The organism is Thioalkalivibrio sp. ALRh (assembly GCF_000381425.1).
GTDB lineage: Bacteria > Pseudomonadota > Gammaproteobacteria > Ectothiorhodospirales > Ectothiorhodospiraceae > Thioalkalivibrio.
In genome coordinates this window covers 1-169960 of record NZ_KB906522.1, presented here as the reverse complement: position 1 = coordinate 169960, position 169960 = coordinate 1, and the positions used below count along the sequence as shown (strand labels likewise).

152 protein-coding genes, 4 tRNA genes and 1 other RNA gene are annotated in these 169960 nt (G+C 64.7%); 100 read left to right on the top strand and 57 right to left on the bottom strand.

The annotated features are described in order from the left end of the window. From F791_RS0110415 to F791_RS0110210, 44 genes are all read left to right on the top strand, one after another. Nucleotides 1-759, top strand: a 759-nt coding sequence (locus tag F791_RS0110415; protein WP_255349510.1) for a helicase-related protein, incomplete at its 5' end; no start/stop codon positions are given. Between the two features lie 172 nt (nt 760-931). Next, nucleotides 932-1008: transfer RNA gene (locus F791_RS0110410), tRNA-Val, on the top strand. Nucleotides 1009-1144: 136 nt separating this feature from the next. Continuing rightward, on the top strand, nt 1145-2707 hold the full coding sequence (locus F791_RS0110405; protein WP_019592542.1) for a phospholipase D family protein: 1563 nt from the start codon (nt 1145-1147) through the stop codon (nt 2705-2707). A 38-nt stretch (nt 2708-2745) separates the two neighbouring features. Then, the gene (locus F791_RS0110400; protein WP_019592541.1) at nt 2746-3216 is read left to right on the top strand and encodes an SgcJ/EcaC family oxidoreductase; all 471 of its coding nucleotides are present in this window, start codon (nt 2746-2748) and stop codon (nt 3214-3216) included. Nucleotides 3217-3239: 23 nt separating this feature from the next. Next, a complete protein-coding gene (locus F791_RS0110395) occupies nt 3240-3797 on the top strand; it encodes an RDD family protein (RefSeq protein WP_019592540.1) in 558 nt (185 codons plus the stop codon). A 136-nt stretch (nt 3798-3933) separates the two neighbouring features. Beyond that, nucleotides 3934-4938 carry a class I fructose-bisphosphate aldolase gene (locus tag F791_RS0110390; RefSeq protein WP_018139212.1) on the top strand — a complete coding sequence of 335 codons (1005 nt, stop codon included), beginning with the start codon at nt 3934-3936 and terminating at the stop codon, nt 4936-4938. Between the two features lie 475 nt (nt 4939-5413). Next, nucleotides 5414-7147 (top strand): thiosulfohydrolase SoxB, encoded by a 1734-nt coding sequence (gene soxB, locus F791_RS0110385; RefSeq protein ID WP_018174298.1) that lies wholly within the window; start codon nt 5414-5416, stop codon nt 7145-7147. Between the two features lie 96 nt (nt 7148-7243). After that, entirely contained in the window at nt 7244-8338 is a 1095-nt protein-coding gene (rlmM, locus tag F791_RS0110380) for a 23S rRNA (cytidine(2498)-2'-O)-methyltransferase RlmM (RefSeq protein ID WP_019592539.1), read from the top strand. A gap of 18 nt (nt 8339-8356) precedes the next feature. Then, nucleotides 8357-8717: a transfer-messenger RNA gene (ssrA, locus tag F791_RS13560) on the top strand. Between the two features lie 54 nt (nt 8718-8771). After that, nucleotides 8772-9191, top strand: a complete 420-nt coding sequence (locus tag F791_RS0110375) for a secondary thiamine-phosphate synthase enzyme YjbQ (protein WP_019592538.1) — start codon at nt 8772-8774, stop codon at nt 9189-9191. Between the two features lie 86 nt (nt 9192-9277). Beyond that, nucleotides 9278-13153, top strand: a complete 3876-nt coding sequence (gene purL, locus F791_RS0110370; RefSeq protein ID WP_019592537.1) for a phosphoribosylformylglycinamidine synthase — start codon at nt 9278-9280, stop codon at nt 13151-13153. Between the two features lie 70 nt (nt 13154-13223). Beyond that, nucleotides 13224-13757: a PilZ domain-containing protein gene (locus tag F791_RS0110365; RefSeq protein WP_018174302.1), complete on the top strand. Its 534-nt coding sequence runs from the start codon at nt 13224-13226 to the stop codon at nt 13755-13757. Between the two features lie 86 nt (nt 13758-13843). Beyond that, nucleotides 13844-15232: a sigma-54-dependent Fis family transcriptional regulator gene (locus F791_RS0110360; protein WP_018139218.1), complete on the top strand. Its 1389-nt coding sequence runs from the start codon at nt 13844-13846 to the stop codon at nt 15230-15232. A 185-nt stretch (nt 15233-15417) separates the two neighbouring features. Next, nucleotides 15418-16791 carry a sigma-54-dependent Fis family transcriptional regulator gene (locus F791_RS0110355; RefSeq protein WP_026333026.1) on the top strand — a complete coding sequence of 458 codons (1374 nt, stop codon included), beginning with the start codon at nt 15418-15420 and terminating at the stop codon, nt 16789-16791. Nucleotides 16792-16912: 121 nt separating this feature from the next. Then, complete coding sequence (gene fliE, locus F791_RS0110350) at nt 16913-17242, top strand: flagellar hook-basal body complex protein FliE (protein ID WP_018139220.1); 330 nt, start codon at nt 16913-16915, stop codon at nt 17240-17242. 29 nt (nt 17243-17271) lie between these two features. Continuing rightward, complete coding sequence (gene fliF / locus F791_RS0110345) at nt 17272-18930, top strand: flagellar basal-body MS-ring/collar protein FliF (RefSeq protein WP_018139221.1); 1659 nt, start codon at nt 17272-17274, stop codon at nt 18928-18930. Further along, nucleotides 18917-19933, top strand: coding sequence for a flagellar motor switch protein FliG (gene fliG, locus F791_RS0110340; RefSeq protein WP_019592535.1), 1017 nt, complete (start codon nt 18917-18919; stop codon nt 19931-19933). Before fliF ends, fliG begins: the two co-directional genes overlap by 14 nt. Continuing rightward, nucleotides 19930-20631 carry a FliH/SctL family protein gene (locus tag F791_RS0110335; protein ID WP_018139223.1) on the top strand — a complete coding sequence of 234 codons (702 nt, stop codon included), beginning with the start codon at nt 19930-19932 and terminating at the stop codon, nt 20629-20631. The genes fliG and F791_RS0110335 overlap by 4 nt, the downstream gene beginning before the upstream one ends. Then, nucleotides 20628-22004: a FliI/YscN family ATPase gene (locus tag F791_RS0110330; RefSeq protein ID WP_018174305.1), complete on the top strand. Its 1377-nt coding sequence runs from the start codon at nt 20628-20630 to the stop codon at nt 22002-22004. Before F791_RS0110335 ends, F791_RS0110330 begins: the two co-directional genes overlap by 4 nt. A 1-nt stretch (nt 22005) precedes the next feature. Continuing rightward, nucleotides 22006-22458, top strand: coding sequence for a flagellar export protein FliJ (locus tag F791_RS0110325; RefSeq protein ID WP_026296515.1), 453 nt, complete (start codon nt 22006-22008; stop codon nt 22456-22458). 64 nt (nt 22459-22522) lie between these two features. Then, on the top strand, nt 22523-23608 hold the full coding sequence (locus F791_RS0110320) for a flagellar hook-length control protein FliK (protein WP_018993947.1): 1086 nt from the start codon (nt 22523-22525) through the stop codon (nt 23606-23608). A 289-nt stretch (nt 23609-23897) separates the two neighbouring features. Then, complete coding sequence (fliL, locus tag F791_RS0110315) at nt 23898-24386, top strand: flagellar basal body-associated protein FliL (protein WP_018993946.1); 489 nt, start codon at nt 23898-23900, stop codon at nt 24384-24386. Nucleotides 24387-24394: 8 nt separating this feature from the next. Continuing rightward, entirely contained in the window at nt 24395-25369 is a 975-nt protein-coding gene (gene fliM / locus F791_RS0110310) for a flagellar motor switch protein FliM (RefSeq protein WP_018139228.1), read from the top strand. Between the two features lie 12 nt (nt 25370-25381). Further along, nucleotides 25382-25981, top strand: coding sequence for a flagellar motor switch protein FliN (fliN, locus tag F791_RS0110305; protein WP_019592534.1), 600 nt, complete (start codon nt 25382-25384; stop codon nt 25979-25981). 3 nt (nt 25982-25984) lie between these two features. Next, nucleotides 25985-26428, top strand: a complete 444-nt coding sequence (gene fliO / locus F791_RS0110300; protein WP_019592533.1) for a flagellar biosynthetic protein FliO — start codon at nt 25985-25987, stop codon at nt 26426-26428. After that, the gene (fliP, locus tag F791_RS0110295) at nt 26428-27195 is read left to right on the top strand and encodes a flagellar type III secretion system pore protein FliP (protein ID WP_019592532.1); all 768 of its coding nucleotides are present in this window, start codon (nt 26428-26430) and stop codon (nt 27193-27195) included. Before fliO ends, fliP begins: the two co-directional genes overlap by 1 nt. Nucleotides 27196-27206: 11 nt before the next feature. Further along, on the top strand, nt 27207-27476 hold the full coding sequence (gene fliQ, locus F791_RS0110290; RefSeq protein WP_012982568.1) for a flagellar biosynthesis protein FliQ: 270 nt from the start codon (nt 27207-27209) through the stop codon (nt 27474-27476). 18 nt (nt 27477-27494) lie between these two features. Further along, nucleotides 27495-28256 (top strand): flagellar biosynthetic protein FliR, encoded by a 762-nt coding sequence (gene fliR / locus F791_RS0110285; RefSeq protein ID WP_018174310.1) that lies wholly within the window; start codon nt 27495-27497, stop codon nt 28254-28256. A 1-nt stretch (nt 28257) separates the two neighbouring features. Next, nucleotides 28258-29409 (top strand): flagellar biosynthesis protein FlhB, encoded by a 1152-nt coding sequence (gene flhB / locus F791_RS0110280; RefSeq protein ID WP_019592531.1) that lies wholly within the window; start codon nt 28258-28260, stop codon nt 29407-29409. Beyond that, on the top strand, nt 29409-31520 hold the full coding sequence (gene flhA, locus F791_RS0110275; protein WP_018139233.1) for a flagellar biosynthesis protein FlhA: 2112 nt from the start codon (nt 29409-29411) through the stop codon (nt 31518-31520). The genes flhB and flhA overlap by 1 nt, the downstream gene beginning before the upstream one ends. A 104-nt stretch (nt 31521-31624) precedes the next feature. Beyond that, nucleotides 31625-32875, top strand: a complete 1251-nt coding sequence (gene flhF, locus F791_RS0110270) for a flagellar biosynthesis protein FlhF (protein ID WP_026333024.1) — start codon at nt 31625-31627, stop codon at nt 32873-32875. Further along, complete coding sequence (locus tag F791_RS0110265; protein ID WP_018862904.1) at nt 32862-33686, top strand: MinD/ParA family protein; 825 nt, start codon at nt 32862-32864, stop codon at nt 33684-33686. The genes flhF and F791_RS0110265 overlap by 14 nt, the downstream gene beginning before the upstream one ends. Next, nucleotides 33683-34444 (top strand): RNA polymerase sigma factor FliA, encoded by a 762-nt coding sequence (locus F791_RS0110260; RefSeq protein ID WP_018139236.1) that lies wholly within the window; start codon nt 33683-33685, stop codon nt 34442-34444. Before F791_RS0110265 ends, F791_RS0110260 begins: the two co-directional genes overlap by 4 nt. A 59-nt stretch (nt 34445-34503) precedes the next feature. Further along, nucleotides 34504-34884: a chemotaxis response regulator CheY gene (cheY, locus tag F791_RS0110255; protein ID WP_018139237.1), complete on the top strand. Its 381-nt coding sequence runs from the start codon at nt 34504-34506 to the stop codon at nt 34882-34884. Nucleotides 34885-34986: 102 nt separating this feature from the next. Beyond that, nucleotides 34987-35763, top strand: a complete 777-nt coding sequence (locus F791_RS0110250; protein ID WP_018139238.1) for a protein phosphatase CheZ — start codon at nt 34987-34989, stop codon at nt 35761-35763. A gap of 79 nt (nt 35764-35842) precedes the next feature. Then, nucleotides 35843-37975 carry a chemotaxis protein CheA gene (locus tag F791_RS0110245; protein WP_018994973.1) on the top strand — a complete coding sequence of 711 codons (2133 nt, stop codon included), beginning with the start codon at nt 35843-35845 and terminating at the stop codon, nt 37973-37975. Between the two features lie 2 nt (nt 37976-37977). Beyond that, complete coding sequence (locus F791_RS0110240) at nt 37978-39084, top strand: chemotaxis response regulator protein-glutamate methylesterase (protein WP_019592529.1); 1107 nt, start codon at nt 37978-37980, stop codon at nt 39082-39084. After that, nucleotides 39085-39828: a flagellar motor protein gene (locus tag F791_RS0110235; protein WP_018139241.1), complete on the top strand. Its 744-nt coding sequence runs from the start codon at nt 39085-39087 to the stop codon at nt 39826-39828. A 7-nt stretch (nt 39829-39835) separates the two neighbouring features. Then, the gene (gene motD, locus F791_RS0110230; RefSeq protein ID WP_018139242.1) at nt 39836-40753 is read left to right on the top strand and encodes a flagellar motor protein MotD; all 918 of its coding nucleotides are present in this window, start codon (nt 39836-39838) and stop codon (nt 40751-40753) included. Continuing rightward, nucleotides 40750-41556 (top strand): ParA family protein, encoded by an 807-nt coding sequence (locus tag F791_RS0110225; RefSeq protein WP_018993940.1) that lies wholly within the window; start codon nt 40750-40752, stop codon nt 41554-41556. The genes motD and F791_RS0110225 overlap by 4 nt, the downstream gene beginning before the upstream one ends. Further along, nucleotides 41553-42284 (top strand): chemotaxis protein CheW, encoded by a 732-nt coding sequence (locus tag F791_RS0110220; protein ID WP_018139244.1) that lies wholly within the window; start codon nt 41553-41555, stop codon nt 42282-42284. Before F791_RS0110225 ends, F791_RS0110220 begins: the two co-directional genes overlap by 4 nt. Before the next feature lie 84 nt (nt 42285-42368). Further along, nucleotides 42369-42827, top strand: a complete 459-nt coding sequence (locus F791_RS0110215) for a chemotaxis protein CheW (RefSeq protein WP_018139245.1) — start codon at nt 42369-42371, stop codon at nt 42825-42827. Nucleotides 42828-42926: 99 nt separating this feature from the next. Next, entirely contained in the window at nt 42927-43148 is a 222-nt protein-coding gene (locus F791_RS13555) for a hypothetical protein (protein ID WP_018174320.1), read from the top strand. 83 nt (nt 43149-43231) lie between these two features. Then, nucleotides 43232-43651, top strand: a complete 420-nt coding sequence (locus tag F791_RS0110210; protein WP_018139246.1) for a DUF2802 domain-containing protein — start codon at nt 43232-43234, stop codon at nt 43649-43651. A 21-nt stretch (nt 43652-43672) separates the two neighbouring features. Here F791_RS0110210 and F791_RS0110205 read toward each other — a convergent pair whose 3' ends face one another. Then, nucleotides 43673-44032 carry an EscU/YscU/HrcU family type III secretion system export apparatus switch protein gene (locus tag F791_RS0110205; RefSeq protein WP_019592528.1) on the bottom strand — a complete coding sequence of 120 codons (360 nt, stop codon included), beginning with the start codon at nt 44030-44032 and terminating at the stop codon, nt 43673-43675. 9 nt (nt 44033-44041) lie between these two features. Beyond that, on the bottom strand, nt 44042-45277 hold the full coding sequence (locus F791_RS0110200) for a flagellar hook-length control protein FliK (RefSeq protein ID WP_018174323.1): 1236 nt from the start codon (nt 45275-45277) through the stop codon (nt 44042-44044). Nucleotides 45278-45500: 223 nt separating this feature from the next. On the opposite strand from F791_RS0110200, the gene F791_RS0110195 reads away from it, so the two are divergent. Continuing rightward, entirely contained in the window at nt 45501-45995 is a 495-nt protein-coding gene (locus F791_RS0110195) for a low molecular weight protein-tyrosine-phosphatase (RefSeq protein WP_018174324.1), read from the top strand. 74 nt (nt 45996-46069) lie between these two features. Here F791_RS0110195 and F791_RS0110190 read toward each other — a convergent pair whose 3' ends face one another. After that, the gene (locus F791_RS0110190) at nt 46070-48904 is read right to left on the bottom strand and encodes an Rne/Rng family ribonuclease (protein WP_019592527.1); all 2835 of its coding nucleotides are present in this window, start codon (nt 48902-48904) and stop codon (nt 46070-46072) included. Between the two features lie 432 nt (nt 48905-49336). On the opposite strand from F791_RS0110190, the gene F791_RS0110185 reads away from it, so the two are divergent. Genes F791_RS0110185 through F791_RS0110175 form a run of 3 tightly spaced genes read left to right on the top strand, consistent with a single transcriptional unit; the run spans nt 49337 to nt 51993 of the window. Beyond that, on the top strand, nt 49337-50323 hold the full coding sequence (locus F791_RS0110185; RefSeq protein ID WP_019592526.1) for an RluA family pseudouridine synthase: 987 nt from the start codon (nt 49337-49339) through the stop codon (nt 50321-50323). Next, nucleotides 50320-51018 carry an HAD family hydrolase gene (locus tag F791_RS0110180; protein ID WP_012982591.1) on the top strand — a complete coding sequence of 233 codons (699 nt, stop codon included), beginning with the start codon at nt 50320-50322 and terminating at the stop codon, nt 51016-51018. The genes F791_RS0110185 and F791_RS0110180 overlap by 4 nt, the downstream gene beginning before the upstream one ends. 9 nt (nt 51019-51027) lie before the next feature. Next, nucleotides 51028-51993 carry a S49 family peptidase gene (locus tag F791_RS0110175; protein WP_019592525.1) on the top strand — a complete coding sequence of 322 codons (966 nt, stop codon included), beginning with the start codon at nt 51028-51030 and terminating at the stop codon, nt 51991-51993. A gap of 40 nt (nt 51994-52033) precedes the next feature. Here the strand turns inward: F791_RS0110175 and F791_RS0110170 are convergent, their stop codons facing one another. From F791_RS0110170 to F791_RS0110150, 5 genes are all read right to left on the bottom strand, one after another. Continuing rightward, nucleotides 52034-52696, bottom strand: coding sequence for a CsiV family protein (locus tag F791_RS0110170; protein WP_018139252.1), 663 nt, complete (start codon nt 52694-52696; stop codon nt 52034-52036). Continuing rightward, on the bottom strand, nt 52697-56170 hold the full coding sequence (mfd, locus tag F791_RS0110165; RefSeq protein WP_019592524.1) for a transcription-repair coupling factor: 3474 nt from the start codon (nt 56168-56170) through the stop codon (nt 52697-52699). A gap of 99 nt (nt 56171-56269) precedes the next feature. Beyond that, nucleotides 56270-57169, bottom strand: coding sequence for a carbon-nitrogen hydrolase (locus tag F791_RS0110160; protein WP_019592523.1), 900 nt, complete (start codon nt 57167-57169; stop codon nt 56270-56272). Nucleotides 57170-57175: 6 nt separating this feature from the next. Then, a complete protein-coding gene (locus tag F791_RS0110155) occupies nt 57176-58246 on the bottom strand; it encodes an agmatine/peptidylarginine deiminase (protein WP_038057076.1) in 1071 nt (356 codons plus the stop codon). Further along, nucleotides 58243-58641, bottom strand: a complete 399-nt coding sequence (locus tag F791_RS0110150) for a hypothetical protein (protein ID WP_018139256.1) — start codon at nt 58639-58641, stop codon at nt 58243-58245. Before F791_RS0110150 ends, F791_RS0110155 begins: the two co-directional genes overlap by 4 nt. A gap of 91 nt (nt 58642-58732) precedes the next feature. On the opposite strand from F791_RS0110150, the gene F791_RS0110145 reads away from it, so the two are divergent. Together F791_RS0110145 and F791_RS0110140 are read left to right on the top strand one after the other, a co-directional pair. After that, entirely contained in the window at nt 58733-59983 is a 1251-nt protein-coding gene (locus tag F791_RS0110145; protein WP_018139257.1) for a lipoprotein-releasing ABC transporter permease subunit, read from the top strand. After that, nucleotides 59976-60689, top strand: a complete 714-nt coding sequence (locus tag F791_RS0110140) for an ABC transporter ATP-binding protein (protein WP_012982599.1) — start codon at nt 59976-59978, stop codon at nt 60687-60689. The genes F791_RS0110145 and F791_RS0110140 overlap by 8 nt, the downstream gene beginning before the upstream one ends. Nucleotides 60690-60754: 65 nt before the next feature. Here F791_RS0110140 and F791_RS0110135 read toward each other — a convergent pair whose 3' ends face one another. After that, the gene (locus F791_RS0110135; RefSeq protein WP_012982600.1) at nt 60755-61321 is read right to left on the bottom strand and encodes a DUF2062 domain-containing protein; all 567 of its coding nucleotides are present in this window, start codon (nt 61319-61321) and stop codon (nt 60755-60757) included. Nucleotides 61322-61434: 113 nt separating this feature from the next. On the opposite strand from F791_RS0110135, the gene F791_RS0110130 reads away from it, so the two are divergent. From F791_RS0110130 to galU, 17 genes are all read left to right on the top strand, one after another. Continuing rightward, the gene (locus F791_RS0110130; RefSeq protein ID WP_019592521.1) at nt 61435-63765 is read left to right on the top strand and encodes a DNA internalization-related competence protein ComEC/Rec2; all 2331 of its coding nucleotides are present in this window, start codon (nt 61435-61437) and stop codon (nt 63763-63765) included. Between the two features lie 12 nt (nt 63766-63777). Next, nucleotides 63778-64854 carry an S-methyl-5-thioribose-1-phosphate isomerase gene (gene mtnA / locus F791_RS0110125; RefSeq protein ID WP_019592520.1) on the top strand — a complete coding sequence of 359 codons (1077 nt, stop codon included), beginning with the start codon at nt 63778-63780 and terminating at the stop codon, nt 64852-64854. Nucleotides 64855-64995: 141 nt separating this feature from the next. Then, nucleotides 64996-67608 carry a DNA gyrase subunit A gene (gene gyrA / locus F791_RS0110120; protein WP_012982603.1) on the top strand — a complete coding sequence of 871 codons (2613 nt, stop codon included), beginning with the start codon at nt 64996-64998 and terminating at the stop codon, nt 67606-67608. Then, entirely contained in the window at nt 67605-68690 is a 1086-nt protein-coding gene (gene serC, locus F791_RS0110115; protein WP_018139263.1) for a 3-phosphoserine/phosphohydroxythreonine transaminase, read from the top strand. Before gyrA ends, serC begins: the two co-directional genes overlap by 4 nt. Before the next feature lie 38 nt (nt 68691-68728). Beyond that, on the top strand, nt 68729-69892 hold the full coding sequence (locus tag F791_RS0110110) for a 3-phosphoglycerate dehydrogenase family protein (RefSeq protein WP_012982605.1): 1164 nt from the start codon (nt 68729-68731) through the stop codon (nt 69890-69892). A gap of 60 nt (nt 69893-69952) precedes the next feature. Next, a complete protein-coding gene (pheA, locus tag F791_RS0110105) occupies nt 69953-71011 on the top strand; it encodes a prephenate dehydratase (protein WP_019592519.1) in 1059 nt (352 codons plus the stop codon). Between the two features lie 12 nt (nt 71012-71023). Then, complete coding sequence (gene hisC / locus F791_RS0110100; RefSeq protein ID WP_019592518.1) at nt 71024-72181, top strand: histidinol-phosphate transaminase; 1158 nt, start codon at nt 71024-71026, stop codon at nt 72179-72181. Continuing rightward, the gene (locus F791_RS0110095) at nt 72178-73059 is read left to right on the top strand and encodes a prephenate dehydrogenase/arogenate dehydrogenase family protein (protein WP_012982608.1); all 882 of its coding nucleotides are present in this window, start codon (nt 72178-72180) and stop codon (nt 73057-73059) included. The genes hisC and F791_RS0110095 overlap by 4 nt, the downstream gene beginning before the upstream one ends. A 3-nt stretch (nt 73060-73062) precedes the next feature. Beyond that, nucleotides 73063-74367 carry a 3-phosphoshikimate 1-carboxyvinyltransferase gene (gene aroA / locus F791_RS0110090; protein WP_019592517.1) on the top strand — a complete coding sequence of 435 codons (1305 nt, stop codon included), beginning with the start codon at nt 73063-73065 and terminating at the stop codon, nt 74365-74367. Next, complete coding sequence (cmk, locus tag F791_RS0110085) at nt 74364-75071, top strand: (d)CMP kinase (protein WP_012982610.1); 708 nt, start codon at nt 74364-74366, stop codon at nt 75069-75071. The genes aroA and cmk overlap by 4 nt, the downstream gene beginning before the upstream one ends. A gap of 82 nt (nt 75072-75153) precedes the next feature. Further along, a complete protein-coding gene (rpsA, locus tag F791_RS0110080; protein WP_012982611.1) occupies nt 75154-76824 on the top strand; it encodes a 30S ribosomal protein S1 in 1671 nt (556 codons plus the stop codon). 39 nt (nt 76825-76863) lie between these two features. Continuing rightward, the gene (locus F791_RS0110075) at nt 76864-77220 is read left to right on the top strand and encodes an integration host factor subunit beta (RefSeq protein WP_255349327.1); all 357 of its coding nucleotides are present in this window, start codon (nt 76864-76866) and stop codon (nt 77218-77220) included. Between the two features lie 5 nt (nt 77221-77225). Continuing rightward, nucleotides 77226-77543: a lipopolysaccharide assembly protein LapA domain-containing protein gene (locus F791_RS0110070; RefSeq protein ID WP_012982613.1), complete on the top strand. Its 318-nt coding sequence runs from the start codon at nt 77226-77228 to the stop codon at nt 77541-77543. Nucleotides 77544-77885: 342 nt separating this feature from the next. Beyond that, complete coding sequence (locus F791_RS0110065) at nt 77886-79112, top strand: tetratricopeptide repeat protein (protein ID WP_012982615.1); 1227 nt, start codon at nt 77886-77888, stop codon at nt 79110-79112. 23 nt (nt 79113-79135) lie between these two features. Then, a complete protein-coding gene (pyrF, locus tag F791_RS0110060) occupies nt 79136-79867 on the top strand; it encodes an orotidine-5'-phosphate decarboxylase (RefSeq protein WP_018993920.1) in 732 nt (243 codons plus the stop codon). 63 nt (nt 79868-79930) lie between these two features. Next, the gene (locus F791_RS0110055) at nt 79931-80215 is read left to right on the top strand and encodes a ComEA family DNA-binding protein (protein WP_012982617.1); all 285 of its coding nucleotides are present in this window, start codon (nt 79931-79933) and stop codon (nt 80213-80215) included. 55 nt (nt 80216-80270) lie between these two features. Beyond that, a complete protein-coding gene (galU, locus tag F791_RS0110050; RefSeq protein ID WP_018993919.1) occupies nt 80271-81161 on the top strand; it encodes a UTP--glucose-1-phosphate uridylyltransferase GalU in 891 nt (296 codons plus the stop codon). A 4-nt stretch (nt 81162-81165) separates the two neighbouring features. Here galU and F791_RS0110045 read toward each other — a convergent pair whose 3' ends face one another. Genes F791_RS0110045 through hspQ form a run of 3 tightly spaced genes read right to left on the bottom strand, consistent with a single transcriptional unit; the run spans nt 81166 to nt 83910 of the window. Beyond that, nucleotides 81166-81852 (bottom strand): rhomboid family intramembrane serine protease, encoded by a 687-nt coding sequence (locus F791_RS0110045; protein ID WP_012982619.1) that lies wholly within the window; start codon nt 81850-81852, stop codon nt 81166-81168. A gap of 11 nt (nt 81853-81863) precedes the next feature. Then, entirely contained in the window at nt 81864-83549 is a 1686-nt protein-coding gene (gene ilvD / locus F791_RS0110040; RefSeq protein WP_012982620.1) for a dihydroxy-acid dehydratase, read from the bottom strand. Between the two features lie 40 nt (nt 83550-83589). After that, complete coding sequence (hspQ, locus tag F791_RS0110035; protein ID WP_012982621.1) at nt 83590-83910, bottom strand: heat shock protein HspQ; 321 nt, start codon at nt 83908-83910, stop codon at nt 83590-83592. A 124-nt stretch (nt 83911-84034) separates the two neighbouring features. On the opposite strand from hspQ, the gene F791_RS0110030 reads away from it, so the two are divergent. Next, entirely contained in the window at nt 84035-84583 is a 549-nt protein-coding gene (locus tag F791_RS0110030) for an NUDIX domain-containing protein (RefSeq protein ID WP_018174343.1), read from the top strand. Between the two features lies 1 nt (nt 84584). Here F791_RS0110030 and F791_RS0110025 read toward each other — a convergent pair whose 3' ends face one another. Beyond that, a complete protein-coding gene (locus tag F791_RS0110025) occupies nt 84585-85247 on the bottom strand; it encodes an L-fuculose-phosphate aldolase (protein ID WP_018993916.1) in 663 nt (220 codons plus the stop codon). Nucleotides 85248-85476: 229 nt separating this feature from the next. Here F791_RS0110025 and F791_RS0110020 point away from each other — a divergent pair, with 229 nt between their 5' ends. Both F791_RS0110020 and F791_RS0110015 read left to right on the top strand, forming a co-directional pair. Continuing rightward, entirely contained in the window at nt 85477-85944 is a 468-nt protein-coding gene (locus F791_RS0110020) for a cytochrome c (protein WP_012982624.1), read from the top strand. A gap of 3 nt (nt 85945-85947) precedes the next feature. Then, on the top strand, nt 85948-86874 hold the full coding sequence (locus F791_RS0110015) for a cytochrome c (protein WP_026333023.1): 927 nt from the start codon (nt 85948-85950) through the stop codon (nt 86872-86874). A gap of 64 nt (nt 86875-86938) precedes the next feature. Here F791_RS0110015 and F791_RS0110010 read toward each other — a convergent pair. Continuing rightward, nucleotides 86939-87014, bottom strand: a tRNA-Asn gene (locus tag F791_RS0110010). A 55-nt stretch (nt 87015-87069) separates the two neighbouring features. Then, the gene (locus F791_RS0110005; protein ID WP_018139276.1) at nt 87070-88260 is read right to left on the bottom strand and encodes a pyridoxal phosphate-dependent aminotransferase; all 1191 of its coding nucleotides are present in this window, start codon (nt 88258-88260) and stop codon (nt 87070-87072) included. A 102-nt stretch (nt 88261-88362) separates the two neighbouring features. Between F791_RS0110005 and uvrB the strand changes: the two genes are divergently transcribed. The 5 genes from uvrB to F791_RS0109980 all read left to right on the top strand — a co-directional run bounded on the left by uvrB (nt 88363) and on the right by F791_RS0109980 (nt 93453). Then, nucleotides 88363-90396, top strand: a complete 2034-nt coding sequence (gene uvrB / locus F791_RS0110000) for an excinuclease ABC subunit UvrB (protein ID WP_018174347.1) — start codon at nt 88363-88365, stop codon at nt 90394-90396. A 78-nt stretch (nt 90397-90474) separates the two neighbouring features. Beyond that, nucleotides 90475-91482, top strand: a complete 1008-nt coding sequence (gene nagZ / locus F791_RS0109995) for a beta-N-acetylhexosaminidase (protein ID WP_019592514.1) — start codon at nt 90475-90477, stop codon at nt 91480-91482. Between the two features lie 126 nt (nt 91483-91608). Continuing rightward, nucleotides 91609-91977: a DsrE family protein gene (locus tag F791_RS0109990; protein WP_012982643.1), complete on the top strand. Its 369-nt coding sequence runs from the start codon at nt 91609-91611 to the stop codon at nt 91975-91977. Between the two features lie 158 nt (nt 91978-92135). Further along, on the top strand, nt 92136-92687 hold the full coding sequence (locus F791_RS0109985) for a hypoxanthine-guanine phosphoribosyltransferase (protein WP_018174349.1): 552 nt from the start codon (nt 92136-92138) through the stop codon (nt 92685-92687). Nucleotides 92688-92700: 13 nt separating this feature from the next. Next, nucleotides 92701-93453 (top strand): S-methyl-5'-thioinosine phosphorylase, encoded by a 753-nt coding sequence (locus F791_RS0109980; RefSeq protein WP_018174350.1) that lies wholly within the window; start codon nt 92701-92703, stop codon nt 93451-93453. A gap of 138 nt (nt 93454-93591) precedes the next feature. Here F791_RS0109980 and F791_RS13830 read toward each other — a convergent pair whose 3' ends face one another. From F791_RS13830 to F791_RS0109965, 3 genes are all read right to left on the bottom strand, one after another. Next, complete coding sequence (locus tag F791_RS13830) at nt 93592-93876, bottom strand: hypothetical protein (RefSeq protein ID WP_018139431.1); 285 nt, start codon at nt 93874-93876, stop codon at nt 93592-93594. Nucleotides 93877-94331: 455 nt separating this feature from the next. Then, a complete protein-coding gene (locus F791_RS13825) occupies nt 94332-95030 on the bottom strand; it encodes a LuxR C-terminal-related transcriptional regulator (protein WP_038038767.1) in 699 nt (232 codons plus the stop codon). Nucleotides 95031-95253: 223 nt separating this feature from the next. Continuing rightward, complete coding sequence (locus F791_RS0109965; RefSeq protein WP_019592513.1) at nt 95254-96615, bottom strand: adenosylmethionine--8-amino-7-oxononanoate transaminase; 1362 nt, start codon at nt 96613-96615, stop codon at nt 95254-95256. A 178-nt stretch (nt 96616-96793) separates the two neighbouring features. On the opposite strand from F791_RS0109965, the gene F791_RS0109960 reads away from it, so the two are divergent. Beyond that, a complete protein-coding gene (locus tag F791_RS0109960) occupies nt 96794-97912 on the top strand; it encodes an aminotransferase class V-fold PLP-dependent enzyme (RefSeq protein ID WP_018139428.1) in 1119 nt (372 codons plus the stop codon). A gap of 21 nt (nt 97913-97933) precedes the next feature. Here the strand turns inward: F791_RS0109960 and F791_RS0109955 are convergent, their stop codons facing one another. From F791_RS0109955 to fabD, 10 genes are all read right to left on the bottom strand, one after another. Beyond that, a complete protein-coding gene (locus F791_RS0109955) occupies nt 97934-98272 on the bottom strand; it encodes a PilZ domain-containing protein (protein ID WP_018139427.1) in 339 nt (112 codons plus the stop codon). Between the two features lie 82 nt (nt 98273-98354). Then, nucleotides 98355-99362: a hypothetical protein gene (locus F791_RS0109950; RefSeq protein WP_018139426.1), complete on the bottom strand. Its 1008-nt coding sequence runs from the start codon at nt 99360-99362 to the stop codon at nt 98355-98357. Then, entirely contained in the window at nt 99329-99988 is a 660-nt protein-coding gene (gene tmk, locus F791_RS0109945; RefSeq protein ID WP_018139425.1) for a dTMP kinase, read from the bottom strand. Before tmk ends, F791_RS0109950 begins: the two co-directional genes overlap by 34 nt. Next, nucleotides 99985-101022, bottom strand: coding sequence for an endolytic transglycosylase MltG (mltG, locus tag F791_RS0109940; RefSeq protein ID WP_018174353.1), 1038 nt, complete (start codon nt 101020-101022; stop codon nt 99985-99987). Before mltG ends, tmk begins: the two co-directional genes overlap by 4 nt. Continuing rightward, nucleotides 101009-101818 (bottom strand): aminodeoxychorismate lyase, encoded by an 810-nt coding sequence (gene pabC / locus F791_RS0109935; protein WP_019592512.1) that lies wholly within the window; start codon nt 101816-101818, stop codon nt 101009-101011. The genes mltG and pabC overlap by 14 nt, the downstream gene beginning before the upstream one ends. Further along, the gene (locus F791_RS0109930) at nt 101815-103146 is read right to left on the bottom strand and encodes an aminodeoxychorismate synthase component I (protein WP_019592511.1); all 1332 of its coding nucleotides are present in this window, start codon (nt 103144-103146) and stop codon (nt 101815-101817) included. Before F791_RS0109930 ends, pabC begins: the two co-directional genes overlap by 4 nt. Before the next feature lie 9 nt (nt 103147-103155). Further along, a complete protein-coding gene (gene fabF / locus F791_RS0109925; RefSeq protein ID WP_018139421.1) occupies nt 103156-104376 on the bottom strand; it encodes a beta-ketoacyl-ACP synthase II in 1221 nt (406 codons plus the stop codon). Nucleotides 104377-104506: 130 nt separating this feature from the next. After that, on the bottom strand, nt 104507-104746 hold the full coding sequence (acpP, locus tag F791_RS0109920) for an acyl carrier protein (RefSeq protein ID WP_012982657.1): 240 nt from the start codon (nt 104744-104746) through the stop codon (nt 104507-104509). A gap of 130 nt (nt 104747-104876) precedes the next feature. Then, entirely contained in the window at nt 104877-105614 is a 738-nt protein-coding gene (fabG, locus tag F791_RS0109915) for a 3-oxoacyl-ACP reductase FabG (protein WP_026333022.1), read from the bottom strand. A gap of 46 nt (nt 105615-105660) precedes the next feature. After that, nucleotides 105661-106605, bottom strand: coding sequence for an ACP S-malonyltransferase (gene fabD, locus F791_RS0109910; protein ID WP_018994954.1), 945 nt, complete (start codon nt 106603-106605; stop codon nt 105661-105663). Nucleotides 106606-106810: 205 nt separating this feature from the next. Between fabD and infA the strand changes: the two genes are divergently transcribed. After that, on the top strand, nt 106811-107029 hold the full coding sequence (gene infA / locus F791_RS0109905) for a translation initiation factor IF-1 (protein WP_012982660.1): 219 nt from the start codon (nt 106811-106813) through the stop codon (nt 107027-107029). Between the two features lie 109 nt (nt 107030-107138). Here infA and clpA read toward each other — a convergent pair whose 3' ends face one another. The 3 genes from clpA to icd all read right to left on the bottom strand — a co-directional run bounded on the left by clpA (nt 107139) and on the right by icd (nt 111138). Beyond that, complete coding sequence (clpA, locus tag F791_RS0109900) at nt 107139-109406, bottom strand: ATP-dependent Clp protease ATP-binding subunit ClpA (protein ID WP_018139418.1); 2268 nt, start codon at nt 109404-109406, stop codon at nt 107139-107141. Nucleotides 109407-109411: 5 nt separating this feature from the next. Then, a complete protein-coding gene (gene clpS / locus F791_RS0109895; RefSeq protein WP_018139417.1) occupies nt 109412-109738 on the bottom strand; it encodes an ATP-dependent Clp protease adapter ClpS in 327 nt (108 codons plus the stop codon). Nucleotides 109739-109881: 143 nt separating this feature from the next. Beyond that, nucleotides 109882-111138, bottom strand: coding sequence for an NADP-dependent isocitrate dehydrogenase (icd, locus tag F791_RS0109890; RefSeq protein WP_018139416.1), 1257 nt, complete (start codon nt 111136-111138; stop codon nt 109882-109884). A 125-nt stretch (nt 111139-111263) separates the two neighbouring features. On the opposite strand from icd, the gene F791_RS0109885 reads away from it, so the two are divergent. The 7 genes from F791_RS0109885 to F791_RS0109855 are packed head-to-tail and all read left to right on the top strand — an operon-like array spanning nt 111264 to nt 119529. Beyond that, on the top strand, nt 111264-111725 hold the full coding sequence (locus F791_RS0109885) for an NUDIX hydrolase (RefSeq protein WP_018994953.1): 462 nt from the start codon (nt 111264-111266) through the stop codon (nt 111723-111725). Beyond that, nucleotides 111722-112843 (top strand): tRNA 2-thiouridine(34) synthase MnmA, encoded by a 1122-nt coding sequence (gene mnmA / locus F791_RS0109880; protein WP_018139414.1) that lies wholly within the window; start codon nt 111722-111724, stop codon nt 112841-112843. The genes F791_RS0109885 and mnmA overlap by 4 nt, the downstream gene beginning before the upstream one ends. A gap of 53 nt (nt 112844-112896) precedes the next feature. Then, nucleotides 112897-113526 (top strand): high frequency lysogenization protein HflD, encoded by a 630-nt coding sequence (hflD, locus tag F791_RS0109875; RefSeq protein WP_018139413.1) that lies wholly within the window; start codon nt 112897-112899, stop codon nt 113524-113526. 16 nt (nt 113527-113542) lie between these two features. After that, complete coding sequence (acnA, locus tag F791_RS0109870; protein ID WP_018139412.1) at nt 113543-116290, top strand: aconitate hydratase AcnA; 2748 nt, start codon at nt 113543-113545, stop codon at nt 116288-116290. Nucleotides 116291-116305: 15 nt separating this feature from the next. Next, entirely contained in the window at nt 116306-116698 is a 393-nt protein-coding gene (locus F791_RS0109865) for a hypothetical protein (protein ID WP_018139411.1), read from the top strand. Beyond that, nucleotides 116695-117534, top strand: a complete 840-nt coding sequence (locus F791_RS0109860; RefSeq protein ID WP_018139410.1) for an HDOD domain-containing protein — start codon at nt 116695-116697, stop codon at nt 117532-117534. The genes F791_RS0109865 and F791_RS0109860 overlap by 4 nt, the downstream gene beginning before the upstream one ends. Before the next feature lie 45 nt (nt 117535-117579). Continuing rightward, a complete protein-coding gene (locus F791_RS0109855) occupies nt 117580-119529 on the top strand; it encodes a bifunctional diguanylate cyclase/phosphodiesterase (RefSeq protein WP_019592509.1) in 1950 nt (649 codons plus the stop codon). A gap of 3 nt (nt 119530-119532) precedes the next feature. On the opposite strand, the gene F791_RS0109850 is transcribed toward F791_RS0109855, so the two are convergent. Next, nucleotides 119533-120921 (bottom strand): lyase family protein, encoded by a 1389-nt coding sequence (locus tag F791_RS0109850; protein ID WP_018994951.1) that lies wholly within the window; start codon nt 120919-120921, stop codon nt 119533-119535. Between the two features lie 118 nt (nt 120922-121039). Here F791_RS0109850 and purB point away from each other — a divergent pair, with 118 nt between their 5' ends. Together purB and F791_RS0109840 are read left to right on the top strand one after the other, a co-directional pair. Next, the gene (gene purB / locus F791_RS0109845; protein WP_018139407.1) at nt 121040-122407 is read left to right on the top strand and encodes an adenylosuccinate lyase; all 1368 of its coding nucleotides are present in this window, start codon (nt 121040-121042) and stop codon (nt 122405-122407) included. A gap of 4 nt (nt 122408-122411) precedes the next feature. After that, nucleotides 122412-123575, top strand: coding sequence for a cupin domain-containing protein (locus F791_RS0109840; RefSeq protein WP_019592508.1), 1164 nt, complete (start codon nt 122412-122414; stop codon nt 123573-123575). A gap of 11 nt (nt 123576-123586) precedes the next feature. Here the strand turns inward: F791_RS0109840 and dusA are convergent, their stop codons facing one another. Beyond that, the gene (gene dusA, locus F791_RS0109835; RefSeq protein ID WP_156000533.1) at nt 123587-124564 is read right to left on the bottom strand and encodes a tRNA dihydrouridine(20/20a) synthase DusA; all 978 of its coding nucleotides are present in this window, start codon (nt 124562-124564) and stop codon (nt 123587-123589) included. Between the two features lie 63 nt (nt 124565-124627). On the opposite strand from dusA, the gene F791_RS0109830 reads away from it, so the two are divergent. Continuing rightward, nucleotides 124628-126055: a Glu/Leu/Phe/Val dehydrogenase gene (locus F791_RS0109830; protein WP_018139404.1), complete on the top strand. Its 1428-nt coding sequence runs from the start codon at nt 124628-124630 to the stop codon at nt 126053-126055. A 36-nt stretch (nt 126056-126091) separates the two neighbouring features. On the opposite strand, the gene ribA is transcribed toward F791_RS0109830, so the two are convergent. Further along, on the bottom strand, nt 126092-127237 hold the full coding sequence (gene ribA, locus F791_RS0109825; RefSeq protein WP_018139403.1) for a GTP cyclohydrolase II RibA: 1146 nt from the start codon (nt 127235-127237) through the stop codon (nt 126092-126094). 146 nt (nt 127238-127383) lie between these two features. On the opposite strand from ribA, the gene F791_RS0109820 reads away from it, so the two are divergent. Further along, entirely contained in the window at nt 127384-128172 is a 789-nt protein-coding gene (locus tag F791_RS0109820) for a RibD family protein (protein WP_018139402.1), read from the top strand. Between the two features lie 37 nt (nt 128173-128209). Here the strand turns inward: F791_RS0109820 and thrC are convergent, their stop codons facing one another. From thrC to alaC, 3 genes are read right to left on the bottom strand one after another with little or no spacing between them, the layout of a single operon-like run. Continuing rightward, the gene (gene thrC / locus F791_RS0109815; protein WP_012982677.1) at nt 128210-129352 is read right to left on the bottom strand and encodes a threonine synthase; all 1143 of its coding nucleotides are present in this window, start codon (nt 129350-129352) and stop codon (nt 128210-128212) included. 38 nt (nt 129353-129390) lie between these two features. Beyond that, on the bottom strand, nt 129391-130704 hold the full coding sequence (locus F791_RS0109810) for a homoserine dehydrogenase (RefSeq protein WP_019592506.1): 1314 nt from the start codon (nt 130702-130704) through the stop codon (nt 129391-129393). Nucleotides 130705-130759: 55 nt separating this feature from the next. Further along, on the bottom strand, nt 130760-131998 hold the full coding sequence (gene alaC / locus F791_RS0109805; RefSeq protein ID WP_018993893.1) for an alanine transaminase: 1239 nt from the start codon (nt 131996-131998) through the stop codon (nt 130760-130762). A gap of 195 nt (nt 131999-132193) precedes the next feature. On the opposite strand from alaC, the gene F791_RS0109800 reads away from it, so the two are divergent. Next, entirely contained in the window at nt 132194-132574 is a 381-nt protein-coding gene (locus F791_RS0109800; protein ID WP_018139399.1) for an Mth938-like domain-containing protein, read from the top strand. A gap of 24 nt (nt 132575-132598) precedes the next feature. On the opposite strand, the gene rpoS is transcribed toward F791_RS0109800, so the two are convergent. Genes rpoS through surE form a run of 5 tightly spaced genes read right to left on the bottom strand, consistent with a single transcriptional unit; the run spans nt 132599 to nt 136533 of the window. Further along, a complete protein-coding gene (rpoS, locus tag F791_RS0109795) occupies nt 132599-133675 on the bottom strand; it encodes an RNA polymerase sigma factor RpoS (protein ID WP_018139398.1) in 1077 nt (358 codons plus the stop codon). Nucleotides 133676-133700: 25 nt separating this feature from the next. Continuing rightward, nucleotides 133701-134441, bottom strand: coding sequence for a peptidoglycan DD-metalloendopeptidase family protein (locus F791_RS0109790; RefSeq protein ID WP_018139397.1), 741 nt, complete (start codon nt 134439-134441; stop codon nt 133701-133703). 31 nt (nt 134442-134472) lie between these two features. Further along, nucleotides 134473-135057 (bottom strand): YqaA family protein, encoded by a 585-nt coding sequence (locus F791_RS0109785; RefSeq protein ID WP_018139396.1) that lies wholly within the window; start codon nt 135055-135057, stop codon nt 134473-134475. A gap of 47 nt (nt 135058-135104) precedes the next feature. After that, nucleotides 135105-135770, bottom strand: coding sequence for a protein-L-isoaspartate(D-aspartate) O-methyltransferase (locus F791_RS0109780; protein WP_026182228.1), 666 nt, complete (start codon nt 135768-135770; stop codon nt 135105-135107). Continuing rightward, nucleotides 135760-136533, bottom strand: a complete 774-nt coding sequence (gene surE / locus F791_RS0109775) for a 5'/3'-nucleotidase SurE (protein ID WP_018139394.1) — start codon at nt 136531-136533, stop codon at nt 135760-135762. Before surE ends, F791_RS0109780 begins: the two co-directional genes overlap by 11 nt. A gap of 125 nt (nt 136534-136658) precedes the next feature. On the opposite strand from surE, the gene F791_RS0109770 reads away from it, so the two are divergent. The 3 genes from F791_RS0109770 (at nt 136659) to F791_RS0109760 (ending at nt 138671) form a co-directional block, all read left to right on the top strand. Further along, the gene (locus F791_RS0109770; protein ID WP_018139393.1) at nt 136659-137219 is read left to right on the top strand and encodes a Smr/MutS family protein; all 561 of its coding nucleotides are present in this window, start codon (nt 136659-136661) and stop codon (nt 137217-137219) included. A gap of 218 nt (nt 137220-137437) precedes the next feature. Beyond that, nucleotides 137438-138046, top strand: a complete 609-nt coding sequence (locus F791_RS0109765) for a DUF3365 domain-containing protein (RefSeq protein WP_038038771.1) — start codon at nt 137438-137440, stop codon at nt 138044-138046. Nucleotides 138047-138227: 181 nt separating this feature from the next. Beyond that, nucleotides 138228-138671: a PAS sensor domain-containing protein gene (locus F791_RS0109760; RefSeq protein ID WP_018139391.1), complete on the top strand. Its 444-nt coding sequence runs from the start codon at nt 138228-138230 to the stop codon at nt 138669-138671. A 13-nt stretch (nt 138672-138684) separates the two neighbouring features. On the opposite strand, the gene truD is transcribed toward F791_RS0109760, so the two are convergent. The 5 genes from truD to mrcB are packed head-to-tail and all read right to left on the bottom strand — an operon-like array spanning nt 138685 to nt 145300. Further along, nucleotides 138685-139734: a tRNA pseudouridine(13) synthase TruD gene (truD, locus tag F791_RS0109755; RefSeq protein ID WP_081622320.1), complete on the bottom strand. Its 1050-nt coding sequence runs from the start codon at nt 139732-139734 to the stop codon at nt 138685-138687. Further along, nucleotides 139731-140432, bottom strand: coding sequence for a tRNA (adenosine(37)-N6)-threonylcarbamoyltransferase complex dimerization subunit type 1 TsaB (tsaB, locus tag F791_RS0109750; protein ID WP_018139389.1), 702 nt, complete (start codon nt 140430-140432; stop codon nt 139731-139733). Before tsaB ends, truD begins: the two co-directional genes overlap by 4 nt. Continuing rightward, nucleotides 140423-142366 (bottom strand): ATP-dependent DNA helicase, encoded by a 1944-nt coding sequence (locus F791_RS0109745; RefSeq protein WP_019592505.1) that lies wholly within the window; start codon nt 142364-142366, stop codon nt 140423-140425. Before F791_RS0109745 ends, tsaB begins: the two co-directional genes overlap by 10 nt. Nucleotides 142367-142409: 43 nt before the next feature. Beyond that, entirely contained in the window at nt 142410-142958 is a 549-nt protein-coding gene (locus tag F791_RS0109740; protein WP_018139387.1) for a tetratricopeptide repeat protein, read from the bottom strand. After that, nucleotides 142958-145300 carry a penicillin-binding protein 1B gene (mrcB, locus tag F791_RS0109735; protein ID WP_156000530.1) on the bottom strand — a complete coding sequence of 781 codons (2343 nt, stop codon included), beginning with the start codon at nt 145298-145300 and terminating at the stop codon, nt 142958-142960. Before mrcB ends, F791_RS0109740 begins: the two co-directional genes overlap by 1 nt. Before the next feature lie 152 nt (nt 145301-145452). Here mrcB and F791_RS0109730 point away from each other — a divergent pair, with 152 nt between their 5' ends. Genes F791_RS0109730 through F791_RS0109715 form a run of 4 tightly spaced genes read left to right on the top strand, consistent with a single transcriptional unit; the run spans nt 145453 to nt 148976 of the window. Beyond that, nucleotides 145453-147015, top strand: coding sequence for a bifunctional aminoglycoside phosphotransferase/ATP-binding protein (locus F791_RS0109730; RefSeq protein ID WP_018139385.1), 1563 nt, complete (start codon nt 145453-145455; stop codon nt 147013-147015). 51 nt (nt 147016-147066) lie between these two features. Next, the gene (locus tag F791_RS0109725) at nt 147067-147840 is read left to right on the top strand and encodes a hypothetical protein (protein ID WP_019592504.1); all 774 of its coding nucleotides are present in this window, start codon (nt 147067-147069) and stop codon (nt 147838-147840) included. 46 nt (nt 147841-147886) lie between these two features. Then, nucleotides 147887-148417: a C40 family peptidase gene (locus F791_RS0109720; RefSeq protein WP_231362281.1), complete on the top strand. Its 531-nt coding sequence runs from the start codon at nt 147887-147889 to the stop codon at nt 148415-148417. 40 nt (nt 148418-148457) lie between these two features. Beyond that, nucleotides 148458-148976 carry a DUF302 domain-containing protein gene (locus tag F791_RS0109715; protein WP_026278833.1) on the top strand — a complete coding sequence of 173 codons (519 nt, stop codon included), beginning with the start codon at nt 148458-148460 and terminating at the stop codon, nt 148974-148976. Nucleotides 148977-149057: 81 nt separating this feature from the next. On the opposite strand, the gene secF is transcribed toward F791_RS0109715, so the two are convergent. From secF to queA, 5 genes are all read right to left on the bottom strand, one after another. Continuing rightward, the gene (gene secF, locus F791_RS0109710; RefSeq protein ID WP_018993885.1) at nt 149058-150005 is read right to left on the bottom strand and encodes a protein translocase subunit SecF; all 948 of its coding nucleotides are present in this window, start codon (nt 150003-150005) and stop codon (nt 149058-149060) included. A 13-nt stretch (nt 150006-150018) separates the two neighbouring features. Then, nucleotides 150019-151887, bottom strand: coding sequence for a protein translocase subunit SecD (secD, locus tag F791_RS0109705; protein ID WP_018139380.1), 1869 nt, complete (start codon nt 151885-151887; stop codon nt 150019-150021). Between the two features lie 11 nt (nt 151888-151898). Beyond that, entirely contained in the window at nt 151899-152228 is a 330-nt protein-coding gene (gene yajC, locus F791_RS0109700; RefSeq protein WP_018139379.1) for a preprotein translocase subunit YajC, read from the bottom strand. A gap of 98 nt (nt 152229-152326) precedes the next feature. After that, the gene (tgt, locus tag F791_RS0109695; RefSeq protein WP_018993884.1) at nt 152327-153442 is read right to left on the bottom strand and encodes a tRNA guanosine(34) transglycosylase Tgt; all 1116 of its coding nucleotides are present in this window, start codon (nt 153440-153442) and stop codon (nt 152327-152329) included. Then, nucleotides 153432-154499, bottom strand: coding sequence for a tRNA preQ1(34) S-adenosylmethionine ribosyltransferase-isomerase QueA (gene queA / locus F791_RS0109690; RefSeq protein ID WP_019592503.1), 1068 nt, complete (start codon nt 154497-154499; stop codon nt 153432-153434). Before queA ends, tgt begins: the two co-directional genes overlap by 11 nt. Nucleotides 154500-154601: 102 nt before the next feature. Between queA and F791_RS0109685 the strand changes: the two genes are divergently transcribed. Continuing rightward, nucleotides 154602-154688 (top strand) — tRNA-Leu (locus F791_RS0109685). Nucleotides 154689-154733: 45 nt separating this feature from the next. Then, nucleotides 154734-154809 (top strand) — tRNA-Thr (locus F791_RS0109680). 70 nt (nt 154810-154879) lie between these two features. Here F791_RS0109680 and F791_RS0109675 read toward each other — a convergent pair. Continuing rightward, on the bottom strand, nt 154880-156268 hold the full coding sequence (locus tag F791_RS0109675) for a TolC family outer membrane protein (RefSeq protein WP_026333021.1): 1389 nt from the start codon (nt 156266-156268) through the stop codon (nt 154880-154882). Nucleotides 156269-156677: 409 nt separating this feature from the next. Here F791_RS0109675 and F791_RS0109670 point away from each other — a divergent pair, with 409 nt between their 5' ends. Beyond that, nucleotides 156678-157355 carry a transglutaminase-like cysteine peptidase gene (locus tag F791_RS0109670; protein WP_019592501.1) on the top strand — a complete coding sequence of 226 codons (678 nt, stop codon included), beginning with the start codon at nt 156678-156680 and terminating at the stop codon, nt 157353-157355. A gap of 10 nt (nt 157356-157365) precedes the next feature. Then, nucleotides 157366-159273: a LapD/MoxY N-terminal periplasmic domain-containing protein gene (locus tag F791_RS0109665; protein WP_019592500.1), complete on the top strand. Its 1908-nt coding sequence runs from the start codon at nt 157366-157368 to the stop codon at nt 159271-159273. A gap of 62 nt (nt 159274-159335) precedes the next feature. Here F791_RS0109665 and F791_RS0109660 read toward each other — a convergent pair whose 3' ends face one another. The 4 genes from F791_RS0109660 to F791_RS0109645 all read right to left on the bottom strand — a co-directional run. After that, nucleotides 159336-163217: a retention module-containing protein gene (locus F791_RS0109660; protein WP_019592499.1), complete on the bottom strand. Its 3882-nt coding sequence runs from the start codon at nt 163215-163217 to the stop codon at nt 159336-159338. 210 nt (nt 163218-163427) lie between these two features. Further along, nucleotides 163428-165290 (bottom strand): retention module-containing protein, encoded by a 1863-nt coding sequence (locus F791_RS0109655; RefSeq protein WP_026333020.1) that lies wholly within the window; start codon nt 165288-165290, stop codon nt 163428-163430. Nucleotides 165291-165435: 145 nt separating this feature from the next. Then, on the bottom strand, nt 165436-165765 hold the full coding sequence (locus tag F791_RS0109650) for a hypothetical protein (protein ID WP_012982708.1): 330 nt from the start codon (nt 165763-165765) through the stop codon (nt 165436-165438). 104 nt (nt 165766-165869) lie between these two features. Further along, nucleotides 165870-169960, bottom strand: a 4091-nt coding sequence (locus F791_RS0109645) for a type I secretion C-terminal target domain-containing protein (protein WP_019592497.1), incomplete at its 5' end; no start/stop codon positions are given.

Here is a 169960-nt window from a genome sequence, read left to right as displayed (position 1 = left end):
CTTGGAAGGGTGGAGGCACCCGCGACCGAGCGTATTGATGCAGTGGCACGAGCTGTGACGGAATCACTATCGATGCGGGCTGTCGGACTCAAGGTAGACGACGTTAGAGTCCAGAAGCGTCGTATGAAAGTCGATACCTTCTCAATTCGGTGCAGGTTCGCGCTGAGATTCGGCGATGTACGGGATGATACCGATGGCACCGTAGCCCGTGCCGACTCGGTGCGGGCGGCCTTTAATTCGCCCTTTCGTCCTTTTGTGCTGGCCAGCACTTCGGTCGGGCAGGAAGGACTGGATTTTCACACCTGGTGTCACTCGGTCGTGCACTGGAACCTGCCGTCGAATCCGGTGGACATGGAACAGCGCGAGGGGCGCGTTCATCGCTACAAGGGCCACGCGGTGAGGAGGAACGTCGCCCAGCACATCGGCCTAGCCGCGCTTGCGGACTGGCAGGGGGAAGGAGACCCGTGGGCCCGCCTGTTCGAGTGCGCTGAAGCGACGGAGTTTGGCCAGCAATCCGACCTGGCACCGTGGTGGATCTACGAGGCCGGGGACGCACGCATCATGCGGCGGGTCCTGCTGTTGCCATTGAGCCGAGACGTGGGGCGCCTCAGGCGCATGAAACGCCAGCTCGCGCTCTACCGCATGGTATTCGGTCAGCCACGACAGGAAGACCTGATCGCCTATCTGGATCATGCCCTGCCGGAGGATGCGCCTGAGGACTGGCAGATTTCTTTGCTCCCGCCTGCTCTGCCAGGTTGAACCCGTGCGCATGCGTTTTGGGAAAGCTGATCAATGGACACGCTGACGTTGGCACCTCAGGTTCTCCCAGGCAAAGCGTGTCTTGCTACGGATAGAGCGGCGGCGAGCGCCGCGTTACAAAGGGCTTTGACAGGGGGCGGGGAGCGCGTAGAATACGCGGCTCGAAGACGACAGGCGCGTAGCTCAGTTGGTTAGAGCACCACCTTGACATGGTGGGGGTCGTTGGTTCGAGTCCAATCGCGCCTACCAGTATTTTGAGAAAGCGAGCCAGGGTCTCCCGGCTCGCTTTTTTGTTTTGGGGATACGGACCATGGAAAGGTTCGCACGGTGGGTACATGCTTGCGGTATGGGTGCTTCGTTGGGGGCGGGTGTCGGACATCTGCGAATGAACGCGCGTACGTTGCTTCAGCCGCTGGTCGCGGCGGTGCTGCTGGCGTTTCTGGCGGCGTGTACCCCGATGCAGCCGGCGTCGGACCGGGTGGACCGTACCCCGCAGGCGCCAGCGGTACAGGGCGAGCTGGCGACCTGGCTGGATACGCTGCCGGCGGTCGCGGAAGGGCAGACGGGGTTCCGGCTGCTGGATACCGGGGCGGAGGCCTTTCAGTGGCGGGTGCAGAGTGCGCGCAAGGCGCAGGAACGCATCCATATCCAGTACTACATCTGGCGCGATGACGTGGCCGGTCGCACGCTGCTCGGGGAGCTGCTGGATGCGGCGGACCGGGGCGTGGCGGTGTCGCTGTTGCTGGACGACATGGATTTGCGCGGCAGTGATGACCTGCTGGCCGCGGTCAATCAGCATCCCAATATCGAGGTTCGCGTGTTCAACCCGTTTCGTACGCGCCGGGGTGCGGTGCGTGCGGGGGTGGAGTTTGTCTTTCGTGGCAGCGACCTGAATCGCCGTATGCACAACAAGGCCTGGGTGGTCGACGGGCACCTGGCGATCATCGGCGGGCGCAACATCGGCGACGAGTACTTCGAAGTCAGCCCGTATTACAACTTCACTGATCTGGATCTGGTGATGGTCGGCCCGCTGGCGACGGAGGTCGATCATTCGTTCGTGGAGTACTGGAACAGCCGCGCGGCGATCGATCTGCGGCGGATGCGTCGGGTGGAGCAGGACCCGGAGAAGCTCGCGCGCCACCGGGAGAAGCTCGACGCCTGGCTGGCCGAGCACCAGGAACATCCGCTGCTGACACTGGAGCCACTGAATGGTGTGCCCCTCGCCGAGCCGATTGATGATGCCGGGGCTTACACCTGGACGGACCAGGCCAAGCTGGTCGTGGATGACGTTGGCAAGGCCAAGGGCTACGAGCATATCCGGGACGGGGTCGCCGAGGCGGTGGCACGGCGGCTGGATGCGGTCGAGCACGAGTTGTTGATGATCTCGCCGTACTTTGTGCCGCGGCGGGATGGCACGGCGCAGCTGGTTGCGATGCGCGAGCGGGGCGTGCGGGTGAGTGTGCTGACAAACTCCCTGGCGGCGAATGACGTGGCCTTTACCCACAGCGGCTACTCGCGCCGCCGTCCCGCATTGCTGGAGGCCGGGGTGGAGCTACACGAGTTGCGCCCGACTGCGCTGCCGCCACGCGCAGCCGCGGATCGCGAGATGGGGATTGGCTCCTCGCATGCGAGCCTGCATACCAAGGCGCTGATCATCGATCGCGAGGAGGGGTTTGTCGGCTCGTTCAATCTGGACCCGCGCTCGCGCTATACCAACACCGAGCTGGGCGTGTTCCTGCGCGAGCCGGAGATCGTGCAGGAGCTGCTGGAGCTGTACGAGCACAGCACCCGGCCGGAGCTGGCGTATCAGGTTCGGCTGGACGACGAAGGCTGGCCGATCTGGACGGACGACGAGGGCACGCTCTACCGCACCGATCCGAAGGCGGGTATCTGGCGGCGCTTCTTGTCCGGGATTACGCGACTGGCGCCAGTGGAGCCGCTCCTGTAAACAGGGGGCCTGTCTTGCCGTTCACTATAGGAGTTGTCATGTCCAGAAAAGCACTCTCGCTTCTCGCCCTGCCGTTGGCCGCGCTGATCTCCACCGCCGGCGCCGATGAAGGCGAAATCCAGCGCATCCTGGAGGCCAAGGAGGCGGCCTGGGAGGCCGGTGATGGCGAGGCCTGGGCGCGGGACTATCAGGAAGACGCGGGGCTCGTGAACCTGTTCGGCACGCGCTTTGATGATCGCGCGACGAATGCCAAGCGGCATACCGAGGTCCTGCAAGGGCCGTTTGCCGGTACCTCGTTGAGCGTGGATGTCGAGGATATTTCGATGCTGAGCGAAGACACGGCGTTTGCCGAGGCTGTGCTGCGGGTATCGGATATCGAATCCATGCCGGCCGGGCTGCCGGATCGCGGCGATGGCGTGCTGTATACCCGCATGAGCTTTTTGCTCGAGCGGGACGACCACCACGGCTGGCAGATCCGGTTCGGGCATAACACGGTCGTGCATCCGTAGGGCTGTAGTGTCAGGGGGGTTACATGGAATGTAAGGCATGCGGGCGGGACAACCCGCCCGAGGCGCGCTACTGCAATGGCTGTGGAGCGGATCTGGTCGAGGTGGCCGCAGCGTCGCCGGCGCACGCCGGGCCGCCGGAGGATCGCGCCGCCTTTGGCGGGTTCTGGCGGCGTGTGCTGGCCACCTTGGTCGACATGGTGGTGATCGGGGTGCCGCAGATCGTGGCGCAGATGGTGATCAGCCCGGAGACGATGGCGACCAAGGGGCCGGAACCCGAGCTGATGGCGGCCGATATTGCCTGGATGGTGATCAACATCCTGGTCGCCTGGCTGTACTGGGCGGGGATGCACAGCTCCCGCTACCAGGCGACGGTCGGCAAGATGGCGGTGGGGCTGCGTGTGGTCGACTATCACGGCGAGCGCATTACCTTCATGCGCGCGACAGGACGCTATCTCGCGGAGATCCTTTCGGGCCTGCTGTTCGGCATCGGCTACCTGATGGTGGCGTTTACCCGCCGCCGCCAGGGGCTGCACGACCTGATCGCCGAGACGTTCGTCGTGCGCAAGGAGTGGCTGAACTAGGCCACCGCTGCGGTTGTAACGGCAGCGACGGTTTGTGAACCGCTCCCGGGCGTTGGGAGTCCGTATGGAATAACCCCGAGTGGGGAACTAGTCTCCAACGGAAATCCATACGGGTACCCCCGCCCAAGGAGCAGAGATGAAAATCGACACACTGATCGAGACGGCCGAGGCCATGGTGGCCCCCGGCAAGGGCATTATTGCCATCGACGAATCCACCAGCACGATTGCCAAGCGATTCGAAGCGGTGGGCGTGGAGAACACCGAGGAGAATCGCCGAACCTACCGCGAGCTCCTGCTCACCACACCGAAGCTGAACGAATACATCTCCGGCGCCATCCTCTACGACGAGACCCTTCGCCAGTCCACGCGCGACGGCAAGCCGTTTGTGGATGTGATGCGCGAGGCGGGCATCCTGCCCGGCATCAAGGTGGATACGGGCGCCAAGGACCTGGCGGGGTTCCCCGGCGAGAAGGTTACCGAGGGCCTGGACGGGCTGCGCGAGCGCCTGCAGGAATACGCCCGGATGGGTGCGAAGTTCGCCAAGTGGCGCGCCGTGATCACTATCGGCGAGACCATGCCCACCGATACCTGCATCGAGGCCAATGCGCATGCGCTGGCCCGGTATGCGGCGCTTTGCCAGGAGCAGGGGCTGGTGCCGATCGTGGAGCCCGAGGTGCTGATGGACGGCGATCACGACATCGAGACCTGCTATGGCGTCACAGAGGCGACGCAGCGGGCGGTGTTCAGCGCGCTGTACGAGCATCACGTGTTGCTGGAAGGCACGATCCTGAAGGCCAGCATGGTGATCCCCGGCAAGGACTGCCCGGAGCAGGTGGGTGTGGACGATGTCGCCCACGCAACGCTTCGCTGCCTTGCCTCCGCGGTGCCCGCAATCCTCCCCGGTATTGTGTTCCTGTCGGGCGGGCAGAGCGACGCGGATGCAACTGCGCACCTGGATGCAATGAATCGCATTGGGGGCACGCCCTGGCCGCTCTCGTTCTCCTACGGCCGCGGCATGCAGCAGGCCGCGATGAAGCTGTGGGGCGAGGACATGCAGGCGAATTTCGAGAGCGCGCAGAAGACGGTATACGAGCGTGCCCGCGACAATGGCCTGGCCGCGGAGGGCAAGTACGCGGCCTAGGGCGTGCGGGTCACGATGAGCGGGTGCAACCTGGAACCTGCGGCGTAGTTGATCTGAATCAATTCCCGCCGGGTTCCAGGTTCATAGACTGTAGCTGCCGGGCATGGGTCGGTCGGCGAGGGCACAAGGATCAGCGCTGTCGGCGCCGTGCCCCCGTATCGATTCCTCCGGCGGTGTATGTCGCGTCTTGGCCTGTTACCCCTAGGGTGACAGGCCTTTTTTGTGACCTGCGTTGTGGCTCTGGCAGGCTCCCGGAGCATTTTTTTGTCAGCGCAGATCGGATTGGAATGGGTTCGATTTTTATACGATCCCGCGCGAACTCGCGGTAACTCCGGTAGGCTGCGCACCCGATGACGACCAGGCCGATGGAACAAAATTGGCCAAAGCACGTCCGGAATAACCGGGAAGAGGACCGGAACAGGTCCAGCTAGAAATTGCGGTTTATCCAATTCAAACCACCAATAGGAGCCAGTCAATGAATCTGACTCGGAGAGAATTCCTGCAGGCCATGGCCGTGGCGAGCGCCGCCGGCTTCTCGATGAATGCCTGGGCCGGCGAGAAGGGATCGTGGAAGCCCCTGAGCAGCGAGATGTACGACATCCCGAAATTCGGCAATGTCTCGTTCATGCACTACACCGACTGCCACGCGCAGCTGAAGCCGATCTACTTCCGCGAGCCGAACGTGAACATTGGCGTGGGCGACATGAAGGGCAAGCCGCCGGTGCTGGTGGGCAACGAGCTGCTCGAGTGGTTCGGTATCAAGCCCGGTACGCCGATGGCGCATGCCATCACCCATCTCGACTACGTCGACGCGGCGGAGAAGTACGGCCGTATGGGCGGTTTCTCGCACCTGTCCACGCTGGTCAAGAAGTTGCGCGCCGACCGGCCGAACTCGTTGATGCTGGACGGCGGCGATACCTGGCATGGTTCTGCGGTGTCCCTGTGGGACGACGGTCAGGACATGGTCGATGCCCAGAAACTGCTGGGTGTGGACATCATGGTCGGCCACTGGGAGTTCACTTTCGGGGACGACCGCGTGATGGAGATCGTCGAGAACGACTTCAAGCCGAACGGCATCGACTTCCTGGCGCAGAACATCGAGGACCGTGACTGGGGCGACCCGGTGTTCGAGCCCTACACCATCCGCGAGATGAACGGTGTGCCGGTGGCGGTGATTGGTCAGGCCTTCCCGTACACCTCGGTGGCCAACCCGAGCTACATGTTCCCGGACTGGAGCTTCGGCATCCGTGACGAGCACATGCAGCGCATGATCAACGAGTGCCGCGAGAAGGGCGCGAAGGTCGTCGCGATCCTGTCGCACAACGGCATGGTCACGGACATGGAAATGGCCCGCAACCTGGAAGGCGTGGACGTGATCATGGGTGGTCACACCCACGACCCGATCCCCGGTGCGGTCGAGATCGAAAACGCCGGTGGCGACATCACGCTGGTGACCAACGCTGGTTCGAACGGCAAGTTCCTGGGCCTGCTGGACCTGGATGTCGGCGAGAGCGGCGTGCGCGACTACAAGTTCCACATGCTGCCGGTGTTCTCCAACCTGCTGGATGCCGATCCAGAGATGGAAGAGCACGTGAAGAAGGTCCACCAGCCGTATGAGGACAAGCTCAACGAAGAGCTCGCGGTGACCGACGGCGTGCTGTACCGCCGTGGCAACTTCAACGGGACCTTTGACGAGGTGATCCTGGATGCACTGCGCGAGAAGCTCGATGCCGAGGTGGCCCTGTCGCCGGGCTTCCGCTGGGGTGTGAGTGTCCTGCCGGGTCAGCCGATCACCTTCGAGGAGGTGATGAGCCAGACCGTGACCACGTACTCCGAGGTCCAGCGTAACGAGATGACCGGCGAACAGCTGAAGAACACGCTGGAAGACGTGGCCAACTCGATCTTCAACTCCAACCCGTATCACCACCGCGGTGGCGACATGGTCCGTACGGGCGGCATCAAGTACACGATCGACCCGCACGAGTCCATGGGGTCGCGTATCAGCGACCTGGAGATCAATGGCGAACCGATCGACATGGACAAGAACTATGTCGTGGCCGGCTGGGCGAACGTGCACGAGCCGCTGGATTCCGAGCCGGTCTGGGAACTGGTCGCGGACTACCTGCGCGAGAAGGGTACGGTCGAGGTCAGCAAGCCCTATCTGCCGAAGCTGAAAAACGTCGAAGGCGATCCGGGCCTGGAGATCTAATCCCGACCGTGGATTGGTGACCCGGATGTTCGGTCCGGTTACCCTCGAAGCCGCCTCACCCCTCTCGGGTGTGGCGGCTTTTTTCATGGAGGAGACATGGTGGCGATCGAGGCGACGGCGTCCGAACTGCTGTTTTACTGCCGCCCGGGTTTCGAGCCCGACCTGATTGCCGAGCTGACGGAGCGGGCGGCGGAGGCGGGTATGGCCGCCTATCCGCGCGCGAAGCCCGATACCGGATTTGTACGCTTTGTCCCGGCGGATGGCGATCTTGTGGGGCTGGCCGCGGCACTGCCGCTGGGTGAATTGATTTTTGCCCGGCAGCGGCTGGTGGCGCTGCACCCACTGGAACGGCTGAGCCGAGAGGATCGAGTGACGCCGATCCTGGATCAGCTTCAGTTGACGGGGATCTGTTTCGACTCGCTGTGGCACGAGTGCCCGGACACCAACGACGGCCAGTCACTGGTTCGGCTGGCGCGCGCCCTGGATCGACCCTTGCAGGCCGTGTTGCGCAAGCGCGGCCTGCTGGTCCCGGATGCGGCCGGGTTGCGGGCGCACCTGTTCTGGTCCGCTGGCGACCGGGTACAGATTGCATTCTCCCGGCCGGGAGAACGCAGCGACTGGCCGGAGGGCAAGCCGCGCCTGCGGGCGGCATCCGATGCGCCCAGCCGCTCCGCGCTGAAGCTGGAAGAGGCCTGGCACACATTTATCCCGGCGGAGCAGTGGCCGGAGCGACTGGCCGAGGGCATGCAGGCCGTGGATCTGGGGGCCGCTCCGGGCGGCTGGACCTGGCAGCTGGTGCGGCGCGGGATGCATGTGCATGCCGTGGACAACGGACCGATGGACGAGCGGCTGATGGCGACCACCCAGGTGGAGCATCACCGCGAGGATGCCTTTGTCTGGGAGCCGCCGAATCCGGTGATCTGGCTGGTCTGCGATATCGTGGACAAGCCGGCACGTGTTGCGGCCCGCATGGGGGACTGGCTGGAAAGACAGTGGTGCCGCGAGGCGATCTTCAACCTGAAACTGCCGATGAAGAAACGCTGGCAGACCGTGCGGGACTGTCTGGAACACCTGCATGAACGGCTGAGCGACGCGGGGCTGGCTTATGAGGTCCGGGCACGACAGCTGTATCACGATCGGGAGGAGGTCACCGTGCATATTCGTCTGGTCGGGGAACCCTTGGCGCGGTAGACTGTCTGTGTACTGTAAGGGGGCGACTTGGATTCGACGCGGGTCGCGAAACCTGAGGTGCATGCCGAGGATGTGGTGAGCCTCGTAAAAATCACTGCAAAAAAATAGTTGCCAACGACGACAACTACGCACTCGCCGCTTAAAAACCGGTAGATGCCGTCCGACTGGAGCCGTGCTTGTGCGTCCAGTATCGGGCGTCGACTCTCACAAGCTCGTGGTGAAGCGCGCCCGGCGTGGATCCATTAAAACTAAACCGGGATCGCCAGTTGTTTTCCCTGCCTGTCGGGTAGCGGCTGGTTAAACTCAAAGACAGAATAAGCATGTAGAGCCGAAGGCGGAGGGCCTGCGGACGCGGGTTCGATTCCCGCCGCCTCCACCAAATTAGCAAGTACAATCAAGCGCCTTCGGGCGCTTTTTTGTTGGAGAGCCGGGTATGGCCGTGCATCAGGACAGCTTTCGCGTACGCACCGAGGGGCGGGGCACGATCAACATCACGCGCCAGGTCGAAGAGGTCGTGGTCGCCAGCGGGATCACCACGGGTACCTGTCATGTCTTTCAGCACCACACCAGTGCCTCGTTGCTGGTGACCGAGAACGCCGATCCCGATGTCCGTCATGACCTGGAGACCCTGATCGCGCGCATGGCCCCGGACGGCGATCCGGCCTATCGGCATGACATGGAAGGCGACGACGACATGGCCGCCCATGCCCGCGCGATGCTGACCCACAATGACCTGACCGTTCCGGTCGGCCGCGGCCGGCTGATCCTGGGTACCTGGCAGGGCCTGTTTCTGTGGGAGCACCGCTACGCCGCCCACACGCGCACGCTGACCGTAACGGTCCACGGAGAGTGATCCAGTAGGCGGGTGGCGGTCCCGGCCCGGCGCCGGGTCCGGTACAATGCGCAGCCTTTGTCATCTCCGGGTATCGAGGAAGCGCAATGCGGTTTGTGGAAGGGGGTATCGCCGTCTCGCCATTTCGGCTGCGGGCACTGGAAGCCGGCCTGCGGGCGAGCATCCCTGACGCGGGTCCGCTCGCAGCGCGGTTTGTGTATTTCATCGAGCCCCGGCGCCGCCTGACGGCGGAAGAAGACGCGATCCTGGACCGCCTGTTGTCCGAGGGCGAGGCCTGGCGCGCGCCGGACTTCGAGATCCAGCGCGAACTGGTGGTCATCCCGCGTTTCGGCACGATCAGCCCGTGGTCGTCCAAGGCCACCGAGATCGCACACCATGCCGGCCTCGAGGAGGCCGTCGTGCGGATCGAGCGCGGCATCCACTGGCAGATCGGCGGGCAGGGGGCCAAAGGCGCGGCCCTCGAGGCGCTCGGCGATGTCCTGCACGACCGGATGACCGAGACCGTGATCGAGGATCCGGCGGAGGCGGCGCGGCTGTTCCAGACCGAGACGCCGCGCTCGCTGGGCCGTGTAGAGCTGGGCGATGACCCGCGCCGGGCGCTGGAAGCCGCCAATGTCGATCTGGGTTTGGCGCTCTCGCCGGACGAGATCGAATATCTCGCGGATGGGTACGCGGCGCTCGGGCGCGCGCCCACCGACGCCGAACTGATGATGTTCGCCCAGGCGAACTCCGAACACTGCCGCCACAAGATCTTCAACGCCGCCTGGATCCTGGATGGCGAGGCGGACGAACGCACGCTGTTCGGGATGATCCGCAGTACCCACCAGAAACATCCGGAGCGTGTGCTGTCGGCCTACAGCGACAATGCCTCGGTGATCGCCGGGCATGCGGGCATCCGCCTGATGCCGGATGCGATCACTGGCGAGTATCAGCGCGAATCGCTGGATCTGCCGATCCTGATGAAGGTGGAAACCCACAACCACCCGACCGCGATCTCGCCGTTCCCGGGTGCCGCCACAGGCTCGGGCGGCGAGATCCGCGACGAGGGGGCCACCGGACAGGGCTCCAAGCCCAAGGCGGGGCTGACCGGCTTTACCGTCTCCAATCTCCAGATCCCGGAGTTGCCGCAGCCGTGGGAGCGTGACTTCGGACGTCCGCAACGGATCGAGAGCGCGCGCCAGATCATGCTGGACGGCCCGATCGGTGCTGCCGCATTCAACAACGAGTTCGGCCGCCCGGCGCTGGCCGGATACTTCCGTACCTTCGAGATGGCCCTGCCGCGCCCGGACGGGAGCGAGGCCCTGTACGGCTACCACAAGCCGATCATGCTGGCCGGCGGCCTGGGGTCGATCCGCGGCGAACATGTGCACAAGCAGGATGTGCCCCCGGGGACGCCGATTGTGGTGCTGGGCGGCCCAGCGATGCTGATCGGCCTGGGTGGCGGGGCGGCGTCGTCGATGGCCAGTGGCGCCAGTGCGGAGCAGCTTGATTTCGCCTCCGTGCAGCGTGGCAATCCGGAGATGGAACGGCGCTGTCAGGAGGTGATCGATCGCTGCACCGCGCTGGGGGTGCAGAACCCGATCCGTTCGATCCATGACGTGGGTGCGGGTGGACTGTCCAACGCCATTCCCGAGATCCTCGACGATGCCGGGCGCGGCGGCGTGATCGAGATGCGGGAGGTCCCGACCGCCGAGCCGGGCCTGTCGCCGATGGAGCTGTGGTGCAACGAGGCGCAGGAACGCTACGTGCTGGCCGTGGACGACGGCCGTCTGGAGACCTTCCGTATGCTGGCCGAGCGCGAGCGGGCGCCGTTCGCGGTGGTCGGTCGCGCCACCGAGGAAGGCCACCTGAAGGTCGAGGACCGGCTGTTCCACGAGCCGCCCGTGGACATGCCGATGGGCATGCTGCTCGGCAAGACGCCGCGCATGACGCGCGAGGACCATCGCACGGCACCGCCGGCCACCGATTTTGACGCGGGCGCTTGCCCGCTGGAAGAGGCGGTCCGCCGCGTGCTGCAGATACCTGCGGTAGCGGCCAAGCACTTCCTGATCACGATCGGTGATCGTAGCGTGGGCGGGCTGGTCGCGCGCGACCAGATGGTGGGCCCGTGGCAGGTGCCGGTGGCCGACTGCGCGGTCACGCTGACCGACTTCGAGGGCTATACCGGCGAGGCGATGGCCATGGGCGAGCGCACGCCGCTGGCGATCCTCTCCGGCCCTGCCTCGGGGCGCATGGCCATTGGCGAGGTCGTGACCAATATGGCCGCCGCCGATATCGACAGTACCGAGATGATTCGGCTGTCGGCCAACTGGATGGCCGCCGCCGGTGTCTCCGGCGAGGACGCCAACCTGTTCGATACCGTGCGCGCGGTGGCCGAGGATGTCTGCCCGGGCCTGGGTATCTCCATCCCGGTGGGCAAGGATTCGCTGTCGATGCGTACGGTCTGGGAGACCGCCGAGGGCGAGGCGCGGGACATGTACTCGCCGGTCTCGCTGATTGTCTCGGGCTTTGCCCCGGTCGCCGACGTCCGGCGCAGCGTGACGCCCGAGCTGAATCCGGGTGCGGACTCTACCCTGTGGCTCATTGACCTGGGCGAGGGGAACACCCGCATGGGTGGCTCGGCGCTGACCCAGGCCTGGGGGCATATCGGGTGCGAGACACCGGATCTGGTCGATGTGGCGCGCCTGCGCGGCTTCTTTGACGTGATCACGGGGCTACGCCGCAAGGGTTTGCTGGCCGCGTACCACGATCGGTCCGATGGCGGCCTGTTCACGACGCTTGCGGAGATGGCTTTCGCCGGTCGTTGCGGGCTGGAGGTCACGGTGCCCGACGACCACCGCGCTCAGGAGTGGTTGTTCAACGAGGAACTGGGCGCGGTCGTTCAGCTCGCCCCGGGGGCGGAGGCGGCTCTGCGTGACGGGCTGAATGCCGTCGGCTTGGGCGCACACCTGCATCGCGTTGCGACCGTGCGCGCGGATGACCGCGTGCTCGTGCGCCAGGGACCGAAGGATTTGCTGGAGACCACCCGGGCGCAGTTGCAGGGCAAGTGGCAGGCAACCTCGGCCGCGATGCAAAGGCTGCGCGACGACCCGGAGTGTGCCGACGAGGAATTTTCGCGTGTCGACAACGATGGCGGCCTGACCGCGCGCCTCGGGTTCGACCCGGCGGAGGATATCGCCGCACCCATGATCGCGACCGGTGAGCGGCCACGCGTGGCGATTCTGCGCGAGCAGGGGGTGAACGGCCAGCTGGAGATGGCGGCGGCATTCGAGCGTGCGGGGTTTCAGCCGGTGGATGTCCACATGACGGACCTGCTCTCGGGACGGAGGGCGCTGGACGAGATGCAGGGCCTCGCGGTCTGTGGCGGATTTTCCTACGGGGATGTGCTCGGCGCCGGGGGCGGCTGGGCCCAGACCATCCTGAACCACGCGGCGTTGCGCGATCAGTTTCAGGCCTTCTTCGACCGCGCCGACAGCTTTACGCTCGGGGTCTGCAATGGCTGCCAGATGCTGTCCCATCTGGCCCCGCTGATTCCCGGGGCGGATCACTGGCCGCGCTTTGTGCGTAATCGCTCGGAGCAGTTCGAGGCCCGGTTGTCACTGGTCCGGGTGGAGCCGGGCCCCTCGGTCCTGCTGGACGGTATGGGTGGATCCCTGCTGCCCGTGGTGGTCTCGCACGGGGAGGGCCGCGTGCACTATCGGGACGAGGTCCCGGTGCACGACCAGGCGGCGCTGCGCTACGTGGAGGCGGACGACACGCCGGCCACCCACTACCCGGCGAACCCCAATGGCTCCCCGGGCGGCGCCACCGGTTTCACTTCGCAGGACGGCCGTGCCACGATCATGATGCCGCACCCGGAACGGGTGTTCCGGACCGTGCAGCACAGCTGGCACCCACAGGACTGGGGTGAAGACGGCCCCTGGATGCGGTTGTTCCGTAATGCGCGTGTGTTCGTGGCCTGATCGTCTATAAGCGTCTGTACAAACCGCGCAAGCGGCGGGAACGCACCCTGCCGGTAAATCAGGAGGTCCGATGACGGCGAGCGAATGGAGCGAGTACCTGGGGGATGATCTGCGAGTGAGCAGTGCGCTCGCGGTCGGCCCATCGGAGCGCGCCTTGACGGACCCGGGGCTCGCACAGCGCCTGATCGAAAGCCTGGACCTGTTCGACGACACTCACCCGCGCTCGATCCCGCACGAGGACGAGACCGCACCCGAGATCCAGCGCCTGGAGCACAAGCTGGACCTGCTGCTGCATCTGGTGGCCGAATCGCTGCACCCGGAGCGTCCGGCACCCGTGGAGGCGACCTTGTCGCGCCACGGGATTGTATTGCCAGCGGGCACTGTACCCGAGGACTGTGATCGTCTGGAGATCTATCTCAGCCGGCTGTTGCCGCAGCCTTGCGTGCTGGGTGTCGAGAGTCCGACAACGGCTGGAGACGTACAGCTGATGCGGTGGATGGGCATGGAAGACACCCTCAGAGAGGCCCTTGGACGCTGGATTTTTCGCCTCCATCGGCGCGAGATTGCCGACAAACGACAGAAAGTTGACGCCGGTCACAACTAGCCGGATACTGAGACGCTCATCACACCTTTGTATGGGTCGGCTTTGGACCCTGCATGAGTCAACTCAGTCTACGAGCGGTGGCCGGTATGACGGATCTGAATGGACGCAGCCAGGAACTACGGATTGCTCTCACCGGTGAACCAGGCGCTGCCCGCGACACACAGGCGATTCTGTCCTGTCTCGGTTGTGAAACCGAATCCCATCAATCCCCCGAAGCCCTGATCGACCAGGGTTCCGACGCCGCAGCGGTGTGGTGGTGCGGCCCGGCCGCGGAGCTGGACCAGCGCCTGTTCGAGGGACTCAACGGGCAGACGACCGTGGTCGTGCAGCCCACCGATGGCGAGAAGGTCAGCGCCCCGGGTTCGGGTTGCGTGGTGGAGCACCCGTTGTCGATTGCCCAGGTGAGCCAGGTCTTGCAGTGGCTGCGGTACGGCCGCGAGCCCGGGCATGACGACATGCCGGGCCTGGTGGGGGTGCATCCGACGATGCTGGCGGTCAAGCGCCTGGTCGCGCAGGTGGCCCGTACCGATGCCACGGCGCTGATTCTGGGCGAAACCGGGTCCGGCAAGGAGGTCATTGCGCGGGCGATCCACGCGGCCTCCGATCGTGCGGACAAGCCCTTCGTCGCCGTCAACTGCGGCGCAATCCCGGCGGATCTTCTCGAAAGCGAGTTGTTCGGGCACGAGAAGGGGGCCTTTACGGGTGCCTTCACCGCGCGTACGGGCCGCTTCGAACTGGCCGGCGACGGGACGCTGTTCCTCGACGAGATCGGGGACATGCCGTTGCCGATGCAGGTCAAGCTGCTGCGTGTCCTGCAGGAGCGCGTGTTCGAACGCGTTGGTTCCAACAAGTCGATCTCCACCAATGCACGGATCATCGCGGCCACGCATCGCAATCTGGATGACGCGGTGACCGAGGGCAGTTTCCGTCAGGATCTGTTCTTCCGGCTCAATGTATTCCCCATCGAGCTACCCCCGCTGCGCGAGCGCGCGAGCGACATCCCGTCCCTGGTGGCTGCGCTGGAGGATCGGTTGCGAGAGCAGGGCATGACTCCGGCCCACCTGACCCCGGCCGTGATGGCGCACCTGAGCCAGCTGCCGTGGAAGGGCAACATCCGCGAACTGGCAAACCTGCTCGAGCAGTTGGCCATCATGTATCCGGACCTGCCAGTGGACCTCGGGCAGCTCCCTCCGCGGGTCCGCCCGGAGGGCATCGAAGACCTGACCATGCCGCCGCAGAGCGATGCGAATGGACAGGCCGGCAGCGCGCCGAATGGGGCATTGGGTCTGGCCCGCGAGGGGTTGCCCCCGGAAGGCGTGGACCTGCGCGGCTATCTGAATGACCTGGAGCGCGAAATGATCGTCACGGCGCTGAACGAAACCGGGCAGGTCGTCGCCCGTGCGGCGCGCCGCCTCGGTATGCGCCGCACCACCCTGGTCGAGCGTATGCGCAAGTTCGGATTGGGCAAGGCCTGAGGTTCTGCCCCTTGGCCCAGCATCGTCGGGAAGCCGTCAGGTGGGGGCCGCGTTGATACCGGAACGCCCGACGAGGATTTGACGACGCGCATCCGGACCCCTTGTTAAGTAACTGTAGTTATTTCGTTTCTTCTTTCTGGCTTGGTTCTTGCTGGTTGCCTCCTGAACTTCCGAGGAACCGGTATATGTCCAGAGCGACCATTCTCCTAGTCGATGCGGAACCCGCGCTGCGCGAGGCGGTGGTCCGCGTATTGGCCACGATCCCGCGCGTGCGGCTGGAATCTTGCCGGAGCGAGGCGCTACCGGTCGCACTGGAGACGCATCGCCCTCGTGCGGTTTTGGTGGCGCGCAGGGATGCCCCGGGCCACTGGGCTGAGTTGGGGGCGCGGATGCCGGTCGCCGCGGTCGGGCACGACGCCACGCAGGACGCCGAGATCGGGGCCTTGCGTGAAGGCTTGGCCGCGCATTTCGCCCTTCCCGAGATGGCCGAGTCTATGGCTGAATGGCTGCGTTCGGTGGCCAGGCCGTCGCCAAGCATTGTGGTTCCACGGATGGTGGCGCAGAGCGCCTCAATGCAGTTGTTGGACGCCTTTGTCTCGAGGATCGCCGCAAGCCCGGCGACGGTATTCGTCACCGGCGAGTCAGGCGTTGGCAAGGAGGTGCTGGCCCGCCAGGTGCATGCCCGCTCACCACGTGCGAACGGCCCGTTCGAGGCCGTCAACTGCGCGGCACTGCCGGAGACGATGCTGGAGGCCCTGTTGTTCGGGCATGCGAAGGGGGCGTTTACCGGGGCACTGGAGGCGCGGCCCGGGAAGTTCGCCCAGGCTCACGGCGGGACGCTGTTGCTCGACGAGGTCACGGAGATCCCGGTGAACCTGCAGGCCAAGCTGCTGCGGGTGCTGCAGGAACGCGAGGTAGAGCCACTGGGCGGCCGGCAGGCCCGCCGAGTGGATGTACGGGTGATTGCGACCTCGAACCGCGACCTGCGCGAGGCACTGGCGGAAGGGGTGCTGCGCGACGACCTCTACTACCGCCTGAATGTCTTTCCTGTCTGGATCCCGCCGCTGCGCGAGCGCCCGGAGGATATCGTGCCGCTGGCGCGCACCCTGCTGCGCCGGTTGAGCGGCAATGCCTTGACCGATCTCGATGCGTCTGCCCGGAAACGGCTGGTCGAGTACGACTGGCCGGGCAATGTGCGCGAGCTCGCCAATGTGATGGAACGTGCGGTGACGCTGCACGATGCGGCGCGCGGACCCGTTATCGGTGTCGAAGCGATCTGGCTGGACCTGGACATGCTGATGCCCTGGGGCACGCACGAGTGTCGGCCATCGGACGCTTCGGACCCGGATGACCGCGACTCGGTCGACGAGAACTCGACGCCCATGCTGGAACAGACCCTGCAGACACAGGAGAGTCGGGTGATTCTCAATGTCCTGCGCGAGTCAGGCGGGCGCCGCAAGGAGGCCGCGGAACGTCTGGGAATCAGCCCCAGAACATTGCGTTACAAGATTGCCCGGTTGCGGGAATCGGGCTTCGCGGTGCCTTCGTCGAGTCACTAGTGAGACCACTGGCACGGCCTTTGCTTCGTGCTGTTTCGACGCCAACAGGCCACATCGGGCATTGGCGCGAAGGGTAAGACACGCACACGTGGGCGTGGATGGCGAATAGGGGAGTCGAATCATGAGCGAGATGCAGATTCAGAACGTTCTGGCCCAGATGCGCCAGCTGACGCAGAGCTCGGGCGTGGAAGGGACCAATCCCGCGCAGCAGCCGGGCAAGGTCGGCGGGGCGGATTTCCAGAACGTGCTGCGCGACTCGCTGCGCGGGGTGAATGATGTTCAGCAGAGTGCGACCGATCTACAGACTCGCTTCGAGCTGGGCGACGAGAACGTCAGCCTGCCCCAGGTCATGGTGGCAATGAACAAGTCGAGCATCGCGTTCGAGGCCACGAACCAGGTACGCAACCGGCTCCTGAATGCGTATCAGGAAATCATGCGGATGCAGGTCTGATGCGCGGACCGCACGGAGAATAAGTACTCATGGCCGAGAACGCACAATCCCTGCCGACCGTAATCACGGGTGGTATCCGCGAGTTCAATGGCATGCCGGCGGGGCGTCAGCTTGCGCTTCTGGGCATGCTCGCCGGCGCGATCGTGGTGATCGTGGCGGTACTGTACTGGGCCTTCCGGCCGACGTATGTGCCGCTGTTTCCGCGCATGGAAAGCGAGGAGGCAGCGGAAGTCGTGCAGGCGCTGTCCCAGGCCGGTATTTCATACCAGGTGGATGCCACGACCGGACAAGTGAAGGTGCCCCAGGGGGATCTGGCCGAGGCGCGACTGCAGCTGGCATCGGAAGGCCTGCCGCGCTCGGGCGATGTGGGCTTCGAGCTGCTGCAGGAAGACACCGGGCTGGGTACCAGCCGTATGGTGGAGGGGGCGCGCTTTCATCGCGCGATGGAGGGCGAGCTGGCGCGCACCGTTGCGTCTCTGGACGCGGTCGAACGGGCACGCGTGCATATCGCGCAGGCCGAACAGTCGGTATTCGTGCGCGATCGCCGCCCGGCCACTGCCTCGGTGGTTGTTCATCTCCGGGGTGGTCGCTCGCTTTCCGAGTCGCAGGTGGCCGCGGTCGTGCATCTGGTGGCCTCCAGCACCTCGGAGCTCGAGGCGGAGCGGGTGACGGTGGTCGATCAGCGTGGCCGCCTGTTGACGCAGGACGGCGCCGATCGTGGCGGCATGGCCAGCAGTGACCGCCTGTCGTTCTCGCGCGAGGTCGAACAACGCTACGCCGAGCGCATCCACGATCTGCTGGCGCCGATCGTGGGTTCGGACAAGGTGCGCGTCCAGGTCAATGCCGATATCGATTTCTCGCAGGTGGAACGCACCGAGGAGCTCTACGATCCCGAGACCATCGCCCTGCGTTCGGAGCAGACGCGCGAGGACGAGCGCACCGGGATGGATGGTGGGCCGGCGGGAGTCCCCGGCGCCCTGACCAATCAGCCGCCGGAGGGCGGGGCGGTTGAGGGCGCTGAGGGTGAGGTGGCCCCGGCGCCGCTGCCGACGAGCCGCAGCGCCAACGTTACGCGTAACTACGAGGTCGATCGACGCATCAACCATATCCGCGAGGCGCCGGGCGGTATCCGCCGGGTGTCCACCGCGGTCGTGGTGGACTTCCGTGAGCAGCTGGGCGAGGACGGAGCCAGCGAGAGCGTGGCGCGCGATGCGGAGGAGCTGGAAAGGATCGAAGCGCTGGTGCGAGAAGCGGTTGGATTCTCGGAGGCCCGAGGCGATACGCTGAACGTCGTGACGGCGCCCTTTGAGGCCCCGGCGGAAGAAATGATCGAAGACGAGGTGCCGTTCTGGTCTCAGTCGTGGTTCCTCGAGATGGTCAAGATCGGCGCAGGCCTGTTGTTGGCGTTGATTCTGTTGCTCACGGTGGTTCGCCCGGCGCTCAAGCAGCTGATGGCAAGCCCGCCGCGTGATCCGCGGGCCGACCAGCAAAGGGCGCTGACGGACCAGTCGGACGAAGATAGTCCCGGTGCGCCGGCGGGCTCGCAGTCGGCCGTGGCCGCACTGACGGGCCCCAAGGGGCCCGATCAGCAGGAGATGGATCTCGAGGCGGTACGCGAGATGGTGCGCGAGGATCCGAAGCGCGTGGCGCAGGTAATGAAGACCTGGTTGGGTGATGATGGCCGTTGACAAGCAACCCAAGAAGCTCGATGGCGCGGAACGCGCCGCGGTGTTCATGATGAGTCTCGGCGAGGATGCCGCCGCCGAGGTCATGCGCCATATGGGGCCCAAAGAGGTCCAGAAGATCGGGACCGCGATGGCCTCGATGGAGCGCATCTCGCGCGCGGATGTGGACTCCGCGCTGCACGAGTTTTCCGCGCATGTGCAGGAGCAAACGGCGCTCGGCGTGGGTGCGGACGAGTACGTGCGCAGCGTGCTGGAGAACGCCCTTGGCGAGAAGGCCTCGGGCGTCATCGACCGGATCCTGCTGGGGCGCAATTCCAAGGGGATCGAGGCCCTTAAGTGGCTGGACCCGCGCGCGATCGCCGACATGCTGCGTAACGAACACCCACAGATCGTCGCGATCGTCCTGTCGCACCTGGATTCCGATCAGGCATCGGACACGCTGCAATACCTGCCTACCCGCGTGCAGACGGACGTCGTGATGCGAATCGCGACGCTGGACGGCATCCAGCCGCAGGCGCTGCAGGAGCTGGATGAAATCCTCGATCGTCAGCTTTCGGGGAATGCCGCCAGCAAGACCTCGATGCTGGGTGGGGTTCGCACGGCGGCCAACATCATGAATCTGATGGAAGGGTCGCGCGAGGCCGAGATCATGGAATCTATCAAGGAGTCCGATTCGGACCTTGGCGGGCGGATCGAAGAAGAGATGTTCGTCTTCGAGAACCTGGTGGATATCGACGATCGCGGCATCCAGACTCTGTTGCGCGAGATCTCGACAGACTCGCTGGTGCTGGCCATGAAGGGCGCCGAAGAGGAGCTCCAGGACAAGATTTTCCGTAATATGTCGAAGCGTGCGGCCGAGATGCTGCGTGAGGATCTGGAGGCCAAGGGCCCGGTCCGCGTGAGCGAGGTCGAGGCGGCGCAGAAGGAGATCCTGGCGGTGGCCCGTCGCCTCGCCGAGAACGGCGAGATCGTGCTCGGCGGGCAGGGTAGCGAGGCGATGTTGTGACATCCCGTCCCGGCGCCCAGGTGCGGGTCCATGACCCCGACGCGTCGGTTTGGGAACCGCCAGAGATTGGCGATGAAGGCCTGCGGCCGCCCCGACGACTGCCCACGGCCGCCGAGATCGAGGCGATCGAGGAACAGGCACGTCAGAATGGCTTCGAGGCCGGATACGCCGAAGGCCACGAGGTCGGGAAACAGGAGGCCGAGAAGGCCGCGCGGGCAAAGTCGGACAAGCAGCTGCGCGAGACGGTCGCCAGACTGGAGTCACTGGCGGGTGGGCTGACCGACCCGTTGGCCGAAGCAGCCGACCAGCTGGAGCCGGAGCTGCTGGCGTTGACCGTCGCCCTGGCCCGCAAAGTGCTGTCTGCCGAGCTGGAGACCCGACCGGAACTGATCGAACAGGTATTGCATCAGGCCTTGGCACAACTGCCTGGGCGGAATCAGGAAGTGCGGGTGCATGTGCACCCGGATGACCGCAACCTGCTGGAAGAGTATGTCCAGTCGCTGGATACGCGGGTGCGCTGGGTCGCGGATACGAACCTTGTTCGGGGTGGCTGCCGCGTCGAGTCGGGCGCGGCGTCTGTGGACGCCTCGCTGGAGCGCCGCCTGCAACAGGCGGTCGAGGCGGTCTGGGGCGATCTGGCTGAGCCTGCCCGTTCGACGGCGCCCGAGGATACTTCGGTATCGGGGGACGATTCATGAGCTCGCCCCTCGATACCCTGCGCAAGCGTGGTCAAGAGCAACTGACCACCGGGCTTCTGGATCGTCTGCAGCAGTCGCGTGGCCGGCTGGAGCGCGTGCAACCGCCACAGTCCGAAGGCCGCCTGTCGCGGCTGACGGGCCTGACCTTCGAGGCCGAGGGGTTGCGCCTTCCGATGGGTGGCCGGGCGCTGATCCACGGCGAGAATGGCGCGGCCGTCCCGGCCGAGGTGGTGGGGTTCCAGAACGACCGCACCTTTCTGATGCCGGAGGAGCTTGCCTCGGGCCTGACGCCCGGTGCGCGCATCGAACCACTCGATATCCAACGCGAGATCCCGGTCGGGGACGCGCTGCTCGGGCGCGTGATCGATGCCAATGGCCAGCCGCTGGATGGCAAAGGGCCCTTGCGCGCGCGTGACCACAGTCCGCTGTCGGGGCGGCCGATCAACCCGCTACAGCGGGCTCCGGTGCGGGAACCGCTGGATGTCGGGATTCGCTCGATCAACGGCCTGCTGTCGGTCGGCCGTGGGCAGCGGCTGGGCCTGTTCGCCGGGTCCGGTGTCGGGAAGAGCGTTCTGCTCGGGATGATGACACGCAACACTGATGCCGATGTGATCGTGGTCGGGCTGATCGGTGAGCGTGGGCGCGAAGTAAATGAATTTATCCACGAGATCCTGGATGAGGAGTCACGCCAGCGCACCGTGGTCGTGGCAGTGCCCGCCGACCAGTCGCCGCTGCTTCGCCAGCACGGGGCCTGGGTAGCCACCACGGTGGCGGAGTCGTTCCGCGACCGGGGGCTCAATGTACTGCTGTTGATGGATTCGCTCACGCGTTTTGCCCAGGGGGCGCGCGAGATCGCGATGGCGATTGGCGAGCCACCGGCCTCGAAGGGCTACGCCGCCTCGGTGTTCGCGCGTCTGCCGCAACTGGTGGAGCGGGCCGGCAACGGGGATGTGGGCGGTGGTTCGATCACGGCGTTCTATACGGTGCTCGCCGAGGGCGATGACCAGAACGACCCGATTGTGGATGCGGCGCGTGCGATCCTCGACGGGCACGTGGTCCTGTCGCGCGAGATCGCGGAGACCGGACGCTATCCCGCGATCGACGTGTCGGCGTCGGTCTCGCGAGTGATGAGCGCGCTGATCACGCCGGAGCACGAGCAGGCGGCCCGGCGATTCCGGGATCTCGCCTCGACCTACATGCGCAACCGCGACCTGATCGCCGTGGGCGCCTACCGCAGGGGAGCGGATCCGCATCTGGATGAAGCGGTGGCGATGCACGAGCGGCTGGAGGCCTACCTTGGGCAGGGTCGCGACGAGGCGGTCGGGTTTGATCAGGCCCGCGACGAACTGCTGGCCTTGATCGGGGGCGCCTGAAATGGATTCTCGGCGCTTGGAACGTCTTCTGCGTCTGCGACGCATCGAAGAGAGTGAAGCCACGCGTCAACTGGGGGCGCGGTTGCAGCAACTGGACGCGGTCGAGACCCAGCGGACCCAGCTGGAGGGCTATCAGCTCGAGTATCTCCGGGCGCCACTGCCCGATGACACGAATCAGCTCAAGTGGCTTTCCGGGATGCGGGATCAACTGCGGCATGCACTGGAACAGCAAGACCTTCGCGCGCAGGCCGCAGGCGCCCAGGCGGAGCAGGCACGCCAGGAGTGGCTGCTCCGCCACCGGGCGGTGATGTCCCTGGAAAAGCTCCTGGAGCGCCGCATTGCAGAACAGGAGCGGGAGGCCGATCGCCGTCGCCAGCATGAGCAGGACATGTGGGCGACACGGCAGGTGCACACGCGCACGCAGGAGACGAACAACGACTGGCAAGAATCTTGAATGAGCTGACCAGGAATGCCCATCAAAGGCGTACGAGCCGGGCAATGACTCAGAGGATCCATTGATGATCGCGACAGGCAATGCCGGCCAGGGGATGATGCCGCTGCTGCAGTTGTTGGGGGGTGGCAGTGACCTCAAGGACCTTCAGGCGCTCGAAGGCCTCGAAGGGTTGAAGGACCTGAAAACCGCAGAAGGCGAGGGTTTCCTCGATATTCTTCAGCCGCAGCTCGAGGCGCTGCTGGCCGATCTGGGCGTGGGTGAAGAGGAGCTTGAAGGGCTCGATCTGGAGGGCATGCTGGCCCGCTTGCAAGCCCTGATGGACGGAGGCGAACTGGCCGTCGAGGTGGAATCGGGCGGCAAGGATTTGCCGCTGGCCGCGCTCATGACGGCAGTGGATGATCGCCCCGGTCCGTCCGTTGCACGTATGGAGCGCGGCGAAGGCAACGGTGGCGCGCGCGAGATCAAGCCGTTGCCTGCAGCGGTCATGCGGCTGTTCCTCGAGTCCAGCCAGGGCTCGGCTGCTTCAGGCGGCGGGGCGGGCACCGAGCTGCTCGGTCCGAACAGCCGCCTTTCGCGCGAGAATGTTCTGGAGCTGCTGGCGCAATGGATGTCCCAGGGGACTGATACGCAAAGGGCGCAGGGACGCGCGGAACCTCTGGCCGGCATTCTGCCGGCGCATGTACAGGCTGCGGAAGGCAGCGAGGGTTCACGCAGCTCGTTGCGCCTGGACCTGGCTCGGCTGCTGCAGCCGGGTGGCGAGCGCGAGCTGACGGACCAGATCCGCATGCTGGCGCGTGCCCAGGGCGGCCGTACCGAGATCAAGCTGCACCCGCCGCAGCTGGGGACACTCGATGTCCGCCTGAACGTGGACGGTGATCGAGCCACCGTCCAGTTCATCAGTGCAAATCCGGTGACCCGCGAGGTTCTGGAGGCGGCGATGCCTCGGCTGCGCGAGAGTCTCGCCCAGAGCGGCCTTACGCTCGAGGATGCGACCGTGTCCGATCAGGCGGCCGAAGAGCGTGAAGGTCAGCAGGAATTGGCTGACGGGCAGCGGGCCGGGCGCGAGGCCGATGAGTCCGAGGCCGAGGAAGAGCAGGCGACGGGTAGCACCCTTTCGATCCTGAACCGCCGGCTTGACCTGTTCGCCTGAGTAAGTCCGTTTGCAAAAGACCGGGTGCGTAAACCCGCCCGGTCGTTCCCAACCTCGGTTGTTGTGCCGCCAAGATCCCGTCTTCTGCCGGGTTCGGGGCGGCTGAATCTTGACGATCCCCTTTTTAATTCCCGGCTGCACCCCTCCTGTGCTCTCCTCGTTACCGCTTAAGCGTCGGAAATCATTACATAAATTAATTTTGGCACTGCCTTTGCTATGAGTTCAGGCAATAGTCAGCGCGATCCCGTGCCGTCAACATGGACGGATTCACGAATCTCGAGGGTAGGAAATGGCGGAGAAGGAAGTCGAACTGGGTGGAGAAGGCGCCGGCAATAAGGGCAAGAAGGGGCTGCTCTGGATTGTCATTTTGCTGGTGCTCGTGTTCGCCGGGGCCGGCGCGGCGGCTGCGTGGTTTTTCTTGTCCGGCGGTGGCGAGGAAGAGACCGGTGAAGAAGGCCCGGCCGAGCGTCACTATCACGGGCTGGAGCCGATGACCGTGAACATTGATGGGCCCGGACGCATTCGCTATCTCCGGGTCGAGCTAAGCGTCGTCACCACCGACCCCGAGGTGATTGAAGCACTGGAGCGGCATATGCCGGCCGTTCGCAACGATGTGCTGGGCCTGCTTGGAGAGAAACACTACGACGACCTCAATACGCGTGACGGGAAGGAATCGCTTGCCGAGGAGCTGCGCGAGGCGATCGCCGAGATCCTTGAGGAGCGGGACGCACCACATGATGTGGAAGCGGTGCGCTTTAACGAACTGGTCATGCAGTAGGCAGAACCATGGCGCAAACGGACATCCTCAGCCAGGACGAGATCGACGCCCTCCTTCATGGGGTCGATGACGGCGATATCGAAACGGATGACCCGTTTCCGAATGACGGAGAGGCCCGCGAGTTCAACTTCGCGACGCAGGATCGGATCGTGCGTGGGCGGATGCCCACGCTGGAGATGATCAACGAGCGCTTTGCACGACACCTCCGGGTACGCCTGTTCAATATGCTGCGTCGCTCTGCGGAGCTCTCCGTGGTCGGCACTCGGGTCTCGAAGTTCTCGGAGTACATGCACTCCTTGTTCGTGCCGACCAGCCTGAACCTGGTGCGGGCGCATCCGCTGCACGGGACTGGTCTGTTCGTGTTCGACCCGAAGCTGGTGTTCATCCTGGTCGACAACTTCTTTGGTGGCGACGGTCGCTACCACACGCGCATCGAGGGACGGGATTTCACGCCGATGGAGATGCGCGTGGTCCACGGCATCCTCGAAGGCGCATTCGAGGACATGGTCAAGGCCTGGCAGCCGGTGATGGATCTGCGCTTCGAGTTCCTGAACTCGGAGGTGAACCCGCAGTTCGCCAATATCGTCTCGCCCACCGAGATCGTCGTGATCAGCGAGTTCCATATCGAGCTCGATGGTGGCGGCGGCAATCTGCATTTCACCTTGCCGTACTCGATGATCGAGCCGATCCGCGAGCAGCTGGATACCGGGCTGCAATCGGACCGGTCCGACGTGGATCAACGCTGGATGAAGGCGCTGGAAGAAGAGATTCAGGACGCGGAAGTCGAGGTGAGCTCCACCCTGACCGAGACCGAAGTGACGGTGCAGGAGCTGCTCGACATCCAGCCGGGCGACATCATCCCGATCAATCTCCCCGAGACCGTTACCTTGAGAGTCGAAGATATCCCGCTGTTTCGTGGGAAGTTTGGCGTATCCGATGGCAAGAATGCGATCCAGGTGACGGATCGCATTATCAAGCGATAGAGGGCTGCACCCATGGCAGACACCGAAGACAACAAGAAAGACGACGAGAGCCTGGCTTCCAATGAGGACAGTGACGTGACCCCGGAGGCAGCCGAAGGGGAATCCGAAGAGGACCAGGACGCCCTGGCGGACGAATGGGCCGCAGCGCTGGCCGAGCAGAAGGACACCGACGGTGAGCCGGCCGCCGATCCGGACGAGCTGTTGAATCAGGCCCAGGCCAGCAGTAGCGGAAGTGAATCGGCCGATCCCCTGATGGGAGCGGAGAAAAGGGAGCGCAAGCACAAGCCCGATCCGGAGGCCGAACCTCTGAAGCCGGAGGAACTGGCGGCGTCGGCCGGCATGTCGGCCGAGGACATTAATCTGCAGATGGTGCTGGATGTGCCGGTCACCATCTCGATGGAGATCGGTCGCAGCCGCATCCCCATTCGCAATCTGCTGCAGTTGAACCAGGGGTCGGTGGTGGAGCTCGACCGACTCGCGGGGGAGGCGTTGGATGTGCTCGTGAACGGGACGCTCATCGCGCATGGCGAGGTGGTCGTGGTCAACGAGAAGTTCGGCATACGGCTGACTGACGTGATCAGCCCCAGTGAACGCATTCGCAAGCTCAAGTAACTGATGAAACTACGATTTGCACATTGGCTGGCAGTCCTCGGACTGACCGGCACAGGGGGGCTCTGGCCTGCGATTGGCCTCGCCGAGGAGGCGAACGGCGGGATCTCGCCCGCCGCCCACCTGACGCAGATGATCGGCGGGCTGGTCATCGTGATCATCGCGATCGTCGTTCTGGGCTGGATTCTTCGCCGGACACAGGGTGGCCTGAGCCGGGGTTCGCAGACCATCGAGCTGGTGGCGGTGCGCTCGGTGGGGACGCGCGAGCGCCTGATGCTGGTCCAGGTAGGGGAGGAGCAGGTCCTGATCGGGGTCGCACCCTCGGGGATGCGGACCCTGCACACGCTGCGGGAGCCGGTCAGCGTCGAGGAGGCAACGACGCCTGACTTCTCCAGTGCGCTGCGCCGAGCCGTCTCGGGTCGGCGCGAGGCGGGAGGCGAGCGGTCGTGATGGCGGGTCGGCTCAGGTACCTGCCGCCCGCCGTTCTGGCGCTGGCGCTGTTGCTGCTTCCGGGGCTGGCCTGGGGTCAGTTCGGCGGCGAGGGGATCGAGGCGCTGACGGTGACCACCGACGGCGAGGGCGGCGAGACCTATTCCGTCACCCTGCAGATCCTGCTGCTGATGACGCTGCTGACGTTGTTGCCGGCGGCGCTGATCATGATGACGGCATTTACCCGCATCCTCGTGGTGCTGGCGATCCTGCGCCAGGGGCTGGGGACGACGCAGACCCCCTCGAACCAGATCCTCATTGGCCTGGCGTTCTTCCTCACCCTGTTCGTGATGGCACCCGTATTCGACGAGATCTACGAGAGCGCCGTGGTCCCGTACATGAACGAGGAGATGGGGACCGAAGAAGTCCTGCAGGCCGGTGTGCAGCCCCTTCGCGAATTCATGCTCGCGCACACCCGCGAGAGCGATATCCGCATGTTTGCCGAGATCAACGGCATCGACGGATTCGATGACGCTGATGACATCCCGTTGCGCCTGCTGGTGCCGGCTTTCGTAACCAGCGAACTGAAGACGGCCTTCCAGATCGGATTCCTGATCCTGATTCCGTTCCTGATTATCGACCTGGTGGTGGCTTCGGTCCTGATGTCGATGGGGATGGTCATGTTGTCGCCGCTGATCATCTCGCTGCCGTTCAAGGTGATGCTGTTCGTCCTCGTCGATGGCTGGGCGCTGATGATGAACACGCTTGCCACCAGCTTCTTCGTTTAGGGGGATACGCGATGACACCCGAAATGGTGGTTGATGTCGGGCGCGAGACGCTCACGGTCGTGGTCCTGCTGGCCGCGCCGCCGCTGCTGACGGCCCTGGCCGTGGGCCTGGCGATCGGGATGCTGCAGGCCGCGACCCAGATCCAGGAGATGACGCTGTCCTTCATCCCCAAGCTGCTGGCGATGTTTGCCGCCTTGCTGATCTCCGGACACTGGATGCTGGCGCTGATCATCGAATACACGGAGCGACTCTATGATGCCGCGCCGGGCATGGTGGGGTAGGCAGCCGTGAACCTCGCCATGGAGCAGATCCTCGTGTGGGTGGGGGCGGTCATGTGGCCGTTTGCCCGCATTGGGGCGATGCTCCTGGTGATGCCGGTGTTCGGCGGTGATCAGCTCACCGCGACGGTGCGCATCCTGTTTGCCCTGGTGCTGGCGATCTTCGTGGCCATGCAGGGGCCGGCGCTGCCAGCAGTGGACCCGATCAGCATCGAGGGCGTGGTGGTGACCGTGCACCAGATCCTGATCGGTCTGGTGATGGGCTTCATCCTGCAGATGGTCTTTTCCGCACTGACGCAGGCCGGCGAGGTGATCGCACTGTCGATGGGTCTTGGTTTCGCCTCGATCGTGGATCCGGCACAGGGCGTGCAGGTGCCGGTGGTCTCCACGATCTTCGTGATCATGGCCACGTTGATCTTCCTGGCAATGAATGGGCATCTGATCGCGCTCGAGCTGCTTCTGACCAGCTTCGAGACGCTGCCGGTCGCCCCCTCGGGGCTGGATGCCGAGGCGCTGGCGTCGCTGATCGCGTTTGGCAGTGTCATGTTCCAGGGGGCCGTGCTGGTTGCGATCCCGGCGGTGGCCTCGCTGCTGCTGGTCAACCTGTCGATGGGGGTGATTACCCGGGCCTCGCCGCAGCTGAACATCTTCGCGGTGGGCTTTCCGATGATGATCCTGATGGGCTTCATCCTGCTGATGCTGACCATGCCCGGGTTGCCGGAGCGGCTTGGGGATCTGTTGTTCGAAGGTTTTGGCCTGATGCAAGCGATGCTGGGGTTCTAGGATGGCCGAGAACGAGAGCGGACAAGAGAAAACCGAACAGCCGACTCCGAAACGCCTGCGCGAGGCGAAGGAGAAGGGTCAGGTCCCGCGTTCGCGGGAGCTGTCGACCTTCCTCGTACTGATGGCGGCCGGCGGGTTCATGACGTTCTTCGGGCCGACGATGGGCGGGCAGCTGGCCGAACAGACGGCCGGGCGCTTCGACATCGAGCGTGATCTGGCCTATGACAGCTCGCTGCTGCTGCCGTATCTGTCGGAACAGATCTTCATGACGTTGCACACGCTGCTGCCGCTTTTTGGCGTGCTGATGGTCGCGGCGGTACTGGCGCCCATCCTGATCGGCGGCGCCAACTTCTCCTGGCAGGCGGCGAAACCCAAGGCCTCCAAGCTGAACCCGCTCAAGGGTCTCAAGCGCATTTTTTCGTGGCAGGGTTTGATGGAGTTTGGCAAGACCTTCGCCAAGTTCGTGCTCATCGCGGGTGTCGCGATGTCGGTGTTGTGGGCCTTTTCGGATCGCCTGCTGATGCTCGGCTACGAGCCCCTTGAGCAAGCGATCGCGCACGCGGCGCAGCTGGCGCTGGGGACGTTCGTGGCGGTCTCGGCCGCACTGATCCTGGTGGCCGCGATCGACGCGCCGTTCCAGATGTGGAACCACCAGAAGCAGCTGCGCATGACGCGCCAGGAGCTGAAGGACGAGTACAAGGAGACCGACGGCAAGCCGGAGGTCAAGCAGAAGATCCGGCAGCTGCAGCAGGAGATGGCGCAGCGTCGGATGATGGAGGAAGTCCCGAAGGCCGACGTGGTCATCACCAACCCGACCCACTACGCGGTAGCGATTACCTACGAGGCCTCGCGCATGGCTGCGCCGAAGCTCGTGGCGAAGGGCGTGGACGAGGTCGCGGCGTCGATCCGCGCGGTCGCGGACGAACACAAAATCATTCGCGTCGAGGCACCCCGGGTGGCGCGTGCAATCTACTTCACCACGGACCTGAACCAGGAGATACCGAACGGGCTGTTCGTCGCAGTCGCGCGCATCCTCGCCTACGTCTATCAGCTGAAGCGCGCGGATGCAGACGTCGCGATGCCGGATGACCTGCCGGTGCCGGAAGACTATCTCGATCCGCAGCAGCCGCGCGGCCGTCGGAGGAACCGCTAATGGCCTTCTTCGACCGCCTGGGGACTGTCGGCAAGTGGGGCCTGGGGGCGCCGATCCTGCTGATCGCGATGCTCTCGATGATGGTGCTGCCGCTGCCGCCCATCGCCCTGGACGTCCTGTTCACCTTCAACATCGCGCTGTCGCTGGTCGTGATCATGGTCGCGGTCTACACGCCGCGGCCGCTGGAGTTCGCGGTCTTCCCGACCGTGCTGCTGGTCGCCACCTTGCTGCGCCTGGCGCTGAACGTGGCCTCCACGCGCGTGATCCTGCTGGAGGGGCATACCGGCACTGACGCCGCGGGCCAGGTCATCCAGGCCTTTGGCGATTTCGTCGTGGGCGGCAACTACACCGTCGGTCTGGTGGTGTTCGCCATCCTGATCATCATCAACTTCGTGGTGGTGACCAAGGGCGCGGGGCGTGTCTCCGAGGTCAGCGCCCGGTTCACCCTGGATTCCATGCCGGGCAAGCAGATGGCGATCGACGCCGACCTGAATGCCGGAATTCTGACCCAGGAAGAGGCGCGCAAGCGCCGCGAGGAGATCGCCAGCGAGGCGGACTTCTACGGCTCGATGGACGGTGCCTCGAAGTTCGTGCGCGGGGACGCAATCGCCGGGATTCTCATCCTGTTCGTGAACATCATTGGCGGCCTGACCATCGGCACGCTGCAGCACGGCATGTCGATGGGCGACGCCGCGACGAACTACGTGCTGCTGACCATTGGCGATGGTCTGGTCGCGCAGATCCCGTCGCTGGTGCTGTCCTCGGCCACCGCGATCATCGTGACCCGTGTCTCCAGCACCCAGGACATGGGCCAGCAGGTGTTCGGGCAGATGTTCTCGAACCCGCGCGTGCTGTACGTGGCAGGTGGCGTGATCGCCGCGCTGGGGCTGGTGCCGGGTATGCCCAATGCCGTGTTCCTGGGTCTCGCCTCGCTGGCCATTGGCTCGGCCTACCTGATGCAGCGGCGCGAGCGCGAGCAGGCCGTGGAGGTGGAGCGCGTGCCTGACGAAGCGGCGGACACCAGTCCGGAAAATCGCGATCTCACCTGGGACGACGTGCCGCCGATCGACCTCGTCTCCCTGGAAGTCGGCTATCGCTTGATCCCGCTGGTGGATCGCACTCAGGACGGTCAGCTGATGGGTCGGATCAAGGGTGTGCGCCGCAAGCTCTCCCAGGAGCTGGGGTTCCTGCTGCAACCGGTCCATATCCGCGACAACCTGGAACTGAGTCCGAATGCCTATCGCATCTCCCTGCTGGGTGTCACGGTGGCGGAGGCCGAGGTCTTCCCCGATCGCGAGCTGGCGATCAATCCGGGCGAGGTGTTCGGCACCGTTCCGGGCACGCCGACCAAGGATCCGACCTTCAATCTGGACGCCTTGTGGATCGATCCGGCGGATCGCGATCAGGCGCAGGGCGCCGGCTACACCGTGGTCGACTGTTCCACCGTGATCGCCACGCATCTGTCGCAGGTCTTCCGCGAGAACGCCCATCGCCTGATTGGTCACGAAGAGGCCCAGCATCTGCTGGACCAGCTGGCACGGCATTCGCCGAAGCTGGTCGAGAATCTGGTGCCGAAGACACTCTCGCTGTCGGTAATCCTGAAGGTGCTGCAGAACCTGCTGGCCGAGCAGGTCTCGATCCGCGACCTGCGCACGATCGCCGAAACCCTGGCAGAGGAGGGCGTGAAGAGTCAGGATCCCGGCGTTTTGACTGCGGCCGTGCGTGTCTCGCTGTCGCGCTCGATCGTGCAGGACCTAGTGGGGCCGGACGATGAGCTGCCATTGATCGCGCTCGATCCCTCGTTGGAACAGCTTTTGCATAAGTCTCTTCAGGGCAGTAATGGCGAGACCGTGGGGCTGGAACCGGGCCTGGCGGAACGCCTGCAGCGGTCGGTGTCCGAGGCGGCCCAGCGCCAGGAAGCCAGCGGGCAGCCGGCCATCCTGGTGGTGGCCCCGGAGATCCGCTCCTGGATTGCCGGGTGGCTCCGCGGAGCCGTGCGCAGCCTGGCGGTGCTGGCCTTTACCGAGATCCCCGATAACCGGCGGATCCGCGTGGTGGCCACGGTGGGCCAGGAAGACTCGGCCCGGCAGGCAACGCCCACAGGTGCCTGAGACGAACAGTAGCGATCGGATACGAGAGGGAAACACTGATCAGTGTTTTCCTTGAGCGGAGCGGGAGAACAGCGATGAATGTGAGACGGTACCGGGCACGCGACATGCGCGATGCGATGCGGCAGGTGCGTGAACAGCAGGGCGAGGATGCCGTGATCCTGTCGAGCCGCCGTGTCGATGGTTGGCTGGAGGTTGTCGCGGCGCTGGAAGATGGCGATGCGGGGGTCTCCGAGCGCGAGCAGCAGGCTGCGGTGAACGCGGTCCATGCCCCGCGTGAGGCGCCGGCATCCGACTCGCGTCCGAGCCCGGGCTCGGGCTCGGCCTGGCCCGCGGACCCCGAGCTGGCCGCGATGCGCCAGGAGCTGCGGGATCTGCGCAGCCTGCTCACCCGCCAGCACAGCGACAACGAGGCCGCACAGTGGGCGGCGCGGCATCCGCTGGCGGCGGAGTGCAAGGCGCGTCTGATGGACCGTGGGTTCAGCGAGTCACTGGCGCGCAGTCTCGCCGGGAGTATTCTCGACGACAGCACGGTGGAGCAGGCCTGGGAGAGGCTGCGCGCACGCCTTTCCGGGGCGATCGCGACCCGCCATCCGGACATCCTGGATGAAGGTGGCGTGCTGGCCCTGGTGGGGCCTACGGGGGTGGGCAAGACCACTACACTCGCACGCATTGCCTTGCGTCAAATCCGTCGTATGGGTGCGGATTCGGTTACGCTGGTCACACTGGACACCCAGCGCATTGGGGCCACGCGCCAGCTGCAGGCGTTCGCGCAGATGGCGGGCGTGTCATTGCGGGTGCTGCAGAGCCCGCGCGAGTTGCGCGACATGACCGCGCGAGCAGAGGATGGGCATCTGATTCTGGTCGACACCGCCGGGCAGGCACCTTCCGCGGTGGGCGACGAGTCGCTATTTGCCGGCTGGCCGGACCATGTCCGGCGCGAGAGCTGGCTGGTCGTCTCCGCGACCACTCAGGCGGCGGCGCTGCGAAGGGTGCTGGATGCGTTCCGGAAGACGGAGCCATCGGCGCTGGTGCTGACCAAACTCGACGAAGCCGAACAGTTGGGGGAGACGTTGTCGGTATTGCTCGATCAACACCTTGGGCTCACGTTTGTCAGCGATGGACAGCGGATTGCCGAAGACTTCCACCGGGTCGAGACGGGCGATCTGACCCGGCGGGCGCTCGGCGAAGAGCGCGGCCCCGCGCGTCGATCCTCCCGCGATGAACGATGGACCGATGCAAGCCTGGCGGAGTTCTCGAATGCCGGCCGCAATGCGCCGTCGCCGCGCCGTACTCAGGATGCGGGCGTTCTGGAGATGATCCATCCGGTGGGGAAAGGACGCTATGCCACGCACTAATCAGCCGTTGAAGGTCATTGCGGTTGCCTCCGGCAAGGGCGGCGTCGGCAAGACCAATGTGTCGGTCAACCTGTCCGTGGCGCTCGCGCGGCTGGGCCGCGAGGTCATGCTGTTTGATGCCGACCTGGGGCTGGCCAATGCCGATGTGCTGCTCGGACTGCGACCCGAGCGCACCCTGCATGACCTGGTGACCGGACAGGTGGACGACCTCCAGGATGTGCTGATCGAGGGCCCGGAGGGGATCAAGGTCATCCCGTCGGCCTCGGGGATCGCGGCGATGGCGAATCTCACGCAGCTCGAGCACAACGGTTTGATCCAGGCATTCAGCGCCTATTCCAAGCCGCTGGATGTGCTGGTGGTGGATACGGCAGCGGGCCTGCAGGAATCCGTCACGACCTTCTGTCGAGCGGTCCAGGAGACCCTGGTCGTCGTCTGCGACGAGCCGGCGTCCATCACCGATGCCTATGCCTTGATCAAGGTGCTGCATCGAGATCATGGCATGCGGCGTTTCCGGCTGGTCACGAATATGGTCCAGGACCGCGCGGGCGCCGAGCGCTTGTTGCAGAAACTCACCACGGTTTGCGACAACTACCTGCCGGAAGTCATCCTGGATCTCGCCGGTTACATCCCGATGGACGAGCATCTGCGCAAGGCCGTACAGAAACGGGCACCGGTCGTGCAGCAATATCCGGGCAGCCCGGCGGCCAAGGCCTTTACCGAACTCGCCCGTGCGGTCGACCGCTGGCCGGTGGCCCGTGGTGCCGATGGTGGTGTCGGGTTTTTCGTCGAACGGATGCTGCAGAGCGCATGATGGCGACGCGTAATCGCCTCCACGGATACGAGAACGTGGCCGCAGCCGGCCACGAGCAGCGCGTCGCGGAACATATCGAGCTGGTGCACCGCATCGCGCACCATCTGATGGCTCGCCTCCCTTCCTCGGTCCAGGTCGATGACCTGATCCAGGCCGGCATGATTGGCCTGCTGGAGGCCGCGCGGCAATTCGAGGGCGGGCAGGGCGCGACGTTTGCGACCTACGCCGGGATTCGCATCCGTGGCGCGATGATCGACGAGTTACGCCGCAGTGACTGGACCCCGAGATCGGTGCACCGCAACAGCCGCAAGATCGCCGAGGCGATCCAGACGGTCGAGGCCAGGGAGGGGCGTGCGGCGCGCGGGGTCGAGGTGGCCGAGGAACTCGAGGTCCCGATCGACGAGTACTACTCGATGCTGCAGGACCATGCCGGCGCCCATCTGTTCGCGCTGGATGATCTGGGCGGCACCGATGGTGATGCGGACCGGGTGATCGAGGGGCAGGAGGCCTCGCCCTCGCGCACGATCGAGGCCGGGGAGTTTCGCGAGGAGCTGGCCGCCGCGCTGGGCGATTTGCCCGAACGCGAACGTCTGGTGTTGTCGCTTTATTACATCGAGGAGCTCAACCTGCGCGAGATTGGCGCGGTACTCGGGGTGACCGAGTCGCGCGTCAGCCAGATCCGCAGTCAGGCCGTTATCCGACTGCGCGCGCGCCTGGGCTCCTGGCTCGAAGACGGCGAGGCTTTGCAGTTATTCTGAAGGCCAAGCTCTAGTACTCATATGAATCATTTATCCCGGAGTGACCTGTGGACAAGGGAATGAAAATTCTCATCGTGGACGACTTCTCCACGATGCGACGGATCATCAAGAACCTGTTGCGTGATCTTGGCTTCAACAACACCCAAGAGGCCGATGACGGCAGCACGGCATTGCCGATGCTCCAGAACGGCGACTTCGATTTTCTGATTACCGACTGGAACATGCCCAATATGCCGGGCATCGACCTGCTGCGGGCGGTTCGTGCCGACGAGAAGCTGAAGACGATGCCGGTGCTGATGGTGACGGCGGAGGCCAAGCGGGATCAGATCGTCGAGGCGGCCGAGGCGGGCGTGAACGGCTACGTGGTGAAGCCCTTTACTGCGGAAACCCTCAAGGAAAAGATCGACAAAATATTCGAACGCATTGAATCCCAAGGCTAGTTTGGGATTCGGTGTCGAAGTCTCCTGGTCCAGACAAATGGATGGCCGGGGGATCGATCCCGGTCATCACGTTCGGGATGGGGAGCGAGCAAGGGGCTTTGGATGACAGACCAAGAACAATCGATCAGTGAGCAGCAAATCGCTCGCGCGCGGGAGCTCGTGCAGGTTCTGGAGGCAGGGGATGAGGTGGCCGCGCGCGCGTTGATCCAGGATCTGGCGCGCCCCTACGACCGCGAACTCTTCGACGAGCTCGGAAAGCTTACGCGCGACCTGCACGAGGCCTTGCAAAGCTTCCGGGGGGATTCGCGGCTGGTCGAGTTGACCCAGGCCGAGATCCCGGATGCCCGCGAGCGTCTCAATTATGTGGTCACGATGACCGAGAAGGCCGCGCACGAGACCCTGACCGCGATCGAGACGAGTCTCCCCATTGCCGAATCGTTCAGCCAGCAGGCCGGCCAACTGACGGCGAAGTGGACCCGTTTTCGCAATCGGCAACTCTCGGTCGACGAGTTCCGGGAGTTCGCTCGTGAGCTGGACGAGTTTTTTGCTCAGGCCAACGACGATACCGAAGAGCTGCGCCGCCTGCTGTCGGAGGTTCTGATGGCGCAGAGCTACCAGGATATTACCGGGCAGGTGATCCGGCGCGTGATTCAGCTCGTGACCGACCTGGAGGAGAACCTGGTCACGCTGATTCGGCTGTCCAGCGGGCGTATGGAGACGGTCGAGGCTGCGGAGAAGACGCTGGATGACGATGCCGAGCGGCGTGAGGGCGATCGGCGTGGACACGGGCCAGCAGTGCCGAAGACTCAAGATTCCGGCCAGGATGTCGTTCAAGGACAGGACGAGGTGGACGATCTGTTGTCCAGCCTGGGCTTCTAGGTAGCCCGCTGATCCCTGAATCGGCGGCTTCCCGGCGCCCACCCCTCAACGGCAAGCCTCACCGGAACGGAGAGACCGAATGGCCATCGACCCCAACGACGAAATCCTTCAGGACTTCCTGATCGAGGCCGGGGAACTGCTCGAAGGACTCAACGAGCAGCTGATCGACCTGGAACAGCATCCCGATGACCGGGATCTGTTGAACGCGGTATTTCGCAGCTTTCACACGATCAAGGGTGGCGCGGGCTTTCTGAGCCTGGATCCGCTGGTGACCGTCTGCCATCACGCAGAGGATGTGTTTAATCTCCTGCGCAATGGGGAACGTCAGGTCGACGGTCACCTGATGGATACCATGCTGCGGGTCCTCGATACGTTGAACGTGATGTTTGGCGACCTCCGCTCCGGGGTCGATCCGACGCCCGCGGAGGCCGATCTCGTCGAAGACCTGCGGCGGATGGCCAAGAATGAAGACGTGGCCGGCAATTCCGAACCCGCCGCAATCGCGACGCCAGACGTGCCCCCCGAACCGGAGCCGGAACCGGCACCCCCCGCCGAGGTGGAAGCCACTGCGAAGGCTGGAGGGGATGAGTCGGGGCTGGTCGGTGCCGATGACGAGATTACCGATGACGAGTTCGAGGCCCTGCTGGATTCGCTGCACGGCGATGGTTCGCCGCAGGCGGCCCAGGACTCCGCTACGCCGTCGACTGAGGACGCCGGGTTGCCCGGCACCGATTCGGATGCAGCCGGGCCAGGGGACGACGGCGAGGACCTGATTTCCGACGATGAGTTCGAGAACCTCCTGGACGAGTTGCAGGCGCGAGGTGATGGGCCTCCCGCCACTGCAGCGCCGGCACCCGCTGTGACTGAGTCGTCCCCGCATGAAGAGCCGAGCGTGGAGCCCGAAGCCGCTGGCGCGACACAGGAACCGCCGGCTCCCGAAGCCAAGCCACAGGCGTCTTCGCCTGCGGCCGCGGCGGCCGGCGCCCGGCAGGCCCCTCAGGGCGAGGCCTCGGTCCGTGTGAACACCGAACGTCTCGACGAGATTATGAATCTGGTCGGGGAGCTGGTGCTCGTGCGCAACCGCCTGAGCATGTTGCGAACCCAGCATGTGGACGACGAGCTGGGCAAGGCCATTAGTTCGCTGGCGCTGGTCACGTCGGATCTTCAGACGTCGGTGATGAAGACCCGCATGCAACCGGTCAATAAGGTCTTCAATCGCTTCCCGCGCGTGATCCGCGATCTGTCGCGCAGCCTGGGGAAGGAGATCGAGCTGGAGATCTTCGGCGAGGACACCGACCTCGACAAGAACCTGGTCGAGGCCCTGTCCGATCCGCTGGTGCATCTGGTGCGCAACGCCGTGGATCATGGGATCGAGACTCCGGAGGTGCGCGAGAAGGCCGGCAAACCGCGCAAGGGGACGGTGGTGCTTGGCGCGGCTCAGGAAGGCGATCACATCGCCTTGCTGATCAAGGACGATGGGGGTGGCATGGATCCGCAGGCCCTGCGGCGCAAGGTCGTCGAGAAGGGTCTGATGGAACCCGCGATGGCCGAGCGGATGACCGATCGCGAGGCCTTCAACGTCATCTTCATGGCCGGGTTCTCCACCAAGACCGAGATCTCGGATGTGTCCGGTCGCGGGGTGGGGATGGACGTCGTCAAGACGAAGATCTCGCAGCTTAACGGCACCATCGAGATCGATTCCGAGATCGGTGTCGGGACCACGCTGCGGGTGAAGCTGCCGCTGACCCTGGCGATTCTCCCTGCATTGATGGTCATCCTCGACGGGCGGCGATTCGCGATCCCGCTGGCGTCTGTCTCGGAGATCCTGGACCTGGATCTGACCAAGACCCATTACGTGGATGACCAGGAGGTCATTGTCGTAAGAAATCAGGCGCTTCCGGTTCACTATCTCAAGCGGTGGTTGAAGCCGGGATTCATCCCCGAAGCCAAACCGGAATCGCATGTGGTCGTGGTGCATACCGCGGATCGCAAGGTAGGGCTGGTCGTCGATGATCTCGTGGGCCAGGAAGAGGTGGTGATCAAGCCGCTGGGACAGAACCTGCAGGGCGTGAAGGGCCTGGCAGGCGCGACCATCACGGGTGATGGAGGGATTGCGCTGATCCTGGATGTCGCCGATCTCGTGGGTTTGTTGACGCACAAGATCCCGTCGGCGGGCCGCACCCGGCGGCCTGCGCAAACAATCGAGGGCTAAGGATGCCGGTTAAGGTACTGGTGGTGGATGACTCCGGGTTTTTCCGCCGCCGCATTAGTGAAATTCTGGACGCCGACGCGGGGATCGAGGTCGTCGGCAGCGCGGAGAACGGCGAGGAGGCGATTCGCAAGGTCAAGGAACTGGACCCGGATGTCGTGACCATGGATATCGAGATGCCCGTGATGGACGGCATCACCGCGGTGCGCCGGATCATGGCCGAGAACCCCCGGCCGGTACTGATGTTCTCGAGTCTGACCACCGAGGGGGCCCAGGCGACCCTGGATGCGCTTGAGGCAGGGGCGGTGGACTTTCTGCCGAAGCGCTTCAGCGACATCGCGTCCGATGAGGACAGCGCGCGTATGATGCTGCGCCGGCGGGTGCGCAGCCTTTCGCGCAGCCGGGCCCGTTCGGTCAGCCAGCCAGGGAGCGTGCGACCAGCGGTCGAGGCCCGCCCTTCTGCGCGTCGTGAAGAGTCCGACCGCAAGGCGGCCGAGGTACAGCGACAGGCCCCGCCGGTCAGTCGGCCCGCCGTGCCGCTGCGGCAGGTCCGCGCGGTGTTGATCGGGACGTCCACCGGGGGGCCGGTGGCCTTGCAGGAAGTGCTCAAGGCCCTGCCGGCGAACTTCCCACAGCCGATCTTGCTGATTCAGCACATGCCTGCGAGCTTTACGCCGGCCTTCGCGGAGCGCCTGGACGCCATGTGCCAAATTCGGGTCAAGCAGGCACAGGATGGCGATGTCATGCGCCCTGGGGTGGCCCTGTTGGCCCCCGGCGGTCTGCAAACCACGCTGGAGCGCGGCAGCCAGACAACGGTGCGCGTGACCGAGAGCCCGTTGGGCACGATCTACAAGCCCAGCGTGGATGCCGCGTTCAGCTCGGCGGTCGAGGCCTTGCGCGGGCAGGTGCTCGCCGTGGTGCTAACCGGGATGGGCGCAGATGGCCGCGAAGGTGCGCGGGCTTTGAAGACCGCCGGGGCGCAGGTCTGGGCACAGGACGCGGCCACCTCGGTGGTGTATGGGATGCCGGCTGCAGTCGCAGAGGCCGGGCTCGTGGACCAGGTGTATCCGTTGCCGGATGTGGGTCCGGCACTGGTCAAGGGGTTCTGCTAGATGGATATCCTGAGCCTCATCGGGATCACCCTGGGGCTCGTCGCGGTGCTCGGGGGGAGTATCGCGAAGGGGAGTGGTCTGGGCGCACTCTGGAACGCGGCCGCGTTTGTGATCGTGGTCCTGGGGACGCTGGGGGCAACCCTGGTGCAGGCGCGCATGGCGGTGTTTCTTCACGGGATGCGCATTCTGCCCTGGGCATTCAAGCCGCCGCGGATCGACAACGAGGCGATGCTGGCTCGCATCGTGGAGTGGTCCAACGTGGCACGCAAGGAAGGGCTGCTGGGTCTGGAGACGCTGGCCGACGAGGAGACCGACGAATTCGCGCGCAAGGGTCTGCAGTTGCTGGTGGATGGCTCCGAGCCGCAGACCATCCGCCAGATCCTCGAGGCGGATCTGGACAACCGCGAGCATTTTGATACCCAGGGGGCCAAGGTATTCGAGAGCATGGGGGTGTACGCCCCGACGCTTGGCATTGTCGGCGCGGTGATGGGTCTGATGGCGGTCATGCAGAACCTGGCTGACCCCAGCAAGCTGGGAGCGGGGATTGCCGCGGCCTTTGTCGCCACGATCTACGGGATTGCTTCGGCAAACCTCCTGTTCCTGCCGGTGGCGAACAAGCTGAAATCAATCATCCAGAAGCGCTCGCAGCACCAGTTGATGCTGATGGAGGGGCTGATCTCAATCGCCGAGGGCGAAAACCCCCGCAACATTGAAAGCAAGCTTAGCGGCTTCATCCACGAGTGAGGTCGCGATGGCCCGGCGCAAACGCCAAGAAGAAGCGGAGAATCACGAGGCCTGGGCCATCCCGTATGGCGACCTGGTCACGCTGCTGCTGGCGTTTTTCGTGGTGATGTACGCGATCTCCTCGGTGGATGACGGCAAGTATCGTGTGCTGTCGGAGTCGCTGGTGGACGCCTTCCGGGCACCGGCGCAGACCGATCCGATCCAGGTGGGAGAACCGACGGTGTCGCGTGAGCAGTCCCTGGACGAGATGCGCGCGCTGGTTCCGATTGATGTGCAGCCCGGCATCGTTGACGACGGTGTAGCACCCATCGACATGGCCTTATCCGGGCTACTGGACGATGCGGGTACGGATGACGAGCTGCAGGAGTTCCTGGAGGCACTGGCCGAGGTCGCCGACGAGCTGGAAATGGCGATGGCCCCCTTGATCGAGGAGGGTGATCTCCGGGTAAGCCGCGAGGCGTACTGGCTGGAAATCGAGATCACCAGTCGGCTGTTGTTCGGGAGCGGTTCGGCTACGTTGAATCCCGAGGCCCGGGCCCTGCTGGACGAGGTCGGGGCGATCCTCGCGCCGCGGGTGTCGCGGGTGCACGTGGAGGGCCATACGGACAATGTCCCGATCCAGACGGCGGTCTATCCTTCCAACTGGGAGCTTTCTTCGGGGCGTGCCGCGGCCGTGGTGAGCGTGTTTGAAGACGCGGGCATCGAGCCGAAGAATCTGGTGGCCCTGGGATATGGTGAGCATCGTCCGGTCGCGAGCAATGATACCGAGCAAGGACGGGCGGAAAACCGTCGGGTGGCCATCGTGGTCCTGCCCGGCGCGCGCCCGCGCGAAGACGGGGCGCAGGAACCCGAGCAATTGCGCGAAGACCTTCCGCTCGCGCCGGGTGCACCAACGATGGATGGGGACGAGGGGGATACCGAGTGAAGATCTGGGCGGTGGCCAACCAGAAGGGCGGGGTGGGCAAGACCACGACCACAGTCACCCTGAGTGGCCTGTTGTCGGGTCCGGAACAGCGCGTCCTGATGGTCGACGTCGACCCCCATGGCTCGCTGACGGCCTATTTCGGCCACGACCCGGAGACCGCCACCCGCGGTGTGTACGAGCTGTTCAGCCAGTGCGCAGAGGGGAAGCGTCCTGATCCGCGGGGGTTGATCCGCGAGACCCGGTTCCCGGGGCTGGACCTGCTGACGGCCAGTACGGCACTGGCCACACTCGACCGTCAGCTTGGTACGCGCAGCGGGATGGGCCTGGTGCTGCGCCAGGCGCTGGAGCAGGTCGCCGACCAGTACGACTACGTGCTGATGGACTGCCCGCCCATGCTGGGCGTGTTGATGGTCAATGCCCTGGCGGCCTGTGACGAGCTGCTGGTCCCGGTGCAGACCGAGTTCCTTGCCCTCAAGGGCCTGGAACGCATGATCAATACCCTGAAAATGGTCCAGAAGTCGCGCAAGGCCGAGTTGCAGTACCGGATCATTCCCACCCTGTTCGATCGACGCACGCGTGCCGCGCACGAGGCGTTGGCCGAGCTGCGCCGCCTTTATGGCGATGAGGTCTGGCCCGGCGTGATCCCGGTCGATACGAAGTTTCGCGATGCGTCGAGCGCAGGCCAGCCGCTGTGCTTCATGATTCCGGACGCCCGGGGCGTACTGGCGTACTCGGACTTGCTGGAGGCGATTGGCGGGCAGCTTTCGCAGCCTCATGCCCGGACCCGGAGGCAGAAGGGATGAACCGTTCGCGTGATGACAACCTGGCACTCAAGGCCGAACCTGAAGCCCTGCATGACTATTTTGGCAGCCTGCTGGACGAACCGGCGCCGATCGCCCCGGCGCACCTGCTGCGCCCGGATATCCTCGAACCGAGACCGGCGCCCGCTGAACCGGAGCCGTTAGACGAACCAGAGCTCCCCGTGGTGGCCGAAGCGGTCGCGCCCCCCGTGCCTCCGCGCACGATTGTCGAGAGTGACGAGTATCCGCGTCCGTCCGAGCGATTCTCCGCCCTGGTGCTGGAGGCCGGGAATCTGACCCTGCTGGCGCCGCTGGCCTCGCTCGGCGGCGTTGCGCCGCTTGGGGATCTGGATGTGCGCCCCACGCCCAACCACTCCGTCTGGTATCTGGGTCTGGCGGATACCAAACAGGGGCGAGTGCAGTTGATTGATCTCGCGGCCGTGGTGACCCCCGAGGATCGGGAATATGAGCCGGAGACAGCCCGCCATGTCGTGTTCCTGGCCGGGTCGCGCTTCGCGTTGGCCTGCCGCTCGATTCAGGGGACCCGCGTGATCGACCCTCAGAATCTGCGCTGGCGCAGTCACCGCAAGCGCCTGCCCTGGCTGGCCGGGGTGGAGCGGGAACAGATGGCCACCCTGCTGGACCTGGAGGCCCTCGACCGGACCCTGGACCAGGGCAGCTGGGAAATGGGCGGTACTCCGGACTCAAGCCGGGACGAGCGCGGCCGATAACGTATTCAGGAACCGAACACCGGGCCCGCAACAGGGTCCGCGAGCGACGAGGACGACATGAGCAGCGCACAAGACGTAGAAGCGATGGCCAAGGCCGATACGGCCCCGTATGTGACGTTCAGTCTCGCGGAGGAGACCTACGCGATTGACGTCCTGCAGGTGCAGGAGGTGCTGAAGGTCACCGAGATCGCGCCTGTTCCCGGTGTGCCGGACTATATCCTTGGCATTATCAACCTGCGGGGCAACGTCGTGACCGTGATCGACGCGCGCCGCCGTATGGGCCTGGAGGACCGCGAGCCGGACGAGGCCTCGCGCATCGTGATCATCGATGTCGACAACCAGAATGTCGGCATCCTGGTGGACTCGGTCTCGGAGGTCGTGCGGATCTCGCTGGATTCGGTCGAGCCCGCGCCGGAAGTCGGAAATGACGACAGTTCGCGGTTCATCCAGGGGGTGACGAGCACGGAGCAGGGGCTCACGATCCTGGTCGACTTGAACAAGCTCCTGTCTGACGAGGAATGGGCCCAGTTGCGGGAGCTGTAGAAACCGCGGGGCATTCGGCGAACTGGAAACGCCGCGTATTGGAGAGGATCAAACCTGAGAGTGGCTCCGAAACGCGGCATGCGGAGGGGAGGTGGGGCGATGGTGGATGAACTGCAGCCGGATCGTACGGTTCGCCCCGTGCAGCCGCCGACCACGAACTCCACGGTTCGCCCGGTCCATACGACTGTGCCCGGGCGGACGCTCAGTGATGACCACGACCGGGACCCCGTGCTGCGTCCGGCCGTAAAGCCTGCGCAACAGCGTTCCCCGCGCGACCGACGCCAGCGCCCCCGTAAGGGCTTGATCGACGATTACGCCTGACGGACCCCTCCAGTCGGCCCCGGGTGGTGTATCAGTGCATTTCACGCGACAATCGAGTCTGAGTCGCTGGGAGTATTGGGTCGATGGGGGAAGGCATTCTGGTTTGGATTGTCGCGGCAATCGCCCTGGTGGCGACCGTCGTCGCAGTGCTGTCCGTCTCGCTTGTGTTAACCCTGCGGCGCCAGCTCGCGACGTTGCGCCAGGACTACCAGCGTCAGGCGACCTCGGTGATGGCGCTGCAGGGGGCGATGAAGGTCATCTCCCAGGGGGTGGTCAACCACAGCCAGGCGCAATCCGCGGTGCAGCGCGCACTGGAGCGCCTCAACGACCAGCAAAGCGAGCTGCGGGCCCGTGACGCCGATGATGGCGCCTATCAGCAGGCGATCGAGCTTATTCGGCAGGGCCGTGAGCGCGAAGAAGTCCGCCGGATGTGCGGCCTGACCACCACCGAGCTGGACCTCCTGTACAGTCTGCACGCCCCCGGCTCTGCGGGTCGTCGTTAGTCCCTGCTACTGCTTGTGTCTTCACTCGCCCGATGTTGAATCGTCGCGGCGGTATCCCTGTTCGCGGTCCTCGGGTGTGATGCCCGCAAGCACAAATACAAACGCCAGGACCTCGGCCACCGCGACATAAAGACTCTCCGGGACCTCTTCGCCCAGCGGTACCTGTGCGAGCGCCTCGGTCAGGCCCGGGTCCTGGTGCAGGGGAATCCCGTGTTCCTCGGCGATTCGCAGGATCTGCTCGGCGGTGACACCACTGCCGCTCGCGGTGATCCGCGGCGCTCGTTGCCGATCCCATTCCAGTGCCACCGCTTGCTGCCGGCGGGGGCCGCGGGGGGCGACGTACGGCTCGTCGTGATCGTGAGGGGGGCGTCGCTTGCTCATCTCAAGCCTTCAGGCGCGCTCGTCCAGCAGCCCGTCACGCAAGGTAAGGCTCGCCGGATCCTGTGGCTCCACCTGACCTTCTCGCACCGAGAGCGATCCGACGGTCAGGTCACGCCCGGCCAGGCGCTGATGGAGTTCCGGCGTGCCGGCGCGCAGGCGTTGGGCGGTTTCCGGGCGTTCTGCGGTGAAATGAACGGATACCCGGTCATCGCGCAGCGCAAGGGCGACACGGGTAGGGCCGAGGGCCTGCAAATCGAGATCCAGCACAAGAGTCCATCCCTCGGCGCGTTCGGGGGGGCGGCCAGCCTCGTGCTGCAACTGGCCGGCCAGCGAGTGAAGCCCTTGCGGGCTGCGAAAGGGTAGCTCGAAGAACCAGCGGGGATGCGACTCGTCGTCTCCCTGCGTGCTGGGCTGCAGTGAATGCAGTTGCAGCGTGGTAATGCGCTTCAGCATCCCTTCGATGAGCCCGGCCAGCGCCCCCGTGGGAGGCAGGCCCGCCGTGGTGGGCGCGGGTGGGGCCGGCGTCGCAGCCGCGGGGGTTGGCAGAGGGGAACGGGTCTCGGCCGATTGGCGCAGGTGTTCGGCGACGCGCAGCAGCTGGGCCTTGAGATCCTGAGCGGCCGTGCCAGAGGTATTGGTTCGAACCCCCTGAGCGAGCATGGCCTCCAGCCACAGGCCGGACTGCTGGATATGGCGATTCAGGCTATCGGGGCTGGTCAGGCGAACGGCAGGAGGTGTCAGTTCGATCAGGCGGTTCATCGCCGGCAGCAGTCGGGCTTCGCTTGCTGTGGGTGGCGCGCCGGCTGCTATGGCCGTGGCCAGCGTGTTCTGAATCGTTTGCATGCCACCGGCCAGGCCTCGCGCCCCCGGTATCTGGTGGCGCAACTCGCGCAACAGCCACTGCGTGGCGTCGTGCTGGCCGACCGACGGATTCGATGGTGAAGTCGGCGCCGGGGGCGAGGGCGAACCGGTCGCCAGGGTGGTGCCAGAGGGCAGGGGTAGCAGCCTCACCTCCAGGCGCGGCTCTGTGCGGGTCACCTCGGCGAGGGCGATGCGTGGCCCGGACTGGTTGCCGGGTAGCAGGGCGTTGGGTAGTGGAGTCGCGAGCTGGGCATTGAAGGTGGGCGCGCGGGTGTCCACGCTTTGCGCGCCGGACGACGTCAGCGGACGCAGTTGAACTCCCCGTTCGGCCAGTTGCCCGACGATCTGGACCTGCAGCCGGGTGCCGGTCTCAAGCGTCGGCATCGCGCTCGCTCGCGGGGCTACCCGATCAAGGCCGCCTGCGGGCAATCCGGTTGGGCGAGGGCCGGTAAAGTCGGGCATCGGTGCTCCGAGTCGCTTGGGAAGCGGCTGCCCGCACAGCAGGCATGCCAACAGCATCGCACACCGCGTCCGCCGCGCCTACGGGCGGGCATCGGAGCGGGGCTTTGCTATGCTGTGTGTTCATTTCGCGAACACAAAAGAAGGCATGCAAAAGATTCGAGTGCTGATGGTTTGTCTGGGCAATATCTGCCGCTCGCCCATGGCTCACGGTGTCTTCCAGGCACGCGTGCGCGCGCATGGTCTGGAGTCCGCCATTGAGGTGGATTCGGCGGGTACGGCGGGTTATCACGTTGGGGCACGGCCGGACCCGCGCGCCCGCGAGGAGGCGAGCCGCCGAGGCTACGATCTCGACCAGTTGCGGGCGCGGCAGCTGGAGGCGGACGACTTCGAGACGTTCGACTACATCCTGACGATGGACGAGGCGAACTATCGCAATGCCCAGCAGATCCAGCCGAATGGCGCCCGCGCGCGGTTGCACCGTTTCCTGGAGTTCGCCCAGGACCATCCCGAGCGCGAAGTACCGGACCCGTACTATGGCGGGCCGGATGGCTTCGTTCATGTGATGGATCTCGTCGAGGCCGCCAGCGACGGCCTGCTGGACCACATCTGCCGGGAACACGCGCTGGAGCGCGTCTCCTGAAGACCCTGGTCAGGCGGCCGGGGCGTTCTCCCGCCGGCCGATAACGCGATAAACGTTATCGGCCGGTTTCCAGCTCAATCGCGCGGCTTGTCGTCCGGGCTGCTCGAAGACTCAGCCGCCGGTTCCGGCTTGCTGGCCGGCTTGTCGGTCGGGGGTGCCGAGGCCGGCTCCGACCGGGCAGAACCGCTGGCCTCGGCGGGTGCGGCCTTCTCGGGCGTGGGCTTGGCATCGCTTTTCTTGCCCCGAGACGGCTTTGATGCGGAGCTGTCATCCGCTTTGGCGGCTTCGGAAGGGCGATTCTCGGTGTGCGATCCAGAATCACCCTTGTCCTTCGCGTCATCCGTTTTGGACGATTGAGCGCTTCCCTTTGCCCGACGTGTGCCGGAGGCAGCCTTGGGCGCCTCTTCCGACCCTTTTTCCGCCTTGCCAGGCTCGCGGGTTGGCTTCTCCTGGGCCTGAGGCTTGTCGCTTACCGCACCTTTGTCTTCAGGCGCCTTTTCGCTTTTGCCACCGGTTTCCTGGCCGGAGTCCTTCTCGGCTGATTTTTCCCTAGCGGCCGGTTTGGACTCGCCGCTGGGTGGCTGGCTGTCGCCCTTGCCCGAGTCCTGCACGGCCGGCTTCTTGGTGGTCTCGCTGTCCTGGGGTGAGGAGGCGGACTTGTCACCTTCCTTCGAAGTACCGGCATCCTGGTTCTCGGCGTTTTCATTACCCGAGCTGTCGTCACCGCTTCCGGAGCGGCCGCGGCCGCCACGACGGCGCCCGCCCCGGCGCGAGCGGCGCGAACGGGCACGGCCCTTGCCGCTATCGTCGTCGGAAGTGGACGGGCCGTTCCCGGAAGGCGATGCCGGTTCCTCGGATGTTGCGGCTGCCTCGCCCCCTTCCGCCTTCGGTTTGGCGGCCTTGGGTTCGGTTTCGCGAGCCTTGGTGCCGGCGCCACCACTGGCGCTACCACGCCGTCGCGATCGGCCGCCTTTGCCGCCGTCTTCACTACCGGCGCTGCTGGCGTCCTGACGGGGCTCGCCTTTGCCGTTACCTGACGGCTTCGCTGCATCACGCTTGTCACCGCCGTCGTCTCGTGCGCCACGGCGCCGGTTGGAGCCGCCCCCACGGTTGCTTCCATTACCGCGGCTGGCTCGCTGCTGCCCGCCTTTGCCGCGCTTGCGCCCCTCGTCTTTCTCTTGCTCTTCTGCTTCAGGCTCCGGGGTCCGGGCCGCATTGGGGAACAGGGAGGACCAGATGCGGGTAAAGAACCCGGGTTGCTGCACCGGCTCGCTGGGCGTTTGAGGGGCGGGCGACTCGGCCATCGGGGCCGGGGCCTTGACCTTCACACCCTGGACCAGGGGCTTCTCCACTTTGCCGCGGCGTTCGCCGTGCGGGTCGACATCCTCTTCGACGGACTCCACGAGTTCGTGCGATCCGCGGCCACTGACGACCTCTTCGCGTTCGTCGCCGCGCACGCGCTGGACCTCGAACTTCGGTGTCAGGTACTGCGGGTTCGGGACGATACTGATATCGACCCGATGGCGTGCCTCGATCTCGTTGATCGATGAACGTTTTTCGTTCAGCAGGAAGGTGCCGACATCGACCGGGACCTGCGCCAGGACGAGGCCGGTGCGGTCTTTCATCGCCTCTTCTTCGATCAGGCGCAGGATCGACAGGGCTAGCGACTCGACGCTGCGCACCTGGCCATGCCCCTGGCAGCGGGGGCAGGTGATCTGGCTGGACTCGCCGAGCGACGAACGCAGGCGCTGGCGCGACATCTCCAGCAGCCCAAAGCGACTGATGCGGCCCACCTGGACCCGCGCGCGATCGAGCTCGAGCGCTTCGCGGAGACGGTTTTCCACTTCTCGCTGATGCTTGTTGGCGCTCATGTCGATGAAATCGATCACGATCAGGCCGCCCAGATCTCGCACGCGCAGCTGGCGCGCCACCTCTTCAGCGGCTTCCAGATTGGTGTGGAAGGCGGTCTCCTCGATATCGCCACCCTTGGTGGAGCGGGCGGAGTTCACGTCGATGGAGATCAGGGCCTCGGTATGGTCGATGACCAGGGCGCCGCCGGAGGGGAGCTGCACGTCGCGATCGAAGGCGCTCTCGATCTGACTTTCGATCTGATAGCGGTTGAACAGCGGGACGGGGTCGTCGTACTTCTTCAGCTTGCGCTGGCTGTTCGGCATCACCAGTCGGACGAAGTCCTCCGCCTGCTGATAGACGGCTTCGTCGTCGATGATCACCTCGCCGACGTCATTGCGCATGTGATCGCGCAGGGCCCGGATGATCACGTTGCTTTCCTGGTGGATCAGCGCCGGGGCGTTGGCCTTTTCCGCCGCCTCGGTCACGGCCGACCAAAGGGCCGTCATGTAGTCGAGGTCCCATTGCAGTTCTTCGGTGCTGCGGCCTACGCCGGCGGTGCGGGCGATCACGCCCATGCCATCGGGCATGGTCAGGCCGGACAGGGCCTCGCGCAGTTCCGCGCGATCTTCGCCCTCAATGCGTCGCGAGACGCCACCGGCCTTGGGATTGTTCGGCATCAGGACCAGGTAGCGCCCGGCCAGGCTGATATAGGTGGTCAGCGCGGCACCCTTGTTGCCTCGTTCTTCCTTCTCCACCTGGACGAGAAGCTGGGTCCCTTCTTTTAGCAGCTCGCGGATGGGCTTGTCGCTGTCGGCCGGCGCGCCAACCGCGGAGGGGGCGATCTCCTTGAACGGGAGAAAGCCGTGGCGCTCGGCGCCGAAATTAACAAACGCGGCTTCGAGGCTTGGCTCGACGCGGGTGATCTTGGCCTTGTAGATGTTGGCCTTCTTGCGCTCGCGCGAGGGCAGTTCGATATCGAGGTCGTACAGCCGCTGGCCGTCGACCATGGCCACGCGCAGCTCTTCGGGCTGCGTGGCATTGATCAGGATGCGTTTCATGCAATGGACTCGGTCGGTCGTCCTGTACGTCGGTCACAAGCCCGGGGCCGTGTGGTGCGGAACGGAGGCGGCACGTCGACGTTTCGAGACGCATGCTCGCCATGGCGGCGCGAAGAGGAATCCAACGCGCCAGCCAGGTGTTCACCAATAGCCACGGGACCAGCCGTCCGCGGGATGCGGGGCCGGGGAGACAGGACTGGGTTAGAAGAAATAGTGTCACAGGTTCGCTTTTGGGCGATGGCCGTCTGGTCGCATGTAGTCGCACTGTGCAGGACCAGATCGGCGGGTAATTCGAGGCGCCCGGGCGCAATATCCGCCAGCAGGTACCGTGCGCCAATGTAGGGCATAACCCCCCGATTGGGCAAGTTTTTTCGTCGCGGAAATGCCAGGGTACATGGTTAGGATGGCGCGCCTGAGGTAGGATCGCGCCCGATGAAAGCACGTCCCCGTCAGCCGCAATCTCCCTCTGGGCCTCGTACGCTCTCGGTCACCGAGCGCGGGGATGGCCAGCGCCTGGATAACTTCCTCCTGCGCGAGCTCAAGGGAGTTCCCAAAAGTCTGATCTACCGCCTGGTGCGCAAGGGGGCGATCCGGGTCGATGGGCGCCGTGCCAAGGTGACCCAGCGGCTGAGTGTCGGCTCGGAGGTGCGCGTGCCGGACCTGGACCGGCCCGAGGCCGTCGAGCGGGACATCCCCCCGGGGGTCCTGGACCGACTGCGCCGCTCCATCTTGCATGAAGACGACCAGGTCCTGGTCCTCGACAAGCCCTCGGGCCTTGCGGTGCATGGCGGCAGCGGCCTGGCCTTCGGGATCATCGAGGCGATGCGCCAGCTGCGTCCCGGTTGCGAGCTGGAGCTGGGGCATCGGCTGGATCGCGAGACCAGCGGCTGCCTGCTGCTGGCCAAGACTCGCGCGGGATTGCAGGACTTCCACGCGGCGCTGCGCGAGGGGCGTGTGGAGAAGCGCTATCTGGCGCTGCTGGTGGGGGCGTTCCCCAACGATCAGCCCATTGTGTGCGACGAACCGATTGCCTCCAGTCGGGGTCAGGACGGGAAACGCCGCATGCGTGCGGGGGAGGATGCCGACCCCGAGAGTGCCCGCTCGGCGATCAGCCAGTTCGTGCCGCTGGAACGTTTTGGATCTTTTCAGTTGGCCGAGGTACGGATCGGTACCGGACGGACCCACCAAATCCGCGTACATGGCCAGGCGATTGGCCATCCCGTTGGCGGCGATCACGACTACGGATTGCCCGATGAAAACCGGGTACTGCGCGGGGCAGGCCTGAAACGCCTGTTTCTGCACGCCCAGGCCCTGCAGTACGAGGATTCGGCCGGCGAGTCGCATGTGTACTCCGCGCCGCTGCCGGACGAGCTGCAGTCGATCCTCGATGCGCTCGCAAGCCCCGAAGCGTCCGGATGAGCACACTGCTGCCACCGGAGGGGGATGCCTTGCGCCTGGTCGTATTCGACTGGGACGGGACGCTGATGGATTCGCCACGCCGGATTGTTCACTGCCTGCAGCGGGCCTGTGCGGCCCTGGGGCGCGAGACGCCCGCGGAAAGCGAGCTGCGCGATATTATTGGCCTGGGCGTGGAGGCGGCGGTAGAGAGACTGTTCCCGGGCGCCGACTCTGCGTTCGTGGGGGCGTTCGCCACCACCTATCGCCAGTGCTATCTGGGCGCCACCGATGCGCCAGAGACGCCCCTGTTCGCGCATGTCGAGCCCTTGCTCGACTGGCTTGACGAACGCGGCGTGCTGCTGGGCGTTGCGACCGGCAAGTCGCGGGCGGGGCTGGACCAGGCCCTGGAAGCCGCCGGCCTCATGGGACGTTTTGTCGCGACGGCCTGCGGGGACGAGCATCCGTCGAAACCCAGTCCGGTGATGCTGGAACATGTGATGGCGCGCTGCGGGGTGGAACGTTCCCGGGCACGGATGGTCGGTGATAGCGTTTATGATCTGCAGATGGCTCGCGCCGCCGGCGTCCCGTCGCTGGCCGTGACACATGGGGTCCACGATCACCGCCGGCTGAGCGCCGAGCGCCCGCTGGCCGTGGCCCGCGACCTGAAGGAACTGCTGGATCTCCTGCGGCAGTCGGAGCCGCTTCCCGAGGACTGAGGACAAACGATGGGTTGGTCGAACGAGAACAAGCCGGGCTGGGAGCGCGAGACGCTGGAGCGTCTGGTCCAGGCCCAGGTGGTGGAACAGCGGCGTGCCCGGCGCTGGGGAATCTTCTTCAAGCTGCTGCTGTTCATCTATCTGTTCGCGCTGCTGGTTCTGGTGCGGGGCGGCGATATGGGCTTGACCGCCTGGTTCGAGGACGACCGCGAGCCCGAAGAGCACGTGGCCGTTGTCGAGGTCGACGGACTGATCGCGTCGAGTGCTCGGGCCAACGCCGAAGAGCTCAACAAGACCCTGAAACGGGCGTTCGAGGCGGATGGCACTCGCGCCGTGATGCTGCGCATCAACAGTGGGGGCGGGAGTCCGGTGCAGGCCGCCGCGATCCATGACGAGATCCTGCGGCTGAAGGACGAGCACGAGGACATCCCGGTCTATGCGGTCGTCACCGATATCGGGGCCTCGGCCGCCTACTACATCGCCGTGGCGGCCGACGAGATTTACGCCAGCCAGGCCAGCATGGTCGGTTCGATCGGGGTGCGCCTGGACAGCTTTGGCGTGGTGGATCTGCTGGAGAACATTGGTGTCGAACGGCGGCTGTTCACCTCCGGGGAGAACAAGGCCCTGCTGGATCCGTTTCTGCCGCTCGACGAGGGTCACGTGAGCCATATCCATGACCTGATGGACGGGCTGCACCAGCAGTTCGTCGATGTGGTCCGCCAGGGGCGGGGAGATCGTCTGGCCGAAAACGAGGAGCTGTTCGACGGCCTGATCTGGACCGGTCAACGCGCGGTGGATCTGGGCCTTCTCGATGGTCTGGGGACGGATCAGTCGGTCGCACGCGACGTGATTGGTGTTGAGAAAATGGTGACCTTCAAGCCGCGCCGCAGCGCCCTGCAGCTTCTGTTCGAGGACCTGGGCATGTCGGCGCTGCAGAGCTGGCTGGCGATGGAGACCAAGCCCAACTGGCGCTGAGCCGGCAAAACAGGCGGGGTGACGCCTGTTTCAGTCCGGACTAGCTGTCCAGCCGCGTCACGCGGGCGATGATCCCGACGACCGGGTGGTCCAGGTAGAAGAGCTGGCTGCCGGAGTTCATGCGCTGGTGGCCGCGCACGGCCACGCCGAGCGGTTCGGCCCCGTCACGGTCGATGTGATAGACGAGGTCGGTCTCCAGGTGGAGGAAACGCCCGACCCATACCCGTAGCCGGCCCTCCAGTTCGTAGCGGTCTTCGTCCACTACGATCGGCTGCGCTGCGGTGGTGGAATCGCCAAACACAGCCTGACGGGCCCCAAGACGGCGGCCCTGCTGCACCTTGAGCCAGGGCGTGGCGCTATGATCGCGGCCCAGCTGATCCCAGGCCAGACGCGCGATCACACGCCCGGTGCCGGAGTCTTCGACCCGACTGGCCGCCCGTTGCAACTCGAAGCCGCGCCGAGAATCCTGATAGATGCGCCCACCCAGTTCGGATCCTGCCAGGTTGGGTTCGCGCACGGAGGCGATCTCCTCCTGCAGGCGCCGGCTCTCCGCGGTCGTGTGCTCGAAGATGACCAGCTCGATGCGGTAGCGGCGGCCGACCTGGGCGGTGGCCGTTGTCCCAAGCCCGAGTAGTGGCAGGAGGGCGAGGCTGCTGACGAGCCTGCGGCGGTTCGGGTCGGGGCGATTGGTGTTGGCGGGCATTCAGGCGGCCTGTTGTTTCGGGCTGATGGTATGGATCAGACGCTGGACGGCCTGAGAGCGGGCCTCCAGAGTCTCCATTTCGGCATAAAAGCGGAAAGCCTTCTGGCCATCCAGTTTGTAGGCATTCGGGTCGGATTGCACCAGTTCGATCAGGGCGGCGATATCGATTTCGGGATTGGGTCCAAAAACGAAGCGTCCGCCGGCCGGGCCCAGTTCCAGTTTGCGGATCCCCAGCGGCGTCAGCTTGAGCCGCAGGCGGGCCGCCTCGAACAGGGCCTTCGCCGGATCGGGCAGCAGGCCGAAACGATCCACCAGTTCCACCTCCAGTTCGCGCAGTGCATCGCTGTTCTCGGCGCTGCTGACGCGCTTGTAGAGGATCAGGCGTGTGTGCACATCCGGCACGTAGGCATCCGGGAGCAGGGCGGGCAGCCCCAGCTCGACCTCCGTTCCGGGGGTCTCCGGGGTCTCCAGTTCGGGCATCTTGCCGGAGCGCAGGGCGTTGACCGCGCGGTTGAGCAGGTCGTTGTACATCGAGAAGCCGACTTCCTGGATCTGGCCGCTTTGCTCGTCACCCAGCAACTCGCCAGCGCCCCGGATCTCGAGGTCGTGGCTGGCGAGCGTGAAGCCCACGCCGAGATCCTCCAGCGAGGCGATCGCCTCCAGGCGCTTGCGCGCGTCGGCCGACATGGCTTTTTCCGGCGGCGTGACCAGGTAGGCGTAGGCCCGGTGGTGGGAGCGCCCGACGCGGCCGCGCAGCTGGTGCATCTGGGCGAGGCCCAGCTTGTCCGCGCGATTCATCACGATCGTATTTGCGGTGGGTACATCGATGCCGGTCTCGATGATGGTGGAGCAGACCAGGATGTTGTAGCGCCGATGGTAGAAGTCGAGCATCACCTGTTCGAGTTCGCGTTCGCGCATCTGGCCGTGGGCGATACCGATGCGGGCGCCCGGCAGCAGCGCACGAATCTGTTCCGCCATGCGTTCGATGGTGTTGACCTCGTTGTGCACGAAGTACACCTGGCCACCGCGGCGAATCTCGCGCAGGCAGGCCTCCTGGATGATCGCGTCGTTCCACTCGTTGACGAAGGTCTTGATTGCCAGGCGTTCGCGCGGCGGGGTCGTGATCACCGAGAGGTCGCGCAGCCCGGACAGGGCCATGTTCAGCGTGCGCGGGATCGGGGTCGCGGTCATGGTCAGCATGTCGACCTCGGCGCGCAGTCTCTTCAGCGCCTCCTTGTGGCGCACGCCAAAGCGTTGTTCCTCGTCCACGATCACGAGCCCGAGGTTGGAGAAGTCCAGGTTCGACTGCAGCAGCTTGTGCGTGCCGATCACGATATCGACCTTGCCTTCCTTCAGCCCTTCCAGCACCGCGGCCTGCTGCTTGGCGCTGCGAAAGCGCGACAGGGACTCGATGCGGACGGGCCAGTCGGCGAAGCGGTCGCTGAAGTTCTGATGGTGCTGCTGGGCGAGCAGGGTGGTCGGGACCAGCACGGCCACCTGCCGATTGTTCTGCACGGCGACGAATGCGGCGCGCATCGCGACCTCGGTCTTGCCGAAGCCGACATCGCCGCAGATCACGCGGTCCATCGGCCGCGTGTCAGCCATGTCGGTCAGTACCGCGTCGATTGCCTGGAGCTGATCGGCGGTTTCCTCGAACGGGAAGGCAGCCGCAAAGGCGTGATACTCGGGGGTCTCGGTCGCAAACGCCGTCCCCTGCTTGGCGGCGCGCCGAGCGTGGACCTCCAGCAGCTCGGCGGCGACATCGCGCGCCTTCTCGGCGGCCTTGCGGCGGGCGCGGTTCCACTGCTCGCTGCCCAGGCGGTGGAGTGGGGCGTGTTCTGCATCGGCTCCGGTATAGCGGCTGATCAGGTGCAGCGAGGAGACCGGGACATAGAGCTTGGCGCCATCGGCGTACTCCAGTGTCAGGAACTCTGACGGCTGGCCACTGAAATCCAGCGTCTGGAGGCCCAGGTAGCGGCCCACGCCCTGTTCTTCGTGGACGACCGGGGCCCCGACTGTCAGGTCGCTGAGGTTCTGGATGACGGCATCGGCATCGCGGGTGGGGCGGTTGCGCCGGCGGGATTGCCGCGCGCGTTCGCCGAGGATGGCGGACTCCGGCACGAGCACGATCCCGTCCGGCAGTCGGAACCCTTCGCTCAGCGCACCGACTGTCACGCTGAGGCCGGGCTCGCCCCCCAGGAAGGCCTCCCAGTCATCGACGGCGTGGTGCGGCACATCCTGTTCGCGCAGCAGTGTGAGCAGGGCCTCGCGCCGGCCGGCGGACTCGGCGGTGAGCAGGACCCGCTCCTGTTCCCCGACAAAGCGCTTCAGGCGTTCGGCGGGGGCATCCTTGCCGTGTTCCATTCCCAGTTCGGGGAGGGGGTCGCAGGTGAAGGGCACGGTCCTGCCTCGGTCTGCCGGTAGCGGCTGCGGCGGCTCGCCGCCCAGGGCAATACCGGCGCGGGCGCGCAGCGCCTCGTTCAGGGCCGACTCGTCGAGATAGAGGCGCTCCGGTGGCAGCAGGGGGCGTTCCACCTGGTGGCTCAGTTGCTCGAAGCGGTCGGCGATCTCGCGGGCATACTCCTGCGCGGCGTCGGCGATATTGCCGGCCTGCACGACGCGAGCCTGAGGGGCGTAGTCGAATACGCTGTCCATGCCCTCGAAGAACAGGGGCAGGTAGGCTTCGATGCCCGGGGGAACCAGGCCTTCGCTGATGTCCCGGTAGATCGGGTGGCGACTGGGATCGCCACTGAACTGCTCGCGGTAGCGGGTGCGGAACGCGCGGATGGAATCCTCGTTCAGCGGAAACTCGTGGCTGGGCAGGATCTCGACGCGCTCGACCTTTTCCGTGGAGCGCTGGGTCTCCGGGTCGAAATGGCGCAGGGAATCGATCTCGTCGTCGAGAAACTCGATGCGCACCGGCTGCTCGGCGCCCATCGGGAACAGATCGAGGATCTCCCCGCGTGCGGCAAATTCGCCGTGGCTGATCACCTGGTTGACTGCGCTGTAGCCCGCCTCGGTCAGCCGTTCCCGCAGCTGCATGCGGTCCAGGCGCTGGGCACTGCGCAGGGAGAGACCCTGGGTGGTCAGCCAGTCGCGCGGGGGCAGGCGCTGCATCAGCGTGGAGACCGGGATCAGGATGATCCCGCGCTCCAGCGACGGGAGGTGATACAGCGTGCGCAGCCGCTCGGAGATGATGTCCTCGTGTGGGGAGAAGACATCGAACGGCAGGGTCTCCCAGTCGGGGAGACGCATCACTGGCAGGTCAAGCCCGGCACCGAAAAAGTCCCACTCTTCCTGCCAGCGGTCCGCGGCCTCATTCGACTCGACGACGACCAGCAGCGGCCATTCGGCCGATGCGGCGGCGCGTGCGAGTGCCAGGGGCGCGGCCGAGGTATTGAGCCCCGACCAGATCTCGAATCCGTCGCCGGGAAAGCGACCGGGTTTTAGCGGGTTGCGCGGCTGTTCGGACATGCAGTGTCGAGAATCCGGGAAAACGGGCCGGCATTATACGGATTCGATCCTGTTTGCGGCGGAACCCCGTCGGGAAGGCGCTGAATTAGCCGGTAGCGGTCAGTCCGTGCGGTCGATGTAGCGCTTGAGGATCGGGCTGTAGGCGTCGATGCGACGGTCGCGCAGGAAGGGCCACATCCGGCGGACCGCCTCGGTCTGACCCAGGTCCAGGGTGGCGCGGAGGGTCTCGGGCTGATCCTCGCCCGCCTGCGCCAGGAACTCGCCCTGCGGGCCCGCAACGAAGCTGGTGCCCCAGAACCGGGCCCCGGGGCTGGTCTCTGACGGGTCCGTTTCGTGTCCGGTGCGATTGCAGGCGAGGACCGGCAGGTTGTTCGCGACCGCGTGGCCGCGCTGGACGGTGATCCAGGCCTCGCGCTGACGGGTCTGCTCGTCCGCCTCGTCGCGCGGGTCCCAGCCAATGGCGGTCGGGTAGATCAGGCACTGCGCCCCGGACAGGGCCATGATGCGCGCGGCCTCCGGATACCACTGGTCCCAGCAGACCAGCACGCCCAGCCGGCCGACCGAGGTGTCGATCGGGACGAAGCCGGTATCACCCGGGGTGAAGTAGTACTTCTCGTAATACCCGGGGTCGTCCGGGATGTGCATTTTGCGGTAAAGGCCGGCCGGGCGGCCATCGGCCTCGAAGACGATCGCGGTGTTGTGGTAAACGCCGGCTGCGCGCCGCTCGAACAGCGAGGTCACGATCACTACGCTGTTGTCGCGGGCGATCTGTCCCAGGCGCCTGGTGGACGGGCCGGGGATGGGCTCGGCGCGGTCGAAGACCTCCGGGTCTTCGGTCTGGCAGAAGTAGGGGCCGGTGTGCAGCTCGGCCAGCACGACCAGGCGAGCCCCGCCCGCCGCGGCATCGGCTACGGCCTGGGCGGTCGCGTCCAGGTTGGCCTCGACGCTCCCGGCATCGCGGTGCTGGATCAGGGCCACGGGAAGGGTATCGGTCGTCATCACAGATCAGTCTTCCGGGATGCCAAGGGCGCCCTTGGGGTATTGCATGGTCAGGCAGTGCAGGCTGCCACCCTGACGGATGATGGCCCGGCAGTCGATTTCCACGATTTCGCGCCCCGGAAAGGCCTCGGTCAGGCGATCGAGCGCGATGGCATCGGCGGGGTCGTCGTAGGCCGGCATCAGGACGGCATCGTTGAGGATCAGGAAGTTTGCGTAGGTCGCCGGCAGGCGCTGGCCATCGGGGCCGCGCTGCGGGCGAGGCCAGGGCAGGGGAATCAGCCGGTAGGGCGCGCCGGAGGCCTGGCGCAGCGAGCGGAGTTCCTCCTCCATGGCCGCCAGTTCGCCGTGGTGCGGATCATCGGGGTCGTCGCACTGGACATAGGCGATCGTATCCGGGCTGCAGAAGCGGGCGAGGGTGTCGATGTGGCTGTCGGTGTCGTCCCCTTCGAGGTGGCCATGTTCCAGCCACAGGACCCGTTGTGTGCCCAGATGCTCGTGCAGGCGGCGCTCGATCGCCGCCTTGTCCAGATCCGGGTTGCGTGTTGGCTGCAGCAGGCATTGGGCAGTCGTCAGGAGGGTGCCGTCGCCGTCGGACTCGATGCTGCCACCCTCCAGCACCATTGCGATGGGCTCCGGCACGTTGGGGCCGAAGACGCCCTGCTGGGCCAGGACAGTGGTGATCGCGTTGTCATGCTCTGCAGGGAATTTGCCGCCCCAGCCGTTGAAGGTGAAGTCGAGCAGGCGGGGCTGCGGCCCTTCCAGTACGGTAATCGGGCCATGGTCGCGAGCCCAGGTGTCGTCGGAGTCGGCCAGCGCGAACCACAGACGGTCGTTGCGGATGGCGGCCTCGACCAGAAATCCGGAGATCTCTTCGATGTGTTCCGGGTCGCGGGCGACGATCACCACCGGCTCGAAACGGCTGATCGCAGCCGCGAGGGTGGCAAAGACAGGGTGGACCCGGTCGAGTTCTCCGGCCCAGTCGGTACCGCTATGCGGCCAGGTGAGCTGAACACCGGCCTGCGGTTCCCACTCTGCTGGTAGACGCCGGGTATGGGGGGAAGATGCGCCGCCCGTCACGGCCGACGCGGGGTCTGTTCGCCGTGCACGATGCTGTGCAGCACGTATTCGCCCTCGAACACGACAGAGAAATCGCTGTAGTCCCAGCGGGTGATCGGCGGATCACCGACCGTGGGATGGCGCTGGCTGGGCTCGCCATGACGACTGCGCACCCCGGACTGGCTCTGGCCACGGGCTGGCAGCCCCTCACGGGTTTGCACTTCGAAGTCTCCGCTTGTGCCCCGCAGGATCTCGGCCTGCGCCTCGTTGACGGTCAATGGGGTCAGTGCCGTGGTCATGACCAGGACCGCCGCGGCAGCGACGGCGAGCAGGCCGCGCGGACGGGTAAGCGTTGGCTTTGCATGATTCCCTTGCATGAGACAAATCTCCGATGGCTCGCGGACGATAAACCACATGGTAGCGTCATCCTGTTGGCTGTGCCTCCCATCGTGAAAGTCTGTGCCATCGGGGATAGGCGCGCCCGTGTAACTCTGGCATGATTTCTCGATGTTCCGCCCGCTCCCGCTCGCCATTGGTCTGCGCTATACGCGCGCCAAACGGCGTAACCACTTCATCTCCTTTATCTCGGTCGTCTCGATCCTCGGCCTGGTGCTGGGTGTGATGGCGCTGATTACCGTGCTCTCGGTCATGAACGGCTTCGAACGCGAGCTGCGCGATCGCATCCTGGGCATGGCGTCGCATGCGACCATCCAGGACGTGAATGGTGGCTTGCGCAACTGGGAGTCGCTGAAGGAGCAGGTCGAGACGATCGACGAGCGAGTACTGGCGGTCGCTCCGTATGTCCAGGGCGAGGCGATGCTCAGTGCCACCGGGAACATCTCCGGCGCGCTGATCCGCGGGGTGGACCCGGGGGCCGAGGAGCGCGTGGCGCGGATCGGCGAGCACATGACTCAGGGCCGGCTCGGGCAGCTCGAACCCGGTGCGTACCGCATTGTGCTGGGGCGCGAGCTGGCAGCGGAACTGCGCGTGAGGGTAGGCGATTCTCTGATCCTGATGGCGCCACAGGCCTCGGTGTCGCCAGCGGGTGTAATGCCGCGCATGCGACGATTTGAGGTGGCGGGGATCTTTGAGGTCGGGATGTACGAGTACGACCGCGGGACTGCGTTTATTCATCTGCAGGACGCCCAGGCGGTCTTCCAGACCGGCGAGAGCGTCACCGGCCTGCGCCTGCGCCTGACGGACATGATGCGGGCGGGTGTGGTCTCGCGCGAGGTGGCCAGTCAGCTTGACGGGCTGTTCCGGGTGTCCGACTGGACGCGCCAGCACGCGAACCTGTTTCGCGCGATCCAGATCGAGAAGATGGTGATGTTCATCATCCTGTCCCTGATCGTCGCGGTAGCGGCCTTCAATATCGTTTCCACGCTGATCATGCTGGTGACCGACAAGCAGGGGGATATCGCGATACTGCGAACCCTTGGGCTGTCCCCCTCGGGGGTTATGCTGGTGTTCGTGGTCCAGGGGGTGGTGATCGGCGCGATCGGCATCCTGCTCGGCTCGGTCGCCGGTGTCGCGCTGGCACTCAATATCGATGTCGTGGTGCCCTTTATCGAACGCGCGATGGGCATCGAGTTTCTCGCGGCCGATGTCTACTACATCAGTGACTTGCCGTCGGAACTGAAGGCATCCGATGTCTTTCGGGTGGGCGGGATTGCGTTCTTGCTGACCGTCGTGGCGACGCTGTTCCCGGCCTGGCGGGCGGCCCGTACACAGCCGGCGGAGGCCCTGCGCCATGACTGAGACTGTGCCTGTACTGGAGGCCGTGGGGGTCGAGCGGCGCTTCCGCGATGGCAAGCTGGACGTGGCCGTGCTGCAGGGGGTCGATTTTCGCCTGGAGCGGGGCGATCAGACGGCGATCATCGGCGCCTCCGGCTCCGGCAAGAGTACGCTGCTGCATCTGCTCGGGGGGCTGGATCGGCCCACGGCGGGCGAGGTCCGGCTGCTGGGGCAGGAGTGGTCGCGCATGGGCGAGGCGCGCCGGGGGCGCATGCGCAACCAGCACCTCGGTTTCGTCTATCAGTTCCACCACCTGTTGCCGGAGCTGACGGCGGTCGAGAATGTCGCGCTGCCTCTGCTGATCCGGGGGACCTCCAGCCGTCGGTCGCGCCAGGAGGCAGAGCACTGGCTCGGGCAGGTCGACCTCGGGCACCGTGGTGCGCACAAGCCGGCCGAACTGTCGGGGGGCGAGCGCCAGCGCGTGGCGATCGCGCGGGCGCTGGTGACGCGGCCGTCCGCGATTCTGGCCGACGAGCCCACCGGGAATCTGGATCAGGAGCGCGCCCAGCATGTGTTCGCGCTGCTGCGCGAGATGAACCGTTCGACCGGCACCGCGCTGGCACTGGTGACGCATGACATCACCCTGGCGCGCGAGCTGGATCGGTCGGTACAGCTGGTCAAGGGGCACCTGGAGCGCGAGCACTTCCACGGCCAGCTGGCCGACGACTGATCCGTCCGCTCGGGAGCGCTGGGTAAAGCCTTGCGAAGTTGCGGTCAGCCCTTGGCGTGCGTCAGCTACCGGCCCGAATCGTCTTTTTCCGCTTTTTCCCTTTCCCGCTCCTGACGCAACCGCCGCAACGCGCGACGGGTCCGCAGGCGCTGTACGACATTCACGCGCCACAGCACACGCACCAGCAGATATCCGGAGAGGCTGGCCAGCGTCGCGAAGAGCAGGCTGCCGAGCAGTAGCGGCTGCCAGATGGTCAGCAGCTCGGTACTGAACCATTCCCAACTCCAGTCGAGATGCACATCGCGGGGCGGCTCACCCAGCAGCTTGCGGCCGACGGTATAGGCCATATACAACATGGGGGGCATGGTGATCGGGTTGGAGATCCAGACCAGGATCACCGAGATGGGCAGGTTGACGCGCACAATCAGCGCGACAATCGCGGCGACCAGCATCTGCATAGGGATAGGCAGGAAGGTCACGAACAGCCCAACGGCAAACGCACCAGCCACGGAGCGGCGGTTCAGATGCCACAGATCCGGAGACCGCAGGCGCGGCCCCAGTGGGGAGAGTGCGCGATGGCCGCGCACGCCCTCCATGCCGGGGAACAGCCTTCTGATGATGTGCTTCGCCATGTCTGTGGGTATCTGTCGGACTCTCGCAGGCCCAATCCTAGGCGTGCATCCTACCTGCTAGGACTGGGCCCTGGGGAGAGGATTCCAACTCTTCCTGGACGGGACCGTGCGCCATGATGGTCGCGGTGCTGGGTCTGATCGCCGGTGTGTGGGGGTTGCACCAGCTCCCCGTCCTGCCTGTCTTGCTCGAAGGTCCGTTGAGAGTGTTCCTGCCTGTCGCTGGCGCGCTGGTCGCACTTGGCTGGGTCCAGGCGGCTCGGCGAGGTTCTCCTTTCACGTGGTTGCCAGCAGCCTCGCTGGGGTTGCTCGCGGGCGTGTGGCTGGCACTCCCGCATGCGACGGACTGGTCGGGCAAGGTCGTGGGTCCCGAGTGGTCGGGAGTCGAGGTCTCGGTGCGGGCACAGGTGGTCAGTTTGCCGGACCACGGGGAGCGGCGCAGCCGGTTCCGGGTTGGGGTGTCGGAGATCGAGCAGGGCAGCCCGGGGCTGGAGCTTGAAGGCCGCGAGTTGTGGGTGAGCACCTTCCCCGCGCGGCCGGCGATACAGGTGGGTGATTCGCTGCGGCTGGACTTGCGATTGCGTGGTGTCGACGGCCCCCGCAACCCCGGCGGATTCGATGCCGCAGGCTGGTTCTACCGCGAGGGGATGCACGGCAGCGCCGTTGCGCGTTCCGTTACCCCACTGGCAGGCGTGCACGAGGGGGCCAGGGGCCGCGTGGTCATGCACCGCCTTCGGGCCGCAATGCAGGCACGTCTGGAGCGCGCGGCACCGGATTTGCGTCACCCGGGCCTGGTGCAGGCGCTGGTCATCGGCAATCGTCAGGCCATGACCGAGAGTGAATGGCAGGCCTTTCTACACACCGGGACGAATCACCTGATGGCGATTTCCGGGTTGCATGTGGCCCTGGTGGCGGGGTTTGCCGGTGGCATTGCCGGATGGTTGTGGTCCGGGGTGGCCGTTATAAGACGGCTGCGGCGCTGGCTGTTCATGGGTGTGGTCGGGCTGGTGGCCGCCACGGGCTATGCGGTACTCGCCGGTTTCAGCATCCCGACCCAAAGGGCTTTGCTGATGCTGATTGCGTTCACGCTTGCGGTGCTGTCGCGTCGCGAGGGTGTTGCCTGGCGCGCCCTGGCCCTTGCCGCGGCCATGGTGCTGATTGTGCACCCACCGAGCGTGCTGGCCCCGGGGTTCTGGTTCTCGTTCGGCGCAGTGGCCGCGATCCTGCTGCTGTTGCAGGGTCGGGTCGGGGCGACCGGTTGGCGCGAAGGCCTGCGCATCCAGGTCGTGCTGGCGATTGCGATGCTGCCGCTCAGTCTGGCCTGGTTCCAGCTGGGGTCTTGGGTCGCACCCGTGGCCAACCTGGTCGCGGTGCCGATGGTGACGCTACTGATCTTGCCGTTGTTGCTGGTCGGTGCCTTGCTCGCGTGGGGGTGGCCGGCCGCAGGTGGCTTGTTGTTATGCATTGCGGATGGCCTGTTGGCACTGCTGGTGATGACGCTCGAGGCACTGGCAGGGATCCCTGTCCTGGTGGACCAGCGCCATGTGCCGGTGGCCGCGTCCCTGCTGGGCGGGGTGGCTGTTTTCCTGGCCTTGCAGCCGCTCGCCCGGCGATTGGCGCCCTGGATTGCAGTGGCTGCGATCGCCTTGGTCGCGCCGTTGCGCCCGGACTTTGCGGCCGGGCAGTGGCGCGTTCAGGTCCTGGACGTTGGCGCCGGGCAGGCCACCATCGTCGAGACCCGACGACACGCGCTGTTAATTGATGCGGGTCCGGGCCGGGAGGGCGGCTTCAGCGCGGGTGACCGAATTGTGGTGCCGGCCTTGCGGGCGGGCGGCATCCGCTCCCTGGACACGCTGATGGTGACGCACGAGCATGCCGGGCACGCCGGCGGCGTGGCGGTAGTCCGGGAACAGATCTCGGTGAGGCGCACGCTGCGGCGCACCCCGGTGAGCCATGGCACTGACGAACGTTGCGAAAAGGGGGATCAGTGGAACTGGGACGGTGTGCGCTTCGAGATACTCCATCCGCCGCCGGGCTGGAATGACGACTCGTCCGCGTCCTGTGTGCTGAAGGTGGAGGGGGCGGACGCGACCCTGCTGGTCATGGGCGGGCTGGATGGTCTCGGCGAGGCCGTGATGCGTCGGGGCACCGCAGGATTTGCGGTTGACTTGCTGGTAGCGCCGAGGACTTCCAACCCGCGCGCCCTGCAGGACGACTGGCTGGCGCAATTCCCGCCCGGTCAGGTTTGGGCTGCGACGACTGCCGAGGGTGCCGGTTTGCCCGACGAGGCACGGAAACGGCTGGAGCTAAGCGGTATTCCCCTGTACGAGACTGGGCGCAGCGGGGCGCTGGTCACGAGCAGTACCCAACTCGACAGCGCTCCGGCGACAGGCCGTCCGCGGCTGCGATTCTGGCATCCAAGAAGCCCTGACCGAAATGAGCCCTGATAGAATAACGCCATGACCGAACACCGCTCCGACACGATCCGCCCGATTCGCTTTGAAGACGGCAACCTCTATCTGCTCGACCAGCGCCTGTTGCCGGGCGAGGCCGTGCGCCAGTGCTACACCGATGCCGGCGAGGTGGCGACCGCGATACGCGACATGGTCGTGCGCGGTGCGCCCGCCATCGGGATCACGGCCGCGTTCGGGGTCGTGCTGGCCTGCCAGAAGGCCCGGGGTCGGGACGACTGGCGCGAACGCGTGGCCGCGGACATGGATCGCCTGCGGGCCTCGCGGCCCACGGCGGTGAATCTGTTCTGGGCACTGGACCGCATGGCCCGGGAGGTCGATGGCGCCCCGGATCCGGAGGCCGCCATTGAGGCGACCACGACCGCGGCCCGGCAGATGCTGGACGACGACATCGCGGGCAACCGTCGCATGGGGCGGCACGGGGCTTCCTTGATTGAGCCGGGACAGGCGGTGCTCACCCACTGCAATACGGGTTCGCTGGCCACCGGGGGCTATGGCACGGCCCTGGGGGTGATTCGGGCGGCCTGGGACGAGGGTCGGGTGACCGAGGTCTTTGCCGACGAGACCCGCCCGTGGCTCCAGGGGAGCCGGCTGACCGCCTGGGAACTCGTGCATGACGGTATCCCGGTACAGCTGCTGTGCGAAGGGGCGGCCGCCAGTCTGCTGCGTTCCGGACGCGTCGGCTGGGTGATCGTGGGTTCCGACCGCATTGCGGCGAACGGCGATGTGGCGAACAAGATCGGCACCTATGGGCTGGCCCTCCTGGCCCGTGCCCACGGCGTGCGCTTTATGGTCGCGGCCCCGTTGTCGACCATCGACTTCGACATGCCGGACGGGGAGGGTATCCCGATCGAGCAGCGCGCCGAAGACGAGGTTTTGGCTCTCGCCGGGAAGCGCGTGGCCGCGGACGGCGCCCGGGCCTACAACCCGGCGTTCGACGTTACGCCGGCGCACCTGGTCGACGCGATCGTGACCGAGCACGGTGTGGTCGAGGCGCCGGATCGGGACAATCTGGCCGCCCTGCGGCGGAAAGCCGTCGCTGGAGAGCCTGTTGTGGAGGGCTGACAGCGCCGGATCACGGTGTTTCACAGTAGTGCACCCCGGCTGAGAGCTACGGAGGGGCGATTTCAGGCCCATTTGCTAGGTCCCAGTGGTTACCCCTGTGGTATGATCGCGAGCTTGTTCAGACGGACGGCGTAACCCTCGATGGCTGAATTTGCCAAGGAAATCTTCCCGGTCAATCTCGAAGACGAGATGCAGCAGTCCTACCTCGATTACGCGATGAGCGTAATCGTGGGCCGGGCCCTCCCCGATGTCCGTGACGGCCTCAAGCCGGTCCATCGCCGCGTGCTCTACGCGATGCGCGAGCTGGGCAACGACTACAACAAGCCGTACAAGAAGTCGGCGCGCGTGGTCGGTGACGTGATCGGTAAATACCACCCGCATGGTGACTCCGCCGTCTACGACGCCATCGTGCGTATGGCGCAGCCGTTCTCGATGCGCTACATGCTGGCCGACGGGCAGGGCAACTTCGGCTCCATTGACGGTGATTCCCCGGCGGCCATGCGTTATACCGAGGTGCGCATGGCGCGCATCGCGGCCGAGCTGCTGGCCGATATCGACAAGGAAACCGTCGACTTCATCGACAACTACGACGGCTCCGAGACGGAGCCGGCGGTACTGCCGAGCAAGTTTCCCAACCTGCTGGTCAACGGCTCCGCCGGGATCGCGGTGGGGATGGCGACCAACATCCCGCCGCACAACCTGCGCGAGGTGATCAACGCCTGTGTGGCGCTGATTGATGACCCGGAGATATCCATCGAAGGTCTGATGGAGCACGTGCCGGGCCCCGATTTCCCGACGGCCGGGATCATCAACGGCGTGGAAGGCGTGCGCGAGGCCTATCGCACTGGTCGTGGCCGGGTGCTGATCCGGGCGCGCTCGCATGTCGAGCCGCTGGAGGGCGGACAGCGCGAGGCGATCGTCGTCACCGAACTCCCGTACCAGGTGAACAAGGCCCGCCTGACCGAGAAGATCGCCGAGCTGGTCAAGGAAAAGCGCATCGACGGCATCTCGGAGCTGCGCGACGAGTCGGACAAGGACGGCATGCGACTGGTCATCGAGCTCAAGCGCGGCGAGATGGCCGAGGTGGTCCTGAACCACCTGTACATGCACACGCAGATGCAGAACGTCTTCGGCATCAACATCGTCGCCCTGGTTGACGGCCAGCCGAAGGTGCTGGATCTGCGTCAGGTGCTGGAGTCCTTTCTGCGGCATCGCCGCGAGGTGGTTACCCGCCGCACGATCTTCGACCTGCGCAAGGCGCGCGAGCGCGCCCATATCCTGGAAGGCCTGGCGATCGCGCTGGCCAACATCGATCCGGTGATCGAACTGATCCGTGCCGCCCCCAACCCGGCCGAGGCCAAGGCCGGCCTGCTGGCGCGCAGCTGGCCGCTGGGCGTGGTCAGCGACATGCTTGACCGGGCCGGGGCCAGCGCCTCGCGTCCGGAGGATCTGGCAGCGGACTACGGCGTGGGCGACGACGGCTATCGCCTGTCCGAGGCCCAGGCGCAGGCGATTCTGGATCTGCGCCTGCACCGTCTGACCGGGCTGGAACAGGACAAGATCCTCGACGAATACCGGGAGCTGCTCGACTTGATCGAGGACCTGCTCGACATTCTCGGTTCGGGGGAGCGCCTGCAGCAGGAGATCCGCAACGAACTGCTGGCCGTGGCCGAGCAGTTCGGCGACGAACGCCGTAGCGAGATCCGCGAGCGCCAGGCGAACCTCACCCTGGAAGACCTGATCGGCGAGGAAGACGTCGTGGTGACGCTCTCCCACGCCGGCTATGTGAAGTACCAGCCTGTGGCCGACTACCGCGCGCAACGCCGAGGCGGTCGCGGCAAGGCGGCCGCGAGCTTCAAGGAAGAGGACTTTGTCGACCGGTTGCTGGTCGCGAACACGCACGACACGGTGCTGTGTTTCTCCAGCCGCGGGCGGGTCTACTGGCTGAAAGTCTATGAACTGCCGCAGGGTTCGCGCGCCTCGCGTGGCAAGCCGATCGTGAATCTGCTGCCGCTGGAAGCGGACGAGCGAATCAACGCCATCCTGCCGGTGCGCGAGTACGACCCGGACCACTATGTGTTCATGGTGACCGCGCGCGGAACGGTCAAGAAGACCCCGCTGACCGACTTCTCGCGCCGCCGCTCGACCGGGATCATCGCGGTGGATCTGCGCGACGACGATTACCTGGTGGACGTTTCGCTTACCGATGGCCAGATGGACGTAATGCTCGTTACCACGGCCGGCAAGGCAGTGCGCTTCTCCGAGAACGACGTGCGGCCGATGGGCCGTACCGCCTGCGGTGTGCGCGGCGTGCGCATGGAATCGGATCATCGCGTGATTGCGCTGCTCAATGTCGCCGAGGGTGCCGCCTTGCTGGCCACCGAGAACGGCTACGGCAAGCGGACTCGCTTCGACGAATTCCCGGTCCACCGTCGTGGCGGCCAGGGCGTGATCGGGATCCAGACCGAGGGGCGCAACGGGCCACTGGTCGGGGCCGCGCGCGTGCTGGAAGACGACGAGGCGATGCTGATCACCACGGGCGGTACGCTGGTGCGTACACCGGTGGACCAGATCCCGCTGATCGGGCGCAATACGCAGGGTGTGCGGCTGATCCGCCTGGACGAGGGCGAGCGCCTGGTGGAACTGGCCCGGGTCGAAAAGCTGCAGGGCGAGGATGAAGACCTGGACGACGACAGCGACAGCGAGGACGACGAATCCACGCAGAACACCATGGACAACGGAGATCCGGAATGAGCCGAGTGCATAACTTCAGTGCGGGGCCGGCTGCGCTGCCGCAGGCGGTCCTGGAACGGGCACGCGAAGAACTGATCGATTTCCATGGCGCCGGGATGTCGGTTATGGAGATGAGCCATCGCGGCAAGCCGTTCATGCAGGTTGCCGAGAAGGCGGAGCAAGACCTGCGCAAGCTGATGAACATTCCGGACGACTACAGTGTGCTGTTCCTGCAGGGTGGGGCGACCGGCCAGTTTGCGGCGATCCCAATGAACCTGCACTCGGGCGGAAAACCGATGGACTACATCGACACCGGGGCCTGGTCGGGCAAGGCGATCAAGGAAGCCCAGAAGTTCGGGCCGGTGAATATCGTCGCCAGCTCGCAGGCCAGTGGCTACGCCTCGATCCCGGCGCGCGACAGCTGGAATCTGGACCCGAATGCCGCCTACGTGCACTACACCCCGAACGAGACGATCGGTGGCGTGGAGTTTCACGAGGTCCCGGATGTCGGGGGCAAGCCGCTGGTGGCGGACATGTCCTCCACCATCCTCTCGCGCCCGATCGACGTGTCGAAATTTGGCGTGATCTACGCGGGCGCGCAGAAGAACATCGGGCCCGCCGGGCTGACCGTGGTGATTGTTCGCAATGACCTGCTGGACAAAGAGTCGAATCCGAATCTGCCGGCGGTGGTCGACTGGACGCTGCAGGCGAAAAACGACTCCATGTACAACACGCCGCCGACCTTCGGCTGGTACTTGGCGGGACTGGTCTTCGAGTGGCTTCTGGAGCAGGGCGGGCTGGACAAGATGGCCGAGATCAACCAGCGCAAGGCCGAGAAGCTCTATCATTTCGTGGATAACTCGGCGTTTTATCGCAACCCGGTCGAGCCGGATGCGCGTTCGTGGATGAACGTGCCGTTTATCCTCGCGGACGACTCGCTGGATGGTACGTTCCTGAACGAGGCCGATGCCGCCGGGCTGTCGTCGCTGAAAGGGCATCGTTCGGTGGGCGGTATGCGCGCTAGCATCTACAACGCCGTGCCGGAGAGTGCTGTGGACGCGCTGATCGAGTTCATGGCGGACTTCGAGAACCGCCACGCCTGAGCGTGTCCCCCTGGGGTAACCGATCACGGAGGACCCGGATGTACCGCATACAGACCTACAACAATATCGCCATACGCGGGCTGGATCGCTTCCCGCGGGACCGTTACGAGGTCGCCTCGGACATCAATCAGCCCGACGCGCTGATGCTGCGCTCGTTCAATCTGCACGATGTCGATATCCCGGAGTCCGTGCTGGCCGTCGGGCGGGCTGGCAGCGGGGTGAACAATATCCCGGTCACGGCGCTGTCGGACCGTGGGGTCGCGGTATTCAACGCGCCCGGGGCCAATGCCAATGCCGTCAAGGAGCTGGTGATCGCCGGCCTGCTGCTGGGCGCGCGCAATCTGCTCCCGGCGGCCGGCTATGTGCAGGAGCTGGACCCGAGCAAGGACGACTTCATGGCCGCGGTCGAACACGGCAAGAAGCGGTTCACGGGCTTCGAACTGCCCGGGCGCAAGCTCGCCGTGCTGGGACTGGGCGCCATCGGTGTCGGCGTGGCCAATGCGGCCAAGGCCCTCGGCATGGAAGTCGTGGGTTTCGACCCCAAGGTCACGGTCGAGAATGCCTGGCGCCTCGATTCGGACATCGAGCGGGCGCGCTCCGTGGAAGCTGCCCTGGAGGGTGCCGACGCGGTGACGGTACATGTACCGCTGACCGAGAACACTCGCCATATCGTCAATGCCAAGGGGCTGGCTGGTATGAATCCAGGCGCGATGGTGCTGAACCTGGCGCGCGAGGGCATCGTCGATGACGAGGCCGTGCGCGAAGGGCTCGATGCCGAGCGGCTGCACGCCTACATTACCGACTTCCCGGTGCCCAACATGCTGGGCCACCCGCGGGTCATCACGCTGCCGCACCTGGGGGCTTCGACGACCGAGTCGGAAGAGAACTGCGCGGTGATGATCGCCGACGAGCTGCGCGACTATCTCGAGAACGGCAATGTGGTCAATTCGGTCAACCTGCCGACCCTGGTGCTGGACCGCAAGGGCGACACCCGCATCGCGGTGGTCAACCGCAATCTCCCGGATCGCGTGGCGCGCATCTCGCATGTCCTGGGCGAATCCAACCTGAACATCCTGCACCTGATGAACGATTCCCGTGGGGATCTCGCGTATACGCTTTTGGACGTGGACGGCAAGCCCGACCCGTCCACGCTGGATGCGTTGCTGCAGATTGATGGCGTGCTGCGCGCACGGGTGCTGTAGATCGTGACGAAGAAGGGGCCATCGCCGAAAGCCGCTACGGGGCCGGAAGACCTCGGGTCCTTGCGTAACCGCATCGACGCGCTGGACGGGCAGTTGCTGGAGCTTCTCAGCGAGCGTGCACGCTGCGCCGAGGCGGTCGCGCGGGTCAAGCGCGACTTCGAGCCGAATCCGGTCTTCTACCGGCCGGAGCGCGAGGCCGAGATCCTGCGGCGCGTGCGCGAGGAAAATCCCGGGCCCTTGTCCTGCGAGGCCGTGGTCCGGCTGTTCCGGGAGATCATGTCCGAGTGCCTGGCGCTCGAGCACCCGCTGACGGTCGCCTATCTGGGCCCCGAGGGTACGTTTACCCACCTGGCGGCACGCAAGCACTTTGGTCATGCGGTGGAGACCACCCCGCTGACCTCGATCGATCAGGTGTTTGGCGCGGTGGAAGCCGGGCGGGCGCAGTTCGGTGTAGTGCCGATCGAGAACAGCTCCGAGGGCGTGGTCACGCATACCGTGGACTGTTTCCTCGATTCGCCGCTGCAGATCTGCGGCGAGGTCGTGACGCCGATCCATCATCATCTTCTGGCGCAGGCCGAAGACCTGAGCCAGGTTCGCCGTGTCCGCGCGCACGCCCAGGCACTGGCCCAGTGCCGGCAGTGGCTGGACACCCACCTCCCACACGCGGAGCGCGAGGCGGTGTCCTCCAACGCGCGGGCGGCGGAGGTCGCGGCGAAAGATCCGGAAAGCGCGGCGATCGCCAGCCGCGTGGCCGCCGAGCACTATGGTGTTCCACTGCGGGTGCAGCATGTCGAGGATCGCGCGGACAACACCACGCGCTTCCTGATTATTGGCACCGCGTCCACCGAGCCGAGTGGTGCGGACCGGACTTCAATCATGCTTAGTACCGCGAACCGGCCAGGGTCGCTGTATGCACTGCTCAAGCCGATCGCAGAGGCCGGCATCAGCCTGACCCGGATCGAGTCCCGGCCCTCGCGCTGTACCCAGTGGACCTATGTGTTCTTCCTGGATCTGGTGGGCCACCAGAAGGATCCGGCAATCCAGGATTGTCTTGAGCAGCTGCGCCAGACCGCCGATACCGTCAAGGTGCTGGGGAGCTACCCCCAGGCCGCTACCTAACCGAGGCATTCCATGGCTTCACGCAACCCCGTGTCCGACCAGAACCCGGGTGGTTTTGATGCCGCCGCGCTTGCCGTGGATGGCGTTCGGGGCCTCACGCCCTATCAGCCCGGCAAGCCGATCGCGGCGCTCGAGCGGGAGCTGGGCATTCAGCAGGCGATCAAGATGGCCTCCAACGAGAATCCATTGGGGCCCTCGCCCCAGGCGGTGGAGGCCGCACGCGCGGCGATGAGCGAGGCCCACATCTATCCCGATGGGGCAGGCTTCGAACTGAAGGCCGCGCTGGCCACCCGGCATGCTGTCGAACCGGATGCCATTACCCTCGGCAATGGGTCCAACGAGATCCTGGAGCTGATTGCGCGGGCCTGGCTGGCGCCCGGTCGGGCCGCGGTCTTTTCGGCTCATGCCTTTGCCGTGTACCCGCTGGTTACCCAGGCGGTGGGGGCCGAGGCCCGGGTGGTCGAAGCGCTGCCTGCGGCCGACCTGAAACAGCCATACGGGCATGATCTGGCTGCGATGCAGAAAGCAGTGGATGACACCGTGCGGGTGGTGTTCGTGGCCAATCCGAACAACCCGACCGGGACCTGGGTCGGGCGCGCAGCACTCGAGGCTTTCGTGGCAGCGATGCCGGCCACTACGCTGGTCGTGATCGACGAGGCGTATGCGGAGTACGTCGAGCAGGAAGACTATCCCGATACCACCCAGTGGGTCGCGCGCTATCCGAATCTCATCGTGACCCGCACGTTTTCAAAGATTCAGGGCCTTGCCGGTCTGCGCCTGGGGTATTCCGTCAGTTCGCCCGCGGTCGCGGAACTGCTTAATCGCGTGCGCCAGCCGTTCAATGTGAATGCGGTTGCACAGGCCGCAGGTCTTGCCGCACTGGGGGACTCCGCGCATATCGAGCGTTCGGTGCGCGTCAACCGCGAGGGGCTGGCGCAGCTTGACGAAGGTCTCCGCGAGCGGGGACTGCGCGTGATCCCGTCGGTGGGCAACTTCATTACCTTTGACACCGGGCGTGATGCGGGGCCGGTGTACGAGGCGTTGCAACGCGAAGGCGTGATCACCCGTCCAGTGGAGAACTACGGGCTGCCCGGGCATCTGCGGGTAACGGTCTCCACGGCCGAGGACAACGAACGCTTCCTGCAGGCGCTGGATCGGGCCCTGGCATGATCGAGCGGCTGGTCATCTTTGGGGTTGGCCTGATTGGTGGCTCGCTCGCGCTCGCCTTGCGCGAGGCGGGAGCGGTACGCGAGATCGTGGGCTGTTCGCGCAATGCGGACAACCTGCGCGAGGCCGAGCGTCTGGGCGTGATCGACCGCTGGACGACCTCGGTGGCGGAGGCCGCGGAAGGGGCGGATATCGGCGTACTGGCAGTGCCGCTGGGGGCAATGGGCCCGCTGGCACGCGACCTGGCCGGCTGCTGGCCGGACGACAGCCCGTTGACGGACGTCGGCTCGAGCAAGCAGGCCGTGATCGACGCGGTGACCGAGGGCTTTGGCACCACGCCGCGCCAGTTTGTGCCCGGTCACCCCATTGCCGGGACCGAGAAGAGCGGGGTGGCGGCGGCATTCCCCAGCCTCTTTCGGGACCGGCTGGTGATCCTGACCCCGGCGGATGCGACCAACCCGATGGCCAGCGATCGCATTGCACAGATGTGGCAGGCGACTGGTGCGCGGGTGGAATTCATGACACCCGCCCACCACGACCGGGTGCTCGCGGCGACGAGCCATCTGCCTCACGTGCTGGCCTACACGCTGGTGGCGTCACTGTCGGACATGAGCGAGCGCGACGAGATCTTTCATTATGCGGCGGGCGGCTTTCGCGATTTCACCCGCATTGCCTCGTCGGACCCGGTGGTCTGGCGCGATATCTGCCTGGCCAACCGCACGGCCATCCTCGAGGTGATCGAACGCTACCAGGGTGACCTGGAGCAGTTACGCGGGATGATCGAATCGGCGGACGGGCCCGCGATCGAGACGCGCTTTCGGCACGCAAAGGAAACCCGGGATCGTTTTTGTGACCCGGCGGATGCACAACTGGATACCTGACAGATGAACACCTTTACCGTACAGCCGGGGGGCACGCTCTCCGGTGTCGCCCGTGTGCCGGGCGACAAATCCATTTCCCATCGCTCGATCATGCTGGGTGCGCTGGCCGAGGGCGATACGCGTGTCACCGGCTTTCTCGAAGGGGCCGATTGCCTGGCGACGCTGGAGGCCTTTCGCGCGATGGGTGTGCCGATCGAGCGCAAAGGGCCAGGCGAGGTCGTGATCCAGGGCCGGGGCCTGCAGGGCCTGCAGGCCCCGGATCGCCCGCTGGACATGGGTAACTCGGGGACCGCCATGCGGCTGCTCTGCGGGGTGCTCGCCGGGCAGTCGTTTGATAGCGAGCTCATCGGCGATGAATCCCTGACCCGTCGCCCCATGCGCCGGGTCACCGAGCCCCTGGCGCTCATGGGTGCGCAGATCGAGACCAGCGAGACGGGTACGCCGCCTTTGCGCATCCGTGGCGGCGCACCCCTGCGGGGCACCGATCATGTGCTGCAGGTGGCCAGCGCACAGGTCAAGTCCGCGATCCTGCTCGCGGGATTGTGGGCAGACGGGAAAACCTGTGTGACCGAGCCCGCGCCCACCCGGGACCACACCGAGCGGATGCTGAATGGCTTCGGCTGCGTCGTTACCCGGGATGGTCCCAAGGCCTGTGTGACCGGTGGCGGGCGCCTGCAGGCCAGTTCGGTGGATGTCCCGGCGGACATTTCCTCGGCCGCGTTCTTCCTGGTGGGCGCCAGCATCGCGACGGGCTCGCAGATGCGCCTGGAACACGTCGGCATCAATCCGACCCGGACCGGTGTGATCGACATCCTGCGCCTGATGGGCGCGGATATCCGCGTGGAGAACGAACGCGAAGCCGGCGGCGAGCCGGTGGCCGACATCGAGGTACATGCCACGCGCCTGAAGGGGATCGAAATCCCGACCGAGCTGGTGCCGCTGGCGATCGACGAATTCCCGGCCATCTTTGTCGCCGCGGCCTGCGCCGAGGGCGAGACGGTCCTGACGGGCGCGGAAGAACTGCGGGTCAAGGAGAGCGATCGCATTCAGGTGATGGCCGATGGGCTTCAGGCGCTGGGTGTGCAGTGCTCGGTGCAGCGCGATGGTATTCGCATTCTGGGCGGCGAGGGTTTCGCCGGCGGAGAGATCGACAGCCATGGCGACCACCGTATCGCGATGTCGTTCGCGATGGCCGGGCTGCGGGCCAGTGGCCCGATTCGCATTCGTGACTGCGCCAATGTGGCGACATCGTTCCCGGGTTTCGTGGACCTTGCCCGTAATGCCGGTCTGTCGCTGGAGGCGGCATGACGGCGGCGATCCCGGTGCTCGCCATTGACGGCCCGGGTGGTGCCGGAAAGGGGACGGTGTGCATGCGCGTCGCCGCGGCGATGGGCTGGCACCTGCTCGACAGTGGGGCCCTGTACCGACTGCTGGGCCTTGCCGCGCGCCAGCATGGGGTGGAGCTGACCGATATCGAAGGACTCGAACGCCTGGCCGGCGCACTGGACGTCAGCTTCGAGATCGACGGCGATGCGGCAAGGGTAACGACCCTGCTTGAGGGCCAGCCGGTGGACGTGCTCCTGCGCACCGAACAGGCGGGTTCCGATGCCTCGCAGGTCGCCGCGCTGCCCGCTGTACGCGAGGCATTGCTCGATCGCCAGCGATGGTTTGCTCAGGCCCCGGGGCTGGTCGCGGACGGGCGCGACATGGGCACCGTGGTGTTCCCGGATGCGGACCTCAAGATCTTCCTGACGGCCTCGGCGGAGGAGCGGGCGCGCAGGCGTTACATGCAGTTGAAGGAACAAGGACTTAGTGCTAATCTTTCCGCCCTTCAGGATGAGATGGAGGCGCGCGACCGCCGTGACCGCGAGCGTAGCGTGGCTCCCCTCAAGCCCGCCGAAGATGCCTGGGTGCTGGATACCACGGAACTCGACATCGTCAGCGTGGTGGATATGATCCTGGAGCGCCTCCGGGACGTACTCCCGGAACAAAGCCCCCGAATCGAGGGATAGCCTCGAAGCGGGTACATTAACGTTCAAACCCTCTTGTAGGAAGTTTCTTCAAGAGTTTGTTTAATCACAGGTTTTTAAATCCATGAGTGAAAGTTTCGCGCAACTGCTCGAAGAGAGCATGGCCTACACCCAGATGCAGCCGGGTGCCATCCTCAGTGCCACCGTCATTGAGGTCACCCCGGATGTGGTCGTGGTCAATGCCGGCCTGAAGTCCGAGGGGGTCATCCCCACCGAGCAGTTCATGAACGACGAGGGCGAGCTCGAGGTCAAGGTCGGCGATGTCGTCGAAGTGGCCCTCGAAACCCCCGAAGACGGTTTCGGCGAGACGCGCATGTCGCGCGAGAAGGCCAAGCGCGCCAAGGCCTGGGATCGTCTCGAAGGTGCGATGGAAGAAGAGCAGTACGTCACCGGCAAGATCTCCGGCAAGGTCAAGGGCGGGTACACCGTCGAGCTGGGAGACATCCGTGCGTTCCTGCCCGGTTCACTCGTGGATGTACGTCCGGTGCGCGATACCGCGTACTTGGAAGGCAAGGAACTGGAATTCAAGCTCATCAAGCTGGATCGCCGCCGCAATAACGTGGTCGTATCGCGCCGCGCCGTGGTCGAGCAGGAATACAGCGCCGAGCGCGAAGAACTGCTGAAGAACCTGCAGGAAGGCGCGGTCGTGAAGGGCATTGTGAAGAACCTGACCGACTACGGTGCATTCCTGGATCTGGGCGGCATCGACGGCCTGCTGCATATCACCGACATGGCCTGGAAGCGCGTGAAGCACCCCTCCGACGTGGTCGAGATCGGCCAGGAAGTCGAAGTCAAGGTGCTGAAGTTCGACCGCGAACGCATGCGCGTCTCGCTGGGCCTGAAGCAGCTGGGCGAGGATCCGTGGGAGAACATCACCCGCCGTTACCCGACCGGCACCCGCATCTTCGGCAAGGTCACCAACATTACCGACTACGGCTGCTTCGTGGAAATCGAAGACGGCGTGGAAGGCCTGGTGCACGTGTCCGAGATGGACTGGACCAACAAGAACGTCAATCCGGGCAAGGTCGTGGCCATCGGCGACGAGGTCGAGGTGATGATCCTGGACCTGGACGAAGAGCGCCGCCGCATCTCGCTGGGCATGAAGCAGTGCCAGTCCAACCCGTGGGACGACTTCGCCGCCAACCACAATCGTGGCGAGAAGGTCCGTGGCCAGATCAAGTCGATCACCGACTTCGGTGTGTTCGTCGGTCTGGATGGCGGCATCGACGGCCTGATCCACCTGTCCGACCTGTCCTGGCACGAGGCCGGTGAAGAGGCGATCCGCAACTTCAAGAAGGGCGACGAAGTCGAGGCCGTGGTGCTGTCGGTGGATCCGGAGCGCGAGCGTATCTCCCTGGGTCTGAAGCAGCTGGACCGCGATCCGTTCTCCAACTTCGTGGCCGAGCACACCAAGGGCAGCATCGTGAAGGGTACGGTCAAGGAAGTGGACGCCAAGGCGGCCGTGATCGAGCTGGCTGACGGTATCGACGGCATCCTGCGTGCGGCCGATATCTCCCAGGACCGTGTGGAAGATGCGCGGACCGTGCTGAACGTTGGCGAAGAGGTCGAGGCCAAGTTCATGGGTGTGGACAAGAAGACCCGTGCGATCAGCCTGTCGATCAAGGCCAAGGACCGCGCCGAAGAGGCCGAGATGGTCTCCGACTACTCCGCGAGCGGTAGTGCGACGACCTCCCTTGGCGATCTGCTGAAGGAACAGATGGGCAAGAACGACTAAGTCCGTCACAATAAAGTCCACGGTGTCCGTACGGATGCCGTGGACTGTTTTTTATCCGCACACTGCGGATCTCTTTCTTCTGTCTGTGACGAGCGTCAGATGACCAAATCGGAATTGATCGAAAGCCTCGCCCAGAAATCGCCTCACCTGCCCGCACGGGATGTCGAGATGTGCGTGAAGGCGTTGCTGGAACGGATGAGTCAGGCCCTGGCGCATGGTCAGCGAGTCGAGATTCGTGGCTTCGGCAGCTTCTCCCTGCATTTCCGCCCGCCGCGTCTTGGACGCAATCCCAAGACCGGGGAAGGGGTGGCACTGCCGGGCAAGCATGTCCCGCATTTCAAACCCGGCAAGGAACTGCGCGAGCGGGTCAATAGCCCCGCGGTTGTCGACGAGTAATCGGCATGTCCGATCGACGGCGCCAGCAGGTCCGCAACGCAGTCGCGTTTGCCTTGCTGATCCTGATCTCTTCGGCGATCGGTATTCTTGTGGTGTTCAACGAGGGCCAGGTCACCCTGAGCCTGCCATGGGTAGACGTGCAAGCGCCCCTGGTAGTCCTGCTGGGCATTTCCGCGCTCGTGGGTGTGGTCGTCACGGCCGCCATTCTGCTTCTCCGTATCCGCCGACTGAACCAGAAGGTGGCGGACCTGCGCGCGGAGAATCGCGCATTGAAGACCGAGGTCGAGCAGATGCGAACGGCCCCGATGCGGGATTTTTATTAGTGCAATGCGGATCACTGTGCATGCCCGCGCTGGAGTCCATTTCGCCCACGTGCACAGTGCAGCCGGCGAAGGCTAGCCTTGAGGCACACTAGCCTTGAGGCACAAACGACGCGCCATGTCTTCCGCTACGTCCGAGAATCGATCGACCATATGGTTGGGATGGCTCGTTTCCTCTCCCGTGAACGCTCGTTTATTGATCACCCGATGTAACAAGATTGGTTGGCCAGGCCCTTCTCGTGGGTCATGTTGCAGGGTGTGGAAACGGGTATGCCTCGCAGCGTTCGCTCGGCCCTGTGGCCCGGCGCGAAAGCTGGGGTCGCTGTCCGAGTCCGGGAGCGTCACGTGATCAACGACTGGTTCTGGCTCTTGCTGCCCGTGGCGGCGGCAAGCGGCTGGTGGGTAGCCCGTCGCGTCCACCCGGAAGACCCGGGGGACCAGGAACCTTCCCTTCACCGTTACCTTGAGGGCGTCCGATATCTGCTGGACGACCGTACCGATGATGCCTTGCAGGCCTTCATCGAGATGGTGGAGGTCGACCACGAAACCTTTGAGACCCATGTGATTCTTGGACGCCTGTTCCGGCGTCGAGGCGAGGTCGATCGGGCGATCCGGATCCATCAGAACCTGGTGGCGCGTCCTTCTCTGAAGGACGAGCAGCGGGCCCAGGCGCTGAACGAGCTCGGGCAGGACTTTCTGCTAGCCGGCGTTCTCGATCGGGCCGAGGCGGTCTTCCGCGAGCTTGCGGACTCGCCGCATCAGGCGGTGCAGGCGCTGAAGGGCCTGCAGCATGTCTATGAAACCCAGCGTGAATGGGAGCGCGCGATCGAGGTCGGCACACGACTGAAAGCGCATAACGTGCCGAATGAACATCTTCGAATCGCGCATTATCACTGTGAGTTGGCGACTATTGCGCTGGAGCAAGGTGACCGCTCAACCTCCGCCGAGCGAGCGGCACAAGCAGAGGGGCTGGTCCCTGGGCTGTCGCGCGCACTGCTGATCAAGTCCGAGATCGCGGAACGCGAAGACCGCATCGCCGATGCGATTGCATGCGGCCGTGAGGCCGTGGCCCGTACGCCACCGCTGGCACCCCTGGTCGTGCCGCGCCTCGAGCGGCTGCACCAGGCACTGCCAGGTGAGAACCGCCTGGGGCAGCTGGAGCAAACCCTGGAAGATCTGGCGAACAGCCGCGGTATCACCGTGGCGCGGATCGCACTGATGCGGTTGTACCGTCGCACCGGGCGGCTGGATGCCGCACTCTCCGAACTCGGGATGATCCTTTCGCAACGCCCGGTGCCGACATCGGGCTTGCTCGAGGCCGTGCGCTGGATGAAGATTCTCCCCGCGGTGCAGGAATACAGTGTGGAGTTCGCCGCGTTCGAGAAAGCGCTTTCGGATCAGCTCGGAAGCCAGCATCTGTACCAGTGCATGAACTGTGGCTACCAGGGTCGAGCGCACGTCTGGCAATGTCCGAGCTGTCGCCGATGGGATACCCTGCGGGGGCTGGATTTTGAACTCGATGCCTCTACCGAGGAGGCTGAAGATGCGCTGGTCCGCGAAGGGACGCGCTGAAACCCATTTAATCAGGAAGAGCCATGCGAGCAGTCGTTCAGTCCCCAGCCCCGCGTCTGATCGTGGCACTCGACTTTGCCGATGCCGACAGTGCCATCCAGCTGGCGCAGCGTCTCGATCCGTCATTGTGCGCCCTGAAGGTCGGGTTCGAGTTGTTTGTCGTGGCCGGGCCCGATTTATTGGGCAGACTGCACGATCTCGGCTTTCGGGTATTCCTCGATCTCAAGTTTCACGATATCCCCAATACAGTGGCCGCCGCCTGCAGGGCAGCGGCGCGAACCGGCGTATGGCTGGTAAATGTGCACGCCAGTGGTGGCTTGCAGATGATGCAGGCGGCGCACGAGGCGGTCCGCGAGGTCAATGATCACACCGCCGTTCTGGCGGTTACGGTTCTGACCTCCAGCGACGCACACACGCTGCGCGAGATTGGCGTTCAGCGCAGCCCGGAGGCCCAGGTGCGCCTGCTGGGCAATCTGGCCATCGCACGGGCTGGGCTGGAGGGGCTGGTGTGTTCTGCGCAGGAGGCAAGCCTGCTGCGTGAGGAGCTGGGCTCTGGCCCGATGCTGGTGACCCCCGGAATCCGGCTTCCGGAGGCCGAAGGAGACGATCAGCGCAGGGTGATGACACCGGAGAACGCGATCAAGGCCGGTGCCAGCGCCATTGTGGTGGGACGACCCATTACCCGGGCGGCCGATCCGGCGGCCGCTGCGACCGATTTCGCACATCGCCTGGAGAGGGTTTTCCAGAGCCACTGATCCCGTTAGGATGACCTTGGCGCAAGGGTTGCGCCGGTTATCACTCAACATGGAGCAGTTAACATGAAAAATGCCATCTACTGTGTGAAATGCTGGTTCTTCGCCGCCTTGTGCGTGCTGCCGCTGGCGCTGGTTACGGCATCAGGCGGGCAGACGCCGGTGAATGTGAACTCGGCATCGGCGGATGAACTCGCGACGCTGGACAACATCGGCCAGGTCAAGGCCGAGGCGATCGTCGAGCATCGCGAAGCCCACGGTCCGTTTGCCTCGGTGCAGGCGCTGACGGACGTATCCGGCGTCGGCGAGCGCACGGTGGAGATGAATCTCGACCGTATCGAGGTCGAGTAGCCCGATCGAGGACGACGGGGCCGATCCCCGTCGTCTTTTCCCACCTGGAGTCAGGATGAACCCGAATACGCCACCGATCCGTACCGCTGTTTTTCCTGTCGCGGGCATGGGCACCCGCTTTCTTCCGGCCACCAAGGCCAACCCCAAAGAGATGCTCCCCATTGTCGACAAGCCGCTTATTCAGTACGCGGCCGAGGAGGCCGTGCGTGCGGGTATCGAGACCCTGGTGTTCGTGACCGGTCGCAACAAGCGTTCCATCCCCGATCACTTCGACAAGGCCTACGAGCTTGAAACGGAGCTGGAAGAACGCGGCAAGACGGAGATGCTGGAGAAGGTGCGCAATATCGTGCCGTCCAACGTGACCTGTGTGTACGTGCGTCAGGCCGAGGCACTGGGTCTGGGACATGCGGTAGCGTGCGCGCGGCCGGTGGTACGCAACGAGCCCTTTGCGGTGATCCTGGCCGATGACCTGATCGAAGAAGAGCAGGGCGGTGCCACGAAGCAGATGGTTGAGGCCTTTAACCAGCATGGATGCAGCGTGCTGGGCGTGGAAGAGGTGCCGGCGGACCGCACCCATCAGTACGGCATCATTGATCCGGTGCAAACGGGCCCGCGCACCTGGGACGTACGCGGGATTGTGGAGAAGCCGCAGCCGGCGGACGCACCCTCCAATGTGGCGGTCGTGGGCCGCTATGTCCTGACCCCGCGCATCTTCGAGCTGCTGGCGGAGCAGGAGCCCGGTGCTGGGGGCGAAATCCAGCTGACCGACGCAATTGCCAAGTTACTTCAGGAAGAGCGTGTAACTGCCCTTAATTTCGAAGGTCGCCGCTTCGACTGTGGAAGCAAGCTGGGCTATCTGGAGGCGACCGTGGAGTTCGCGTTGATGCACCCGGAGCTGAAGGACGACTTTGGCGCCTATCTGAAATCCCGCGCCAGCACCTCCTGAAGCCTCACCACCAGAACCTCCGCTGACGCGGACGTATCGGAAGCCTTCCGCGCCAGTACTGGATGGCGAGGAAGCCGAACGCCATCCCGCCCAGATGCGCGAAATGCGCAATACCGGCGAGGGTGCCCGAGATCCCCAGGTAGAGTTCCAGGGCGCCGTAGGCGATGACGAAGTACTTTGCCTTGATGGGGATCGGCAGGAAGAACAGATAAAGCCGCTGGTTGGGGAACATCATCCCGAACGCCAGCAAGACCCCGAATACGCCGCCGGATGCCCCAACAGTGGGATAGACCATCCCATTGTCGCCATAGGCGGTGACCATAAGCTGTACCAGCCCTGCGCCGATCACGCAGATGAGGAAGTACAGGGCGAAGGTCCTGGAGCCCCAGGCGTTCTCGATCTGCACTCCCAGCATCCAGACGGCAAACATGTTCACCGAGAGGTGAACGAGGCCTCCGTGCAGGAACCCGTAGGTCAACAGCTGCCAGAGCTGGAAGTCCGGCACACGTAGCCATTGCCCGTCCTGCAGGATCATCGATGGCGTTCCGATGGGCCACAGGGCGAAATGGGTCATCAGCCAGTCGCCCAGCCAGGGCAGGGCAAGAAAGAGCGCCACGTTGGTGATCAGCAAAAAGCCGATCACCGGTGGCATCATGCTGAAATCGGGGTGGCGCGGGTCCGGGTGCGTCATCGGGGCCGGGATCAGCGAAAGTCGTCGGTGACCGCGCCGCGACTGGCGGATCCGACCTGACGGCTGTACTTCCCGAGCACACCTCGATCAAAGCGCGGCGGGGGTGCCTGCCAGGCACTGCGGCGACGCGCCAGTTCGTCCTCTGGTACCTCGAGCGCGAGACGATTACGGTCGGCATCGACCTCGATGATGTCGCCCTCGCGCACCAGGGCAATGGGCCCACCTTGCGCCGCCTCGGGCGCGACATGTCCGACGACGAGACCGTAGGTGCCTCCGGAGAAGCGTCCGTCGGTAATCAACGCAACGGAGTCGCCGAGACCCGCGCCGATGATCGCTGCCGTGGGGGCGAGCATCTCGCGCATACCGGGCCCCCCACGAGGACCCTCGTGACGGACCACGATGACGTCTCCAGCCTGAATCCCACCCGCCAGGATGGCGTCCAGGCATTCCTCCTCGGATTCGAATACGCGCGCGGGCCCGCGAATCGAAGTGGACTTGAGCCCGGTGATCTTGGCCACGCTGCCTTCCGGCGCCAGATTGCCCTTAAGGATCGCCAGGTGCCCCTGCGGGTACAGGGGGGCATCCAGCGGGCGGATGATGGTCTGGTTCGATGGTGGTGCATCAGGGATGTCTGCGAGGACCTCGCTTAGGGTCTGGCCGGTAATGGTCAGGCAGTGCCTGTGCAGAAGACCGGCGTTCAGCAGGATCTTCATGACCTGCGGTGTGCCCCCCACCGCATGGAATTCCGTGGTCACGTGTCGACCGGAGGGCTTCAGATCGCACAGTACCGGGGTTTTCCGGCGGATCCGTTCTACGTCATCCAGAGCTAACGGCACGTTGGCACAGTGGGCAATGGCGAGCAGGTGGAGCACGGCATTGGTCGATCCCCCGACGGCCATAACCACGGCCAGGGCGTTCTCGAAGGCCTCGCGCGTGAGGATGTCGCGCGGCTTGCGGTCGGCATGGATCGCCTCCAGGAGGACCTCGGCGGAACGGGCGGCGGAGTCGGCCTTTTCCGGGTCCTCGGCCGCCTGGGTCGACGAGCCCGGCAGACTCATGCCCATCGCCTCGAAGGCGCTGGACATGGTATTGGCTGTGAACATGCCGCCACAGGAGCCGGCTCCCGGGCAGGCATTGCGCTCCACGCCGGCCAGGTCTTCATCCGACAGCTTTCCCGCCCCATGCTGTCCGACGGCCTCGAACGCACTGACGATCGTCAGGTCCTGGTCCTTGTAGCGTCCCGGCTTGATCGTGCCTCCGTAGACGAAGATCGCGGGCACGTTAAGCCGGGCGATCGCCATCATGGCGCCGGGCATATTCTTGTCGCAGCCGCCGGTGGCCAGCAGCCCGTCCAGACTCTGGCCGTTGACGACCGTCTCGATCGCGTCGGCGATCACCTCGCGCGACACCAGGGAGTACTTCATGCCCGGGGTGCCCATCGAAATGCCGTCAGAGATGGTGATGGTGCCGAAGGTCTGCGGCATGCCGCCCGAGGCTCGTACGGCCGATTCCGCACGTTCGGCCAGTGCCCCGATCCCCATGTTGCAGGGAGTGATGGTGCTGTGGGCGTTGGCAATGCCAACGATGGGGCGCTGGAAGTCGTCGTCACCGAAGCCCACGGCCCTGAGCATGGCGCGGTTGGGGGTGCGGCGTGGCCCTTCGGTGACGACGCGGCTGCGTCGATTGTCCTGGGTCATCGAGTCGTCCTGTCCGTTGTCCGGCCCGGGAGAGGGCGGACTAGTGGGTGCGAGAATTGCTTCCCCGGCAGTAGCGCCCATTGAGGAAGTGATCGAAGAACTGGCCCAGTGCCGGATGGTCGATCTGCTGGCCGGAGGTGTCGGGTTCCAGGTGGCGTTCGGCCACATACGTGCTGTGCGAGTACCCGTCCACCAGCACGTGGTACCACGGCCGGTCCTTGGGGGGGCGGCTCCTGGCCACGGTTTCGTACCATTCGTCCGAGCCGGAGTAGACCGGGTCGACCTCGACGATCACACCGCGGTAGCCGAACTTGGTATGGTGGACCAGTTCACCCACGGTGAAGCGTGTTCCCTGTGTCATCGCTGCCCCCTGGCGGCGTTTGGTGCATTAATTGTGCTGCATTGACAGTGTCTCTCAGAAAAGACCATCGCCCGGGTCTCGCGTTCCGGCGCGTGGTCCTGAACCCGCAAAGCGAACGTATACCATGTCCCGTGACGTCAGCATCCCCCGCCCCGAATTTCACCGGGCCGTGCCCGAAAATGATGACCGCGAACGCAAGATCTGCAGTCACTGTGGCTTCGTGGACTACGAGAACCCGCGGATTGTGGTGGGCGTCGTGGCCACATGGGGAGAGCGGGTCCTGTTGTGCCGCCGGGCGATCGAGCCGCGCAAGGGTCACTGGACACTGCCCGCAGGATACATGGAGCTTGGCGAGTCGACCGAGCAGGGCGCCGAGCGAGAGGCCTGGGAGGAGGCACGCGCCCGGCTGCGTATCGATCGCCTGCTCGCGGTCTACAGTCTGCCGCATATCGGTCAGGTGCAGATGATCTACCGTGCCGAGCTGCTGGGCGACGATGTCGCTCCCGGACCGGAATCGGAAGAGGTCGCGCTGTTCGACTTCAATGATCTCCCCGGGGAGCTCGCATTTCCGTCGGTCGCCTGGGCTCTGGCGCACTATCAGCAGACGCGCCACCTGAACGAATTCGCGCCGATGGGCGCCCCGGAGTCCGCGAGCCCGCTGGGCGGGTTGTAGTTCAGCTGTCCTGCGCGCGCCGGGACGGCCCGTAGTCTCGGAATTTTTCCAGCACGCGCGCCATTTCATCATCGCCGAGCAGCTGCGGGCCGCCAATTTGCAGGCTCAGCACATACTGCTGCGCGAGCAGTTCGACCTCTTGGGTCAGCCACAAGGCCCGCGCGAGATCCGGCCCCGTCGCAATCATGCCGTGGTTGGCCAGCAGGCACGCGAGTCGATCCTGCAGGGCCTCCACCGCGTTGCCTGACAGCTGCTCCGTTCCGAACGTGGCATAGGGGGCACAACGGATCGAATTGCCCCCGGCCGCCGCCACCATATAGTGCAGGGCGGGGATATCACGACCCTGAATCGCGACCACGCTGGCATAGATCGAGTGGACATGCACCACGGCGTTCAACTCCGGGCGCGCCTGGAGGATCGCCCGATGAAAATGCCACTCGCTGGAAGGCTTCTGGTGATCCGGCCAGCGTCCCTGTGCATCGACGGAGACCAGGTCCTCCGGACGCAGGGCTTCATAGGGCACGCCGGACGGGGTAATCAGCATGCCGTCGCCCAGACGCGCGCTGACGTTGCCCGAGGTGCCCTGGTTCAGGCCACGGCGATTGGTCTCGAGCGCGGTGTCGATAATCGCCTGGCGCAGGGCCAGTTCATCGGTGGCAGGCATCGGAATCCAGGGGGATAGATGGAAGCCGGATTGTATCGCGACAGGCGCGAAGGATGTCTCGGGGAACACCCGTTAGTTTATGGGGTCAATGTCGAGAGGCCGGCGTGAGCGGGACGTGAAGACGCGGATGGCGCGCACGCCACCTGGACATCTATATTGAAGGCTGTACTTGGCAGGCCGCAGCGGTCGCGCGGCACTTTCGATGTTCCTTGAACAGGGAGGACAACCCATGAAAAAACCCCTTCGTTTTCTGACTGCGGCTTCCGTTGCCGGAACCCTCGCGCTGGGCTTGGGCGCTGTGCATTCCGTGCATGCCTTTGACGAGCACGAGGCAACCATTGATTACCGTCAGGGCGTGATGCGGTCCATCGGCGGCAACGTCGGGTCTATCGCCGCAGTCGTTGTCGACGGCGCCGAATTCGGCGACAACCTCGAGATGCACACCAGGCATCTGGTGGATCTAACCGCGGACATCCCGGCACTGTTCCCGGAAGGCAGTGACTTCCCCGATACCGATGCCAAAGAGGAGATCTGGGACGACTGGGACCGGTTCAAGGAGCTCTCTCAGGACACCAAGGATGCAGCCGAGGCATTGCATGCCGCGGTTGAAGCCGGTGACGACGACGAACTCCCGATTCGCTTCCGTAACCTGGGGCAGTCCTGCCAGGCCTGCCACGACGACTTCCGCCGCGACTGATCGGTGGCGGTGACAACAAGGCGCACAGGGCCGGCCGCCTGGCTGCCGGCCCTGGCCATTGCGGCCTTTGCATGGAGTTCCGTCGCACAGGCGGAGGTGGAAATCGGTGAAGAGGACCCCCAGGCCGGAGAGGACGAACGTATTGCCTATGGTGAATACGTCTTGCGCGCCGGCGGGTGTGTGACCTGTCACACCGCGGAGGAGGGTGACTTCCTGGCCGGTGGTCGGCCGATCGAAAGCCCGTTCGGCGTGTTCTACGGCCCGAACATCACCCCGGACGAAGAGCACGGCATCGGCGGCTGGTCGGAGGGCGACTTCAAGAAGGCCCTGAGGGAAGGGCGCAGCCCGAACGGGACCCATTACTACCCGGCATTTCCGTACACCGCATATACGAAGATGACGGACCAGGACGTGGAGGCGTTATGGGCCTATCTGCAGTCCGAGGTCGAGTCCGTCGCCCGCGAGAATACCCCGCACGATCTGGACTGGTTCGTGCGCTTTCGGCCATCACTCAGTGTATGGAAGTGGTTGCACTTCGAGCCCGGCGAGTTCGAGGCAAATCCTGACGAGTCCGAGGAGTGGAACCGTGGCGCCTATCTGACTCAGGCCCTGGGGCACTGCATGGAATGCCATACCCCGCGCACCCGGACGGGCGGGCTGGACCTCGAGCGTCTGGGGGCAGGGGCGCGCATGCCGGATGGCGACGTCGCACCGAATATCACGCCGGACCGGGAAACCGGCATCGGCCGATGGGGCGCGCGTCATATCGCCCGCTACCTGGAGATGGGTATCACCCGTGACGGCGATTTTGCCGGGAGCAGCATGGCCGACGTGATCGAGCACGGAACGTCCTACCTGACCAGTGACGACCGCCGGGCAATCGCGGCCTATCTGCAGTCGCTGGACCCCATCGAACACGAGCCGGACTGAACGGGACGAAGGCTGCATAAAAAAGGGCCAGGCTGCAGCGCAGACCTGGCCCTTTCTCTTTATCTGGCTCCCCGGGACGGGCTCGAACCGCCGACCTAGTGATTAACAGTCACCCGCTCTACCGACTGAGCTACCGGGGAATTGGCCGCAGATCCTAATGGGGGGCGGCCACCCCGTCAAGCTTCAATTATTGCTTCAGCGGTGGGTCGAGGCGAATTGCCTGAGCCGGTCCAGTGCCTTGTCGAGCATGTCGACGCTGGTGGCGAACGAGACGCGCACATGACCCGGGGCGCCGAATGCACTGCCGGGCACCAGGGCGACTCCGACTTCGTCCAGCAATTGCTTGGTGAGGGCGACATCGGTGTCGATGTCGGCCGCCTGCATCAGGCCGGTGACTCGTGGAAAGCAGTAGAAGGTGCCGTCGGGCATCAGGCAGTCGATGCCGTCGATCGCATTCAGGCCGTCGACCACGTGCCGCGCCCGTTCGGCGAAGGCCGAACACATGGCGATCACGCAGCCCTGATCGCCATCCAGCGCGGCCTGCGCTCCGGCCTGCGCAATCGAGGTGGGGTTGGAGGTGCTCTGCGACTGGATCTTTTTCATCGCCGCGATCAGATTCTTCGGTCCACCGGCATAACCGATACGCCAGCCGGTCATCGCGTAGGCCTTGGACACGCCATTGAGCACGACGGTGCGCTCGAGCAGATCCGGAGCCACATTCACGATGTTCACAAACGGCGTGGAGCCGAAGCGGATGTGTTCGTACATGTCGTCGGTGGCGATCACCACCCGGGGGTGTTCGCGCAGCACGTCGGCCAGGGCCTTCAACTCGTCGGCCGAGTAGGCCGCTCCAGTGGGGTTGGACGGGCTGTTGATGAACACCAGGCGGGTATTCGGCGTGATCGCCGCCGCGAGTTGCTCGCCCGTAATCCGGAATCCCGCCTCCTGGGTGGCGCTGACCACTACGGGCCGCGCACCGGCCAGAAGTGCGATGTCGGGGTAGGAGACCCAGTAGGGCGCCGGGATCACCACCTCGTCGCCCGGGTTCAGCAGGGCCTGGCAGAGGTTGAAGATGCTCTGCTTGCCACCAGAGGAGACCAGGATCTGGTCACGCTCGAACGTAAGCCCGTTGTCGCGATCAAACTTGCGGATGATGGCGTCTTTCAGGCCCTGCGTACCATCCACTGGAGTGTACTTGGTTTCCCCGCGGGCAAGGGCGTCGATGGCCGCCTGCTTGATATGCTCCGGGGTATCGAAATCCGGCTCGCCGGCCCCCAGACCGACGATATCGCGGCCCTCGGCCCGCAGCTGCGCGGCCAGCGCGCTGACGGCCAGGGTGGGGGAGGGCTGGATGCGCTGAACGCGATCGGAGAGCTCGATATCCAAGGCGGGCCTCATGCGGGTTGGGCGGGGTGGGCGGCCGGGCGCGAATGCATAACCGGCCGCAAGTGGCGAAATAATACTGAAATCAGGCGCGGAGGATAAGGCGTGCAGCCAGATGAAGGCGAACAATTCAAGGTGGTATCGCAGTATCAGCCTGCCGGCGACCAGCCCGCGGCGATCCGCGCGCTGATCGATGGCATCGAGGCGGGGCTGGCGCATCAGGTCCTGCTGGGTGTGACGGGGTCGGGCAAGACCTTCACGATCGCCAACGTCGTCGAGAACCTGCAACGCCCGACTATCATCCTGGCGCCGAACAAGACCCTGGCCGCGCAGCTGTATGGCGAGTTCAAGGAGTTCTTCCCGAACAACGCGGTGGAGTACTTCGTCTCGTACTACGACTACTACCAGCCGGAGGCCTACGTCCCGTCCTCGGACACCTACATCGAGAAGGATGCCTCGATCAACGACCACATCGAGCAGATGCGACTGTCCGCGACGCGCGCCCTGCTGGAGCGCCGGGATGCGATCATCGTGGCCTCGGTCTCCGCCATCTACGGCCTCGGCGATCCGCGCAAGTACCTGTCGATGGTGCTCCACCTCCAGCGCGGGGATCGCATTGACCAGCGCGACCTGCTGCGGCGTCTGGCAGAGCTGCAGTACACCCGCAACGACACCGAGCTGCGGCGCGCCACCTACCGGGTACGTGGGGAGGTCATCGACATCCATCCCGCCGAATCCGAAATCGAGGCCGTGCGCATCGAGTTGTTCGACGACGAGATCGAGCGGCTGTCGTACTTCGATCCGCTGACCGGCGAGCAGCTGCGCACCGTCCCGCGCCTGACCATCTACCCGAAGACGCACTACGTGACCCCGCGCGAGACACTGCTGGAGGCGGTGGACCATATCCGCGACGAACTCAAGGAGCGTCTGGATTTCCTGCGCAAGGAGGATCGCCTGGTCGAGGCGCAACGCCTGGAGCAGCGCACGCTGTTCGACCTGGAGATGATCCTCGAGATCGGCTACTGCAACGGCATCGAGAACTACTCGCGTTATCTCTCCGGCCGGGCACCGGGCGAGCCGCCGCCCACCTTCTTCGACTACCTGCCGAAGGACGCGCTGCTGGTGGTCGACGAGTCGCATGTGTCGGTGCCCCAGGTGGGCGGGATGTACAAGGGCGACCGCTCGCGCAAGGAGACGCTGGTGGAATACGGTTTCCGACTGCCTTCGGCACTGGATAACCGCCCGCTGCGCTTCGAGGAATTCGAGGCCCTGCAGCCGCAGACCATCTACGTGTCCGCCACACCGGGGCCGTACGAGCGCGAGCATGCCGGGGCCATCGTCGATCAGGTCGTCCGGCCCACGGGGCTACTGGACCCGATTCTCGAGGTGCGCCCGGCGGGCAGCCAGGTCGACGACTGTCTGTCCGAGGTGCGCGACCGGGTGGAGCGCGACGAGCGTGTATTGATCACGACGCTGACCAAGCGCATGGCCGAGGACCTGACTGACTATCTTTCGGAACACGGCGTGCGGGTGCGCTATCTGCATTCGGATATCGACACCGTCGAGCGTATGGAGATCATCCGCGACCTGCGCCTGGGCGAGTTCGATGTGCTGGTGGGGATCAACCTGCTACGCGAGGGCCTCGACATGCCCGAGGTCTCGCTGGTGGCGATCCTGGACGCCGACAAGGAGGGCTTCCTGCGCTCCGATCGCTCGCTGATTCAGACCATCGGGCGTGCCGCGCGCAACGTGAACGGCAAGGCGATCCTGTACGCCGACAAGGTGACCGGATCGATGCAGAGGGCGATCGACGAGACCGAGCGCCGGCGGGAGAAGCAGATCGCCCATAACAAGGCGCACGGCATCACCCCGCAGGGCATCCGCAAGAATGTCGCCGACATACTCGAGGCGCGCAACGCTACGCCAGGCTCCGGGCGGCGTCGTGGCCAGAAGAAGGTGGCCGAGGATGCGCCCGACTACATCGACGCCCCGGAGCAGGCCGCCAAGGAGATCGAGAAGCTGGAACAGGAGATGTTCCAGAAGGCCCGCGACCTGGAGTTCGAGGAGGCCGCGCGGATCCGTGACCGCATCGAGAAGCTCAAAGCACTCGCGTTCCGCCCGGAAGCCTCGCTATCCTAAAAAGATTGCTCGGGTCACGAGCGCCAGTTGAGTACAGGTTCAATGGCTTCTCCCGTATCCCTGCCCCTGGGGCCGGTCATGCTCGATGTGACAGGCCTGGAACTGACCCCGGAAGACCGTGAACGCCTGCGCCACCCGGCGACAGGCGGCGTCATCCTCTTTGTCCGCAACGCCGGTACGCCCGAGCAGGTGAGGGCACTCACCGATGCGATACGCGCGGAGCGACCCGGCATCCTGATCGCGGTGGATCAGGAGGGTGGGCGCGTACAGCGTCTGCGAGACGGTTTCACCGCGCTCCCGCCCATGCGCGAGCTGGGGCATGTCGATGATTACGATCGCAACAAGGCCTGTGAGCTGGCCCATGCGACCGGGGAATTGCTGGCGCTGGAACTGCGCGAGGTGGGAATCGATTTCAGTTTCACGCCTGTACTGGACCGGGACATCGACGTCAGCGAGGTGATTGGGGATCGTGCGTTCCACCATGATCCCGATGTCATCGCACGCCTGGCAGGCGAGCTGATTCGCGGGCTCGCGGCCGGCGGCATGGCCAGTGTGGGCAAGCATTTCCCCGGACACGGGGCCGTCCAGGCGGATTCCCATCTCGCGCTCCCGGTAGATGACCGCCCGCTGGCCGAGATCGAGGCCGATGACATCGCGGCCTTTCGCCCGGTGCTGGGCGATCTCGATGCCGTGATGCCCGCGCACGTCCTGTACCCACAGGTGGATGACCAGCCCGCCGGATTTTCGCGGATCTGGCTACAGGACATCCTGCGCCGCGAACTTCGGTTCCGCGGGGCAATCCTCAGCGATGATCTGGCCATGGCCGGCGCCGAGGCCATCGGCAGCCCGGCCGAACGGGCCGCGGCAGCGCGTGCGGCAGGCTGCGACATGGTGCTGATCTGCAACCAGCCCGAGCAGGCCGACGCCATCCTCGAGGCGCAGGAGGGACAGCCGCTCGATGCCCAGGCATTGCGAAGAGTCGAGGCATTGCGTGCACAGTCCACTGCGCATGAACCCAGGCGAATTCACGCCCTTCGCGCTCAGCTGCATCACTGGCTCGCGGCCCGTCAGGCAGCGACGGCCTGAAACCCCGTTCCGCGGCGGGGGAGTCACTCATTGGCGCACAGGCGCTCGCGCGCCTATAATGCGCCACCGGTTTGCGCTTGAGCAGCTGTTAATATTCACACTCACCACTGAAGTTGGAGATCAAAAATGGCCGACAAGCTCCTGATCGTCATGGTTAATACCGATCCGAGCAACCCGTCTGAACTGGGTGCCCCGTTCTTCCAGGCCACCGTGGCCGCCGCGATGGAATATGACGTTGAAGTCGTCATGACCGGCCGTGCCGGCGAGCTGGCCAAGAAGGGCGTTGCCGAAAACCTGTTTGTCCAGGAAGGCTCCAGCAAGAGCGTCTACGATTTCATGAAGGACGCCCACGAAGCCGGCGTGGTGATGAAGGTCTGCACCCCGACTCTGGATCTGTGGGGCAACGACCTGATCCCGGAAATCGAAGAAACCGTGGGCGGCGCCTACGTGATTTCCGAAGCCATGGACGACGACACCGTGACCTTTACCTACTAAGGGTCCACACGTCCGTAGCTTTGCCATCCGGCCGGCCCTTGTGCCGGCCGGTTGCGTTTAAGGGCCCTGTAGGGCCCGCGCATACCGGACCCAGACCTTGCCGTCTGCCAGACGCTCGGCCAACATCCTTCCTCCACCCCCCCACCGCAGGACCCTTGATGAGCCCGGAACAGGCCCGTGCAACGCTCCGAGATGCCGACTGCCTCTATAGCCGCGATGCAGTCGAGACCGCGATCGACCGCCTGGCCGAACGCTCGGCGCAGGTGCTCAAGGACCGTAACCCCCTGGTTCTGGGCGTGATGAATGGCGGGGTCGTCCTGATGGGCGGGCTGCTGACTCGCTGGTCGTTTCCAATGCAGGTCGACTATCTGCACGCCACGCGCTATCGCGGCGGCACGCGGGGAGGGGAGCAGCTGCACTGGCTGGCGCGCCCCCAGACTCCGATCCAGGGGCGCACCGTAGTGATCGTGGATGACATCCTCGACGGTGGCATTACCCTGGAAGGCATCCAGGCTTTCTGCGAAGAGCAGGGCGCCGCGAAAGTTTATTCCGTGGTGCTGGTGGACAAGGCCAACCCGGAACGCGATCCGGCCATTACCGTCGATTTTGCGGCCCTGGAGGTGCCGAATCGGTACGTGTTTGGCTACGGGATGGATTACCAGGATTACCTCCGCAACGCACCCGGCATCTTTGCCGTCTCGAACCACTAGGGATACCCGCCATATGTCGACACCCCGTCTTGCCGTGATCGGCGGCACCGGACTGACCCAGCTGAAGTCGCTGGAGATTACCCGCAGGCAGGTCATGCATACCCCGTATGGCGAACCGTCGGGGCCGCTGGTCTTCGGGCGGCTGAATGACACGGAAATCGTGTTTCTGCCGCGCCATGGCGCACGTCACACTATCCCGCCGCACCAGGTGAACTACCGGGCCAACATCTGGGCCCTGAAGCATGCCGGGGTCGACAACGTGATTGCGGTGGCCGCCGTGGGCGGCATTACCGAATCGATGAAGCCGGGCATGATCGCGATTCCCGATCAGATCATCGATTACACCTGGTCACGCGCCAACACCTTTTTCGAAGGCGGCGACCTCGAAGAGGTCACCCATATCGACATGACCTGGCCCTACAACCAGGGCGTGCGGGAGACGCTGCTGAATGCGATTGATGACCTGTGCATCGAGGCTACGGACCGAGGGACGTACGGGGCCACCCAGGGCCCGCGGCTGGAGACGGCGGCCGAGATCGACCGCATGGCGCGAGATGGCTGCGACCTGGTGGGAATGACCGGCATGCCGGAGACGGCGCTGGCGCGCGAACTGGAGCTGAACTACGCCTGTTGTGCCGTGATCGCCAACTGGGCGGCCGGTCGTGCCGAGGGCGAGATCACCATGGACGAGATCGGCCGCAACCTGGATCAAGGGATGACGCGGGTGAAGGATGTGCTTACGCACGTTATCGAGACGCTGTCCTGAGGCGCAGGACCGGGAACGATCGTCGTTTTCGGCCAGGGGAGCAGGCGGGCTAGAACAGACAGCTGACCCTCACCGATCCCAGACTTAACATAATATGTATTATGCGTCGTAATGGGTGGCGTTAACCAAGAGCCCCTGTCACCGGATTCGCAGATTCATTGTGCTGTTCAGACCATGGCAACGCGAACGCGTGACATGCCCATTCTTCGTCAGGACCAGGTCCAGATATCCCGGCCCACTGAGTTGTACGACCCTGCAATCCACTCCGATCCCTTCAAATTCCACTTCCAGTGGCACGACGCCTTCGAATTCCACTTCCTCGACGTCGTGGATTCGGGTGACCGTGCATGTAATGGAATACGCAGTACCCTCGGGCCCGGAGGCTTGCAGGCCGATACGCGATTCGTTGGGCGATGTCGACATCGCGTGAACACCTCCAGCCAGGGGCAATCCGGCAGGGATCGCCAGGAACACGACGGATCAGGATGTCTGGCCGATCGCGGGCGTCGGGTCGGTGCAAGTTCCGGCATCGCCGCCAGGCAGGCTTGAGTGCCCCTTGCGGCAATTGCAGGAATGAGGCGGCCTCCGACCGTTAATCCAACTGCAGTATGGCGGTCGGATTGGCAGCAGGCATCAGAATAACGGGTGGTTTTCCGGGAGAGCTTTGTCGGTCGTTATCAAGCGAGAAGTATGAGCCATGTGGGTGCGACTCGACCGAGGATCGCGAGCTACGCCAGTCGTTCGTCCTAAGCTCCCGGTGTGACTGATGGCGCAGGCACATCCGCTTCGGGCATTGCACCCGTTTGGTGAGGACGGTTCGGCAATTGCAGCCGCCCTCACCCCTATCGCCCCGCCCAGGGGCCAGGAGCCAGCGCGCGTTAGACGGCGCGCGCCTCGGCACGACGGCGACGCCACATCACCTGGGGTGGCGGAGCGCCCAGATGATCCTTGGCCCAGTTGATCGCCTGCGTGCGGTTTTTGACCTCGATCTTGCGGAAGATGTTGTACAGGTGGGACTTGACCGTGTGTTCACTGATGAACAGCTGTTTCGCGATATTCATGTTCGTCTCGCCTGAACCCAGCATGGCCAGAATCTCCAGCTCGCGCTGAGTCAAGCCACAGGCGGGCCGATAGGTGTTGGTGCGCTGCTGACGATACAGCCGCACCAGCCGTGTCATCAGGTGCCGGGACATCCAGAAGTCACCGTTCAGCAGGCACAGGATCCCCTTGCACAACAGGTCCAGCTGATCGGTCTTGTAAAAAATGCCCTGCAGGTACAGCACATCGAGGAGCCGGAGTGCCTCGTCCTCGCTGGGAATATTGAATCCGGCAAAGACCGTTTTTGCCCCGTCCGCGACGGCCTGCTGAACATGCCCAATGTCACGCTCGTCAAGGGAACTGGCGTCAAACAGGGCAAGGCTGTAATCCCTGAGCGTCTGGGCGACCTTTGGGGACCCAGGTTCTAGTCCCGTTACCGAACATTTGGTTTTCTCGGAAACGTACTCGATAAAAAGGGCCGACTGGGGGGATGCCGACGTTACAATCAGTACTTGTGAATCATCGTTTGAATCGTTCATGACGTCACCTGCTCTCCACATTTGAACCATTGATATTGGAAAGACGAGGCGGGTCCGAGTCAACCGATTAGATTTTTCAGACTTACCTCGGGTGCCCTTCCGATGGGCCTAGTACCAACTGCGTATCCGCACTTTTAGAAAGTATATAGACACAGGTCCGATGGTCCGTCAAGCACAGCGCGATGAAACTCATCCAACGGGCATACAAAGTGATTAGACGGCGTTAAGGCCGATGTGTGGCGCGGTCGACACCCTCGGTCATCACCTCGACAAGGAAGTCGATCTCATCCTCCGTGATTACGTAGGGCGGCATGAGGTACGAGACATTGCCCAATGGACGCAAAAGCGCACCTCGACCAAGGGCATACCGGTAGATTTCCAGACCTCGACGTTCCTGCCAGGGGTAAGGCGTACGGGAGGCCTTGTCTTGTACGAGTTCAACCGCCGCAATCATGCCGTGTTGTCGCACGTCGGAAACATGGGGGTGATCCATAAGCGGAGCAAGACGTTTGGAGATGTGGGAGGCCAGCCCCTGGTTCCGCTCAAGAACGGGTTCTGTAGTAAAAATGTCGAGCGTGGCCAGGGCAGCACGACACGCTAAAGGATTACCCGTGTAAGAGTGCGAGTGGAGAAACATATTGAGTTTCTCATAGTCATCATAAAAGGCGCGGTAGATTTGCTCCGACGTCAGCACAGCTGCCATGGGCAGGTAACCGCCTGTCAGCCCCTTGGAAAGGCACATAAAATCCGGGATGACCGGCCCCTGCTCGCAGGCGAACATGGTGCCCGTGCGCCCAAAGCCCACCGCGATCTCGTCTGCGATCAGGTGAACGCCATAACGGTCACATGCAGCACGAAGCAGGCGCAGATATTCAGGGTCGTACATACGCATGTGCCCTGCGCACTGCACCAAGGGCTCCACGATGACCGCACAGACTTCATCCGCGTGTTCCGCGAGTGCGGCCTCCATATGGATGAACTGGCGCCGGGCCACATCGGCACAGGTCTCCCCGGGCTCGCGCTCGTAGCAGTCCGGAGCCGGTACGGTGATGACATCCAGCATCAGGGGCTTGTAGGTGGCGCTGTAGAGCGGGACATCGCTGACGGAAAGTGCGCCCAGGGTCTCACCGTGGTAGCTGTTCGACAGTCGTATGAACCGGGTCTTTTCGCTCCGGCCACTGTTCAGCCAGTAGTGGAAGCTCATCTTGAGCGCGACCTCCACGCCGGCACTGCCGTTGTCTGCCAGGAAGACCCGGTCGAGTCCATCGGGGGTGAGGTCGATCAGCCGCTCACACAGCTCCACGACGGGTTCATGCGTACAGCCCGCAAGGATCACGTGCTCGAGCTGGTCCAGCTGGTCGCGCACCGCGGCATTGATTCGCGGGTTTGCATGGCCGAACAGGTTGACCCACCAGGAGCTGATGGCATCGAGGTACCGATTGCCGTCGAAGTCGTACAACCAGACGCCCTCCCCGCGCTGAATCGGGAGCAGGGGCAAGGTCCCCTCCTCTCCGTAATCCTTCATCTGGGTACAGGGGTGCCATAGGGCACGCAGGTCCCGGCGTTTGAGCTGTTCGTTATCCATGCGGTGAACTCTTTGGCGCTGTGGGCCCCTAGCCGCCGGAAACGCACCGGAGGGGCCAGTTTTCGATGGGCGGAAAGTAGCAGGGGGTCCCTGACCGGACAAGGCATCGCGCATGCGCCCCGGGATTCAGCCGGCCCCCTCTTCTGAGGTACCCTTTTCTGCCGGCCAGGAGGATCCCATGCATCCCGAATTTCCGCAGCAGGACATCATCCATCTGAACCACGCGGCGGTCGGCGCCTGGCCGAGGCGTACGGAAGAGGCCGTTTGCGAGTTCGCGCGCGAGAACGTACGCCAGGGCTCGAAGGACTATGGCCGATGGCTCAAGCAGGTGGATGCGACGCGCGAGCTGGCACGCGCCCTGATCGGGGCCCGCGACGCGGCGGATATCGCCTTCGTCAAGAACACCTCGGAAGCGCTGTCGATGGTGGCCTTCGGCCTGCCGTGGTCGGAGGGGGAGAACATTGTCTTTCCCGCTGGGGAGTTCCCGTCCAACCGGGTCGTCTGGCACGCGGCGGGTGAGCGGTTTGGCATTGAGGTACGCGAGGTCAAGGTGGGTGATGAACCCGAACGCGACCTGCTGGCTGCCTGCGATCGCCGGACACGGCTGGTCGCGACCAGCGCGGTGCGCTATGACTCGGGCATCCGCGTGGATATCCAGGCACTCGGGGCAGAGCTGCGCGCCCGCGGGATCCTGTTCTGTGTCGACGCGATCCAGCACTTGGGGGCGCTGCCCTTCGACGCCCCGGGTTGCCACGCGGACTTTGTGATGGCGGATGGCCACAAGTGGATGCTGGCACCGGAGGGGATCGGGATCTTCTACGTCAATCCGGAGGTTCGCGACCAGCTCCGGTTGCAGGAGTACGGGTGGAACATGCTGGCGCACGCCGGCGACTTCGCGAATCCGAGCCTGACCCCGGCCCCGTCGGCACGCCGTTTCGAACCGGGCAGCCACAACATGCTGGGCATCCATGCGCTGCATGCCAGCCTCTCGCTGCTCCTAGAGGTCGGGATCGAGAACATCGACCACGACATCTGCTTCCACTGGCACCACCTGGCCGAGGAGCTGGAGGCGATGGGGTGCGAGGTGCTTACGCCGCGTGGCCGCCGCGCGGGGATCCTGACTTTCCGGCCCCCTGCGGCGGATCTCGACGCCGTCTATGCGCGGCTTCAGGCCGGTGGAGTCCTGTGCGCGGTACGGGGCGGGGGCATCCGCTTCTCGCCCCACTACTACCTGACGGATCAGCAGATCGGGCGTGCCCTGGATCAGGTGAAAGAGGCGCTTGGGATCGCGGCCTGACGGGCCGCAGGGATCGGATGCTCAGAACGTGTGGGTCTTGCGGTCGGAATTGAGCATGCCGCCCAGGTGTTCCTCGATCCGTCGGTGCGTCACACCCTTGTCGGACTTGTTGAACTGCACGCCAATGCCGCGCAGGCGGTTGCCCTGCGCCCTGGGCGGCGTGATCCACACGACCGTGCACGGGGTCGGCAGGCGGTCGGAATCCTCCAGCAGAGACAACAGCAGGAAGACCTGGTCCCCGAGCTTGTAGGATTTGTCCGTGGGGATAAACAGCCCGCCGTTGGTCACGAAGGGCATGTACGCGGCGTACAGCGCCGGTTTTTCCTTGATTGCCAAGGTCAGCATGCCCTGCCCGGCCATGTTCCCTCCCGTGACGGTGTCTGGACTCGCGAGTATCCCCTATCCCGCGTGGCGCGCGCCACCCCCCTTTGGGGCCTCGCTGTCAGCGTCGCCCCAGCGCAAGCGCGATGGTCTCGCTGCGAAGCGCCGGATTCAGGTTTGCGCCACTCTGGCGTTGCCACTCCAACGCCTGCTGCGCGAGCCATGCGAGACGACGCGCGCCCCGCGCGCGTGCGAAGTCCAGCAGCCGCTCACGCGGGAACTGCTCGCCAAAGGCATCCAGCTGCCCCACAAGTAGCAGGCGCTGCGCCGACAACAGCAAGGCCTGCAGGCGAGGGATCAGGCGTTCCGGCACGCTGCGCTGCAGGGCAGCAGCGGTGGAATGCAGATCCGCCGCACTCAGGAGCCCCGTCAGGATCTGTCGATCGGTCTCCCAGGCCTCCAGCGCCGCGGAATCGGTCAGGATCTCCCGCGCCAGGAGCGGACGATTGAGGCTCGCAGCATAAGCCTCCGCGACTCGTTCATACTGATCGGTTTCAGCCGCAAGCCACTCGTGGACCTGTTCTATCGAGGGACAGGCGACATCGACTTGCTGGCAACGACTCCGAATGGTTGCGGGGAGACTGGCCGGACGCGCTGCCTCGAGAAACAGCGTGGCCCCGGCGGGAGGTTCTTCCAGCGTCTTGAGCAGGGCATTGGCTGCGTTGACGTTCAGTGCGTCGGCCGGACGGATAATCAGCGCGCGCAGCGCCCCGCCCGAGCCACTCAGGGTGAGGAATTCCGTGGCGTCGCGTACGGCATCGACCAGGATATCCTTGCCGGGCTCGGCGGGCTCCAGTAACCGTACCTCCGGGTGCACGCCGCCCTCCAGGCTGCGACAGGCGTTGCACTCGCCGCAGGCGGGTTCATCACTGGACACACGCTGACACAGCAGGCTCTGGACCACGCTGGTCGTCAGCAGGGCCTTGCCCACCCCGGGGCTCCCGCTGATCAGAACCCCGCTGGGGAGCCATCCATCCCGCCCGCGCAGCACGAGCCGCTGGCGGATGGGTTCGAGCCAGGGTGGCTGGGTCGACATCAGGCGCCCCGGGGCATGATCTTGGTGCGCCACTCTTGCAGCGCCTGACGAACCCGTTCCGCCACCTGTTCAGGATCGGCATGCCCATCAATAATCCGGTAGCGATCCGGGTAGGCGCGGGCCCGCTCCAGGTAGGCCTCACGCACCCGTGCGAAGAAATCCAGCGCCTCGCGCTCGATGCGGTCCCGTCGACCCCGCTGCACGGCGCGTTCCAGCCCGGTGGCCGGATCGATATCCAGCAACAGGACCAGGTCGGGCCGCAGATCGCCCTGCACCCATTCTTCCAGCCGGGCCACGCGCTCCATCCCCAGTCCTCGCCCTGCACCCTGATAGGCAAAACTGGCGTCGGTAAAGCGATCACTGACTATCCAGCGGCCCGCCGCGAGTGCAGGCCGTATCACCGAGGCGAGATGTTGCGCACGGGCGGCAAACATCAACAGCAGCTCCGCCTCCGGACACATACCGGGAAGGTCGGGATCGAGCAGCAACCCCCGCAACCGCTCGCCCAGCGCCGTACCCCCCGGCTCACGCGTGCATTCAGGCTCGATGCCCATGGCGCGCAGGGCCTCCACCACCGTGGCGAGCTGCGTGGATTTGCCCGAGCCTTCGATGCCTTCCAGTACCACGAAGCGTGCATTGCTGGATGCGTCGGTGGTCATTGGCGGTTCCGGATGCCGTAGCGGCTGCCATCGCCGCCGAGTTGATAGCGAATTACGGCCTGGCGATGCTCGCGATACGTCTCGGAGAAGTGGTGCGTGCCGTCGCCCCTGGAGACGAAGAACAGGTCGTTCGTCTCGGCCGGCTGCGCGGCGGCCTCGATCGCCGCTCGTCCCGGCAAGGCGATGGGGGTCGGTGGCAGCCCGGTGCGAGTGTAGGTGTTGTAGGGGTGATCGCGCTGGAGCTCGGCGCGGGTGAGCCGTTGCACGCCGGGCTCCTGGACATAGAGCAGCGTCGGATCGGTCTGCAGCAGCATCCCGCGGCGGAGCCGGTTCACGAACACGCCTGCGACTCGATCACGCTCCTCGCCGCGGCCCGTCTCGCGTTCGATGATCGAGGCCAGGATCAGGAGCTCGTACGGTGACTCGACCGGGTGGTCCTCGATGCGGGAATCCCAGGCAGAGTGCAAGGTGGCATCCATCGCGCGGTGCGCGCGCCGCAACACATCCAGGGCATCGGTCCCCGAGCCAAAGAAGTAGGTGTCCGGCAAGAACCAGCCTTCGGGATGCTCCAGCTCTTCGAGGCCCAGCGCGTCCAGCAGGTTATCGACCCCGACGGATTCGGCTGGTCCTTCGATCTCGGGATGCTGGCGCAAGGCGCGCAGGGCCTGAGCAATCGTCCAGCCTTCCGGGACGGTCAATCGATGCTGGACGACCTCTCCACGCGCCATGGCGTGCAGCAGGCTGCGCGGGGTCGCACCCGCGTCCACCGCGTATTCGCCCGCCTGTAGCCGCGGTGCCAGTCCCTGGCGCCGCCCGTACAGCTCGATCATCCAGGCTTGCTCGACCCAACCGCGCCGCTCGAACTCCTTGCTCACCTGACGCAGTCCTTGCCCGCGTTCAAGCTGGAACCGCTCTGTCTGGTCGAGCGCCAGTGGCTGGTTGAGATCCTGGTAATAGCGATCGGCAAACCACCAGCCTCCAGCCATCACGCCGACCAGCACAATTCCGATGATCAGACCACTAATCCGCTTCATGGAGCGCCATACTCAGAACCCTAACCGGGTCATCCTGCCACGCCGTGTCCGGCATGTCCGTTTCGATCAGGCGGGCTGGGTGTAATCCCAGGCGCGCATTGCTGACATAAAGCCCGTCCACCTGATCCAGCGCCTGCGGTTCCACGCTCTGCTCGTGCACGGCGAAGCCACAGGAAGCCGCATGGGCAAATATCCAGGCCCTGCGCGTACCCGCGATCCCCGCCTCGTCCACCGGGGGGGTGAACAGGTCCATCCCCTGACGCCACCAGAGATTGCCTTGCGTGGCGCTCACCAGCCGCCCCTGCGTATCGCAAACGACCGCCTCGTCCCAACCGGCCTCCCAGCTTTGCCGGATCACCACCTGCTCCAGGCGGCTCGTGTGCTTGAGCCCTGCCAGCGCGGGCTGAATCGCCATGGCGACCCGCGACCAGCCCATACGCAGTGGCTTCGGTTCGGCACCGCGAGACTGACGCAGCACGGGACCCGCGGACACAATCCTCGTCATCTCCACATTTTCGGGTGGCGCGTAACCCCGGGGCCCCTGCCCCCTGGTCACAGTAATGCGCGCCATACGCTGCCCCTCTGGCGCCACCTGCTGCAGTTCCTCGCGAAGGAGCGCTGCGTCAACGCGCGGAAAGCCGAGTCGTTTCAGTCCCCGTTCAAGCCGTGCGACATGATAAGGCCACAAGCGTGGCTGGCCGCCCTCCATCATGATCGTCTCGAACAGACCGTCGCCCAGCAACAGACCCCGATCGTCGCCCGGCACACAGCTCTCAACGCCGTTCACGAGGATCACGCCTCCTTCTCCAGTGCATCCAGCAGACCATGGGCCTTGTGGCGGGTCTCGGCGAGTTCACGGTCGGGATCCGAGTCCGCCACGATGCCCGCGCCGGCACGAAAGCGCAGTTCGTTGCCGCGCAGCACCAGGGTACGGATCAAGATGTTGGTATCCATGCGCCCATGCCGGCTCAAATAGCCACAGGACCCGGTGTACGCCCCCCGGGGCGCGCCATCCTCGAGCTCCTGAATGATCTGCATGCTCCGTATCTTGGGACACCCGGTAATCGTCCCGCCCGGAAACACGGCTCGGAGCACATCGCCCGCGCGCGTCCCGGGCTTCAACCGCCCCACGATACTCGAGACGATGTGATGGACCCGTCGGTAACTCTCGACGGTCATCAATTCGGCTACCCGCACGCTCCCGGCAGAGGCCACCCGGCCGATATCGTTGCGTTCAAGGTCGACCAGCATCACGTGCTCAGATCGCTCCTTAATATTGCCCGTTAGCTCACTAAAAAGAATGGAGTCTTTATCCGCATTGTCATCCCGGCGGCGCGTGCCGGCGATCGGCCGCGTCTCGACCTCGCCGTCGTCCACAGACACCAGACGCTCGGGCGATGAACTGATCACCTGACCCTCGGGAAACTGCAACCAGGCGGCGAACGGTGCTGCATTTGCGCGCCGCAGGCGGGCGTACAACGAAGCCCCATCGAGTGCCTCTGGGCTGGTGGCCTTCCACTCGCGCGACAGATTCACCTGAAAGGTATCGCCCGCTCGAATGTACTCAAGTCCCTGCTTCACCGCCTCGCGATAGCGCTCGGGCTTCTCCTCGTCGATCACGAGCTCCGGCAAGGCCCCTGGCACCAGCACATCCTCCCGGCACAACTCGACATCGGCCCGCATCTCCGCGAGCGGGTCGGGTCCCTCCTCGCTCACCAGAAAGGTCTGATCGTCGTGGTGATCCACAATGATGGCGGCGGGAAAGCGGATGGCCCGGGCGGTGGGCAGCCAGGGATCCGCGCGGCAGCGGCCCAGGGCTGGTTCCAGCTGCCATGCCCATTCATACCCAAAATAGAGAAACCAGCCGCCGAGAAAAGGCAGATGGTTATAACCCGGCTCGATTTCAGAGGAGGCCCTTGAACCGCTCAGGTCCTGATCGAGCACGGCCAACAGATCGTCATCCGTTCGGGCATCGACCGTTACACCCGGAAAGGCGAACAGGATGGAGTAACGAGCCGGCGCCTGACCAATCAGGGCCGACTCGAGCAGGTGGGGATAGCGCTCCGGAAAGCGCCGGGCCAGGGGCGCCAGATCGATCCCGCGCCCCAGGCGTTCGACTGCCATATGGGCGGACTAGAGGGTGCGGAACACCAGGGTGCCGTTCGTGCCCCCAAAACCGAAGGAGTTCGACAGGCCCACCTTCGTGTTCATCTCACGCGCCTCGTTGGCCACATAATCCAGATCGCAGCCTTCACTCGGGTTTTCGAGGTTGATTGTCGGCGGAGAGACCTGATCGCGAAGCGCCAGTGCCGTGAACACACCCTCGATGCCACCCGCCGCTCCCAGCAGGTGTCCGGTCATCGATTTGGTGGAATTCACCAGCAACTTGTAGGCGTGGTCGCCAAAGGCCTTCTTCAGGCCCTGCGTCTCGGCCAGGTCGCCCGCGGGGGTGGAAGTACCGTGGGCGTTGATGTAGCCCACCTCTTCCGGGTTCACGCCGGCATCTTTCAGTGCGCGAAGCATGCACTTGGCGGCCCCCGCGCCATCTTGAGACGGCTGCGTCATGTGGTAGGCGTCAGCGTTCCAGGCAAAACCGGCGACCTCGCAGTAGATATGAGCCCCGCGCGCCTTGGCGTGCTCGTATTCCTCGAGCATCATCACGCCGGCACCGTCGCTGAGCACAAAGCCGTCGCGATCCTGATCCCAGGGGCGCGAGGCCCGCTCGGGGTCGTCATTCCGGGTCGACAGCGCGCGCGCCGCCGCAAAGCCGCCGATCCCCAGTGGCGTCGTGGCCATCTCGGCTCCGCCGGCCACCATCGCATCCGCATCGCCATAGGCAATCATGCGAGCCGCATCGCCAATGTTGTGCGTCGCGGTCGCGCAGGCCGACACGATCGAGATGTTCGGGCCCTGCAGGTTGCGCATGATGGAGAGATTACCCGCCACCATGTTGATGATGGCGCTGGGCACGAAGAACGGCGAGATCTTGCGAGCACCGCCCTTGAGATAGGCGGCATAAGACCGTTCGATATACGGCAGGCCCCCAATGCCGGACCCAATCGCGACCCCGATGCGGTCCGCGTTTTCCTCGGTTACTTCCAGACCCGAGTCGTCCAGCGCCTGAATCCCGGCGGCCAGACCGTAGAGGACGAACGTGTCCATCTTCTTCTGGTCTTTCGTCGGAACATAGTCATTAGCGTCGAAGTCCCGCACGGCTCCGGAAATCTTGACCGGCATCTCCGATGCATCGAACACGTCGATGGGAGAGATGCCGCTCTTGCCGGCCTTGATGTTGGACCAGGCCTTGTCGATGGTAGAGCCGACCGGGGACACAATGCCCAGTCCGGTAATCACGACACGTCGCTTAGCCAATGATGTTCTCCTCGGAAAGACTGAAATACGCGCTCAACGAAACGACGAAGGGCCACTCTGCTCGCAGAGAGGCCCGTCCGCGTCCTGTTCGAGCGCCCAGGGGGGCGCCCAATCAGTCCTTCATGTGCTCGTTGATGTAGTCGATCGCCTGCTGCACGGTGGTGATCTTCTCCGCCTGCTCGTCCGGGATTTCCGTCTCGAACTCTTCTTCGAGCGCCATCACCAGTTCCACGGTGTCCAGCGAGTCGGCACCCAGGTCGTCGACAAAGGCGGCACTGTTGGTGACGTCCTCTTCCTTGACGCCCAGCTGCTCGACAACGATCTTCTTGACGCGTTCTTCAATGCTACTCATGGTTCAGAAATCCCCTTCCAATTGAGGCGGCTTCGTTTGAAGGTTCGCCATTCTAGAGAAAAGCCCGGCTGCGTTCCAGGGAGACGCGAACCTCTCGGGCCTGCGCGGGACCGAGGGCCCCGCGGGTTGATCAGTGCATGAACATCCCGCCGTTCACATGCAGTGTTTCGCCGGTGATGTAGCCCGCCTCCTCGGAGGCGAGAAAGCCCACGGCAGCCGCGATCTCATCCGGCGCGCCCAGGCGCCCCAGCGGGATCTGGCCCAGCAGGTGTTCCTTGGTCTCGTCCCCGAGTTCGCGGGTCATATCGGTATCGATGAAGCCCGGCGCGACCGTATTGACGGTGATGTTCCGGCTGCCCACCTCGCGCGCCAGCGAGCGGGCGAATCCCGCAAGCCCCGCCTTGGCCGCGGCGTAGTTCGTCTGGCCGGCATTGCCGGCGGAACCGACCACCGAGCCGATCAGAATGATCCGCCCGCGGCGCAGCTTCATCATGCCTTTCAGCAGGCGCTGCGTCAGCCGGGCGGCGGAGGACAGATTCGTGTTGATGATCGCATCCCACTCCTCGTCCTTCATCCGCATGAACAGGTTGTCGCGGGTAATGCCGGCATTGTTCACCAGCACCTCCACCGGTCCTTCCTGCTCCTGGATACCCGCCAGACCGGTCGCGACCGAATCGGCGTCCGTGACATCCATAGCGATACCGCGCCCGTTCCATTCGGACAACGCCTCGCTGACGCGCTGGGCGCCGGATTCGCTGGTCGCGGTTCCCACGACCTGCAGGCCCTGCTCCGCCAGACGACGGGCAATGGCCGCGCCAATGCCGCGGCTGGCCCCGGTCACCAGGGCCACTCGTTTGTTATCGGACATCATTCGCCTTCTGTAATTGGACGTACTGGGAATCGAGTGTAGAGGGTCAGCCGGCGCTCAGCCGGTTCACGGTGGCATCCAGGGTATCGCGATCGGCCACATCGAACAGTTCCAGCCCGCGATCGATCCGCTTGGCCAGGCCGGTCAGCACGCGCCCCGGTCCGCATTCTACCTGTACCGCAACACCCTGGCCGCGAAGCCCCTGTATGGTCTCCACCCAGCGGACCGGCCGGTAGAGCTGCGCGGCCAGATTGGCCTTGATCGCATCGGCCGTCTCGGCGGGCGCCGCGGTCACATTCTGCCAAACGGGGATTTGCGGGGCCGCAAAGCTCGTCGAGTCGAGAACCGACTGCAAACGCTCGGCGGCCGGGCGCATCAGCGCGCAATGGGACGGCACGGATACGGGCAGCTTGAGCGCCCGTTTCGCCCCGGCGTCCTTGGCCGCACCGACCGCTCGGTCGACCGCCGCGGCCGCCCCCGCGATCACCACCTGCCCGGGGGCATTCAGGTTGACGGCCTCCAGGACCCCGCCGCTCGCGTTGTCCGCACAGAGCTGCTCGACCGCAGCATCGTCGAGACCGAGAATCGCAGCCATTGCGCCCTCGCCCTCGGGCACGGCGGCCTGCATGGCGCGGGCACGTTCGGCCACCAGCCGCACGGCATCGGGGAAGCGCAGCACGCCGGCCGCGACCAGCGCGCTGTACTCGCCCAGGCTGTGGCCGGCCACAGCCGCGGGGCGCGCGTCCGCCTGCTGCGTCAGCAGCCGCCAGGTGGCCACGCCGGCAGCGAGCATGACCGGCTGAGTCCATTCTGTCTGGTTCAGTTGTTCGACCGGACCGTGCTGGCACAGGCTCCAGAGGTCGGCATCGAGGCAGTCCGACGCCTCCTGGAAGGTATCGCGTACGACAGCGTGGTCGTCGCCCAGATCGGTGAGCATGCCGGTGGACTGGGAGCCCTGCCCCGGAAAGACTGCGGCCCAGGTAGTGGTCATTCGCTATTCATCTCGCGCGTAAAAAGCGGGCGTAGTGTAGGGCCACGGGAAACACTGATCAATGTACACGCTCGCCATCCTCCGCGAATGGCGGCCACTCGGCGACCGGCACGGAGCCCTGCCACGCCGAAAACCCCGTGTTGACTTGTGTTCGCGCGTGGCATCCGGATAATGTCGCCACCGAATTCAATACGCGAGGAACTGCATGGCGAAGGAAGACGAAATCGAGCTGGAAGGAACGGTAGTAGAGACCCTGCCGAATACGACGTTCCGGGTAGAGCTCGAAAACGGGCACACCATCACCGCCCACATCTCCGGCAAGATGCGCAAGCACTACATCCGCATCCTGCGTGGCGACAAGGTGATCGTGCAGATGACCCCCTACGACCTGACCAAGGGCCGTATCGTCTACCGCAACAAGTAGTTCCGCCCCGGGGGTTGCGGGGCCGCTCGTAAGACATAAGGGTCGATCCCCGAATGACGAAGCCCCGGCTGGACCGGGGCTTCGTGGTTTCTGCAGGCCGGGGTTTGGCTCAGGAGACAGCCGGCTCGCGGATATCGAGCTCCAGCCCGGATTCGCCCACCCGGACCACAACCTCGCCCCCCTGCGCCAGGCGCCCGAACAGCAACTCGTCGGCCAGCGGCTTCTTGATGTGCTCCTGCAGCGTACGCGCCATCGGACGCGCGCCCATCTTCACGTCGTAGCCATGCTCGGCCAGCCAGGCACGGGCATCCGGCTCCACCGTCAGGTGCACCTTCTTCTCGTCCAGCTGGGCCTGCAACTGCGTCAGGAACTTGTCGACGACATTCAGGATGGTCGCCTCGTCCAGCGGACCAAACTGGATCGTGGCATCCAGGCGGTTGCGGAACTCCGGCGTGAAGGTCCGCTTGATCGCCTCCGTGGAATCGCTGGAGTGATCCTGCTGGGTAAAGCCCACCGACGGGCGGCTGGCCTGCTCCGCACCGGCATTCGTGGTCATCACCAGGATCACGTTGCGGAAGTCCACCTCGCGGCCATTGGCGTCCGTCAGCGTGCCGTGGTCCATCACCTGCAGCAGCACATTGAAGACATCCGGATGGGCCTTCTCGATCTCGTCCAGCAACAGCACCGAGTGCGGATGCTTGAGGATGGCATCGGTCAGCAGCCCTCCCTCGTCGTAGCCGACATATCCGGGCGGCGCCCCGATCAGGCGCGAGACCGTATGGCGCTCCATGTACTCGGACATGTCGAAGCGCGCCAGATGAATCCCCAGCTGCTGCGCCAGCTGACGCGTCACTTCGGTCTTCCCGACCCCGGTCGGCCCGGCGAACAGGAACGAACCGATCGGCTTGTCCATGTCGCCAAGCCCCGAACGCGCCATCTTGATCGAGGTTGCGAGCGTCCCGATCGCCTCGTCCTGGCCGAAGACGGTCATCTTCAGGTTGCGTTCGAGGTTGCGCAGCGTCTCCTTGTCGGAGCTGGAAACCGATTTCGGCGGGATGCGCGCGATCTTGGCCACGATCGTCTCGATATCCTGCACGCCGATGGTCTTCTTGCGCTGACTCATTGGCAGTAGCTGCCGGCTGGCACCGGCTTCGTCGATCAGGTCGATCGCCTTGTCCGGCAGAAACCGGTCGGTGATGTAGCGATCCGCCAGTTCCGCCGCGGCCCGCAGCGCCGGGCGCGTGAAGCGGACATTGTGGTGTGCCTCGAAGCGTGACTTCAGCCCCCGCAGGATCTGCTCGGTCTCGTCCACGGTCGGCTCCGGCACTTCGATTTTCTGGAAGCGACGGGCCAGGGCGCGGTCCTTCTCGAAAATGCCGCGATATTCCTGGTAGGTGGTCGAGCCGATGCACTTCAGCTCGCCCGAGGCGAGCATCGGCTTGATCAGGTTGGAGGCGTCCATCACCCCGCCGGAGGCGGCACCCGCACCGATGATGGTGTGGATCTCGTCGATGAACAGCACCGCGCCGGGTTCCTTCTTCAGCTGCGCCAGCACGCCCTTCAGGCGCTTCTCGAAGTCACCGCGGTACTTGGTGCCCGCCACCAGCGCGCCCAGATCGAGCGCATAGACGGTCGCGGATTCGATCGCCTCGGGCACCTGTTCGTCGACGATACGGCGCGCCAGGCCCTCGGCGATCGCGGTCTTGCCGACACCGGCCTCGCCCACCAACAGTGGGTTGTTCTTGCGTCGGCGGCAGAGGATCTGGATCGTGCGCTCGATCTCGTGGTCCCGCCCGATCAGCGGGTCGATCTCGTCCTTGCGCGCCTTCGCGTTGAGATTGGTCGCGTACAGCTGCAGGGCATTGGTCTTTTCCTCGCGCTCGCCCTCGACCTGCTCCGGCTGTGGGTCGTTCGGGTTCTGCTGGGCCCCCAGCTCGTCTTCGCCCACCTTGGAGATGCCGTGCGAGATGAAATTCACCACGTCCAGGCGGCTGATGTTTTGCTGTCCGAGCACGTAGAGGGCCTGGCTGTCCTGTTCGCCGAACAGCGCGACCAGCACGTTTGCCCCGGAGACCTCCTTGCGGCCACTGGACTGCACATGAAAGACCGCCCTTTGCAGGACCCGCTGGAACCCCAGGGTCGGCTGCGTCTCGCGTGAGTCATTCGGCGGGATGCGCGGGGTGTTCTCGTCAATGTACACCTCGAGCTCGTCGCGGATGCGGTCGAGGTCGCCCCCACAGGCGCGCAACACCGTCGCGGCACTGGGGTTTTGCGCGAGCGCCATCAGGAGGTGCTCCACGGTCACGAACTCGTGGCGCTTCTCTCGCGCTTCCTTGAAGACCATGTTCAGGCTGAATTCGAGTTCCTTGTCGAGCATGGGAGTCAGACCTCCTCCATCGAGCAAAGCAGTGGATGCTGGTGGCTACGGGCGTAATCGTTCACCTGTGCCACCTTCGTCTCGGCCACGTCCCGGGTATAGATGCCGCATACTCCCTTGCCGCGTGTATGCACGTGCAGCATCACCTGGGTGGCCTTTTCGCGATCCATACTGAAGAAGGTCTCCAGCACCTCGACCACGAACTCCATTGGCGTGAAGTCGTCGTTGAGCAGTACCACCTTGTACTGCCGCGGTGGCTTGAGCTCCGGCCTCGATTCTTCGACCGCGGTATTGCTGTCGTGATCGGGGATCTGGGGCTTTTTCTCACTCATCGGTCGAACTCACGCTTTCAGCGGTTTAGTCATGCCAGTTCGGCCATCCAGGGAAACACGAATCCAATGTCTCCCTGGCTCCTTAGGCCACGTTCATGGTCGTTCGGTTCCGGGCTCGGACCAAGTGCCCGCACCCGCTGTCGTTACATGTGCTTGATCAGGGCCTCGCCAAAGGCCGAGCAGCTCACCGGCTCGACGTTGTCCATCAGGCGCGCGAAGTCATAGGTCACCTCGCCCGCGCTGATCGCGCCGCCCATACCCTTCACCACCAGATCGGCGGCCTCGGGCCAGCCCAGGTGGCGCAGCATCATCTCGGCCGACAGGATCAGCGAGCCCGGATTGACTTTGTCCTGGCCGGCGTATTTCGGGGCGGTCCCGTGGGTCGCCTCGAACATCGCCGTGGTGTCGGACAGGTTGGCGCCGGGTGCGATCCCGATACCGCCAACCTGCGCGGCCAGTGCATCGGAGATGTAGTCGCCGTTCAGGTTGAGCGTGGCAATCACCGAGTAGTCCTCCGGGCGCAACAGGATCTGCTGCAGGAAGGCGTCCGCGATCACGTCCTTGATCACGATGTCGCGGCCGGTCTTCGGGTTCTTGAAGGTCTGCCACGGACCACCGTCCAGATCCTTCGCACCAAACTCCTCGCGCGCCAGTTCGTAGCCCCAAGCCTTGAACGAGCCCTCGGTGAATTTCATGATGTTGCCCTTGTGCACCAGCGTCACCGAGGGGCGATCGTTGTCGATCGCGTACTCGATCGCCTTGCGCACCAGGCGCTTGGTGCCCTCGCTGGAGACCGGCTTCACGCCGATGCCGGCGGTATCCGGGAAGCGGATCTGGGTTACGCCCATTTCGTTTCGCAGGAAGTCGATGACCTTCTTCACCTCCGGCGTGCCGGATTCGAACTCGATGCCGGCGTAGATGTCCTCCGAGTTCTCGCGGAAGATCACCATGTCGGTCTTTTCCGGCTCCTTCAGCGGGCTCGGGGTGCCCTCGTAGTAGCGCACCGGGCGCAGGCAGACGAACAGGTCCAGCTTCTGGCGCAGCGCGACGTTAAGCGAACGAAAACCGCCGCCCACCGGGGTGGTCAGCGGGCCCTTGATGGACACGCGATAGTCCTTGACCGCCTCCAGGGTTTCATCCGGCAGCCCGGAGTCGTCGTCGTAGACCTGCGTGGCTTTCTCGCCCGCGTAGACCTCCATCCATTCGATCGCCTTCTGGCCACCGTAGGCCTTTTCCACGGCCGCATCGGTCACCCGGCGCATCACCGGCGTGATGTCCACACCGATCCCGTCCCCCTCGATAAAGGGGATGATCGGGCGTTCTGGCACCACCAGCTTGCCCTGCTCGTCGACGGTGATGCGTTCGCCCTTTTCCGGGACCTGAATGTGCTGGTAGGCCATGCAAACTCCTTGTGCGCAAGAATTGAAATCGTTCTCCCGGATTATACATACCCATCCGCCCCCGCCGAGGGGAACGTGGTCTCGAGAACGCCAGCAAGACGGGCCGCTGCGTTATCATTCACGGCATGACCGAACGCCTGCCCTGCCATATCACCGTCGCCGCCGTCATCGAGCGGGACGGGCGCTTCCTGTTCGTCGAGGAGACCGACGACGGCCGCCATGTACTGAACCAGCCGGCCGGCCATCTCGATGCCGAAGAAGACCTGGTCGAAGCGGTGATCCGCGAGGTCCGCGAAGAAACCTGTCTGGACTTCCAGCCGGAGGCCCTGCTTGGCTGCGACCTGCTCGCGCTGGCGAATGGCGCGGTGACGCTGCGCGTCGCGTTCTGCGGCACGGCAAGCGAGCCCAGCCATCCGCCGGCCCGCGATCCCGCCATCCATGCCCTCCACTGGCTGACACCGGATGAGGCGCGTCGCGGATGGCCGCTGCGCAGCCCGCTGGTCCTGCGCAGCATCCGCCGCTATCAGGACGGGATGCGCCTGCCGCTCGCGGCGGCCGGCTCACTGGTTCATGCGGAGGGGCCGTGAGCGGTCCCGATCGGGTCATCGTGGGCCTGTCGGGCGGGGTGGATTCGGCCGTGGCGGCCAGCCGCCTGCTGGAGGCCGGCTATCGCGTGGAAGGCCTGTTCATGAAGAACTGGGAGGATGACGACGACGCGGAATACTGCGCGGCCGAGGCCGACTACGAGATGGCCCGCGAGGTCGCGGACTGTCTCGAGATCCCCCTGCACAAGGCGAACTTCGCCGAGGACTATCGCCAGCGGGTGTTCCGCCACTTCCTGCACGAGTACGAGGCTGGCCGGACGCCGAATCCGGACATCCTGTGCAACCGCGAGATCAAGTTCCGCTCGTTCCTGGAGCACGCCCGGCAACTCGGTGCGCAATGGATCGCCACCGGCCATTATGCCCGCGTGCGCCACCTCCCTGACCACAGCGAACTGTGCATGGCGGCGGATGCCAACAAGGATCAGACCTATTTCCTGCACACCCTGACGCAGGAGCAGCTGCGCCCCGCGCTGTTCCCGCTGGGGGACATCCCCAAGGATCAGGTCCGGGCGCGTGCCCGCGAGCTGGGTCTGCCCAACCACGCCCGCAAGGATTCCACCGGCATCTGTTTCATCGGAGAACGTCGCTTCCGCGATTTTCTGGCGCAGTACCTGCGGGCGCCGGAGGGCGAGATGCGCACACCGGAAGGTCAGGTCGTGGGGCACCACCAGGGCCTGATGTTCTACACCCTGGGCCAGCGCCAGGGACTGGGCATCGGCGGGATCGACGGGTTTCCCGAGGCCCCCTGGTATGTCGTGGACAAGGACCTGGGAGGCAATCGGCTGATTGTCGCGCAGGACCCGCAGCATCCGCTGCTGATGAGTCCCGAGATCGAGACGGAGGCCGCCCACTGGATTCACCGCCCGCCCGAACCGGGACAGCCAGTCATGGCGCGTCTGCGTCATCGCCAGCCCTTGCAGCCCTGCCGACTGGAATCCGTCGATGGGGACCGTCTACGCGTTCGCTTCGAAGCCCCTCAGCGTGCGGCCACGCCCGGTCAGTCGGCGGTTTTTTATGACGGCGACGTGTGTCTGGGGGGGGGCGTGATTGCCACCCGCCGCACACTCGCCAGTGAGTCAGAAGCCCCGGTTCCGGTATAGTAGGCGCGTTTTCCGTATCCACCCACTCACGCCTGCTCCGGGAGCCCTCCGGCTTGGACCGTAACGACCACAACCGCACCCTGGCGCTGGCCGCCCTCTTCCAATGCGCGAGTCTGGTCAAGGACCTGGCCTGGCGCGGCAGCTGCGACGAGTACGAATTCGAGATCCTGATCGGCAGCCTGTTCGCGTTCGACGCGGAGACGCCCGAGGATGTCTACCGCGGCGCCAGCAGCTTGCGCCCGGGCCTGGAGCGGGTGCAGAGCCAGCTGCAAAACGGCGGCAAGCCACCGGATATGGAGATCACCCGCTACGCGGTGGGCCTGATCTTTCTGGAGCGCAAGCTGCAAAAACGCCCGGACATGCTGCAAAAACTAGGCGACGGCCTGCAGGGTGCCCAGCGGCAGGTGGACTATTTCACCATCACGCACGAGAGCGTGATCGCGCGCCTGGCCGAGATCTACAAGGAGACCATTTCGGAGCTGGGCCCCCGGATCGTCGTCCAGGGCGAACAGAATCATCTTTCCAATCCCGAGATCGCCGCGCGCGTGCGCGCCCTGCTGCTGGCGGGCATCCGTGCCGCCGTGCTCTGGCGCCAGGCGGGTGGATCTCGGTGGAAGCTCCTTCTGGGCCGCAAGCGACTGATTCGCCAAGCGGACCACATCCTTCAACGACTGAACACCTGACAGCGGATAGCGCATCATGAGCCACGCAGAACCGAAAAAGACCGAAAACCTCTCTGCCGGCGGCCGCGAGTGCCGTTACGTGCCGATTACCGATGACCCGCGCGCCCGGGACCTGCCCTACGCGCTGAAGATCCTGCTCGAGAACCTGATGCGCTTCGAGGACGAGCGCACGGTCAGGCGCGCCGATATCGAGGCCCTGCTTGACTGGGACCCGAAGGCCGAGCCCACGCAGGAGATCGCCTTCCGCCCGGCCCGCGTACTGCTGCAGGACTTCACCGGTGTGCCCGCGGTCGTGGACCTGGCGGCCATGCGCGACGCGATGGAGGCCCTCGGCGGCGATCCCAAGAAGATCACGCCGCTGCAGCCGGCCGAACTGGTAATCGACCACTCGGTGCAGGTCGACGAGTATGGCAATGCGAACGCGATGAACCTGAACGCAGAGCTGGAATACTCCCGCAACCGCGAGCGCTACAGCTTCCTGAAGTGGGGCCAGCAGGCGTTCGATACCTTCAAGGTCGTCCCACCGGACACCGGGATCGTGCACCAGGTCAACCTTGAACACCTTGCGCGCACCGTGTTTGTCGAGGACCGTGAAGACGGTTCCTGTCTGGCCTACCCGGACACCCTGGTCGGCACCGACTCGCACACCACGATGATCAACGGCCTGGGCGTCCTGGGCTGGGGCGTCGGCGGCATCGAGGCCGAGGCCGCGATGCTCGGTCAGCCGATCTCCATGCTGATCCCGCAGGTAGTGGGTTTCCGCCTGACCGGCCGGCTGGCCGAAGGGGCCACCGCCACCGACCTCGTGCTGGTGATCGTCGAGATGCTGCGCAAGAAGGGCGTGGTCGGGAAGTTCGTCGAGTTCTTCGGGGACGGGCTGGCCGATCTGCCGCTGGCGGACCGCGCCACCATCGCCAACATGGCACCGGAATACGGCGCGACCTGCGGCATCTTCCCGATCGACGACGAGACCCTCGAGTACCTGCGCCTGACCGGCCGCGAGGCGGGCCATATCGAGTTCATCGAGGCCTATGCCAGGGCCCAGGGACTGTGGCGCAATGACAACGCCCCGGTGGCGCGCTACACCGACATGCTGGAACTCGACCTTGCGACGGTCGAGCCCAGCCTGGCCGGGCCCAAGCGCCCGCAGGACCGCATCGCCCTGAGCCAGGCCGGAGCCGAGATCAGCCGCCACCTGGACACCATGCTCAAGGAGCGCGACAGCGGCGCGGACGAGCCGGAGGAGGCCGAGCGCTTCGCGGCCGAGGGTGGTCATACCGCAGTCGGCGTTGAGCATCAGGCCGAAGAGCCGCGCCATACGGCCATCGAGATGAACGGCGAGACCTTCACCCTCGACCACGGCGACATCGTGATCGCGGCCATTACCTCCTGCACCAACACGTCGAACCCGTCGGTCATGCTGGGCGCCGGCCTGGTCGCCCGCAAGGCCCGCGAACGCGGCCTGCAGGTCAAGCCCTGGGTGAAGACCTCCCTGGCGCCCGGCTCCCGGGTGGTGACCGACTATCTGCAAAAGGCCGGGGTGCTCGAAGATCTCGAGGCGCTGGGTTTCCACGTGGTCGGTTATGGCTGCACGACCTGTATCGGCAACTCCGGACCGCTGCCCGAGCCGATCAGCGAGGCCATCATCAAGGATGACCTGATCGTCAGCTCCGTGCTCTCCGGCAACCGCAACTTCGAGGGGCGGATCCATTCCGAGGTGCAGATGAATTTCCTCGCCTCGCCGCCCTTGGTGGTCGCCTATGCGCTGGCCGGGCGCAGCACCCTGGATCTGTACAACGACCCCATCGGAGAGGACGCACAGGGCAACCCCGTGTTCCTGAAGGATGTCTGGCCAACCACCGAAGAGGTCAACGAAGCTGTGCAGGCGCATGTCGATGCCCAGAGCTTCACCAAGGCCTACGGTGATCTCTACAGCGGCGAGGATCGCTGGCGCAACTTGGAGGCCCCCACTGGGGACCGCTTCGAGTGGCAGGACGACTCCACCTACGTGCGCAACCCGCCCTATTTCGACGGCATGGGCATGACGCCCGAGCCGTTGACCGACATCCAGGGTGCCCGTGTGCTGGCCCTGCTGGGTGATTCGGTGACCACCGACCACATCTCCCCCGCCGGCTCCATTGCCAAGGACAGCCCGGCCGGACGTTACCTGGAAGAACAGGGCGTGAAGCCCGCAGACTTCAACTCCTATGGCTCGCGGCGCGGCAACCACGAGGTCATGATGCGCGGCACCTTTGCCAACGTGCGCCTGCGCAACCTGCTGGCTCCCGGCACGCAGGGGGGCGTCACGGTCCACCTGCCGGATGGCGACCAGATGTCCATCTATGACGCGGCCATGCAGTACAAGGAGCAGGACACGCCCCTGATCGTGATCGCCGGGCAAGAGTACGGCACCGGCTCCTCGCGCGACTGGGCGGCCAAGGGCACACTGCTGCTGGGCGTGAAGGCCGTGATCGTGGAGAGCTTCGAGCGCATCCACCGCTCCAACCTGGTGGGCATGGGTGTGCTGCCGCTGCAGTTCCTGGCGGGCGACAACGCGGCCAGTCTGGGGCTGACCGGTCGGGAGACGTTCTCGATCACCGGCGTGAACAACGGCGAGGCACGCGAGGCCACCGTCACCGCCGTGGCCGATGACGGCGAGCGCACGACCTTCAACGTCCGTGTGCGGCTGGATACCCCGCAGGAGATCGACTACTACCGCCACGGGGGCATCCTGCCCTACGTGTTGCGCCAACTGGCGCAATGAGACTAAGGTCACAGCATGACGCGTCGGGTATCCATAGAGGACGTGAGGTCCGGCAATACACTGGCGACTGCGGTTTATGACCGCTCGGGCAGGCTGCTGATCCCCGCTGGCATGGTCCTCCAGGACAAGCAGATTCGAGTACTGCTGTCCTGGGGAATCACAGCGGTTGAAGTGCTCGACGAGGGTGCCGACGACGTCTCCATGTCGTCCCCGCACGAGCCTGATGAGCCCCCCGCCACCGAGCCCACCCCAGAGATAGAGGCCCGCGCCGACGAGATCCTGGCCGAGCGTTTTCAGCATTGCTCGATCGAGGATCACCCCATGTCTGGCATCTACCTTCTGGCGCGGAAAGCCCTGCTGGATGACCTGTGCCGCTACGCACCGAGAAGGCAGAGTGAACAGGCATGACCGTTGACGAGTTCCTCGCCACCGACGATGCCCTGTGCAGCTTCTCCGGAAGCTACAACACCATCTTCACGCGCCTGAGCGACCCGACGGCCAACGTCGCGGCCATCACCGAGGCTGTGGAACTGGACCCCACGATCGCGGCCAAGACGCTCAAGGTGGCGAACTCCTCGCTCTATGGCTTCCCGGAACCGATCGACACCCTGCACAGGGCCGTCTCCATCATCGGCCTGCAGCAGATGCGCCAGATCGTGATATCGACGGTCGTGATCGAACACTTTCGCGGCGTGCCGGTGATCGGCGTGGACATGGAGTCCTTCTGGCGGCACAGCCTGGCCGTCGGCGTTCTGAGCCGCTCGATCGCGCGATTCCGGCGCGAGGCCAACATCGAACGGCTTTATCTCTACGGGATCATGCATGACCTGGGACGTCTGCTGATGTTCCTGCATCTGTCCAGTCGCACCGAGGAGCTGATCAATATCCGCGAGCGCGAACGCATGCTGCTGTTCGAAGCGGAAACCGAATTTCTCGGCTTCGACCATGCCGCCATTGGCGCGGAATTGATGGAGCGCTGGGGCATGTCACCGGCACAGGTGGAGGCCACCCGTTTCCACCATGCGCCGGGTGACGCACAGGCCTTCCCGGTCGAGACCGCGATCGTCCATGTGGCGGACAGCATCGCCAACGCCTTGCGGCTGGGCTCGTCTGGCGAACGCTTCGTTCCGCCCGTGGAAGCAGAGACCTTCGACCGCATTGGTCTGGAAATGGAGACCTACGAGGCCGTGATCGGCGATGCCCGGAAACAGCTCGGACAGATGCAGGCGATCCTGCTGGACTGACGAGGGACGGATGAGCGCACGGATGCAGGTAAAGGACGACCCGGCATGAGCCCTTCGTACAAAACGCCTGAAGAGGTCAATGCGCTGCATGAGCGCATCCGTTTCCTCGAGGAAGCGCTGGAGGCGAACGCCTACGCGATGGACGTGCTCGCCTCGACTACCGCGATCTTTGGCGACACCGACCGCAATCGCAGCCCAGACCTGATCATCCAGAGCAGTCTGGAATCCATCCGGCGTCTGCTGCCGGCCCGCGACATGGCCGTCTACATCCTCGACGGCGAGTCTTCGTTTGATCTCGCCTATCAACAGCATCCTCAGGAGGATGAATACGACCTCGCGGATGCCGTCGAGGATCTGATTCAGGAAGGCACTTTCTCCTGGGCGCTGCATCAGAATCATCCGGTCTGCCTGCCTTCACGCTTCGACGGCGAGAACGTGCTGCTCCATGTCATCTCGACCCGGACCCGCATTCGCGGCATGTTTGCCGCCCGCTTTCGCCAGAACGACCTCCAGCGCCACGAGATGACCCTCTCGACCCTGACGATGGTCCTGTTCAATACCGCCTATGCCCTCGAGAGCGCCGACCTGTTCCAGATGATGGACCGGCGCCAGAAGGCCTTGCAGCGGATTACCGAGCACCAGTCACGCGAACTGCTTCATCACCAGTCCCACGACTCGCTGACCAACCTCCCCAACCGGATGCTGTTCAGTGACCGTCTGTCCCAAGCCATTACCCGCCATCAGGGAACCGATCATCACATCGCGTTGATCCTGCTGGATCTGGACAACTTCAAGCGCCTGAACGACTCGCTCGGCCATCGCGCCGGCGACGAGCTGATCCGCAAGGTGGCACAGGATCTCGGAAAGCTGCTGGATCGCAGCCACGACCGATCGGGGCGTCCCTTGCGCGCGACCCTGTCGCGCCTGGGGGGCGACGAGTTCGGCATCCTGGTCGAGGATCTACAGGGTCTCGAGGGCTGCGTGCGACTGGTCACCGACGTCGTGCGCACGACCGCGGTCGAACGTACGATCTTTGATCGGCCCGTGGTGACCAGCGCCTCCTGCGGGATCGCCGTGTTTCCCTACGACGGGGAAGACTCTGATGTCCTGCTCAGCAACGCCGATGCGGCCATGTACGAGGCCAAGCAACGTGGCCGCAACGGCTTCCGCTTCTACACCCAGGACCTGAATTCCCGCACCTTTCGCCATTTCGAGCTGGAAAAGGAACTGGGGACCGCCATTGAGCAAGATCAACTGGTCCTGCACTACCAGCCAAAGGTCGACCTGCATACCGGCGATATCCTCGGCGCAGAGGCGCTGATCCGCTGGCAGCACCCGAAGCTTGGGCTGTTGCCCCCCAGCCACTTCATCGAGCTGGCGGAGGACATGACCCTGATCGAGGCCATTGGGGAGTGGGTGCTGCGCCAGGTCTGCCAGGACCTCAAGCGGCTGCCCTCGCAGGGCCGGGATCACGCCTTCCGTGTCGCCATTAACGTCTCCGCACGGCAGCTTCGCCATCCCGACCTCGCCGGAGACTTTCACGCCATCCTGCAGGCCGCGAATGTCGCGCCCGAGTGCATCGAGCTGGAACTGACCGAAACCACCATCATGGATGACCCGAAGGGTGCCGCCCGCATGTTCGAGCGCCTGCGCAAGATCGGTATGCGGCTGGCCGTGGACGATTTCGGTACCGGCCATGCCTCGCTGATTCAGCTGAAGAAGCTGCCAGCGGACACCCTCAAGATCGACCGTTCCTTCGTCCAGGACCTCGAACGCAGCGACGGCGACGCGCGGATTGTTCAGGCCATCATCCAGATGGCGCATACCCTGGGGCTGAACATCATCGCCGAAGGCGTCGAAACCGAACGCCAGGCCGAAATCCTGCGCGAATTCGGCTGCAACGAGGCACAGGGCTATTTCTTTGCGCACCCCATGCCCTTCAATGACTTCCACACCCTGCTGCAGGACCGGACCCGCCTCCCGTGGGCCGGATAAGCCTTACCCGCCGGCACCCTCCGGGCCCGTCAACTTCGCCGGATCCAGCAGTACCTGCAGCCGCTCGCGCGGGATATCCGTGTGCTCCGCCGCAACGTCCAGGATGGGCCGCCCGGTGGCATAGGCCTCCTTGGCGATGCGCGCCCCCGCCTCGTAGCCGATCTCGGCGTTCAGGGCCGTGACCAGGATCGGGTTGCGATCCAGCGCGGCCCGCAGGTTGTCCTCGTTCACGGTGAAGCCCGCGATCGCCCGATCCGACAGATGGGTAGAGGCCCGTGCCAGCAGACCGATCTGACTCAACAGATTGTCGGCAATCAGCGGGAGGCCGACGTTCAGCTGGAAATTGCCCGCGGCGCCGGCGGCGGTGATCGCCGCATCCAGGCCGATCACCTGTTGCGAGGCCATAATCACGGCCTCCGGGATTACCGGGTTCACTTTGCCCGGCATGATCGAGCTGCCTGGTTGCAGGGCCGGCAAGGCAATCTCGCCCAGCCCCGCCAGGGGGCCCGAGTTCATCCAGCGCAGATCGTTCGCGATCTTGGTGAGCCCGACGGCCACCGTGCGCAACTGCCCGGAAAGCTCCACCGCACTGTCCTGACTGGCCAGTGCCGCAAAACCGTTACCCTCGTGCACAAACGGCAGGCCGGTTCGCTCGGCCAGGCGCCCTGTTACACGCGCGCCGAAGGCCGGCGGTGCATTGATGCCGGTGCCCACTGCAGTCGCGCCAATGGCCAGACGCTGGATGCGCACACGGGTGTGCTCCAGGCGATCCAGGTCCAGTTCCAGTTGGGTACGCCAGCCGGAGAGTTCCTGCCCCATCGTCACGGGCATCGCATCCATCAAGTGCGTACGCCCGGTCTTGACTAGCGCCCCCACATCGCGCTCGCGGCGGGCGATCGTGGCAATCAAGTGGCGCAGCGCAGGGACCAGTTCCTCCTCCAGCGCCAGCGCCGCAGATACATGCAACGCGGTCGGGATCACGTCGTTGGAGCTCTGCGAGCGATTGACATGATCGTTCGGATGGACCGGTTCCTCACTACCCGATGCGATCCGCGCGAGCACCTCGTTCATGTTCATGTTGGTGCTGGTGCCCGACCCCGTCTGATAGACGTCAACCGGGAAGGCGTCCGCATGCTCGCCCGCCGCGACCGCCTCGGCCGCCGCCACAATCGCGCTGGCCACACCGTCCGGGAGCTGCCCCAGTTCCTGGTTGGCCTCCGCACAGGCCGCCTTGGTCAGCGCAAGGGCCCGAATGAACGCCTGCGGCATGGGCCGGCCGGCAATCTGAAAGTTGTCGATGGCGCGTTGGGTCTGGGCGCCCCACAGGGCATCCCTGGGGACTTCCACCGGTCCGAGGCTGTCCTGCTCCTGGCGGGTCGGGGACTTCGACATGCACTCCTCCAAATGATCGGGCGTAGCTTTGTATTATACTGCGCCGCGTCAATCGACCGTCCGCAGAGCGCATGCCCCACGCGCCCTGCGGACCCACCCATTCCGACTCGAGTGCATCATGTCCCTGAGCCCCCTGTCCGCGATCAGTCCCGTCGATGGCCGCTACGCCCGGCACACCCGCGACCTGGCCCCCTATTTTTCCGAACAGGGTCTGATGCAGGCCCGGGTACGGGTGGAGATTGCGTGGCTCAAGGCCCTGGCGGCGGAGCCCGCTATCCCCGAGGTCCCGCCGCTAACCGCAGAGGCGGAGGCGTTCCTGGACGAGATTGCCCTGGAATTTGACGAGGTCGCCGGCACCCGGGTGAAGGAGATTGAGGCCACGACCAATCACGACGTCAAGGCTATCGAGTACTACATCAAGGAGCAGATGCGCGACCGGACCGATCTGCAAAGCCAGATCGAGTTCGTGCACTTCGCCTGCACCTCCGAGGACATCAATAACCTCGCCTACGGGGTGATGGTCCGCGAGGCGCGCAATCACGTGATGCTGCCGGCGCTCGATGCCGTGCTGGAGCCGCTGCGCGAGCTCGCTCGGCGCTTCGCCGATCAGCCCCTGCTGGCCCGGACCCACGGTCAGCCGGCCTCGCCCACGACCATGGGCAAGGAACTGGCCAACGTGGTCCACCGTCTGGAGCGGCAGCGCGCCGCAATCGCCGCCAACGAATGCCTGGGCAAGATCAACGGTGCGGTGGGTAACTTCAATGCCCACTACGCGGCCTACCCGGAAGTGGATTGGCCATCGCTTTCGCGGCGCATGGTGGAGAGCCTCGGGCTAGCCCCCAATACCCACACCACCCAGATCGAACCGCACGACTTCCTGGCCGAGCTGTTTCACGCCTTCATGCGTCTGAACACGATCCTGCTGGATGCCTCGCGCGACATCTGGGGCTACATCTCGCTGGGTTACTTCAAGCAGAAGGTCGTGGCCGGCGAGGTCGGGTCCTCGACCATGCCGCACAAGGTCAACCCGATCGACTTCGAGAACGCGGAAGGCAACCTCGGGCTGGCCAATGCCGTGTTCGATCACCTGGCGAGCAAGCTCCCGGTCTCGCGCTTTCAGCGTGACCTGACCGACTCGACCGTGCTGCGCAACATCGGCATGGGCTTCGCCTGGTCGCTGATCGCCTACAAGGCCTTCCAACGCGGTCTGGGCAAGCTGGAGATCGAACCCGGCCGCCTGGACGAGGATCTCGACCAGAACTGGGAGGTGCTGGGCGAGGCTGTGCAGACGGTGATGCGCCGTTACGGGATCGATTCTCCCTACGAGAAGCTGAAGGCGCTGACCCGTGGCCAGCGCATTACGCCGCAGGCGCTGGCCGAATTCATCGACGGCCTGGAGATCCCGGACGAGGCGAAACAGAGCCTGCGCAAGCTGACCCCGGGCCGCTACACGGGGATCGCCAGCCAGCTGGCGCGCGACGAGTAACGCGTTGCCCGCCTACGACCCGAATCAGGCCCTGGAGCTGCTGGGCGGGCTCTCACCGGCGGAGTTTCTCCGGGACTACTGGCAACAAAAGCCTCTGCTGGTGCGCGGCGCAATATCGGGCTTTTCCAACCCCATCGAGCCCGACGACCTGGCCGGACTCGCCTGTGATCCGGATGCCGGCGCCCGGCTCGTACTCGGCCACACTGACCACGGCGACTGGGAAGTCGAATACGGCCCGTTCGAAGAAGATCACTTCGCCTCCCTGCCCGATCGCGCCTGGACCCTGCTGGTCAGTGACGTCGAGCGCTTCTGGCCCGAGGGGCGGGACTTCCTGGCCCGGTTCGACTTTGTCCCGCGCTGGCGCCGCGACGATCTGATGATCTCCTACGCAGCACCCGAGGGATCGGTCGGGCCCCATGTCGATGCCTACGATGTCTTTCTCTTTCAGGCGGCCGGGCGTCGGCGCTGGCAGATCCAGTCGCCACCGGGACCGCTGGACTGCCACGACGACCTGCCGCTGGCGATCCTGCGCGAGTTCGAGCCAAGCGAGAGCTGGGATGTTGAACCCGGTGACCTGCTCTACCTGCCCCCCAACCTGCCCCACTACGGCCTCTCCCTGGATGATCAGTGCATGACCTGGTCGGTCGGCTTTCGTGCCCCGACCTACCTCGATCTGCTGACCGGGTTCCTGGAAGAACGGGCCAACCGGGTCGGCGAAGCGCCCCGATACAGCGATCCCCAGCGCCCGGTGTCCGCCTACGCGAGCGAACTGCCGTCACACGACCGCACCCGGCTGCGCGGCATCCTGCGCGAGATGCTCGCCGCCGACGACACGGAACTGGATGCCTTCCTCGGGCGCGTACTGAGCCGGCCTGCGGGGAACGTCGAACTGCATCCCGGAGATCCTCTCGCCGCAGCGAGGGCGTGCCGTATTCACCCGGGTATTCGGCGCCACTGGCTGAAGACGCCGACGGGGCCGGTCCTCTGCGCCGCCGGGCACAGCTACCCGGCCGACACCCTGTCGCCGGACCAACTGGAGCAGCTGTGCGCTACGGAGACCCTCGATCCGCGGCACTGGGAACACCAATGGCCGGAGATTCACGAAATGCTTCGCGACGGCCTGGAGGAAGGCTGGCTGGAGCCCGCTGAGGACTCCACGCAGACCTGAGGCCCGGACATTCAGGCACAGGCCCGCAGGCAGGGCTCCGCCGCACGCTCGATCAGCTCCGGTCCGGCATCCGGCCGATGTGCACCCTCGGTCAGGATGCGCCGCCACTGGCGCGCCCCCGGCTCGCCGTGAAACAGACCCAGCACATGCCGTGTCAGCCGTGCCAGCGGGACGCCCTCGGCGCGCATCTCGCGGGCCATGTCGATCAGACCCTGCAGCACGGCCTCGCGTGTCACCGTCCCGGGCTCGTCGAAATAAAACCGGTCGACCTCGGACAGCACCCACGGCTGGTGGTAGGCCAGTCGCCCGAACATCACCCCGTCCACCCGCTCGAGATAGCCGTGCGCCGCACGGACATTGTCCAGGCCGCCATTCAGCACGATGGTCAGTTCCGGAAACTCCGCCTTCAGACGGAACACGCGCTCGTAGTCCAGTGGCGGAACATCGCGGTTGTCCTTGGGGCTCAGGCCTTGCAGCCACGCCTTGCGGGCATGCACGATGAATTGCTGGCAGCCGCCCCGCGCCACAGTTTCGACAAACGTGCGCAGATCGGCCTCGGAATCCTGTTCGTCAATCCCGATACGATGCTTGACGGTCACCGGAACGTCGACCGCATCCTGCATCGCGCGCACCATTTCGGCCACCCGCTCCGGTTGCGCCATCAGGCAGGCGCCGAACGTGCCCGACTGCACGCGGTCGGAGGGGCAGCCGACGTTCAGGTTGATCTCGTCAAAGCCTCGCTCTGCCGCGATGCGGGCGGCCTGAGCGAGCGTGTCGGGATCCGATCCACCTAGCTGCAGCGCCAGCGGGTGTTCCGCCGCGACATGGCCCAGCAGCCGGTCGCGATCACCGTGAATCACCGCGTTGGCGTGTACCATCTCGGTGTACAACAGAGCGCGCCGGGTCAGCAGCCGATGGAAACGCCGGCACCAGGAGTCGGTCCAGTCCATCATCGGCGCCACCGAAAAACGCGGATCGGGAAACCGCAACGATTCAGTCACAGCGCCGCCCGCCCTGCGGGTGGTGCCCGGAATGCCAAGGGATAAATACGCATGTCGGAAAACGAAACGCCGGAAACCTTTCTGGACAGTGTCTCACACATGGTCGATCGCGCCATGCATTTCCTCGAGTTGCCCGAAGGTGCGATGGATGCAATCAAGGCCTGCGACTCGGTCATCCAGGTGAGCTTTCCGATCCGCTTTCGCGACCGCATCGAGGTCTTTACCGGCTGGCGTGCCGTGCACTCCTCCCACCGTCTCCCGGTCAAAGGGGGGCTGCGATTCTCCCCCACCATGGACCAGGGACATGCGGAGGCCCTGGCCGCCCTGATGACCTACAAGTGCGCGATCGTGGATATCCCGTTTGGGGGTTCCAAGGGCGGGCTGCGCATCGATCCGCGCAAGTATGACGAGTGGGAGATGGAGCGGATCACCCGCCGTTTCGCCCACGAACTGATCCAGCGCGACTACATCAGTCCCGCGCAGAACGTGCCGGCCCCGGACGTCGGGACCTCGCAGCGCGAGATGGCGTGGATCATGGAGACCTATCGCGAACGCCATCCGGAAGACGTCAACCACAGCGCCGCCGTGACCGGCAAGCCCGTCGACCTGGGCGGCATGCGGGGTCGTCTGGAGGCCACCGGGCGCGGCGTTCAGTACGCCCTGCAGGCCTTCTTCCGCGAGGGCAATGCCGCGCGCGAAGCCGGGCTGGAAGGCGGCCTGGGCGACCAGCGCATCATCGTTCAGGGCTTCGGCAATGTGGGCTATCACGCCGCCCATTTCCTGCAGAACGACGACCACGCCAAAATCGTCGGGGTGATCAAGAGTGATGGCGGGGTCTACTGCGAGGACGGGATCGATGTCGACGCCCTGAACGACTATGTACGCCGTTCCGGCACCATGGAAGGCTTCGCCGGCGTGGAATTCGAGCGCAATGGCAACCGGATCATGGAACGCGAATGCGACATCCTGATTCCGGCGGCACTCGAGGGCGCGATCCATCGCGAGAATGCGCCCAACATCCAGGCCCGACTGATCGCGGAGGCCGCGAACGGCCCGGTGACCTTCGAGGCCGACCAGATCCTGCAGGACCGCGGCATTACCATCCTGCCGGATGTCTTCGTCAATGCAGGCGGCGTCGTGGTCTCGTACTTCGAGTGGGTGCGCAACCTCGCCCACATGCGCTTCGGACGCCTCGAGCGGCGCTATGACCAGTCGCAGGGCCAGCATCTGGTCACCGCGATCGAGATGTCCACGGACCACAAGCTGCCGGACTGGATACGCGAATCCATCGTGCGCGGCGCAGAGGAGATCGACCTGGTCCGCTCCGGCCTCGATGACACCATGCGCGAGGCCTTCAGCGAGATGTACGAGACCCGCGAGGTGGAGAGCAATGGAGCGGTGCTGGATTACCGTACTGCGGCCTACCTGATTGCCCTGCGCAAGATCGTGCGGGCCCGCAGTGACCTGAGGCTGATCTGACGCACATCCGGGCGCCTGCGTAGACCGGCGGCCGGCTCAGCCCCGCTCCGCCTCCGAGGCAAGCAGTTCCTGCAGCCAGTGGCCGCCGCGGTCCGCCTTGGTACTGAGATAGCGCAAGTTGTGGGGGTTGAGCGTGCCGTGGACGGGCTCGCGGGCCACCACCTGGATGCCCCCGGCGCGCAGCGCCTCGATCTTCGCGGGGTTGTTGGTCAGCACACGCACCGTGTCGATGCCGAGAAATTCCAGCATCTCCACGGCCGCATCGTAGCGGCGTCCATCGGCCTCGAACCCCAGCTGGCAGTCGGAGTCAATCGTGTCCAGACCCGCCGTTTGCATGGTGTAGGCGCGCAGCTTGTTGGCCAGGCCGATGCCCCGCCCTTCCTGAGCCAGATACAGCAGCACCCCGCCACCACTCTCGTTGATCGTCTTCACACCGAGACGCAACTGATCGCCGCAGTCACAGCGCAGGCTGCCAAACAGATCGCCCGTCAGGCAGGCCGAATGCAGCCGTACCGGGACGGCCTCCGGCCATTCGTTCGGCTCGCCGATGACCACCGCCACGTGTTCCAGGATCCCGTTCCCCTCCCGGAACAGCATGAAGCGGGTCACCGGGGCATCGGCCAGGGGTACCGGGGCCTCGCTCACGTAGGCCAGTTCCAGGCGTGGGTGATGTGCGACCGCTCGTGCCTCGCGCTCGTCCACGTCCAGGAACATCCCGTCGGCCAGCGCCGAGTGGATGGCCTCGGGTACGGGTTCGGGCACGCGCGCCGATACGACGGCAGGCAGCAGACGACCGGCGCGGGCCAGCTCCAGCGCCGCGACTTCCGCGGGCTCGGCGGGCCGAACGTCCGCCTGGTCCAGCGCGTGGGTCGGGTGCTCGCCCTCGTTAGAGGCCTCAGGCGCACTGGCCAGGGTAAACAGTGCCTCGGGGTCCGTTCCGGGCGCAAACTCCAGCGCCACGCCTTCCCATCCCTCGGCCAGTGGTTGCGGCCAGCCCATTGCGGACGCGCGGTGGGGCGTTAGAATCAGACGGGGGCGGCCGCCGGTCATATGCGTCAGGCGATCCAGCAACACCGGGGTCAGACCTTCAACGGCAGCAACCAGTACGCTGGACTGCTCGCCGCTCAGCAAAACCGGATGGCCCCGGCGAAGGTCGAAAATCCCACGATCGGCGTTGTGCATCAGGTCCTTCCCAATGGAGTTTTTCTTATGACCAGCCCGCAGGACGCGAATTCCACTCTGTCCAGCCGCGACCCGTCACCCCTGTCGTCTCCCCCAAGCCTATCGCATGTGCCCCTAAAGGGTCGCGAAACCCGGGTTTTCCAGGCATGACCGCCTATCCGGTGACCGAGGAAGAGGCCTGGCGCTGGCTGCTGGCCCAGCGTGCCGATCCGGGCTGCTGCCCCCTGCCCGGCCCCCTTGCCCCGGCTGCGCACGACCTGCTGGAGCTCTACGGCCCGATCATCGAGGCGGAGAGCATCACCGTCGCGCAACTGGGCCAGAGCCTGGACGGCCGCATCGCCACTCAGAGCGGGCACTCCCAGTATGTAACCGGCCCCGAGGACATCGAGCACCTGCACCGCTTGCGTGCGTTGGTGGACGGCGTCGTAGTGGGTGCCGGCACCGTAGTCGCCGACGACCCGCGTCTCACCGTCCGCAAGGCCGAGGGCGTCCATCCGGTGCGGGTCATCCTCGACCCGGATGGACGAATCCGGTCCAGTGCCCGCGTCTTCCAGGACGGCGAGGTGAAAACGCTGGTCGTCCACGCCGAGGGCCACGGCCCCTGCGACATGCCCGGCCACGTCGAATGCATGGAGATGCCCGTCGATGCCGATGGCCGCTTTGCGCCGCCCGAGCTCCGCGACCGCCTGGCGGCCGAGCATGGGCTGCATCGACTGCTGGTCGAGGGCGGAGGCCGGACGGTGTCGCGCTTTCTCGCCAGTGACACTCTCGATCGCCTGCATCTGACGATCGCACCGATGCTGATCGGCTCCGGGCGCCAAGGCATCACCCTGCCCGAGATCGACACCCTCGATCAGGCCCTGCGCCCGCCCTGCCGCATCTTCCGGCTGGGTGGCGACACCCTCTACGACCTGGACCTGCGCAGCAAGCCCTGAGCACTTCGGGGCTGCTCGCTGCGATTATTAAAGGGTCTCAGGCGAGGTTGTCGCGGATCGCGCGGGAGACCGCGTCCAGCTCCGCCGGGACCTTGGTCGGCTGGACCACGCTCTGTGCGATGGCCGTGTCGGGATCCTTCAGGCCGTTACCCGTGAGGGTGCACACCACGGTGGAGCCCTCCCGAATCTTGCCCTCACGGATATCGCGCAGGGCGCCGGCCAGCGACGCCGCCGAGGCGGGCTCGCAGAACACGCCTTCCTTCTCGGCCAGGAGCTTCTGCGCGGCCAGGATCTCGTCGTCCTGGCACTCGTCGAACCAGCCGCTGGATTCCTCGCGCACCTTCCAGGCCATGTCCCAGGACTGTGGGTGCCCAATGCGGATCGCAGTGGCCACGGTGTCCGGGTCGTCGACCATTGCGCCGCGCATGAAGGGCGCGGAGCCGGCCGCCTGATAGCCGACCATGTGCGGGCGGTTACCCACCATGCCACCACCGGCGTACTTGCAGTGGCCCTTGCAATAGGAGCAGGCATCCGTCACGTCGTCGCTGCTCTTGGCGGCCATTTCGCTGTAGCCGATCCAGTGCGCGGTGATGTTGCCCGCATTGCCCACCGGCAGACAGTGATAATCCGGGGCGCGGCCCAGTTCCTCGACGATCTCGAAGGCCGCGGTCTTCTGGCCCTGCAGGCGATACGGATTGACCGAGTTCACCAGGGTCACCGGCGTGTTGGAGGCGACCTCCTTCACCAGGCGCATGCCATCGTCAAAGTTGCCCTCGATCTGGATCACGGTGGCGCCGTGCATCATCGCCTGGGCCAGCTTGCCCATCGCGATCTTTCCATCTGGGATGACGACGAATGCCGTGATCCCGGCGCGTGCCGCATAGGCGGCGGCCGCGGCGGAGGTGTTACCGGTGGAGGCGCAGACAATCGCGCGCGAGCCTTCTTCCACGGCCTTGGTGACCGCCATGGTCATGCCGCGGTCCTTGAACGAGCCGGTCGGGTTCAGGCCCTCGAACTTCACGTAAATCTCGACCTCGCGCGCCAGGTCCCGCGGGATATTGTTCAGGCGGATCAGCGGTGTATTGCCCTCGCCCAGCGAGATGATGCGCGTGTCGTCGTGCACCGGCAGGCGGTCACGGTAACGTTCGATCAGTCCGGTATAGCGATGTCCAAAGGCCATGGTGTTCTCTTTAGCGTGTTGCGCAGGAAACTCGGAGCCTAGCGGCCCAGCGCTTCCATGCGGATACGAGTAATCGGGGTTAGCAGGTGATCCAGCGCCTCGAGCGCGGCGATCGCCTCGTTCATCGCGCCCTCGCGGACCTTGTGCGTCAGCATGATGATCGTGGCCTCGCCGCGCTCCGGATCCGGCTCGCGTTGCAGGATCGCCTCGATACTGATGCCGTGCTCGCCCAGGATACGGGTGATGTCGGCCAGCACGCCCGGACGGTCCTGGGTACGCAGGCGCAGATAGAAGGACGTCTCCACCTCGGACAGATCCAGCACCGGCTTGTCCGACAGGGCATCCGGCTGGAAGGCGAGATGCGGGACCCGGTTCTCGGGGTCCGTGGTCAGGGCGCGCACGACGTCGACCAGATCGGCCACCACCGCCGAGGCGGTGGCCTCGGCACCGGCACCCGCGCCGTAGTACAGCGTCGGGCCCACCGCGTCGGCATTGACCAGCACCGCGTTCATCACGCCGTCGACGTTGGCGATCAGCCGGCGCTCCGGGATCAGGGTCGGGTGCACGCGCAGTTCGTAGCCCTTGTCGGTGCGCCGGGCAATCCCCAGATGCTTGATGCGGTAGCCCAGTTCGGCGGCGAAACCGACGTCCTCGCGGGTGATATTGCTGATGCCCTCGACCGCAACCCGGTCGAACTGCAGCGGGATACCGAAGGCGATGGACGCCAGGATCGCCAGCTTGTGGGCGGCATCGATGCCCTCCACGTCGAAGGTCGGGTCGGCCTCGGCATAACCGAGCGCCTGGGCTTCGGCGAGGACGTCGTCGAAGTCGCGGCCCTTGTCACGCATCTCCGTCAGGATGAAGTTGCCGGTCCCATTGATAATCCCGGCGAGCCACTCGATCTGGTTGCCGGCCAGGCCCTCGCGGATGGCCTTGATAATCGGGATACCCCCGGCCACCGCAGCCTCGAACGCGACCATCACGCCCTTCTCCTGGGCGCGCTGGAAGATGGTGTTGCCGTGCAGGGCGATCAGGGCCTTGTTCGCGGTGACCACATGCTTGCCGGCGTCGATTGCGGCCAGCACCAGGTTCAGCGCCGGGTCAGTGCCGCCCATCAGTTCGGCAACGACCTCAACCTCCGGGTCATTGACGACCGCCGCCGGGTCCGTGGTCAGGCGGATCTGCGAGCAATCGCAGTCGCGCTCACGCTTGATATCACGCGCGGCGGCTGCGACCACCTGGATGCCACGGCCAGCCCGGCGCGCGATCTCGATTCCGTTACGGTCCAGCACATTGACGGTGCCACAGCCAACCGTGCCCAGCCCCAGGATTCCAATCTTTACCGGCGTCATAAAAGCCTTGTCTTGTCTGCGTGCGGGCGCTACCGCCCGAATGAGTGCTTGATTGCTATTCGCCCCGAGCCGGCTCGGTCGGCTCGGTCGGCTCGACGGTGGCATCCGCCAGGATCGAGTCAGCGCGGAACATGGCCTTGATCCCGCGCAGGGCCTGCCGCGTGCGCTGTTCGTTCTCGATCAGGCTGAAGCGCACGAAGTCGTCGCCGTAGTTGCCGAAACCAACGCCCGGCGAGACCGCGACCTTGGCGTCCCGCAACAGCTTCTTGGCGAACTCGAGCGACCCCATCTCGCGATAGGCATCCGGGATCGGCGCCCAAACGAACATGGTCGCCTTCGGCTTCTCCACATGCCAGCCCAGCTTGCCGAGCCCCTCGCACAGCACGTCGCGGCGAGAACGATAAAGCTCGCGAATCTCGTCGACGCAGTCCTGCGGACCCTCCAGCGCGGCGATCGCGGCGACCTGGATCGGCGTGAAGGTGCCGTAATCCAGATAGGACTTGATGCGCGCCAGTGCGGCTACCAACGTCGGGTTGCCGCACATGAAACCGACTCGCCAGCCCGGCATGTTGTAGGTCTTGGACAGGGTGTAAAACTCGACCGCGATATCCTTCGCACCCGGCACTTCCAGAATCGAAGGGGCCTTGTAGCCATCGAAGCTGATCTCGGCATAGGCAAGATCGTGCACGATCCAGATGCCATGCTCCTTGCAAATCGCCACGACCCGTTCGAAGAAGTCCCGGTCCACGCACTGCGTGGTCGGGTTGGCCGGGAAGTTCAGGATCAGCATCTTCGGCTTCGGCCAGGAATCCTGAATCGCCCGCTCCAGCTCGGCGAAGAAGTCGACGTCCGGCGTCAGCGGCACATGGCGTACGTCCGCCCCGGCAATCACGCAGCCATAAGGGTGGATCGGATAGGCGGGATTCGGAACCAGCACCGCGTCCCCGGGCCCCAGGGTGGCCAGCGCCAGATGCGCGAGACCTTCCTTGGACCCGATGGTCACGATCGCCTCGGTCTCCGGGTCCAGCTCCACATCGAATTCGCTCTTGTACCAGCGCGTAATCGCCCTGCGCAGCCGCGGAATGCCCTTGGACACCGAATAGCGATGCGTATCGCCGCGCTGCGCGGCCTCGCAGAGCTTGTCGACGATGTGACGCGGGGTCGGCTGGTCCGGATTGCCCATACCGAAGTCGATAATGTCCTCGCCGCGGGCACGCGCCTCGGCCTTCAACTGGTTCACGATGTTGAAGACGTAGGGCGGGAGGCGCTCGATACGGGGAAAGACGTCGGTCACAGGTCAGGTCCTGGTTGGGCCAAGCGAGCCGGCAGCAGGTCGGGGAGACGCCGCGGAATCCCCTTGAATACCGCACCGGAAAGCGCGCCAAAGTATAACCCGGGCCCGCCTCTGTCAACGAATCGGGCACCAAACTGGCCCGGCTACAAATGCCTGATCTTGAGCCTGCCTCGCGCGCGGAGTAGCGTGTAGCGCATGCTGTTCTCCGAAGTCACCAGCGAAGAGACCTACATCGTGACCGGCTACGAGTCGGGTGCGGTGGGGATCAACCAGGTGGGGTACACCCGCAGCCTGATCGTGCGCCCGAATGCGCTGCAGCAAGACTGGCCGGTCGATTCCGTCGACGCGCTGGCGGTCGAACACCTGCAACCCGTGATCGATCATCCCCCGGAGGTGCTGCTGATCGGTACCGGCGAGGTGCAACGCTTTCCGGATCGGGCCGTATGGCGGCATTTGCGCCGCGAAGGATTCGGCGTGGAGATCATGGATACCGCTGCCGCCTGCCGGACCTACAATCTGATCATGGCCGAGGGTCGCGAGGTGGCGGCCGCCCTGATCATCGACGGCGGCGACTGAGCTAAGCCTTACGGCACCTCGCCGTCAGGAGTTGGGCAGTACCTCGTCGCCCTTCATACCGCGTGACTCAAGCAAACGCCGCAAGCGCTTCAGGGCATCCATCTGAATCTGGCGCACCCGTTCGCGTGTCACGCCGATCTCGGCCCCCACCTGCTCCAGGGTCGAACGCTCGAATCCATGCAACCCGAAGCGTCGCACAAGCACCTCGCGCTGCTTGTAATCCAGTTCACCCAGCCACTCGTCCACCAGGTGCTGAATGTCCTGATCCTCCAGCAGCGACGACGGCTCCTGCGCATTCACGTCCGCCAGGATATCCGTAAGCGAACGTTCGCCGTCCGGCCCGGGCGGCAGGTCCATGGAGGTTGACGGCTCCGACATCGCCCGGAGTTTCTGGATCTCGGCCACGGGCTTGCCCAGGCGCTGGGCCAGCTCTTCCTCGGTGGGGTCACGGCCCAGTTCCTGCGTCAGGTTGCGGGCGATCCGCGCGTGCATCCGCAGCTCCTTGCTGACATGCACCGGGATGCGAATCGTGCGCCCCTGGTTCATCAGGGCGCGCTCGATCGTCTGCCGGATCCACCACGTCGCGTAGGTCGAGAACCGAAAACCGCGTTCGGGGTCGAATTTCTCCACCGCGTGCATCAGGCCCAGATTGCCCTCCTCGATCAGATCCAGGAGCGGCAGACCGCGATTCAGGTAGCGCCGCGCGATCTTCACCACCAGCCGAAGGTTGCACTCGATCATGCGGCGCCGCCCGGATTCGTCGCCATCACGGGCCAGGCGCGCGTACTTGCGCTCTTCTTCGGGGGTCAGCAGGGGCCGGTATTCAATGTCACGCAGGTAAATCTGGATGGCGTCGAGCTCGGCCGGCCGGGCATCGCGCAGTGTTCGGGGGCGTACTGGAACATCCTGTTCCGGGGAGAGTTCCTTCTCGTCTTCCGGGGGCGGGACCTCGACCTCTTCGGGACTCTCTCCAGTCGCCAGAGGATCGCCGTTCGCGCCGAGGTGTTCGGCAGGATTCTCCTCACCCGACTGACCGGTTCCGTCATCCATCAGGTGTTCTTCGTCCAGTGCGGAATCGACCGGCTTCCGGGATTTAGCCATGGATGCCCTGTACTCCCTTTTCTATCTAGCGATCCGGCAGATATCGGGTCGGATCCACGGGTGTTCCGTCTACCCGTATCTCGAAGTGCAGCATTGGGCGCTCCGCACCCGATGAACCCAGACGCGCTATCGTCTCGCCGGCCTCGACCTGATCCCCTTCGGAGACCAGGAGCTCGTCGTTGTGGCCATAGGCGCTCAGAAAGCGCGCGTCGTGTTTCAAGATGATCAGTCGACCATACCCCACGAGGCCGCCACCTGCATAGACCACCTCTCCGGACCGCGTCGCCCGCACCTCGTCGCCGCGTTCTCCGCCAATCGCGAGCCCTCGCCGCGTTCCGCTGCTGGAGAAACCACGAAGGACGTCGCCATCCGCCGGCCAACGCCACCCACCCGGGTCATCCGGCGGTGGATCCGAGCGCGCGGCTTCCCGCGATGCACCACTATCACCGTCACTGCTGCTCGCGGTTGAGGATTCCTGCCGCTGCTGGCGTGGGGCCTGCGGCGGCGACGAGCGCGCAGCCCCGCGCAGACGCAGTTCCTGCCCGGGGTATATGATGTACGGCGCGCTAATCGCGTTGCGCTGGGCGACTTCACGCCAGTCCAGACCGTAGCGGTGGGCAATGCGGTAAAGGGTTTCTTCGCGCTGAACCGTATGGGTCGCAGGCACCGGGCCACTGGCACGCGACGTGTCGCTGCTGCCGCTGGGGGCACGTGTCGCGCAACCGCTGACCAAAGCGACAACCAGGCCCGCGATGGCCACCAGCATGAGCGTTTGCAAGAATCGCCGACTCAAGGCGTCATTCCATCAACAGCACGATCACCATCGCGCCCAGCAGCACGACCACACCTGCCCAGCCAATACGTTCCATATAGGGCCGCAGGTGCTGCTCGGCTCGAGGCCCCGCCCAGGCCATCACGAGTGCGACCAGGAAGAACCGCAGCCCCCTCCCGATCAGCGATGCAATCACGAATGGGATCAGGGCCATCGACAGGGCCCCGGCGGTCACCGTGAACAGCTTGTACGGGATGGGCGAGAACCCGGCGATCAGCACCACCCACACGCCCCAGACGGCAAACCAGGCCTCGGCCTGCGCGATCTCGCCGCCGTATCCCCAGCGTTCCAGCCATGGTCCAATCCATTCGAACGCGGCCCACCCGATCAGATACCCCAGCAAGCCGCCCAGTACGGAGAAGATCGTCGTCAGGGCGGCGAGGCGCCAGGCCGCCCGTGGTCGGGCGGCCGCCATCGGCGCCAGCATGACATCCGGCGGCACTGGAAAAAAGGAGGATTCGGCAAACGACAGTGTCGCCAGGTAGCGCGGGGCATGACGGTGGCGGGACCACTGCATGACCCGATCGTACAACGGCTCAAACAGCTTCATGCCGATCCCCGGTGGCTGCAGACATCACGCCTCGGCACCCGCGCACCTCACTGCTCGGCCCCGGGTAACATAGGAACGAACATGACCGCATCGAGGATATCGCGCACATAGGCCTCTTCGGTCCGCGTATAGCGCACCAGTTGCTGGCGCCCGTCCGGTCCCTCCACAGGGGCTACCAGACGGCCGTTGAGGGCCAGCTGTGTCAGCAGGGTCTCCGGAACGTTGTGCGGTGCGGCGGTCAGGATGATGCCGTCGAACGGCGCGCGCTCGGGCCAGCCTTCCGCCCCATCGCCGTGCCGCAGGTTCACGTTGTTGATCCCCAGGCGGCTTAACAGCTCCCGCGCGTTGCGGCTGAGCGCCTGGATGCGTTCGACGGAGTAGACGCGGTCCACGAGCTTGGCGAGAACGGCCGCCTGATAGCCGGACCCGGTGCCAATCTCCAGCACCGTGCTCACAGGACCGCCCTCCAGCAGGGCCTCGGTCATGCGCGCGACAATAAACGGTTGCGAGATCGTCTGACGATGCCCGATAGGCAGCGCGATGTTCTCGTAAGCCCGATGGCTCAGCGCCTCCTCGACAAACAAGTGGCGAGGGACATCGCGAACGGCCTCGAGCACCCGGCGGTCATGGATACCCTGACCTTCCAGCAAGCGGATCAGTCGTTCTCTTGCTCGGCCCGACGTCAAACCGGCCCCGCGCGCATCAGGAACCATGATGGCTCCCGGGCGTTGCATCCTCCAGCCAGCGGCCCACCGTATCGATGGCGTCGTAACGCGTTAAGTCCACCTGAATAGGAGTCACCGACACATAGCCCTCTCGCACCGCATGAAAATCCGTACCCGGCCCGGCGTCCTGTTCCGACCCCGCCGGGCCCACCCAGTAGATCGGTCGCCCACGCGGATCGGCGTCCGCGATCATCGGCTCGGCCCGGTGCCGGTTACCCAGGCGTGTCGCCTGTACACCGCGGATCTCGTCACGCGGCAGATCGGGGACATTGACGTTCAGGATCGTCGCGGCCGGCAGGGGAACGCGATGAATCCGGTCCAGCAGATCCAGCACGATACGGCCGGCCGCGTCATAGTTCGTGAGGTCCGTGCCGACGAGCGAGACCGCAATAGCCGGCAAACCCAGGAAACGCCCTTCCATCGCTGCGGCGACGGTGCCGGAATACAGCACATCGTCACCCATATTGGCACCGGAGTTGATCCCGGAGATCACGACATCCGGCTCCCACTCGCCCAGCAGGCCGGTCAATGCGAGATGCACACAGTCCGTCGGCGTCCCGTCCACCTGAATCCCGTCATGCCCCACTTCCCGTGCTCGCACCGGACGCACCAGCGTCAGGCTGTTGGACGCACCGCTGCGGTCACGATCCGGCGCCACAACCCGCACCTCCGCGACTTCACGCAGACATTTGGCCAGGCACTGGATGCCGGGCGCATGGATACCATCGTCGTTGCTTACCAGAATGCGCATTCGGATTGGGGTCGCTGGGAAGTGGCCTAATATACTGGATTCGGAACACCGAGCGCGGTCACGAACCTCACCGTCTGCCTGAGGTTCTTCTCCGTCCACGCCACGGAAAACGCGAGTATCCTGCCATGAACTCCGGTGATGATCCCAACGATATGCCCGATGACGCGGACGAATTCCTGCGTGCGATTGGCGATGTGCGACGCCTGCACCATGACCAGGCCGACACCGGCAAGCCGCGCCCCCCTGCCCGCGCCCATCAACGTGACCGCGACGAGGCGGCCGCCCATTCCGACTGGCTAAGCGATCCGATCGGCGCCTCCGAGCTCCAGCCGGGTGACGAGCTGCGCTATGCCCGCGACGGCATCAGCCACCGCATTTTTCGTAAACTTCGCAGTGGCCACTACCGCGTGGAAGATGAACTCGACATGCACGGCATGTTCGCGGACGAGGCGCGACAGGCGATCGGGCAGTTTCTCGATCAAGCCCGCGCGCATGGGCGCCTCTGCGTCCGTGTGGTGCATGGCAAGGGCATGCGCTCGCGGCAAAAAGGACCCGTCCTGAAGGGGCTCACGGATCACTGGCTGCGCCAGCGCCACGACGTGCTGGCGTTCTGCTCCGCGCCGCCCGCCGATGGTGGTACGGGCGCCGTGTATGTCCTCCTGAAGCGGCCGAAAGCGCAGCGCTAGCACGCGCATTACCACGCCCACCAGCTATACTTAAGTCACATATTCCCATTCGCTGATTCTTGGGCTTAGACTGATTCCAGGCTGGGGATTCAGCGCGGGACTGGTTCACGTTTTTCCTACGCCAGTCCTTGCAATCTTCGGTAATCCGTACCATGCTCTGTACAAGTCTTGTACAGTTCTACGGGACGCAACGGACACTGCAATGGGAGGTCCTGTTCATGAAGAATTGGAAGCTAGCCCCGATCGCCCTTGGCTTGGCCGCGTTCGTCAGCACTAGCGGACACGCCCTTGGCGACGATCACGCAAAAGAAATGACCGAAGCAGAACTGCAAGAACGCATCGCCGAAACTCGAGCGGCGATCGAACAGTTCGCAAGCACCCTCCAGGGGGAACTGGTCGCCGCCATGGAAGAAGGCGGGCCGACCCAGGCCATTGAGGTCTGCAACCAGCGGGCTCCCGAAATTGCGGACGAGATTGCGGCCGACACCGGCTGGGAAGTCGGTCGCACGAGCCTGAAGATCCGCAACCCTGACAACAGTCCGGACGAATGGGAACGCATCCAGCTGGAGCATTTCCAGTCCCAGCATGCCGACGGCACCCCCGCCAACGAGCTTGCTCCGCGCCACGAAGTGGTCGAGGGCGACGATGGCGCCCGTTTCCGCTTCATGGCGGCGATTCCGACCGGCGGTGCCTGCCTGGCCTGCCACGGTTCGGACATTGGTAGCGACGTCAAGCACGCGCTCGAGCGTCTGTATCCGGATGACCAGGCAACCGGGTACAGCGAAGGCGACGTCCGCGGTGCATTCACTATCACGCAAGAGATGTAATCCAGCGGGCATCTCGCCCCCTGAAAGGCCGCCTCCGGGCGGCCTTTTTCGTATCCGGCGCAAAAAATGCCCCGCGAGGGGGCACATTCGTGATATTTTCGAGACACTTGATTCTCAAACACGGGCATCCCCCTGAAGGACGGTCCCGCCCGCCAGACCCGAACACGAACGTGACCGAACTATGACGCGAACGATTGATGCCGAACTCCTGGCCCTCGCGATAGACGCCTCCAACGACGGTGTCGTAATCGCCGAACGCGAAGGCGATGACAACATCCTGATCTACGTCAATCGCGCCTTCGAAGAACTGACCGGCTATCGCTCCGAGGAGATCCTCTACCGTGATTGCCGCTTCCTGCAGGGGGGCGATACCGATCAGGAGGCAATCGCCGAGATCCGAGCTTCAATCCAGGAGAACCGTCCCTGCCGCGTCACACTGCGCAACTACCGCAAGGATGGCTCGCAGTTCTGGAACGAGCTTTCGCTTACGCCGGTGTTCAACGACGAAGACCATCTGACCTACTACATCGGTATCCAGAAAGACATCACGGCCCGGGTCGAGGCCGAGCAGCGCGCCGAGAAAGCCGAACAGAAGCTCAAGCAGACCGAGGCCCGCTCCGCCTGAGCGCGGCCACTCCCTAGGGGGTATCCGCTTTCGGTGCGCTGTCCATCAATGCGTCGATGACGCTGGTCGCGTACTCGCCGGGGCCAAGTTCCAGCTCAAGCCGCAGGTCATTCCCCTGCCACTCGAAACCGAGTGACCCCGGAAGCATGCGCAGGGCACGGCGTGCCGACTTCACGCCCTGGGCCTCCAGACCGGACGCCAGGCTCTCGAAACGACCGGCACACTCTGCCTCCCGCGCACGCACATCGCCCGCCGTCAGTGGCTCGCCACGACCCCACAGCGGGCCCGTCGGGTGTATCACCCCCTCCGCCAGGCGTTGTTCGATATCAGCAGTCACCTCCGGGACGGCAAACACACTGCCGGAGCCTTGAAACGTCGCCACGTCACCGGGCAGAAACCGTGCCCAGGAATCGTCGGCTACCCGTTCTGCCAGAACGGCATTGAAGATCGCGGAGCGCGCCGCAGAGAGCAGCAGGCTGCGCTGGTTGCGCCCCCGCGGCGCCCTCCCCCCGCTTAGCCACTGCTCGGCCTGTTCCAGGTTTCGGCGGCCAAACCGCTGCTGACCGAAGTAATTCGGGACCCCCTCCTCCCGGATACGCCGAAGGATCTGCCCCGCCATGTCCCGATCGCCCGCAACGTCCCGCAGCCAGACGACAAAACGGTTCCCCGCGAGGTGTCCGGTACGCAGCTTGCGCGAATGCCGCTCGGCCCGCAGCACTCGGGCCTCGCCCACAGCGTCCTTGCCCATGCGTTGTATCAAGGTCGCTGGATCTTGCCAGTCCGGTTCGGCAGCGGCCGTGCACTGCACGCTGAACCACTGCCGCGTCACGGCCTGCCGGTCCTTGCGCCCGGCATAGCTCACCTGGCCGCGCGGCACCCCGCAAGCCCGCGCCAGCGCGACGGCGACATCTTCGGTGTTGAGCAGCCGCTTTTCGATCTCCAGCCACAGGTGCTCGCCACTGCCTTCCGGTTCGGTCGCAGGAAGCTCGAATACGCAGAAATCTTCCGGGGCCTCTTTCATGCGCCCGGTAATCGGTGGCGACCATGGATATACCGGCGTCATGTCTTCGCCCCTCGCGGACTGGGCGGCGCGGCAACGTTATCGCGCAGGTAAACCGGCTGCGCCTGTTCGGGCGGAATTGCCTCGCCCCGTGCCCATGCATCCACGGCCAGCATGGCCACCTCGCGCGCCCGCGGCAGTGCGTCCGGATAGAGCCGCTCCTCGCCCAATCCGCAGCGTTCGCCCAGTTCAGGATAGGCGGCAAAACCGGAACCGATGCCACGGTCGGGTGCGCCACGCCAGGCGGGGGATATCTGTCCGGGCGCCGCGACCTGTTCCGCCGCTGCCTGCGCACGCCCTTCGACGACCGTATTCAGACTCCAGTACACCTCGCCCATGCGGGCGTCGAGGGCCGCAAGGATCTCGCCCGACGGTGAGTCGGGCCGTTCGCTGACCAGTTGCTGCGCAAGCGCCTGCAGGGTCGATATCGGGAGCACCGGGCAATCCAGGGCGAAGGCCATGCCCTGTGCGACGCCCAGCCCAAGGCGAACGCCGGTAAATGCCCCCGGTCCACGGCCGACGGCAACGGCATCCAGGGACGAGCGTGCAATATCCGACCGCGCCAGCAGCTCCTCCACCTGCCGGAGTATCAGTTCGCCATGCTTGCGTGGGGCACGCACCTCGACGCTTTCCAGGGCCCCATCCACCCACAACGCGGCGGAGCACATCTCGGTGCAGGTCTCGATGGCGATCAGTCGCATTCGACACGCTCCCGTGCGGTCGCCAGAAACTGCAGGGCCGCGATCGGGTCCCGCGTCCGATAAAACGGTGGAAGGCTGGCCAGGAACCGGCGTCCATAGGACTTTCCGGTCAGCCGGGGATCACAGATCGCAAGGATGCCGGAGTCATCCGCATCACGAATCAGGCGTCCAGCCCCCTGCTTCAGGGCCAGCACCGCCTGCGGCAGGCTGAACTCCATGAACGGCGAACGCCCTTCGGCCTCCAGGGCCTGCGCGCGGGCTTGCAGCACCGGGTCGTTTGGCGCCGCAAACGGCAGGCGGTCGATGATCACCACCGACAGCGCCTCCCCGCGGATATCGACGCCCTCCCAGAAGCTGTGGGCACCCAACAACCAGGCGTTACCACTCTCGCGAAACCGTGCCAGCAGGTCGTTACGGGGCTGCTCGCCCTGTACCAGCAGTTCGCGATCGGGCAGCTCGGCCAGTAGCAGTGCCGCCGCCTCCTGCAGAGCACGATGGCTGGTGAACAGAAAAAACCCGCCGCCCGGGTTGTCACGCAGCAGAGGCCAGGCCCAGGCGACACAGGCGCGCGTGTATTCGGGGCTGTTCGGGTTGGGCAGCGGAGGCTGCGGATGCACCAGGCAGGCCTGCCGGGCAAAGTCGAAGGGGCTCTCCAGGCGTTCCTGGGCGACGTCCGCGGGCAGTCCCAGACGGCGCGAGGCATGGGTGAAGTCCTCTCCAACGGCCAGCGTAGCCGAGGTGAAGACCCAGGCAGCCGGGCGCGCGGCCCGCCGTTGCGCCAGCGGTCGCGCGGCATCCAGCGGCGTCCTGTGCAGGATCAGACTCTGCGCGAAGCGCTCCACCCAGGCTACGGTATCCGGCGTGTCCTCGCGCCAGGTCTGCAGACGTTCCCGCATCAGCAGTACCCGCCCCTGCACCTGCTCGAGGCCGGGTCCGCGCTCGGTGGCCGGGGCCAGCGCATCACTCAACCCGCAAAGGGCCTCGTCCAGCTCCTCGATCGACGGCTCCACCCGGCCCTTCTCGTTCACCACGTCCCAGGCGGCGCGCGGTTCCATGCCCTGTGTCGCGTCGAGCAGCTTCTTCGCCACAGTCTCAAGCTCGACCGCAGCCTCGCGGATCACCACCATCTCCGGGGCGGCCTGCTCCTGCTCCCGGCGCACATCGCGCGCCAGGTCGCGCAACGCCCGGCTCCCCACGGCAACGCCGAAGAACGCTCCGGCGATCTCCGGCAGCTGATGGGCCTCGTCGACGATCACGGCATCCACCTCCGGCAGGAGCTCGCCGAAACCCTCTTCCTTCAGCGCCATATCGGCGAGCAGGAGGTGGTGATTCACGACCACGATATCGGCGTCCTGCGCGCGCTTGCGCGCCTGCACCACGAAGCAGTCGTTGTATTGCGGACACTCGCTGCCCAGGCAGTTGTCGACGGTGGAGGTCACCTGCGGCCACAGGGGCGAGTCTTCGGCCAGGATGCCCGCTTGTCCCAGATCGCCCGTGGCATGGGTGCGCGCGAACTGCCGCAGCGCCTCGATAACGGGCATGCGCTCGCGCTGCGCGCTACGTTGCGTCTGGCCCCCGGCCTCGGCGGCCGCGAGTTCCAGGCGGTAATGGCACAGGTAGTTAGCGCGGCCCTTTAGCAGTGCGGTGCGCGGGCGATAGCCCAATGCTTCGCATACGGTCGGAAGATCCCGTTCGAAGAGCTGGTCCTGCAGCGTCTTGGTGCCCGTCGACACCAGGGCCTTGCGGCGTGACTGGAGGACCGGCACCAGATACGCAAAGGTCTTGCCCACCCCTGTGGCGGCCTCCACGAGCAATGCAGTCGGGGCCTGCCCCAGGGCCAACTCCACGGCCGCCGCCATGCGCTGCTGCGGCTCGCGCGGGCGAAACCCGTGCAGTGCCTCGGCCAGATCGCCGCCGGGGCTCAGCGCGCGCACGGCCGCCGACCCGGATGGGGCCGTCGCGGGTGATTCGGCGGACTTAGACAACGCCGGTTTCCAGCCTCTGAATGGCCTCCTGGGCCTCCCGGACGCCTTCTTCGTCACCCATCGCCTCGCGCGCGGCCTTGATCACACGCCAGTTCTCCAGAGCAAGCGAGCGATCCCGTTCGCCGCCCAGTTGCAGCGAGCGCCCTGCCAGACGGTCCGCCTGCGGGTAATTGCCCTGCTCCAGCCGGATGTGGGCCATCTGATGCCACAGCGAGGCATCGCGCGGCGCAATCCGCAGCGCACGCTCCAGCTGCTGGGCGGCGCGCTCGAGGTTCCCCTCGCTGCGCGAGCCTTCAGCCTGCTCGGCCAGGGCCAGCGCGGCCGACGGCGTGGCGTCTGGCTCCGCCGCCGGTTCAGGCTCGCGCGACTCCTCGTGCGGGATCGCCTCAGGCTCCGGTGCCTCGGCCGCCGGCGGCTGCTCGGGGGCCGGGGCCCGTGTCTCCGGCACCGCACAGGCCGCCAGAAACAGCACCGTCAGCAGTGCGGCGACCGGGCGAGGTCGAAACGGCAGGCTCGAGCGTAAGGAGGTGGTTGAAGTCATCAGCGGAACAATCTCTCGAAAAAGCCCCGCTCATCCGGGGTACGGCCCGTGTCGCAGTCGGCACGGCTCTCGGGGATGGAATTCTGCCAGAACGGGAGCGTTTTCACCGCCTCGCAGGCATGGTCGTCCTGCTCGACACGGAGCCCGGACTTCAGGTCAATCGCCTGATAGGCAATCTCCGGATGACGGTCGAGGCGCAGCGACTGGGCGCCGAGACCTGCCATTATGTCCGCCCAGATGGGGGCGGCGGCCGCCCCTCCGGTCAGGCCGGTCGCCTCGTTGTCGTCCATCCCCAGCCAGACCACCGTGACATGGCGATCATCGAACCCGGCGAACCAGCTGTCGCGGAAGTTGTTCGTGGTGCCGGTCTTGCCGGCCACGACGCGCCCCGGGAGGCGCTGGCTGATCTGCCGCCCGGTCCCCTCGGTAGTCACATCATGCAGGGCGTGGGTCAGCAGGCTGACCGCCCCATCGGGTACGGCACCGCGCAATTCCAGCCCGTAGTGGGACAGGACCTCGTCCTCGAGATCGAGGACATCGCGAATCGCGCGGGTGCCGGTCGCATAGCCGCCATTGGCAAGCGCCTGGTACAGCCCGGCCACCTCCAGTGGCGACAACTCGATCGCCCCGAGGGCCAGCGAGGGCAACGGCGCCGGGGTGCGCTGCAAGCCGAGCGTCTGCAGCACGTCGATCAGCTGCGAAATACCGATCTCTTCGGCCAGCTGGACCGTGGCGACGTTGTAGGACTGGACCAGTGCCTCCCACGCCGTCACGTCGCCGCGGTGCTCGCGATCGAAGTTGCGCGGCGTCCAGGGTTCGCCATGCGGCAGCTGGATGGTCATTGGGCTGTCATCCAGCAGACTTGCTAGCGTATAGCGCCCGGGTTGCGTGAGCGCGGCCAGATAGACGAAGGGCTTGAGTACCGACCCGACCTGACGTTGCGCCTCGACCGCCCGGTTATAGCCGGGATACTGCGGATCGCGGTCCCCGACCACCGCGAGCACTTCCCCCGCCTGGGGATCCGTCACAACGGCAGCCGCCTGCAGGCGCTCCAGGCTGGACCCGCGCTGCTCGATCACCCGATCCACACCTGCCTTCACGCGCTCCTCCAGCGTGAGCTGCACGACCGGGTCCATCGTGGTGAAGATGCGTAGCCCCTCGCTGCGCAGATCTTCGTCCGCGTAGTCAGCGCGCAACTCGCGGCGCACCATGTCGAGAAACGCCGGGAATCGGCTGCGGCCCTGGGGCACCACGGGGGTTACATCGAGTTCAGTATCGAGCGCGGCCTCGACCTGGTCGGCATCGGCCAGCCCGGTCTCCAGCATCGCCCGCAGCACCTGATCACGGCGCGCCTCGGCACGCTGGGGGTGACGCCGGGGGTCGTAGTAGCTGGCACCGCGGGCGAGCCCTACCAGAAGCGCCAACTGGTCCAGGCGGAGTTCGTTCAGCGGACGTTGATAGTAGAACTGGGACGCCTGGCCGAATCCGTGAATCGCGCGCTCGCCCGACTGGCCCAGGTAGACCTCGTTGATATAGGCCTCGAGGATCTCGCGCTTGGAATAGCGTCGCTCCAGCAACAAGGCCATGACCGCCTCGTTCGCCTTGCGCGCCAGGGTCTGGTCCCGTGTCAGGTAGAAGTTCTTGACCAGCTGCTGCGTCAGCGTGCTGCCACCCTGCACCGTCCGCCCCGCGCGCAGATTCGCCATGGCGGCCCGGGCAATCCCCGCCGGGTCCACCCCGCGGTGCGACATGAAGCGACGATCCTCAATTGCGAGCAGTGCACCGATCAATTCACGTGGCACCTCGTCTATGGCCACGAGGATGCGATCCTGGCCATGGGTCGGGTAGATGCTCCCGATCAGCAAGGGCTCGACCCGCATCAGATCGACGCGCTCTCCGTTCCCCTGCTCCTGGACGGACTGCACCCTTCCACCTGAGAAATCCACCCGCACCGAATGGGCCGGTTCCGGACCGTCGCCGAAGGTGAACGGGCGCGTGGTGAACGACACCCGGTTGCCGTCCACGCGATACTCGCCCGGGCCACTTCCCTGTGCGCTACTGCGGTAGTTCAGTGTCTCCAGTTCGGTTTCCAACGCCTGGGGCGTTAGCGCCCGACCCTCGTACAGCTCCAGCGGTCGCGCGTAGACGCGCGCCGGCAAGGCCCAGCGCTGGCCTTCGAAGCGCTCGCGAATCTCCTGATCGAGCGAGACGACATAGATCGCCCCAACCCCGACGCCGGCCAGCACCAGACCGGCGAACAGCCACACCCCGGCACCAAAGAAACGGCGCAGGCCTCCGGGTCGGCCACCTCGGCGGGAACGGGTCGTACGTTTTCGGGGCATGAGGGCTTCTGGAAGCGGCACAAGGAAAGGGATCAGTCCCAATGTTAACCTGACCGGGAACAGCAGACATGCCGCAAATGCCGCGTTTCCGGGAACGAATCGGCACAAAACCCGTCCACCCGATCGCGATCTGCCAATCCCATGGAGGCGTGATGAGCGCGCTGGAACAACACCAACAACAACTGCAGGCCCTGATTGCGACACTGGGATTCCCGGAGCCCACACCACCGAAAGATCAGGTACAGCGCATCGAGACCCACATCTCGACCGTCATTCTCGCCGGTGACTATGCCTACAAATTCAAGAAGCCACTCGCACTGGGATTCCTGGACTTCTCCACGCTCGACGCGCGCCAGCACTTCTGTGAAACCGAGTTGAAGGTGAATCGCCGCCTCGCCCCGCAAATCTATCTCGATGTGGTGACCCTGAACGGAGATGCCTCGGCTCCCCGCATCAATGGCGAAGGCCCGATCCTCGACTACGCCGTATGCATGCGCCGATTCGATCGCCGCAAGCAACTGGATAACCTGCTGGACCAGGGCCAGTTGCCCACCGAGGCCATGGAGGCACTGGGCCACTACATCGCTGCCTTTCACGAGCGCACCGAGCGCGCCGGCGCCGACTCGCCCCATGGCACCCCGGAAGCGGCAACCCAGCCCATGCTCGACAACTTCCCGGCCCTGGGCGAAGCGATCCATGGCGAGGTCGACAGGGCCCGGCTCACGGCGCTGGAGCGCTGGACCCGGAACGAAATCGAACGCCTGGGCCCGCTTCTCGAATCACGCCACCGCGAGGGCTTCATCCGCCACGGGCATGGCGACCTGCACCTGGGCAACATCGTGTATGTCGACGATCCGGAAAACGGCGAGACCCTGGCGGCGTTTGATGCGATCGAGTTCGATCCCGAGTTGCGCTGGATCGACGTGATCTCCGAGATCGCGTTCACCACCATGGACCTGCTGGCACGCAAGGCCCGGGCGCATGCCTGGCGCTTGCTGAATGCCTACCTGGACGGTCGTGACGACATCGCCGGGCTCCGGCTGCTGCCCCTTTATCAGGTCTATCGCGCTCTGATCCGCGCCAAGGTGCAGGGCATCCACGCGCAGGAGTCGCATCTCCCCTCGGACGAACAGGCGGCCCACCGCGCCGAAATGGGGCGCTATCTCGCACTCGCCGAACGCCTGACCGAGCCGTCTGCGCCGCGCCTGGTGCTGATGCATGGCGTATCCGGCAGCGGCAAGACCGTGATCAGCACGCAGATCGTTGAGGCCCTCGGGGCGCTGCGGCTGCGCTCCGATATCGAGCGCAAGCGCATGGGCGACGCGGTCTCCTACAGCGAAGAGGCTCGCGGGCAGATCTACGACCACCTGCGCGCCCGCGCGGACACCCTGCTGGCGCTGGGGCACACCGTGATCGTCGACGCGACCTTCCTGACCCGTGCCCAGCGGGCACCCTTCCAGCAGCTCGCTACCCGGCACCAGGCGGGGTTTGCAGTCGTCGCCTGCCACGCCAGCGATCGCGTCCTGCAGGAACGCCTCGAGCAACGCTCTGCGGCCGGTAAGGATGCGTCCGATGCCGACTACCAGGTGATGCAGCAGCAACGCCCGCAGCAGGAATGGCCGACCGGAGCGGAGGGCGTCGTGGAGGTTGCCCCGGAACAGCCGCTGGATACCGATGCCCTGGCACGCCAGCTTCTGCAACCGGTTTCCGCCTAATTGTCCGCGTACGTGCCAAAATACAGCCTGACACAACATCTGCGAATGCCTATGTCCCGTACCCTCGCCCTACTCCCGGCTGCCTGTCTGATTGTCCTGGCGACCGCCCTGCCGGCCCAGGCTGACGCCCTTTTGCACTACATCGACGACGAAGGGCTCGAGAGCCAGATCCTCGTGCGCGATCACATGATCCGCATGGAGCTGAACGAGGCGATCAGCGGAACTTCCGGGTACATGCTGTTCGACGCGCGCAACGACCAGCTCACCGTCGTGGATGACGACGAGCAGACCTATCTCCCGTTGACGCGCGAGGTGATGGATCAACAGATCCAGGCGATGACCGACATGGTCAGCGACCTGCGCCGCCAGATGGAGCAGCTCCCCCCGGACGTTCGCGATCAGCTCAAACAGCAGCTTGGGATCGGCCCCAAGGGGTTCGAGGCCGAAATCAGTACCCGCGAGACCAATGAGCAACGCGAGATCGGGGACTTTGTCTGCAGCGAAATCGAAGTGCTGATCGATGACCGCCCCCAGAGCACCGTTTGCGTCGCCGACGCGCAATCCTTGGGCCTGGAGGCGTCCGATTTTCAGACCCTCGGGGCCTTGATGGATCGCCTCTATGAGCTGTCCTTGCGCGCCCTTGAGGCCGGAGGCCCCATGGCCTCCCAGATGGGGGCGTCGCTCCTTCCCCGTGTGGAGGGCATCCCTCTCGAGGTCCGCGAACACGATGGCGTCACGACCCGACTGGCAGGGCTGTCGACGGACGCCCTTAGCGAGGCCTTGTTCCAGGTACCGGAAAGCTATGAAGAAACCGAGATGTTCTAGTGCTCCGGGGCCAACGCCCTCCCCGGCCTACGGGTCCCAATCCGGCATACCATCCTCCCACAGCGTTCTCCCCTTGCTAGGGGCAGCGCTCGTACTGGCCGGGTGCGCAAGCAGCCCTGAACCACGCGGGCCGGCACCGGAGCCCCTCAAGGTCGATCCGGAACCCCGGGTAGCCGAAGGCCCGATGAGTTATGTTCCCGAGGCCGAGCTGAAGCGCTCCGAGGTCGTACTGGCGGCGCTCGGACACCTCGACACGCCCTACCGCTACGGCGGCACCGACGCCAACGGGCTCGACTGCTCCGCCCTGGTACAGCGCGCCTACCGCGAGGCGGGTCAAGATGTCCCTCGGACCACGGGCGAACAGGCCTCGGCCGCCGTAAAGCGCGATGGCGACCCGAGCCCCGGAGACGTCGTGTTCTTCGCGATCAACGGGAATCAAATTGACCACGTCGGGGTCTATGTCGGTGAAGGCCGTTTTGTCCACGCGCCAAGCTCGCGCGGGCAGGTCCGAATTGAGGAACTCGACAATCCCTACTGGGCTCCACGCACCCGATTCGCGGGCCATTTCTTCGACTAATGGGCCTTGGGCCCCTGGAACCTACTACGAGGAAGGAACCATGAAGGCATTCCCTAATTTGTCCCAACTGCTGCGCCGTTCGGCGCTCGCCCTGACGCTGGGCGCCGGCCTGGCACTGGGTGCCACTGCCAGTGCGTACGAAACCGTGATGGAAACCGACGAACGCGTGATCTTCAAGATCGAAGGCGAGTTCGATCACTACTTTGAAATGGTCGAGGAAGCCATCGCATCCGAGGGCTTGGTGATCAACAACGTCGGCTACATCGCCAACATGCTGGACCGCACCGCTGGCCAGGAGAGTGGCGAGGGCATTTATCTCAATGGCAAGTCCCTGGACTTCTGTAGCGCCAGCTATTCGCGCGCCACGATGGAGGCCGACCCGCACAACATGGTGTTCTGCCCCTACATCATCACGGTGTACGAGCTGACCGATGAGCCCGGCGTGGTGTACATGGGCTACACCCCTGTCCCCGAGATCGGTGAAGAAGACTCCAAGAAGAGCCTGCGCGACGTCAACGAACTGGTGGAGCGCATCATCAAGGAAGCGCTGTCGTTCTGACCACCGCCTGAACGCGAAAAGCCCGGCTAGCCTCGCAGGCTGCCGGGCTTTTTTGTGCCCACTGATTCCAGCGGATGTCCGCTAAGGCGTCTGATCTTCCTCGGCGCCTTCCCTCTTCACCGGGAGTAGCACCTGGCGGTCCACGCCTAGCAGCAATGCCGCGGTGGCCGCGATAAAGATCGACGAATAGGTACCCACAATCACCCCGATGATCAGCGCGATCGAGAAGTTCTGCAGCGCAGCGCCACCCAGGAACGCCAGCGCGAACAACACCAGCAGGGTCGTCGTACTGGTGACAATGGTACGCGCCAGGGTCTTGTTCACCGCGATGTTCATCACCTCTTCGGTGCCCTTCTTGCGCAATATTCGGAAATTCTCGCGTATTCGGTCATACACCACGATCGTGTCATTCAATGAATACCCGATCACCGCAAGCACCGCCGCCAGGACCCCCAAGTCAAACTCGAGCTGCAGCAGCGAGAAAATCCCGAGCGTGATCACCACATCGTGGATCAACGCAAGCACCGAACCGATCGAGAATCGCCACTCGAAGCGGACCGCGACGTAAATCAGGATCCCGGCCAGGGCGTAGATCATCGCCAGCCCCCCCTGCTCGCGCAGCTCCTCGCCCACGGCAGGCCCCACGAACTCCACACGCCGCAGATCCGGGTCATCCGGACCTCCATCCTGCAAGACATTGAGTACGCGGTTGGACAGCGTGGCCGGATCATCGTCGTCCTCGCTCGGGGGCAGACGAATCAGGACATCGCGTGAAGTACCAAAGGTCTGCACCTGGGCCCCGGCGAAGCCGCCATCGGCCAGCGTCTCGCGGATCGGATCGAGCTCGACCGCCTCGGGATATCCGACCTCGACCAGCGTGCCACCGGTAAAGTCGATCCCGAAATTCAGCCCGCGCGTGGCCAGAAGCGCCACAGAAATCAGGATCAGGATCAGGGAAACCGTGATCGTGATCTTGCGCTTGCCGAGAAAATCGAGATTCGATTCGGCGAAATTCAAATGCGGAAGCATGTCGTTCTCCGCCTCAGATAGCCAGACGGTTCAGCCGACGCTGCCGCCCGTAGGTGAGGTTGACGATGGCGCGGGTCACGATGATCGCCGTGAACATCGAGGCGATGATCCCGATCGACAGCGTGATCGCGAACCCCTTGATCGGGCCGGTGCCGAACAGGAACAGCACGAGCGCCGCGATCAGCGTGGTCACATTGGCATCCGCAATCGTGGTGAACGCGCGATCATAGCCCGAGGCGATCGCGGCCTGTGGTGACAACCCGTTTCGCAACTCTTCGCGTATTCGCTCGAAAATCAGCACGTTGGCATCGACGGCCATACCCACCGTCAGCACGATCCCCGCAATGCCCGGCAAGGTGAGTGTCGCCTGCAGCATCGACAACACCGAGACAATGAAGATCAGGTTCAACGCAAGCGCGACGTTCGCGATCACCCCGAACACCCGGTAGTACAGCACCATGAAGATCATCACGGCGATGAAGCCGATCACCACCGACTGCATACCGCGATCGATGTTCTCCTGACCGAGGCTCGGGCCCACCGTACGTTCTTCGACGATCGACATCGGCGCGGCGAGCGCCCCGGCGCGCAGCAACAGCGCCAGGTTGCGGGCCTCGCGGCTGCTGTCGAGTCCGGAGATCTGGAAGCGACGCCCCAGCGGCTCGTTGATGCGTGCGACGTTGATTACCTCTTCGCTACGCGAGGTGCGCATCACCTGCTCACCGTCTTCCTCAACGGTCTCGGTCGAGGTCTCGATGAACACGGTGGCCATCAGCCGACCGACGTTGTCCGAGGTCACGCGGGAGAAAATCCGCGCACCCTGACCGTCCAGATTAATGAACACCGCCGGACCGCCCGTATCCTGGGCAATGCCCGAGGAGGCATCCGTGATGTAGTCACCGGTCAGCATGACCTGACGCTGCAGCAGCACCGGTGTCCCGTCGCGTTCGTGGTAAAGACGCGTGCCCGACGGCGCACGCCCGGTCTCGTCAGCCTCCCGCGCATCACCGCTCTCCGACACGAGGCGGAATTCCAGCGTCGCAGTCGCGCCCAGGACCTCCTTTGCCCGTGCCGTGTCCTGCACGCCCGGGAGCTGCACCACAATCCGGTTCTCGCCCTGCTGAGCGATGATCGGTTCCGCCACGCCCAGCTCGTCGACCCGCGAACGCAGCGTGGAGATGTTTTGCTGCAGGGCCTGACGACGCAGTTCCGTCAGGTGGTCGTCATCCAGCGTGGCTACCAGTCGGCTGGTGTCCCCGGACCCACGCGACTCCCAGACCAGTTCCTCGCGATACTGGCGCTGTAGCCAGCTCTCGGCCGCTTCGCGGTCCGCCTCGCTCTCGAACATCACGGTCAGATCGCGGGAGCCGCGTTCCACGGTGTCGAACGAAATACGCTCTTCCCGCAGGCGTCCGCGCAGCTCGTTCGAGTAACGCTCCATCGCGGTACCGATCACCGCGTCCAGGTCCACTTCCATCAGGAAGTGGACCCCGCCACGCAGGTCGAGGCCGAGAGCCATGGGCTGGCCATTGATGGCTCGCAACCAGCGCGGGGTGGCCGGGGCCATGTTCAGGGCGACGGTGTGATTGTCATCCAGCGCGTTGCGCAATATCTCGGCAGCGGTGGACTGCTCGTCTGTGGTCTCGAAGCGCAACAGGATCTGGCCGTCGTCCTGCTCCTCGACCGTGTGCGGCGTGACGCCCTGGGCGCCCAGGATGGTGCCCATCAGTTCACGGATGTTCTGATCGATCTCGCCGGTGGTCGGGTTCCCGATCTGGACCGACGGGTCCTCCGGGAACAGGTTGGGCGCGGCATAAAGCCCCGCGCCCAGGATGATGACGACGATCAGGGCGTACAGCCACGCCGGATAGGAATTGCGCATATTCGAAGACCCTAGAGGTCCTTGAGGGTGCCCTTGGGCATAACCTGTTGAACCGACTGCTTCTGCACGGCGATGTTCACGCCATTGGCGATGTCGACCTTGATGAAGTTCTCGCCTACCTCGGTAATCGTGCCGGCCACACCGCCATTGGTCACGATCTCGTCACCCTTGGACAGCGACTCCACCATCGACCGGTGTTCCTTCGCGCGCTTGCTCTGCGGGCGAATGATCAGGAAGTACATAATCGCGAAAAAGATCAGGATCATGATCAGGAATTCGATCATGCCACCACCGGCGCCACCACCGTCCTGGGCATGCGCTGCAGAAATCAGAAAATCCATTGGAACACTCCCGTCTAGCGAATCGGTTCAGGGCCGCCGGGCCTGGCGCCCGGCGCCCGCGAGACCCGTGACCGGGCTCGCGAAAATTGCCGCGCGGATTATGGCACAGGCGGCACTTCCATGCCGCGCCGACCATAGAAATCGGCGACGAACGCCTGAAGCGTGCCCGCCGCAATCGACTCGCGCAGGCCGCGCATCAGGTCCTGGTAGTAATGCAGGTTGTGGGTCGTCGCCAGGCGCGACCCGAGAATCTCGTTACATTTGTCGAGATGTTTCAGGTAAGCCCTTGAATAATTGCGGCAGGTGTAACAACCACACTCCGGATCGATCGGGCCCGTGTCGTCACGGAAGCGCGCATTACGGATACGCAGGACCCCTTCCCGGGTGTACAGAAATCCATTGCGTGCGTTGCGGGTAGGCATCACGCAGTCGAACATGTCCACGCCGCGGCGCACGGCTTCCACTATGTCCTCGGGCCGCCCCACGCCCATCAGGTAGCGCGGGCGGTCCTCCGGCAGTAGCGGCAGGGTCACATCCAGCGTGGCGAGCCGCTCATCTTCCGGCTCGCCCACCGACAGCCCGCCGATCGCATAGCCGTCAAAGCCAATCTCGCGCAGACCGGCGGCTGATTCCCGACGCAGCGCCGGGTACATGCCACCCTGCACAATACCGAACAGTGCCGCCGGATTGTCACCATGCGCCTCGCGCGATCGCGCGGCCCAGCGCAGCGACAGCTCCATCGACTTGCGCGCCTCGTCCTCGGTGGCCGGATAGGGCGTGCACTCGTCGAAGATCATCACGATGTCCGACCCCAGCTCGCGCTGGACCCGCATGGACGACTCCGGCGTCATCAGCACTTTCGAACCGTCCACGGGCGACTGGAAACGCACGCCCTCCTCGCTGATCTTGCGCATCTCGGCCAGCGAGAAAACCTGGAATCCACCGGAGTCGGTCAGGATCGGTCCTTCCCAGTGCATGAAGTCATGCAAGTCACCATGTGCCCGGATCACTTCGGTACCCGGCCGCAGCATCAGGTGGAAGGTGTTGCCCAGGATGATCTGTGCCCCCAGCTCGCGCAGCTCCTCCGGGGTCATAGCCTTTACGGTCCCGTAGGTCCCCACCGGCATAAAGGCGGGCGTCTCGACTTCACCACGCGGAAACCGCAGTCGGCCTCGGCGTGCCGCGCCATCCTGCCCCAGGTGTTCAAACTCCATCGTGTTCCTCCCGGACGCTCGGCGGCAGATCCGCGGGATCGCCCGGCGCCAACCACATGGCATCCCCGTAACTGAAAAAGCGATAGCGATTCGCGACCGCATGGGCATAGGCGTCCAGGATCCGCCGATATCCTGCAAAGGCGGCTACCAGCATCAGCAGCGTGCTCTGCGGCAGGTGGAAGTTCGTCACCATCCGGTCCACGACGCGAAAACGATATCCGGGCTGGATGAACAGTCGTGTTTCACCCTGAAAGGGCTTAAGCCCGCCCTCCGCCGCGGCCGTCTCGAGCGACCGTACACAGGTCGTGCCCACAGCCACCACGCGCCCGCCACGCGCTTTGCAGGCCGCCACGGCGGCACAGGCCTCCGGCCCCACCTCCAGCCACTCGGCGTGCATCTCGTGGCGCGAGGTGTCGTCCACCTTCACCGGCTGAAAAGTCCCCGCCCCGACATGCAGCGTCACCGTGGCCGTCTCGACCCCCTGCGCGCGCAGCCGGTCCAGCAGTGCATCGTCAAAATGGAGCCCAGCCGTCGGCGCCGCCACCGCGCCCTCCTTGCGGGCGAACACGGTCTGGTAGCGTTCGGCATCGCTGCCCTCGTCCGCCCGCTCGATGTACGGCGGCAGCGGGATATGACCATGCTGCTTCAGCAGTGCGAGCATGTCGGCGCCGTCCACCAGACGCAGCCGGAAAAACGGCCCCTGACGATCCGTCACCTCCGCCGTAAAGGCATCCGCCAGGTGGAGGCAGGTGCCGGGCTTCGGTGCCCGACTGGCCCGCACCATCGCCAGCACCTGGGTCGGTGACTCGATCCGTTCTACGAGGACCTCGACCTGCCCACCGCTCGCCTTCTGCCCGAAGACCCGCGCCGGGATCACGCGCGTGTCATTCAGCACCAACAGATCGCCCGGCCGCAGCAGTGACTCAATCGCGCCAAACGCGGCATCTTCCGCCCGTTGGTCTTCCAGCACGAGCAGGCGCGAGCTGGCTCGCTCGGGCAGCGGATACTGGGCGATCAGCTCCTGCGGGAGCTCGTAGTCGAAATCGGAAACACGCATGGCGCGCGATGCTACCACGCACCGGCGCCCTGAATGCGGATCAAGCGAAGGCGCAATCTCCCTTGCCACACCCTGCTCGTGCGCTACACTAGCGCCTCGAAAGCCGGGATGGCGGAACTGGTAGACGCGCCGGATTCAAAATCCGGTTCTGGCAACAGAGTGCGAGTTCGATTCTCGCTCCCGGCACCACCTCTTTATCTCGGGCCCTCCGCCAGGCTCGAAACCGCGCACCTGGCCGGTGTAGCTCAGTTGGTAGAGCATCTGATTTGTAATCAGAGGGTCGCAGGTTCGACTCCTGTCGCCGGCTCCATATCGCACACAGCAAAAGGGCCAGCCGAAATGGCTGGCCCTTTGCTTGTCTGCACTCCCGCGGGTCGGTCCTAGCGGAAGATGCTTTCGTGGCGGGCTTCGCTCATCTGCGGCGCATCCGCCGGGCAGACCGACTCCGGATCAATCCGGGCGGCATCATCCACGAGCCCCAGCTCGGCAGCAGTCGGCATGTCGCCACGCGAGATATCGAGATACTCGAGCAGTCGGCCCATGCCATTCAGCGCCCGTGCCTTGGCGATCTCCATATCGTGCTGGGCGTTGATGTAGGCACGGCTCGCCTCGAAGTGCTCGTTCTCGGTGTCGAGCAGATCCAGCAGGCTGCGCTGGCCAATGCCGAACTGCTGACGATAGGCGGTACGCACGCGGTCGGACGAGTCCCGATGCTGGCGCAGGAAGCGCAGCTGACTGTCCAGCGAACGCATGTCGTTGTAGGCCACCGACACCGTTTGGCGCACATTGCGGCAAACCGACTCTTGCTGATCGCGCGCCTGGTTGAACTCTTCGGTGAACTGGCGGACCCGCGCCTGGTCAGTGCCGCCGCGGAACAGGTTCCACGTCATCACCACCAGCGCCGAGGTGTCATGGATACGGATGTCCTCACGTTCGAGCACATCATTCTCGTAGGCATGACGCAGTTGCAGGTCCAGACGCGGATGGAAGGCCGAACGGGCCACGTTGCGCTGTTCCTGGGCCGCTTCCATGTTGCGCAGCGAGGCGAACATGGCCGGGTTCTTGGTGATGGCCTCGGTCAGGGCCTCCTGAACCGTGCCGGGAATCGGCTCGTCAGAGAAGGTCCCGACCAGATCCACCCGGTCGTCAGCGGGCATCTGCCCTACGATCCGGTAGTACCGCGCATTCACGTCGTGCAGATTCTGGCGCTCGGTCAGCAGGTTGGACTCGGCCAGAGCCAGACGCCCCGAGGCCTGCTCGAGGTCAACGCCCCGGCCCACGCCGCGATCGGTCTGGTCCACGATCTGGTCGTAAACCTCCTTGTGCGCGTCGTAGTTCTCCTGCGCCAGGTCGACCAGGGCACGCTGACGCTGGACATCGGCGAAGGCCCGCACGGCTTCCAGTGCGATCTCCTCGGTTGTTTCGCGCAGCTCGAAATAACGCACCCGCTGAATCTCGCCCAGGCGGCTCACTTCGCTTGCGGTCTCGAAGCCGTCGTAGAGCATCTGCGTCAACGTAATGTCCACGCCCCGCGGATTGCGCGAGAAAGAATCAAAATTGTCGTCGCTGGAGCGCTGGCGCTGATACCCGGCACGGGCGTTCAGGTCGATCTCCGGCAAAAAGCGCCCGCGCGCGCCGGTCTGCTCTTCCCCGGAGGCACGAAAGGCATGCCAGCGCGACTGCACATCGGGGTTGGAAAGTACCGCTTCCATCGCGGCGTCACGCAACGGCTCCGGTGCCTCGGCCTGCGCCGAACCACCCACTACCATCGCCACGGCCGCCGTCAGGGCCAGCAAACCACCTTTGCCAACCGCAGGCCTAATTCGGTTCATCATTTTTGTCCTCCCATAAAACCTGTTCGCCCACTCTTTTTGTCACCGAGCCAGCGCATACCGCTAACCGGAAGAAACGCTTATGTACGCCTCACACATTTGAACGATAGGCCTAAGCCCTTACCCGCGCAATCATTTTTGAAATGGTTCACATAACGGCAAACAAACGCCTGATAAGGCGAGAAACACCGCACAGCACTACGCTTGGGATTTATGTTTGTGGCTTTCCACAAAGGCGTAGCCCATCATTCGGGAAGTAGTGCTTTTTTCAGCCACCGGAGAGCGCGCCGACGTGCCTGGCATCTGGCCCCGCAACCCGTCCCGACTGATACGGCGCGCAAGCCTCGTGCTTGTGCTGGTCGCCGGGGCGTGGCTGCTGGGCGCCAGCCATGCAGGCCTCGACAGCTTCGCCCAGCTCGAGCAGGTTGCGGCCGACCGATATGGGCCGGAGACCGCCGAGCGCGTGCGGCGCTGGCGCGAGCTGCTGGAAGATCTCGCTGATGAAGACGAACAGACCCAGATCACGCGGGTGAACGAGTTTTTCAATCGTCAGCTGCGCTACCAGGACGACCAGGTCACCTGGGGCCAGGAAGACTTCTGGGCCACCCCCCTGGAGGCCTTGGACAAGGGTGCTGGCGACTGCGAGGACTACTCCATCGCCAAGTACGTCAGCCTGCGCAAACTGGGTATCCCCGATGAACGCCTGCGGCTTTTCTACGTCCGAGCCCGCCTTGGCGGGCCTGGAAGCCATCTCAGCCAGGCGCACATGGTTCTCGGCTATTTCACCGACCCGCGAGACGAGCCCAAGGTCCTGGACAACCTGGTGACCCGAATTGAACGCGCCTCCCAGCGCGACGACCTGACGCCGATCTTCTCGTTCAATAGCGAGGGACTCTGGCCCGACGGGCAGGCACAGTCCGCGGCCGACCCTACGGCACGCCTGTCACGCTGGCGCCGCGTCCTGGAGCAACTGGACGAATACGGCCTTGATCTCGACCGACCCATTAACTCGACCCCGGAATGAGGGCGCAGTCATGACGCTGAGAAAACAACTCTGGATCGCGGTAGCCATCATCATGCTGCTGGCGTTACTGGTCAGCATCGTGGTGAGTACCCTGTCGGCCCGCAACTACCTGGCGCAGCAGCTGCTGACCAAGAACATCGACAACGCCGCATCCCTGGCCTTGTCGCTTTCCCAGCTGCCCAAGGACGAGACCACCGTGGAGCTGCAAATCGCCTCGCAGTTCGACACCGGCCACTACCAGCACATCCGGCTGATCGATCCGACCGGCGACCTCATGATCGAACGCCGCAACCCCGAGCCACCCCAGGGCGTGCCCGAATGGTTTGTCGAGCGCCTGGCCTTCAACGTGCGCCCCGGGGTCGCGCATGTGTCCGATGGCTGGTCTTCGTTCGGCACGCTGATCGTCGAGAGCCAGACGAATTACGCCTACGAGGCCCTGTGGGACGGCACCCTCCGCCTCACCGCGATCTTTGCCGGCGGTTTGTTGATCATCGGCCTGATTGGGTCGTTCCTGCTCGGCCGGCTGATTCGGCCTCTGAAGCAAGTGGTGGAACAGGCCGAGGCCGTCGGCGAAAGGCGGTTCGTGACCACCCCGGAACCCCGCACCTGGGAGTTCCAGGCACTGGTCCGCGCCATGAACCGGCTGACCGAGCACGTCCGGATGATGCTGCAGGAAGAATCCACGCGTTTAGAACGCCTGAAAACTCGCCTTCAACACGATGATGTAACGGGCCTTTTGAACCGCGAATCCTTCCTGGCCCGATTCCAGTCGACCCTCGAAAATCGGCACGCCGGTTCCGCCGGGAGCTTTGTCGTCCTGCGCGTCGCCAGCCTGCCCGAGCTCAACCAGGCGATCGGACACGACAAGCTGGATGAGCTTCTGGCACGCATTGCCGAAGTCGCGGAACAACAAACCAGCGTGACCGATTACGGCGCCGCAGGGCGCCTCAAGGGTTCCGATATTGCCGTCTTTGGCGACGGCATAGGGGACAGCCGCCGTTTTGCCGAGTCCCTGCTGACGGCGATCCGCGCGGAGCTGGGCCCCAAAGCTCCCGAAGCCATGGCCTTGCATTTGGCCGGGACGCCCTACCACCCCGACGACACCACCGGAGAGGTGCTCAGCCGCGTCGACCAGGCGCTGGTCCGCGCGGAACTGGAGCCGGGCGATTCCATCGCCGAAGAACCTCATGCCGTGCTGCCACATGCCAATCAGAACGAATGGCGCACCGCGATCACCGTGGCCATGGCCACGCATGGCGTGAAGCTCGCGCGATTCCCGGTGATAGACGCCGACCACCAGCTGATGCACCACGAAGCGCCGATGCGCCTGCTGCTGGATGGCGAATCGCGCCCGGCGGGCTATTTCATGCCTTGGGCCGTACGCCTGGACCTGATCCGGCAGCTGGACGACGCCGTCCTCGATGCCGCCATCGATCAGCTACGAGCAGGAAACGAGCGCCTCGCAATCAATTTGTCGGTCGACAGCCTGCAGGACACCGACTTTCGCCAACGCCTGGAATCCCGCCTGGCCTCCGACCCGGAAGTGGCCGGTCGACTGTGGCTGGAATTCCCGGCCCGGGGCGCCCTGGCGCATCCGGCCGAACTGCGCGACCTGTGCCGTATCGCGCGTGTCACGGGCTTCGTGGTCGGTCTAGAGCACGCGGGGCCGGAGGCGTTCCGCTCACACGACCTTACCGCGTATGGGCTGCATTACGTGAAGCTGCAGGCCTCGCTGATCCAGGGTGTCCATCGATCCACGGAGACCCAGGCGCTGATTCGCGGGCTTTGCACCCTCGCGCACTCGATCGGCATTCTGGTGATCGCCGAAGGCTGCGACAGCACCGACGATATCGAGCCCCTGATGGAGCTTGGGATCGACGGCGTGACCGGCCGAGCCGTTCAGTCCCTCAAGGCTTGATCGCCACAAAAAAGCCCCGCCAACAATGGCGGGGCCTCGCGGATACCAACGAACCGCGCGTTCTACTGGTCGATCTTTAGCTGGTCGTTATCCAGCAATGCCTGGATGATGACATCGGAGCTGCCGCCCAGATCAACGCCCTGCAGCGTGATGATCTGATCCGCATTATCCCCGTTCGCACCCAGCTGCCCGGTGGAATGCACGAACAGTACGGTATCGCCTCCCTGCGATTCTGCATACAGATACTGACCCAGCTCGCCTGCCTCCTCGCCCTGCAAAAGGTCCGAGAGGTCCAGAACATCGCCACTGCCGTTATCCGATAGCTTGAAGTCGGTAATGACGTCATGGGCGGCGGGAGTGCCATCCATCGCCTGATCGCCAAAGAACCAGACGAAGGTGTTGCTGCCGCCACCCCCGGTGAGCGTATCGCTGCCCGCACCACCGATGATCACGTCGTCACCATCACCCCCGATGATGCTGTCATTCCCGGCACCGCCATAGAGCAGGTTGTTACCGCCACCCCCGATCAGGGTGTCGTCGCCCGTACCGCCGAACAGAATGTCGTCGCCGTCATTGCCGATCAGCGTGTCGTTGCCGGCACCTCCCAGGAGCATACCCTCGGTCCCGGCTGCCACCACCAGCTCCACCCCGTCATCGTTTGCAGCCTCCTGGATGACGTAATGGTCGGGTGCCAGTTGCAGCTTGATCGCGTCGGTGAGCGTGATGCTGTCGCCGTCACCGTCCATGATCGCCAGATCCAGCCCGAAGTCGAGCGGGCTGCCAATCGGACTCGATGTCAGCCCGCCAAATCCACCGATCTGGAAGCGGCCGCCGCCAGCATGATGATATTCGACACTGTTCAGGCCATCCTCGGCGAACACACCAATGGTCGTGCCGGACTGTACACCCTCGAACACCGCGTGATCGCCCACCAGACGGATCGAGAACAGATTCCCCGATAGCGAGAAGTTCTCGGACTGGTTTTCTGCCCATCCGGTCATGTCCACGGTGTACGTCTGCCCGCCGTACTCGACAAAGGCACCCGTGATCCGTACCGGATCACCATCGCCCACCCGGTTATTGCCATCCGGGTCGTTGAAGGCCTCGACCCGAATGGTGGTGTCATTCGCCGTCGAGATCCGCGCGGAGGCACCGTCGACCAGTACGTGTCCGTCGAACATATGCCCTGGGTTCGCCGGGTCGTATCCCGCACCGTTCGGCGGGATCCCGGAGGCGTTTTCGACATAGTCCACCCGCATCGCCTGGCCGCTGCTCACAAACACGTTGCCGACGCCGCCCTCGTTGGAGTTCGTGTTCACCGAAGTGGCGCCGACCGGAGTCAGCAGGATGTCCGGGAAGCCGTCCGCGCCCGTGAAGTAGTTGTAGTATCGGTTGCCGGCATCACCTGCCAGAGAATAGCCACCATCATCGACCGAGAACCGCTGTTGCTCGTCGAGCGGCTGAACCAACTCGAAGTCATAGGTATCCGGGCCTTCCGGGTCCAGGTTGAGGCTGGCGGTGAACACCTTGGCCGCTAGCACGTCGGGATCATCCGCCCCGCTCCCGCCGGAATGGGTCGACCCAACCAGCGTCTGGCCATCGCTGGTCACGTAGTAGTACACCTGCTGCCCGCCCGATGTGAGACCCGATACGTGCCCGTTGGCATAGGCGAACTTCACTGTACCGCCCGGGTCGGCACCGAAGTTGTCGTCGACCCGGCCGTCCAGGTCCAGACGCACACCCTCGATCTTGCTGAATGCACTGTCGGCATCGTTTACCAGGAAGCCCAGATCGGGGACGATCGGGGTCGGCCCGTCATCCACAAAGGACAGCGCACCGCCCAGCGGGATTGCTTCCGTCGACAGGACCGCATAATCACCATCGCCGTCCGTTGCCGTCGCCGTGGCGGTCAGCGTTACCAGACCACCCAGCGTCTCGATGGCATTCGGGTCGCTGCTGCCCGTATGGTCCATCGGCCGATACAGCGTAAGTTGCAGTACGGCCTCATCCGCCTCGTTGGTCGTGATCTGCAATACGAACACGACCTCCCCGTCCGCACTGCCCGTGATCGTCTGGCCATCCTCCGAGAGCGTCAGGCTGATCGCCTGCCCCTGGCTGAACAGGCCGGTGGAGCCATCCTCGGCCGCCAGACCGGCCAGACCCAGCGCATAGGCCCAAGTCAGCTCACCGGGGCCGTCGGCGCCGTAGTTCACCTCGACCTCGAACAGGCCGTCCAGCACGATGGCGTCCGTACTGGCGCCATCCACGGTCTCGTCGTCACGCACGATCAAGCCGAGATCTCCTAGATCGAATGTGATCCCCGCGCTATCAAAGGCCGGCCCATCGTCCGCAAACCGGAGCAGCTCACCCAGATCGGCATAGGCGTAATCCTTCGCCCTGTCTCCATCCCCGTCTGTGAGCGTGACCTCGCCCCGCAACACGATCTGGCCGGACGACAGCGCCAGGACATCCGCCTCGAAGTCTTTGCCATCCTTGGAAGCATGATCCACCGGCTGGTACTGACTAAGCACCAGTTCGTTCGTATCGCCATCCAGCCAGACTCGAAACACGGTGTTGCCATCGTCGATCGACTCGGCCGAAGTCGCCGTGGTCCCGATGATCATGCCCCCGACGGCAAACAGAACAACCGCAGTGCCCCCACTGGACAGGCCCCGCTTGTCGCTGCCATCCCCACTGGTGGCCTGCTGCCCGGCTACGCCGTCCTTCAGGCTCAGGCTGTACGCCCACTCCTCTGCGTGTTCGCTCGCCGAGCCATCCGCTCCGAACGTGCTGTCCTCACCCAGCCGGAAAAAATGCGCAAGCGAAACACGGTCCTCTCGGCCGTCCGGATCCTCCAGGGTTCCACCTTCCAGTGCCGCATCGGAAGTCTGAAGGGTGATGCTGTCCAGCGAAGCCACTTCGACTGCCGGGCTTGGCCCGTCGTCGACGATCGCCAGCAAAGCGCCAAGATCGACCGTGGCCAACGCGCTATCGCCCGCCGCGTCCGTGACGACCGCAGTCAACGTAATGCCAGTACCCGCCAGAGTCAGCACATCCGCCGAGTCGGTTGCATCGGGGTGCATCACGGCCAGCATCTGTGTAAACGTCACCACGCCCGCCGCATCGACCGAGACGGTGAATGCCAGGGCACCGGTTCCGGTCACGCCCTCGATTACACCCGCGTTGTTAACCAGGCTGATCGGCTCGCCGCTGATCGTGGTTACAAGGCCCGTGCTCGCTGAACCGGCCAGCCCCAGTCCGTAGGCCACGCCACCCGGACCATTCGAGCCGTAGTCGACCAGGAAGGCTCCCGAGAAATCGACGGTGGCCACTGAACCATTGGCCGCGCGCAGGTCCGTTTCATTCACGAGCAAGGCGCGCCCGCCGAGTTCGGCCTCAATCACGCTGATCGAAGGGGGGGTACTCGGCACATCTGGCGTATCAGCCGGTACCGCGGGCGAAGCCGGCAAGGGGGCGCCGTCGAGGCGGAACTCGGGCTCGCCGAAAAGGTTGGAGGGGAATTCATAGCCAACCGGGCTGATTTCTTCGACGTTCCGGGCAATGCGCACAAAGCTCACACCGCCCTCGCCACCACCATCAAGACCCGCCGCCGGCGCCTCCAACAGCCCGTCCAGGCTCTCGCCCCGTTCCAGCGCAGCAATAATCTCCTCGACCGTGGCTTCACCTAGCTGCGACTCCATCGGATCTGCCCCAGCGGACTGCGCGAGGTCGTCCGTGATCGTCGCCTGCTCGCCTTGCGCAAGGGTAAGTCCGGACCCATCCGGAAAGGCCAATTCGATCAGGCCGTCTGACTCTGCGATCACCTCCTCGCCCACATATATCGGATCACCCGGCTGCAGGACTCGAACATTGCCGGCCTCATCGCGTGCGAAGGCAGTACCGATGACATTTTCAACGATGGCAACAATGGCTTGTTGATCCATGGCCGTATCCCTCGTCATGCACCCCACAGTGGGATGCTCATGACTTACTGAATACGCCCGGCGTCAAAATCCCGTTAGCTGTACTGAAGTACAGGGGATGAGTTTCTCCATACACCCGTCAAAACGATGGCGGTCTCGCCTCATACAAGGACACAAAAAAGCCCGGGTCCGCGATGCGGCCCGGGCATGTTCCATCGGGGAGTGAACGCCTTACTGATCGATGGTCAGGTGGCCGTTCTCGATCAGCGTCTGGATGAAGTCATAGGACGAATCGAAACCCTCCATGCTGACCCCTTCCAGCGTAATCGCATAATCAGCGCCGCCCGTGTCCGACCCAAGCATGCCGCCCGAACTGATGTGGAGCACGGTATCCTCGCCCTGCGACTCGGCCATCAGGTACTGGTCGATGGTCTCCCGGCTCGCACTCGACAGCAGCTCGCCGAGCGTAATCTGGGCCGCACTACTCTCGCTTTCCAGGCTGAATCCCTGGATCACAAACCGAGCGGGGTCATCCGTCGTCCCCTGCCCGCCTTCCGCGACCACGAAGATGTCCTGATCCGAGTCCACGGTCAGGAAGTTCGCGCCAAAGTCATCGGCTTCTTCGAGCGCCTCCACCGACTCGGTGGCGAGGGCTTCCTCGGCTCCGGCAGGATAGAAATCGGCATCTTCGCCCTCGCCAACCTGGACCGACAGATCAACCGGTCGAACCGAGAACTCGCTTCGATCGCCGCTCCCTCCCGAGCCTGTGCTGCCGCCCTGGAACGCGATGTAGGAAAACGTCTCGCCGCTCAGCTCCAGGAAACCGTCTTCGTTCACATCCGCGGCAAGATCACGAGCCTCGCCGATGCGCACTCCATCGGCATCGTAAAGGTGATACGAGCCGCCATTGATCGCACCTTCAATCTGGAACACTGCTGTATCCGTGGGGCTGACCAACGTAAACAGCAGGGCCTCGCCAAATTCGATCGCGTTCGGATCATCCGATGCCGACTGATGGTCGATCGCAAAGAACCCGTCCTGATGCGATACCGCGGCACTCTGCGCGCCCGTCGACTTCAGGTTGTTCGCGTTCGCCATCGTGCCCTGCACATCACTGGCGCCGACCACATGAGCCGAGGCAAACAGATCCGGCCCGGGTTCGGGGGGTTCTTCCCCGCCTGGTTCGGGAACCCGCGCAAAAGCGCTGTCGGTATCCACCAGACTGGGGAGATCCACCAGTTCGATCGTGCCCTCCACGATCACGTTCAACTGGTTACCGTCCACCACACCTGCCCGGATTGCGGCCGCCCCGGCCTCGGTCAGTACCACCACCCAGTTGCCCGCCCCATCCTGAGCGAGCGCAAGATACGCCGTATCGCCGCCGACAATGCTGTAGACGATTGCGCTGGCTAGAGCGGGGTCCAGCCCATCCAGATTCAGGGTATGGGAAACCTCGAAGACCACATCGCCCGCAGCCGCATCGTTCGCGTCGTCATAGCCGTATCCGGCCGCCACGGATACCGACACCGTTAGCGTCGGGTTGGCGGTCACCGGAGGGGGCGGCTCAACCGGTGGTTCTACTGGTGGCTGCCCGGGAGGCACAACCGTGTCCGCCGTTTCTCCTCCCGGCACCGCGACGGTCTCGCCCAGAGCATCGGGACGACCGAAGACGTTTTCCGGAAAAGTGTAGTTAATCGGCTCTACTGGCTCGTTAATGCGTGCGACACGCACGAAACCGCCGCCATCGCTATCACCACCTTCGAGACCGGCCGCCGGTGGCGCAATCAGCGCATCCAGTGACTCACCACGCTCCAGGGCCGCAATCACTTCTTCCGCCGTCGGAATCTCTGGATTGTCCGCACGGCCGCTATCCGCCAGAGCTTCGCCCACCAGGACCTGCTGACCCTCACCGAGCGACAAGACACCACCTTCCATTGCCTGCAGATCAGCCGACGCCCCCTGCAGTGGGATCACCTCTTCCCCCGCATACACGGGATCGCCGACGGCGAGCACCCTGGAATTGCCGTCGACATCTCTCGCAATCACAGTCCCGGTCAATGCCTGGACGGTGGCCACTACCGTATTCACTGCCATCGAATCCCCCTCATGCGCCAGCCCTCAAGACCGGCTCAAACAGACGCCTTCGCGTCCATAATCGATCCAACCTCAGTGCCTGGTCTGGGTCCATCGCCACCGGCACACCGCTGTGCATGACACGTGATGTTCTAGCCAGCCTTTTCTAGAGAAGGCCTTCGTCGTCTTCCATCAAATTCAGTCGCCGAGCCGAAGCCCGAAGATCCTTGCGGCCCAGCAGCTTCTGCTGCGCCGCATCCGGAAGGTCCGTAAACCGGATCACACCCTTGTACGTGAGCACCTCCACCAGGTCCTCCAGCACACGAATCAGCTCCAGATCCGAGGCCTGCAACGCGGCGGGCGCAGGCTCAGCATTATTTCCAGCCAAGAAGCCCAGAAGTTCCGGCGACTCGGCCGCCATAAACTCCGCACACTCGGCATTCGCGTCCCGACTCACTAAGTCAATCCTGCCTTCTGCATCCCGTCTCACATACATAGGCCGCCTCCCGGCCGCTCGGCATTCCAGTACCCAGCCTACACCCTCAGACACGGGAAAGCCCCGCCGATTCGGACCGGCGGGGCTTCTTCCCGTTCGACCAGTTACTGGTCGATCTTCAGCTGGTCGTTATCCAACAATTGCTTGACGAATTCAGCCGAATCCCTGCCGTCCATGCTAACGCCCTCCAACACGATGGACTGATTGTGCGCCCATTCACCATTGCCGTTATTCGCGTTACCACTATTGCCCGGCGACGTGTCGCCCTCCGTTCGTACATACAGAACCGTGTTGCCTTCGCCATCCTCTACCGCGAGGATGAACTCATCGACATTGTCGGAGTCCGCTCCGACCAGCAGGTCCGAAAGGTCCAGCCGGTCAGCATCCCCTTCGCCAGTAAAACCTTGTTCCCAATCGACCGTGAAATCTCGCACCACATCCTGCGGCATTTCGTCGGGATCAAAGTCGTCTCCGGAGTTCCCTGGGCCGGTCGACGGGACGTCCCCGGCCACATCACCGGGCCAGATAAACGTATCGGCACCGTCACCACCGATCAGGATGTCATTGCCGGCACCAGCCGCGATCTGATCCGCACCCGAGGTGCCCACCAGGATCTCGTCTACCTCCGTACCCGCAATGGTTGCACCCGGCTCGAGATCGTCACCCCAGATCACCTCCACATCCGGGCTGTCGATACGGATCGAAAGGGTCGCAACCGCTTCGTCACCGTTCGGATGCGTCAGCTTGTAATCGAAGGTCTCAATGTTCCCGGCGTTGGCAACATCATTGGATGCCGTATAGGTATACGTCCCGTCCTCCGCGAGGGTCAGTGAACCAAACTCCCCGGCCACCGTATGTTCGCCATCGACTTCGACGAATCCATCGCCATCGAAGACGCTCAGGGACGTCGAATCGCTTCCTGGCTCATCGGAATTGCCTTCGGCATCCTCATCCGTAATCACATTCCCAGTAACCGTGTTAGACGCCTGCTGGTCTACCACAATCTCCGAGAATCCGACCTCCCCGCCCCAAGAGATGGGACCAAAGCTCCCGCCGTTGGTTTGCTCCCCAACCAGTTCCAGTCGGTAAGACCCCGAACTCAGGTCCTCGGGTAGGTCCAGCGGCACGTTCAAGTCGGAACCATCTGAAGCCTTTCGCGTGATAACATCACTCGCAAGAAGTTGTTCACCTTCAACAATGTCGTCTTGGTAGAGCGCCCACGTGAATTCGGCTTCGCCCTGAGAAATGATCCCTGCCCAAAGGCTGAACTCCGCAGCCATAGAGACCGAACCCGTATAGCCCTCACTTATCGTGAACTCGCGAGTCTCTGTCCAATCCGTCGCTTTCTCACGACCGCTCAGGTGTTCTTCCAACGACTCGCCGACATAGGCCGTATTCAGATTATCGACCGCGCTCACTGCACTGGCGTAAACGACCTCCGTGCTGTCGACATCCACGTCGCTCCATACGCCATCCGTGGAAACTGCTTGCGCCGACACCTCGATCTCATCGGATCCAGCATCGGGACGTACCGTCAATCCATCGATATCGGCCGGGTTCACCGTATAAAGGCCATCGACCGCTGACTGTACGTTGCCGTTGACCAGTAGTTCGCCGCCCTGTACCTCCAGCTGGTAGTAGTCGATCTCGCCCGGGTCATCGATACTGCCGTCGAGCGAAACCGTGTAGATAGTGGACGTGACATCCAGCTGCCCCTGGATGTTGCTGACATCGACGACTTCGTCCGGATGCGTAGAACGCACCTCGAACACAACCTCCGCTCGACCGTTCTCATCCAGCGTCACCGTCAGCGACTCGTCCTCGGCAGGGAACACGGTGCTATCCGAATTGGCCGGGTCGTACCACGAGGTCTCGTAGAGCTCCTCGCCGTTCACAAAGACCTTAAAGGTGTCCCGCGTACCGCCACGATTCTCCCAAGACGGAAGCCCATCCGGGTTTCCATCTTCCCAGCCACCTTTCGCTTGCTGCGTCCAGCTGAGGTTGAAAGTTTGCCCGGCATTGGTCTGCCCAAAGTCGAACATCAGTGTCTCGGTATCCGCCGGCGGATTGGGATCGTTAATATTCCCATCACCGGAACCGCCGACACCCAGGTCCGCGAAACCATCCTTGAGGACAGTCTCCTGGCCCTCCTCGGAATCGACCGAAACCGAAACCGTCGGAATCAACAGGGTCTCGACCTCAGGCAAATCGACCAGCGCAGGATCAAAGATAATCGGAATCTCATAGCTGGCGGCATCACCATCACCATCTTCCGCATGGAAGGTCACCGGAAGTTCAAAGCTCTCCGATGCATCCATGTAAGTCCCGGACATACCCTTGATGTTGTATTGGTTCCCGCCCGAGGCTCCCAGGAAACGGATCTCGTCAAACCCACCTGGCTCACTAATCGACAAGCTGTTACCGGACCCCACGAGGTCGCCATCGCGGTAGATCTCCCAGCTCGGCGTACCCTGGTTCCCCATCGTGAAGTCAAGATCCGTGACGTGCTGATTAAAGCTTGCGGACAGGGTTTGACCGCCACTGATTAGGTTGTTCGCGACACCAATACCGCTTCCAGACCAATTGACGGCTCCATTATCCGACGCAAACTGGACTTCCAAACCGTTGTCGAAGACAAACAGGTCATCGTCGATTCCACCACCAGCGGTCAGGCTTTCTTCGTCGAAACTGCTCCGTGCCACCGGGTCGATCGGCTCCAGCACACTGATGTTGTAGCCACCATCAATACCCGCCTGAATCGTGAAGACCGGGTCTCCATTTGAATTGAGAGCGGTCAGTGTCGCCGTATCGGCGTCAAAACTGGACGTTAGCTTGTCGCCTCGCGAGGTCAGAAGGACTTCATCCCCATCGAGCAGCGCCACGAGATACCCGTCGTTATCAACGGATAGTTCTATGTCCTGAATGAATGCCCCATCGACGTCCGCACCGATGTTGAGCCCGTTGTTGCCTTCTACCGGGCTGTCGGTTATCTCACCGGTAAGGGTAATTCCTTCACCGTCCTTGAATACGGGCGCATCGTCGCGGATCAACACGTCGATGGTGTCATCGGCAACCTGGCCGTTATCGTCGGTCAGCGTGACCGCGATCGAGTCCTTCCAGTCCAGATTACGACCCTGACCCTCGGGATGCTCGATCGGCTCGCGGAACTCCAGATCGAAACTCACTTCCCCGGTATCGCTATCGAAACCATTGAGGGTCAGCAGATTGCCATTGTCGGTTTCGATACCTACCGTATTGGATTCGCCAAGCGCTTCGAGTTGTTCGAGCGTCAAAAGCACAGAGCCATTTTCATCGGTGGCCCCGGCGGTGTTGCTCCCACTCAAGGTTCCTGCGATTGCCAAGCTTGCGATCCCTGCGGGCGCATTGAGCGCGAAGCTGCCCGACTTCACCAACTGAGCGGGATCTGGATTCGTGCCGTTCTCGAGATGCTTCTCGTCGAAGAAGAAATCCTTCTCGCCCAATCCTGTGATTTCCGGCCCCGGGACCGGAACCACTGTGACTGCGGACGCCTGACCAGTCAGCTCGAACGGATTCACCCCGTCCTCGGCGATGGTCACCGAGCCTTCGACAGTCGCGTCGAGCTCGTTCCCCGAGACCTGGCCGTTACGGACGGCAGCAGCTCCGTCCTCGGTCAGAACCACGTTGTTACCATCCAGCGCGAAATAACCGTTGCTGTCCTCAGTCAGCGACAGGGCAATGTCACCCGCCAGGTTGCCATCGATGCCGTCCAGGTCCAGATCCGTGGTGACTTCAAACACCACATCGCCCGCGCCCGCCGACTGCGGCCAACCCTCGGTAGCACCATCCGCCAGGGCAAGATCCACCGTCAGCTCCGGATTCGGCGCCGGCACTTCGCCCACCGACGCATCATCCACGCCGGTCACCGTAAAGCTGTTGGCCTCGTCCTCACCGATCACCTGCGTGCCCGTTACCGTCACGCTGGCTCCCGCCGGATCGAACTGACCATTACGGATCGCCTGCGCACCGGCCTCGCTCAGCACCACCGCATCACCGGCTTCGTTCAGCTCGAAGTACCCCTGCTCATTGCCTCCGGTGATTTCATAGCTCACCTCACCGCCCAACTCCGGATCGATCCCGGCGTAGTCGGTTTCGCTGCTCAGCGTGAATGCCAGCTGCCCTTCCGAGGCCTGGTCACTGCTCTCCAGATCCAGTG

What these genes read in the sequence shown, in the direction of transcription:
- F791_RS0110405 (WP_019592542.1), top strand. Translation starts at nt 1,145, where the DNA reads ATGAACGCGCGTACGTTGCTTCAGCCGCTGGTCGCGGCGGTGCTGCTG.
- F791_RS0110400 (WP_019592541.1), top strand. Translation starts at nt 2,746, where the DNA reads ATGTCCAGAAAAGCACTCTCGCTTCTCGCCCTGCCGTTGGCCGCGCTG.
- F791_RS0110395 (WP_019592540.1), top strand. Translation starts at nt 3,240, where the DNA reads ATGGAATGTAAGGCATGCGGGCGGGACAACCCGCCCGAGGCGCGCTAC.
- F791_RS0110390 (WP_018139212.1), top strand. Translation starts at nt 3,934, where the DNA reads ATGAAAATCGACACACTGATCGAGACGGCCGAGGCCATGGTGGCCCCC.
- soxB (WP_018174298.1), top strand. Translation starts at nt 5,414, where the DNA reads ATGAATCTGACTCGGAGAGAATTCCTGCAGGCCATGGCCGTGGCGAGC.
- rlmM (WP_019592539.1), top strand. Translation starts at nt 7,244, where the DNA reads ATGGTGGCGATCGAGGCGACGGCGTCCGAACTGCTGTTTTACTGCCGC.
- F791_RS0110375 (WP_019592538.1), top strand. Translation starts at nt 8,772, where the DNA reads ATGGCCGTGCATCAGGACAGCTTTCGCGTACGCACCGAGGGGCGGGGC.
- purL (WP_019592537.1), top strand. Translation starts at nt 9,278, where the DNA reads ATGCGGTTTGTGGAAGGGGGTATCGCCGTCTCGCCATTTCGGCTGCGG.
- F791_RS0110365 (WP_018174302.1), top strand. Translation starts at nt 13,224, where the DNA reads ATGACGGCGAGCGAATGGAGCGAGTACCTGGGGGATGATCTGCGAGTG.
- F791_RS0110360 (WP_018139218.1), top strand. Translation starts at nt 13,844, where the DNA reads ATGACGGATCTGAATGGACGCAGCCAGGAACTACGGATTGCTCTCACC.
- F791_RS0110355 (WP_026333026.1), top strand. Translation starts at nt 15,418, where the DNA reads ATGTCCAGAGCGACCATTCTCCTAGTCGATGCGGAACCCGCGCTGCGC.
- fliE (WP_018139220.1), top strand. Translation starts at nt 16,913, where the DNA reads ATGAGCGAGATGCAGATTCAGAACGTTCTGGCCCAGATGCGCCAGCTG.
- fliF (WP_018139221.1), top strand. Translation starts at nt 17,272, where the DNA reads ATGGCCGAGAACGCACAATCCCTGCCGACCGTAATCACGGGTGGTATC.
- fliG (WP_019592535.1), top strand. Translation starts at nt 18,917, where the DNA reads ATGATGGCCGTTGACAAGCAACCCAAGAAGCTCGATGGCGCGGAACGC.
- F791_RS0110330 (WP_018174305.1), top strand. Translation starts at nt 20,628, where the DNA reads ATGAGCTCGCCCCTCGATACCCTGCGCAAGCGTGGTCAAGAGCAACTG.
- F791_RS0110325 (WP_026296515.1), top strand. Translation starts at nt 22,006, where the DNA reads ATGGATTCTCGGCGCTTGGAACGTCTTCTGCGTCTGCGACGCATCGAA.
- F791_RS0110320 (WP_018993947.1), top strand. Translation starts at nt 22,523, where the DNA reads ATGATCGCGACAGGCAATGCCGGCCAGGGGATGATGCCGCTGCTGCAG.
- fliL (WP_018993946.1), top strand. Translation starts at nt 23,898, where the DNA reads ATGGCGGAGAAGGAAGTCGAACTGGGTGGAGAAGGCGCCGGCAATAAG.
- fliM (WP_018139228.1), top strand. Translation starts at nt 24,395, where the DNA reads ATGGCGCAAACGGACATCCTCAGCCAGGACGAGATCGACGCCCTCCTT.
- fliN (WP_019592534.1), top strand. Translation starts at nt 25,382, where the DNA reads ATGGCAGACACCGAAGACAACAAGAAAGACGACGAGAGCCTGGCTTCC.
- fliO (WP_019592533.1), top strand. Translation starts at nt 25,985, where the DNA reads ATGAAACTACGATTTGCACATTGGCTGGCAGTCCTCGGACTGACCGGC.
- fliP (WP_019592532.1), top strand. Translation starts at nt 26,428, where the DNA reads ATGGCGGGTCGGCTCAGGTACCTGCCGCCCGCCGTTCTGGCGCTGGCG.
- fliQ (WP_012982568.1), top strand. Translation starts at nt 27,207, where the DNA reads ATGACACCCGAAATGGTGGTTGATGTCGGGCGCGAGACGCTCACGGTC.
- fliR (WP_018174310.1), top strand. Translation starts at nt 27,495, where the DNA reads ATGGAGCAGATCCTCGTGTGGGTGGGGGCGGTCATGTGGCCGTTTGCC.
- flhB (WP_019592531.1), top strand. Translation starts at nt 28,258, where the DNA reads ATGGCCGAGAACGAGAGCGGACAAGAGAAAACCGAACAGCCGACTCCG.
- flhA (WP_018139233.1), top strand. Translation starts at nt 29,409, where the DNA reads ATGGCCTTCTTCGACCGCCTGGGGACTGTCGGCAAGTGGGGCCTGGGG.
- flhF (WP_026333024.1), top strand. Translation starts at nt 31,625, where the DNA reads ATGCGCGATGCGATGCGGCAGGTGCGTGAACAGCAGGGCGAGGATGCC.
- F791_RS0110265 (WP_018862904.1), top strand. Translation starts at nt 32,862, where the DNA reads ATGCCACGCACTAATCAGCCGTTGAAGGTCATTGCGGTTGCCTCCGGC.
- F791_RS0110260 (WP_018139236.1), top strand. Translation starts at nt 33,683, where the DNA reads ATGATGGCGACGCGTAATCGCCTCCACGGATACGAGAACGTGGCCGCA.
- cheY (WP_018139237.1), top strand. Translation starts at nt 34,504, where the DNA reads ATGAAAATTCTCATCGTGGACGACTTCTCCACGATGCGACGGATCATC.
- F791_RS0110250 (WP_018139238.1), top strand. Translation starts at nt 34,987, where the DNA reads ATGACAGACCAAGAACAATCGATCAGTGAGCAGCAAATCGCTCGCGCG.
- F791_RS0110245 (WP_018994973.1), top strand. Translation starts at nt 35,843, where the DNA reads ATGGCCATCGACCCCAACGACGAAATCCTTCAGGACTTCCTGATCGAG.
- F791_RS0110240 (WP_019592529.1), top strand. Translation starts at nt 37,978, where the DNA reads ATGCCGGTTAAGGTACTGGTGGTGGATGACTCCGGGTTTTTCCGCCGC.
- F791_RS0110235 (WP_018139241.1), top strand. Translation starts at nt 39,085, where the DNA reads ATGGATATCCTGAGCCTCATCGGGATCACCCTGGGGCTCGTCGCGGTG.
- motD (WP_018139242.1), top strand. Translation starts at nt 39,836, where the DNA reads ATGGCCCGGCGCAAACGCCAAGAAGAAGCGGAGAATCACGAGGCCTGG.
- F791_RS0110220 (WP_018139244.1), top strand. Translation starts at nt 41,553, where the DNA reads ATGAACCGTTCGCGTGATGACAACCTGGCACTCAAGGCCGAACCTGAA.
- F791_RS0110215 (WP_018139245.1), top strand. Translation starts at nt 42,369, where the DNA reads ATGGCCAAGGCCGATACGGCCCCGTATGTGACGTTCAGTCTCGCGGAG.
- F791_RS13555 (WP_018174320.1), top strand. Translation starts at nt 42,927, where the DNA reads ATGGTGGATGAACTGCAGCCGGATCGTACGGTTCGCCCCGTGCAGCCG.
- F791_RS0110210 (WP_018139246.1), top strand. Translation starts at nt 43,232, where the DNA reads ATGGGGGAAGGCATTCTGGTTTGGATTGTCGCGGCAATCGCCCTGGTG.
- F791_RS0110205 (WP_019592528.1), bottom strand. Translation starts at nt 44,032, where the DNA reads ATGAGCAAGCGACGCCCCCCTCACGATCACGACGAGCCGTACGTCGCC.
- F791_RS0110200 (WP_018174323.1), bottom strand. Translation starts at nt 45,277, where the DNA reads ATGCCGACGCTTGAGACCGGCACCCGGCTGCAGGTCCAGATCGTCGGG.
- F791_RS0110195 (WP_018174324.1), top strand. Translation starts at nt 45,501, where the DNA reads ATGCAAAAGATTCGAGTGCTGATGGTTTGTCTGGGCAATATCTGCCGC.
- F791_RS0110190 (WP_019592527.1), bottom strand. Translation starts at nt 48,904, where the DNA reads ATGAAACGCATCCTGATCAATGCCACGCAGCCCGAAGAGCTGCGCGTG.
- F791_RS0110185 (WP_019592526.1), top strand. Translation starts at nt 49,337, where the DNA reads ATGAAAGCACGTCCCCGTCAGCCGCAATCTCCCTCTGGGCCTCGTACG.
- F791_RS0110180 (WP_012982591.1), top strand. Translation starts at nt 50,320, where the DNA reads ATGAGCACACTGCTGCCACCGGAGGGGGATGCCTTGCGCCTGGTCGTA.
- F791_RS0110175 (WP_019592525.1), top strand. Translation starts at nt 51,028, where the DNA reads ATGGGTTGGTCGAACGAGAACAAGCCGGGCTGGGAGCGCGAGACGCTG.
- F791_RS0110170 (WP_018139252.1), bottom strand. Translation starts at nt 52,696, where the DNA reads ATGCCCGCCAACACCAATCGCCCCGACCCGAACCGCCGCAGGCTCGTC.
- mfd (WP_019592524.1), bottom strand. Translation starts at nt 56,170, where the DNA reads ATGTCCGAACAGCCGCGCAACCCGCTAAAACCCGGTCGCTTTCCCGGC.
- F791_RS0110160 (WP_019592523.1), bottom strand. Translation starts at nt 57,169, where the DNA reads ATGACGACCGATACCCTTCCCGTGGCCCTGATCCAGCACCGCGATGCC.
- F791_RS0110150 (WP_018139256.1), bottom strand. Translation starts at nt 58,641, where the DNA reads ATGTGGTTTATCGTCCGCGAGCCATCGGAGATTTGTCTCATGCAAGGG.
- F791_RS0110145 (WP_018139257.1), top strand. Translation starts at nt 58,733, where the DNA reads ATGTTCCGCCCGCTCCCGCTCGCCATTGGTCTGCGCTATACGCGCGCC.
- F791_RS0110140 (WP_012982599.1), top strand. Translation starts at nt 59,976, where the DNA reads ATGACTGAGACTGTGCCTGTACTGGAGGCCGTGGGGGTCGAGCGGCGC.
- F791_RS0110135 (WP_012982600.1), bottom strand. Translation starts at nt 61,321, where the DNA reads ATGGCGAAGCACATCATCAGAAGGCTGTTCCCCGGCATGGAGGGCGTG.
- F791_RS0110130 (WP_019592521.1), top strand. Translation starts at nt 61,435, where the DNA reads ATGATGGTCGCGGTGCTGGGTCTGATCGCCGGTGTGTGGGGGTTGCAC.
- mtnA (WP_019592520.1), top strand. Translation starts at nt 63,778, where the DNA reads ATGACCGAACACCGCTCCGACACGATCCGCCCGATTCGCTTTGAAGAC.
- gyrA (WP_012982603.1), top strand. Translation starts at nt 64,996, where the DNA reads ATGGCTGAATTTGCCAAGGAAATCTTCCCGGTCAATCTCGAAGACGAG.
- serC (WP_018139263.1), top strand. Translation starts at nt 67,605, where the DNA reads ATGAGCCGAGTGCATAACTTCAGTGCGGGGCCGGCTGCGCTGCCGCAG.
- F791_RS0110110 (WP_012982605.1), top strand. Translation starts at nt 68,729, where the DNA reads ATGTACCGCATACAGACCTACAACAATATCGCCATACGCGGGCTGGAT.
- hisC (WP_019592518.1), top strand. Translation starts at nt 71,024, where the DNA reads ATGGCTTCACGCAACCCCGTGTCCGACCAGAACCCGGGTGGTTTTGAT.
- F791_RS0110095 (WP_012982608.1), top strand. Translation starts at nt 72,178, where the DNA reads ATGATCGAGCGGCTGGTCATCTTTGGGGTTGGCCTGATTGGTGGCTCG.
- aroA (WP_019592517.1), top strand. Translation starts at nt 73,063, where the DNA reads ATGAACACCTTTACCGTACAGCCGGGGGGCACGCTCTCCGGTGTCGCC.
- cmk (WP_012982610.1), top strand. Translation starts at nt 74,364, where the DNA reads ATGACGGCGGCGATCCCGGTGCTCGCCATTGACGGCCCGGGTGGTGCC.
- rpsA (WP_012982611.1), top strand. Translation starts at nt 75,154, where the DNA reads ATGAGTGAAAGTTTCGCGCAACTGCTCGAAGAGAGCATGGCCTACACC.
- F791_RS0110070 (WP_012982613.1), top strand. Translation starts at nt 77,226, where the DNA reads ATGTCCGATCGACGGCGCCAGCAGGTCCGCAACGCAGTCGCGTTTGCC.
- pyrF (WP_018993920.1), top strand. Translation starts at nt 79,136, where the DNA reads ATGCGAGCAGTCGTTCAGTCCCCAGCCCCGCGTCTGATCGTGGCACTC.
- F791_RS0110055 (WP_012982617.1), top strand. Translation starts at nt 79,931, where the DNA reads ATGAAAAATGCCATCTACTGTGTGAAATGCTGGTTCTTCGCCGCCTTG.
- galU (WP_018993919.1), top strand. Translation starts at nt 80,271, where the DNA reads ATGAACCCGAATACGCCACCGATCCGTACCGCTGTTTTTCCTGTCGCG.
- F791_RS0110045 (WP_012982619.1), bottom strand. Translation starts at nt 81,852, where the DNA reads ATGACGCACCCGGACCCGCGCCACCCCGATTTCAGCATGATGCCACCG.
- ilvD (WP_012982620.1), bottom strand. Translation starts at nt 83,549, where the DNA reads ATGACCCAGGACAATCGACGCAGCCGCGTCGTCACCGAAGGGCCACGC.
- hspQ (WP_012982621.1), bottom strand. Translation starts at nt 83,910, where the DNA reads ATGACACAGGGAACACGCTTCACCGTGGGTGAACTGGTCCACCATACC.
- F791_RS0110030 (WP_018174343.1), top strand. Translation starts at nt 84,035, where the DNA reads ATGTCCCGTGACGTCAGCATCCCCCGCCCCGAATTTCACCGGGCCGTG.
- F791_RS0110025 (WP_018993916.1), bottom strand. Translation starts at nt 85,247, where the DNA reads ATGCCTGCCACCGATGAACTGGCCCTGCGCCAGGCGATTATCGACACC.
- F791_RS0110020 (WP_012982624.1), top strand. Translation starts at nt 85,477, where the DNA reads ATGAAAAAACCCCTTCGTTTTCTGACTGCGGCTTCCGTTGCCGGAACC.
- nagZ (WP_019592514.1), top strand. Translation starts at nt 90,475, where the DNA reads ATGCTCGATGTGACAGGCCTGGAACTGACCCCGGAAGACCGTGAACGC.
- F791_RS0109990 (WP_012982643.1), top strand. Translation starts at nt 91,609, where the DNA reads ATGGCCGACAAGCTCCTGATCGTCATGGTTAATACCGATCCGAGCAAC.
- F791_RS0109985 (WP_018174349.1), top strand. Translation starts at nt 92,136, where the DNA reads ATGAGCCCGGAACAGGCCCGTGCAACGCTCCGAGATGCCGACTGCCTC.
- F791_RS0109980 (WP_018174350.1), top strand. Translation starts at nt 92,701, where the DNA reads ATGTCGACACCCCGTCTTGCCGTGATCGGCGGCACCGGACTGACCCAG.
- F791_RS13830 (WP_018139431.1), bottom strand. Translation starts at nt 93,876, where the DNA reads ATGTCGACATCGCCCAACGAATCGCGTATCGGCCTGCAAGCCTCCGGG.
- F791_RS13825 (WP_038038767.1), bottom strand. Translation starts at nt 95,030, where the DNA reads ATGAACGATTCAAACGATGATTCACAAGTACTGATTGTAACGTCGGCA.
- F791_RS0109965 (WP_019592513.1), bottom strand. Translation starts at nt 96,615, where the DNA reads ATGGATAACGAACAGCTCAAACGCCGGGACCTGCGTGCCCTATGGCAC.
- F791_RS0109960 (WP_018139428.1), top strand. Translation starts at nt 96,794, where the DNA reads ATGCATCCCGAATTTCCGCAGCAGGACATCATCCATCTGAACCACGCG.
- F791_RS0109955 (WP_018139427.1), bottom strand. Translation starts at nt 98,272, where the DNA reads ATGGCCGGGCAGGGCATGCTGACCTTGGCAATCAAGGAAAAACCGGCG.
- tmk (WP_018139425.1), bottom strand. Translation starts at nt 99,988, where the DNA reads ATGACCACCGACGCATCCAGCAATGCACGCTTCGTGGTACTGGAAGGC.
- mltG (WP_018174353.1), bottom strand. Translation starts at nt 101,022, where the DNA reads ATGAAGCGGATTAGTGGTCTGATCATCGGAATTGTGCTGGTCGGCGTG.
- F791_RS0109930 (WP_019592511.1), bottom strand. Translation starts at nt 103,146, where the DNA reads ATGGCAGTCGAACGCCTGGGGCGCGGGATCGATCTGGCGCCCCTGGCC.
- acpP (WP_012982657.1), bottom strand. Translation starts at nt 104,746, where the DNA reads ATGAGTAGCATTGAAGAACGCGTCAAGAAGATCGTTGTCGAGCAGCTG.
- fabG (WP_026333022.1), bottom strand. Translation starts at nt 105,614, where the DNA reads ATGTCCGATAACAAACGAGTGGCCCTGGTGACCGGGGCCAGCCGCGGC.
- fabD (WP_018994954.1), bottom strand. Translation starts at nt 106,605, where the DNA reads ATGACCACTACCTGGGCCGCAGTCTTTCCGGGGCAGGGCTCCCAGTCC.
- infA (WP_012982660.1), top strand. Translation starts at nt 106,811, where the DNA reads ATGGCGAAGGAAGACGAAATCGAGCTGGAAGGAACGGTAGTAGAGACC.
- clpA (WP_018139418.1), bottom strand. Translation starts at nt 109,406, where the DNA reads ATGCTCGACAAGGAACTCGAATTCAGCCTGAACATGGTCTTCAAGGAA.
- clpS (WP_018139417.1), bottom strand. Translation starts at nt 109,738, where the DNA reads ATGAGTGAGAAAAAGCCCCAGATCCCCGATCACGACAGCAATACCGCG.
- icd (WP_018139416.1), bottom strand. Translation starts at nt 111,138, where the DNA reads ATGGCCTACCAGCACATTCAGGTCCCGGAAAAGGGCGAACGCATCACC.
- F791_RS0109885 (WP_018994953.1), top strand. Translation starts at nt 111,264, where the DNA reads ATGACCGAACGCCTGCCCTGCCATATCACCGTCGCCGCCGTCATCGAG.
- acnA (WP_018139412.1), top strand. Translation starts at nt 113,543, where the DNA reads ATGAGCCACGCAGAACCGAAAAAGACCGAAAACCTCTCTGCCGGCGGC.
- F791_RS0109865 (WP_018139411.1), top strand. Translation starts at nt 116,306, where the DNA reads ATGACGCGTCGGGTATCCATAGAGGACGTGAGGTCCGGCAATACACTG.
- F791_RS0109860 (WP_018139410.1), top strand. Translation starts at nt 116,695, where the DNA reads ATGACCGTTGACGAGTTCCTCGCCACCGACGATGCCCTGTGCAGCTTC.
- F791_RS0109855 (WP_019592509.1), top strand. Translation starts at nt 117,580, where the DNA reads ATGAGCCCTTCGTACAAAACGCCTGAAGAGGTCAATGCGCTGCATGAG.
- F791_RS0109850 (WP_018994951.1), bottom strand. Translation starts at nt 120,921, where the DNA reads ATGTCGAAGTCCCCGACCCGCCAGGAGCAGGACAGCCTCGGACCGGTG.
- purB (WP_018139407.1), top strand. Translation starts at nt 121,040, where the DNA reads ATGTCCCTGAGCCCCCTGTCCGCGATCAGTCCCGTCGATGGCCGCTAC.
- F791_RS0109830 (WP_018139404.1), top strand. Translation starts at nt 124,628, where the DNA reads ATGTCGGAAAACGAAACGCCGGAAACCTTTCTGGACAGTGTCTCACAC.
- ribA (WP_018139403.1), bottom strand. Translation starts at nt 127,237, where the DNA reads ATGCACAACGCCGATCGTGGGATTTTCGACCTTCGCCGGGGCCATCCG.
- F791_RS0109820 (WP_018139402.1), top strand. Translation starts at nt 127,384, where the DNA reads ATGACCGCCTATCCGGTGACCGAGGAAGAGGCCTGGCGCTGGCTGCTG.
- thrC (WP_012982677.1), bottom strand. Translation starts at nt 129,352, where the DNA reads ATGGCCTTTGGACATCGCTATACCGGACTGATCGAACGTTACCGTGAC.
- F791_RS0109810 (WP_019592506.1), bottom strand. Translation starts at nt 130,704, where the DNA reads ATGACGCCGGTAAAGATTGGAATCCTGGGGCTGGGCACGGTTGGCTGT.
- F791_RS0109800 (WP_018139399.1), top strand. Translation starts at nt 132,194, where the DNA reads ATGCTGTTCTCCGAAGTCACCAGCGAAGAGACCTACATCGTGACCGGC.
- rpoS (WP_018139398.1), bottom strand. Translation starts at nt 133,675, where the DNA reads ATGGCTAAATCCCGGAAGCCGGTCGATTCCGCACTGGACGAAGAACAC.
- F791_RS0109790 (WP_018139397.1), bottom strand. Translation starts at nt 134,441, where the DNA reads ATGCTGGTGGCCATCGCGGGCCTGGTTGTCGCTTTGGTCAGCGGTTGC.
- F791_RS0109785 (WP_018139396.1), bottom strand. Translation starts at nt 135,057, where the DNA reads ATGAAGCTGTTTGAGCCGTTGTACGATCGGGTCATGCAGTGGTCCCGC.
- F791_RS0109780 (WP_026182228.1), bottom strand. Translation starts at nt 135,770, where the DNA reads ATGGTTCCTGATGCGCGCGGGGCCGGTTTGACGTCGGGCCGAGCAAGA.
- surE (WP_018139394.1), bottom strand. Translation starts at nt 136,533, where the DNA reads ATGCGCATTCTGGTAAGCAACGACGATGGTATCCATGCGCCCGGCATC.
- F791_RS0109770 (WP_018139393.1), top strand. Translation starts at nt 136,659, where the DNA reads ATGAACTCCGGTGATGATCCCAACGATATGCCCGATGACGCGGACGAA.
- F791_RS0109765 (WP_038038771.1), top strand. Translation starts at nt 137,438, where the DNA reads ATGAAGAATTGGAAGCTAGCCCCGATCGCCCTTGGCTTGGCCGCGTTC.
- F791_RS0109760 (WP_018139391.1), top strand. Translation starts at nt 138,228, where the DNA reads ATGACGCGAACGATTGATGCCGAACTCCTGGCCCTCGCGATAGACGCC.
- truD (WP_081622320.1), bottom strand. Translation starts at nt 139,734, where the DNA reads ATGACGCCGGTATATCCATGGTCGCCACCGATTACCGGGCGCATGAAA.
- tsaB (WP_018139389.1), bottom strand. Translation starts at nt 140,432, where the DNA reads ATGCGACTGATCGCCATCGAGACCTGCACCGAGATGTGCTCCGCCGCG.
- F791_RS0109740 (WP_018139387.1), bottom strand. Translation starts at nt 142,958, where the DNA reads ATGACTTCAACCACCTCCTTACGCTCGAGCCTGCCGTTTCGACCTCGC.
- mrcB (WP_156000530.1), bottom strand. Translation starts at nt 145,300, where the DNA reads ATGCCCCGAAAACGTACGACCCGTTCCCGCCGAGGTGGCCGACCCGGA.
- F791_RS0109730 (WP_018139385.1), top strand. Translation starts at nt 145,453, where the DNA reads ATGAGCGCGCTGGAACAACACCAACAACAACTGCAGGCCCTGATTGCG.
- F791_RS0109725 (WP_019592504.1), top strand. Translation starts at nt 147,067, where the DNA reads ATGTCCCGTACCCTCGCCCTACTCCCGGCTGCCTGTCTGATTGTCCTG.
- F791_RS0109715 (WP_026278833.1), top strand. Translation starts at nt 148,458, where the DNA reads ATGAAGGCATTCCCTAATTTGTCCCAACTGCTGCGCCGTTCGGCGCTC.
- secF (WP_018993885.1), bottom strand. Translation starts at nt 150,005, where the DNA reads ATGCTTCCGCATTTGAATTTCGCCGAATCGAATCTCGATTTTCTCGGC.
- secD (WP_018139380.1), bottom strand. Translation starts at nt 151,887, where the DNA reads ATGCGCAATTCCTATCCGGCGTGGCTGTACGCCCTGATCGTCGTCATC.
- yajC (WP_018139379.1), bottom strand. Translation starts at nt 152,228, where the DNA reads ATGGATTTTCTGATTTCTGCAGCGCATGCCCAGGACGGTGGTGGCGCC.
- tgt (WP_018993884.1), bottom strand. Translation starts at nt 153,442, where the DNA reads ATGGAGTTTGAACACCTGGGGCAGGATGGCGCGGCACGCCGAGGCCGA.
- queA (WP_019592503.1), bottom strand. Translation starts at nt 154,499, where the DNA reads ATGCGTGTTTCCGATTTCGACTACGAGCTCCCGCAGGAGCTGATCGCC.
- F791_RS0109675 (WP_026333021.1), bottom strand. Translation starts at nt 156,268, where the DNA reads ATGGTAGTGGGTGGTTCGGCGCAGGCCGAGGCACCGGAGCCGTTGCGT.
- F791_RS0109665 (WP_019592500.1), top strand. Translation starts at nt 157,366, where the DNA reads ATGACGCTGAGAAAACAACTCTGGATCGCGGTAGCCATCATCATGCTG.
- F791_RS0109660 (WP_019592499.1), bottom strand. Translation starts at nt 163,217, where the DNA reads ATGGATCAACAAGCCATTGTTGCCATCGTTGAAAATGTCATCGGTACT.
- F791_RS0109655 (WP_026333020.1), bottom strand. Translation starts at nt 165,290, where the DNA reads ATGGCAGTGAATACGGTAGTGGCCACCGTCCAGGCATTGACCGGGACT.
- F791_RS0109650 (WP_012982708.1), bottom strand. Translation starts at nt 165,765, where the DNA reads ATGTATGTGAGACGGGATGCAGAAGGCAGGATTGACTTAGTGAGTCGG.